Origin of the sequence: Gimesia aquarii, assembly GCF_007748195.1 — a bacterium.
Taxonomy (GTDB): domain Bacteria; phylum Planctomycetota; class Planctomycetia; order Planctomycetales; family Planctomycetaceae; genus Gimesia; species Gimesia aquarii.
Map to the genome: position 1 here is coordinate 2,602,571 of NZ_CP037920.1, position 230,686 is coordinate 2,833,256.

The 230,686-nt window shown below is 44.6% G+C and carries 194 protein-coding genes, 10 tRNA genes and 1 pseudogene (2 of these 205 cut by a window edge); 102 read left to right on the forward strand and 103 right to left on the reverse strand.

Annotated elements, in window-relative coordinates:
* Both V144x_RS10410 and V144x_RS10415 read left to right on the forward strand, forming a co-directional pair.
* A protein-coding gene (locus V144x_RS10410; protein WP_144985104.1) for a SpoIIE family protein phosphatase crosses the window boundary here: on the forward strand, nt 1-1,301 show its 3' portion. Its footprint begins 424 nt before the window's first position; only the last 1,301 of its 1,725 coding nucleotides appear in the window; its start codon lies off the left edge, out of view; the stop codon is at nt 1,299-1,301.
* A gap of 73 nt (nt 1,302-1,374) precedes the next feature.
* Entirely contained in the window at nt 1,375-3,363 is a 1,989-nt protein-coding gene (locus V144x_RS10415) for an ATP-dependent DNA helicase (protein WP_144985105.1), read from the forward strand.
* 114 nt (nt 3,364-3,477) lie between these two features.
* On the opposite strand, the gene V144x_RS10420 is transcribed toward V144x_RS10415, so the two are convergent.
* On the reverse strand, nt 3,478-3,888 hold the full coding sequence (locus V144x_RS10420) for a type III secretion system chaperone family protein (protein ID WP_144985106.1): 411 nt from the start codon (nt 3,886-3,888) through the stop codon (nt 3,478-3,480).
* A 369-nt stretch (nt 3,889-4,257) separates the two neighbouring features.
* On the opposite strand from V144x_RS10420, the gene V144x_RS10425 reads away from it, so the two are divergent.
* From V144x_RS10425 to V144x_RS10490, 13 genes are all read left to right on the forward strand, one after another.
* Nucleotides 4,258-5,430, forward strand: a complete 1,173-nt coding sequence (locus tag V144x_RS10425) for a serine/threonine-protein kinase (RefSeq protein WP_144985107.1) — start codon at nt 4,258-4,260, stop codon at nt 5,428-5,430.
* Between the two features lie 166 nt (nt 5,431-5,596).
* Entirely contained in the window at nt 5,597-6,508 is a 912-nt protein-coding gene (locus V144x_RS10430; protein WP_197998856.1) for an SGNH/GDSL hydrolase family protein, read from the forward strand.
* A gap of 70 nt (nt 6,509-6,578) precedes the next feature.
* The gene (locus tag V144x_RS10435) at nt 6,579-10,064 is read left to right on the forward strand and encodes a PVC-type heme-binding CxxCH protein (RefSeq protein ID WP_144985109.1); all 3,486 of its coding nucleotides are present in this window, start codon (nt 6,579-6,581) and stop codon (nt 10,062-10,064) included.
* A gap of 313 nt (nt 10,065-10,377) precedes the next feature.
* A complete protein-coding gene (locus V144x_RS10440) occupies nt 10,378-11,049 on the forward strand; it encodes a hypothetical protein (RefSeq protein WP_144985110.1) in 672 nt (223 codons plus the stop codon).
* Between the two features lie 205 nt (nt 11,050-11,254).
* Nucleotides 11,255-11,860, forward strand: coding sequence for a hypothetical protein (locus V144x_RS10445; RefSeq protein ID WP_197998857.1), 606 nt, complete (start codon nt 11,255-11,257; stop codon nt 11,858-11,860).
* Between the two features lie 148 nt (nt 11,861-12,008).
* Nucleotides 12,009-12,725, forward strand: a complete 717-nt coding sequence (locus tag V144x_RS10450) for a hypothetical protein (RefSeq protein ID WP_144985112.1) — start codon at nt 12,009-12,011, stop codon at nt 12,723-12,725.
* 81 nt (nt 12,726-12,806) lie between these two features.
* On the forward strand, nt 12,807-13,556 hold the full coding sequence (locus V144x_RS10455) for a hypothetical protein (protein ID WP_144985113.1): 750 nt from the start codon (nt 12,807-12,809) through the stop codon (nt 13,554-13,556).
* 163 nt (nt 13,557-13,719) lie between these two features.
* The gene (locus V144x_RS10465) at nt 13,720-15,225 is read left to right on the forward strand and encodes a hypothetical protein (protein ID WP_197998858.1); all 1,506 of its coding nucleotides are present in this window, start codon (nt 13,720-13,722) and stop codon (nt 15,223-15,225) included.
* The gene (locus V144x_RS10470; protein ID WP_144985116.1) at nt 15,179-16,390 is read left to right on the forward strand and encodes a hypothetical protein; all 1,212 of its coding nucleotides are present in this window, start codon (nt 15,179-15,181) and stop codon (nt 16,388-16,390) included. The genes V144x_RS10465 and V144x_RS10470 overlap by 47 nt, the downstream gene beginning before the upstream one ends.
* 396 nt (nt 16,391-16,786) lie before the next feature.
* A complete protein-coding gene (locus tag V144x_RS10475) occupies nt 16,787-18,031 on the forward strand; it encodes a hypothetical protein (RefSeq protein WP_144985117.1) in 1,245 nt (414 codons plus the stop codon).
* Nucleotides 18,032-18,502: 471 nt separating this feature from the next.
* Entirely contained in the window at nt 18,503-19,996 is a 1,494-nt protein-coding gene (locus V144x_RS10480) for an aldehyde dehydrogenase family protein (protein WP_144985118.1), read from the forward strand.
* A gap of 300 nt (nt 19,997-20,296) precedes the next feature.
* Nucleotides 20,297-23,455 (forward strand): PSD1 and planctomycete cytochrome C domain-containing protein, encoded by a 3,159-nt coding sequence (locus V144x_RS10485; RefSeq protein WP_144985119.1) that lies wholly within the window; start codon nt 20,297-20,299, stop codon nt 23,453-23,455.
* A gap of 2 nt (nt 23,456-23,457) precedes the next feature.
* Entirely contained in the window at nt 23,458-24,921 is a 1,464-nt protein-coding gene (locus V144x_RS10490) for a DUF1501 domain-containing protein (RefSeq protein ID WP_144985120.1), read from the forward strand.
* 5 nt (nt 24,922-24,926) lie between these two features.
* On the opposite strand, the gene V144x_RS10495 is transcribed toward V144x_RS10490, so the two are convergent.
* From V144x_RS10495 to V144x_RS10515, 5 genes are all read right to left on the reverse strand, one after another.
* Nucleotides 24,927-26,567, reverse strand: coding sequence for a solute:sodium symporter family transporter (locus tag V144x_RS10495; RefSeq protein ID WP_144985121.1), 1,641 nt, complete (start codon nt 26,565-26,567; stop codon nt 24,927-24,929).
* Nucleotides 26,568-26,746: 179 nt separating this feature from the next.
* Entirely contained in the window at nt 26,747-27,502 is a 756-nt protein-coding gene (locus tag V144x_RS10500) for a hypothetical protein (RefSeq protein WP_144985122.1), read from the reverse strand.
* A gap of 152 nt (nt 27,503-27,654) precedes the next feature.
* Nucleotides 27,655-28,107: a hypothetical protein gene (locus V144x_RS10505; RefSeq protein ID WP_144985123.1), complete on the reverse strand. Its 453-nt coding sequence runs from the start codon at nt 28,105-28,107 to the stop codon at nt 27,655-27,657.
* Nucleotides 28,108-28,330: 223 nt separating this feature from the next.
* Nucleotides 28,331-28,879, reverse strand: a complete 549-nt coding sequence (locus tag V144x_RS10510) for a carboxymuconolactone decarboxylase family protein (protein ID WP_197998859.1) — start codon at nt 28,877-28,879, stop codon at nt 28,331-28,333.
* 69 nt (nt 28,880-28,948) lie between these two features.
* Nucleotides 28,949-29,395: a MarR family winged helix-turn-helix transcriptional regulator gene (locus V144x_RS10515; RefSeq protein WP_144985125.1), complete on the reverse strand. Its 447-nt coding sequence runs from the start codon at nt 29,393-29,395 to the stop codon at nt 28,949-28,951.
* A gap of 302 nt (nt 29,396-29,697) precedes the next feature.
* Between V144x_RS10515 and V144x_RS10520 the strand changes: the two genes are divergently transcribed.
* Nucleotides 29,698-30,357 carry a CIA30 family protein gene (locus V144x_RS10520; RefSeq protein ID WP_197998860.1) on the forward strand — a complete coding sequence of 220 codons (660 nt, stop codon included), beginning with the start codon at nt 29,698-29,700 and terminating at the stop codon, nt 30,355-30,357.
* Between the two features lie 32 nt (nt 30,358-30,389).
* Nucleotides 30,390-30,989 (forward strand): SOUL family heme-binding protein, encoded by a 600-nt coding sequence (locus V144x_RS10525; RefSeq protein ID WP_197998861.1) that lies wholly within the window; start codon nt 30,390-30,392, stop codon nt 30,987-30,989.
* 76 nt (nt 30,990-31,065) lie between these two features.
* Here the strand turns inward: V144x_RS10525 and V144x_RS10530 are convergent.
* The 3 genes and pseudogenes from V144x_RS10530 to V144x_RS10540 form a co-directional block, all read right to left on the reverse strand.
* Nucleotides 31,066-31,438: pseudogene (locus tag V144x_RS10530) on the reverse strand (lactonase family protein).
* A gap of 6 nt (nt 31,439-31,444) precedes the next feature.
* The gene (locus V144x_RS10535) at nt 31,445-32,413 is read right to left on the reverse strand and encodes an MJ1477/TM1410 family putative glycoside hydrolase (protein ID WP_144985126.1); all 969 of its coding nucleotides are present in this window, start codon (nt 32,411-32,413) and stop codon (nt 31,445-31,447) included.
* Between the two features lie 114 nt (nt 32,414-32,527).
* Nucleotides 32,528-33,682, reverse strand: coding sequence for an AraC family transcriptional regulator (locus V144x_RS10540; protein ID WP_144985127.1), 1,155 nt, complete (start codon nt 33,680-33,682; stop codon nt 32,528-32,530).
* A gap of 153 nt (nt 33,683-33,835) precedes the next feature.
* On the opposite strand from V144x_RS10540, the gene V144x_RS10545 reads away from it, so the two are divergent.
* The 3 genes from V144x_RS10545 (at nt 33,836) to V144x_RS10555 (ending at nt 37,310) form a co-directional block, all read left to right on the forward strand.
* Entirely contained in the window at nt 33,836-34,801 is a 966-nt protein-coding gene (locus tag V144x_RS10545) for a DUF1559 domain-containing protein (protein ID WP_144985128.1), read from the forward strand.
* A 227-nt stretch (nt 34,802-35,028) separates the two neighbouring features.
* A complete protein-coding gene (locus V144x_RS10550) occupies nt 35,029-35,460 on the forward strand; it encodes a carboxypeptidase-like regulatory domain-containing protein (RefSeq protein WP_144985129.1) in 432 nt (143 codons plus the stop codon).
* 257 nt (nt 35,461-35,717) lie between these two features.
* Complete coding sequence (locus tag V144x_RS10555) at nt 35,718-37,310, forward strand: alpha-L-fucosidase (RefSeq protein WP_144985130.1); 1,593 nt, start codon at nt 35,718-35,720, stop codon at nt 37,308-37,310.
* Between the two features lie 199 nt (nt 37,311-37,509).
* On the opposite strand, the gene V144x_RS10560 is transcribed toward V144x_RS10555, so the two are convergent.
* Together V144x_RS10560 and V144x_RS10565 are read right to left on the reverse strand one after the other, a co-directional pair.
* The gene (locus V144x_RS10560) at nt 37,510-38,682 is read right to left on the reverse strand and encodes a hypothetical protein (RefSeq protein WP_144985131.1); all 1,173 of its coding nucleotides are present in this window, start codon (nt 38,680-38,682) and stop codon (nt 37,510-37,512) included.
* Complete coding sequence (locus tag V144x_RS10565; protein ID WP_197998961.1) at nt 38,672-39,196, reverse strand: RNA polymerase sigma factor; 525 nt, start codon at nt 39,194-39,196, stop codon at nt 38,672-38,674. The genes V144x_RS10560 and V144x_RS10565 overlap by 11 nt, the downstream gene beginning before the upstream one ends.
* A 954-nt stretch (nt 39,197-40,150) precedes the next feature.
* Between V144x_RS10565 and V144x_RS10570 the strand changes: the two genes are divergently transcribed.
* From V144x_RS10570 to V144x_RS10580, 3 genes are all read left to right on the forward strand, one after another.
* Nucleotides 40,151-41,101 carry a DUF1559 domain-containing protein gene (locus V144x_RS10570; RefSeq protein WP_144985132.1) on the forward strand — a complete coding sequence of 317 codons (951 nt, stop codon included), beginning with the start codon at nt 40,151-40,153 and terminating at the stop codon, nt 41,099-41,101.
* Nucleotides 41,102-41,166: 65 nt separating this feature from the next.
* Nucleotides 41,167-41,634: a transthyretin-like family protein gene (locus tag V144x_RS10575; RefSeq protein ID WP_144985133.1), complete on the forward strand. Its 468-nt coding sequence runs from the start codon at nt 41,167-41,169 to the stop codon at nt 41,632-41,634.
* A gap of 144 nt (nt 41,635-41,778) precedes the next feature.
* Nucleotides 41,779-43,269: an amidohydrolase gene (locus V144x_RS10580; protein WP_144985134.1), complete on the forward strand. Its 1,491-nt coding sequence runs from the start codon at nt 41,779-41,781 to the stop codon at nt 43,267-43,269.
* A gap of 12 nt (nt 43,270-43,281) precedes the next feature.
* Here V144x_RS10580 and V144x_RS10585 read toward each other — a convergent pair whose 3' ends face one another.
* Entirely contained in the window at nt 43,282-43,956 is a 675-nt protein-coding gene (locus V144x_RS10585) for a protein-L-isoaspartate(D-aspartate) O-methyltransferase (protein WP_144985135.1), read from the reverse strand.
* A gap of 30 nt (nt 43,957-43,986) precedes the next feature.
* Nucleotides 43,987-44,424 (reverse strand): CBS domain-containing protein, encoded by a 438-nt coding sequence (locus V144x_RS10590; protein ID WP_197998862.1) that lies wholly within the window; start codon nt 44,422-44,424, stop codon nt 43,987-43,989.
* Nucleotides 44,425-44,740: 316 nt separating this feature from the next.
* Between V144x_RS10590 and V144x_RS10595 the strand changes: the two genes are divergently transcribed.
* The 3 genes from V144x_RS10595 to V144x_RS10605 all read left to right on the forward strand — a co-directional run bounded on the left by V144x_RS10595 (nt 44,741) and on the right by V144x_RS10605 (nt 47,783).
* Nucleotides 44,741-44,992: a hypothetical protein gene (locus V144x_RS10595; RefSeq protein WP_144985137.1), complete on the forward strand. Its 252-nt coding sequence runs from the start codon at nt 44,741-44,743 to the stop codon at nt 44,990-44,992.
* A gap of 168 nt (nt 44,993-45,160) precedes the next feature.
* Nucleotides 45,161-46,165: a zinc-dependent alcohol dehydrogenase family protein gene (locus tag V144x_RS10600; protein WP_144985138.1), complete on the forward strand. Its 1,005-nt coding sequence runs from the start codon at nt 45,161-45,163 to the stop codon at nt 46,163-46,165.
* Nucleotides 46,166-46,301: 136 nt separating this feature from the next.
* Nucleotides 46,302-47,783, forward strand: a complete 1,482-nt coding sequence (locus V144x_RS10605) for a sulfatase (protein ID WP_144985139.1) — start codon at nt 46,302-46,304, stop codon at nt 47,781-47,783.
* A gap of 73 nt (nt 47,784-47,856) precedes the next feature.
* Here the strand turns inward: V144x_RS10605 and V144x_RS10610 are convergent, their stop codons facing one another.
* From V144x_RS10610 to V144x_RS10625, 4 genes are all read right to left on the reverse strand, one after another.
* Nucleotides 47,857-48,744, reverse strand: a complete 888-nt coding sequence (locus V144x_RS10610; protein WP_144985140.1) for a sugar phosphate isomerase/epimerase family protein — start codon at nt 48,742-48,744, stop codon at nt 47,857-47,859.
* Nucleotides 48,745-48,787: 43 nt separating this feature from the next.
* The gene (gene aroF, locus V144x_RS10615) at nt 48,788-49,804 is read right to left on the reverse strand and encodes a 3-deoxy-7-phosphoheptulonate synthase (protein WP_144985141.1); all 1,017 of its coding nucleotides are present in this window, start codon (nt 49,802-49,804) and stop codon (nt 48,788-48,790) included.
* 352 nt (nt 49,805-50,156) lie between these two features.
* The gene (locus V144x_RS10620) at nt 50,157-51,104 is read right to left on the reverse strand and encodes a hypothetical protein (protein ID WP_144985142.1); all 948 of its coding nucleotides are present in this window, start codon (nt 51,102-51,104) and stop codon (nt 50,157-50,159) included.
* A gap of 229 nt (nt 51,105-51,333) precedes the next feature.
* On the reverse strand, nt 51,334-52,047 hold the full coding sequence (locus tag V144x_RS10625; protein ID WP_232102781.1) for a 3-keto-disaccharide hydrolase: 714 nt from the start codon (nt 52,045-52,047) through the stop codon (nt 51,334-51,336).
* A gap of 412 nt (nt 52,048-52,459) precedes the next feature.
* On the opposite strand from V144x_RS10625, the gene V144x_RS10630 reads away from it, so the two are divergent.
* Together V144x_RS10630 and V144x_RS10635 are read left to right on the forward strand one after the other, a co-directional pair.
* Nucleotides 52,460-54,118 carry a sensor domain-containing diguanylate cyclase gene (locus tag V144x_RS10630; protein ID WP_144985144.1) on the forward strand — a complete coding sequence of 553 codons (1,659 nt, stop codon included), beginning with the start codon at nt 52,460-52,462 and terminating at the stop codon, nt 54,116-54,118.
* A gap of 196 nt (nt 54,119-54,314) precedes the next feature.
* Complete coding sequence (locus tag V144x_RS10635) at nt 54,315-55,112, forward strand: glycosyltransferase family 2 protein (protein ID WP_232102782.1); 798 nt, start codon at nt 54,315-54,317, stop codon at nt 55,110-55,112.
* A gap of 30 nt (nt 55,113-55,142) precedes the next feature.
* Here V144x_RS10635 and V144x_RS10640 read toward each other — a convergent pair whose 3' ends face one another.
* The 3 genes from V144x_RS10640 to V144x_RS10650 all read right to left on the reverse strand — a co-directional run bounded on the left by V144x_RS10640 (nt 55,143) and on the right by V144x_RS10650 (nt 58,728).
* Nucleotides 55,143-56,057: a leucine-rich repeat domain-containing protein gene (locus tag V144x_RS10640; RefSeq protein ID WP_144985145.1), complete on the reverse strand. Its 915-nt coding sequence runs from the start codon at nt 56,055-56,057 to the stop codon at nt 55,143-55,145.
* Between the two features lie 149 nt (nt 56,058-56,206).
* Entirely contained in the window at nt 56,207-57,244 is a 1,038-nt protein-coding gene (locus V144x_RS10645; RefSeq protein ID WP_144985146.1) for a mandelate racemase/muconate lactonizing enzyme family protein, read from the reverse strand.
* Between the two features lie 134 nt (nt 57,245-57,378).
* Nucleotides 57,379-58,728, reverse strand: a complete 1,350-nt coding sequence (locus tag V144x_RS10650; protein WP_144985147.1) for a HEAT repeat domain-containing protein — start codon at nt 58,726-58,728, stop codon at nt 57,379-57,381.
* A 650-nt stretch (nt 58,729-59,378) separates the two neighbouring features.
* Here V144x_RS10650 and V144x_RS10655 point away from each other — a divergent pair.
* Nucleotides 59,379-60,311, forward strand: a complete 933-nt coding sequence (locus tag V144x_RS10655) for a histone deacetylase family protein (RefSeq protein ID WP_144985148.1) — start codon at nt 59,379-59,381, stop codon at nt 60,309-60,311.
* An 11-nt stretch (nt 60,312-60,322) separates the two neighbouring features.
* Here V144x_RS10655 and V144x_RS10660 read toward each other — a convergent pair whose 3' ends face one another.
* The 3 genes from V144x_RS10660 to V144x_RS10670 form a co-directional block, all read right to left on the reverse strand.
* Complete coding sequence (locus V144x_RS10660) at nt 60,323-61,351, reverse strand: prenyltransferase/squalene oxidase repeat-containing protein (RefSeq protein ID WP_144985149.1); 1,029 nt, start codon at nt 61,349-61,351, stop codon at nt 60,323-60,325.
* Between the two features lie 113 nt (nt 61,352-61,464).
* Nucleotides 61,465-61,824 (reverse strand): 2Fe-2S iron-sulfur cluster-binding protein, encoded by a 360-nt coding sequence (locus tag V144x_RS10665; protein ID WP_144985150.1) that lies wholly within the window; start codon nt 61,822-61,824, stop codon nt 61,465-61,467.
* 119 nt (nt 61,825-61,943) lie between these two features.
* On the reverse strand, nt 61,944-62,414 hold the full coding sequence (locus V144x_RS10670; protein ID WP_144985151.1) for a universal stress protein: 471 nt from the start codon (nt 62,412-62,414) through the stop codon (nt 61,944-61,946).
* 494 nt (nt 62,415-62,908) lie between these two features.
* On the opposite strand from V144x_RS10670, the gene V144x_RS10675 reads away from it, so the two are divergent.
* Nucleotides 62,909-63,952 carry a hypothetical protein gene (locus V144x_RS10675; protein WP_144985152.1) on the forward strand — a complete coding sequence of 348 codons (1,044 nt, stop codon included), beginning with the start codon at nt 62,909-62,911 and terminating at the stop codon, nt 63,950-63,952.
* 12 nt (nt 63,953-63,964) lie between these two features.
* Here V144x_RS10675 and yidD read toward each other — a convergent pair whose 3' ends face one another.
* Genes yidD through V144x_RS10695 form a run of 4 tightly spaced genes read right to left on the reverse strand, consistent with a single transcriptional unit; the run spans nt 63,965 to nt 65,952 of the window.
* Nucleotides 63,965-64,216, reverse strand: a complete 252-nt coding sequence (yidD, locus tag V144x_RS10680; RefSeq protein ID WP_144985153.1) for a membrane protein insertion efficiency factor YidD — start codon at nt 64,214-64,216, stop codon at nt 63,965-63,967.
* Complete coding sequence (gene rnpA / locus V144x_RS10685) at nt 64,213-64,578, reverse strand: ribonuclease P protein component (protein ID WP_232102784.1); 366 nt, start codon at nt 64,576-64,578, stop codon at nt 64,213-64,215. Before rnpA ends, yidD begins: the two co-directional genes overlap by 4 nt.
* 37 nt (nt 64,579-64,615) lie before the next feature.
* Nucleotides 64,616-65,032 carry a hypothetical protein gene (locus V144x_RS10690; RefSeq protein WP_144985155.1) on the reverse strand — a complete coding sequence of 139 codons (417 nt, stop codon included), beginning with the start codon at nt 65,030-65,032 and terminating at the stop codon, nt 64,616-64,618.
* A gap of 5 nt (nt 65,033-65,037) precedes the next feature.
* The gene (locus V144x_RS10695; protein ID WP_144985156.1) at nt 65,038-65,952 is read right to left on the reverse strand and encodes a DnaJ C-terminal domain-containing protein; all 915 of its coding nucleotides are present in this window, start codon (nt 65,950-65,952) and stop codon (nt 65,038-65,040) included.
* 360 nt (nt 65,953-66,312) lie between these two features.
* Here V144x_RS10695 and V144x_RS10700 point away from each other — a divergent pair, with 360 nt between their 5' ends.
* Entirely contained in the window at nt 66,313-67,665 is a 1,353-nt protein-coding gene (locus V144x_RS10700; RefSeq protein ID WP_144985157.1) for an ABC transporter permease, read from the forward strand.
* Between the two features lie 49 nt (nt 67,666-67,714).
* Nucleotides 67,715-68,392 (forward strand): ABC transporter ATP-binding protein, encoded by a 678-nt coding sequence (locus V144x_RS10705; protein ID WP_144990834.1) that lies wholly within the window; start codon nt 67,715-67,717, stop codon nt 68,390-68,392.
* Nucleotides 68,393-68,567: 175 nt separating this feature from the next.
* Here the strand turns inward: V144x_RS10705 and V144x_RS10710 are convergent, their stop codons facing one another.
* Nucleotides 68,568-69,065 carry a hypothetical protein gene (locus tag V144x_RS10710; RefSeq protein WP_144985158.1) on the reverse strand — a complete coding sequence of 166 codons (498 nt, stop codon included), beginning with the start codon at nt 69,063-69,065 and terminating at the stop codon, nt 68,568-68,570.
* A gap of 555 nt (nt 69,066-69,620) precedes the next feature.
* Between V144x_RS10710 and argB the strand changes: the two genes are divergently transcribed.
* Entirely contained in the window at nt 69,621-70,496 is an 876-nt protein-coding gene (gene argB, locus V144x_RS10715) for an acetylglutamate kinase (protein ID WP_144985159.1), read from the forward strand.
* Nucleotides 70,497-70,500: 4 nt separating this feature from the next.
* Here argB and V144x_RS10720 read toward each other — a convergent pair whose 3' ends face one another.
* Both V144x_RS10720 and V144x_RS10725 read right to left on the reverse strand, forming a co-directional pair.
* Nucleotides 70,501-70,989 (reverse strand): hypothetical protein, encoded by a 489-nt coding sequence (locus tag V144x_RS10720; RefSeq protein ID WP_144985160.1) that lies wholly within the window; start codon nt 70,987-70,989, stop codon nt 70,501-70,503.
* A complete protein-coding gene (locus V144x_RS10725; protein WP_144985161.1) occupies nt 70,986-71,978 on the reverse strand; it encodes a hypothetical protein in 993 nt (330 codons plus the stop codon). The genes V144x_RS10720 and V144x_RS10725 overlap by 4 nt, the downstream gene beginning before the upstream one ends.
* Before the next feature lie 154 nt (nt 71,979-72,132).
* On the opposite strand from V144x_RS10725, the gene V144x_RS10730 reads away from it, so the two are divergent.
* From V144x_RS10730 to V144x_RS10755, 6 genes are all read left to right on the forward strand, one after another.
* A complete protein-coding gene (locus V144x_RS10730; RefSeq protein ID WP_144985162.1) occupies nt 72,133-74,100 on the forward strand; it encodes a hypothetical protein in 1,968 nt (655 codons plus the stop codon).
* The gene (locus tag V144x_RS10735; RefSeq protein WP_144985163.1) at nt 74,097-74,768 is read left to right on the forward strand and encodes an ABC transporter ATP-binding protein; all 672 of its coding nucleotides are present in this window, start codon (nt 74,097-74,099) and stop codon (nt 74,766-74,768) included. Before V144x_RS10730 ends, V144x_RS10735 begins: the two co-directional genes overlap by 4 nt.
* Entirely contained in the window at nt 74,765-75,943 is a 1,179-nt protein-coding gene (locus V144x_RS10740) for an ABC transporter permease (RefSeq protein ID WP_144985164.1), read from the forward strand. Before V144x_RS10735 ends, V144x_RS10740 begins: the two co-directional genes overlap by 4 nt.
* Nucleotides 75,944-75,954: 11 nt before the next feature.
* The gene (locus V144x_RS10745) at nt 75,955-76,908 is read left to right on the forward strand and encodes a metal ABC transporter substrate-binding protein (protein ID WP_144985165.1); all 954 of its coding nucleotides are present in this window, start codon (nt 75,955-75,957) and stop codon (nt 76,906-76,908) included.
* 396 nt (nt 76,909-77,304) lie between these two features.
* The gene (locus tag V144x_RS10750) at nt 77,305-77,544 is read left to right on the forward strand and encodes a hypothetical protein (protein ID WP_144985166.1); all 240 of its coding nucleotides are present in this window, start codon (nt 77,305-77,307) and stop codon (nt 77,542-77,544) included.
* A gap of 53 nt (nt 77,545-77,597) precedes the next feature.
* On the forward strand, nt 77,598-78,437 hold the full coding sequence (locus V144x_RS10755; protein WP_144985167.1) for a TatD family hydrolase: 840 nt from the start codon (nt 77,598-77,600) through the stop codon (nt 78,435-78,437).
* A gap of 73 nt (nt 78,438-78,510) precedes the next feature.
* Here the strand turns inward: V144x_RS10755 and mog are convergent, their stop codons facing one another.
* The 7 genes from mog to V144x_RS10790 all read right to left on the reverse strand — a co-directional run bounded on the left by mog (nt 78,511) and on the right by V144x_RS10790 (nt 85,533).
* The gene (mog, locus tag V144x_RS10760; protein WP_144985168.1) at nt 78,511-79,053 is read right to left on the reverse strand and encodes a molybdopterin adenylyltransferase; all 543 of its coding nucleotides are present in this window, start codon (nt 79,051-79,053) and stop codon (nt 78,511-78,513) included.
* 45 nt (nt 79,054-79,098) lie between these two features.
* Nucleotides 79,099-79,791, reverse strand: coding sequence for a hypothetical protein (locus tag V144x_RS10765; protein WP_144985169.1), 693 nt, complete (start codon nt 79,789-79,791; stop codon nt 79,099-79,101).
* Nucleotides 79,792-79,820: 29 nt separating this feature from the next.
* Nucleotides 79,821-81,485, reverse strand: a complete 1,665-nt coding sequence (locus V144x_RS10770) for a formylmethanofuran dehydrogenase subunit A (RefSeq protein ID WP_144985170.1) — start codon at nt 81,483-81,485, stop codon at nt 79,821-79,823.
* A gap of 62 nt (nt 81,486-81,547) precedes the next feature.
* Nucleotides 81,548-81,802, reverse strand: a complete 255-nt coding sequence (locus V144x_RS10775) for a zinc ribbon domain-containing protein (RefSeq protein WP_144985171.1) — start codon at nt 81,800-81,802, stop codon at nt 81,548-81,550.
* 30 nt (nt 81,803-81,832) lie between these two features.
* Nucleotides 81,833-82,825, reverse strand: coding sequence for an ABC transporter permease (locus V144x_RS10780; protein ID WP_197992944.1), 993 nt, complete (start codon nt 82,823-82,825; stop codon nt 81,833-81,835).
* A 46-nt stretch (nt 82,826-82,871) separates the two neighbouring features.
* Nucleotides 82,872-84,404 carry a sugar ABC transporter ATP-binding protein gene (locus V144x_RS10785; protein ID WP_144985173.1) on the reverse strand — a complete coding sequence of 511 codons (1,533 nt, stop codon included), beginning with the start codon at nt 84,402-84,404 and terminating at the stop codon, nt 82,872-82,874.
* Complete coding sequence (locus tag V144x_RS10790) at nt 84,397-85,533, reverse strand: sugar-binding protein (RefSeq protein WP_232102785.1); 1,137 nt, start codon at nt 85,531-85,533, stop codon at nt 84,397-84,399. The genes V144x_RS10785 and V144x_RS10790 overlap by 8 nt, the downstream gene beginning before the upstream one ends.
* Before the next feature lie 350 nt (nt 85,534-85,883).
* Here V144x_RS10790 and V144x_RS10795 point away from each other — a divergent pair, with 350 nt between their 5' ends.
* Entirely contained in the window at nt 85,884-88,799 is a 2,916-nt protein-coding gene (locus V144x_RS10795; protein ID WP_144985175.1) for a c-type cytochrome, read from the forward strand.
* Nucleotides 88,800-89,065: 266 nt separating this feature from the next.
* Nucleotides 89,066-90,340 carry a hypothetical protein gene (locus V144x_RS10800; RefSeq protein WP_232102786.1) on the forward strand — a complete coding sequence of 425 codons (1,275 nt, stop codon included), beginning with the start codon at nt 89,066-89,068 and terminating at the stop codon, nt 90,338-90,340.
* A 68-nt stretch (nt 90,341-90,408) separates the two neighbouring features.
* Here the strand turns inward: V144x_RS10800 and V144x_RS10805 are convergent, their stop codons facing one another.
* The 3 genes from V144x_RS10805 to V144x_RS10815 all read right to left on the reverse strand — a co-directional run bounded on the left by V144x_RS10805 (nt 90,409) and on the right by V144x_RS10815 (nt 97,397).
* Nucleotides 90,409-93,300: a c-type cytochrome domain-containing protein gene (locus tag V144x_RS10805; protein WP_144985176.1), complete on the reverse strand. Its 2,892-nt coding sequence runs from the start codon at nt 93,298-93,300 to the stop codon at nt 90,409-90,411.
* Nucleotides 93,301-93,353: 53 nt separating this feature from the next.
* Complete coding sequence (locus V144x_RS10810) at nt 93,354-95,867, reverse strand: DUF1553 domain-containing protein (protein ID WP_144985177.1); 2,514 nt, start codon at nt 95,865-95,867, stop codon at nt 93,354-93,356.
* A gap of 153 nt (nt 95,868-96,020) precedes the next feature.
* Nucleotides 96,021-97,397 (reverse strand): DUF1501 domain-containing protein, encoded by a 1,377-nt coding sequence (locus tag V144x_RS10815; RefSeq protein WP_144985178.1) that lies wholly within the window; start codon nt 97,395-97,397, stop codon nt 96,021-96,023.
* A 201-nt stretch (nt 97,398-97,598) separates the two neighbouring features.
* Between V144x_RS10815 and V144x_RS10820 the strand changes: the two genes are divergently transcribed.
* On the forward strand, nt 97,599-98,360 hold the full coding sequence (locus tag V144x_RS10820) for an AraC family transcriptional regulator (RefSeq protein WP_144985179.1): 762 nt from the start codon (nt 97,599-97,601) through the stop codon (nt 98,358-98,360).
* Between the two features lie 28 nt (nt 98,361-98,388).
* Here V144x_RS10820 and V144x_RS10825 read toward each other — a convergent pair whose 3' ends face one another.
* From V144x_RS10825 to V144x_RS10840, 4 genes are all read right to left on the reverse strand, one after another.
* On the reverse strand, nt 98,389-99,879 hold the full coding sequence (locus V144x_RS10825) for a DUF1501 domain-containing protein (RefSeq protein WP_232102787.1): 1,491 nt from the start codon (nt 99,877-99,879) through the stop codon (nt 98,389-98,391).
* 64 nt (nt 99,880-99,943) lie between these two features.
* A complete protein-coding gene (locus V144x_RS10830) occupies nt 99,944-103,066 on the reverse strand; it encodes a DUF1549 and DUF1553 domain-containing protein (protein WP_144985180.1) in 3,123 nt (1,040 codons plus the stop codon).
* A 93-nt stretch (nt 103,067-103,159) separates the two neighbouring features.
* The gene (locus V144x_RS10835) at nt 103,160-104,806 is read right to left on the reverse strand and encodes a LamG-like jellyroll fold domain-containing protein (protein WP_144985181.1); all 1,647 of its coding nucleotides are present in this window, start codon (nt 104,804-104,806) and stop codon (nt 103,160-103,162) included.
* Nucleotides 104,803-105,372 (reverse strand): sigma-70 family RNA polymerase sigma factor, encoded by a 570-nt coding sequence (locus tag V144x_RS10840; RefSeq protein ID WP_144985182.1) that lies wholly within the window; start codon nt 105,370-105,372, stop codon nt 104,803-104,805. The genes V144x_RS10835 and V144x_RS10840 overlap by 4 nt, the downstream gene beginning before the upstream one ends.
* A gap of 474 nt (nt 105,373-105,846) precedes the next feature.
* Here V144x_RS10840 and V144x_RS10845 point away from each other — a divergent pair, with 474 nt between their 5' ends.
* From V144x_RS10845 to V144x_RS10865, 5 genes are all read left to right on the forward strand, one after another.
* Nucleotides 105,847-107,097: a beta-ketoacyl-[acyl-carrier-protein] synthase family protein gene (locus V144x_RS10845; protein WP_144985183.1), complete on the forward strand. Its 1,251-nt coding sequence runs from the start codon at nt 105,847-105,849 to the stop codon at nt 107,095-107,097.
* A 324-nt stretch (nt 107,098-107,421) separates the two neighbouring features.
* The gene (locus V144x_RS10850; protein ID WP_144985184.1) at nt 107,422-107,685 is read left to right on the forward strand and encodes an acyl carrier protein; all 264 of its coding nucleotides are present in this window, start codon (nt 107,422-107,424) and stop codon (nt 107,683-107,685) included.
* Between the two features lie 21 nt (nt 107,686-107,706).
* Nucleotides 107,707-109,092 (forward strand): phytoene desaturase family protein, encoded by a 1,386-nt coding sequence (locus tag V144x_RS10855; RefSeq protein ID WP_144985185.1) that lies wholly within the window; start codon nt 107,707-107,709, stop codon nt 109,090-109,092.
* A gap of 250 nt (nt 109,093-109,342) precedes the next feature.
* Nucleotides 109,343-110,770, forward strand: coding sequence for a phytoene desaturase family protein (locus V144x_RS10860; RefSeq protein WP_144985186.1), 1,428 nt, complete (start codon nt 109,343-109,345; stop codon nt 110,768-110,770).
* Nucleotides 110,771-110,820: 50 nt separating this feature from the next.
* The gene (locus tag V144x_RS10865; RefSeq protein ID WP_144985187.1) at nt 110,821-111,246 is read left to right on the forward strand and encodes a 3-hydroxyacyl-ACP dehydratase FabZ family protein; all 426 of its coding nucleotides are present in this window, start codon (nt 110,821-110,823) and stop codon (nt 111,244-111,246) included.
* A gap of 29 nt (nt 111,247-111,275) precedes the next feature.
* Here the strand turns inward: V144x_RS10865 and V144x_RS10870 are convergent, their stop codons facing one another.
* The gene (locus tag V144x_RS10870; RefSeq protein ID WP_144985188.1) at nt 111,276-112,556 is read right to left on the reverse strand and encodes an outer membrane protein assembly factor BamB family protein; all 1,281 of its coding nucleotides are present in this window, start codon (nt 112,554-112,556) and stop codon (nt 111,276-111,278) included.
* A gap of 175 nt (nt 112,557-112,731) precedes the next feature.
* Nucleotides 112,732-113,232, reverse strand: a complete 501-nt coding sequence (locus V144x_RS10875; RefSeq protein ID WP_197998863.1) for an FxsA family protein — start codon at nt 113,230-113,232, stop codon at nt 112,732-112,734.
* Between the two features lie 649 nt (nt 113,233-113,881).
* On the opposite strand from V144x_RS10875, the gene V144x_RS10880 reads away from it, so the two are divergent.
* Nucleotides 113,882-114,067, forward strand: a complete 186-nt coding sequence (locus tag V144x_RS10880; RefSeq protein ID WP_144985190.1) for a hypothetical protein — start codon at nt 113,882-113,884, stop codon at nt 114,065-114,067.
* 14 nt (nt 114,068-114,081) lie between these two features.
* Here the strand turns inward: V144x_RS10880 and V144x_RS10885 are convergent, their stop codons facing one another.
* Complete coding sequence (locus tag V144x_RS10885; protein ID WP_144985191.1) at nt 114,082-114,657, reverse strand: hypothetical protein; 576 nt, start codon at nt 114,655-114,657, stop codon at nt 114,082-114,084.
* A gap of 173 nt (nt 114,658-114,830) precedes the next feature.
* On the opposite strand from V144x_RS10885, the gene V144x_RS10890 reads away from it, so the two are divergent.
* The 4 genes from V144x_RS10890 (at nt 114,831) to V144x_RS10905 (ending at nt 117,664) form a co-directional block, all read left to right on the forward strand.
* Nucleotides 114,831-115,328 carry a nuclear transport factor 2 family protein gene (locus V144x_RS10890; protein ID WP_144985192.1) on the forward strand — a complete coding sequence of 166 codons (498 nt, stop codon included), beginning with the start codon at nt 114,831-114,833 and terminating at the stop codon, nt 115,326-115,328.
* Nucleotides 115,329-115,478: 150 nt separating this feature from the next.
* Complete coding sequence (locus tag V144x_RS10895) at nt 115,479-115,955, forward strand: T6SS immunity protein Tdi1 domain-containing protein (protein ID WP_144985193.1); 477 nt, start codon at nt 115,479-115,481, stop codon at nt 115,953-115,955.
* Between the two features lie 107 nt (nt 115,956-116,062).
* Nucleotides 116,063-116,836, forward strand: coding sequence for a class I SAM-dependent methyltransferase (locus V144x_RS10900; RefSeq protein WP_144985194.1), 774 nt, complete (start codon nt 116,063-116,065; stop codon nt 116,834-116,836).
* A 171-nt stretch (nt 116,837-117,007) separates the two neighbouring features.
* A complete protein-coding gene (locus V144x_RS10905) occupies nt 117,008-117,664 on the forward strand; it encodes a nitroreductase family protein (protein ID WP_144985195.1) in 657 nt (218 codons plus the stop codon).
* A gap of 101 nt (nt 117,665-117,765) precedes the next feature.
* Here the strand turns inward: V144x_RS10905 and V144x_RS10910 are convergent, their stop codons facing one another.
* On the reverse strand, nt 117,766-118,227 hold the full coding sequence (locus V144x_RS10910) for a BLUF domain-containing protein (protein ID WP_144985196.1): 462 nt from the start codon (nt 118,225-118,227) through the stop codon (nt 117,766-117,768).
* Between the two features lie 235 nt (nt 118,228-118,462).
* On the opposite strand from V144x_RS10910, the gene V144x_RS10915 reads away from it, so the two are divergent.
* The gene (locus V144x_RS10915; protein ID WP_144985197.1) at nt 118,463-118,906 is read left to right on the forward strand and encodes a hypothetical protein; all 444 of its coding nucleotides are present in this window, start codon (nt 118,463-118,465) and stop codon (nt 118,904-118,906) included.
* Between the two features lie 77 nt (nt 118,907-118,983).
* Here the strand turns inward: V144x_RS10915 and V144x_RS10920 are convergent, their stop codons facing one another.
* The 5 genes from V144x_RS10920 to V144x_RS10940 all read right to left on the reverse strand — a co-directional run bounded on the left by V144x_RS10920 (nt 118,984) and on the right by V144x_RS10940 (nt 123,339).
* The gene (locus tag V144x_RS10920; protein WP_144985198.1) at nt 118,984-119,403 is read right to left on the reverse strand and encodes a hypothetical protein; all 420 of its coding nucleotides are present in this window, start codon (nt 119,401-119,403) and stop codon (nt 118,984-118,986) included.
* A 266-nt stretch (nt 119,404-119,669) separates the two neighbouring features.
* Nucleotides 119,670-119,918: a hypothetical protein gene (locus V144x_RS10925; protein ID WP_144985199.1), complete on the reverse strand. Its 249-nt coding sequence runs from the start codon at nt 119,916-119,918 to the stop codon at nt 119,670-119,672.
* A 311-nt stretch (nt 119,919-120,229) separates the two neighbouring features.
* Complete coding sequence (locus V144x_RS10930) at nt 120,230-121,597, reverse strand: PQQ-binding-like beta-propeller repeat protein (RefSeq protein WP_144985200.1); 1,368 nt, start codon at nt 121,595-121,597, stop codon at nt 120,230-120,232.
* 241 nt (nt 121,598-121,838) lie between these two features.
* Nucleotides 121,839-122,228: a hypothetical protein gene (locus V144x_RS10935; protein WP_144985201.1), complete on the reverse strand. Its 390-nt coding sequence runs from the start codon at nt 122,226-122,228 to the stop codon at nt 121,839-121,841.
* Between the two features lie 43 nt (nt 122,229-122,271).
* The gene (locus V144x_RS10940; protein ID WP_144985202.1) at nt 122,272-123,339 is read right to left on the reverse strand and encodes an alpha/beta hydrolase; all 1,068 of its coding nucleotides are present in this window, start codon (nt 123,337-123,339) and stop codon (nt 122,272-122,274) included.
* Between the two features lie 495 nt (nt 123,340-123,834).
* Here V144x_RS10940 and V144x_RS10945 point away from each other — a divergent pair, with 495 nt between their 5' ends.
* Both V144x_RS10945 and V144x_RS10950 read left to right on the forward strand, forming a co-directional pair.
* Nucleotides 123,835-124,656 carry a helix-turn-helix domain-containing protein gene (locus V144x_RS10945; protein ID WP_144985203.1) on the forward strand — a complete coding sequence of 274 codons (822 nt, stop codon included), beginning with the start codon at nt 123,835-123,837 and terminating at the stop codon, nt 124,654-124,656.
* A 96-nt stretch (nt 124,657-124,752) separates the two neighbouring features.
* Nucleotides 124,753-125,247, forward strand: coding sequence for a VOC family protein (locus V144x_RS10950; RefSeq protein ID WP_144985204.1), 495 nt, complete (start codon nt 124,753-124,755; stop codon nt 125,245-125,247).
* A 97-nt stretch (nt 125,248-125,344) separates the two neighbouring features.
* Here V144x_RS10950 and V144x_RS10955 read toward each other — a convergent pair whose 3' ends face one another.
* The 3 genes from V144x_RS10955 to V144x_RS10965 form a co-directional block, all read right to left on the reverse strand.
* Nucleotides 125,345-125,908 carry a 2OG-Fe(II) oxygenase gene (locus tag V144x_RS10955; RefSeq protein WP_144985205.1) on the reverse strand — a complete coding sequence of 188 codons (564 nt, stop codon included), beginning with the start codon at nt 125,906-125,908 and terminating at the stop codon, nt 125,345-125,347.
* A 270-nt stretch (nt 125,909-126,178) separates the two neighbouring features.
* On the reverse strand, nt 126,179-127,312 hold the full coding sequence (locus tag V144x_RS10960) for a right-handed parallel beta-helix repeat-containing protein (protein WP_232102788.1): 1,134 nt from the start codon (nt 127,310-127,312) through the stop codon (nt 126,179-126,181).
* A gap of 160 nt (nt 127,313-127,472) precedes the next feature.
* A complete protein-coding gene (locus V144x_RS10965; protein ID WP_144985206.1) occupies nt 127,473-128,618 on the reverse strand; it encodes an outer membrane lipoprotein-sorting protein in 1,146 nt (381 codons plus the stop codon).
* 336 nt (nt 128,619-128,954) lie between these two features.
* Here V144x_RS10965 and V144x_RS10970 point away from each other — a divergent pair, with 336 nt between their 5' ends.
* Both V144x_RS10970 and V144x_RS10975 read left to right on the forward strand, forming a co-directional pair.
* On the forward strand, nt 128,955-129,311 hold the full coding sequence (locus V144x_RS10970; protein WP_197998864.1) for a VOC family protein: 357 nt from the start codon (nt 128,955-128,957) through the stop codon (nt 129,309-129,311).
* Between the two features lie 688 nt (nt 129,312-129,999).
* Nucleotides 130,000-132,102, forward strand: a complete 2,103-nt coding sequence (locus V144x_RS10975; RefSeq protein WP_197998865.1) for a TerD family protein — start codon at nt 130,000-130,002, stop codon at nt 132,100-132,102.
* Nucleotides 132,103-132,232: 130 nt separating this feature from the next.
* On the opposite strand, the gene V144x_RS10980 is transcribed toward V144x_RS10975, so the two are convergent.
* From V144x_RS10980 to V144x_RS10990, 3 genes are all read right to left on the reverse strand, one after another.
* Nucleotides 132,233-135,955 (reverse strand): DUF7133 domain-containing protein, encoded by a 3,723-nt coding sequence (locus V144x_RS10980; RefSeq protein ID WP_144985207.1) that lies wholly within the window; start codon nt 135,953-135,955, stop codon nt 132,233-132,235.
* 194 nt (nt 135,956-136,149) lie between these two features.
* The gene (locus V144x_RS10985; protein WP_144985208.1) at nt 136,150-136,932 is read right to left on the reverse strand and encodes an alpha/beta fold hydrolase; all 783 of its coding nucleotides are present in this window, start codon (nt 136,930-136,932) and stop codon (nt 136,150-136,152) included.
* 87 nt (nt 136,933-137,019) lie between these two features.
* A complete protein-coding gene (locus V144x_RS10990; protein ID WP_197998866.1) occupies nt 137,020-137,475 on the reverse strand; it encodes a nuclear transport factor 2 family protein in 456 nt (151 codons plus the stop codon).
* A 233-nt stretch (nt 137,476-137,708) separates the two neighbouring features.
* Here V144x_RS10990 and V144x_RS10995 point away from each other — a divergent pair, with 233 nt between their 5' ends.
* Complete coding sequence (locus V144x_RS10995) at nt 137,709-139,019, forward strand: hypothetical protein (protein ID WP_144985210.1); 1,311 nt, start codon at nt 137,709-137,711, stop codon at nt 139,017-139,019.
* A 123-nt stretch (nt 139,020-139,142) separates the two neighbouring features.
* Here V144x_RS10995 and V144x_RS11000 read toward each other — a convergent pair whose 3' ends face one another.
* Together V144x_RS11000 and V144x_RS11005 are read right to left on the reverse strand one after the other, a co-directional pair.
* On the reverse strand, nt 139,143-140,075 hold the full coding sequence (locus V144x_RS11000) for an SMP-30/gluconolactonase/LRE family protein (protein ID WP_144985211.1): 933 nt from the start codon (nt 140,073-140,075) through the stop codon (nt 139,143-139,145).
* A 12-nt stretch (nt 140,076-140,087) separates the two neighbouring features.
* Entirely contained in the window at nt 140,088-140,558 is a 471-nt protein-coding gene (locus V144x_RS11005; protein ID WP_144985212.1) for a hypothetical protein, read from the reverse strand.
* 630 nt (nt 140,559-141,188) lie between these two features.
* On the opposite strand from V144x_RS11005, the gene V144x_RS11010 reads away from it, so the two are divergent.
* Together V144x_RS11010 and V144x_RS11015 are read left to right on the forward strand one after the other, a co-directional pair.
* Nucleotides 141,189-143,558, forward strand: coding sequence for a phosphoketolase family protein (locus V144x_RS11010; RefSeq protein ID WP_144985213.1), 2,370 nt, complete (start codon nt 141,189-141,191; stop codon nt 143,556-143,558).
* A gap of 9 nt (nt 143,559-143,567) precedes the next feature.
* The gene (locus tag V144x_RS11015) at nt 143,568-144,761 is read left to right on the forward strand and encodes an acetate/propionate family kinase (protein WP_144985214.1); all 1,194 of its coding nucleotides are present in this window, start codon (nt 143,568-143,570) and stop codon (nt 144,759-144,761) included.
* A gap of 254 nt (nt 144,762-145,015) precedes the next feature.
* Here the strand turns inward: V144x_RS11015 and V144x_RS28705 are convergent, their stop codons facing one another.
* From V144x_RS28705 to V144x_RS11035, 4 genes are all read right to left on the reverse strand, one after another.
* Nucleotides 145,016-147,067, reverse strand: a complete 2,052-nt coding sequence (locus V144x_RS28705; RefSeq protein ID WP_232102789.1) for a GDSL-type esterase/lipase family protein — start codon at nt 147,065-147,067, stop codon at nt 145,016-145,018.
* Between the two features lie 39 nt (nt 147,068-147,106).
* Entirely contained in the window at nt 147,107-147,976 is an 870-nt protein-coding gene (locus tag V144x_RS11025) for a DUF3472 domain-containing protein (RefSeq protein ID WP_144985215.1), read from the reverse strand.
* 170 nt (nt 147,977-148,146) lie between these two features.
* Nucleotides 148,147-148,884 carry an NAD(P)-dependent oxidoreductase gene (locus tag V144x_RS11030; protein WP_144985216.1) on the reverse strand — a complete coding sequence of 246 codons (738 nt, stop codon included), beginning with the start codon at nt 148,882-148,884 and terminating at the stop codon, nt 148,147-148,149.
* A 54-nt stretch (nt 148,885-148,938) separates the two neighbouring features.
* Nucleotides 148,939-149,640, reverse strand: a complete 702-nt coding sequence (locus tag V144x_RS11035; RefSeq protein ID WP_144985217.1) for a hypothetical protein — start codon at nt 149,638-149,640, stop codon at nt 148,939-148,941.
* A 376-nt stretch (nt 149,641-150,016) separates the two neighbouring features.
* On the opposite strand from V144x_RS11035, the gene V144x_RS11040 reads away from it, so the two are divergent.
* The 3 genes from V144x_RS11040 to V144x_RS11050 all read left to right on the forward strand — a co-directional run bounded on the left by V144x_RS11040 (nt 150,017) and on the right by V144x_RS11050 (nt 153,682).
* Nucleotides 150,017-151,441 carry an arylsulfatase gene (locus V144x_RS11040; protein WP_232102790.1) on the forward strand — a complete coding sequence of 475 codons (1,425 nt, stop codon included), beginning with the start codon at nt 150,017-150,019 and terminating at the stop codon, nt 151,439-151,441.
* Between the two features lie 255 nt (nt 151,442-151,696).
* Nucleotides 151,697-152,260 (forward strand): putative signal transducing protein, encoded by a 564-nt coding sequence (locus tag V144x_RS11045; protein WP_144985219.1) that lies wholly within the window; start codon nt 151,697-151,699, stop codon nt 152,258-152,260.
* 243 nt (nt 152,261-152,503) lie between these two features.
* Entirely contained in the window at nt 152,504-153,682 is a 1,179-nt protein-coding gene (locus tag V144x_RS11050) for an acyltransferase family protein (protein WP_144985220.1), read from the forward strand.
* Nucleotides 153,683-153,699: 17 nt separating this feature from the next.
* On the opposite strand, the gene V144x_RS11055 is transcribed toward V144x_RS11050, so the two are convergent.
* Nucleotides 153,700-154,719 (reverse strand): hypothetical protein, encoded by a 1,020-nt coding sequence (locus V144x_RS11055; RefSeq protein WP_144985221.1) that lies wholly within the window; start codon nt 154,717-154,719, stop codon nt 153,700-153,702.
* 275 nt (nt 154,720-154,994) lie between these two features.
* Here V144x_RS11055 and V144x_RS11060 point away from each other — a divergent pair, with 275 nt between their 5' ends.
* On the forward strand, nt 154,995-155,510 hold the full coding sequence (locus tag V144x_RS11060; protein WP_144985222.1) for a hypothetical protein: 516 nt from the start codon (nt 154,995-154,997) through the stop codon (nt 155,508-155,510).
* A gap of 27 nt (nt 155,511-155,537) precedes the next feature.
* Here the strand turns inward: V144x_RS11060 and V144x_RS11065 are convergent, their stop codons facing one another.
* Together V144x_RS11065 and V144x_RS11070 are read right to left on the reverse strand one after the other, a co-directional pair.
* The gene (locus V144x_RS11065; RefSeq protein WP_144985223.1) at nt 155,538-156,569 is read right to left on the reverse strand and encodes a hypothetical protein; all 1,032 of its coding nucleotides are present in this window, start codon (nt 156,567-156,569) and stop codon (nt 155,538-155,540) included.
* A gap of 240 nt (nt 156,570-156,809) precedes the next feature.
* Nucleotides 156,810-160,085 (reverse strand): DUF6797 domain-containing protein, encoded by a 3,276-nt coding sequence (locus tag V144x_RS11070; protein WP_144985224.1) that lies wholly within the window; start codon nt 160,083-160,085, stop codon nt 156,810-156,812.
* Nucleotides 160,086-160,335: 250 nt separating this feature from the next.
* On the opposite strand from V144x_RS11070, the gene V144x_RS11075 reads away from it, so the two are divergent.
* Nucleotides 160,336-161,991 carry an FAD-dependent monooxygenase gene (locus tag V144x_RS11075; RefSeq protein ID WP_197998867.1) on the forward strand — a complete coding sequence of 552 codons (1,656 nt, stop codon included), beginning with the start codon at nt 160,336-160,338 and terminating at the stop codon, nt 161,989-161,991.
* A 71-nt stretch (nt 161,992-162,062) separates the two neighbouring features.
* Here V144x_RS11075 and V144x_RS11080 read toward each other — a convergent pair whose 3' ends face one another.
* From V144x_RS11080 to V144x_RS11110, 7 genes are all read right to left on the reverse strand, one after another.
* Nucleotides 162,063-163,424 (reverse strand): DNA-3-methyladenine glycosylase 2 family protein, encoded by a 1,362-nt coding sequence (locus V144x_RS11080; protein ID WP_144985226.1) that lies wholly within the window; start codon nt 163,422-163,424, stop codon nt 162,063-162,065.
* 47 nt (nt 163,425-163,471) lie between these two features.
* Entirely contained in the window at nt 163,472-164,005 is a 534-nt protein-coding gene (locus V144x_RS11085; protein WP_144985227.1) for a cupin domain-containing protein, read from the reverse strand.
* 545 nt (nt 164,006-164,550) lie between these two features.
* A complete protein-coding gene (locus tag V144x_RS11090) occupies nt 164,551-165,210 on the reverse strand; it encodes an EF-hand domain-containing protein (protein WP_144985228.1) in 660 nt (219 codons plus the stop codon).
* A 433-nt stretch (nt 165,211-165,643) separates the two neighbouring features.
* Nucleotides 165,644-166,231 (reverse strand): DUF1990 family protein, encoded by a 588-nt coding sequence (locus V144x_RS11095; RefSeq protein WP_197998868.1) that lies wholly within the window; start codon nt 166,229-166,231, stop codon nt 165,644-165,646.
* A 68-nt stretch (nt 166,232-166,299) separates the two neighbouring features.
* Nucleotides 166,300-167,118 carry a class II glutamine amidotransferase gene (locus tag V144x_RS11100; protein ID WP_144985229.1) on the reverse strand — a complete coding sequence of 273 codons (819 nt, stop codon included), beginning with the start codon at nt 167,116-167,118 and terminating at the stop codon, nt 166,300-166,302.
* Between the two features lie 73 nt (nt 167,119-167,191).
* Nucleotides 167,192-167,848 carry an HAD-IA family hydrolase gene (locus tag V144x_RS11105; protein WP_144985230.1) on the reverse strand — a complete coding sequence of 219 codons (657 nt, stop codon included), beginning with the start codon at nt 167,846-167,848 and terminating at the stop codon, nt 167,192-167,194.
* A gap of 37 nt (nt 167,849-167,885) precedes the next feature.
* A complete protein-coding gene (locus tag V144x_RS11110) occupies nt 167,886-168,596 on the reverse strand; it encodes a hypothetical protein (RefSeq protein WP_144985231.1) in 711 nt (236 codons plus the stop codon).
* 340 nt (nt 168,597-168,936) lie between these two features.
* Here V144x_RS11110 and V144x_RS11115 point away from each other — a divergent pair, with 340 nt between their 5' ends.
* The 3 genes from V144x_RS11115 (at nt 168,937) to V144x_RS11125 (ending at nt 172,256) form a co-directional block, all read left to right on the forward strand.
* Complete coding sequence (locus V144x_RS11115; protein WP_144985232.1) at nt 168,937-170,499, forward strand: sulfatase; 1,563 nt, start codon at nt 168,937-168,939, stop codon at nt 170,497-170,499.
* Between the two features lie 230 nt (nt 170,500-170,729).
* Nucleotides 170,730-171,791, forward strand: coding sequence for a prenyltransferase/squalene oxidase repeat-containing protein (locus V144x_RS11120; protein ID WP_197998869.1), 1,062 nt, complete (start codon nt 170,730-170,732; stop codon nt 171,789-171,791).
* Between the two features lie 192 nt (nt 171,792-171,983).
* Nucleotides 171,984-172,256, forward strand: coding sequence for a hypothetical protein (locus tag V144x_RS11125; protein WP_144985234.1), 273 nt, complete (start codon nt 171,984-171,986; stop codon nt 172,254-172,256).
* Between the two features lie 77 nt (nt 172,257-172,333).
* Here the strand turns inward: V144x_RS11125 and V144x_RS11130 are convergent, their stop codons facing one another.
* The 3 genes from V144x_RS11130 to V144x_RS11140 all read right to left on the reverse strand — a co-directional run bounded on the left by V144x_RS11130 (nt 172,334) and on the right by V144x_RS11140 (nt 175,255).
* Complete coding sequence (locus V144x_RS11130; RefSeq protein WP_144985235.1) at nt 172,334-173,644, reverse strand: DUF1501 domain-containing protein; 1,311 nt, start codon at nt 173,642-173,644, stop codon at nt 172,334-172,336.
* Between the two features lie 252 nt (nt 173,645-173,896).
* A complete protein-coding gene (locus tag V144x_RS11135) occupies nt 173,897-174,733 on the reverse strand; it encodes an NAD-dependent epimerase/dehydratase family protein (RefSeq protein ID WP_144985236.1) in 837 nt (278 codons plus the stop codon).
* Between the two features lie 27 nt (nt 174,734-174,760).
* Nucleotides 174,761-175,255 (reverse strand): hypothetical protein, encoded by a 495-nt coding sequence (locus V144x_RS11140; protein WP_144985237.1) that lies wholly within the window; start codon nt 175,253-175,255, stop codon nt 174,761-174,763.
* Nucleotides 175,256-175,853: 598 nt separating this feature from the next.
* Between V144x_RS11140 and V144x_RS11145 the strand changes: the two genes are divergently transcribed.
* The 13 genes from V144x_RS11145 to V144x_RS11205 all read left to right on the forward strand — a co-directional run bounded on the left by V144x_RS11145 (nt 175,854) and on the right by V144x_RS11205 (nt 182,468).
* Nucleotides 175,854-176,645 (forward strand): hypothetical protein, encoded by a 792-nt coding sequence (locus V144x_RS11145; protein ID WP_144985238.1) that lies wholly within the window; start codon nt 175,854-175,856, stop codon nt 176,643-176,645.
* 183 nt (nt 176,646-176,828) lie between these two features.
* Nucleotides 176,829-177,053: a RebB family R body protein gene (locus V144x_RS11150; protein ID WP_197998870.1), complete on the forward strand. Its 225-nt coding sequence runs from the start codon at nt 176,829-176,831 to the stop codon at nt 177,051-177,053.
* A gap of 26 nt (nt 177,054-177,079) precedes the next feature.
* Entirely contained in the window at nt 177,080-177,451 is a 372-nt protein-coding gene (locus tag V144x_RS11155) for a hypothetical protein (RefSeq protein ID WP_144985240.1), read from the forward strand.
* Nucleotides 177,452-177,605: 154 nt separating this feature from the next.
* Nucleotides 177,606-178,664, forward strand: coding sequence for a hypothetical protein (locus V144x_RS11160; RefSeq protein ID WP_144985241.1), 1,059 nt, complete (start codon nt 177,606-177,608; stop codon nt 178,662-178,664).
* Nucleotides 178,665-178,890: 226 nt separating this feature from the next.
* Complete coding sequence (locus V144x_RS11165) at nt 178,891-179,124, forward strand: RebB family R body protein (protein ID WP_144985242.1); 234 nt, start codon at nt 178,891-178,893, stop codon at nt 179,122-179,124.
* 94 nt (nt 179,125-179,218) lie between these two features.
* Nucleotides 179,219-179,476 (forward strand): RebB family R body protein, encoded by a 258-nt coding sequence (locus V144x_RS11170; RefSeq protein WP_144985243.1) that lies wholly within the window; start codon nt 179,219-179,221, stop codon nt 179,474-179,476.
* Between the two features lie 92 nt (nt 179,477-179,568).
* A complete protein-coding gene (locus tag V144x_RS11175) occupies nt 179,569-179,805 on the forward strand; it encodes a RebB family R body protein (RefSeq protein WP_144985244.1) in 237 nt (78 codons plus the stop codon).
* A gap of 62 nt (nt 179,806-179,867) precedes the next feature.
* Nucleotides 179,868-180,101, forward strand: coding sequence for a RebB family R body protein (locus V144x_RS11180; RefSeq protein WP_144985245.1), 234 nt, complete (start codon nt 179,868-179,870; stop codon nt 180,099-180,101).
* A gap of 63 nt (nt 180,102-180,164) precedes the next feature.
* The gene (locus tag V144x_RS11185; protein ID WP_144985246.1) at nt 180,165-180,401 is read left to right on the forward strand and encodes a RebB family R body protein; all 237 of its coding nucleotides are present in this window, start codon (nt 180,165-180,167) and stop codon (nt 180,399-180,401) included.
* A 58-nt stretch (nt 180,402-180,459) separates the two neighbouring features.
* Nucleotides 180,460-180,903, forward strand: coding sequence for a hypothetical protein (locus V144x_RS11190; protein WP_144985247.1), 444 nt, complete (start codon nt 180,460-180,462; stop codon nt 180,901-180,903).
* Nucleotides 180,904-180,979: 76 nt separating this feature from the next.
* Nucleotides 180,980-181,468 carry a hypothetical protein gene (locus tag V144x_RS11195; protein ID WP_144985248.1) on the forward strand — a complete coding sequence of 163 codons (489 nt, stop codon included), beginning with the start codon at nt 180,980-180,982 and terminating at the stop codon, nt 181,466-181,468.
* A gap of 32 nt (nt 181,469-181,500) precedes the next feature.
* The gene (locus V144x_RS11200; protein ID WP_144985249.1) at nt 181,501-181,782 is read left to right on the forward strand and encodes a hypothetical protein; all 282 of its coding nucleotides are present in this window, start codon (nt 181,501-181,503) and stop codon (nt 181,780-181,782) included.
* Nucleotides 181,779-182,468, forward strand: a complete 690-nt coding sequence (locus tag V144x_RS11205; protein WP_144985250.1) for a class I SAM-dependent methyltransferase — start codon at nt 181,779-181,781, stop codon at nt 182,466-182,468. Before V144x_RS11200 ends, V144x_RS11205 begins: the two co-directional genes overlap by 4 nt.
* 48 nt (nt 182,469-182,516) lie before the next feature.
* On the opposite strand, the gene V144x_RS11210 is transcribed toward V144x_RS11205, so the two are convergent.
* Both V144x_RS11210 and V144x_RS11215 read right to left on the reverse strand, forming a co-directional pair.
* The gene (locus V144x_RS11210; protein WP_144985251.1) at nt 182,517-183,563 is read right to left on the reverse strand and encodes a sialidase family protein; all 1,047 of its coding nucleotides are present in this window, start codon (nt 183,561-183,563) and stop codon (nt 182,517-182,519) included.
* 3 nt (nt 183,564-183,566) lie between these two features.
* Nucleotides 183,567-186,062 carry a neutral/alkaline non-lysosomal ceramidase N-terminal domain-containing protein gene (locus V144x_RS11215; RefSeq protein ID WP_144985252.1) on the reverse strand — a complete coding sequence of 832 codons (2,496 nt, stop codon included), beginning with the start codon at nt 186,060-186,062 and terminating at the stop codon, nt 183,567-183,569.
* 464 nt (nt 186,063-186,526) lie between these two features.
* Here V144x_RS11215 and V144x_RS11220 point away from each other — a divergent pair.
* The 12 genes from V144x_RS11220 (at nt 186,527) to V144x_RS11270 (ending at nt 188,956) form a co-directional block, all read left to right on the forward strand.
* Nucleotides 186,527-186,598, forward strand: a tRNA-Phe gene (locus tag V144x_RS11220).
* Nucleotides 186,599-186,626: 28 nt separating this feature from the next.
* Nucleotides 186,627-186,698: transfer RNA gene (locus tag V144x_RS11225), tRNA-Glu, on the forward strand.
* A gap of 209 nt (nt 186,699-186,907) precedes the next feature.
* Nucleotides 186,908-186,979 (forward strand) — tRNA-Lys (locus V144x_RS11230).
* Between the two features lie 8 nt (nt 186,980-186,987).
* Nucleotides 186,988-187,059, forward strand: a tRNA-Ile gene (locus V144x_RS11235).
* Between the two features lie 95 nt (nt 187,060-187,154).
* Nucleotides 187,155-187,227 (forward strand) — tRNA-Val (locus V144x_RS11240).
* Nucleotides 187,228-187,241: 14 nt separating this feature from the next.
* Nucleotides 187,242-187,314, forward strand: a tRNA-Lys gene (locus tag V144x_RS11245).
* A gap of 32 nt (nt 187,315-187,346) precedes the next feature.
* Nucleotides 187,347-187,421: transfer RNA gene (locus V144x_RS11250), tRNA-Asn, on the forward strand.
* 11 nt (nt 187,422-187,432) lie between these two features.
* A tRNA-Ser gene (locus tag V144x_RS28360) sits at nt 187,433-187,515 on the forward strand.
* Nucleotides 187,516-187,526: 11 nt separating this feature from the next.
* Nucleotides 187,527-187,597, forward strand: a tRNA-Gly gene (locus tag V144x_RS11255).
* Nucleotides 187,598-187,668 (forward strand) — tRNA-Gln (locus tag V144x_RS11260).
* A gap of 212 nt (nt 187,669-187,880) precedes the next feature.
* Entirely contained in the window at nt 187,881-188,234 is a 354-nt protein-coding gene (locus tag V144x_RS11265) for a helix-turn-helix transcriptional regulator (RefSeq protein WP_144985253.1), read from the forward strand.
* Entirely contained in the window at nt 188,222-188,956 is a 735-nt protein-coding gene (locus V144x_RS11270; RefSeq protein ID WP_144985254.1) for a hypothetical protein, read from the forward strand. The genes V144x_RS11265 and V144x_RS11270 overlap by 13 nt, the downstream gene beginning before the upstream one ends.
* A gap of 81 nt (nt 188,957-189,037) precedes the next feature.
* Here V144x_RS11270 and V144x_RS11275 read toward each other — a convergent pair whose 3' ends face one another.
* The 5 genes from V144x_RS11275 to V144x_RS11295 form a co-directional block, all read right to left on the reverse strand.
* Nucleotides 189,038-190,876 carry a serine/threonine protein kinase gene (locus V144x_RS11275; RefSeq protein ID WP_144985255.1) on the reverse strand — a complete coding sequence of 613 codons (1,839 nt, stop codon included), beginning with the start codon at nt 190,874-190,876 and terminating at the stop codon, nt 189,038-189,040.
* A complete protein-coding gene (locus V144x_RS11280) occupies nt 190,876-191,598 on the reverse strand; it encodes a peroxiredoxin family protein (protein WP_197998871.1) in 723 nt (240 codons plus the stop codon). Before V144x_RS11280 ends, V144x_RS11275 begins: the two co-directional genes overlap by 1 nt.
* Nucleotides 191,599-191,873: 275 nt before the next feature.
* A complete protein-coding gene (locus V144x_RS11285) occupies nt 191,874-193,625 on the reverse strand; it encodes a cytochrome c peroxidase (protein WP_144985257.1) in 1,752 nt (583 codons plus the stop codon).
* Between the two features lies 1 nt (nt 193,626).
* Nucleotides 193,627-195,126 carry a S41 family peptidase gene (locus tag V144x_RS11290; RefSeq protein ID WP_197998872.1) on the reverse strand — a complete coding sequence of 500 codons (1,500 nt, stop codon included), beginning with the start codon at nt 195,124-195,126 and terminating at the stop codon, nt 193,627-193,629.
* Nucleotides 195,127-195,161: 35 nt separating this feature from the next.
* Complete coding sequence (locus V144x_RS11295) at nt 195,162-196,691, reverse strand: sulfatase family protein (protein ID WP_144985259.1); 1,530 nt, start codon at nt 196,689-196,691, stop codon at nt 195,162-195,164.
* 146 nt (nt 196,692-196,837) lie between these two features.
* On the opposite strand from V144x_RS11295, the gene V144x_RS11300 reads away from it, so the two are divergent.
* On the forward strand, nt 196,838-198,337 hold the full coding sequence (locus V144x_RS11300; protein ID WP_144985260.1) for an RNA polymerase sigma factor: 1,500 nt from the start codon (nt 196,838-196,840) through the stop codon (nt 198,335-198,337).
* 78 nt (nt 198,338-198,415) lie between these two features.
* Here V144x_RS11300 and V144x_RS29005 read toward each other — a convergent pair whose 3' ends face one another.
* The 12 genes from V144x_RS29005 to V144x_RS11360 form a co-directional block, all read right to left on the reverse strand.
* Nucleotides 198,416-198,928, reverse strand: a complete 513-nt coding sequence (locus V144x_RS29005) for a GNAT family N-acetyltransferase (RefSeq protein ID WP_144985261.1) — start codon at nt 198,926-198,928, stop codon at nt 198,416-198,418.
* 82 nt (nt 198,929-199,010) lie between these two features.
* A complete protein-coding gene (locus V144x_RS11310; RefSeq protein WP_144985262.1) occupies nt 199,011-199,712 on the reverse strand; it encodes an SDR family oxidoreductase in 702 nt (233 codons plus the stop codon).
* 134 nt (nt 199,713-199,846) lie between these two features.
* Nucleotides 199,847-205,099, reverse strand: coding sequence for an SUMF1/EgtB/PvdO family nonheme iron enzyme (locus V144x_RS11315; protein ID WP_144985263.1), 5,253 nt, complete (start codon nt 205,097-205,099; stop codon nt 199,847-199,849).
* Nucleotides 205,100-205,452: 353 nt separating this feature from the next.
* On the reverse strand, nt 205,453-206,895 hold the full coding sequence (locus tag V144x_RS11320) for an alpha/beta fold hydrolase (protein ID WP_144985264.1): 1,443 nt from the start codon (nt 206,893-206,895) through the stop codon (nt 205,453-205,455).
* Between the two features lie 66 nt (nt 206,896-206,961).
* Nucleotides 206,962-207,564 carry a hypothetical protein gene (locus tag V144x_RS11325; RefSeq protein WP_144985265.1) on the reverse strand — a complete coding sequence of 201 codons (603 nt, stop codon included), beginning with the start codon at nt 207,562-207,564 and terminating at the stop codon, nt 206,962-206,964.
* A gap of 400 nt (nt 207,565-207,964) precedes the next feature.
* Nucleotides 207,965-208,417 (reverse strand): hypothetical protein, encoded by a 453-nt coding sequence (locus V144x_RS11330; RefSeq protein ID WP_144985266.1) that lies wholly within the window; start codon nt 208,415-208,417, stop codon nt 207,965-207,967.
* Nucleotides 208,418-208,506: 89 nt separating this feature from the next.
* Nucleotides 208,507-209,454, reverse strand: coding sequence for a DUF1559 domain-containing protein (locus tag V144x_RS11335; RefSeq protein ID WP_144985267.1), 948 nt, complete (start codon nt 209,452-209,454; stop codon nt 208,507-208,509).
* Between the two features lie 52 nt (nt 209,455-209,506).
* Nucleotides 209,507-210,013 carry a hypothetical protein gene (locus tag V144x_RS11340; protein WP_144985268.1) on the reverse strand — a complete coding sequence of 169 codons (507 nt, stop codon included), beginning with the start codon at nt 210,011-210,013 and terminating at the stop codon, nt 209,507-209,509.
* A 61-nt stretch (nt 210,014-210,074) separates the two neighbouring features.
* Complete coding sequence (locus V144x_RS11345; protein ID WP_144985269.1) at nt 210,075-211,040, reverse strand: DUF1559 domain-containing protein; 966 nt, start codon at nt 211,038-211,040, stop codon at nt 210,075-210,077.
* Between the two features lie 463 nt (nt 211,041-211,503).
* Entirely contained in the window at nt 211,504-212,955 is a 1,452-nt protein-coding gene (locus tag V144x_RS11350; RefSeq protein ID WP_144985270.1) for a DUF1501 domain-containing protein, read from the reverse strand.
* A 4-nt stretch (nt 212,956-212,959) separates the two neighbouring features.
* A complete protein-coding gene (locus tag V144x_RS11355; RefSeq protein ID WP_232102791.1) occupies nt 212,960-216,469 on the reverse strand; it encodes a DUF1553 domain-containing protein in 3,510 nt (1,169 codons plus the stop codon).
* A gap of 299 nt (nt 216,470-216,768) precedes the next feature.
* Nucleotides 216,769-217,059, reverse strand: coding sequence for a hypothetical protein (locus tag V144x_RS11360; RefSeq protein ID WP_144985272.1), 291 nt, complete (start codon nt 217,057-217,059; stop codon nt 216,769-216,771).
* Nucleotides 217,060-217,272: 213 nt separating this feature from the next.
* Between V144x_RS11360 and bshB1 the strand changes: the two genes are divergently transcribed.
* From bshB1 to V144x_RS11375, 3 genes are all read left to right on the forward strand, one after another.
* The gene (bshB1, locus tag V144x_RS11365; RefSeq protein WP_144985273.1) at nt 217,273-217,980 is read left to right on the forward strand and encodes a bacillithiol biosynthesis deacetylase BshB1; all 708 of its coding nucleotides are present in this window, start codon (nt 217,273-217,275) and stop codon (nt 217,978-217,980) included.
* Nucleotides 217,981-218,281: 301 nt separating this feature from the next.
* Nucleotides 218,282-219,739, forward strand: coding sequence for a Gfo/Idh/MocA family protein (locus V144x_RS11370; RefSeq protein ID WP_144985274.1), 1,458 nt, complete (start codon nt 218,282-218,284; stop codon nt 219,737-219,739).
* Nucleotides 219,740-219,869: 130 nt separating this feature from the next.
* On the forward strand, nt 219,870-221,090 hold the full coding sequence (locus tag V144x_RS11375) for a homocitrate synthase/isopropylmalate synthase family protein (RefSeq protein ID WP_144985275.1): 1,221 nt from the start codon (nt 219,870-219,872) through the stop codon (nt 221,088-221,090).
* 2 nt (nt 221,091-221,092) lie between these two features.
* Here the strand turns inward: V144x_RS11375 and V144x_RS11380 are convergent, their stop codons facing one another.
* The gene (locus V144x_RS11380) at nt 221,093-221,908 is read right to left on the reverse strand and encodes a phosphoribosylformylglycinamidine synthase subunit PurQ (RefSeq protein ID WP_144985276.1); all 816 of its coding nucleotides are present in this window, start codon (nt 221,906-221,908) and stop codon (nt 221,093-221,095) included.
* Between the two features lie 350 nt (nt 221,909-222,258).
* On the opposite strand from V144x_RS11380, the gene V144x_RS11385 reads away from it, so the two are divergent.
* The 4 genes from V144x_RS11385 to V144x_RS11400 all read left to right on the forward strand — a co-directional run bounded on the left by V144x_RS11385 (nt 222,259) and on the right by V144x_RS11400 (nt 226,464).
* Nucleotides 222,259-222,618, forward strand: coding sequence for a hypothetical protein (locus tag V144x_RS11385; protein WP_144985277.1), 360 nt, complete (start codon nt 222,259-222,261; stop codon nt 222,616-222,618).
* Between the two features lie 114 nt (nt 222,619-222,732).
* A complete protein-coding gene (locus V144x_RS11390) occupies nt 222,733-223,830 on the forward strand; it encodes a prenyltransferase/squalene oxidase repeat-containing protein (RefSeq protein WP_232102792.1) in 1,098 nt (365 codons plus the stop codon).
* Nucleotides 223,831-223,928: 98 nt separating this feature from the next.
* Nucleotides 223,929-225,068 carry an NPCBM/NEW2 domain-containing protein gene (locus tag V144x_RS11395; RefSeq protein ID WP_197998873.1) on the forward strand — a complete coding sequence of 380 codons (1,140 nt, stop codon included), beginning with the start codon at nt 223,929-223,931 and terminating at the stop codon, nt 225,066-225,068.
* A 190-nt stretch (nt 225,069-225,258) separates the two neighbouring features.
* Nucleotides 225,259-226,464, forward strand: coding sequence for a PQQ-dependent sugar dehydrogenase (locus V144x_RS11400; protein WP_144985279.1), 1,206 nt, complete (start codon nt 225,259-225,261; stop codon nt 226,462-226,464).
* Between the two features lie 108 nt (nt 226,465-226,572).
* Here the strand turns inward: V144x_RS11400 and V144x_RS11405 are convergent, their stop codons facing one another.
* The 4 genes from V144x_RS11405 to V144x_RS11420 form a co-directional block, all read right to left on the reverse strand.
* Nucleotides 226,573-226,947: a DUF2237 family protein gene (locus tag V144x_RS11405; protein WP_144985280.1), complete on the reverse strand. Its 375-nt coding sequence runs from the start codon at nt 226,945-226,947 to the stop codon at nt 226,573-226,575.
* A gap of 1 nt (nt 226,948) precedes the next feature.
* Nucleotides 226,949-227,872, reverse strand: coding sequence for a hydroxypyruvate isomerase family protein (locus V144x_RS11410; protein ID WP_144985281.1), 924 nt, complete (start codon nt 227,870-227,872; stop codon nt 226,949-226,951).
* Between the two features lie 179 nt (nt 227,873-228,051).
* On the reverse strand, nt 228,052-228,501 hold the full coding sequence (locus tag V144x_RS11415; RefSeq protein WP_197998874.1) for a YbaN family protein: 450 nt from the start codon (nt 228,499-228,501) through the stop codon (nt 228,052-228,054).
* Nucleotides 228,502-228,700: 199 nt separating this feature from the next.
* A complete protein-coding gene (locus V144x_RS11420) occupies nt 228,701-229,738 on the reverse strand; it encodes a TauD/TfdA family dioxygenase (RefSeq protein ID WP_197998875.1) in 1,038 nt (345 codons plus the stop codon).
* 155 nt (nt 229,739-229,893) lie between these two features.
* On the opposite strand from V144x_RS11420, the gene V144x_RS11425 reads away from it, so the two are divergent.
* A complete protein-coding gene (locus tag V144x_RS11425) occupies nt 229,894-230,475 on the forward strand; it encodes a gamma-glutamylcyclotransferase family protein (RefSeq protein ID WP_144985284.1) in 582 nt (193 codons plus the stop codon).
* Here the strand turns inward: V144x_RS11425 and V144x_RS11430 are convergent.
* On the reverse strand, nt 230,463-230,686 hold the 3' end of the coding sequence (locus tag V144x_RS11430) for a hypothetical protein (RefSeq protein WP_144985285.1). It continues 256 nt past the right edge of the window; the window shows 224 of its 480 coding nt (coding positions 257-480); the start codon falls outside the window, past its right edge; it ends in the stop codon at nt 230,463-230,465. The two genes, V144x_RS11425 and V144x_RS11430, sit on opposite strands and share 13 nt — an antisense overlap.

Sequence of the window (230,686 nt, forward strand, 5' to 3'; positions counted from 1 at the left end):
TTATCAGCCAGCTTGATTTGAATACCAGCAGCCAGTTACGTATCAGTGTGAAGCCAGAAGTCAAGCTGCATGCCGTTTTGGAAATTAGCCAGACTCTCAGCCGTGCTTTAAAGCTGGATGAAGTACTTCCTCGAATTCTGGACGGGCTGTTCAAGATATTTGCACAGGCTGACCAAGGTTTCATTATGCTCCAGAGTCCCGAGCGTAAAAAGCTCGTTGTCAAAGCCACAAAAGCCAGACGGTCAGAGGACGAGGATGCGATTCGGATCAGCACGACAATTGTGCGACAAGCCATTATGAGTGGAGCCGCGATTTTGAGTGCCGATGCGGTAGAAGATGATCGTTTCAAAATGAGCGAGAGTATTACTTCACTCAGAATTCGTTCCATGATGTGCGTTCCACTCATTTCACACGGGGGTGATATTCTGGGAGTGATTCAAATTGCTACGCGTGATATCGGACAGCAATTCGATAAAGATGATTTGGATGTCTTAGTGGCAATTACGCAGCAGGCGAGTCTGGCCGTAGAAAATGCGAAGTTGCACGAAGATCTGGTGAAGCAACGAGATATCGAGCGTGACCTGGAGTTTGCGCATCAGATCCAATTGGGCTTATTACCCCATAGCCGCCCCAAATTTAAAGAATATGAGTTTTTTGATTATTATGAATCAGCGCAAAGTGTTGGCGGTGATTATTTCGACTATATCAAACTACCTAATGGAAAGCTCGTCGTCACTTTAGGTGATGTTGCTGGGAAAGGGGTTCCGGCGGCAATTTTAATGGCACGTTTGTATGCCTCGGCACGATTTCAAGTTCTTTCAAAACCATCTGCCGATAAAGCCTTAACTGAATTAAATACAGAGATAGCTTCCAGTGGTGTTGGATTACGGTTTATCACCTTTGTAATCGCAGTCCTTGACCCAAAGAAGCATACTGTTTCGCTTGTGAATGCAGGACATATGGCCCCTCTGCTGAGAAAAAGTGCAGAAGGGACTGTGCTACCAGTCGCACAAGAGAAATCAGGGATGCCCTTGGGAGTTTTAAAAGACCAAACTTTCCACGTAGAAACCATAACATTGGAAAAAGGAGACACATTAGTCTTTTACACGGATGGAGTCACTGAAGCCATGGATCAGGATAATCATCTTTATCACCGAGATCGCCTGATTAAATATATCAAGTCTGGCCCTGAAGAGGTTGAGCCGCTTGTGAAAGGGATTCTGTCAGATGTGGATGCTTTCAGACAGGATTCGATGCAAAAAGATGACATTTGTGTTGTCAGCTTTCGGCGTAAAAAGTAAGCAGTATAATCAGTGCTCTGCCAATGTATTGTTGAGCAATGGTTTGATTCAACTCAGCAGGTGAGGCCCACTTTTGACTACAGATGTATTTTCAATTCTCGGAAATGATGGTAAGGTTGCCCAGAGACTCGATCAATATGAGCATCGTCCTGAGCAACTGGAAATGGCCGAAGCAGTCGCAGAGGCCATCGAACAGAAAAAACATCTATTAGTCGAAGCCGGAACGGGGGTCGGTAAGAGTTTTGCCTATTTAGTTCCGGCCATATTAGCAACCTGTCAACAAAACGAAATTCAAACTGGAAAAGATCGGAAACGGCTCATCGTTTCTACTAATACCATCAGTTTGCAGGAACAGCTAATTACCCGCGACATTCCCTTCTTGAATGCAGTATTACCGGTCGAGTTTTCTGCGGTTTTAGTAAAGGGACGCTCTAATTATATGAGTCTCCGACGCATGAAAGGAACGGTAGATCGAGCAGGCAGCATCTTTTCCCGACAGGATGAATTGGATCAGCTCGACGAGATTGTGCAATGGTCGCGCAAGACGACTGATGGCAGCCGTGCTGATCTTGAGTTCCGACCGATTCCCAAAATCTGGGATGAAATTCAGAGCGAACACGGTAACTGTCTGGGAAAACGTTGTGCGACCTATAATGAATGCTTCTATTACCGTGCTCGCAGACGTGTCTGGAATGCAGATGTACTGGTTGTCAACCACGCATTATTTTTTTCTGATCTCGCTTTACGCCGAGAGGGAAGCAATATTCTCCCGGATTATGACACCGTGATTTTAGATGAAGCGCATACGATTGAAGCTGTCGCCGGGGATCACCTTGGTTTGTCAATCACAAACAGCCAGTTCGATTATTTATTCAATAAGCTGTATAACGACAGAACGCAAAAAGGGCTGTTACTACATCATAATCTGGTTGATTGCCAACAACATGTCACGCGGCTCAGATTTATGGTCGAAGATTTATTTGATCATTTACTGGAATGGCAATCCAGCCATGGCTTATCGAATCGACGCATTAGACAACAACCACCTATTGAAAATACGCTTACTCAGGAGATGAAGTTATTAGCGGCACATATTTCTGAATATGCTTTTACATTGAAAAATGAAGAAGAACAGATCGAACTACAGGCTGCTGCAGAACGGAGCTCAGCATTAGGAGATGCTTTGAATAGCTGGTTAACCCAGCAAGCAGAATCCGATTCAGTATACTGGGTTGAAGTTTCGCGTGGTAGAAATCAGCGAGTTAAGATGGTCAATGCTCCTGTGGATGTAGGGCCAGTTCTAAGAGACGAGCTATTTAACCAGGCGAATTCAGTGATTCTTACCAGTGCGACTTTAGCAGTTGGCACTCAGGATTTTGGTTTTACTCGCTCTCGACTGGGACTCACACAATGTGAAGAGCTGAAATTAGGTAGCCCTTTTAATTACCAAGAGCAGGTTCGATTGATCTTACCCGAAACGATGCCCGATCCTGGTGATGCACCAGCTGATTATGAGCTAGCCGTTTGTGAAAAATTAAAACAGTATATCAAGCAGACAGACGGGCATGCATTTGGATTGTTTACAAGCTACAAAATGATGACGCAATGTGCCGATCATATCAGTCCCTGGTTGCAGGAGCATAACCTGGCGCTCTACCTGCAAGGTGATGGGTTACCACGCTCACTGATGCTGGAGCGATTCCGAAACAATCAAAGAGGAGTATTGTTTGGTACTGATAGTTTCTGGCAGGGAATCGATGTTCCCGGTGATGCCTTAACCAATGTGATTATTACCAGGCTCCCCTTTAGTGTTCCCGATCATCCGCTTCTGGAAGCAAGGATGGAAGCGATTCGCAATCGCGGTGGTAATCCATTTATGGATTATCAGGTTCCTGAAGCCATTATCAAACTTAAACAAGGGTTTGGCCGATTAATTCGTAGTGCCAGCGATCATGGGCAAGTCGTCATTCTTGATCCGAGAGTGCGTACTAAACGCTATGGTCAAATATTTCTGGACAGCTTGCCCGATTGCACTAAGATCATCGATAAACAAGATTGCTAGCTCTAAACAATACGGGCTGATTACCTTTTGTCTCAGTACTCATGATTGAACTATGGAAAAAAGCTGAGCTACTTATGCGGAACAGTTGTCTTTAGTCTAAAATCCTGTTGGATGTCATTCTGAGCTAAAAATGACATCACTGCTACAAAACGAACCGCCAAAATTATTCGCCAGAGTGACCACTTGATCCAATCCATCTAAGAATAGATTACGGCTCAAGTCTGTCAGAGGATGCAGAAAAACAGACCATAAAAGACCATCACCAATGGCATAGCGTGCATCAAGCGAGCGATCAAAGTTTGCTTCCATCACATCCCACAAATCATCTTCTTCCAGATCTTCTTCCTTGAGAATGGGGGTCATGATGCGCACTCGATCATGGTCAGCATCGACAATTAGAAACAAGATGCGTTTGCCATACTCAACTTTCCAACAGCCCTCTCCTGCTTCCACCAGAGTACACACTTCATCAATTAACTCTGAGATCGATTGCGCGTTCAACGCCGTTTTTATTGTCGCAATCATTGTCCTACTCCTTGAACAAATATTTCGATCCTTTGAAAAAAGGGTCGACCGAGAAAAGTTTTTCAAACTGAACCTGATAGCTTGATATTCTGTCCAATCTATTACTTCCAGGTTGTCTGACCTTCATTTCTGTTTAAGATGTGTTACGATTCCTGAAACAAAGCCGATTTCAATATCCCTCTGCTCTCTATTGTTTAACAACTCCACTCAAAAAAGCAACATTATTTTTGTAAGGTGGCAAGATTCTAATTTGAGTAAATGCTGCCATTAGAATTAAACTGGAAAATAACAAGTAGTGTCAGCTTGTTTCTTTACCTGTTTTAAGGCAAATACCTGAAGTCAATCTTTCAAAGTTCACGCGGATTTCCTTTGACCACACATGATTCTTCACAACCAGTACAATTGTCAGACCTAGACAAGCATTATCAGAAATTGCTCAACAACAACCTTTTGCAATGGAATAATGAGCGGATATTCTCGCGCTGCCTGGGAATTGGAGGTCAGGGGGTTGTTTATTTGAGTGCTCGCAAAGGGGCAGATGGGTTTAATATACCTGTTGCACTTAAATTGTTTTCTCCTAAGCGGTATGCGAGCAGCCAGGACTATCAAAATGAGATGGGGCGTATAGCTCAGGTTTCAGCCCGTGTAGCTCGCATCCAAGAAAATCATCTGGTTGCTGTTCAAAATTTCGTCAAACGAGATCACATTTATATCATGGAAATGGAATGGGTTGATGGATATGACCTGCGCAGCTTGCTGACTCCAGCAACATTTAAACAGATCCGAGAACAAGTGACTTCGCGACGCTGGAAAAAAATCAATAGCAATGTTTTTACAAAAGGAGTTCAGCAACCAAGATTAAAACCGGGAGTAGCAGTTGCCATTCTTCGTGAATGTCTAGCGGCGCTGGCGGCTTTACATCGAAGCGATATTATCCACTGCGATATGAAGCCTGCGAATATTATGCTCAAACGTAGTGGAAATGCAAAGATCATTGATATTGGTTCGGCGATTGATTTGAACAACTTGCCTTCCAATCAACCCTGCACACCAACTTACGCTGCACCTGAGGTACTCTCAGGAGGACGAGCGACACCGCAATCAGATCTTGCCAGTTTGGGATATATTCTGATTGAAGTGATCACTGGATTTCAGCCTTTTGCCAATCTGAAATATGCACAGTTAATTAAAGCCAAAGAGAACATTCTACAACAGCTTCCCCAATGGTTTCCGGCTGAAGAGTTTGCATTGAGTGAACCATTAATGAAGCTAATTCACAGACTCGTTCATCCCGATCCACGCGAACGTTTCCAGAGTGCAGAAGCAGCAGAACTGGGGGAGGATGGAGCTGCTGACTTCCATCGGCTACTCGTCAAAAGTGATCTTCCCAGTGATTACGAAAATGAGTTACGCCTTTGGGTCGAGGAAGTCGAAACGGATTTTTTTGATAATGGTCACTTTTCCTCTGATCCGGAAACAACAGTGTCCACAACACGCTATATTGAGGAGCCATCGCAGCACGACTCCTCACTGGAATCTTGATCGATTCTGAATTTGAATGATATCTTTACAATGCTAACAAAGTAGACCTCTAAGCATTGAAATTTGGTCGTTTTTTCAGATTCCTGATTTGCCGTTCCCCTTACAGCCTGTTATTTTAACTAATATAGATTGTGATCTTCTCTCGACTAACTTTAGAGGTTCCCCCGTGAAACAGCGTCTCTCTTTACTACTGCTCTTCTTTATTTTTGGTTCTATTCATCGAGTTTCTGCTGAAACGCAACCATTTGAGTTAAAAACCGGAGATCGAGTGATCTTTCTCGGCAACACGTTGATCGAGCGGGCTCAAAAGTTCGGAAACTGGGAGAGTGTATTCTTAAGAAGCTTTCCACAGTCGAAACTATCATTCCGAAATTTAGGTTGGAGTGCCGATACAGTCTGGGCCGAATCACGAGGAATTTTTGATCCTCCGGCTGTGGGGTATCAACGGATGCTCATGCAAGTGAAAGATTTGAAACCAAATGTGATTTTGCTTGGTTACGGAGGGAATGAAGCATATGCAGGTAAGGCAGGGTTACCAGCATTTCAGAAACAACTCGAAAAGTTGATTGCTGATCTGAAGCCAACTGGAGCCAAAATCGTTATTCTGTCCCCACATCGATCTGAATATGCAGGTCATCCCCTGCCTGATCCAAAATCTCATAATCAAGATCTGAAGCTTTACTCCAATCTGTTACAGGAAACGGCGATGCGGGGTAATCACTATTTCGTTGATCTTTTTACGAAATTGATTACTGAACCAGCTGGAAAACCGCAACTGAAATGGACAACGAATGGGATTCATTTAACTGACGCTGGTTATCAGAAAGCTGCTGAAATCATTGCAGCTGATCTTGGATTACAACCTGTTATCCTGTCTCCGGATACTGTGCAGAAAGTAAAAGAGTTAACATTTGAGAAGAACCGTCATTACTTTCACAACTGGCGACCTCAGAATATCACCTACCTGCTTGGCTTCCGGAAGCATGAACAAGGCCAGAACGCGAAAGAGTTACCGCAGTTCATTCCATTGATCGAAAAAAATGAAACTGAGATTCATCGCCTGATTTTGTCTCAGTAATTGTGATCAACAATTTATTATCTCCGAAATAGTTCTACAACCGTTATTTGATCTCAAAAGGATCGTTCCCGTGATAAATCAATCCAATCGTTCGTTACGGCTTTTTTTTCTTTTCTCACTATGTGCGTTTTACCTGCTAACACAATCAACCACATGGGCACAACGCGATCTGACGGACATTCCTCCCCCTGATCCGGAACTTGAACGAAAGTCGTTCAAAGTGGCTGAAGGATTCGAAGTCAACCTTTATGCGGCTGATCCACAAATCGCGAAACCGATTCAAATGAATTTCGATCCCCAAGGCCGACTCTGGATTGCTGCTTCCGAAATTTATCCCCATATCAAGCCGGGTGAAAAAGCCAACGACAAAATTCTTGTAGTGGAGGACAAAGATGGCGATGGGACCGCGGACAAAACAACTGTTTTTGCCGATGGACTGTTAATTCCAACTGCGGTTATGCCCGGCGATGGTGGTGCGTATGTTGGAAATAGTACGGAGTTATTGCATCTCAAAGATACAAACGGCGATGGCAAGGCAGACGTAAGAAAAACCGTTTTAGCAGGATTCGGTACGGAAGACACTCACCATATTTTACATACACTTCGTTGGGGACCGGGGGGGCACCTTTATTTCAATCAGTCGATCTATATTCACAGTCACATTGAAACCCCCCACGGCGTACGTCGTCTCAATGGAGGCGGTATCTGGAAGTATCGTCCCGAAACGATGGACCTCGAAGTCGTCATGCGAGGCATGGTTAACAGTTGGGGACATCATTTTGACCGTTGGGGACAGTCGTTCTGTACTGATGGTGCTTATGGGCATGGCATCAATTATACATTTCCGGGGGCTGCTTTTGTAACGGCTGTTGGGATGGACCGTATTCTGAAAGGTTTGAACCTTGGCAGCCCCAAACACTGTGGTCTGGAAATATTGAGTGGGCGTCATCTTCCCGATGACTGGCAGGGGAACATGATCACGAATGATTTCCGCGGGCATCGTGTATGCCGGTTTGTGGTTACAGAAAATGAAGCCGGGTATGTTTCGCGAGAACAGGTAGAAGTCATCAAAACGGACCATGTTGCCTTTCGCCCGATTGATGTCAAAATGGGGCCTGATGGTGCAATTTACATCGCGGATTGGTACAACCCAATCATTCAGCATGGCGAAGTCGATTTTCGAGATCCCCGCCGTGATCATACTCACGGACGTATCTGGCGCGTGACCTATAAAGGTAAACCCACATTACCCCGTCCCAAACTGGTTAATGCAACCAATCAGGAATTACTGGATGCATTAAAGCTGCCTGAAGAATGGACACGTCAAAATGCTAAAAACGTTCTAAGGGAGCGTGGACAGGCGAAAGTAGAGAATGACTTAAAAGTCTGGCTGAAAAATCTCGATCCTAATGACTTGCAATTCGAACACAACCTGTTAGAAGGCCTTTGGGTAGCACAATGTATTAATAGTGTGCAGCCGGAATTGTTAATACGTTGTTTAGAGTCCAAAGATGGCAGAGCACGTGCAGCTGCAGTCCGTGTAGCACGACATTGGAAAGACCAAATTCCCCTCAGCTATCAATTGATCGCACCTTTAGCCGATGATACCCATCCAAGGGTTCGTTTGGAAGCGGTGCGTGCGCTTTCTTTCTATGATCAACCTACAGTCTTAACTGATGCTTATCAAGCATTGGATCATCCAATAGATGAATTCCTGGACTATGCTCTCTGGCTGACTACTCGCGAAACAAAACCGATCTGGCTGCCACAAGTACTGGAGGGGAAATCAACACTTCAAAAAGATCCGCGCAAACTTCTATTTGCATTAACGGCTGTGAATTCATCAGAAGTCGCACCGGTCATTACGAAATTAATTCAGACCGGCCAGATTCCCGATAGTGAAATGCAAACCAGTCTGAACCTCATGGCCAAATTTGGTACCTCAAATGATTTGCAACCACTGTTTGAACTCGCATTGAAAAAAGATACGAAAGCAGCTCAGAAAGCCACTATTTTACGAGCATTAGTCCAGGCATTTCAATCAAGAAAAGTACGACCTGCCGGTGATTTGAGTTCATTGCAAAAGTTGTTTACCTCGCAGAGTCTACCTGTTCAACAGGCGGCCATCGATTGTGCCGGGCTCTGGAAAAACGAATCTTTACGAACGCCGATTCGTGATCTGGCACAGTCGGATCAGACCAAATTAGAGCTACGAAAATCGTGTCTCTTTGCATTAGCCCGCTTGGGAGGCATACAGAATCAGGATCTTCTAGAGAATCTGAGTATTGACAGCGACTCTCAAGATCTTCGCATTGCATCTGTTGCCGCACTGGCGGAGATGAATCTTAAACTTGCTGCCAAACAAACAGTAAGCTTAATGAAAGACATTACTTCGCCTTCGCAGCTTTCCGCATTGTCGAACATTTTCGTGCAGAGAAAAAGAGGCGCAGGTGTTCTGGTTCATGCACTCAATGGGAAAACGATCTCCAAAGACGCTGCCATACAACTGGGGCGCTTAATACAATCATCCGGTCGGGCCAACCCGCAATTGGCAAAAGCCATTGCTGTGGCGGGAGGATTATCCAGTAGCGGCGCGCCACAAGCTGTGAATCTCTCGCCGAAAGAGATGGCAAGTATGGTCAGCGCCATTAAAACCAAGGGTGATGCAAAACGGGGTGAAGCCATCTTTCGTAGAGCAGATTTGTCTTGCTTGAAATGCCATGCGATTGGAGGCGCCGGCGGTAAAGTGGGTCCTGATATGATCAGCCTCGGCGGGAGTGCGCAGTTGGACTACATCGTCGATTCTTTGTTGAATCCAAATAAGAAGGTCAAAGAAAATTATAACGCGGTGACTGTTGTCACAGATCAGGGGAAAGTCTTCTCCGGTGTTTTGGTACGTCGCACAGATAGTCAACTGGTGTTACGGGATGTGAATGACAACATCATGAATATTCCCCTGGATCAGATTGACGAAGAAGCACCAGCTGCATCTCTGATGCCAGTTGGTTTATTAGATAAGTTAACTCGGCAAGAATTAGTTGATTTGACTCGGTTTCTTTCCGAGTTGGGAAAAACAGAAGCATACAGAGTGGGTAAAGAGCGTGTTGTACGACGCTGGCGTGTCATGAAAGGCACACCTGCGGCAATGAACGCGATTCGAAGAACAAGGCATGCAACAGCTGCTACGGAAAACCCTGCGTTTGTCTGGGAGCCAGCTTATAGCCAAGTAAATGGAAATTTACCCGTTAGAAACTTTGATGAGATCGGAAAGCTGCATGTTTCAAATCGGGCGAAAGGCGCTGCCTTTGTGCGTTGTGAACTGGAAGCAACTTCGCCCGGTAAAACGATTCTGAAATTCAATTCGGTCGAAGGTCTGAAAATGTGGATCGGCGAAAAACCGGTGGTCCTCAAACCGGAGACCGAACTGGAACTCACCAAAGGCAAGCATCGACTGACCTTTGCCATCAATCTGACTCCCGAGCGTGATGTCCTGCGTCTGGAACTACTGGATGCAAAAGATTCACCGGCTCAGGTGGCGATTGTGAATGGAAAATAGCTGCCGAACACGGCTGAGTGCTGAAATAGTCTGTTTATGACAGGACTGGTTTGTCATCAGTCTCAGGAGCATCTAAGAGCTTGCGGTCTCAAGGTTTTCCTTGAATCTAAGGCTGATTCAGCCCATGTCCGGTTATATCAGTTCTTCCTTTTGTGAGTGAACATGCTGTCGGATGTACTGAATCTATGGTTCTTTTGGCACGTAGTTTACTGGAAATAATGTCACTCCTCCGATACTGATTGTGACAGAAAGAAGGGTAATCACTCATTGCCCTCATTTAATCTTAATTCCCATTAGAGAAACGGAGGTCTCTATGCGCTGCTCGATCGTGGCTGCGCTGTTGCTTGCGCTAAGCACAGGTTGCGGCTCCATCAAGACAACCGCTTACGACCGTCTGGAAGACGACACGCTCATCGCCAATCCAGACAAACATCTCAAAGGCGTACCCGTTACCCTCAAAATACCGACTCATCTTAAGTTGACGATAGAGGAAAAAACGTTCTGGTACGTGGAAGGATCTGAGCTCACTCGCGTTTCAAGTTGTCGAGCCACCCGGGATGTGACTCCCGAAGTCCAATACACTGAAAAAATCTTTTTGGTTGATCCAGTGAAACCTGGCGCAGGCTCCAGTGAATATGGCTTTACCTTTAAAGGCGGAACGGATTTTAGTGGTTCAGGTCAACTTGACGGGCTGCAATACAGTATTACAGACACGACCATTACTCAATCAGCCCAATTGCTGAAAGATGCCATCGGTTTTGTGAGAGCCTTTCCTAAGCCAGCAACAGGACAAAAGACCGGTTTTGGAGGTGGGAATCAAAATGTAAACAGCTTGGATGTCATAGAGACCACACGAGTCATTGCCTGGTCTCAATTTGACATTAATTCTGAACATTTTGAAGAAGAAGTGATGGGGTTTCTCGATACCTATCTCAACGAAAAACCGTGTAGACCGGACAGTCCGGTAAAAACCTGTAATAAATAAAAATTCTGCAATCGCCTGGATAGGATCCACAGGGCGAAACAAAGTGAAGGAGTCACGAATGCGTTTTATTCTTGTCGTCTCGTTGCTACTCCCTTTCATAACATTGAGTTGTGCCTCGTTTCATACGACGACACTAGGCAGACTCGATACTGATTCTCTTTTCGTGGACTGTTTTGGGCGGAAAGCGAAAGGGATACCAGTAAAAATGAAAGTACCCTCGCACGTTACCGTCACGGTCTACGAGCAGCAGGTTTTAATTCAAGGGCCTAAGGGAGTGAAGTTGCAGTCCTTTTCACCACCACAATATAAGGTAGAAACAGGTCTGGCTTACACTGATAAAGTGTTTCTTGTGGATTTTGTGCGCCCTGCTGGCGGGACTCTCAGCTTATTAGGCACGGGTAATAAAGAGGGAATTGAATTTGATGATGAACAGTACTTCAAATCTATTCAGGCGAAAGCCAGTGAACAGACTATGGAACAAGTTATCGGGGTGCTGGACGATGTCGTTGAAAATCCAGGTAGTTATTTCAAAAAGAAGGTGATTGCGGGAGAAACTGTATCTGCAAAATTCGTGGATCCGGAAAAAGGTTTAGCCAACGTGCATTTTGAAGATTCAATCGTTGCACATCAACGTTTCGATTTGGCTCGACCTCACTGGGAAGATGAATTGAACTGTTTCGTTGCGAAATATCTTGGCGAGTGCGGTTCGTGTCAAGTGGGGGTGTCTACGTCCCCTAACTCACCTTCACAGAATCTAATATCGAGTGAGTTTATTCCTGATGTGCCGCCAGCACTAAAAGGCCTCGAATAATAGTTAAAGAAATCCTGATTAATTCGGTGCATGCACGGATGTGATTTGTTAGTGAAAGATTGGGTATTAAGACAGATCATCATCTGTGTGTTTGTTATTACAAATTTCTATTTTATTCTGAAATCGAATCAGAGAAACGGAGATCTCGATGCGTTATTGGGGCCCCAATATAATATTGCTGTTTCTTTTGTGCGTTGGTTGTAGTTCCATCAAAACAACAGTCTATGACAGGCTGGAAGATGATACGGTTATTGCCAATCCAGATAAGCATTTAAAAGGTGTTCCGGTTTCCCTCAAGGTGCCGACTCATCTTGAACTGAAGATTGAAGAAAAAACATTCTGGCGAGTGGAAGGGACAGAAATGATGCCAGTCACATCCTGTCGTCCCACTCGTACAGTCTCTCATGATGTCAAGTACATCGAAAAGGTCTTTCTGGTTGATCCGGTTCGTCCTGCAGCCGGGCCAACAGGAGAGGGGGTTACCAGCAATTCCTTCGGTTTTTCGTTCAAGAGTGATGATTTATCCGATGATCAATTAGAAAAAGGTGAAACGAAATCCTACGAATACAGTGGTAAAGGGCAGTTGAGTGGTTTGCACTACCATATTGAAGACAGGACCATCGAAAGATCAGCGGAATTGTTGGCTTCCTCGCTCAAATTTCTTAAGGCCTTTCCGCAAACGGGGGCCACAGTTAGCGGAGGCGATGATAAGCAGAAATTAGAATTGAATGTACTTGAAACGACACGCGTGATTGCCTGGTCTCGTTTCGATCTGAATTCCGAACATTTTGAAGAAGATGTGATGGGGTTCCTGGACACCTATCTAAATCAGAAAAACAGTGATCTTGCCCTTTCCGAAAATTAGGACAACTTAGTTTTAAAGAGCGCAAGCTCATTCGAGAAATACTATGGAAATAAAAATACAAATACAGTGAAGGAGTCACGAATGCGTTTATTACTTGTCATGCTCTTATTAGTTCCGTTACAGCATGTAGGATGTACTTCGTTCAAAACTATGTCACTGGGAAGACTTGATAATGATTCTCTTTACCCGGAATGTTTTGGTAAAAAGAAGAAAGGAATTCCCGTTAAGTTGAAAGTGCCAACTCATGTTGTTGTATCTATCTATGAGCAACAGGTCTTGGTTCAAGGCAGTGACGGAGTCAGATTACAGTCATTTTCTCCACCGCAATATGAAGTGGATTCAGTTCTCGCTTATACAGACAAAGTCTTTTTGGTTGATTTTGTGCGACCTGCGGGAGGATCGCTTACAATTGGTGAGAGTAGAGCTGATGGAATAACTTTTGATGATGATCAATATTTCAAGAGCATCAAAGCGAAGGTTGAAGAACAGACTATGGCACAAATTGGGACAGCGTTAGGAACCGTTTCGGGGGCCCTCACTAGTTCTAGTGGAGTTGTTAAAGGAGAAGACCAGGACCACCCCAATTTGAAATTCGAGAAATCAATCATCGCCTGCCAACGGTTCGATTTGGCACGCCCTAATTGGGAGCATGAGGTAAATGGCTTTGTGCAACAATACATCGCGGGGTGTAAAACCTGTCCCGTTCCTTCACAAAAACCAGTTCATCCGATGCCCGCTGCCGATCCTAAAGCAGAGCTACCCGCAGAACAGAAGCAGTTCAGCAGCTCTTTTCGTTCAGCAGCACCCCCGGCTCTGGAACTAATAGAGTAGCAAGAGTATTAAAATATATTTACGCAAATGCTCTAAAGCTCCTAGAATTTTCTTGTGGAATATATGTGCTGTTATGTATCGTATCTATGTGTGCATTTTGTCCTGTTGTCAGTACTCGAACTGATCTTAGGCTAATCTTATTCAAAGGGGGCTACATAGAGCGATGAAAAAACGACCTTCAAAGAAGACTGCACGTTCACCAAAGAAAAAGGCGGCAACCAAAAAGAAAAAGGCTACACCTAAAAAAAAGGCAGCTTCAAAGAAAAAAGCAACACCAAAAAAGAGTGCTAAGAAAACAATTGCTAGCAAGAAGACTGGGGCACCAGTAAAAGCCCCGGCCGCGCGAAAAGCTCCCAAAAAGGCTCACAAAAAGGTTTCGAGAAAAAAGAAGAGTCAGATCCAGGGACCACTGGCAAATGTTCCCACTGTTTTTGCTTCTACTAAGCCAGCTAATTCCAACGTCTTCGTTGACGCAAAGACAAACGCATGGCAGCCCTATCCTCTATTGAGAATCATTGAACTGAAAGAGGCAAGAGAGGAGATGGCTGCGCGTAAGCAGGAATTAGAAGCACAGTATAGAAAAGCGCAAGACGCATATGAATTACTCAGTGAAGAACTGGTGATTCAGAAAAAACGACAAGAAGCAAAGCAGTCAAAAAGGAAAAAGTCTCGAGGCAAACAGAAACAGATACTGGATTTTGGTGATGTAAATGGGATGAAGATCTGTTTCCGGACAAAATATGATCGACTCGTATCACCATTGGAGTACGTCATCATGATTAATGTCACTGAAAAATTACATGATGACGAATTGAAAGTAAGGAAAATCGATTCACTTCCGGTTGCCATCAATGACACACCAATTAAGGTCGTTCGAGGAGGCTTTGAACTGGCTACTCCTATTGGCAGATTAGCAGGTGGACAAGGTCCTCCAGAGCCTACTGACCCAAGCTTTCGAATAGCCGGTGGGCAACCAGTTGCGGAAGCAGGTATGGCCAATGATTATGGAACTTTAGGAATCGTGATTGGAGAAAACGGTGAACATTACGGATTGACAAACAAGCACGTTGTTTCGAATCAGGCAATACGCTTAACAACTTCAGTTGTTCAACCTGAACAACCTATTGGAACCGTGTTCGGAGCTACTTCAAATCCGGATGCTGATCCATTTGTTGACGCATCAAAAATATTCCTAGATCAAGTAAGCTCAACTCCCTATATGATAAAAGGAGTCAATGACGGACTTAATGGCATGCCTATCTACTTTGCGGAAGAGAGCTTGCCAGACAATATGCATTTGAGGCCAGTCTTTAAATATGGTGCCAGCACGAATCGTTTAAAAGAAGGTTTTTTTGATGCGTCGCTGACACAGGTAACGATCCCTTCTACTAGCCCTCTACCATTGAAGAATATCATTAGTGCTAGAAATAATGATGTTTTTTTAACTGGCGGTGACAGTGGGTCTGTGCTGATGTTGAAACTTACAATCAGGTCAAAGTTATCGTGGCTCGTAATCGGTCTTGTGTTCGCACAGTTAGTGGAAGATTCGATACCTAATAATAAGGTTGCTTTTGCTTGTCGCATTGATGAGGTGATATTACGTTTAGGATTGAACGGGAAAATTGATCGAAACAGATTTGTTCCCAATTGGGAGTGGGAAAATCAATGAAACTTTATCGATTGTGCAAGGATGCATGATGAAACAGACTTTGATGTTGCTACTGTTATTGTTGCTTTCTCAGCAGGGATGCACTTCGGGTGCATTGCAGTTAGGGCTTCTTAAAAACTATGAAGATTCTAAAAAGCACACGCCTCCCAGAGCAGAAAAAATCGCTAAAAGACAGCACAAAGTTAAGAAAGAGTTTGGGGCACTGAATCAGCAGATTACGTTAGTCGATTTCAAGCTCTTCAGCAAAGAAAAACACGAACCCAAAAAACATCATAAACACAAAGGGGAAGACACAGCCACTGGTAACGTGGCAGCGTCATTTTTCCCAATGGGACCTCAGCTAATTGAAGTTCCGAGACAGGGAGTGGGGCTGTATTCATTTTTGATAGAGTACGAACTTGATTACGCGATTCTCACAACGAAAGCAAATATTAGAAATAAATTCCAGGCGTTAGCAAATGCGAAAGCAGAAACTGCTAAAGCCATGGCAGCAGCAAATACAGCAGCAGAAAAAGAAAATGCTGCACAAAAGAAACGGGATGAAGAAAATGTAGAAAACAATGCAAAAAAAGCAGCAGACATTTCCAGTATTCTTGAGTTGCGGCCTAAGGTCATCTATTTAATTCGAGGACCAGTAACAACAGTGTTTCCGCGTGTGTTTTTGGGGGCGCCACAAGTTGCTAATATTTCGATTCTTCCAAATGATTTGATTTTCACGCAAACCGCAGACGACTTCAAAGAATTTAGCGCTAAGAATAAGACAAAGACCAGTTCTACCAGAAAGAATGGCCAAATTATTTTGAGAGGTATCGCAAAAAGAACTGGCGTATTCGAAATAGGAACGAATGGAAATGAAGTTAATCCTAGTTCAGTAATTCTTACAGAAGATTATTCAAAGGAATTCGATAAGAATGTTCCTGCAGTCATTGTGATCTACCGCAATTTTGAAGGCCGGTTGTTGCGAATCCTGCTCCCCAATTATTATTACGGCATATTTAGTCGCCCCCAGAGTGCAAAGCAAAATATTAGTGCCGACGAAAAAGAAGCCATAGAAACGGCACAAAAAAAATGGAATGTCTATTACGAGCCCTTTACGAAGATAATACTACAGGACGGTGATGTAATCGAATTTACTACTTTAGATCTGTTGGATCTAAGTCCATAGAAAGTGCTGTTCCAGTTTTCAATCATTAGAAATAGTCACCTGACTATCCAAGAAATCAAAGTTGAAAATGACTGAGGCCGACAAGTTTTAAAGTCAAGGCCTCTTACGCTTCTTACATTTGGTTTTGCCAAATCACTTCTCTGCTTACTACTTCTCTTTGTAACGGGAATCTATTCAAGGATTCCATTCTGTTTTTGTTTATCTCATTTTCTGTTAGCAGAGCGTGTTTTACAGATACAGATTTTGCAGATACAGACATTAATGGGCTGGAACTTAATCATGAAAAGATTAGGGGGGAATGGGGTAAATGTGGTGTGTGCGCTTGTTTTCTGATAATTTGTTACTCAAGATAACACATGTGCTGATTATTCGATGATTATTTTGAAAGGAGAGGACATGTTTCAGCAAACTCGACTTAATGGCCTCGTGAAATTCCCTGTCATTTTTCTGGTCTTGATTGGCTTATTCTTTTCAAATGACACAAGGTTGTGGGCACAATCTGAACCTGAAACAATTCCGGTGCAGAATTCCTGTAACACAAAGGCCTTCGATGCCGAAAATTTGCCAGGCATTGTTGACGTCTTAAATGAAATCAGATGTCAGCACCTGGCAATTCTTCAAGGCTGTGGAAAATATCCGACTGAAGCAAGAATCAATTCTCTGCAGATTATTTGTTCTGCTGCAACACAAAAAGAATTTTCTAACAGAAAAGATATACTTCATATTTTGCAGGCAATTCTCAATTCTCGGTGTGAAGATCAAGATCTGCGAATTCAAATCGTCAAACACATGTCGTTGATTTTGACTCATCCAGCAATTCAGGATACATCGCTCCCGCCATTACCACCACCAACAACAACACCACCAACAACACCACCAACAACAACTCCAACTTCAACTCCAACTTCAACTTCAACTCTCGTTCTCACCTTCAGTCCCACTCTCACACTCACATTTACACTCTCTTCTAAACCAGATCCTAAACCAGATCCTAAACCAGATCCTAAACCAGATCCTAAACCAGATCCCAAACCAGATCCCAAACCAGATCCCAAACCAGATCCCAAACCAGATCCAATTGTATATAAGGCAATGGTTGATTCGCTGGTAAACTCTTTATACGAAGCGCCTGTCAGTTTTGACAAAGACTGGGCGGTTACCGAAGCTCTTGGCTCCGATTTAAAAAAACTTTCAATAGAATTGGATGGTACTGCTAAACCCTCCGAAACAGCCACGAATACAGTGTCAACATATAAGCGTCGTGGGTATTGGGAGCTGACTCAAGGATTAAAAGAGATTGCTTTAGAAGATAAGATCGATCTTCAAATACGCTATAATGCTGTGAGTGCTTTAGTGGAAAAAGGAAACTTATTTGTCAAGGATTTGGAAGAAAGCACTAAGAAAGCGAAAGTTGATCAAACTAGTTTCTACATAATCATAAAGCGACTCAATGAAATAGCATCGGAAAATGGTTTACCCCCGCTTCTCAAAAGTAAGGCATCATCAGCTTTAAAAGAGTTCTTAAACGTTGATCTGTCAAAAGCAGCAGAAAAAAAAACAGTAGCGGAAAAACCAGCAGTAGCAGCGGGAGGACCACCAGCAACTACACCTGAAGTAAAACCACGACCAGAGAAACCATAATCTTTAAAGTAGCACTGAAAAATAGGGAGAACAAAACCGTCTGGTACTTTTTCTAACATTTCGTTTCGGTTTCGATCAGTTCGTTAGCGAGCTTTGGGATTTTCGGATCGTTCATCGCCAGATTGCAGAGCAATTGTGCGGCAATCGACTGCCGGCGATTATTTTTGTGGCTGAGATCCGACACCAGCTTGTCCCAGACTTCATAAGCCCACTCAATTGGTTTGCCTGTCTCTTTTATCAGGCGGTCGATTTAAGGCATTTTCTTTGCCATGGCCAGATCATAGTGAACTGCCAAACTAAACCGCGTTTTGAGTTTAAATTCGGGATGTTTTCTGGTTATGATGAATGAAGGCAGCAGGAGGCGGTCGGGGGTAAGTTACGCAAGAAATCAGCCTTGGTTCAAACAAATGATGTTTTGAAGATCGAGGTTCGAGTCCGTCATTTCTGAAATTCATTGAACAGGAGCGCACGATGTCAACCACCACAGCAAACGACCTTTATCCTGAAGTAAACTCTTTCCTCGAAAGCGGCATTCTGAAAGGAATTGTTGGCGGTAAAGAAGTGGAGTCTACGGGTGGTGAAACCTTCATCACCTCAGATCCCGGATCAGGGGCTAAACTCGCAGAGGTCTTTAGCTTTCAAGCGAATGATATTGATCAGGCCGTCGATGTCGCTGACGAAGCATTCAAGAAAACTGGTTGGGCACAGATGCCTCAGAACGAGCGCAGCGCCTTGTTGCATCGGTTGGCAGACGCTGTCGAAAAGCAAAAGTGTATTATCGCTCAACTCGAATCACTGGACGCTGGTAAGATTGAAGCACAAGCACAAGGCGATGTGCAGAACTTTGTGGATACCATTCGTTACTTTGCCGATCTGGCTCAGAACGTTCAACGTCGTTCGGTTCTGGCGGTGAAAAATCATGAAGCGTGGACTGTGCGACAGCCTTATGGTGCCTGTGGATTTATTTTTCCCTGGAATTTTCCATTCCTGTTGATTGGTTGGGGAATTGCTCCTGCATTGGCTGCGGGAAATACGGTGGTGATCAAACCGGCTGAGGATACACCAATGTCGGCGATCTATCTGGGACGACTGGCTAAAGAAGTCGGCATTCCCGACGGTGTGATAAATGTGGTTCCCGGAATTGGTTCCGAGGCAGGAGCAGCGTTGTCCGGAAATCCTAAGCTCAAACGTATGTCATTTACTGGTTCTCCTGAAGTGGGTCGTCTGGTGGCTGAATCCTGTGGACGGAATCTGGTACCGGTGAAACTGGAACTCGGAGGCAAAGGAGCCGCGGTAATTTTTAATGATGTCGACATTCCAGATACGGCAGAAAAACTGGTCAATGCGATTACCTTCCATACGGGGCAAGTCTGCTGTGACGCAACGCGCTGGCTGGTCCATAAGAACATCTACGATGAATTTGTCGGTGAGTGTGTTGATCGTCTGCAGGATGTGCAAATCGGTTATCAATTGGACGATACCGCGCAAATGGGGCCTGTTGTGAATGAGAAACAACACAAGCGTGTGCTTTCCTATCTGGAAAAAGGACAGTCAGAAGGTGCTGAATGTATTCTCGAAGGTGGTGTTGCTGATGTTCCCGGTTACAAAGGGTACTATGTAAAACCAGCACTCATGGCAGGTTCCTTAGATAACGTAGCGGCTCGGGAAGAAATTTTCGGTCCTGTGGCGTATCTGGCTCCCTTTGAGAGTGAAGAAGAAGCCATTGCAATGACGAACAGCACAGATTATGGCTTGGCCAATAGTGTCTGGTCGTCTGATCTGTCTCGTGCGGCTCGTGTTGCCGAAGCGATGTGTGCCGGCAATAGCTGGATCAATGCACATAACGTTTTTGCACACGGAATTCCCTATGCCGGCATCAACAAGAGTGGCATGGGCGGTGGAGTGTTGTCTGTAGAAACCCTGTTCGATTACTGGCGTGGCTTGTCGGTTGTACGACCGCTGTAAGACATTTAATCACAATAATATTCAGGCCCGCAGGTCGTTTCTTATCGAAATGTCTGCGGGTCTTTTTTTGTATGATCTGCGTGCTTGTTCATTCTATCGGTACAAGGGGACTTCAGTCGTGAGAAATGGTACTAGATCGTCGTTTCCTTGCTTGACAGGCCTTATTCTCACGCTCTAAGATCAAGGATAACAATCTGTTTGCTGGGACCCACCTGTTCTCCCGGACTATGATGGCATGGTTCGGCTTCAAAGAGACGCACCAGGATTGTGTTAAGCTCATTATCAACAGGGTATGAAAGTATGCGTTCCCTTTTGCTCCGAATCGGTCTGCCACTGATTTTTGCTGGCATAGTTTGTATTTCCTTATTTGCAGCTGAGAATGAGAAGTCAAAGATTTCCACGACAAAATCAAACATCGATTTCAGTCGCGACATCCGTCCTATTCTTTCCAATAATTGTTTTTTCTGTCACGGACCGGACGAATCACATCGTGAAGCAGACCTGCGTCTGGATACAAAGGCGGGAGCCTTTCACAGAACTGACGGAAACGCGGCGCTTGTTCCGGGAAATCTAAAAGAAAGCGCACTGATTCAGCGGATTCTTGCTACTGACGTGGATGAGCGAATGCCACCCGCAGATTCAGGTAAGAAGCTGAAGCCTGAAGAGATTGAGCTCTTGAGGCAGTGGGTAAAGCAGGGAGCTACCTGGCAGGACCACTGGGCATACGTCAAACCGGTTCGTTCTCAAAAACCTACAATCAAACAAAAAAGTTGGCCACAAAATGAGATCGATTATTTTGTGTTATCTCGATTGGAAAAGAAGGGGATTTCACCCGCAAAAGAAGCGGAACGTCCGACTTTAATTCGTCGACTTTATCTTGATCTGATTGGTTTGCCACCAACGATTGAGGAAGTGGATGCTTTTGTGAATTCGAAGGACCCGAAAGCTTACGAAAAACTTGTTGATCGATTGCTGGCGTCGCCACAATACGCAGAACGGATGACACTAAAGTGGCTTGATCTGGCCCGCTATGCAGACACCAATGGGTTTTCAATCGATGGGGGCCGTCACATGTGGCTCTGGCGGGATTGGGTGATCGACTCGTTTCACAAAAATAAGCCCTTTGATCAATTTATCACCGAACAGATTGCTGGCGATTTAATTCCGGAAGCATCTACCTGGCAGAAGGTGGCTACCGGTTTTAACCGCAATCATATGATTACACACGAAGGTGGCACGATCCCTCAGGAAAATCTAGTGAACTATACCGTCGATCGTGTAAAAACAACATCGGAAGTGTTCTTAGGTTTAACGATGGGGTGTGCTCAATGTCACAATCATAAATATGACCCCATTACGATGAAAGACTTCTATCAGTTCTTCGCGTATTTCAATACGTTGGAAGATCGTGGCCTCGATGGAAATAGCGGAATTAATGCCGGCCCCAAGTTGAAAGCGAAAACAGAACTTCCTTTTGTTGCAGCTGAGTTGAAATCTCTCGATCAAGAAATCGCCCGACTTCAAGCTAAACTCAGGCATCCCAATACAAAAAAATTAGCGGAATGGGAAAAGAAAGCGCGTCAAGAACTATCGCAACGTGGACAAGGCTTAAAACTGCATGAATTGGAAGTAGTTAAAGTATCTGATCCCAATACTCGTAGCGCGTTTGAAATCAGTAAAGAAGGGCATGTACTTGCATTAACTGCCAGTGGACGTTCTCCCTCCATTTCTTTAAAGGTAAAACCAGGTATCGATAAACTGACCGGTTTGCGACTTGTGTTCTACCCAAATGAAAAGTTACCTCATGGCGGGATTGGACATGGTAAAAAAGAAACCTTTCCTGGCGGATTCATTTTGACAAGTTTTGCTGCTTCCGGAACGACGGTTCCATCAGATCAGGTCGACCTGTACGCGATGTTTAAAGTTGTCAAAACTACCGCCAGTGCTTCGCATTCCGAATATCCTGTTGAGGACTGTTTGGATCCACGTGATCATACGGGTTGGTCGCCTGCACCACAAAATCAGAGCCAGCAACATTTGACCGTGACTTTTGATCGCCCTTATGAAACAAAAGGATCCCCTTACATTACAGTCATGTTAGTTTGGGGTGATGGAAAGTTTGGTTACGGAAAGAGATTGATGGCCGGCGATTACAAGATCTTCGGTATGTCAGGCATTGATGATGGAACGAATATTCCGATTGAGATTCAAAAGATATTGTCCATTGCTCAGAATGAACGCGATGAAATCCAATCGGCAACACTGAATCTCTACTATAGCCGGATTGCTCCTGAATTCAAAAACATTCATTACCAACTGACGAATTTGAAAGAACGCCGCCTGATGTTGACCGATTCGTTCGAGACGATGGTGATGAATACCGCAAAGAAGCCGCGAGAAACGTTTATTTTAAATCGTGGTCAATATGATCAACCTACGGAAAAAGTAGAAACGGGAGTGCCCGGATTTTTGCCTGGGTTGCCGAAAAATGCGGCGAAAAATCGAACCGCGTTAGCGCAGTGGTTGACTTCGCGTGAAAATCCACTAACAACACGTGTGACCGTAAACCGATTTTGGGAGATGTTATTTGGTCAGGGAATTGTTTCGACTTCGGCTGACTTTGGTTCCCAGGGCGACCCCCCCACACATCCGCGATTACTCGATTGGTTGGCAGTTGAATTTTACGAATCGGGTTGGAATGTTAAACATATTATGCGCAAGATCCTGTTGTCAGCGACCTATCGTCAGTCATCAGCGGGTACGCCCCAACTCTGGAAAGACGATCCACAAAATCGGCTTTTAGCCCGTGGTGCACGATTCCGGCTACAAGCGGAAATGATTCGTGATGCCACCTTGAAAGTTTCAGGTTTATTGGTCGAGCGCATCGGTGGGGCGAGTGTGAATCCATATCAACCGGAAGGTCTGTGGCGGGAAGTCAGCCACTATGGAAGCTCACCTGCGACCGCTCAGGTCTTTGTGCAGGATCATGGTGAAAAACTCTACCGCCGCAGTATGTATACTTATTGGAAACGCACAGTGCCTCCTCCGAATATGCAAACTTTTGATGCACCGAACCGTGAAGTCTGTTTAATCAGTCGGGCACGGACGAATACTCCTCTACAGTCGCTGGTATTACTTAACGATGTGCAGTTTGTGGAAGCTTCACGTAATTATGCAGAACGGGTAATGAAAGAAGGGGGGCAGGATGTCAATTCCCGGGTTCAGTTTGCGTTTAAAGCAGCGCTGGGCCGGCTCCCTGAAACATGGGAAGCAGATACTCTCAAAACAGCATATCAACGTGAACTGAAATCCTATCAGGTAAATCCAATGGCTGCACTTGCTTTACTTTCGCAAGGGGAATCAGACCGTGATGAGTCATTGCCTGCTGCCGAAATGGCGGCCTGGACGGCTGTAGCGAGTATGATTTTCAATACATACGAATTTATTACACGAGGATAATTATGGATCCTGTATTTGAATACGAGCGAAATCTGACGCGTCGAACGCTATTAGGGAAATCTGCACGGGGCATTGGTGGTGCCGCTTTGGCTTCACTGCTCTATCCTGAATTATTTAGTCAGAACGCCAAAGCCGAATCTGAAGTTGTACCAGATGCCGTTAAAAAGATAGCACCCAAAGCGAAACGCATTATTTATCTGTTTCAATCGGGAGGTCCTTCGCATGTGGACCTGTTCGATTATAAGCCCATCTTACGCAAGACGCATGGTACGGATCTACCTGATTCTGTCAAAGGCACCCAGCGAGTCACAGGCATGACAGCCAGACAAAAGTCATTTCCTGTAGTGGCACCTTTCTGGGAGATGAAGCAGTGTGGGGCACATCAAACCTGGATCAGCGAACAACTGCCTCATACACAAACCATTGCCGATGACATTACCATTTTGAAATCAGTCAATACGGAAGCGATTAATCATGATCCCGCGATTACGTTTATCAACACGGGCACACAGCAAATTGGTCACGCGAGTCTAGGATCGTGGTTGAGTTACGGACTGGGCAGCGAGAATGAAAATCTCCCCGCTTATATGGTGATGCTCTCGCAGGGAACGGGAAAGAACCCGGGACAACCTTTGTTTGATCGCTTGTGGGGCTCTGGTTTTCTGCCTCCCAGCCATCAGGGAGTCAAATTGCGTCCTGGTTCGAGTCCCGTCTTATACTTGTCAAATCCGGCAGGCATCGATCGTAAACAACGACGGACCTTGTTGGATGATTTGGCAAAATTGAATCGAGGACAGGCACAAGAGATTGGTGATCCGGAAATCCAGGCGCGTATCAACTCATACGAAATGGCCTATCGCATGCAAACGTCAGTTCCTGGATTGATGGACCTTTCCAGCGAAACCGCGAAAACATTTGAAATGTATGGGCCTGAATCAAAAAAACCAGGAAGTTTTGCCGCGAATTGCCTGTTAGCGCGTCGTATGACTGAGCGCGGGGTACGGTTTGTTCAACTCTTTCATCGCGGTTGGGACCAGCATGTATCTCTCAAGCGACAGCTACCTAATCAGTGTCTTGACGTGGATCAGCCTTCGGCAGCATTGGTCAAGGACCTGAAACAACGAGGATTGTTAGACGAAACACTTGTTATCTGGGGTGGTGAGTTTGGACGCACCGTCTATAGTCAGGGAACCATCGGCAGTCCGAGTGCCGGTCGAGATCATCATGGCCGTTGTTTTTCCATCTGGATGGCCGGTGGTGGTATCAAACGCGGATTTGAATACGGCAAGACCGATGATTTTTGCTACAACATTGTCGAAAACCCGGTACACATTCGCGACATGAATGCCACAATCCTGCATTGCATGGGAATTGATCATCGTCGGCTGACTTATAAATACCGTGGTCTGGATGCCAGGTTAACCGGGGTCGAAGAAGCTCACGTGGTTTATGACATCTTGGTGTGATCGATTTAACTTCTGTTCGAGCCAAGCACAGAAAAGTCAGCAAACGTAACGTAAATGCTGAAAACTATCAGAATTAAAATGATTCCAGCCGGCTTGGCAAGTTGCCATGGTGTCATATCAACGGCTCCGACGTCTTCCTGGACAAATTCGGTTTCGCGGGGGACTATTTCGCCAATCACCAACATCAGAATCATGAGCCAATTGAAGACAATTCCCAGAAAGTGATAGTCGTGTAACGAGGCGACGATCATGTCAAACGGTGGTACAAAGTAACCTATTACAATCACTGCGAAACCCGCAACAAGCCCGATTTTTGCTGCGAGCGAAGGGACACGTTTAGTTAGCATTCCAATGAGAACCACGGCAAAGATGGGAATGAAATAAATGCCATTCATCTTTTGCAGGTAACCAAAGATGCTGGTTGTATTTGCTAACAGGGGGGCGATACACATTGCCACAACTGCGACAATCCATCCGAATATTTTTCCAGATTTGACTACTTCTTTTTCACTGGCTTCCTGTCTGAGAATATTTTTGTAAAGTCCAAGACTGAATAACGTGCAGGAACTATTCAAAGCGGAATTAAAGCTGGAAAGGATTGCGCCGATCATGGCTGCTGCAAAGAACCCTGTTAAGTGATCAGGTAAAGTATGCCTCACCAATAAGCCATATGAATCGTCTGCTTTAATATTTTGACCATTAAACATGGTAAAGGCGATCATTCCGGGGATCACCAGATAAATTGGCCCCAATAGTTTCAATGCACCCGTTAACAAAACACCCTTCTGTCCTTCAGCTAAACTGCTGGCTCCAAAGGTACGCTGAATGATTTGCTGGTTGGTAGTCCAGTAAAAGAGGTTTAACAGAAAAATACCTGAGAAAATTGTGCCAAAGGGAACTGATGATTCGGGGCTACCGATCGAATTGAAACGTTCTTTCTGTTGATCCAAAAGCAACTGTGTTCCAGCTGAAATACCACCCTCGCCACCAAGCATCGACAATGCATATCCGGTGATCAAAAAACCGCCGACAAACAAACCGATGCCATTTAAGGTGTCAGAAACTGCGACTGTTCGCAAACCACCAAACAAAGCATAGATTGATCCAATGATTCCCACGCACCAGACGATCAGCCATAGAGCGGTCGTTTCAGGATCGATTCCGAGTAATTCCGGCAAGCTACCCAACATGGAAGGTAGGTCTAGAATTCCGACCATTCCGGTTGCCCCTGTATAAAGAATGATCGGGAGCAGAATACCCACATAAGCCAACAGGAAGATCAGATTCGTAATTACCTGTGTTTGGTGATCGAATCGAATTCCGAGGTACTCAGGCACAGTTGCTACGCCACTTTTTAAGAAGCGTGGAAGAAAGAACCATGCCATAAAGACCAGAGCGACAACACAGGCCACTTCCCAAACCATCACACACAGACCATCTGTGAAAGCCGCACCGTTCAATCCAACCATCTGCTCAGTGGAGAGGTTTGTGAGCAAAAGCGAGCCAGCAATCAAGGGAAACGTAAGCGATCGACCCGCAAGGAAGTAGCCACTACTGCTGTCATGGTCATCACGGCGTGTAATCCACCAGGTGAGGATGGCCACCAATCCTGTAAAGAACAAGAAAGAAACGAGAGTGAGCAGCATGTTAATGGGTCCAGATATTGTCTTTAGACTATGATTTAGGAGTGTTAAATATTTATAAGGTGTTTATTAAACAGTGTTGCAATACATTACACATCCTTCGTTCTAATTTCCACTAACGCAGCTTCCATTATTCTTCCTCATTTTTTATTCAATGCACTCTGTTTGTTACTTTTGTTAATTTATTTTAATCGCCTAAGCTCAAGCGTTTGTTTGATTTTGACAGGTTGTTTCGTTCTCTGCTCGAACAGACGCCATGCAACGAGGAGATTTACCAAAACAAAGAGAGGAACTCCGATCATGGCAGCAATTGACATTGGGAAAGCAAATACGGCGCGTGCATCTGGTTGAGCGTCAAATACCTGTAAAGGTCCGGGTAGGCCAAGTTGAAGTAAGAGAGGTGCCGCGGGGACGATGACGAAGGCGCCGATCAGATTCCAGTAAAAAAACTGGCGGCTTGAGAGTCGATCCGCTTTTGTTCTTTTTAGTATCCAAAATGTGGATAGCGCAAACAGTAAATCAGGAATTCCTACCAGTAACTCAAAGTAGATTGGAAACGAGTTTCTGCTGGCTCCGACTAAAGTTCCCACTGCCGCAAGTCGTAGCATATTAAAATAGATCCAATGTTCCCACATGGTTGCATCTACGGCGCTTCTGAGGTCATGCCTAAGGCCCCCACTCATAAGCACAGGAGTAATACAGGCGGTGACTGTGATAGATTGAAGCCAGAAACCTGGATAGTAATTGAGAAGTACTTCAGAAACATAAACTCCTAGATACCCCAGGTAGGTTGCTACACCTGCATAAAAAACAATCCATACCCAGAAAGCCATAAGACGCCAGGGAGGCACATTTCTGTTGGGTTTTGCATTTTGGAAAACAAATAATAAGAATGCAAGTTCTGTTATGAGCAGAAAAGGGGTGAGCGAGAGTTTCATGATTCAATACCTCAGATAAGAATAGTGCTGATCTTGTTATTCTTTTTGATAAGAGTTTGACAAAGCCACCGTAAGATTTGATATGATTTGAAAAATAAACCGCGGAGTGTGTCTGATTTAGATCAAACACCACTCCGCGATCGAAGGGTATATCAGCCAGTGGTAACTGCCTTCTCCTCTGCTAACTTCTCACGCAAGCCTTTGAGACTATTGATGCGCGCTCCGGCGATCCAATCACCTTCTCTGACATCTTCAAAGAAGATCCACACGCGGTTATATGCTTCTTCTTCATTCCAGGCAGAACCCTCGGCTTCATAAATTGCGCGAGTTACATCTTCTCCCAATCGATGTTTACTTTCGTTGTTGAGTAGTGATTGCAGTGTGGTGAACCTCAGACGATAAATTGGTTTTGGAGGTGCGCCGGAAACCTGCGTCACTTGGTTGGCAGGCATTTCATGCAGATAGACCCAGGTGAATTCCCTGGCAAATTGACTGCCTTCAAGACCTTCGTACCCGATTGCGATTTGTCCGAGTCTGGTTGGTAATTCAGCTTTTGCAGCTTCAGTTAAAGACCCTTTCTGGTATTGGATATCGATGACTGGCATCCTGTTTCTCCTTCTAATGAGATAAAATATGAATCACTGACACGACAGCTGATACTGTGGGACGATCGTGTTTGATTCAGTTGTTGAAGTAAGGTCTGTTTGCTTCAGGGAAGTACTTAAGATGAGTCAACATGCATCACTTTTCCTGCTTTCAGTTCAGTGGATAGAATTAAAAACCTGTATATGCAGATATATTGCAAAAAAATGAGGCTTATGTACCTGATTATTGTTTTCTAAGCCTGTCGATCAGTGGTTGATAGCCTTGTGTTGCCAGCATGCTCCCGATTCGTTCAAAGTAGCCTTGGTCACCCGTGAAGCCCATTGCGTCTACGAGTCGGTTAACACAGGAAAATAGGCTCACTACATTAGTGATGTCTTCAACGGCTTGCTCCGTCCATCCCTGGTCGAGAAGTTGCTGGATATCATCGTGCCTGATGTGATGAGGGTCTTGTGTCAGTTTTTCAGCAAAATAAAGCGCTGCCGTCATACGTTCTTCTAGAACTTCGAAGGCAGTATCGCGTCCAAGTTGATCAATCACACTTTGTGCGATACCAAAAGCTTCAAGAGTTTGGTGATGAACGCCCACACAAAAATCACAACCGTTGAGCACGGAGACATAAGCGGCAATCATTTCTCGTTCCGGAATACTGACTTGCGACTCGCGTGTCATGACTTGATTGATATATTCAAGCAGCGGATGATAGAGATCCGGATCGCGCAGAAAAGCGTCTGCGATTCCCTTCATGTTATTTTGAGATGTCAAGTAAGGCATAATTCTTCTCCTTATTTCATTTCGAATTTTTTTAAAAACCTGCATATACAGATAAATTGTTAAAAAATATTACATTCCGAATCCCTGTTGTCTCGCAAATGATTGCAGTGTTTCTACTCCGCTTTTACCTAAGAGCTCACGTGCTTTCTGCTGTGCTTCGCTCCAGAGGGGAATTGCCTGATTTAGTAACTTTCTTCCCTCAGTTGTGAGCTGATAAGGGTGTTCACGGGCATCCTCTCCGATGGTTTCTTCCAACCATCCATTGGATTGCATTCGATCCAGATTGCGGCTTAGTGTGGAATCATCGAGTTGTAACTGACTGCAAATATCGGCCTGTCGAAGTTGCCCCTGTTCTTCAGCAAACGCGAGCATTGCCAATTGCGGTACGCGCAATTTTAATGGTCGCAGCGCGTCATCATAAATCTTAGTAATCACACGATTGGCCAAACGCATTCGTAATGCGATACACGATTGGGGAATCAATTCTGCACCCAATGATTTTTTTCTGTTTGACATTGTTACCTCCTTATATCTGTATATACAGAAAAAATGACAATGTCAACGAAATAATCAAAAAAAGATAATCTGCATCTTATTGGGCGATCATCATCGCCAAAACCTTGGTTGACATTGGAATTTGACACATCAATACTGTGAGGTGGAAAATTAATCAGCCTATAAGGACTTGTCATATCTCCTCTTACACCTATAAAACGTTATGTTGATGTTTTAATCTTCGGACCTGATTTCGTTTCATGGAAGCCTGTAATTAACAAGTATTTAGATAAAAAATGCTTGAGAAATTAAGGGGATCATTGATGGCTTATTTTTTCAAGGTGATGCTGATCATAGCCTGTTTCATTTTAGTCTTTTCAGTAACGACGATCCGAGTTGAAGGTGATGATCGTCTTATTTCAGCAGGTCCACTCTATCAACTGACTAAGGTTTCTTATGCTCAGCAGCCACGGGTCTTGTTTGACTTTTCGAAGCAGGAGGCTGGTAACCAGTGGCAAACTGTCAATGACGGTGTAATGGGGGGCATTTCAGAGGGGCGTTTTCGAATTTCGAATGAGGGAATACTGGAATTCTTTGGTACTCTGTCACTCGAAAATAACGGCGGTTTTGCTTCAGTTCGTTCGCGACCCAAACAGCTGAACCTGCAGGTTGGTGACATACTCCTGACACGGGTGAAAGGTGATGGTCGAAAATACTCATTAAATCTATACCTGCCAATACGTCGTGTTGCATTTTCTTATCGTATGGAATTCAAAACGGAAAAAGACAAATGGATTGAATTACGATTTCCACTTAAAGACTTTGTCGCCACTTCATTTGGGCGAACTGCCGATAACGCTGGTCAAGTTAACGCACCACAAGTAAATTCAATTGGTTTCTTACTCGGCGACAAAAAAGCAGGTCCGTTCAAACTTGAAGTCGATTGGATAAAAGTGGAAGCCGCACTAAAAGAACAAAGATAAGAGTGAATTTATGATGGTTAGAAAGTGAATTTATGATGGTTAGAAAACGAATGATCTATTTCAGTGTTGTCATCGTAGTTAGCTTACTTGGCTATTTTGGTTGGAAGTTGACAGCCAGAAGTGCTTATGAATCAGCCGAATACAAGTTACTTGAATCAGAGAACTCCTTTGAAACTCGCGAATATCCAGACCTCACGCTGGTAACGACCAATATGCAGTTTGATTCGCAAGGTGACGATGGAAGCTTTATGCGATTATTTCGTTATATAGACGGTGCCAATGACGATCAGCAAAAAGTAGCTATGACGACACCCGTTTTCATGGAACCTGAAGGCTCTGAGGAATCAGGTCAAATGGGATTTGTTGTCCCAAAAATCGTCACGAAGCAAGGTGTTCCCCAGCCGGTTAATAAGAAAGTTCGAGTGCAAAAACGTGTTGGTGGGCGTTTTGCCGTGATCCGATTTAACGGAAGATTAAATGAAAAAACAGTCGCAAAAGAAGAAGAAAAATTACGCAAGTGGATGAGCAAAAAAGGTCTGATTGCTGATGGTGATTCTGAGTACGCGGGCTACGATCCTCCCTGGACTCCCGGTCCCTTCCGCCGCAATGAAGTTCTGATTCGATTGAAGTAAAACTATTCAACCAAAGTCAAAATCGATGATCTTATTACAAGCTTATCTGTTTATCGCATCAGATTAATTAAAATCACTAATCTGAAAGGCTCAATTCATCAATTCCCGTAGGATCGAAACTGAAACTGCGTGAGTAAATTTCTCGTGTCCATTCTTCAGCTATGAAGCTTCGTTTGCCCTTAGAACCAATTGAAAAAATTCCGATGCTGTCATGTAAACAGTTACCTGCATAAACAAATCTGCAATCGGCTGAAAAAATTGCTTCGCACAAAATCAGATGGCAATATGGAAATTGTTTGTCGTGAAGTTAGCTTTCCCACTTTCGAGTCATAATCGAACAAAACAATGGTTGATCTTTCTTCATGAATGGAATTTGACCAGCGTTTATTATGATGAAGGTAAAAATGCCGAGGACCATCACTTGGATGAAGTGAGATTTGGATATCCATAATCTTTCAGTTTTCACTGGCAGAAGTACCTAGAATTGAGAGATTTCGGTTTGTGAATAACAGAAACATCTTATTAAAATTTGCATTCTTGGCTGAAAACTCTCTTAAATCTTTCTTCTTTCCATATTCAATGAGAAAGACAGGCTTGCGGACTCTTTGAATATTTTTGAGGAATCTGATCATTCCTTCGATGTGATCCAGCTTCTGTTTTTTATTTCCAGTTGTGAAGAGATCCTCAATACCGATTGAATCTATGGAATTTACATATTCGGGTTCTGTCAATAGTTGTGCCGCATTTTGAGGAATGATTAAAAAGTGAGGTTTGGTTTTACGCGCATGTAGTGCAATCTTGTGGACCCATGCAATCATGTCTTGACGGTAGGTATTGCCGGTTGCAGGGTTTATTCGATTGTCTACCCATTTCTTGTTCTTCGCGTCATATTCGTAGAATTCAAAGGCATCGACAATATCCAGATAAATTCCATCAAATCCTTGCTTCATTATTTCGTCTACATATTTCAGGATGATATTCTGCCACGACCTGCACCAATAACGTACCTTATAGTTTCCTTCCCAATCTGGATTAAGGGTATTCAAAAATGACGGTGCTCCTTTGTCAGGCTGGCCGTCTTGGTTTGTATCCCAGTGACTTTGCCAATAGGGACGATAATTTTCGGCCTCACCGATTGAAATGTACGCAACAACTTTGCGAGCAAACTTACCTTTACGAATACTCTCGATTTCCTCTGAAGTCCATAGTCCATTTATATCTGTATTATACGCATAATCTAAAACGATGAGATCACGTCCGCTCGATGCCAGTCTCTTGACCGCCTCATTTCTAGAAGAGGCAAGTTTTTCAGCTTGAAGGACATAGGTCATTGACCTTGCATTTAAAGTGATTCTTTCCTCCCCATGGAGAAGAATTGGTGTGAAGACAAAAAACAAATATAATAGGTGAGAAAGGTGATTCATTTGTTTTTATACTCAACGGATTGTAACAGTGAAAAAAGTCATTTTGTAGTTTATCAAATAGCATTGTCATATAGGGCAAGAATTGAATCATCTCCATAGTACTTGATTGAATTTTCAAGATTCTGTTTTTGACCTTTCGCGATATTTGCCTGGGGTGATTGCATTTTTGGTTTTAAAGATTGTGCTCATGTGTTCGACGTGATTGTATCCAGAGAGCTTTGCAATTTTCTCCAGATTGAAATCGGTTTCCGTCAGCAGCTCTTTTACACGAATCATTTGCAATCGCATGATTTCTTCTTTGGCAGAGTGCCCAATGTACTTTTCGAATCGGCGTGTCAATGTGGCTCTTGTTAATGGGAATCTTTTTAGCACATCATTCACATTGATTCCATCACAGGCATGATCACGAATGTATTGAATTGCTTTTGCAATGAGTGGATCATCGATGGCAAAAATATCACTCGACTGACGCGCAATCACACCTTGTGGTTCAATCAAAATTGGCTCATCTGGTACTGCTCCTCCTTGCATAATTTGATCCAAAACGGAACATGCACGATATCCTATTTCCTGAAGACTGTGTGCAACACTACTCAAAGGTGGGTTTGCAAGTTCGCAAAGATACTGATCATCATCAATTCCAATGACGGCAACTTCGGCTGGAACGGCAATCCCAAGTTCATTGCAAACGTCTAACACCCGAACGCCGATGACATCATAAGCTGCAATGATCCCTGCTGGTTTGGGAATTTCCTGGAGCCACTTTGTCAATTCCGCTTGATGAGTTGGCCAGTCTAAGAGGCCACCTTCAGCGTTCGATGGATCACAGCAGGAGTGAAATATTGATTGATCTAGAAAATTGACGATAGCTTGATATCGAATGTCTGACCAGGTTGTGCCCTGAATACCCGCAAAACCGATTGTTTTATAACCTCGATGTAGAAATTCCTGAGCAGCCAAAATCGCCAGGCGTCGATCGTTCGTGTGTACGATGGGAAAATGGGGATCATATATTTCCCCAAGTGAAACTGTGGGAATCTTGAGTTTCTTGACTGCATCAAACACAGTCGCGTTGGAAGTTCTTAACAGGATTCCATCAGTGGGGCGTTGCTCAATCCACTCAGGTAAAGGATCATCCAAACCTCGTTCGTTGATAAAAATAGACCAGTGACGATGGCTCCTTACATATTGGGAAATTCCCTCAATAATCCCGCGCCCATATGTTTTGGATGTTTCCACAAGAACAGCAATCTGCGGTCGATAAGCCATAGTCAGATTATCTATTGGATTATTTAAGAAATAAAGTTGTGTGAAAAAACCTTAATATTTTATCTCATAATCTCATTGTCACCACACAATTTCAGCGTAAAAATCATTAAATATCACACAAATCATTTCTATCTATTTTCAAGGGAAGATTTCATGAAAAGCTTAACCAGGCGTCGTGGTTTTACGCTCATTGAATTGTTGGTAGTCATTGCCATTATTGCCATTTTGATTGCTTTGTTGCTTCCTGCAGTGCAACAGGCCCGAGAAGCTGCTCGAAGGAGTACATGCAAAAATAACCTGAAACAGATTGGTTTGGCGCTCCATAACTATCACGATGTGCACCGCACTTTCCCTCCTGCAATTTCAGCACAAAATGACGATGCGAATGGGTATACAGAGCAAGGAAACTGGGGATGGCCCGCTTACTGCTTCCCATTTCTTGATCAGGCTGCATTATACAATCAAATGGATGTTTCTGGTCAAAGTCTGGCACAGGCTTTAGCTGACCCCGTGTTGGCAAGTGTAGCTGCGACACCACTGCCCGTTTTCTCATGCCCTTCCGATCCAAAGCCTGAGATTAACGATTCACGTCGAATCAGAGACTCGGCAAATCAACCTCATTTTGTTGCAGGATCTAATTATGTGGGGAGTGCGGGACATAATTTTTCGAGAATGGTGGAACCAGTTGGGACGGAATTCTGGAATCGCCCTACAGGTATTTTTTATAAAAATAGTAAAGTTCGAATTCGTGATATTATTGATGGGACGAGCAATACGATTCTAGTGGGAGAACGTGTTTATGGAAAACTTCCTGTATCCGGAGGAAATAACGGAAGAGCCGGGACTGCATTTGGAACGTCGGGTTCGACGGGTGACTGGAGAGGGATTCCCGATGTAAGTTTTGCAGCAGGCGTTCCCATGAATGATACTTTGCACTGGGCTTTTGATCGCGCGACTTCCAGTCAACATGTTGGAGGACTTCATTTCCTTCTTTGTGATGGAGCGGTTCGCTTTGTGAGTGAAAATGTGAATCAAGGTGGCGGTGGTTGGGGGCACGATAATGCCGTCTATGAATTGTTATGTGCCATTAATGACTCTGAAGTGATCGGTGAATTCTAAAAATGATTTGGTTCAGGCATAACAGTCTTAACCACCAAAACAATCCGGGGTGCGGAAGAGCCTTTTTGTTTTCCTCTCCCCGGTTTCATTCAAAGTAAAACTTTCACAAGATACGTTCTTCAGAAATGTGTCTAACTCAAATAATTCTTGAGAGGAGTTCATCATTCTTGAGTCTCTCTCACTAATTCCTATCTCAATTCATAATCTAATTTAAAGGGAGGTCAAACATGTCTCGCGCCAAATGTCTTGTTCTGTTCTTTTTGTCGTTCCTGTTATTACAGGTTGGTTGCGGTGATCGTGGCGATCGTCCCGAACTTGCGCATGTTTCTGGAACCATCACCCTTGACGGAAATCCTGTCGAGTGCGCCAGGGTGATGTTCATGCCCACCGAGGGAGGAGCACCGCGGGGTGCAATCGGAGTTAGCAACCCAGACGGAAAGTACGAATTGATCTATATCAATGAAAAAGGGTGCCCCCCTGGAAAGTTCAAAGTAGCCATCACGACGCGCGGACAAAAATATGATGATGAAGGGAATTTTGTTGGCGCGCGGGAAGAATCGATCCCGGCGAAATATCACAACGAAAATAAAACTAAGTTGACGGCTAACATTTCTCTGGATGATGAGAACGTGGTCGATTTTTCCTTAAAATCAGAATAGTGTCCATTATTTCTACTCCTTTGATTTATACTCTGATTGAACGATTGAGTGTGTCAGAACAATGTTTGTTAATGAACGATTGAGAATTTAAAGCTAATGAAAGCGGAAAATTCATGTGAAATTGTTTCTGAGCATGTATTTAAGGAGGACTGAGCGGACGAGTTTCAGGTGTATTTGCTGAGACAGAGAGTTATAATGGTAAGTACTGATGTTCTAGTGGTACTACCTCCTTAGCTTTCTATCAAAGGCGAATTTTCATGCCCTCTTCATGGGTCATTCAGGTTCTAACTTTATCTTCACTCATTGGCTTGGCTTCGTCTGAGGCGAATGCGCAAGATAAGCAGCAGCCGATACTCTCAGAAAGCGTACTTCTTGAGAAGATTGAAGCTGGTGCTCAAAAAGGCCCCTTTCAACCTGATTGGAACTCTCTCGAAAAATACAAGATTCCAACGTGGTATCAGGATGCCAAGTTTGGAATTTTTATTCATTGGGGGGCTTACAGCGTGCCCGCTTTTGGAAGTGAGTGGTATCCCCGTTGGATGTATATCGATAAAAAAACATGGCGTGGAAATACTTATGCACATCATGCCAAAACCTATGGTCTCCACAAGGATTTTGGTTATAAAGATTTCATTCCCTTATTAACGGGAGATAATTTTAACGCGGCGCAGTGGGTAAAACTCTTCAAAGATGCGGGAGCACGCTATGTAGTGCCAGTCGCAGAACACCATGATGGTTTCGCTATGTACGATAGTAATCTGACGCGTTGGAATGCAGTCGACATGGGGCCTAAGCGAGATATCATTGGCTTACTTGAAAAAGAAACTCGCAAAGCGGGGCTGAAATTTGGGGTTTCCAGTCATCGTGCATTTAATTGGGCGTACTTTCCACGTAAGCCACATTTTGATAATGTTAATCCTCACTATTTTGATCTGTATGGTCGTGATCATGAATTTCTATACGCGGATGATGTGTATGACTTGAGTAAACCCTGGCCTCCACAGGACATGGTATTTAAAAACCATTGGCTAGCCCGTACGGGTGAACTGGTAGAAAAATATCATCCTGATCTGATCTGGTTTGATTTTGGGATTTCTCCGATCTGGGTGAAATCCTATGACACCAATCCGTTTCAAAAACACCTCAAAAAATTTGCTGCGTACTACTACAACGATGCAGCAAAAAATCATCAAGAGGTTGTGCTGAATTATAAATTGAACGCATTTCCGGAAAACGCAGCCGTGTTGGATATCGAACGCGGCAAGCTGGCGGGGATTCGCCCGCTACTTTGGCAAACGGATACTTGTGTCAGCTTTAATTCCTGGGGACATATCCGTGATCAGCACTACAAACCTGTGAATTTAATCGTAGATGATCTGGTTGATATCGTCTCAAAAAATGGGGTGTTGCTTCTCAATGTGTGTCCCAAACCTGATGGCAGCATTCCCCAGATGGAACAGGACATGTTACGAAAAATTGGCGGATGGCTGAAAATGAATGGAGAGGCGATTTACGAAACACGTCCCTGGTTAACTTATGGAGAAGGGCCCAGTGTGACCATCGAAGGTGAAAAACAGGAAGAGAAAAACAAGGGATTTACTGCCCAGGATATTCGCTTCACTACTCGAGGTGATACTCTCTATGCCATTATTCTTGGTTGGCCGGAAGAACGGCAGGTTTTGATCAAATCTTTGGCTAAGAAAGATAATGGTACACTGAAGAATGTCAGAAGGATTAAGCTGCTTGGCTCTGAAGATTCAGTGAAGTGGAAGCAAACCAGCACTTCTTTGAAAGTGATCTTACCTGAAAAAAGTCCTTGTGATTTTGCTGTGGTACTAAAAATTGAATAGAGATTGACCATAAAGGCAACCAGGGTGAATCAAAGTCGTGATGGGAACGACTCATGTCATTAACCATTATACTGAATATCTTCGATGACATGACAACAGCGGAACTTTGACAATTCCAGTACTGAATTTTTAGCTTCAACATAAGAAGCGTTTATAGAACTGCCTCCTGTTTTGATCGAGACGATGTCACATATTTTTGCTATGGCTCCGAAGTGTCATGCTTTCGCTTTCGGGCCTCTTCCCGGATCGCCCGTCGATTCGCTTTTGTCATAGGAACGTTCACCCGAACCTGCGTCTGGGTGGATGTCAGTGGTTGAACAACCAACGTAACTGTGTCTTCTGGTGGGTAACCCATACGAGTTAGGAGTTCGACCAGGTCTTCTTCGAATCTTTTGCGCCACAAGTCCTCGTAGGTTCGTTGGCTAAAGGCTATGATCTCATCGGCAGGTACATTGTTCAGTGATTCGAGCTTAAACCACTCCTCTCCGAGCTTGACTTCTGGTTGGGATTCTTGCCATCGCACTCCGGCGAAGGGAGATATCTTCGGATAGCCTTCACTGGTAAGGTGAGAGGAGTTTGAAGTAATCGCCATGTTGATCATGTAAACCAGGAACAGCATGATGACCACAATAGTAAACAAGCCAATGGCTATTTTGGCCGGAGAAGTGCAAGACGTTGGAAGTCTGTCTTGTGCAAAGGGCAGTCCAGGCAAGCTGACACGATCATCTACGCCTTCACCGTTCGTTTCATCTCGGAGGCTTGTAATCAAGGTCAATAGTTCCTGTCGTCTTGGTTCTAGCTGCAAATGTACGTATCTTTTATTTAGATAATAGATGAAAGAATATAATGCGAATAAAAAGATGGAGAGCCCGATGAAGAACATCAGAGCAGCCAACCAGCCTTCAGATCGTGACTCCCAGGAAACTTGGGCAAAAAATGCCATGATTGAAATGCTGGGGGGGAGCAAATACCACCAGAAGACATTGCGGAGCAACCAGATTTGATCCTCTACCTCGGTTACTGAGCGTTTCACGCAAATAAGGAGTGGTTCATCCGGTTGACTGGGCTTTTGCTTGTGCCGCATTCGATATACCAACATGAACCCGGCCATCCAAACGAGAACCGGGACTGTCAAATACCATGTCCATGGCGAAGATGTCACAGCTCCCAGGTAGAACCATAACGGAATCATGAGCAATGCGATCCCTATTTCACAAAAATCGCGCCAGAAGATCGCAGATCGGAAACTTATCTGGTCACGCTGTGCTTCTTTGCGTAGTAAATCGGCATCAATGATGACACGTGTCTGCGACGAATGCGCCTGCCAGGCTTGCTGATAATCATCAGGATTCATATGGCTATCAGGGTTCATGTGACTGGCCTTTCATCAGTTCGTTTAAAACTTTTTTTGCCCGATTCAATTTCACACCCACATTGTTTTCAGAGATGCCTAATACTTCGGCCATCTCTCGATAGCTGAGTTCATCAAGGTAAAGCAGTACCAACGCCGCGTCGGTTTTCGGTAACTGGTTGATTGCTTTGTAGAGTTGTTCAACGGTATCTCGATGCTGAGCTTGCTCTGCGCTGTCAACACAGTCAGTTGCTATGGCCTGCACCTCCAGTAACGGTTGTTGTTTTGATCGTCGCGGTTTGTCCTTTCTATTCCAATTCATAGCGGTTTGTAGTGCGACTCGATAAAACCACGTTGCAGGAGCAGCCTTACGCTCGAAGTTTGGTAGGGATCGCCAAGCTTGCAGCAGAATTTCCTGAGCCAGGTCCTGACATTCCTCACTAGTGAGGGTATAAGCACGCGCAACCTTCATTACAGTGGCGCCATTCTCGTCTAGCCAGTTCAAGAATAATGACTTTTCATCATCGTTCAGCAACGCAAAATCTCCTTTCAGTAGTATTGGTAGCTCTATCAAGCGTTGACTTACAGAAAAGTCCAAAATTATATAAAAATTCCTGATTAAGAAGTGATCAAAATGGATCTGATAGCTCAGATAAGTGAATTAGTCCTTTTAAATATTTACTATCTTACTGACTACAATTTTAGAAGATCGCCCAGCTCTATTCAGGAGTGGATAGGGACAGAATGTGAATCCATCCTGCTACGAAACCTGGATTCGGTAAGCGAGAGCCTAATGCCAATTATGTTGTAATTCTCTTAATTCTCCAGCAGACATTCTCAGGTGAATCGAACTGATAAACTAGAGTTGCTATCAACATACAGTGCTTTTCTTTGATGAAGATTCGACACTAGATTAGATTGAGGGAATAGAAAATCAATTAAAATAGGTTCGTCTGAAAACATTGAAATGAATAGATATTTAAGAATCATTTTTTCAAAGTTGAAGATCTCATTTTGCGATCAAATCGTTTTATACGGGCATTCAAAATAACGGAGAGTCGGGTTCTTCGCTTTTTTTAACATATTCTTTCAGTACGATCTTTATTCAGAAAAAGTAGATCGTTAACTCTCATGGGTTCTTGTGGTATTTATCTGACCAACTCTGAAAGCGAATTCTTTGGTGCATTCTGAGTCATCACAAAATTTGAAACTCACTTAAGTGGCATTATTTATACTCTACTTTTGAGCATAATCATCTTTTACGAATATCATACTCTCTTCACACAATCTTTAAATTGCCATATTAGAATCATCAAAATTTCTTAACGAAATTAAACTCTACTCAAAGATTCTGGTGACCATATCAGAACTAAATTCAATTGTAAGAAATGCTTCTATCTGATCATGAAACGGAAGAATTATACGTTGTCATAAGACAGTCATCTCTTAGTAACCTATTTATTTAAACTTATTCAAAGAAGAGGGAACGATGAAGAATCAAAAAGGTTTTACTCTGATTGAACTCCTGGTTGTCATCGCAATTATCGCAATCTTGATTGCGTTATTGTTGCCAGCAGTCCAACAAGCTCGTGAGGCTGCTCGTCGTAGTAGTTGTAAAAATAATATGAAACAAATTGGACTGGCGTTACATAATTATCACGACGTCTTTAGTTCATTACCGCCGGGTAGTATCACTTTGCTTAATTCATCCGGAACAACTTACAATGGTCATGGTTGGACTTGGCATGCAAGTATTTTACCTTATATCGACCAAGCACCTCTTTATAATCAGATACAAGGACCTGATTCCAGTGGAATGGGCTCGGAGTCTGGTGGTTCAACCAGCACCAAGCAGCGCTTGGCGGGTAGAACAGCCATTCCTGTATTTCGCTGTCCTTCTCAGCCAGATGCCAGTCGGGGACCTCAGAAAGATTTGTATCAAACTTCAAACTACAACGGAAATATGGGAACCCTAATTGGTAGTTCTGGCGACAACTGCTACAGTGGCCCCATAACTACCGCGGCTCAAATGGCAGCACCGGGTGGGTGTATGAACGCCGACGGTGTGTTTTTCATAAGTAGTAACGTCACCTTTCGTGATGTTACTGATGGCCTCTCAAACACAATCTTTGTCAGTGAGGTCATTGATTCAGGTGGAGACGCCAACATGCTCGGTGGTGCAGGTAGCGATCGTAAATATTGCTTTTCTGGTGGGGCTGATAGCAATCCTCCGACTGAGATGACTGAGTACCTTATTGCTGCTGAAAATAATGATCCTATCAATTCATATGGTGAAGAAGCAGCGGGCAGCTATCATGTGGGGGGCGCACATTTTGTGCTTGGTGATGGTAGAGTACGATTTCTTTCAGAGAACATCGATATGGCGACTTATCGAGCGCTCAGCACAAGAGCTAAAAGAGAAACATTAGGTGAATTCTAAAATTACAACACCACAATCAAACTGCGTTGCGAAACAGCGACGCAGTTTTTTTATGAATCAGGGTTATGAAAAGGTCAGTAGAAATTATGGAAATTAAGAAAACGTTTTTTTTAATGTTTACCTATTTGGTTCTCTGTGTATGTGCCTTTGGCTGCGGCGGGCCAGCAAGTGATCAACCCGACCTGGGGTTGGTAAAAGGTGTTATCACGTTTGATGGGACACCACTTGCTAGAGCAACCGTCACCTTTCTTCCCGACTCTGGTCGCAGGGCGATTGCAACTACTGATGCAGAGGGAAAATATGAATTAATCTACATCCGGGATACTCCGGGATGTAAAATAGGCCACAATAAAGTCGCCATTACTACTTTGACCGAAGGGGAAGATGAAGTTGAACAGGAAGGTGATGATGCTCAGGTGGAGATCAAATCAGTGAAGGAGAAGATTCCTGCAAAGTATAATACCAAGACTGAACTTGAGGCAGATGTCAAAGCAGGAGAGAACACGTTTGATTTCAACCTGACTGGACTTTAATTTCAATTGTCATGCAGTAGTTCTATTTGTGATTGACGATAAAGAAATTCGAAGAAGAAAATGAGGTGAAATCTTTTCGTGGCTTTGGTAATCTGGATATGTAAATTAAATTATTTACTTAAAAATCCAGAAAAAGAGGCCAATATGCGAATGAATGTGGTTAATAAAATTGTGCTGTCAGTTTGCTGTCTATTGGCGATCCGGGCGTTTCAAATACAAAATAGCTGGGCTGATGAAGGACCAACTAACGGCTTGAGTTCATCTCAACGGACGGCTGTAGATGATGTCACTCATCGATCTGATGAATTGAAGGCAGTTAATCATGCGATCTGGAATTTCGCGGAAATCGGTTTAGAGGAAACGAAATCGTCACAGTTGCTGATTGATAAATTAAAACAAGCGGGATTTCGTGTCAAAAGTGGTGTATCTGATATGCCGACGGCTTTTGTGGCCAGTTACGGCAGTGGTAAACCGATTATCGGAATTTTAGCTGAGTATGATGCCCTTCCTGGCTTGTCTCAAAAAACAGTGGCTTATCGCGAGCCCCAGGTAGAAGGGGGAGCAGGGCATGCTTGTGGGCATAGCGGTTTGGGAACAGCTGCTTTGGGAGCGGCTCTCGCGGTTAAAAAAACGATCGATGAGCACAAGCTTAAAGGCACCGTTCGATTGTATGGTACACCGGCTGAGGAAACCGGTCTAGGCAAGGTCTATATGTTACTGGATGGGCAGTTTAAAGATCTGGATATTGCATTGCATTGGCATCCTTCTTCTAAAACGAACGTGCATTTAGGAAGTTCGAAAGCTTTGGTTTCCGTCAAATTTACATTCACCGGGCTGCCTGCACATGCTTCGGTTAGTCCGGAAAGTGGTGTGAGCGCCTTGGATGCTGTCGAGTTAATGAATACCGGTGTCAATTTTATGCGGGAGCATGTTAAAGAAGATGCGCGGATGCACTATGTGATTATTGATGGAGGTGGCCAGCCGAATGTCGTTCCGGCTAAAGCGACTGTCTGGTATTATGTGCGGGCCAATTCTCACGAAGATCTGGAGAGAAACTTTAAATGGGTGGTTGATATCGCCAAAGGTGCTGCACTGATGACGCGAACCAAACTCAAAGCATACGTCGATACAGATAATCATGAGTTGATACCCAACACGCCACTTTCAGAATTGATCCACAAAAAATTGACGGCAATTGGGCCTCCCGAATTTTCGGAAGAGGAAAAACAATTTGCACGCCGGATTCAACAGCCATTGATTGATAAATTTGGTCAGGACTTTCCTGTGGCGATTGATAACCGGATTCATTCACTACTCGAATCCAAAACTTCAACAAAAGGTTCTACCGATGTGGGAGATATCAGTTGGCATATTCCCACTGGTGGGTTGCGTACTACCTGCTTTGCGGCAGGTAATCCCGGTCATAGTTGGCAGAATGTGGCCTGTATCGGTTCTTCAATAGGTGATAAAGGAATTATCTATGCTGCCCAGGCATTAGCTGCTACAACAGTTGAACTGATGGAGAATCCAGCTCTGGTAACAGCGGCCAAAGCAGACTTTGATCAACGGATGCAAAAACGGAAATACATCACTTTGATTCCGAAAGGACAAAAGCCGCCCGTTAAAATTAAATAGTGAGTGGCAATGTCAGACAGGCCATCCATATTCTCCAATCAAGGGGACAAAAGCGAATGCTCCCAGGTTTTCCTCGGATAGTTTACCATTCTTTAGCGTAAACCGATACATCGTTTGACCAGCATGTTCTGTTCCGATGGGGATGATGATTCTACCTCCTTCCTTTAGCTGGTTGAGGTAGGGGGAGGGTAATGATTCTGCTCCCGCTGTTACAATGATGGCATCAAAGGGAGCCGCTTCTAATACCCCTAATGTACCATCGTTAGAGTAGACGTGTACATTCAAAAAACCAAGACGGCGTAACCGTTCGAATGCCTGTTGTGCTAATTCTGGTATCCGTTCGATGGTATGAACCTCGTGAGCCAGCAAAGATAAAACGGCAGCGCCGTACCCTGATCCACTACCAACTTCTAACACGCTTTCATCACCATTCAATTGAGCGGCTTCACACATAAAGGCGACGGTAAACGGTTGAGAAATCGTCTGGTTACAATCAATGGGTAAGGCACAATCGTTATAGCTAAACGTCTTTTTTTCAGGTGAAACGAATTCCTCACGAGGAACATGGCTCATTGCATCCAGGACGCGGCGATCGCTAACACCCCGAGACACGAGTTGAGTTGCCACCATTTTTTGTCGTGCTTCATTCCATTGATTCGTGTTTTGCTTATATGTTGAATTTTCCATGCTGAACGGACTCGATTAACGCATTGAATTTTAAGATTGAGCCAAACTTTCTGGGCTTTCCTTCCGAATCAAATTTCCAATTTCCGTAAATTCAGAACAGAGTAGTTCCAGAATGTCATCTAGTGAGACAACACCGATTAGCTTTCCTGCTGCATCTACAACAGGTAATCGACGAAATCCACCCGCCCGCATTTTTGAGAGTGCTATTTCAATCGAAGTTTCTTCAGTTACATTGTATGGAAATTGAGTCATGATCTCGGAGACGAGTGTTTGGATCGGATCGCGTCCTTTAGCCACAACACGGAGAGCCAGATCGCGATCTGTTATCATACCAGTGGGATGCGATTCTTCATCTAGAACGACAAGCGTTCCTACATTACGCGCATTCATTCGCTCTGCAGCGATCTGAACCGATTCGTATGCATCTACTAAATCAACTTCCCGAGTGCAAATTCGTCCAACGGTCATGGTTTTGCTCCTTAAATTCAATGTTGTTTCAAGCATTACACTGAAAATGTTAAACAAAAGCTTCAGGTCCTTGTACGAGACTTCGCGAATATTTTCACTTCGTCATGACAGTGCCCCAGATTATTTCTTCAACATAACCAGAGAAATGAGGCGTGTAAATACCTTGGGTATAGTTTATGGTCCGTGTCATGTCCTAGGGGATTTCCCCATTAAACTTTGCCTCAATTCCTGATTACTTGTGTTGAAAGAGAATTGTATTTTGATGTAATCAGGAAAAGGACTGTAAGGCTTAACTTTGTAAAGAAAGGAACTGAATATGACCTTAACTGCAGAACAACAAATGGAACATATTGGTGAAACAAAAGGATGTGCAGATCACGATCATGATGTAATACACGAACTCAGCAAGAGGTTAGATTCCCTTTGGCGTTGTGATCAATATATTGCCAATGCAAAGGGGCATTCTGAGTTGGAAGGATTTTGGAAGGATATTAAAAGTCAGGAAGAGGAGAACATCAGTCGTATGAAAGAAATTCTGGCCGACCACATTGATAAAGGGTGTTTTTAAGTAAAATTTTGATTTCATGTCGTACAAATAAATAATGAATTACATGGGAGAAAATACTCAAACTCTCATAATGATTATTAATTGCGGTTGGATGGCAAAAGAGATCGGAATATAAAAAAAGAACTTTAAAACTCATCAATTAGGATCGATGTTGGAGAATATCCTCCAATGAAAGCCATGATATTAAGTCGGAGAGTTCCTATTAGTAGTTCTCCTCTTTCACTGGTAGACGTCCCTGTTCCTGAACCTGCTCTAAACGAGATATTGATCAGTGTAAAATGTTGCGCAATTTGTCGCACTGATTTGCATGTAATTGAGGGCGATTTGCCAAAAGCGAAATCTCCTGTCATTCCTGGTCATCAAATTGTTGGGACCGTGGTGAAAGCAGGGAGGAACAGTCAACGTTTTCAAGCCGGCGATTGTGTTGGAATTGCCTGGCTTCGTAGCACCTGTGGTATATGCTCATTTTGTCAATCCGGAAGAGAGAACCTTTGTGAATCGTCTTATTTTACAGGTTATCATGCCGATGGCGGATTTGCTGAATTCGCTGTAATACATGAAGATTATGCCTATCCAATTCCTGAAACGTTCAGCCATTTCGAGGCGACTCCTTTACTTTGTGCAGGGATTATTGGTTATCGAGCTTTGCAACGGAGTGAATTAAAATCTGGTGAACGTTTGGGGATTTACGGGTTCGGTTCCAGTGCCCATGTGGTAATCCAGATTGCCTTGCATCGTGGTTGTGAAGTCTTTGTCGTGACGCGCGGAGAAAAACATCGTCAATTAGCACGTGCTATGGGCGCAGCCTGGGTGGGTGAAAGGGCGGATCAAATGCCTGTCAAAGTGCACTCTGCCATTGTTTTCGCTCCGGCAGGTGAACTGGTTCCCGTTGCATTGAAGTCTCTGGAAAAGGGAGGCACTCTCTCTTTAGCGGGAATTTATATGTCGGATATTCCTCAATTGAATTATGAGGAAACGTTGTTTTATGAACGAAACCTGCGATCAGTTACAGCGAATACGCGACTGGACGGACAAGCACTTCTACAGGAAGCGGCCCAAATTCCAATACGACCTCATATTACAACTTATCCCTTGCAGGATGCTAACCAGGCATTAATGGATTTAAAAAATGATCAAATCAATGGAACGGGTGTTTTGGTAGTAGAATCGTAATTAGTCTCAGTTTCTATCGCATTTTCAGGTTGATTTACTGTGTACAAGCCTCTGAGAACGTGTCAAACTTTTAAAGAATATACTTGTCATGTTTTAAATCAGTGAATTGTTATTCTTGTTTAAGAATCCTTGTAAAATGCTGTTTAAGAATATTCGTTTCTGTTTGCAGATCTTTGTTTTGATATTCCTTTACTTGGTCCTGCCTGTCGATGCACTAGAGTCAAAGTCCGGGCAGCGTCCTAATGTGTTGTTTATCGCCATTGATGATTTACGGACTGAACTGGGATGTTATGGACTTTCCTATGTTCAGAGCCCATCGTTGGATCAATTAGCTTCAGAAGGAGTCTTATTTACGAATCACTTTGTGCAAGTTCCTACCTGCGGCGCCTCGCGCTTTGCTTTATTGACGGGACGCAGTCCGATGCAATCAGGGGTGACTCGCAGTAATCAAGCATTTTATCGTGGAAAATCAGCGCTTTCTACGAGTCAGACTAAAGGGGCGCAGACACTACCAGAACTGTTTCGTCGAAGTGGTTATCTTACAACGTGTATCGGAAAAATTTCACATACGGCCGACGGTCGTGTCTTTGAATATAATGGAAGCGGGGATGGCCGTATTGAGTTACCCTATGCTTGGGATAAGCTGGCTACTCCCTTTGGTTCCTGGAAAAGAGGCTGGGGAATATTTTTTGCTTATGCGAATGGCCAGAGCCGCGAAGATGGAAGCGGAATTCGTGACTTGATGGAATTCAACGTTGAGCATGATGAAGATCTTCCTGATGGTTTACTCGCTCGACAGGCAATCCAGGAACTAAGAGCAATGAAACAACAGCAGAAGCCTTTCTTTATGGGGCTTGGTTTTTTCAAACCACATCTTCCATTCGTCGCACCCAAAAAAGATTGGGAGGCGATGTCTCGTGTGAATATTCCACCTGCACCTCATCCGGAAAAGATCAGTTCTGCCTACTGGCACAAGAGTGGTGAATTTTACAATTACAATATGGAATTTAAAAAAACACGCCCTTTGGCTGAACCGGCACGCCTTAAAACACGACGTGCTTACTTGGCATGTGTGCGTTATGTTGATCGACAAGTGGGTAAGGTACTCAGGGAATTGGATGAATTGGGACTCAGTGAGAACACAATTGTAGTTGTCTGGGGGGATCATGGATGGTTTCTGGGAGATTCCGCACTCTGGGCCAAGCATGCCCCATTTGAACGTGCTTTGAAAAGTACATTGATGGTTCGTGCGCCTGGAGTTTCTCAGGCGGGGTTGAAATCAGCGGCATTAGTCGAAAGCATTGATCTCTATCCAACACTTATTGAGCTTTGTCAGCCTACCTTTCAGAAGACTCAATATCCATTGGATGGTCTTAGTTTGAAACCGATCCTGACCGGATCTAAAACAACGGTACGCGATGCTTCGTTAAGCTATTGGAATTCAGCGATTAGCGTGCGTACAAAAACACATCGCTTAATCACCACTACCAAAAATGGGAAGCCAACAAAAAATGAGCTTTATGATGTTTCAAAAACTCCCGACCCGATTGAGAATCTCGCAGACGAACAGCCAACTACTGTTGAAAGGTTATTAAAATTCATTCCTGCTAAGAAATAAACTATTTGTCCCCGAAGTGGGTTTTTAGATATGGTTCAATTGCAATAAGCTGGCAGAGGTCTTGGTCATGGATTTACATTAAATGCGTTTTCATCCACGTTAAATACTCGCTAGCGTATGCATTCAGATTATCGAGACTACCCCCACCTCGGATGGGAGAACACATTTCGTAAGTTGCGGTTCCGTTGAACCCACCCTCTTTTAACCCGTGAAAAAAAGCAGAATAATCAATAAAACCGGTGCCAAATTTGACTGCGCGAACCATATCTGGTTGTTGTCTTTGATAATTGATTAACTCTGGTTGGTATGCAAAGCGGGGCATTTTGATGTAATCAGCACTGGTTGTGATTGCTGTATAAGGAGCCATTTTACGCGCCGCTTCGAACAGGTTTTCATTTCGCAGAGCAGGGGACCAGGCATCAAAGCCGAGTTTACAGTTTGGGCGGTCAATATCATGGAACAGTTCCAGGAGGGCATCCGAGTGAACTCCGACATCGTGGTGGTTTTGGACAGCAATCGTGACATCGGATGTAGCAGCACGGTCGCAACATTCCTGAATAGCGGAGACCACCTGACTCCACAGAACGTGAGGCATTTGTAATCCAGCATCGTAAGCGGTAAAGAGACGCACTATAGATGCTCCAAGTTGTTGTGCAAGATGAACCAGCTGTTGCACATACTGTATTTGCATTTCCAGAAAAGGAACTTCGGCGGCACCCGTTCCAGAAAAGTCGGTATAGCCACCAATGATTGAACATTTTATTTGATGCTCATGGAGCGCACCTTGAATCGACTCGATTTCTTCGGGGGTGAAATCGAGTGGAGATAGATGAGGCCGCTTACCCATTAACATTACCGAATCATAGCCCAACTGAGCCGCTTGCGTGATGAAGTCATTCACACTCAATGTATGTTGACCCCAGAAGCCGGCATAGCTTACAGAAAAGAGACATAGTTTCATGTTCTGGCTCCTTCAGTGAATTCGAATCGATTCACGATTTCAACTATCCTAGTTCTTTTCCAACAGCTTCCGCAACTTTGCGACAGGCTTGCATTGTTTCTGCGAACGCTTGTGGTGTGAGAGATTGGGCGCCATCACTCATTGCGCGAGAGGGATCAGGGTGTACCTCGAGAATCAATCCATCGCAGCCTGCCGCAATTGCAGCAGCACACATTGGGGGAACAAGACTTGCGATACCGGTACCATGGCTTGGATCGATAACAACCGGTAAGTGGGTACGTTCATGTAAGTAGGGTACGGTTGCCAGGGGAAGTGTGAAACGAGTATGAGTTTCGAAGGTGCGAACCCCACGTTCACAAAGAATGACCTGTTTGTTTCCTTGATCAAGAATATATTCAGCGGCAAGCAGAAACTCTTCGATTGATGCTGATGGGCCTCGTTTTAACAGGACAGGGAGTCTAGTTTCACCGACTGCTTGCAAAAGATGATAGTTTTGCATATTACGGGCACCGATCTGCAGTACATCCGCATATTGACTAAGCATTTCAACATGATGGGGCGTCATGACTTCAGTAACAACAGCCAACCCCGTTTCTTCTCTCGCCAGGGCTAAAAGTTTCAAGCCTTCTTCTTTCATTCCCTGAAAAGAGTAAGGACTGGTTCGTGGTTTGAAAGCTCCCCCACGCAGTCCTGTCGCTCCTGCCGCTTTTACCTGATGAGCGACTTGCAGAATTTGTTCTTCACTTTCGACAGAACAGGGACCAGCAATCACTCCCACATGAGAGCCACCGATCTTCAGATTTCGAGTTGAGACAATCGTAGGTTCTGGTTTCGTTTCTTTACTGGCTACTTTATAAGGGGCGACGATCGGAACGACCTTTTCTACTTCTTCGCACGATTCGAGTTCCGTTTGATGTCTGTCCCGTTTTACGCCAGCCGCTGCGATGACGGTGCGTTCTTCGCCAACGATCACATGAGCTTTCAAACCCATTTCTTCGACACGCCTGACCATTGCCTGTACCATTTCTTCGGTGGCATGCGGTTTCATTACTACAATCATGACATTGACTCTTTTCTATTTCAGTTTCAGGGAATAAAAAAAGCCCTGTAACCAGCAAGGTTACAGGGCCAATCGAATTTTATGTTTGTTCAACTGCTATGAACGGTATATTTTCGATCGGTCAGGTAACCTGATGTGGTAAACCAATAGCCAAAAAAGTGCCAAGGTGAGTAAAAACTCAACTGCACAAAATTAAAGCTAAAAGTACCAGACCGATGTATCACGGAGAAACTCCAAAACAATTAAAAATATCAAATTCTAGAAAGATCTTTCTACATAAGAATGATAATACTCTCGTCTACTGACTCAAGTCAACAGACATTCTGAAAAGAATTTTGATGCGTTTTTATTGTCAGGATGAAGATTCGTTGGACTTTCGTTTTCTCAGTTTGGAAAAACTAACCGATTGATTGTTCAGGGGTAAATGAGATTTCTTAGAGCTTTTGTCGAAGTTTGAGTTTAGAGACGTAGGCTCATGTATATCAGTTTTTAACGAAGAATCAAATAAGAAAGAACTAAATTTATCGGGTAAATTATCCAGAGTCGTTTCCGGGTGAATTCCACTCCGTTCCAGTCGAAGTTGATGAATTGATTTCATGCTAGAAGAGTGATTGAAGCATTCAGAGGGGTAGAATGCCATAATAGCTCCCAGCATCAATTCCCATTGATTTCCTATTTTGCTCGAGTGGCTACCTGGAAAAGAGATCCGTAACCCCGCAGTAATCAAATCCCAGATTTGTATCGGATGATTGGCATTCAGATTTGTTGACTGGTCCTCGCCAAAATCTTGGGAGCGGGCACCATCATGAGCGAATTCTTCAAGTCCAAATCTTAATACGAGCTGTCCCAGCAGCAGGTCTGTCCAGCGTTCGATAGAGCGTCTCGTGCGGTTGATTCGTTTTAAGGTCTCCAGACTCAAGTACTTCTCTGATACTAGAAGAATCAAAGCCAATCGTTTGACATCAAGAGATGCCAGAAAAAGATTTCTGGCAATTGGCTCTGCCTGACATTGATTTCGTCTCTTATCGGCAGCGGTTAGAATAGCAGTAGCAACTCGAATCAGCATTTCTTCGGCAAAGAATTCCGTGAGAATAACTTCCAGTTCTTTTTCAGAGATTTCAGTATGATAATTCTCGCTGGTCAAGGGAGTGAAGTCTTTGCGTCTTTGCTTTAGGTGTTCCTGGCCATGAAACCAGAAGTCATAGAGCGCCGTCGGAGGGAACGGTCTTGTACCTTCTACCAGTGAAAGGCTTTGTGATGCAATTAAGGCAGTGACTTCGGCAGTTAATTGTGAGTTCAAGACGATACCATTTTGCTTAAAGAATTCAAAAACTGATGACTCTGAAATTACGAAGATTTCAAAGCATTCGCAGAATCACTAAACGCAAAAAAAGTACCAGTCGATTTCTGAATAAAGCCTTGTCTGTTAAATCGTTCCCATACAGGGATTTATGATGGAATTTCTGTAACACTAAATGTGCATTTTGGTGAATTAAACCATCGGTATGTTGATAAAAATCAACATACGCTCACTTTCGAGGAGCCGTTTTATCAATTTCTTGTTTGGTGAGCTTACGTAATTTAATGTTTTTTAAAGCGGCTGTTGTAGAAAACGAAGTAATTCCAAATGGTTTCGAAAGCTCTACTTCATGGCGAATTGTAATTTTACGATCTTTCAAATTTTGATCAATGATTCGTTTTCCATCTAACCAGGCTTGAATTTTATGATCAGTGACTTGCAGACGAATTTTATACCATTGTTTCTTTTTGAATGTTTGAAAGCTAGTCGTGCTATTTTGAGAAGCATCGTCTCCATCGATACTGGAAAGACCACAAAGACTGCCTCCCCACCCACCTAAAATGAGAGAACAAGGATCTTTTTTTACGGGAAATGTAAGCCCGCAAAAGAAATCATTTCCGTCAACACGCATGGCTTCCAATTCCACTTCGTAATTTGTAAGAGGCAGTTTTTTTGTGTCGGTTATCGTGACACCAGTCAGATCGACTCCCATTTCCAGAATCAGATTTCCATTCTGAACATGTACTTCTCCTTCACCACCAAATTGTGGGACTTTCCATCCATGCAGGTTTTTCCCATTAAACAGAGAAATCCACTTTTGAGCCTTCTTCTTTTTTGAGTCTGGAGATTTTTTCGTTTGAGTCGTTTTCGATTTAGCATTTTGGCCGGTTTGATTATCTGCAGAAACTGACGCTGTACTGACCGTAAAAATAGTTACAAGCATTAGAACGTAAATCTTTATGAAATGAATTCGGGACATGCAAAATGGGAGCGTACTGTGTTCATTCATGGAAGGCCTGTTATTTAAAAAGAGTTAGCTGTACTGGGTTTAGAATCTATACTATTAGAAACAAACTTCGATTCGAACGGGAAGTGAAAAAAGTAATATTATTTGGATTATAACGAATTCAGGGTTTTATTAAACACAGTAGTGAATATCCCGATTCGTAAATTAAAAATGAACGAATCAGTTCTCGTTTCTGAGCTAAGTTTTAATAGGTACCAATATTATAATTTTTTTCTACAGATTTTAACTGACTGGCCTGTATGTTAGAAAGCGCAGGATACCGTTGTCGTACATTATTGCATCAATCGTTGAAGTATTTACGAATAACGTAGCCCATGGTGTGTCCAGCATGAGCGTTGTGGCAATCGCCGTCGTTTGCCTGCTGCAATACGTGGTTTATTCGTGGAAGATGAATGCAATTCATAAGGAGAATGAAGAGTATCAACGGAATATTTCTGCAGTTGAAGAAGAACTAAATGAAGTTCAGTCTGATCGCGCAATGACGCTGATTGAGAATCACATTCTGAGAGAATTTGTTACTCAGTCAGAATTTGATCAAGCCATCGAATTACTCTTAAAACGGTATGTCCCTTCTTTGCGTGAGGGTTTTGGGATTTACCTTGATGAAGTGGGAGGACAATTCAAGCTAAGGGAATCCCGAGGTATTACGAAGGATTCAAAAGCGATTTACGAAATCGATGAGCATCTTCTAAAAAAATTGCACACAGAAAACATTATTATTTTGCGTGGGAAGACACTACGCGAATCAAAAATCTATGCTTGTATTCATGATCAAGATAAGCCTCGAGTTCAAAAACTCATTCTGATGGCCGTCTATGAAAATGATAATTTATCCGGAATATTCCTGACGACAGATCTCTATCCCAAGGGAGTTGATGAACAACAGCAGATCAAGCTGGCCAAACGGCTGTTAATCTGCGTTTCTCGGAACATTGTAAAGAATCAGGATTTTGAGAATCACCGTTTTGAATTACGAGTTACCAGAGAGCAACTTGAATTACGCTCGTTGGCTGATCAACAATTTAAAACTCCTGTCAAAATGTTGGAGGAGTTTTTAGATCGATTACGTCAATTTACTGACTCTGGTAGAGCAGGTTTATTCCTGTCTACTCCCGAAGAAGAAGAGGGCTGTAAAGCTATTGTTCAATGTGGAATTACACTTCAGACAGGGGTCAAATTACGTTGGCGAGAGCATGAAATCAAATTAGTTCAGATTGGATTAACTTCGGGAGAGAATACATCACTTTCTGGAGATCAACTGGATAAACATGGAATTCGCTCGCTGATTGGGTCTAGTCTCGTCTCTCCGCTTGTTACAAATCGAAAGCGAATTGGTGCAATCTGTTTGTCGCGACAAGATAGTCAACCCTATGATGAAAGATCGCTTCGATTGATTTCCTGGGCCTCTCAATTCCTTTCAAATACGCTACTCAAAGTACTCAGCCATGCTACGATTGAGCGACAGGCCAAACAGGATGGCTTGACAGGATTAGTCAACCGGCGGTCGTTTGATGAGTTTATTGAAGATGAATTTAACCGTGCTCAAAGTATGCAAATGGCATGTTCGTTGGTCTTGATTGATTTAGATCATTTCAAAGCAGTCAACGATACTCACGGTCATCAAGCGGGAGATGAAGTTCTCAGGCGGGTAGCGCAAATTCTGAAAGATCGTATCAGTGAAATACGATCTTCAGATAACGTCATTGCAGCAAGATATGGTGGGGAAGAATTGGCGATTCTTTTACCCGACATTGGTTTGGCTGGTACTGAACGAATAGCAGAAGTGATCCGCCATTCAATTGAATCTGCAGTAATCGAATTCAATGAAACACGGATCCCTGTTACTGCCAGTATTGGAATTTCGACTTATAGTCAACATGCAATGGAGAATGTCGAATCATTAGTTGCCGCTGCTGACAATGCCCTGTATCAGGCCAAAGCAGAAGGCCGAAATCGAGTTTGCAGCTTGACCTCATCTACTGTGTGATAGTTTCTTCAAAACTTACGCTATTAGACTTGTTTACAGACTTCCTCTCGTAAACAATGCATGGCTGCTTTTGCTAAACTAAATTGGAATGCTTTGTGGATATTCGTATATCGCTAACGGATATTATAATACTTCCAACTTAAATTCGAAGAACATATTTCCGACGGCAGCTCTTCAATTAGATCTTCATTATTTTATGTCTACAAACTCCTCCCATCAGTCTGAATTAGCCTCTCCTAAAGGGCGGGTTGTCGCTGTGATGCCAGCCTATAATGCAGCCAGTACTTTGGAAAGAACAGTCGCTGATATTCCCACAGGTTCTGTTGATGAAATTGTGCTCGTTGATGATTGCAGTAGCGACAATACGGTAGAAGTAGCGAAGAGGCTGGGATTAACGGTCATTCAACATGAGCGAAATACTGGCTATGGCGGAAACCAGAAGACTTGTTATCGCTACGCGTTAGAAGCAGGTGCAGATTATGTGGTGATGATTCACCCAGATTATCAATATGACAGCCGCGTAGTGACCATTGCCGTTGAACTAATTCGATTAGGAATTTCCGACGTTATCCTGGGATCACGAATTCGAACCAGGGCAGAAGCGTTGGAAGGTGGAATGCCACTTTATAAATATATTGCAAATCGGATACTTACAATTATTGAGAACATGGCTTTAGGGCAGAACTTAGGAGATTTTCACAGTGGATTTCGCGCTTATCGTCGCGAGGTCTTGGAAAAGATTCCTTTTGAAAAGAACTCAGATGACTTTGTGTTTGATAGTCAATTTCTCGCTCAGACGGTTCGATTTGGATTTAAGTTAGGTGACATTCCGGTACCAGTTCGATATTTTGAAGAAGCCTCCAGTATCAATTTCAAGCGCAGTGCCCGCTATGGTTTGCTGACATTGGGAGTGCTAGTTCAATATTGGGGAAACCGACTGGGTATTTTGAAGTCAGAAATATTCTCTGGGAACAATCAGTATCTAGTTGACTGAGATTGCGACGAGCAAACTAACATAAGCTGTCTATTTATTTTGCTCGCTTTGTTTGGCATCGTAGTCTTTCCAGAAAAGTTCTGCTGCTTTTACGTTGTCAAAAGATGTTCCGATACCTTGAATTGACTCGCTTTCGCGAATGATATCCAGGCCCTTTGTAATTTGGGAGGGAGTGAAAATCAGGCGTTGTAACGGCATGCCTTTGAGTGGAGTTAGATCGGTGACGGCTGAGTTGGCCAGGTTCAATCGTAGCAGCTGAATTCCTTTGATAGGGCTTAAATCTGTGACTTTCGTATCCTGAATATCCAGGCTTTCCAGCAACATTCCTTTGAGAGGAGTGATATCTGTGATTTGAGTCTTAGGAATCCATAATGTTTTGAGTGGCAGGGTGTTAATAATACTGAGATTTTTGACTTTTGTACCAAAGAGATTTAGTTGATTGATGGGCATTTCTTCTAATGGAGAAATATCGGACACCGGGGCGTGCTCTAACCGTAAGATTTGTAAAGGCATCCCTTTCAGTGGCTCCAGGTCGCTGACATACGTTCCTTCAAGAAAGAGTTGTTGCAGCTTCATCCCCTTGAGAGGACTCAAATCAGATACAGGGCAATTGGTAAGATCCAGATATTCTAATTTCAATCCTTTGAGCGCGGTGATATCTTCCACATTCGTTTTGTGAAGGTTTATCGAGATAATCTCTCCTTTCAACTTTCCAAATTCGGCGTTTCCCTTGTAGTCTGGATTATCTTTTAGCAGAAGCTCATGAATGTCTTCTTCAGTCAGAATTGCAGGTCCTTCTGGTGCTGTGGGAATAGGTGGGTCTTCTCGAACAGGAATCGTTGTAACTTCTTCATTGGAATTCTCAGTATTGCAACCTGACGAAATGAGGAGTACCGGAAGGAAACAAGCAAAGAGACCAAAAAAACTGAAATTGTGAAAGTTCATAGCTGTGAGTGCTTTCTGAGTCGGGATAATCAATTTTAGAAAGTTTATTTGGTTTAGACTGAATCTATGAGCATTGTAGCGTTGCTAGAGTCTACGGGCCAATAGTAATTGAATGTGGGCAGTTTCGCGATCCTTAGATGAGACCAGTGCTAGTGGATCAGCTTCAGTTTGTGTTCATCGAACGTGAGCCCAAAGCCTGGTTGATCTGAGAGTTCAATCATCCCATTTTCTATTGATGGTTGTCCTTCAACCCATGTCATCCAGGGACGCCCCGTCTCGGCCAAAGGATTGGGATCAAGGGCTGCAATAGCATGCAGGGCCCAGATTTCAGATCCTCGATGGGGACAAACACGTAATTCAGCCGCTGTTGACATTTTGTAGATTTTGATCAATTCCGTCAAACCTCCACACCAGCAAACATCAGGTTGTAAGACAGAGTGTAGTTTTTGTTCAATTAAAGGCCCAAATGCTGCCGCTGTAAATTCATGTTCGCCTCCTGCAATGGGAACGGCTGACATTTCTTTGAGAATTCCATAACCACTCAAATCGTCCGGAGACAGTGGTTCCTCTATCCATTCTATATTGAATGCTGCAATTTGTTTTGAAATGGCTATTGTAGAATCAACATCCCACTTCATCCATGCATCAACCATTAAGAGTCGGTCTGTTCCGATCAGTGACCGTGCCTGTTCGATGGCTGAAATCATAGTTTCCTGTTGATCTGGAGCTGCAATCTTTCCAAGATGTAGTTTATAACCTGCGTGTTCGGCTACAGGCGATAAATCCTGAAAATCCCAAACGGTATGGTATGTCGGAATTTTTTCACCCGGATTTCCTCCCATCAAAGAAACGATTGGTAGTTTTTGGGATTTTCCATGAAGATCCCACAAGGCTAGATCAACACCACTAATGGCCATTACCGCAATTCCCTTGCGACCGAAAGCCAAAGTTGCTTGGTACATTTCATTCCAAAGCTGAGGAATTTCCTCCGGATTTCTTCCAATCAGCAGGTCTCTTAATACAGTTTTTACAACATGAATTCCTGCCAGACCGCCTCCACCAACTCCATAGCCAGTCAACCCGGCATCGGTATCTATAGCTACAAGAATTTGCCCTAAGGTTGTCCTCCAGTCTGAAGGTGAGCTTTTTCCAATGGGTTGTATCGCACGAACGTCTGTGATTTTCATGGGAGATACTTTACATAGTCATGAAGAAGTCTGCAGCAAATACTTTCAAATCAGACATATGTATTTTGTCAAGTGTTGGAAGAAACCGCGATGACACTCAAGAATTGTGCTACTTGAACCAAAACGTAAAGTATTTAGTTACCTTCAGCAACTTTCTGGTTCGGAGGCTTAACTTGACCGGGGGCGACTCGAAAGTTTTTAGGGAGATTTTTTTTCAACCAGTTATCCATGGACTTAGTGGTTTCTGCAGGAATTTTTGGAGCTGGTCCTGGTTGAAGTATTGTAGCAACGGGCTTAATGATTTGCTTGTAAGCATCATTAACTACCGTTTGATTGACTTGTTTTTTGAATAAACCATTATTTTGATTGGCGAATTCAGGTTTGAAAGCCAGATAAACATTCCAAAAGCAGCGTTTCCAGAAGCGGGCATTATTATTTTGATTATACGCGGCGACCATTTTGCGGGTTAGATCTACGATTGAATACGTGATCAGTTTGATATCAGAGTTCGCTTTGAGTGGTAGTTTACCAAGATTATAGGCTGCAGCCGAACGAACTCCCCAAGTGCGCTTCGGATCGCTCATGGTTTTCAATAAAGCATTCACAACAATAGGGCGTCGTGCCAAATTGTCTGTAATATTCAACGAACCCAATGCATCGACCAGGCTTCGTTGATACCAGGAATGTTCTTTTTGTGATTGTTCTAGTTCAGGAATGATCGCCTCTACGATTTTGATTCGCAAGGCATTCGTGGGGTCACCCATTCTTCCAATGCGACCCAGGCCATTTGCAGCGATAATTTTCAATTCAACGGGTTGAGTTTTTGAACTGATGATTTTTACCAGTGGAGCATAAGCCAGAGTGTAAGCAGTTCGTTTTACTTTCTTGCGCCTGTCTTCATCTTTCAGGTCCAACTGTGACAGTAAGACGACGGCATTGAAACGAACGAGACGGTGATTATTAAACAGGTCTTCAGCACGCTTCGTCAACTCTGCCAGGTAAAGTTCTCTCGCTTGACTGTTGCCTGAGACACGGCCAGAAAACTGAATGTCACGTAGAATATTTAACCGGAGCTTTTTAAGATCCGTTTTTTCTGCGGGCTTATGTGGATTCTGTTTCATTGTCATCAGGTAAAGTTCGTAGCGGGCTCCTTCGGCGATAAGTTTCTTATCTGCATTGCCACTGATTTTTCCGCTACGAAGCAAATCGTCGAATTTTCTCAATTTTGTTTTGCGAAAGTTTACCGCCTCTTCAATCGTCATTAATTCCTTAATTTTATCAAGAGCGTCATCCTTGGGTGGAGCAGCTGGATTTGCGTTTGGTTGATCAGCAACCGGTTTAGCGGGAGGAGCGGGTTGTTGGCCGAGAAGCGACGAATTGGACGAAAAAAGCAACCCAACCACCAGCAGAGAAAACCCTGCAGGCCTGGCAATCAGTGTTCCAACTCGTGAAATGACCTGAGACGAGCATATGGATTGTCGCACGGAAAGTTCCTTCATTCAACGTTCTGCTCGAACCCCGTTTCTATATCGAAAACGTCTGGGGTACTCTCGACTACAATAGGGAGCTTAACATTCAAGAAAAATATTACACTAATAAGGCAAAAAACTCTATGGCAGTCGATTAGATTTCCTGTGATTAAATACCGACCACAATACTAGTTCCGAACGATGCGGAATGAGGAGATGATATACTAATAATAATACGATAAATATCAGGCTGTTACCAATTAAATATGCCAATTTATATCAGCAGATACAAGGAATTACTCCTGAATTCACATTTGATATAAGAAAATCTTCATTACTCTAATGATAATTGTCTCAGTCAATCTTAATATTTTCAGATATTGTTTATCTTAAGTTATCGCCTTACCTTACGAACTGTCAAGAATTATCTGATTTAACTGACTGGTTTTCACTTTAGAATCGCTTTTGGATACTATGTTCGAGCGAAGAATTGTAAAAGATTGGTACTTTTCATTAAGAAATTTCTTTTTGCAGTGCTCTGCTTTTGAGAAACAAATATGTTGTTGGAATGTTCAGTTTAAACTGAATCTTTTATTCCTTTTATACGGGACAATCAATTTGTATCAGCATAGAAGTTGATTATTTCAAGCTCAAATGGGTTTTTCATGACTGTTTTTTTTCAGAGTCATTTTTTTTTGCAGCATGAGACAGGTAACCATCCTGAATGTTCGGATCGTTTAAAAAACATTTTCGACCTTCTCTCAACAGAAAAAATATCGGATCTAATAAGAATTGATAATCAAAGAAACGCAACTATCCAGGAAATACAGCTTGTACATTCTCCAGAATACTTGAATGAGATAAAGCAGTTCTGTACTGAAGGGGGAGGCAGGATCGAGTCAGATACTATTGTTTCATCACACTCTTACGAAGTTGCATGTCATGCAGCGGGCTGCGCACTTGAAGCCGTAAAGCAAGTTCTTGAGGGGCAAACACAAAGAGCATTTTGTGCAATTCGACCACCGGGTCATCATGCATTGGTAGATCAGGCAATGGGTTTTTGTTTGTTGAACAACGTTGCTATCGCAGCGCGGCATGCTATAGAACAATATCAGTTGCGTCGGGTTCTTATTATTGATTGGGATGTCCATCACGGTAATGGAACACAGGATATTTTCTATGAAGATGAAAACGTTCATTTCTTTTCCGTCCACCGTGCTCCATTTTATCCTGGCACTGGTGCAGCAAATGAAACAGGGGTAGGCAAGGGACTGGGTACAATCTGGAACCTGCCTCTTTCTTTTGGAGTTTCTCGAGATGACTATTTCTCTCGATTTGAGCGCATGTTAATTGATGCTGCCCAGAGATGTCGTCCGGAATTGATTCTGATCAGTGCAGGCTTTGACGCGCATCGCGAGGACCCGGTTGGCTCACTGGGATTAGAAAGCGATGATTTTGGAGAATTAACCAGGATTGTTTTGAATACAGCGAATGAATACTGTGAAGGAAGAGTAGTCAGTTTACTGGAAGGAGGCTACAACCCTCAAAAGTTAGCAGAGTCAACCGTCAGTCATCTAACAGTATTAAGCGATGCGTAACGAGATAGAGATTACTTCTGGTAAATGGGTAGGTAACCATTATCCAATTGAAGTATGGTCGCATTAATCGCAGTAGTATAAACGGGACCAACATGGCCTTCCATCCAGGCTCCAGAGGCTGATTGTTTGCGGATGATTTGCTGGCCAATATCCTTAATATACTTTTCCCAATTTTTGGTATCTCCTCGGTACATCACCTGAGCATAGTAAAAGTGCGCGTAATGCCAGTGACCAAAATACCGATTCGTACTACCACCGGGCCAAATGTTCTTTCGACTGTATTCTAACATATTTTTCAGTTGATCAGAGTCATATTCGCCAGCATTAAATAAGGCAGCACAAGCAGCAGCAGTGATGGCAGGTCTTGCTCCACCACCACGAATACTATATTGAACGCCACCTTCTGGAGTAGTGCAGTCGGCAATATATTTTTTCGCACGATCAATAATTTTTTTATCGACCGGGATACCCGCATTGCGACAGGCTCTTAATCCCTGGACTTGTGTTATACAGGTTGAGCCTTCGTCAAAATCGTTCCCATCTTTCGCTGAAACATAGCCCCAACCGCCGCGAGTCGTTTGCGCGCTGGCACAGAAGCCGACTGCTTTCATCAGTGCTGTTTTCAATTCTTTTCGTCGCACTGAGTCTTCTTCTTCTCCATAAACTTGCGACAAAAAGACCATCGAATAACCATGACCATAGGTGTAATGATAGTCGTTCTTATAGCCAATTAATCCATTTGGCTGGCTCATTTCAAGAAGATAATCTACCGCGTTTTTAATGTTTTTTGCATATTTTCCACGCGTTGTTGTAGAGCCTTCTGCCAAAAGTGCATTCCCGGCCAGTGCGGTCATGGCAACGCGGTACTGACCGCCATTCGCTTCCCAGTATCCCTGTCGACGTTGTTCTCTTGCCAGGTATTCTAAAGCATTGGTGATTGCTTTTTGAACTTTCGGGTCCCGATTTTTAGCAGACAAGATCCCTGCGTCAGAGAGGCATAGCCAACCGAATACCAAAAGAAAAGTCAGAACTTTTTGCATGAGGTTTTCCCTCTCTCAATAAGAATCAATTCTTAAAAAACGATAAGAATTGATTTGAAGAAGTTCTGAATTGTGAGCAGTCATTACTGAGCATCAGAAATCTTCAAGAAAAATTACTTGTCAGTCCATTCGACAGGTTGTGGTTCAATATCGTCTTTAGGTCTGTTACCGGCATCGGCTCGACCACTTCCTTCCAGGCGGCTTATAACACGGACAGTCATATCATGGTCGCAAAGAATTTGACAACTTAATCGGCAATCAGATACTTCACGGGCTTCAAGAGTGTTTTTCTCGGCTACGGTCATTTGACCTGGCTCACCTTCAACGAACTCAACTCGACATGTCGTACAGCGACTTGCTCCACCACAAGCATGTAATTGATCAATATGGGCATCATCGGTTAAGGCTAGTACGAGTCGCTTACCTGCTTCCACATCAAACTCTCCTACATTTTCCACAGTCAGTTTTGGCATTGTTCCCTCAAATTTAAGTTCAGTGAAAGGTCTTAAAACTTTTAATCGAGATATATGGTACCATCATCGATTCCTGAATATTGTATACGGCTATCAGTAAAGTGACTATGGCAAATTATTTAAGTGGGCATCACAAATTCACGTTCTGGGTGAGAAACCGTTAGTACAGGGCAAGGCGATTTTCGAACCACTTTTTCCGCAACACTTCCCAGTAGCATGTGTTTGATGCCGGTACGACCATGAGTTCCAATGACAATCAAGTCGATTTCTGCTTTATTTGCATAACGTATAATTTCCAGAAACGCGGGACCTACTCGAACTTCACGTACGACCTTGATTTCTTCCATTCCAGGAAAATCAGGCATTTCTTCCAATTGTTTTTGTGCTAAATGCTGCATATCGGCAACCAGATCATTCATGGACGTTCCCATCATGTTTGGTTCCGGGAACATAGCAACCGCGTCCTGGACTACATTGAGCAGGTGTAACTCAGCACCAAATTGTTTCGCAAACTCGCAACCATATACCAGAGCTTGTTCGCCAAATTCACTGAAGTCAGTGGGGATGAGAATTTTTTTCATATTTATCATGTGTGCACTCCCGACTTTTAAAACGATATAAAATCCATCTCTTTATTGTAGTAAAAACCAGATTTCATTCCGATTCCTTGACCCTTGACTTCTCCAACAATTGTAGAGATATCTGGACTGCGTTTTGATAACAATCATTCAAAAATGAATAATCGATAAATTTTAACTGATTACTGTTTTGATAAAAATCTTCAAAGCCGTTTTTTTAGTGATATTCCCTATCAGGCGAGCAGCTACAAATACTACGACCGTTAGAGGCTGAAAAACAGAATTATCAATCACGACACTTGCATTTATGAGAAATCGTTTTAGCAAGAATAAACGGATGGTTGTTGAACTTATTCTAACTGATTCATCGCTTTCATATATTACAGAGCGGCAGAATTGACCGATTTTTATTTCGTGTGACATACCACATTTTATTACTTTGTCAAACTCAAAAGTGGTATTTTATATACGGTGCCTAATGCACGACATGGAATTAGGAAATGAAAATGTCAATGCCATATTCAAAAATTGTCTCGTTGTCTGCCTGCTTGCTAACTTTCACGGGAATCTATGGCTGTCAATATGCTCAACAGAAAGTATACCAACAGGCTGCGAATGCTAGTGTTGAGCACAATGTCATTCCCGATAGCGAAATAATATCATCGCCTTCACAATATGAATTTCCTCCTGAACCCGCTCCAGCACCAGTTGAAAATAACTTTCCACCACCGGCTCCGCCAAGTTTACTCCTGCCAACTCCTGACAACGGCAGTAACGAAAATGTTTCATGGATTCGAAAAATCTCACAACAATTTGTATCCAGCGAAGATTCATCATTTTCTGAGGAAATACGCGAGTCAGAAGAACCCGCTCAGAACTACCTGGGTTTAGTTCCCCACCATTCGTCAGTTTCTCAGAAAATGAAACAGATGAACGGAAAGGTGAAAAGTTTCTATAGCATCATAAAGTCAAAAATGAAAACACCTCAGTGGATTCGAAATATTTCTGACAATCAGGAAATCGTTCAAGAATCAGAGATCGTGCATGAGGAACTTTCTTGTATTGAATCCACACCTTTTTTCCAGGAGTTGCCGCTTAAGCCTGAAACAAATCACCTCCAGCCAATACCAGTGATTCCAGAACCTGAAGTGGATAAACAGGATCTCCCTCGATTACCTCCTCCGGGAGAAACAACATACTGGGAAAATTCCTGGAAGGTATCAGCTACTTTTGAGCAGCAGCCAGCCAAGGATTATTCGACCACTGATGATGAAATCGAATGGTGGCCCTATTCTAAGCAGAAAATGCAGCAACAGACTGCAGATCATCGGATCAAGCTGGTAACACCTCAGGCTACTCCTCGTTTTTTGGAGAATCAGGAAACATTGAACTCATCAGGTAAATCAACCGTTCCTGCTGTGTTGACTCAAAAGCAGCCGGTACCGATTCGAAAAATCAGTATGCAAAGATCGAAAGCGATTCAAAAACCCATGGCTTCGGAAACCTTGAATGATTCACCTGTGATCATTACTCCCAGAAGTAGCTACTAAACTAGAAGAAGCTTAGGGAGGGTCGAATCCGCCTGGATGAAAGGGATGGCATCGACAAATACGTAAGATGCCTTTAAAAGCTCCTTTTACGGCTCCATATTTCCTAACTGCCTGAATGAAATATTCACTGCAAGTTGGGTGAAATCGACATTGTCCTCCGATGAAATGGCTTAACGTCATCTGATAAAGTCGAACCAGGCCTATCAGGATCAAACTGGGGGTCTGATACAGCAAGTGGGCAATTTGCAAAGCCATCCGTTTCATCCGCTTTGCTTATGCTCCAGTCGTCGATAAAGTTTTTGCGTGAGTTGTTTCAATGAGTGCTGATACTGCTTTAAATTTGCCTCAACCTCAGGACGTGGGATAACAATCAGGTCCAATCCTTTCGGAAGTTGATGTTGTACCAGTCGAAATGCTTCCCGAATCATTCTTTTCTTTCTCGCACGCATGATTGCATTTCCGTTTTTTTTGGAAACACTGACACCTAGTCTACATCGTTCGAGTTGATTTGTGATGGCAAATATTAATAAATATTTGTCGCCTGCTCTCTGTCTTGCTGAGTAGACATCTGCAAATTCCTGCTGGCTGCGAATCCTGTCTGCTCTTGGAAAATCAAATTGATTCACAGAGAACGATGCCTCCCAGAGTGGCGATATAAACCATTTATAGTTTTGACTCGTCTTCTATCGGGTTCGATTCATCATTTTCATCAGAAGCTGGAGCTAATGAAGATTGCTGTTCAGAATCAGATTGTGTTGGATAAGGTCGTCTGACCATACTGCGTACTGAATGGCCAAATAGAGAGGTAAAGATAAGAATTCCTACACCTGTTCCCAATATTAGCCATACGATGATTAACATGACTCCTAACTCACGAGGCCGCTCATCTTTTTTTTCTTCCGAATCTTGATTTGCATGATCCAGATCTGAATCAGAATCTGTGAGCGTCTTGGAATCAGATGTGACCGACCCCGCTTCTGTATTTTGAGCCTGTAATTGATTGACGGAGAAATTGAATAAGATTAAGTAGATGACCAGCAATCGAATCAGACTGCTTTTAAAGATAAGATGGATTTGCATTGACTTCACCATGCTTTCGACCGTGGATTTTCTTCATCCAATTGCTTTAGTTGCTCATAGAGGCTATGTGCTTGATCACTGAGACTTTTAGGAGCGACTATTTTTATCGAGCAGATTTGATCACCCGTTTTTTTTAATTTCTGGTCAAGAATACCTTTTTCACGCAGGCGTAATTTTGCTCCACTCGATGTTCCTGGTGGAATTGTGACTGTGACTTCACCTTCGGAAAGTGTGGGGACGTCAACTTTGGAGCCTAGAGCTGCTTCACTGAGGGTAATTGGTACTTCCAAAATCAGATTACTACCTTCCCTTTTGAAGTAAGGGTGGTTGCCTACCTTGATAGTAATTAATAAATCTCCTGCCGGTCCTCCATGAATTCCAGGGTTTCCCTGACCACTGAGCCTGACGACCGATCCATTGTCCACACCTGGTGGAATTTTGACTGTCAGCCGCTCAGAAGCCCCCCCTTTTTGAAGACTGATCTCGTGCTCTCCTCCGACAGCAGCCAGATGAAAGGGAATTTCAATATGCAGGCGTTTTGATTCTCCTTTTTGTGGACGTGGTTGTGCGCGCTTTCCGCCTCGAAATGCACCTCCGAACAAGTCGCCCAAATCAATACCACCTCCACCGAACAGGTCATCCAGATCGACTGGACCTGCTCCTCCAGATTGATAATAACCTCCCCCTGGTCCTGCCTGTTGAAATGAGTGGCCAAATTGATCATATTGCTTGCGCTTCGCCTCATCACGCAAGACATCATATGCTTCTTGTACCTCTTTAAATTTCTGATCTGCTGATTTATCATCAGGAGCCATATCAGGGTGATATTTTCTGGATAGTTTCCGATACGCCTTTTTAATTTCATCTGCGCTCGCGCTTCGAGAAATTTCCAGGATATCGTAATAATCGCGTTTGTTCATGGATTCAAAGTTCGTTTTTTGTATTAAGCGTCAAATCATAAAATATGTTTTTAAAATGTCAGGCAAGCTGAAAACAACAAGCGCGTTCTGATGGGCGATAAAACTCAAGCAATAAAAACAAAAATTGTCAGAGTTTAGTTGCTCTTCCATATTTCAAAGTCAGCTTTCCAATTGGAAGCATTCTACGTTTGAAATTAACTGGTTTTCAAGTTAGTGCAATTATAACTCTCTATAATCATGTCTTTTATTTCGAGATTACGAAACAAATGGATTCTTTGCTGGATGTTATCAGCCTAGAATGAGAATACTTCACTTTTTTTATTAGACCAGATTGACTCAACTGATTGGGAAACAGCCTAAATGCTAAAATTCGCGATACGCAATCTTCTGAGCCGCTCAGTTCGTTCATTGTTATGTTTAATGGGATTGACGATTGCTATTGCAGGCATGGTAGGATTGTTTTCTATTGCAGGAGGACTGGAAGAGACTGTTTCCCAGACTTTTGGCAGAATTAAGGGAATTGTGGCCATGCAGCCTGGAGCGCCAATCCCATTATTCTCAAGAATTCCACGGTCATGGGGAGAAGAAATCAACCAGATTTCAGGAATCGCGATTGTAAATCCTGAAATCTGGTCTCGAGTTAATATGATTGAAGATAAACCTGTTATCAGTCCTCCTCGGTTTTTATTTGGGACCGAGCTTTCTTCACGATTGCAATTAAAACATGGAGTTTATCGTGATGCGATTTATGCGGGACGGTTTTTATCTCTGGAAGATCTGGGGACTCTGAATACGGTTGTTAGTCGACAAATTGCTGAACAGCATGACAAACAGGTGGGTGATACGATTAGCGTTAATGGTCAGGAGATGACAATTGTCGGGATTTATGAATGTGGTTCATTGCTGCTCGATGTCGCCATCATCCTGGACATTGATGTGGTTCGTGATATCACGCGATTTGATCCCAGTAGTGTGAGTTGTTTCTATCTCGAACAATCGGGAGCGGTCGACAACGATACGCTTGTGAAACAAATCAAAGGTCATTTTCGAGGTCGTGAATTGGCTTCCTGGCAACCAGCATCCTTAGCACTTGCCAATACTTCACAGTCCAACATTCTTAAAAATTTTGTGGATGCCATTGACCAGAGTTTGAAGGGGATTTCAGACCAAAATTCTTCACCAGGCATTACCAATATCAAAGCAGGAAAAAAAACGAAAAATGATCCTGATAAAACATTGACAGAATCTGATCAAGAAGAAAGCGCGTTAGAAGTGAGGGCTGCTGCAGATTGGGGGGAACGATTGGAAACGTTCACTGCTGATTTGGATATCTTTCTCAGTTTAATGACGGGCATTGGCGTTTTGATTGCCATGCTGAGCATCATCAACACAATGTTAATGAGTGTCATGGAACGAATTGTAGACTTTGGAATTCTGAAAGCAAACGGATGGTCTAATCGGGATGTGATGCTATTGATTACAGCTGAAAGCTCCTTACTTGGTGTCTTGGGTGGTATTCTTGGAGGCATTTTAGGGCTCGTGGCAATTTCGATTGTAAACTGGAATTTTGCAAATCAGATTCATCTTTATGCCAGCCCAGGTTTACTGTTATTTGGAGTTCTATTTAGTACTCTACTGGGAGTTTTAGGTGGATTGTATCCTGCCTGGTGGACCACTCGCATGACTCCCATTGATGCCATCCGTCGTGGTTAAGAATTCTGAGAATGTCAAATCTGAAATCTTTGGAGAAAGTGACAGTTTTATGATTGAAGTACGTGATGTATCGAAAATTCATCAGAGTGGTGAGACTGAAGTACATGCACTGCAGAGGGTCAGCTGTCTTTTTCCCGGTCAGAGATTTTCATTTATATTGGGCCCATCCGGAAGTGGTAAAAGTACCTTGCTTTATTTGTTGGGGGCGCTTGATGTACCTTCTGCAGGCGAGATCTTTGTGCAAAATCGGGCTCTATCTACATTAAACAATAACGAACGTGATACATATCGCCGTGAAAAGGTTGGTTTTGTCTTTCAGAATTTTAATCTGTTAAAAAATCTCAATGCTCTGGAGAACGTTCTGGCTCCCTATTTACCGTTGGGAGTTTCTGTTGAGCAGAAGAAAGAAGCGAAAGAATTACTGGAACAAGTTGGGTTAGGGCACCGCATCACACATCGTCCCAGCCAGTTGTCAGGCGGAGAGCAACAACGAGTGGCGATTGCACGTGCTTTATTAAAGCGGCCCCTACTTATCCTCGCAGACGAACCAACGGGCGAGCTAGATACGAAAACAGGCGAAGAAATTTTCCATTGTTTGCGAGATATGAGTGAGCAATATAAGACCACTGTGGTCATTGTAACGCACGACGAACGTTATATTCGAGAAACTGATCATATTCTCAGACTACGCGATGGGAAAATCGCAACGGCAGATCAACCACTCTGAAATTTATGTTTTAATGAATTCGGGCAGCGGTTGTTTTATAGATATTACTATCAATGCGAATCCAGCTCCGATCCGCGTTTTGTGGCGAATCGGAGCTGAGCTGGAAAAGTGAGGGAAAGCTGTACCACGAAGCAGGCCATGTAGGTTACGTTAGATCGTACACTGTGAGTGGGGATCAAACGGTGTCTATTGTGCCATTATGAGATTTGCGAAATCCTGGTCCTGCCTCGGTTGGAGGAGTAGCATACACGTTCAAACGTACCAGCTCCAGGTCAGCGAGATGTCCTTCAACTGTAATATAGGCGGACGATGGATCGCAGGCATCGATTGCCTCTGCCTCTTCCAGATAATTAAAATGAAATCGGTTAACTGATTCAAATCGGTCGAGAAGTTGCAATAAGTCGAATTGAAAGCTGGCAGCAACATGTTGACCGTCACATTGTCCACCAACAATCTCCGTGCTTCCCAGGAAGAGGCCCACTTCCCAGTATTCTTCGGTGAACTGACAGTCGAAGCCAACTCGTCCGACTTCTTCTAATGGATTGAAAATTTCTGCAACTTCGTCAACAAAGCTATTGAGCCAGGCAGGACGACAGTTTAAGTTCATCTGTTCTGAGGAATAGTGTTCCATTTGTTTCATCAGGTGTTGAATCGGCAAGTGTGAATGGGCCAACTTAGTATCTCCATCTCAATCTTTAAAGTCTCTTAGTGGTTGTAAAGTAATGTAATGGGGCGAGTGAGTTCTACCTTGTTATGTAGAGTTAAGTATCGGGGGATTCCCCTGAAATACCACACACCAATTCTCTGGTTCTCAGTAGATGGATTGCATCTGATGTATGTGAGTGCAAAATTACCGAAGCGGACTGTCGCACCATTCCCACTATATGCCGGGGCCGTAGAGGTCAGTCCGATTTTATTGCCTGTGGGGGAGGCGATTTAAGTTGGGTTATGACAGATCGACAGGTCAAATTGTTGCTGAATTCCTGTTTTGAGGCATTTGGAATTGAAGTTGAGCCAAATATACGAATTCGTGAGAAAAAAACTGAGATCTTCGGTGAAAGTATAATTAAAGGGGTATTAGAACCACTCGTTTGACAGTTCAGGGAGGGCGCTTACAATGAGTTTTTGAAATATACATTTTCAAATCTGGAGCGATTTATCCCAGATTTAATGATTTCAATAATCGAGATTGACTTTAAAGTTTCTACCAAAAAATGAAAGATTCATAGTGGAAGACGCTGTTCGTAAAGCTGCTGTATTAATCGAAGCATTAAGTTGGATTCGAAGATTCCGTGGACGTTATGTTGTAATTAAGCTGGGAGGAAGTGCCCTTGAAGAAGAAGCAGCTGTCAAAAGTTTTTTGACTGATGTAATCTTTATGAGAACAGTGGGGATGCATCCTATTCTTGTTCACGGCGGTGGGAAAGCCATCAGTCAGGCAATGAATTCAGCGGGAATCGAATCGCGATTTGTGCATGGACGGCGTTATACCGATGAAAAAACATTGGAAATCGCCACCAACGTGCTTGCCAACCAGATCAGTGAATCATTGGCTCAAGAGATCAAATCTCAAGGAGCGAAAGCAGAATCACTTCATTTTGGAACGCGTAACTGTCTTCAGGGTGAACAATTAACGCTTCAGGCTGAGGATGGTTCATTGATCGATTTGGGACTTGTTGGTCATGTAACTGACGTAGATGAAAGCCTGTTAGCAGAAGTTTGTGAGTCAGATGCAATACCTGTCATTCCCTCGGTCGCACTCGATAAATCAGGCCAAAAACTGAACGTGAACGCGGATACGGCTGCAGCAGCGTTAGCGCGGATTCTAAAGGCGGAAAAGCTGGTGTTTCTAAGTGATGTGCCAGGAATCTTTCTCGATAAAAATGATCCACAGACATTAGTTTCGCATCTGGAAACTGAACGCTGTCGATCATTAATTGCAGACGGAACGATCGATTCCGGTATGGTCCCTAAAGTAGATGCGGCACTGGAAGCGTTGGCAAGTGGCGTTGGGAAAGTCCATATTGTTGACGCACGACTCCCTCATTCTATCCTGTTGGAAATTTATTCTGATAAGGGAATTGGGACAGAGATCGTGAAATAAGAGATTATTCAGTAGCTTGTTGATGTTCTGGTTCTTCCATCGATTTTGATACCGAATACTGAATCTCTGGATGTCGAATCAAACCTCCCCAGTGAGCGACTGCTCCCCAAAAAATGGAAAGTAGTAGCATACTTATCAAAATGCCCCATCTTTGCCAGCCAGGGACTTTTTCTCCCTGAAATCCCTGTACCAAGGCATTACCGACTACCATCGACAACACTACCATTGCCAGCAGACCGGAACGAGCCAGAATCGCATGAAATTCGACAGTCTCTTTCGAGACACTATAACTGTCTTTCAGAAGGTCATAAGCGGGAGGTCCTGAGAAGTATGCGATGGTGGCCGCTAATAAAAGTGTCAAGAAAAGCCAACTGCTGATTTTGAACAGTCTGTCATCTCGAAGATATTGTGCCAGAATAAAGAGGATTGACAGCCCCCAGCAGCCAATAACGGGTATGTGTACCGTTAATAGATGAACTTGAGCGGCGTTCATTGTCGACCTGTCTTGATTGCTTCACTCGGATCAATTCCCTGATCGACCTGACTGTAGTCCAACTCGCTGCCTCCCATACTATGGGGAATGAGATAACAGACCGTCATCACAATCGCTGCCACGAACACGACAGTTCGTCCCACTGCTGTTGTTTTTTTGTATGGATTTAAGCCAATGACTGAGCAGGCAAAGACCCAGGCCAGAAACATGAAGAGCATTTTATTATCGGTCCAGTCACCGCCTAATGGAAATCCAGTCCAGTATTCCCCAAAGGCATATTTTTGGACAAGAGGTCCTAGAATCATGCCTCCTACAGTCATACCACATAAGGTAACCCAGGCTAGTTGACGCATATTGTACGGAGCAAATAACGCGGCGAGTCCTGATCGCATTCCTAACAAAATCGAAAAAATCATTAACGTGACATGGGGAAACAAAACGCCATCTGGAACAGGATCCTTAAATCGAATGAGAATATATTCATCTGCTTGATCTGGAAAACGACGTTTTTGACCTTCAATCGTCGCATTAATATAGTATTCCAGCTTGCCAGCCGCAGGCTGTTTGGGCAGAGCACCCTCAAGTATGTAATGAGAATCTTTCTCAACGGCCTTCATTGGGACTGAGGTAAATTCATCAGAAGTCCGGTATCGTTTATAGTACAGACTAGCGGAAGGCTTGTCCTCTTTGTTGCCCGGAGCCGGTAGTTCGACGATCGCATCAGCTGTAGATTCATGTGTACGAATGAGTTTCGCTGTGATTCCATCTGCCACTTGGATTTTCACAGGGTATGTGGGGCCCGTTGCCCGCTGATAAATCATCGCGGAAGCAGCTAATAAAAAAGCCAGAAACCAGAGAACACTCCGTTTAAAGAGTCCGGGTTTGATGATGGGAGTTGTTTCGACGGTAACTTCTTTCGAAGGCTCAGTTTCCGACGACGTTGAGTTTGTACTTTCTTCCATGGGATGCCCTTTTTTCTCAATCATCATGAATTCATTATTCGTAGTGTCTTATAAGCGGACCTCGATTGCAATTCTATACAGTTTATCGGTACGATCAAATAGTATAGAAATGTGAGGAATCCTGCCTGTTTATGACTCTCCTGCCAGTTTGGTCCGTGTTTTCCTAGCTCAAAATCTTAATATGAATCAACCAGCTAAAACCTCACTTTATGAATTGCAAGCATTAGCTGTTCGTCGTTCTATTCCGAGATTTCGACCCCGTCTGATTATTTTGTCCTGTTTCATCGTTTCGACAGGTCTGTTTTTTCCTGTGGTTAGTGAAGCACATCCCATATCAGTCAGTCAGGAAAATGTCTACGTTACGAGTGAGAAAGTCGTGGTTTCGATGCAGATCTATGTTGAAGATCTCTATTTTTTTCAGAAACTGGAACCAGACAAAGAGAATATTATTTCGACAGAGAAAATTAAGAAAGCCATTGAAAAACACAAACAATTTCTCTTAGATCGCCTGCATGTGCGAGATATCAACGGAGAAAAGCTGATTGGAAAAGTCGTTTCTGTGGACGATTCCTCAATCAAACCACAAGGTGTCGCGATGAGCGATTTGATGTTATTCACACTTGTTTTTCAGATTGAGTATAAACTCGCTTCTCCCCCCGAATTTCTCACGTTCAGTCAACAGCTTGTCGATTCAAACGCCGGTTTTCCAGCAATGGTGCAATTTAATCTGAAACAGGAAGGTTCGGAAACTCCTTACGCTGTCTCTATGAAACCTCGAGAGCCACAGACCATTCGCTTTAATTGGGATCATCCACCATTGGCTCCAGATGCTTCCGAAGAAGCCTGGCAGAAGTGGCTCAAAGAGCGCCGCGAAGAAACTTTAGGAATTACCAGTTATGGAACAATTTATTCCTTTCTGTATATCGAAGACTTTGAAGTAAGACACGAAATTTTAATTCCCCTGGCAACATTGGAATCGTTCTTTTCAATAGATCGAAAAGAGGCTGATTTTCTGTCTGTCGCAGAGCAGGAAGCGTCGCGGGAATCTATCGAGCAATTTTTCGCTAAGGCAAATCCAATTGAGATTGATGGAATTGCAGTGAAGCCAGTAATCTCTCGGCTTGATTTCTATGGCCTTGATTTCAAAGACTTTGCAAAGCCAGCAGAAAAAAAACGGGTGAGTACAGCCAATGCCCGAGTGGGAATTATTCTGTCATATAGCACCAAAGGGACACCCGATAAAGTTAAAGTAACCTGGGATATGTTTAACCGTAGTGTCTGGAGTGTGGAATCTGTTTGTTTTGCCTTTGATCAGTCTTACCGACCCGTATTTTCGAAATTAGAGCGGAATAGTATCTTTGAATGGGAGAATCCCGGGCACAAGGTTAGTTTGGAAGTGAATCCGGTTGAAGTCAGTTTACAACCCCGTTCTGTTTGGTCTGTTCCTCTTGTCAGTTCAGGATGTTTGCTATTAGGTTTTATTTTGAGCATAAGCCTTTTTGGAAAAAAAGAATCATACAAAAAGAGATTAGCGGCTGTCGTTATCTTATTGGTAGCTGGTCTTTTGTGTTGGCCACTAACACGAGTGACATTTGCGAGTCCGATGGAACCGATTCCCAAAGTGGCAACCGACAAAGCAGAAGCTGTTTTTAAAACACTTCATAAAAACATTTATCGAGCATTTGATTATCATACAGACAGTGATATCTATGATGCATTGGCCAAAAGTGCCGATGGTGCTTTTTTAGAAACACTCTATCGTCAAATTAATCAGAGTTTGAAAATGCAAGAACAAGGCGGTGCGATTTCTCGAGTGACTGATGTGAATTGGGAGACCGTGAATCCCGAGACACTTTTTGATTCACAAGATCAGATCACGCAGGATGAACGTAGCTTCGCAGTTCAGTCTACCTGGACGGTCGAAGGTACTGTTGAGCATTGGGGACACATTCATACTCGCACGAATCAGTATCAGGCAGTTTTTTACCTTGAGCCAATTGAAGGTAACTGGAAGCTGACTGGTATGAACCTACTCGATGAACAGCGTTTGCGATTTCAAACAAGTCTGAGGGAAGTAGATCCGGGAGAGACCGATCAATCTGAGAATAATCAGTCCGAAACGAAGTCAGCAAATTCGAGTTCGTCATGATCGAGATACACCAACTGAAATTCAGTTATCCTCAGTCGAAATTTCGATTACACATTCCTGAGTTGGTCATTCAGGCGGCTGAGAAAGTTGCGGTCATTGGCCCGAGTGGATGTGGGAAAACGACTCTATTGAACTTGATTTCAGGAATTTTGATTCCAGATCAGGGGGCCATAGTCTCCTATGGAATGGATCTGAAAACGTTGAATGATCATCAGCGTCGTGCTTATCGTATTTCTCAAATTGGTTTTGTCTTTCAGGAATTTGAATTAATCGATTACCTGAATGTACGTGAAAATATCCTGCTTCCTTATTTTATCAATAGTGCATTACTGTTGGATGAAGGCGTGCATGAGCGTGCACAGGAGCTCGCAGCTTCCATGCAGGTCGATCAGTATTTTAACTCTCGCATCGATCAAATTTCCCAAGGTGAGCGACAGCGGGTTGCGATTTGCCGCGCGTTATTACCTCAGCCTCAAATATTATTAGCAGATGAACCTACAGGTAATCTTGATCGGGCCAATAAACAGTTGATACGAGACTTACTGCTTGAGCATGCCACGCGTACAAACGCCACTTTGATCATGGTGACGCATGATGACAGTCTCCTGGATCGATTTGAGCGTACTGTTGATACCGAACGTTTTCATGAGATGGTGGAAACGGTATGAATGGTATTTTCAGGTTGACGGTACGTTATTTACTCTATAACAAATTCAAAACGATCACTCTGATTTTGTGTGTGACTCTGTCTCTCTTATTACCGGTTGTATTACAATTTGGCATCACTCAATTTGAACAAGAACTGCATTTCAGGGCACGCTCCACTCCATTGATTGCGGGAGCCAAAGGGAGCCGGTTTGATCTGGTACTGGAGTCAATATATTTCAGTCAGGGAAAACTAGAGTCCATCTCGATGAAAGAAGTGGAATTCATTGAACAAACTGGCTATGCATTGCCAATTCCACTGGCCGTTCGCTTCACGGCTCAAGGATCCCAAATTATAGGGACCACATTAGATTATTTCGAGTTTCGAGATCTATCAGTTGCAGAGGGAACCAGCCTGAAACGTCTGGGAGACTGTGTAATCGGCGCCAATGTAGCAGAAAAACTACAACTAAAACCTGGTGATCGACTTATGTCGGACCCTCTGAATGTGTTTGACCTTTCCGGAAATTATCCATTGAAAATGCTTGTGGTGGGTGTGTTGGAAGAATCAAACTCTCCAGACGATGACGCCGTATTTGTGGATTTAAAGACTGAATGGATTATCGCAGGCATCGGTCATGGCCATCAGAAGATCAATGTGGAGACAGATAAAGACCTTTTGTTAAAACGGGATCCTCAGCGAACAGTTGCCAATGCGGCCGTTCCACAATTCAATGAAGTGACGGAAGAAAATCTGGCATCGTTTCATTTTCATGGTCAAGCAGAGACATTTCCAATTTCATCGATCATTGTGGTTCCGTTTGATGAAAAATCGGAAGTCCTACTACTTGGAATGTATGACGTAGAACAATCGACGCTTCAACTTATCCGCCCAATCGTCATTGTCGATGAATTGTTAGCGATGGTGTTTCGCGTCAAAAAGCTGTTTGACGTGAATACGTTATTGGTTGCAATTTCAACGACTTTATTACTGGCTCTGGTTTTTCTACTTTCTTTGCGCCTTCGAAAACGAGAACGACAAACGATGTTCCAATTGGGGTGCAGTCGAGCGACTATCTGGAAATTACAATTCACAGAAGTCCTCTTCATCGTGGGAGCCAGTTTGGTGTTGGTTCTGATGGTTGCTATTGTGTTTCAAATGTATGCATCGCAAGTGATGCGTTTTTTGTTTTTTTAGTGATTTAGATTATGCAACATATTTATCTATTTGTCGTTTTATTTTTCTTGATGATGTCATGTGCATGTCAGCAAGATACCCAGCGGGAAAACAATAACGCAAGAAATAAGCAGACTCCTGTAGTTGTCGTAGTGAATTATCCTCTCGAATTTATTGTCGAATTTCTTGTCGGTCCTGAAATCAGGGTTATTAATCCTGTTCCGTCTGGCGCCGATCCTGAAACATGGTTACCCAATGATGCCATGATTCAGACAATTCAGGAGTCAGATTTAATTATTACCAATGGTGCTGACTTTGCTGACTGGGTGAAAAAATTATCGCTTCCTCGTTCCAAGGTATTGAGAACGTCACTTTATTTGAAAGACTCACTAATTACTGTTTCTGATTTTGAAGTGCACAGCCATGGCACTAAGGGGGCGCATTCTCATGCGGGAACTGTGGCTTTTTTCTGGCTAGATCCCGCTTTAATGATCAAACAGGCAGAAGCGGTTGCCCAAAAGCTGATGGTGTTGTTTCCTCAAGAGAAAAAGACAGTCACAGTCAACTTGAAGAAACTTAAGGATTCTCTAGAAGTTTTAAAACAAAAACTGGATCAGCTTAAAACTAAATATGCTGGTCTTCAATGGTTTTCTCAACGTCCCGTTTATCAATATCTGGCTCGGCGTACTGATTGGTCAGTGCATCATTTGCATTGGAAGAAACATTTAAGTCCTGACGATAATGATTGGAAAAAACTAAAAACGGTTCAAGAAGAGCATCAGATTCCATTTATGTTGTGGGAACAGAAGCCCGACGAAAAACTGGTCAAGGAATTACAGCAACGAGGTGTGGCCTCGATTGTTTTTGACCCACTGACAGTCAAACCCACCCAAGGAGACTACATCTCTGAAATGCAACGGCAACTAAATCAACTGGAACAGTTTCTAACACAACATTCTATAGCGCTGGATACTTCGAAAAAGTAAAGATGTTGCAAATCCATAGCGAAGAACCAAGTGAAACTTCTTCTATTCGGCAATTCATGAACTTGCTTTTGGTCAGCTAGCCGAAGCAGAACTGCTAGATCGGCTAAGGACCTCATGTCCTGCGAATTGGCTCCGAATAATCCGAAGTATTTTGATCCATCTCCTGAATACATAGGTGTTTCAGTCAAAAACACGATTGGTCCACTATCTCCCTGATTTTTCTTTATTTAGCTAGTACAACTAGTTCATTTATACTGAATTTCTGTTACGAGTTGGTTGAATTTGAGTTGAATTCAGTTGAGACAGTAGGAAGTGCCGATGTAAGGTATATAATAAAAATGGATATAGTTATTTCATGATGGAGCTTTTCTAAACGGAACAATCCGAAAGGTTTTAATGATGCAAACAGCTTTACAGGTTTTGGATCGAGAGTATCTCGAAGCCCGCTGTGCTCTCCTGGAACTTGCCGCGGCTTTGGATCGCATTGACCGTGCCCATGATCACGAGGGAGGGACAGGCGATTTGAATGATTCCCGACTGGAATTATTAAATCAAGCAATTCGTACTTTGAGTGAGGAGAGTCATCTTCCCAATCGGTCAGAGCGCTTATTATTGCTCTTTTCTGATCTGGGCTAAAACTTAAAAATCCTTTCCCGACAGCTTATACTTGATATTTCAGTGAGACGATCATGCAAATTATTCAACCACATTATCATGCCATTGCACGTACAGCACAAGATTACGAACGTATGGCGATGTCTGGCGTTGTCGCCGTTGCCGAGCCTGCGTTCTGGGCTGGTTTTGACCGCTTATATCCAGAAACATTTATTGATTACTTTCATCAGATTAGCGAATTTGAACCAACACGTGCGGCCGAGTATGGGATAAAGCATTATTGTTGGGTTGCTGTGAATCCCAAAGAAGCAGAAAATCCTAAGCTTAGTCACGAAGTGATAAAGCACATGCCAGAGTTCTACAAAAAACCGACTGTGCTGGGTGTCGGAGAAATCGGCTTTCATAAAACGACCAAAAATGAAGAAGAGATCTTCGAAGCTCAGGTCGAGCAGGCCATTAAGTATGATCAACTGATTTTGATTCATACCCCTCACCTGCAAGATAAAGTGCGTGGTACAAAACGCACCCTAGAAGTTTTATCGCACATGAACGTGAACCCGGAACGGGTTTGGATTGATCATGTTGAAGAGCATACAATTCGCGAACCTTTGGAGGCAGGATATTGGGTTGGGTTTACTCTGTACCCCATCACAAAGTGCTCTCCCAAACGAGCCGTTGATATGCTTGAAATGTATGGGCACGAGCGGATTTTAGTCAACTCATCTGCTGACTGGGGACCGAGTGATCCCTTCACTCTGCAGCAATGTGTTGTGCAATTCCGTGCCAGAGGATACTCAGTGCAGGATGCGATTGAAATCTTCCATAATAATCCAGCGCGTTTCCTGGGGCAGAATCCCAAATTTGATATAAAGCCGATTCAACTGGAAGCCATTGAGGAAAATGTACCAGTTTGATTAAAAACTAAACTCACTTCCAAAAAATCGAACAGGAGCAGTAATACAAATTACTGCTCCTGTTTTGCTGTGTTTATTTCTTTTTGGGACGGAATGCAACAAGTCGTTTTTCATTGGTTTTCAAAAATGGGCCTTCAAGCAAGTCGATACAGTACGGTATTGCAGGAAAAACCGCGTCCAGACACTCCTGTATCGCCTTGGGTTGCCCTGGTAGATTGACGATCAATGTTCCTCCACGAATGACGGCTGTTTGCCGGGAAAGAATGGCAGTTGCGACTTTTTCCAGAGAAACCTTACGCATTAATTCACCGAATCCCGGCATTTCTTTCTCTGCCACCGCCAATGTTGCTTCGGGAGTGATATCTCGTTTGGCAGGTCCTGTCCCACCTGTTGTGACGACCAGACAACATTGTTCCTGGTCACAGAGTTCTTTCAGAGTTTCCGTGATCGTAGAAAGCTCATCGGGAATGACTCGTGCTACGGGTTTCCATTCGCTGGTCAGAATTTCCGAAAGATAGCTCTGAATCGAAGGGCCTCCTCGATCTTCATACTCACCTCGACTGGCACGATCGGAAACCGTTACGATTCCTATTTTAGCAACAGCTAAATTTGACACGGACTTTCTTTCTCGATAATAAGGGGATTCAAGAGCAAAATTCGATTACAGGTCGATGTGTTTCCTGCTCTCGATGGTCATGTAGTCTTCAAATCCAGCATCTGTATTGATACGAATACTTCCCAGCAACACTATTTGTTTACAGGAGAATTCCTTAATCGTTGCATCGATAATTTGATCGACTTGATCCTGAATGATTTCATAACTGACCTGGGTGGCTTCCTTGATAGGAGAGTCAGCGGCCAAAATTCGATCTCGGGAAGACGTCAGCATTTTGACGATTTGGGGTAGCTGAAAGTCGTCATTGGAGCTTTCTACCGAATTACCACTTTCTAATATGCTAACAGCACCGACCAATGCACCACAGGCGGTGGTACATCTGGATTGCCCAGGGCGTAGGACTTTTCCAATATCTCCGTCCGCAGTAACTCCGATGTGGGGACCATATAAGATAAATGCGGTTCCTCCATCGGGAATATGATGGGAATATGCGGTCATGCCTGTTCTGCCCGTGAAAGGAAACCCTGCCAGGCCTCCCAGTTGAAAAGGATCGCTCAAGTATTCACTGAAGGTTTTTCTGGTCGAAACCAAGTCATCTGCACAACGGGATTTTGCTAATAACGTTCTTGTTCTGTCGCCACCTAGCTCATCTTCAAGAAACTTAATATTCTCATCCACAGCCTGTGAGCAAGTAAGTGCGTCCGGGTAGTGCTTGTGAACAATTTGATCCCAACTCATATTCATCTTCCTTTCTATACTCGAGTCAGTTAAGGCAGTTTACAAGTAACTTCCTCTGCTTGAGGAATATCATGTTTTTCGATGTGATAGTTGCCAAAGCGAATGGTATAGTTATCGTTAAACCAATCTTCGATATGTGGCAAAAATTCTCGATCGAATTCAGGGGCGGCATAATAGGTTCTGCCAAATTCATGCGCCTGGATTTCTCCATCTTCGACAACGGGTAGGCCATCCTTGAAGACCCAGCGAGGACGTTCAAACATTTCCTGACGATTTTGTTGTGGTGCATAGATGGTAATATCAGCGTGTGCCCCCACGCCGAGGTGTCCCTTGTCTTTCATTCCCAACACGCGAGCTGGAGCCGCACGGGTAATAATAGCGATTTCATATAACGAGTATTCTCGCTGAAGATCTGCAAGGACACTTCGCTTGCGAATTTCTTCAGGCATCTTAGAGAGAAATTCCTGACGAAAATTTTTATCCATCAGCAAATAAATAATTTCTGGATAATGATAAAAGGCGCCACCATTGGGATGATCACTGGTCATAATCACGCGCCAGGGATCTTCCATCAGCAGATACCATTCTAAAGCAATGGCCCATTGCACGGCATGAATCAAACTTCTCTGAGGTCGATACTCAATTGGGATGACTCCGCAACTGCTTTCCAGTTCACAATCTGCAGTATACCATTTATTCTTGTTAATATTATGCAGAAACTGACTGAATGGGGTATCACCAGTCATCGAAAGTGTTGTGCCAGGATTGATGTGTCCAACGTCGACCGTAATGTTTTCATGAGAATGGACATAGTCTACAAGTTTTTGTGTAGCGGACGAAAAACTCGTGGGATCATTAGGGTCGCCATCATACGAATGAAATTGAACATGTGCGAGATGCCCCCGATGCCCTTCCAGAGATTCCATTGTCTTTAAAGTGGTTTCCCAGTTTCCGGGAATTCCCAGATTATTACAGTGAATATGTACAGAGTGCGGTAGCTTCAAGCGGTCTGCGGTTCCAGCCAGCCCACGTACAATTTGTCGTGGCGTCACTCCAAAATTATGTACTTTTGAATCCAGTTCCTTAATCGACTTACGGCTGATCTGCTTCCAGTCTTCAACTCCTCCGGGATTCACAATTTTGATTGTATAACCTTTTGCTGATTCCAGGAGCCAGGCACAATAGGCGTCGAGTGCATTTTGATCCTGGTTTCGCAAATGTTTCATTACGAAATGGTTGTTCCCGAACAATAAGTAAAAACCTTTGTCGAGAATCGGTGTGTCCTGCAGCTCTTCATGAGCGTGCCGTGCGTGGAGGCCGGGAATTGCTGCATCCATGGCCGTCGTATAGCCGATACTCGCGAACAGATATCCTGTGGCAAACGTACTGGGAACAACCCCACCCGTTCCAGAACGCGTATGTTCGCTTCGGTAGATGGGCGGTGCCTTGCGTTTCATTTCGGGCGTCATTTTGCGGCCCGCATTCACTTTGGGACCGGCGATATGGCAGTGCATGTCAATACCACCGGGCATTACTACATAACCGGTGGCGTCCAGAGTTTTTCCCGAATAAGAATTTGCATCTTTTGGTCTCGAAATGATCTTTCCATCTTGGATCCACAGGTCGCGCACTTCCCCATTGACGTCGTTTGCGGGATCATAGATCGTTCCATTTTTGATACAGAAAACAGACACAATAGACCTTTAAAACAATAGAAGTGTGAATGAGTCGCTAAGTGATCAGGACAAGACTTGATTCAGTGGCGACAGCAGTTTGAGCGCCCGCAACCAGGGTCAGCAATGGGGAGTTCCGACTTTTTGCTGGAACTTTCACCTTTAAATAAGAGCCCTCCCGAAATTAATCGTTCGACGGGGGCCGATGCGGAAGTGTCTTCTAAAGCGATCTCAGCTTTTTGGCAAAGCTCTCCCCAAGTTTTGATGGATTCTTGCATTTTGTGACTGACTTCAATCGTTTTGCCGTTGGTTTCGCAAAAATATTCGTAAGTAATCATATCTGGTTTTCCACTAACTACTGAAAGAAACTATCCGGAGGTCTGTTTGGCTTGCTGGAGCGCTCTGCGTTTTTGAGCGTAGTTCTTCACAAGCTCATCGGTGATCACTCCGATTAATATCACGACTCCAATGATAGCAAATTCCAATTGGGAGGGAATCCCTAACATCGTAATGGAATTACGGAGAACTCGCATTAATGCGGCACCAATGATGACGCCTAAAATCGATCCTTCCCCTCCCCGAATACTACAGCCTCCTAAAACGGCTGCTGCAATGGCGTATAATTCATAAAAATTACCGATTCCCTCAGGTTGTACCGAGTTGATATCGAGGGCAAATAAGACCCCACCCACTCCCGCCAGAAAAGAACAGATAACATAAGCCATAATGACCACACGATCCGTTTTAATCCCCGAATAGCGAGCGGCGACTTCGTTATTACCAATTGCTTTCAGATAGCGGCCAAAAATCGTTTTGTTCAAAAAGAACGCAGCAATCAGTGCCAGGCCGAGCATAATCAGAAAAGGCACGGGAAGTTTGAATCCTTCAATGAACGGAAGATCAATCTTCCCGATAGCCAGGTATCGTAATCCGGCATAAGCTGTGCCAAATCCTTGCGTTTCATCTTGTGTGATGCCTCTGGCAATCCCTCTGTAAATGAGAAGCCCACAGAGAGTCACAACAAATGGTTGAAGCTTTAGTTTTGTAATCAGTAAACCATGAAATAAACCAATGGCAATCGAAACGGTACTTACTAACAATAACGCTGATGTGATGGAAAACCCTTTTTCCACGAGAACAAAGGGTAATAAACTTCCTACCAGACAGATAACTGATCCAATAGAAAGATCAATGCCTCCTGAAATGATCACAAAAGCTACACCGATACTGATGATTCCGAATAAAGACGTTAATCGAATCACGTTTTGCATATTGTAAGCAGAGAAAAAATTCTCATTAGAAATTGCAGTGATAATACACACAACAATCAATAAGATTAGAATGCCCAATACTTTCTTCATGATTCAAATTCTTAAGATAAGTTTTGTATTTGATAATAAAACAAGATCAAGTTTTGACGGGTTCCCTGATTTGGCCGGTGGCAAGTTGCATAATCGACTCTTCACTCATTTTTTTGCGAGAGAGTTCTCCCGTTAGTTGTCCTTCATGCATTACCAGCACACGATCAGAAATACCAAGAATCTCTTCCAGGTCACTGCTCACAAACAAGATGGCCATTCCTTTTGACGCCAGCTCGACCATCAGATGATAGATTTCTTCTTTGGCTCCCACATCGACACCGCGGGTTGGTTCATCCAACAGCAACACAGCAGGACTCATTGCCAGCCATTTTCCTAACACGACTTTTTGCTGGTTTCCCCCGGATAAGAACTGAATGATTTGTCGATCATTCGGTGTCTTGATCTTCATCGCGGAAATCATTTCTTCCGTGAGATTACGTTCCTGAGCAAGATTAATGATTCCAAGAGTTTTCTGATCTCGAGAGACACTTGCCAGACTCATATTCTCTCGCACTGCCATTTCCAGAATTAATCCCTGCAGTTTTCGATCTTCGGGAACCAGTGCCATACCGGCTCGAATGGCATCTTTGGGAGAATGGATCTTTACTTCCTGTCCATTGACAAAAATGGCTCCCGCTCGGGGGGCGTCTATTCCAAACAGGACCTGCATTAATTCAGTTCGGCCAGCTCCGACCAGACCCGAAATTCCCACAATCTCATTTTTTTTGAGTGAAAAGTTGATTTTATGGGTGGGATTTACAGGTGTCCGGATATTTTTTACTTCAAGTATGACCTCACCGGTCTGACGAGAACTATGAGGGAAAAACTGTGAGACATTGCGACCCACCATCATTTGTACCATTTGATCATGTGAGATCGAAGCACGGTCCAGATCACCGGCATTTTCACCGTCTCTCAGAACAACCACGCGATCCGCAAGTTCATTCACTTCACCCAATCGGTGTGAAATATAAATAATGCTGACCCCTTGCGACTTCAATTCGCGAATGACAGCAAACAGGGCTTCCGACTCATGAAGCGACAGAGAGGATGTGGGTTCATCCATAATCAGGATGCGTGCATTGATTGAAAGCGCTTTGGCGATTTCGACCATTTGTTGCTGTCCGACTGTGAGAAGCCCTACAAGCGTTTGGGGAGCGAGGTTCAAGCCAACTCGTTTCAGCAACTTTTCTGACTCGATATAAGTTTGTGTTCGATTGATGATTCCCCAGGAGTTTGGTTCGCGACCTAGAAAAATATTGGCTGCGATATCCAGATTTTCTGAAAGGTTTAATTCCTGATGGATGAGTGCGATTCCGAAATCGAGTGCTTCTTCCACAGTCGAAATCGAAACGGTTTTCCCATCTATGATGAGAGAACCAGAGTCAGGCGTTTGCACTCCCGCCAGGATTTTCATCAAGGTACTTTTGCCAGCACCGTTCTCACCAATGACTGCCAGCACTTCACCATGATTTAAAGTCAGGCTAACTTGATTCAGTGCTTTAACACCGGGGAATTGCTTTGCGATGTTACGTACTTCCAACAAAGCTGCCGGTGAGGCGGGACTACTATTACTCATCCGCCTTGGTTTCTTTCTGCTTTTCTGTCGATTCGTTATTTTTCTCAGTATTTTTCTCGGTGCTGGATTCAGTCTTGGTCGTTTCGGGTAGCTTTTCTCCAGTTTGATTTGAATCGCCTAAGATTGATTTTAACTCAGCCCAGAACTCTTTTACATTGTCTTTTCTGATCGTTCGGGCAGGAATGAGAATCGCTTTACTTTCTGGAATGACCGATTGATCACCATTCGCAAGTGCATTCAGAATGCGGACTGATTCATAACCATAACGGTAAGGATTTTGAACAACCGTTCCGACTACCGTTCCATCAACAATCCCCTGTAGACTGATTTCATCTTCGTCGAACGAAACCACTTTAATCTGATTCAGTTTTCCAGCATCTTTAATTGCTTCCAGGCACAGTGGTGGGTTGTAGGCAAACAGTCCGACCATGCACTTCAAGTTAGGATACTTGGCGATAGCATCTTGAGCATTCGCTTTGGCCTGAGGAAAATCAAAGTCATCCAGTCGCGTGTCCAATATTGTATATTTGTCATTTTTGACGACTTTGTCCGGTTCGTCATACCGCGTGTTATCGTAGGAACGATCCATCAATTCATCGATCACTCCCTGTCGACGATGACGTGCGTTTGCTTGACCTAAACGTCCGACGAAAAGCATAACCTCACCTCCTTCGGGCAACGCTTCCTTAACCAGTTCTCCACACATGCGTCCGGCCTTGTAATTATCCATTCCAACATAACATAGACGTGGGCTGTTGGGAGCATCCGAATCCTGAGTGATCAGAATTGAGTTATCAGCAACTTCCTGTAAAAGTTCACTTTGGTTGTCAGGATCAATGGGACTGATGGCAATTCCGTCGATGCCTTGAGCCAGGAGTTCCTGTACCATTCTTTTCTGGTCTGCTACTCCTTGGGGGGGCATCCTTACTTCCACATTGACATCAAGGTCTTCTCCCGCTTTTTCTGCTCCCTTTTGAGCAATCACCCAAAACGAAGCAATCCCGTTTGTCACGAAAGAAACAGTCTTCTTTCCATCTTCCTTTCCCTGATTGCAGCCGACTATAGCAATCGAAATACTTAATATTGTTGTGAAAAAGATGCAATTCCGAATCAATTCGCGACAGCTCATCAAGCGAGGCTCCTTGTTTGTGTGTTGTGCGGAAGATTAGTTTATGTATTAGAAAAAAAAAGGATTTCTTCACTTATATGATGCAATGATTTCGTAGAAATATCGACCTTAGTTGCTGAAAATCAAAAAAATAAAAATGAATACCGTCCAGTTTTCAATGGGTCATGCACCTGTTATCATGGAAAACAGATAATTTCTGTGAGCTGGCTTAATATCACTTATCATTTTCCTAATTTTACGGATTGGAGTGAAAAGGCTCTTCGTTTTTTCAGTTTGATTGGACAGATACCGTAAATTCCTTCCTATTTAGTATTACATTATTCATTTGACATCAGAGCAGGGGCAACAACGTGATTCAAGCTTTCAAAACTTTGTCTGTGATTGTTAGTGCAGTATTGATCTCACACCCCTTATTGGCGGATGCTTCTCATCAATCCCAAACATGGACTTTTACTGACAAGGATCATGGTTGGACAGCCTATCGCGATTGCAGTCTCTCTCTGAAAGAGAATTCTCTGCAGGTAAAGAGTACCGGTAAAGATCCTCATTTTGGTCGTGATTTAAAGGCATCCGGCGGCTGGAAGAAAATCAGAATTCGACTTCGTTCTCCTCAGCGACTGAGAGGAGAAATTTACTGGAAAACGCAAAAAAATAACTCATTTTCTGACAAGCGTTCTCAAAAATTCGATACTCGGATGGCACCGAAAAAGTGGCAAGATCTGGTATTAGTCTTTAAGGCGGATTCTGATCTGACGGGTTTACGCATTGATCCCGCCAGCCGTAAAGGTTTGATCGAAATAGAATCCATTTCTTTGGAGAACTCGGAAGCCCCGCGTTCTGCTTCAGCGACTCCCGTTGATCAGATTAAACTATTGAAAGACTTCAAAGTGGAACTCTTGTATTCCGTACCAACTGATGAGCAGGGGTCCTGGGTCAGTATGACCATTGATCCCAAGGGGCGATTGATTGCCTCAGATCAATATGGTGCTCTCTATCGAATTACACCTGCAAAAATCGGATCCAACACGAACGACACTCAGGTAGAAAAACTACCCGTCGATATGGGAATGGCGCATGGTTTGTTATATGCGTTTGATAGTTTGTACGCAGTGGTGAATGGAGGGAAAGAGCGTCCTTCTGGCTTGTATCGTTTGAAGGATACGAATGGTGATGATCAGTTTGACGAAGTGAAATTCTTGAGAGAAATCAAAGGAGCAGGGGAACATGGACCGCATGCCATCATTCTTTCGCCCGATAAGAAGTCACTTTATATCGCTGCGGGAAATCATACCGATTTACCCAAACCTGAAAAATCCTTAGTCCCACGCAATTGGGATGAAGATCTGCTTTTACCACGATTATGGGACGCCCGTGGTCATGCTGCCGGCAAACTGGCTCCTGGTGGTTGGATATGTCGTACCGACCCTGATGGAAAAGAATTTGAAGTTGTCAGCATTGGGTTTAGGAATGAGTATGATATCGCCTTCAATCCAGAAGGAGAACTATTTACTTACGATGCTGATATGGAATGGGATGTCGGGTCTCCCTGGTATCGTCCCACACGTGTCAATCATGCAACCAGCGGTAGTGAATTTGGTTGGCGCTCCGGAACTGGTAAATGGCCTGATTACTATCCCGATAGTCTACCTGCTGTTGTGAATATCGGCCAGGGTTCACCTACCGGTATCGTGTTTGGAACAGGTGCAAAATTTCCGGCAAAGTATCAAGATGCCTTGTTTATTTCTGACTGGAGTTACGGCATTATTTACGCGGTACATATGAAACCACAAGGGGCCTCTTATGTTGCGACATATGAAAAATTTGCCTCAGCCACACCATTGCCTGTTACAGATTTAGTTGTCAATCCGGTCGATGGTGCGTTTTATTTCACGATCGGTGGTAGAAGGACTCAATCTGGTCTGTACCGTATTACTTATACCGGAAACGAGTCGACAGCTCCTGTTGAGCCTACACCAGATGCTCTGGCAGGTTTGCGAGAATTGCGACGTGATCTGGAAGAATTCCATGGCCAGCAGGGAGAAAACATTGTCTATTCCGTATGGCCTTATTTAGGGCATCAAGACCGACACATTCGCTATGCAGCACGAATTGCCCTGGAGCATCAGCCAGTTGAGCAATGGCAAAATTGTGTACTTCTGGAAAAAGACCCTGCGAAGTTGATTACAGCAGGTATTGCTTTAGCTCGGAATGGAAAGCCAAGCTTCAAAACGCCGTTACTGAATCGATTGAAAAGCTTAGACTGGAACGCACTCACTGCAAACCAGAAAATGGATTTATTACGTCTTTACCAATTAGTATTTGTTCGCTTGGGTGAACCAACGGAATCAGAACGTAAAAACGTTCTCGCTCAAATTAATAAAGCTTATCCAGCTCAGAACTCATTTATGAATCGAGAGTTGAGCCGGGTTTTGGTTTATTTAAATGCCCCCAAGGTCATCGAGCGAACTTTGGAACTTCAAAACAAAGCATTGACACAAGAAGAACAGATTCATTATGCCAAAGTGCTCAGCAACCTTGCTGCTGGTTGGAATGATAACTTGCGAAAGAAATATTTTAATTGGTATGTAAAATCGACGGCCCACAAAGGAGGGATGTCGTTTAATAAGTTCCTGGTCAATATTCGAGCAGAAGCAATCAAAACGCTAAGTGACCAGGAGAAAGAAATGCTCAAGCCGATTCTGGAAGTGAATCTGGAAAAATCAGCACCTGTTGTGAAAGGACCCCCGCGTCCATTTGTCAAAAAGTGGACTGTAAGCGAGTTATTAGACGCTGCCAATAATGATAAGATTCAGCGCAATTTTGAGCGCGGACGAGAAATGTTTGCCGCGACGTCCTGTTTCAAATGTCATCGCTTCGCGGGAGAAGGAGGAACTATCGGCCCTGATCTTACTGGAGCAGGGGGGCGTTTTAATGCTCAGAATTTATTGGAGTCGATCATTGAACCTTCTAAAGTTATTTCAGATCAATATGCATCGACCATGTTTATTCTGGATGATGGACGTGTTGTCAATGGGCGCGTGATTAACTTGAGTGGCAAGAACTTGATGGTACTCACCGATATGACGAACCCCAGTAATTTGACCGTAGTAAACCGTGATACCATTGATGAAATGCTACCTTCCAAATCTTCGATGATGCCAACAGGACTCATCGATACATTGACTAAAGAAGAAGCATTGGACTTATTGGCGTATCTGCGATCAGGTGGCAAAACCGATCATGAACTGTTTCAAAAAAAGAAATAGCTTCTTGATGTAGAAGATTCTACCTCATTGAATACTTTTGTATTGATTGCTGGGATTAATCTGGGGTGCCAGTGGTGAATTCGTATTTATCGCCGTCGAAAATCTAATCCATGTGTATGATCTATAGACAACGATTCTTCAGTTATTCTGCATGGATCAAGAGCATCTCACGTTTGCTTACCAGGGACGTCTTCATTGACTGACAGTCATATATGGAAAACTCGTCCCAGAAATATTGGCTTAAGACGAATTGAAATCACAATACTATGCTGAAAACTTCCAATCTTATTACTCGCCGAGACTGGCTTGCTAATACAGCAGCAATCGCCTGTGGTTCGGTTGTTCATCAGGCGATTGCCAATTCAGCAAAGCCGGTCAAAACGAAATCGGTTGCTGCCATCGTCTCGATCTATGAACAGGGGACTCACGCCGATGTTCTGATTGGAAAAATTCTGGAGGGCTGGAAACAGGATGGCGGAGCTGGCCCGGCACTAAAACTGGTATCGCTATACGTCGACCAGTTTACCGATAAGGACATGTCTCGCAAGATGGCTACCAAATACAATGTGCCGATATTCGACTCGATCGAAAACGCCGTCACTGTTGGTAGTGATCGTATACCCGTCGATGGTGTGATCAGTATTGGAGAGCATGGCGACTACCCCTTCAATGAAAAAGAGCAGCAGCTCTATCCTCGCCGTCGTTTTTTTAAAGAGATAACTGATACTTTTAAAAAGTACGGTCGCGTTGTTCCTGTGTTTAATGACAAGCACCTTGGGCCAGTTTGGTCAGATGCAAAATGGATTTACAATCGTGCACAGAAGATGAATGTTCCTTTTATGGCTGGATCGTCTCTACCTCTGACGTATCGAAAGCCTGAATTCAAAGTCCCGATGGGATCTGAAATCGAGGCAGCGGTAGGGATCGGGTACTCTGGTCTCGACATCTATGGTATTCATGCACTCGAATGTTATCAATGTCTGGTCGAGCGACGTCGTGGTGCTGAAAAAGGTGTTAAATGGGTGCAATGTTTGCAGGGTGATCAGGTGTGGAATGCCCTCGATAATGGCATTGTTTCCAAGGATGTATTCAATGCAGCACTCGCGGCAGTACCGAAAAGAGGCAATGTGAATGTTCGTGAAGACCCAGATGTTGCCCTATTTCTATTCAAATACAATGATGGATTTTTAGGAGTCCAGTTTATGTTGCAGTCGGTGAGTCGAACGTCGGTGGCGCTGAAGCTCAAGGGGCAAAAGCGGCCCATTGCCACGCAATTTGAAGAGCGACCGGAACCCTCTCATCCACATTTTGCTTATCTATTGAAAGCAATTGAAGGGATGATCCATACAGGACGTCCGAGCTATCCTGTTGAGCGAACACTTTTAACCGGTGGAATTCTTGATCGAGCACTTACTTCACGAGTTATGAACAGCAAAAAAATGATGACTCCCGAATTGTCAATCCAGTATCAACCAGTCGACTATCCACACGCACCCGTGCCCGAATTGACCTCTTATGATGCCCGCTCTTCAGTAGAATAGGGTAATATCAATCTGCTCTTTTCTTAGCTATTTTACTTTGATTCACACAGAATATTTACGAGTCTGAACTACTGAGATTTGGATGCCAGATTCTCTTTGTGCCTTACATGCAGCAGTACAGGGATGGAGGTTTGCCTGCCTTCTTGTGCCGCTTGAATGTGGAACAGCCGTGTTGTTTCCGGAACCCATTTCGCCGCAGTCAAATAAAATGTTCGTTCGTTTTGATCATCCAGTAGTAACAGGCCGTTCAATCCGATGTTATCGACATAAACGCCGTGGGGTAGATTTCGTCCTGCATACTCGCGTCCAAATCCAACGACACCTTTATATCCGTCTCGTAAAAGCAGGACCTTGGCTGCGATCGTTTCGCCAGGATGAACTGTCAGCTCCAAAGGTTTTTCTGGAATCTCTATAAAATTTAATCCCGCGCCACTTTTTGTATTTGTATCCATTGCCGCGATTCGAATGATTAATCTCGGGCTTTTCAGTAACTGAATGGTACCCAATGAATTCACCGCATACGTTTGTTTTTTGCCAGCAATCATTGCTGAGGCCATGACTTTGATTGGATGATATTTTTCATCTGTCGGTCTGGGCGCTACAAGAGGTCCGGGGAGATCTGTTACTGGGTCTGCAGAAATGACACCATAAGCACGATCATGTCCTGACTGGATAATAATCGGGCTGGTAACATGAAATCCGGGAGGCACATCTGAAATGTCAACTTGAATCGGGCCATCGAACCCATCCATACGCTGTGCGACGACTTCAATTTCTTTCCCGCTACCTGCGTTGATTTTGGGGTTAGCTCCTTTCAGAGTCACCTTGAAGTCCGGTTTTCTAGGGCGAACGGTCAACTCATAATGAAAGTCTTTTCCCTGGAATCCCCGAACATCAGAAACACGTACGTAGTAAGTACCGTCCTTTGGGGCCTTAAATATCAGCCGGGAATCGTCGCCCAGTTCACGTCTACCATCATCATTATTTTCATAATAGGCTGTGAACACTGGAAGGCCGTTGGGAGGTAACTCCGTCCCTACAGGATGAGGCTCTACAATATAACAGGGCTCATGCAGAGCGTGAGTAATGGGGCTGGTCCCAAAATAAGTATAACGTTTCCCACCACTACCGGGGTAGACGTTAAATCCTGAATCAGGACCACGTGGATACAGCCAGAGCTTAACCACTTCGCCGTTGGCATACAGGTATTCGTTCAATTCCATTTCCTGCCAATTATGGATCCGGAAGTCACTTAGGATATTGGAATCTTTGCCTCGGAATGTGAAATACGAATCGCGGACAGCCCGCAGTAAAACTCTGGGGATCTGTTTTCCCTCCGCATCGAGCACTTCGATTTTCGAGTCAAGCTTGGATTTTTTGCGTGCCGCATTGGTTTCAATGAGCCATTCTTCACCTGCCTTGGATTCAAATTGATATAAGTCGAGATCGGAATGATCTTGTTGAGAGGAATGAATCATACCACTGGCGATAACTGAAGGTGACGTCAGAACAGTCGCCTCTTTCGTGTGGTTATTGGGCTCCTGCTCTTTTAACTTGACTGCTTTGATCATTTTTTTGTTATGTAGATTTGGTTTCGCCTTGGTGACTGTATTGTTTTGTTTTTTCTTGGGAGAGGTTGAGTTTGATACAAGTGGATACTGCTCCACAAGACCATTGCTAAATCCGACCAGAGCGTATTTTGAATCTGGCGAAAAAGCAACGGAAGTAGGAATTGCAGGTAAATCGTCGACTACGTCTAACAGGACTAACTGCTCAGCATCCCAGATTTTCAACGAGCGGTCATCGGAAATAGACGCCAGCAGTTTGTTGTCAGGGGAATAAACAAATTGGATTACCGGACTTTCATGTGCGAAGCGCGATGTAATCAGTGGATTGATTTTTGCTGAGTTTCGCGAAACAAACTTCCATTTTCGAATACGGTTATCTGCACCTGCTGCAAGAATGAATTTCCCATCTGGACTGAATGAGACGGCAAATTGTTCTTTGAGAGGCTGGCTGAGAGTATCCAGACGGTTACCTGTTGAAACCTGCCAGATTTTTACTGTAGAGTCAGCGGAGGCACTAGCGAGTGTTGTGCTGTCAGGACTGAATGCCAGATCAAAAATGGCCCCATTGTGGCCTGTTAAGTCTCGTATTTTTTTTCCGGATTCGACATCCCAGAGAATAATGTTTCGATCATAGCTGCCGGTAGCGAGCCATTTTTTATTCGGGCTGATCTGGGAAGCATACAACACATCTCTATGACCCGAAAATTCTTTTAACTTTTTACCAGTCGAAACGTCCCAGATGATTGATTTCCCAAACAGGCCCGTTGTTCCCGAAGAGGTAATCAACCATTTTCCGTCAGGGCTATATCGTACTGAGTTTACTTTACCGGGAAGATCTTTCAAATTATGAACCGTTTTACCAGAGCTGAGTGATAAAATTTCTACTTCTGCAAAACGGGCGATAGCGAGTATACCGTTTTTGGAAGAGGCAAGAGAGGTAATCGGTTTTTTAACCGATTTTATAGGAGCAATTTGAGGAATTGATAATCGAGTGCGCGTCGGTTTTTTTCCGGATGGTCCTTTAGCGCCCTGGCCGATCCACTCTTCCAGAAGTTTAATCTCTTGTGAAGTGAGTTTCTCACCACTGTCTTCAGGGGGCATTACTGGCTTGGCTTCGCCTTTGATCATCCGCATCAGGCGACTGTTGTTACTGTCACCGGGAAAAATCGCAGGACCATGTTTGCCGCCTTTAAGCAGCCCCTGGTAAGTGTCGATTGCGAACTTTCCTTCGGGATCATCAACACTATGACAACTTTCACAATATTTTCGAAACAAGGGGGTGATCTGTTTTTGATAATCAATTTGTGCTTCTTCTGCCTGTAAAGAGTTCGCAGAAGCAAATACAAGAGCGATTGAAAAAGCCAGAATTGTTTTTGTCAAAATGTGTGACATCGATGACCTCAAGTCAGCTATATAAAGTATTTAAATTAGCTAGTACTATCAATTTAATGATTAAACAGAAACTCGCGGCTACTTAAGATACCCCAGAAGAGATCTTCGACAGCTTGGCGTTTTTCTGCTTTTGGTGTTTCAGAGAGCAGTTTTGCGAGTTTGGTTTCTTCTTCAGTTGTCGGTTTACGCGAGAGACATAGCATGTAAATATCTGCTATCAGCTCTTTGTCTGTTTTCTTAGCCGCCATTAATTTCGTAACACGGCTTTCTTTGGCTTTGAGTTTATTGTTGATGGTATCTCCATTGGAAATATGAAGTACTTGAACCATCGTGGGTTCTTCGGTTCGTTCGCATTCACACGTGATCATTCGCTCGTTACGGCCAAACGTTTTCAGGAAGTAAGAGATCACAGAAGAGTCGTATAGCTGAATCGCTCTGGTACCTTTGGGATAGAAGTCGGTCTTTTGAGGGTTCGGTTCGTAAAATTTGGTGAATTCGTCTGGGACTTCAGTGACTTGTGAAATCGAGTCTAAGAGAACTTCAGCCATCATGCGTCTGGGGTAGTATCGGGAATAAAACCGCTTTTCATCTTTGTTTTCAGGTAGCGGTTGGCTGCTCCTCTGGTAGGCAGCAGATTGAAGAATGATCTTCATCAATGCTTTTAAATCGAAGTTATTTTTGACAAGATAATTAGAGGTAGCGTTCAGTAATTCTTCGTTGCTGGCAGGATTTGATTCCCGCATGTCATCAACCGATTCGACCAGTCCCACACCAAAGAAGTTAGCCCAGACACGATTGGTAATGGAACGACTGAAAAAATGGTTCTGTTTCGAAGTCAACCAGTTTGCCAGATAAATGCGACGATCTTCCGGGTCATTGATGTCAATAGGTTCTCCATCCAGTGGAGTAGGGGGTTGTGGCTTACCCGTTAACGGCTGAACCAAATCTCCTTTGGTGGCTACAAAGAGAGTTCGAATACCATCGCCTGAACCTTTACTGCCTCCCCAACCTTTCGCACGGACGCGAGAAAAGAAATTCGCCATCGCGTAATATTGATTATTCGTCCATTTTTCCAAGGGATGATTATGACACTTGGCACAGGCAATTGACAGACCCAGGAATGCCTGACTCACATTCTCCGTCATTGATTCAGGGTCCTGGTGAATGGCATAAAAATTGGTGGCGCCATTTTCAATACTGCTACCTTGCGCGGTAATCAGTTCGCGCACCATCTGATCCCAGGGGGTATTACTTTTTACATGCCCTTTGATCCATTCATGATATTTTTTTACGGCTTGCGGACGAATGAGTACTCCATTGACCAATAAGAGATCCGACCATTTGTAAGTCCAATAGTCGATAAATTCAGGACGGTTTAAGAGCTGCTCAATGAGTTTGTTTCGCTTGTAAGGAGATTGGTCAAAAAGAAATATTTCTGTTTCCTGGGGAGTAGGAAGCGTGCCAATTGTGTCGATGTAGATTCTTCGAATGAAGTCCACATCGTTTGACTGGGGCGAGGGAGGCAGGTTTAAGCGTTTTAATTGTTTAATAACCAGTTCATCAATGAAATTATATTGTGGTGATTTTGCATAGACAGCAGGATCAATCTTTTGTGGATAGGGTGACGTGATTTTTGAAATTGCAATTTTACTGGAAAAGATGCAGACGATAGCTCCTTCACCGAAACCTGTGACCTTGACAGATCCTTTTGCATCTACCTGAGCGACACTTTCATTCACTGAAGAGAATGTGGTCCATTGGGTCACATCACGAACTGACTGATCAGAGTAGTGAGCCTGCACCAGCAGATGTTGTGTTTGTCCTTTAACGAGAATAGATCGGGAAGGGAGTACTTCGATCCGTTCAATGATTGGATCTTTTGCGCTTGGAGGAGTGGCTCCCTGCGCGATCCAACTAGAGAGAATACGGTATTCTGGCGAACCGGTTTCGAAACGAACGCCCCCTTTGTGAGGAACCGCTCCCGTTGGTTTGATCAATATCAGACTGCGGGCGGGATCAGACAATTCAATACGGCGTCCGCGTGACTGTTTTGCGATCGTATGAAAATCACCTTGATCATCAAACGCTTTCAAGGATAGGCGAAATCCACCTTTTCCAGCAAGCGCTCCATGGCAGGCGCCGGTATTACAACTGGCTTTGGTTAAGATTGGCTGTACATCGTTACGAAAGCTCCATTGATGTGGTTTGCTAAAGTTTGTGACGACGACAGAGCTTTTTGACTGAAGTGTTCCCGTGGTTGCTGTAATTATCGCCTGACCATTACTCACAGGTATCAGCGTATCATCTATAATTTTAACAACAGAAGGATCACTCGATGAGAGTTTGTACTCTCTTGAGACTGGTCCCACGATATTACCGCCAGAGATCTTCTGAAAGGAGATACGATGCCGTGCTTCTTTACCGGAGAGTTGAACCTTCTTCGGTAGCAATACCACACTTTCTTCCGATTCAGACGCGAGAAGAGAACTGGTGTTGATACTGGAAATCAACAATCCTATGAAGGTCAAAAATAGAATCAATGATTTAGCTGGTTTTGCAGGAGACATCGAACACTTCTCTTTATGTTTGCATTGTCTTGAAGGATTTTATGACGTACAAGGAGAGATCTTTATCAATGAGCTGGGGTGCCCATCATACGATTTGCTTCAAATCGTAACTTATCTTTAACATCAGTTTTTTATTTGAACTGATTTGTATTTTTAAAACAGCTCGCGAATTTCATGTTTACCCACATCAACGATTGGGAAAGGACGACCTGAGGGACCTGGTAAAATCGTATGCAGGTCGAAACCGAGGCTATGATAGACAGTCGCTGCGAGATCGCCGGGAGAAACGGGCCGATCTGCAGGAACACCGCCAATCGGGTCACTACTACCGACGACACGACCGCCTTGAACGCCGCCACCGGCAAAATAGCAGGTAAAACACTGTGGCCAGTGATCTCGGCCTCCTGCTGGATTCACTTTGGGAGTTCTACCGAACTCGGCAACATTGCATACCAGTGTTTCATCCAGCATCCCTCGATCATAGAGATCTTCAATCAGGGCACTATAGCCCTGGTCATACATGGGAGCCACGATATTCTTCATGCCTTCAATTGAAGTGAAGGGTTTGGAGCCATGAATATCCCATGTGATTTCATTGAAGACGGTCAGGAATGTATTGATGGTGACAAAGCGAACTCCCGATTCTACCAGACGTCGTGCCAGTAGACAGCACTGACCAAACCGATTCATTCCATAACGTTCTCGAACTTTCTTTGGCTCCTTCGCGAGGTCAAAGGCTTCACGGGCCTGTTTACTTGTCATCAAGCGATAAGCAGAATGGAAATTACCGTTCAAGAGTTTGGCATCTTCTGTTGATTCAAAATAGTCAATTGTGTTATCGACCACTTCACGAATCTTTTTACGACGTTCCAGTCGAGCTGTTCCGATTTCTTTCGGGGGCAGCAAGTCAGGAACTTTAAAGTCCGGCTTGGATGGATCAGCCATCAGTGCAAACGGGTCATGCGCTTTTCCCAGGAAACCGCCGGCTTGACCGTTGGGAAGATTCCCACCACCCCGGCCCATGGTTTCAGGTAACACAACGTTTGCTGGTAGATCTGTTTTACGACCGCGAAGATAATCAACGACGGACCCGATGTGGGGAGTGTTAATTCCACCTGTAAAAATTCGACCGGTTTGCATCATTTGCCAGCCGGCATCATGTACGGCGGCTGCCGTGTGATAGCAGGAGCGAACGAGCGAAAACTTGTCGGCCACTTTGGCATGCAGAGGTAAAATTTCTGAGATGTCAATTTCAGGTGAAGCCGTGTGGATGGGTTTAAAAGGACCACGGATTTCAGCGGGAGCATCCGGTTTCATGTCGAATGTATCCAACTGACTGGGAGCACCGAGATTGAAGATCATGATCGCCGAACGGTTGTCATTTTTTTTATCGACCAGACCTTGATCTTTCGCTTCCAGGTATTGAGGTAACGACAGCCCCATAGCGCCCAATGTTCCGACTTGGAGAAAGTCTCTGCGAGTAACTCCACAACAGGTATGTGCCGCTCCCTGACCAGTAAACTTCAGCATAATGCGCCCCAATAGAATGGACCTAAAACAAACTTAATCGTTTAAAATTGGTCTTGTATTTATTTGTCATCACCCAATAAAGAATGCTTGTACTTTCATTATATGCGTAAGAAATTCCTTATTCGCTTATTTTTGCATATCGTAGATGCTAAGATCAACGGTGTCTTGTAGAAAACACGCATAAATTTGTATTATTTACGCATGGTGAATCCTCAGACATTTCGTGATCAGTTCTTGAAACGACTTGATAATAAACTCCATTTGGAAGAGTTATTTAATTATATTCCTGATGCGCACTTTTTTGCGAAAGACGCACAAGGACGATTCATAAATATCAGTCAAACTTGGATGGATGTTCGTGCGATTTCCAAAGAAGAAGATATCATCGGAAAGACTGATTTTGATATTCATCCGAAGGACCTCGCTCAACAGTATGTCGCTGAAGATCAGCGAGTGATGCAGTCTGCCAAACCACTTCCCAATCAGGTCTGGTTAGTCCCCGATCGGCACGGAAATCTAAAGTGGTATCTTTGCAGTAAAATCCCCTTATTCGGTGATGGTGGTAAAGTCATTGGGGTTGCTGGTGTGTTACGAGATATCAAAGTGGCTGGTTCCGAATTTCAGTCTTATCAGGAGTTAGACAAGGTCATCGCTTATGTACTCGAACATTATCGCGAACGGATTCAAATTTCGGATCTGGCGGATCTCATCTTTTTGTCCGTCAGTCAATTTGATCGCAAATTCAAAAAGCTGTATCAGATTACTCCACAGAAATATATTCTGCGTGTCAGAATCAATGCCGCCTGTCAGTCGTTAACGCGAACCGAAAAACGAATTTCTGAAATCGCGTTGGAGTCCGGGTTTTATGATCAGAGTTATTTTACAAAGCAGTTTGTGAATCTAATGGGAATTTCACCGTCGGAGTATCGGAAGAAATTTAAACAGGCCGAAACCATCTCTTAAGTCCATTGTTATTTTGTTGAGTTCCTGTTTACGCGATAATTTTATCGATGATATGGCCTCCGACATCGGTTAGGCGGAAACGTCTTCCACTGTAAAGATACGTAAGTTTTTCGTGGTCCATTCCCAATAGTCGCAGAATCGTGGCATGCAGATCATTCACGTGCACTTTATCTTCTGCGGCTTTAAATCCAATTTCGTCGGTGGCTCCGTAGCTGGTTCCTGCTTTGACGCCACCTCCTGCTAACCATGTTGTAAACGCATGTGGGTTATGGTCTCGTCCGGGAGTGGCTCCTTTTTGGGCGATCGGCAGACGACCGAATTCACCCCCCCAGACCACGAGTGTTTCATCGAGTAAACCACGTGAAGCCAAATCAGCCAGTAATGCGGCGATGGGTTGATCCGTTTCTCCGGCGAAGCCGCTGTGGTTGCCTTTAATATCGGAGTGACCATCCCAGCTACGCTGGTTTTCCATGCCACCCGAATAGATCTGCACAAAACGGGTGCCACGTTCAACCATTCGTCGTGCGATCAGACATTGTTTGGCAAAGTGCTCACATTTTTTGTTACCGATGCCGTATTGCTCCTGAAGGTGTTTGGGTTCTCTAGAGATATCCAATGCTTCTGGCGCTGCACTCTGCATTCGATAAGCAAGTTCAAAACTCTCAATCCGCGCTGCCAGTTCCTGATCGCCTTCATTCTGTTGAAGATGTTGACGGTTCAATGATTTCAATAAGTCGAGTTGAGAACGCTGTCGTCCTTTTTCAGTGAGTGCTGTTGGCGGCTTCAGATTATCAATCGGTTCACCGCTTGGTTTTAGGTAAGTTCCCTGATATACACTTGGCAGAAAACCGGCTCCCCAGTTCAAACTTTGTCCTTTGGGAAGACCTCTTCCTAAGGGGTCTGACATAACAACAAACGCGGGTAGGCTGTTACTTTCAGAGCCCAGTCCATATGTCACCCAGGAACCGACGCAGGGGTATCCCATCTTAGGAACGCCGCAGTTCATCATAAATAGAGCGGGACTATGGTTGTTCGATTCTGTATGACCTGAGTGAATGAACGCCATCTTGTCAACGTGCTGAGACAGATGGGGAAAGAGATCGGAGACCCATTTTCCTGACTCTCCATACTGTTTAAATTTGAAGGGGCTCTTCATTAAGGGCCCTACAGCGTTCTGAAAGAATCCTGTTTTGTTATCAAAGCCCTCTAAAGCGACGCCATCTCGTTTTTCAAGCTCGGGTTTATAGTCCCAGGTATCAACGTGACTCGGTCCCCCGTTGATGAATAACCAGATTACTGATTTTGCTTTTGCAGGTAAATGCGCCGGTTTAGGAGCCAGCGGATTCGTCGCTTTCACTGCAGGAGCAGCGCCGGCTGTTTCCAGAACCCCCTCCTGCTGCAATAAGCTAAGCAGTCCCAAAGTTCCTAAGCCACTTCCGGCCCGCTTAAGCAATTGCCGTCTTGCCAGAAGTTGGTTCAATGAGATCGTCGGTAATTCCGATATTGGTTGTAACATCATGTTTCCTCAATGAAAGATTATGTTTGGTCTCAATTTCGTAGTGAATTTATATTAAGGATGCTGATCAATTCGGGTAAATAAATTCATTGGTACTTAATAATGCGTGTGTGAAATCAGTGAGAGCCAGTAGTGTAGCTTGCGGTTTTTTTTCTGACTCATATGATTTTTTATGTTGTTGAATGAAGTCCAGTGAAACTGCTGCTTCATTTTTTGATGGTTCTCTTCCCAGCGCAATTTGATAGGCGCTCTCGACTGCTTTTTCGAGGGAAGCCGGATTGGCTGCGTGAATTCGTTTGGCAAACGATTGCGCACTTTCGCGAATGAACTTTGCATTCATGAATAAAAGTGCCTGTGGTGCGATCGTAGTGCTGGGACGTTGTCCAATGCTGACCAGTGCTTCAGGAGCATCAAACAGTTGCATCATGGGGATTAACTTGCTGCGTTTGATTTTGAAATAGATACTGCGGCGTTGATTGTTTTGTTGCAGAGTCCCCGGGCCATACATGGTCTTGTCGAGTCGATTTCCGATATAGAGAATGGAATCGCGTATTGCTTCTCCTTCCAGTCTCTGAGGAGAACGACGCCAATACAGTTGATTTTCCGGATCAACTTTTGACTTTTCTGGATCGAAATTCGTCGACTGTCGATATGTTTCACTGAGCATGATTTTTTTGTGCAACGGTTTCAGATGCCAATGATGATTTACGAGTTGGTTGGCCAGATATTCAAGTAATTCAGGATGTGTGGGCCGGTCTCCCTGTAGACCAAAATCGTTGGGGGAAGAAACAATTCCACTACCAAAGTGGTGTTGCCAGATTCGATTTACCATCACACGAGCCAATAAAGCACCTGCCCCCTGATTTGTATCAGTGATCCAGTTAGCCAGAGACGTTCGACGATACGAAGTGCTGGCGGTTTTGGGAGGGGCAACAATCCACTCTTTTTCCTGGTCAGGAGATCGCATCAGAACTTGCAGGAAGCTCTGCTTCGCGACTGCTCCTTTTTGTGCGGTATCGCCACGTGTAAGATAGTATGTTTCTTCAAAGAAGTCTTTCCCTTGTGAATGATGTCGAACGGGTTTAATCTTCGGACCTTCACTACAGATCATCACTTTTGTCAGTGCCGGTTGTGGTTCTGTTTTCAGATGCAGTTTCACTTTGTGGGCGAGTGCGGCCCATTGTGTGTCTTGCTCACTAAACCAGCGTTTCAGTATCCCTTTTTGTTTTGGAGTCAACTGGTTCAGTTTTCCCACTTTAACAAGTTCAATGGCTTTCATCAGATGTTCGGAGCTGCTGGTTCCCGTTTTGACTTCAGGTGAAGGGGAACTGGTGAGTGAGAAACGAGGATGTCCAATGCTATGATTGACATTATTTGTGAAGGACATTGTCACAGTGAGTTCTGTCTCGCCTTCCCAATCAATTGGCTCTTCCAGGTCGAACACAATGGCCTGATCTTTTCCGATGCCTCCCAAATCGACGGCCCAGCCAGATCCATATTGTCCGTCAATGGCGCTCTTTGCTGAGAGCGTCGTTTTGTTTTGTTCGTGAGTGGCACGTGCATTGGTCAGTTTGATATTTTTCGCTTTTGCTTTTTTATCTGAGACCGCCTTGGCTTTGACTTTGAATGCCGTCAATGAGAAATTTCCGTTTACAGCACGCCCAGGTCCCTGTCGTGGTAACGATCGATGTGTTAATGCTTCGAGTCGAATTGATCGGACAGGTCTCACATTCGTACGGAGCGTGAATGTAAAATGCTCCTGATTGATATTGGGACCACTGACGAGAATCGAACCGTCATCCAGTTTCTCAAAACGAGCTTTGCCTTTTGAAGTGTGGCTTATCACTTCTGGTAAAATCCATTCATCAAATTGTGCCGCATCAATTATTCTCTGTTTCAACCAGTTTTCAAAACCTGGATTGATCTGCTTTGATTCATATTCTTTTAAGGCTTGTACTAATGGAGCATGAGCAATATCAAATTTTTGTTTCTGTTTCTGGTATGTTTTGGGATCGAGATCCAGTTCGATTTCGGTGCGGACTGTGGTGGTGAAGGTGGAGAGCAATCTATAGTAATCGTCGCTGGCGATCGGATCAAATTTATGATCATGGCAACGGGCACACCCGACGCTCAAGCCAAGCATTGCCTGACTGGTTGTGTTGAGCATATCGTCCAAAGCATCATAGCGGGTGCGTTCGACTTCATTGGCAGTGATCTGAGTCGGAAAGACTCCCGCACCCAAAAATCCGGTCGCCATTAATGCGAGTGGGTTGTCTGGGGCTATCTCATCACCGGCCAACTGCCATTTGACAAACTGATCGTAAGGCATATCCTGATTCAATGCTTTGATCACAAAGTCTCGATAGTGATACGCAAAGTTCCGGTCATAATCATGTTCAAAGCCATGACTCTCTGCAAAGCGGGCGATATCCAGCCAATGGCGGGCCCAGCGTTCGCCATAATGGGGACTGTCAAGCAGCCGGTCGATGAGGTTTTCATGTGCTTTGGGAGAATTGTCCGCCAGAAACTCTTCGACTTCAGCCGGAGTAGGGGGGAGACCAATCAGATCAAAAAAAGCACGACGGATGTAAACACGTTTGCTGACTTCCTTGTTAAGCGTCAGTCCCTGTTCTTCCTGCTTAGCTAGAATGAATTGGTCTATTTCATTTCGACTGCGGTTACTGTGTTTCGTTTTCGGAATCGCAGGAATACTCAAAGGTTGAAACGACCAGAAATTCCGGTCATCGTCTGTGATGACTAGCTTCTCAGAGCCAGATTTACTGGAAGTCGCCAACGGTTTGTCATAAGGGGCTCCCAGATCAATCCATTTTGCCAGACTGGCCATTTCTTTCGCTGAAAGCTTCTTTTCTTTTAAAGGCATGTAAGGTTCTTCGCGGTGTTCCACCAGCGCCATCAAATGACTCTCTTTGGCAGTTTTCTCGATCATGCCGCTGTCGAGCAGTTTTTTGCGAGTGGCAAGATCAAAGTCTCCCTTAACAGATTTCCCGCCATGACATTTGAGACACTTGGCGACTAACAGCGGTCGCACCTCTTTTTTAAAGAGTTCAAGTCCCTGCTGCATCCGTTGAGCATGGTCAGGAGGCAGTGTTTCTTTCTTTTCAGCTGCGGAAAGAAAAGCGGGCCAAACGATTCCGAACAACAGTATGAGCGCGATGAAAATGTTTCGCATCAATGCCTCGTCGTCTTGAATTAAAATCAGGTGAGAGTTCAGGGAGTGATTGTCTTTAGTTTCTATGTCACAATAAATCAGTGGAGAAATCAATCAGGAATTGGGTTTTCCATATTCATATAGCTTTAAAATATCCTCAGCAGATAAGGCACGTCCAAATAACGCAAATTCATCCAGACGGCCATTTAAACTTCGAATGCTATGTTCGCCAGTGTGTTCTTTCGGTCGCCAATTTCCAATTTCTGCAGGACCGATCACCAGAGGAATCGGGTTTTCAAGTCGGTGATGACTTACGGGTAAGCCATCTAGATAGTGAATCACTTCTTTTTTCTGATGATCATAAACGGTCACCAGAAAAATCCAGCGGCCAAGATCGGTTGGTTTCAAAACCACGGGTGAGAAATAATTCTTCCCTCCCCCTTCTTTGATTCCCAGGATGATCTCGCCTTGATCACTTAACTGCCAGTGTGGATTACCGGGATTGTAACCATCGGTCAGCATGAGCGAACTCAGCCAACGGTCAAAGCCTTCAATTCGGACCCATGCCATGAAAGTAAGAGACTGATACTCTCCGGGAACATGTAGGCGAACACGGTCACTGGTCCGTTTGAATTCCAGAGCGCGTTTCTGAGGCCAGCGCCCCGAAGTCCACTGGCAGCCCACAATTGCTCCATCGATTGAAGATTTATTGTGCTGACTTTTGTTGCTGAGCGTTCTTAACCAGTTTGAAGTCTCTTCAAAATCGTAATAAGCGATCAGTGATGGATCCGTTTTCAAACTCTGATTCTGTTTTTGCCAGCGGGTAAATTGTTGTTGCTGTTGTTGCTCTGCCAGAAGCGACAACTCCTCCAGATTGATTAAAGGTAACATGCCTTCCGTTAAACGGTTAGTAATCCCCTGTTGGTCAAATTGCACGCCTTCCCCGGTTTTTAGGCTTTGAATATTGGAAGGAGTTTTTCTTTGATTGGACGGATGCAATTCCACCATGCCATCAATGACCTGAACCTGCCCATCCCCTGATGGTTCAAGGGACAGAGTGAATTCCGTACCCAGATCAACGACATTCAATTTTGATGTTTCAATTGTAAACCCCTGAGCCTGTTCGGGAACGGAAGCCCGGACTTTTCCATATTTGCAGAACGTTTTTAGTGGGGAAATTAACTCAAATGCAGCAGGACCTTCAATCAGGACCGAGGCACCGCTGATCAACTCGACCTGAATCGTTCCTTTTTTCAGTTTCAACCAGCCTGCAGAGAGACCAGCGCCAGTTTGTAGATTGCGAGGAGTGTCCCATTCGACGCCAACTGCTTGCGTTAAAAGCGCAATATGATCAGTTTTTGGTGAGTTCGTTTCAACTTCGGACGCGGTTTTGGGGGAATCTGCGATGAATGGTTCACTATTGGTGCGCGTATTCCAGCCAGCATAGTATGCCAGTGACAACAATAGTGTGGCTGCAACGAGTGAAGAGGCCAGTAACAGCAGAAAACGGGGAGTTCCCAATCTGGTTTGCGGCACAGTATGTGTCGGATGTGGAATCCAATCATCAGATTCCCTAGTCTCAGTTGCCCAGACTGACAGACCAGCATGGACTCGCATGTAATCTAAATAAGACTGACGTTGTTTTGGATCTTCTTTAAGTAGTTGTTCCAGTTCAGAATGTGCATCCTGGCTGATGTTTCCTTGCAGGAGTGCATCAATGAGCTGGATTAACCGATCTTTGTGGGAATCATTTTGCTTCATGTGCCGGCCTCCGGTGAATGAAGTGACTGCTGCATACAGTCCATGAGTCGAAGTCGTAAGCGAGATAACTTCTTATAAATGGCATCACTGGAACGACCTAATTGTTCGGCAACATCTTTTATTGTGCGTTGTCCGTGATAACAATCGAGAATGAGTTGCTGATTTTCACGATCGAGTTTTTTGATACAGTCGTCGAGTGCCTGCTTTTGTTGATCTGTTTCGGAGAGTGAACTTGTTTGTTGTTCCGCAATGAGCGAAAGGACTTCTTCAGAAAAATAGTGCCGATCGCGACTTTGGACCCGCTGAAAATTTTTCACTTCATAAAAAGCAATTCCACAAGCCCATGCGGAAAAACTCTGTTCTGAATCAAAGGTGGACCATTTTCGCCACAAAACAAGACAAGTTTGCTGAAACACATCCTCGGCATCAGTCTGATGAGGCAGTAATGTCCCGATGAAACCACGAATCAGACTATGGTGCCTGGCCAGCAATGAAACAAACTGCTCATTGGGAATCGAGCCTGAGCCTGTTTCAGTTTTTTGATGTATTTCTGATGAGCCGTTCATAATAATAATCGTACGCAGATTTCAAAATTGGACGGGGGTTAGCAACTTAAACTAGATAAATCCTTTGAAACGGCGTTCAAAACCTGATGTAAGTTTATGAATCAATAAGGGTTATGGTTCGGAACTCAAAATGAGTTTTTTCTCTTAGAAAGTAATGACCTGACTGAAAACAAGCGATGAATTCCTGGATTGGTCTTTCTAATATATCGATACTATTTTATCCGCTTTTCGACGAAAGGGGAGCTTATTATCTTAGTTTGGTTTTCACTTCAATGACTATACAAATCGTTTATCGAGACTGTCGGCTATTCTATCTGGATTCACAAATCTGACTTGCTGCGCCACTTGCGAGTTTATTGTAGAACGGGTAATCTCCTTGAGTTATTATTTAACAATTCCCCAGCTCGTCTAGACCGGTCGAGTGGTCTTCGAATCTTCACCGCATTACTAAATCGATCAGAGTGGTATAAATCCATGCAGGAATCAATGGATGCTCAAAGCCGAATCGTCATTACAGGAATTGGCTTGACGGCTCCGAATGGCAACAATTTAGGAGAATTTCGGCAAAGTCTGTTGGAAGGCCGTTCCGGTGTTGTTGATTACAACATTCGTTATATGGGAGATGTTCTGGCCGGTGTCTGCGATTTTGATGAATTAAAGTATCAAAAGCGAAAAGAAGTCCGTCGGGGAACACGCGCAGGATCAATTGCCATTTATTGTGCGAATGAGGCGGTGAATCAATCCAAACTCGATTGGGAAAATGTGCCTCGGGATCGTGTAGGCGTTTATCTGGGGATTACTGAACACGGAAATGTCGAGACGGAAAACGAAGTCTACGAAATATCTCAGTTTGATTATGATACTAAGGTCTGGTCTCATCATCATAATCCAAGAACGGTCGCCAATAATCCGGCAGGTGAGGTGACACTGAATTTAGGAATCACGGGGCCACATCTGACGTTGGGGGCCGCTTGTGCTGCGGGGAATGCAGGCTTTATTCAAGGCGTGCAGATGCTGCGCTTGAACGAAGTTGATCTGGCGTTATGCGGTGGCGTTTCCGAGAGCATTCACACATTCGGCATTTTTGCCAGCTTCCAGAGTCAGGGGGCACTTGCCACTCACGATGACCCAGTCAAAGCCTGCCGCCCTTTTGATGTGAACCGAAACGGGATTGTTGTTGCAGAAGGGGGAGCAGTGTGTACGTTAGAGCGTCTTCCCGATGCACTGGCTCGCGGTGCTACAATTTACGGGGAAATCGTAGGTTATGCCATGAATTCCGATGCCAGTGATTTTGTACTTCCTAATTCTTCTCGACAGGCAGAATGTATCCATCTGGCTCTCAATCGTGCTGGTTTGCAACCCTCTGATATTGATATCGTCAGCAGTCATGCCACGGCGACGACTCAGGGAGACATTGAGGAGGCCAAAGCACTGGCAAACGTATTTGCTGACTGCCCTGATCTTGCCATCAACAATACGAAAAGCTTTATCGGCCATGCGATGGGAGCCGCTGGTGCTCTGGAAATGTTGGGGAATCTTCCCGCATTTGATGATGGGATAGCCCACGCAACATTGAATCTGGACGAAGTTGATCCGGAATGTGAATTACCCCAACTTGTTCCCAATCAGCCACGTCAGATGGAGCGGGTCGAATGCATTCTGAACAACTCTTTTGGCATGCTGGGAATCAATTCGGTCCTGATTATCAAAAAGTATACTGACTGACTTGATCACGTGTCAGATCTCATTGAAAACACTGATCTTAGCTCGTTTTCTGTTCACAAAGTGATTTCCTGATCGAAAACTATAACGCTGTCTGAAAGATTTTCTGAAAATCTCGACTTTCTTCAGGGTTCAGTTGGTTTAAATCGCATAGATCGCGCTATAGTATTCCTCTATAAGGGGCGGGTTTTTATTTCCCGGCTTCTGACGGGGATTTTGTTTGTCTGGTATAAGAGACTACCCCTCACCGGTTTTTGCAGCGAACAACATTGGATGAGCTGATTGAAATCGATGTTACAGGATTTTTAGAAAGTTTGGAGTTTCTGCATGGCGCCGGAACAAATCAGATCGGTAATCTTGGATATCTTAGCGCGAATTGCTCCCGATGAGGATCTTTCGGAGCTTGATGATAGTGTTCCTTTTCGTGATCAAATGGAATTAGACAGTATGGATTTTCTGGATATCGTGATGGAGTTGCGTAAACTTTATCGTGTCCAGATTCCAGAAGAAGATTATGGTGAGTTGGTAACAATGGATAGCACTGTGACCTACCTGACTCCAATCCTGAAGGATGCGGAAAGCACCGTCTGATTCCAGTAAATTCCCTCCGCCATGAGTTATGATTCAATCATCATTGGTGCTGGCCTCTCCGGGTTGGCTGCTGGAATCCGGCTGGCCTATTATGGGAAGCAGGTGTGCATTCTTGAAAGGCACACCACGATTGGCGGGCTGAACTCGTTCTATCGCCTGAGAGGTCGAAATCACGATGTGGGTCTGCACGCCGTCACCAACTACTCCCCTCCTGGTGGAAAACGGGGACCACTCAATAAAATTCTCAGGCAACTTCGTTTTCAATGGGAAGATTTTGACTTAAGCCCGCAATGCGGTTCTTCGGTTGTCTTTCCAGGTCATACACTCCGCTTTAATAATCAATTCGATTATTTCGAAGCACAAATTGCCGAACAGTTTCCGCAGCAGATTGATGGCTTTCGTAATCTGGTTACGGAGATTGACACGCACAATATCGGTGATCTGGGACAAACCTGGATATCTGCCCGAGAACGCATGGTGGCTCACATTTCTGATCCACTCCTGATAAATATGCTGCTTTGCCCGCTCATGTTTTATGGGAGCCCTTCCGAACATGATATGGACTTCAACCAGTTCGTCATTATGTTTCGCAGTATTTACCAGGAAGGATTTGCCCGTCCTTATAAAGGGATTCGTCTGATTCTCAAAAACCTGGTCAAAAAATTTAAATCTTTGGGAGGCGAACTCAAACTACGGGCCGGTGTGAAGCAACTTCTGACGGATGGAAATCATATTTCAGGTGTGATGCTCGATGATGGTCAGGTTCTCGAAGCAAAAAATGTGCTTTCTTCAGCCGGTTCCGCGGAAACATTAGAAATGTGCGGCGCAGACGTGCCTCAAGATGATCGATTTACTCCCGGTGAAATTTCGTTTGTTGAAACGATTTCCGTTCTCGATCGGCAACCAGCCGAACTGGGACACGACGAAACGATCGTGTTCTATAATGACTCAGAAGACTTCTACTACGAGCAGTCAAAAGAACCGGTCGACATCCGCAGTGGCATCATCTGCTCTCCCAATAACTTTGAATACAATCAGCCATTGGAAGAGGGATCGATCCGGATCACAGCTCTGGCAAATCCCGATTATTGGATGAGTCTGCCTGAGGAAAAATACATCGCGGAGAAAGAACATTGGTATGATCAGATTCTGAAGTCATCCCTGAGGTTTATACCTGATTTCCGCCCTCACGTGACCGACGTCGATACCTTCACTCCGCGGACCATCAAAAAATTCACAGGCCATATTAATGGTTGTGTCTACGGGGCACCTCAGAAAATTCTGGACGGCACAACGCCGTTCAATAATTTATTCTTGTGTGGTACTGATCAGGGGTTTCTGGGAATTATTGGCTCCATGCTCTCCGGAATCAGCATTGCGAATCTCCATTTACTCAACCCAAAATGAACGTTTTGATGGTTGAGAAACATGCTGTACTCTTGAATCATCATCTGAGAAAAGAGACACATTTTTCCGCTACTACTTGTTGAATTGTCACACTTTTGTCACAGCATCCTGAATTGCTCCAGTTTAGTAGACAAAGTCTTGAAATTTCGATAAACAAGAGAAGCATTGTGATAGAGTACATGCAGGATATGTGAGGTCTCGCTATCCCTTCTTTTCTAATCTGCTGAACTGGATACGACGCTGAGTAATTATGCCCAAAGATTTTTTGAAAGACGCAAAAGACGAATATGATGTCATTGTCATCGGCAGTGGTTTGGCGGGAATGACGTCTGCCAACATTCTGGCTCGACAAGGATATTCCGTACTACTCTTGGAGCATCATTACCAACTCGGTGGGATGGCGACCTGGTTCAAACGCCAGAACGGTCATATTTTTGATATCTCCCTGCACGGTTTCCCCTATGGAATGCTCAAGAGTTGCCGTAAATATTGGACTCAAGAAATCGCTGATTCGATCGTTCCCTTGAGAGGGGTTCGGTTTGAAAACCCGCAGTTTTCTTTGGAGACTACTTTTACTCGCGAAGACTTTACGCGATTGCTAATCGAAAAATTCGGCATCGAATCGGAAACAGTCAAAAACTTTTTTGATACAGCCCGTAAGATGAACTTCTTTGATGACCAGGGCAAAACCACTCGCGAACTATTCGAGGAATTCTTCCCCGGTCGAGACGACGTTGTGCGGCTGCTGATGGAACCCATTTCCTACGCCAACGGATCGACACTGGAAGACCCCGCCATTACCTATGGAATTGTCTTTTCCAATTTCATGCAGAAAGGTGTTTACACCTTTCGTGGTGGGACTGATCGACTTGTTAAGCTGATTAAAGCCGAAATGGAACACAACGGTGTCGACGTGCGAATTCGGACTCAGGTCGAGAAAATCGAAGTTACGCCCGATCGCAGAGTGACCGGTGTTGTCGTTAACGGACGGCGTATTGGTTGTAAAGCCATCATGTCGAACTCCAATATCAAAGGTACGATTCTGAATCTCGTCGGAGAAGAACACTTCGATCAGGAATTCGTTGAGGAAGCCAAAGCCGTTCGGCTCAATAACAGCAGCACTCAGGTTTACATCGCTTTGAAACCGGGAGATGAACTTGATTTCTGCGGCGATCTTCTCTTCCATTCAGAACACAATGGTTTTGATATCAAAGCCATGCTCAGTAAAGATGTCAGCAGCCGGACATTCTCGTTCTATTATCCGGAGACACGGCCTGGAAGCGATCGTTCTCTTATCGTCTCTTCCACCAACGCCAATTTCCGAGATTGGGCCGACCTGCCTGAAGAGCAGTACGAAACCGATAAAACACATCTGATTGAAACCACTCTCGATTGCCTGGAACAATACGTGCCCAACATTCGGGATCGTGTGGATCATCTCGAAGCATCTACCCCGCGCACCTTCCAACGTTATACGCAGCATCTACAAGGTGCTTCCTTCGGCACCAAGTTCGAAGGGCTGAAAATCAGCAAAGAACTACCCGAGCAAATTGAAGGCTTGTATCACGCCGGGTCCGTTGGCATTATCATGTCGGGGTGGTTGGGAGCAGTCAATTACGGCGTGATCGTCAGCAATGATGTTGATAAATTTTTGACGCCTGCGGCCGCTCGTATCTGATTTGCTTTCAGTGCTAAACTAATTTCAAGAAAAAGAAACGGAACGATCTCGTGAATCTGGATGATATCAAAGCCTGCATTCCTCACCGCGAACCTTTTTTATGGTTGGATGAAATCGTCTCGCTGGAAGAAAACGGAATTCATGCCCGGAAATTAGTTTCTCCCGATTCTGATTTCTTTCAAGGTCATTATCCCGACAACCCGATTCTGCCCGGTGTTTTTCTTTGTGAAGCGGCCATGCAGGCATCTGCTGTGTTTATCGCAAAATTAGGTGTTGAAACCGGCGATAAAGTTCCCGTGGCAACCCGCTTGAACAATACCAAGTTTCGACGCATGGTGAAGCCAGGCGAAACGTTGGACATCCATGTGAACTTAAAGGAGCGTTTAGGGGCGGCCTACTTTTTTACAGGTAAGATTATGGTCGGCGGTGAGACCGCCGCCCGACTGGAGTTCGCTGTTACCGCGACCGATAAATAAATCGGATACGCGGTCACCCTTCAGGCAGACTACGGTTTTTTATTTTCAATCCGATACAAGTTGTTCTCCGTTCGTAGAATGATCGACTTACCGGCCACTGCCAGTGAAGCAATGCAGCCGTCATCCAATTTGTTCGCTGCCAGTTCTTCATACTTCTTCGCAGGTTTAATGACGCGTGTTAAGCCTGTCTTGTCGGCCATATAAATTTTACCATCGGCATAAATGGGTGAAGCCGAAAAGGCACTCCGTGCCATCCGTTCTTTCCAGATCAGTTTTCCGGTCTTCGCATCCAGACAAGAAGCGATTCCTTTGTCATCCACCATAAACAGCATCCCGTCGATTAAGAGCTGAGAAGGTTTTGAAGGGATTCCTTTTTGCTCGATCCATTTCACATGCGATTCGGTCACATCGCCTTTACCACTCGGACTGACAGCGTATAAATGCGCTTTACCAAACCCGGTACCGATGTAAATTTTTTCGCCATCATACAACGGACGATTCGCAGCCGAGTGTTGCGGGTAATAAAACTTCCAATACTCGTCTCCCGTGAGCGGGTTGTAAGAGAGTGTTGCTTTCGCCGCCGGACTGATTAACTGCACGCGCCCTTCATGCTCAATAACCCGAGGTGTCGCGAACGCTTTTTTGAAGTCGCCGTTCTTGGTTTTGTAATCGATGTCGCGATCTTTTTTCCAGACTTCCTTGCCCGTTTTCTTGTCGAGTGCAACGACATACTGATAGTCATAACCATCAAATTGCAAGATAAGCAGATTCTTGTAAATGATCGGAGACGATCCCGCACCCCGCCAGTGATTGCAGGGATAATCCCGACGCGACCAGAGAACATCTCCCGTTTGGGTATCCAGACACGCGGTTCCATAAGCACCGTAATGCACATAGATCCGACCCTCTTCAATCACTGGTGTGCTTGAAGCATGTGAATTGCTGGGGTCAATGTATTGTGGCTTCTCGACATCAAAGATTTTTTTGTCGTGCAGAATCTTACCGCTATTCAAGTCAACGCAGACAACGCCCAATTCTTTACCATCTTTGGTCGCTGTAGTGACCCAGACTTGATCTTTCCAGACGACAGGAGAGGACCAGGCGCGACCATGAATGGGTGTTTTCCAGACGATATTTTCTTTCTCACTCCACTTCACAGGTAGTCCAGTCGCCTTCGAAGTCCCATCTGCGTGAGGCCCGCGAAACTGATTCCAGTATGGTTCTTCGGCAGAGGCAACCATGGCTGTTGAAATCAAGGCGGCAACGCAGGTGAAAGCGGAAAACAGAGATCGTATTTTTATCGCAGCCATTGCTGATTCCTGAGTTGAAGAAAAATGAAGCAGGAAGGAAAACAGGAGTCGATCTGCGGTAACAATAAACGCAGAATCAAAGGGTAATAACTAAAGGAAGTTAATTAGCAAGGGGCGTTTCCCCTGCTATTCTGATTATAAGAGCCGTCACACTCGATGCAATTGAAAAGCGCCTTCAATCTGATTCTGAAGATTCTTTACGAACGAATTCGACGTCAATAATATCCTCTTCTTTTACGGAAGGGCTCGGCTGTGTAAAGTCCTGAAATCCTCCGCTGCCAGACTGAAAACTGGATTGAGCCTGAACCTGCATCATCGCCCGTTGTTTAACCCATTCACCCACTCTGACTTTCAGTAATTCTCGAAATGCGGGAATCAAAAGACTGAATCCCACCAGATCGGTCATGATACCAGGAGTGATTAAAAACGCACCCGCGATCAAAATCATCAACCCGTCCAGCAGCACTTCCGTTGGAGGTTGTCCTTGTACCATATTCTGTTGGATTTTTTTCCACGCCTGCGAACCCTGCTTCCGCGCCAGCCAGGCACCCAGGATTCCCGTCAAGACAACCAATCCAAACGTAACGGTAGGACTGGTCAGCGAACTGAACCACAACAGCAGCCAGAGTTCTGCCAAAGGAATGATCGTGAATAAAAGAAACAGCCGTAACAGCACAATCAACTACCAATCGTTTAAGATTACAAAAGACACTCATGGCTATTCTATACCAAACAGATGTTGCTGAACATCCCCACTCTTCTGATCCCAGAAAGGATTTCATTGAACGAATTCTCAAAAATTTCACAACCAGCCGCGCTCATCGTGATATCAGGGCAGGGGCTAATCTCAAACGGCCTTTCAGTTTGAAGTCATTTCAGGAGAAAGCTCCTTGCCATTTTCAGTACTTATTTTCAACTTGACACCGCCGCGCCTCTGACGAAATTACTCACTTTTGCGTCGCGCGCGCGAGTGAAAAATTTCTGGATGCTGAATTTAAATTCTCCTGCGGATGTTATCACTATAAAACCCACTCGTTTGAGAAAGATTTTTGTTGGCAAGCTAGAAACCGGTTTCCAATTTTCACTACTATTTGTACTCAATTTGACTCTGCCAGAGCATAATTCAGCGATCCACTGGTCACGAAAGTACCAACCCTCAGACAAAACTGCGCAAATATCAAACTTGACCCACCTGCGCCATTTGCAAAGATAGTCAGATCTCAACCAACAAATCTTTCCCCAACCAGAAAGCAGATCCAAATTACGAAAAAAGAAACACAACATCGCAGACTTCTTTTCCAAAAGCGTCAAATAAAACCCGTAGTGTGAAGAGAACAGACTCTGTCCCCACACAGGCGAAACAAAACTCACACGAAACGATTCTATCTGATATCGCTCGAAAACGCAGAGATGAATATCCAACAGTGGTGTTGTATGAGCAGGTAGCAAAATGGCATGGAAATCTGAATCAAAAAAAACATGGGGATGAGGTTATCGTCAGTAAACCGTAATTTACCGGACAACATCACAAAAAGGTACTGACCTCATCACCAAAAAGAAAGATCGTTACGGCAATCAAAGCCAGTCCGATTCCGAGCCACTTCGTCCACGCATTCAGCTTCTTCTCTTCGAATAGAACAAATAAAAAGCACATACCGGCTATACAAGCAACAAAAATTGCGTTCAAAAAGAATGCAAGGAGAGAACTACTGAAATAAACAAAGTACATCTCGCGGCTAATTGGGATTATTGGGAAGTAGGCAGGTAATACAATCTCATGTGGATGATCTGACCGCCAATGGTCGCAATAAAAACAGGCTGGCCAGCCAAAATACCTTTCGATTTCGCGACCAGGCTTGCGGTCATTTCGACCACCCCAACCAGGGTTCCATGAAAAGGCATTGATAACGATGAAGGCGATCACACCCCATTTGATAACGGATTTCATTTCTTGTCGAATGGATGAGGTCATCGTGATACCAATTGAGAAGTAGTCGTAATTGAGATCCAGACGAAATATGATACCGCACCAAGTGCCATTATATCGAAGAATAGGTTGATCAGGCAAATTCCGAAGGTGAATTGTCTGTCGAATATTCATTTACAGGATACTCTATTTTTAGAAAATAACTTGATGTCTTAACTACGACGAGATAATTTGAGTTTGTTAAGGATCCCTATTGAGAATTGAAAGCAAGTGATTATAGGTCTGATTCCATATCTTAGATCAAGTTAGGTAGCATTCGATAAGTCGAGAAAACGAAAGGTTCTGCAATGACTGAATTGGAGATCTGGATCGAGAAACAGAAGATTCACGAGCTATGTGCGCGTTACACGCTTACTATAGATCGCCACGACATCGAAGGTTGGACCGACTGTTTCACCGAAGACGCATCGTTCGGATTCGGTGACGTCGCCTTGCGCGGTCGAGACAAGATTGCAGCATATGGCCAAGTTCACAAAGAGCTAGGATCGCGGCATCTCAATACATCGTTGCTGTTCGAAATCGATTCAAGTGGGCAGCGCGCCACAGGACAATCGACTACCGTGGTCATCTTTGCGACGAGGCAGGGCTACAAACTCGCCTTTCTGGGGCGCTATGACGACGAGGTTCTCAAAGTCGACGGACGTTGGCTGTTCTCGCGCCGCTGGGTTGCCGCAGACCCGCTTCCGGAAGATCCTGAGTTGGATCTGCTTGGTACGGACCCAGAGTTGGCGCCCCTGTTTCAGCAATTGCTGGATGTGTTCCAGAGGCTGGGAGATCCCGCATAGCAGTAGGGTTAAAAGGAGGCAGACCCCGATGCGGACTGTTGATTTGATATCGAACTTACAGCTTGATAATGTGATTTTGAAGAAGTAGTGAAACTTCAACAGGTAATTGGGCATTCTTCGAAAACGATATTTTAAAAGCACGAGGTTTTTATGGCGATCACAATGAATGATCTCACGATTAGTCCTGAAGGTATTGATTTCGACTCTCTTCTGAGCGACTGGACATGGGCAATGCCTGAACCGCTGAGACCTGTCCTGCTCACGGCGATGGGTGATGTCTTTGCTCAAAGTGAATCAGGAGCCGTCTACTTCATCGACATGGTTGAAGGCCTCGTCATACCTATTGCCGACGATGGTCCTTCGTTTCAGGGATTACTTTCCGATACACAATTCGTGACCGACCACTTTTTTCCATCGCGCGTTGTGCAATTACGCAATGCGGGAAAAAATCTAGAATCACAAAAGGTCTACAGCCATAAACAACCGCTTGTACTTGGCGGGAACGATGATAGTGATAATGTTGAGGTAACGGATGTTGGGGTTCATGTCAGTATCCATGGACAAATCCACCAGCAGGTCAAAGATCTACCAGATGGAACACCCATCTCAGACATCAAGATCGAATGATGATTCCTGATTCATCCTTAAAGCGAAACCAGATTTCTTTTAATTTCAATAGAAAAGCCAAGAGTCAATACTGACAGAGATCATGAAAAGAAGAAAGAAATTGCGCCTTGACAGAACAGACTGAGCCACCGATGGATATGGTTTTCTCGTTTTACGAGGGAGTGAAACGTAAGGGACCAGGCAGTGAGGCATCTACTCTAAAAGCGTTTTCACTGCTACATGATCTGCCCGAACTTCCTCGAATTGTGGAGTTCGGATGCGGTGCGGGGGTCGCATCGATTCCATTGGCTCGAAGTCTCCCCTGTCACTTGTCAGCAGTGGACATTCACCAGCCATTTCTCGATAAATTGAATGCGGTAACCGCTCGTGAGGGACTGGCAGATCGGATCACGACCGTTAAAGCTGATATGACAAATCCACCTTTTGCAAACCACTCTTTTGATTTGATCTGGTCGGAAAGTGCAATCTACAATGTTGGATATGAGCATGGCTTGCGATTGTGGAAGCCTCTTTTGAAGCCAGCTGGGTATATCGCGGTAACAGAAGCCGTGTGGCTGACAACAGAACCACCACACAATGCGAAGGAGTTCTGGGATGCTGAATATCCCTTAATGACGACAGTGGATGAGAACCTGAAGAGAATGTGCGTTTCGGGATTTGATCCCGTTGATCACTTCGTCCTCCCATCAGCAGACTGGCAAAACTACTACGGCCCACTACAGGACCATGTAAATGATTTTCGGTCGAACCGTTTAACAGATGCAACAGCTCAATTATTCGCCGACAGCCTGCAGAGAGAAATCGATGTATGGAAGGATTGCAGAGACAGCTTCGGATATTGCTTTTTTATTGGCAAAGCGAGTGAAATCTCCAGAACCTGATTTTGATCTATATCTAATGTGAATAAAAGCAATCGGTTGTCTCTTGAAGGGCACGTTTCCGCTCCATATCATTTGCGGGATAGATGACAGAGTTGAATTCTCTGAATTGTGAAATTATTAATTAATTTTCAAGCTTAGCCTTGCCTGTTGATCAGGCTCTATGGATCGAATATGGACTATAAGACAATTGAAAATGTAATCCGAACTCGCAAGACTGAGAAAGTGCTGTGTGACGTCGAGGAATTTAAGCCCGTTCCTGCAGACATTGCTGAACGCAATCGGGAAATCGTGCTTCAGGCGATTAAGACCGCTGGTTGGGCGCCGTTTCATTATCCGCGGAAAGTGGAGGAGATTGCAGAACCGTGGCGTGCTCATATTTTATGGCACGAGGATGTCAAAAAAGCGGCGAACTACCTCCGCGATGAGTTAAACGTCACTACCAAAGAACCCAGACTCACTGCCGCATGCAGCGCGTTAGTACTCGTGACATGGTTGCCAGAGTTCTATGACCTCGAATCACAAAATGCTTCGAAACTCGCTCGGGAAGATCAGCTTGCACGTGATGAAGAGCATCTGGCTGCTGCTTCCGCCATGGTTCAGAACCTGTTGCTGATTCTCACCGCTCATGGCATGGGAACCTACTGGTCGAGTGGTGGGAAATATCGAAAATCAGAGATGTTTCGTTATTTGGGCATTCCGAATGAGGAACGTCTGCTGGCGGCAGTTTTTATCGAATACCCGGAAATGAGAGATGATTCACGGGAACGCAAAGCGGGGAGCCAGCGAAATCATCGGTGTGAAGAGTGGATTCGCGAAGTGACCATTTAAAATGAACAAATAAAGGGCAGTAAATATCGATAGCGGATTGCTTAGAAATCGGTTTCGAACACAAACAGCACAACAGGCAATGTTTTTTTCAGATCAGTCCCTTATCCGCCAACCAGGTCTTCTGGTTGTGACACCGAATTTTCTTTCAGACCGATGAAGATTTTTAATGCATATTTTGCCAGGTTTTGCATTTCGCTGATTGTGCTCACGTCCTGGAGTGATTTCATACACTTTTTCAGTTTATAAAAGTCGAATTCCTCTGTCTCATCCAGATTATAAAATCCCATCTTCCAACCCTCAAAGTAGCGGCGCTGGATCGAGTGGGAAATGATTCGGTTGACACGACAATGCCGTTTGTCAACCTGGATTCTGGCAAATACTGATTCGACGTCATTATATTCACCTTCCAGGACCTGAAAAAAATGGCCGCGATCATAAACCAAAATCCCAGAAATATCCTGGTTTGTATTGTTCTGATGTGCAACACTTAAGATTTTATTTAATCCGGCTCTTGTCATAGGAGCCCTACTTTTACTGACATAGATCAGTTGATAGAGTTTCATAAAGATTTAACCGGTAAAACGAAGATCACTAATGAAAGCACGCATTTTCTGAATATTTAATAATCTTTATCGGTTTAATGGGGAGGTAAATATATCAAAAAACTCTTTAGTCATCTTCTTTTCAGTAATTTGATTAAAGACTTTTCTATGGCCAGCTAATTTCGGTCAGGCTTAAATGTGTTTGGTTGACTCTAAATTCGGTTATCTTGAATGTTAGCCGTCTACAGGGGGTAAAATGAAAGCCAAAATATCGACGGTGATTAAAACGAGCGAAAATCAAATGTGGGACGAACTCCAAAAAACTTCCTCTTTGATGTATGTTGCTTCGCCAATATTGAAATTTAAACCGGAGCAAGGGCATCCTGTTCCGGAAAAGTGGGATCTGGGAACCGAGTACAAACTCCAAGTATCCTTTTTTGGCATCTTGCCTCTTGGAAGTCATATTATAAATTTGGTCGAATTGAACAAGGAAGAAAATCGGATCGTTTCTCATGAACATGGTAGCTTAACAAGCACATGGAATCACATTATCAAATTTAATGCGATGAATGATGAAACGATTGAATATACAGACGAAGTCGAAATCCATGCCGGAATAGGGACATTATTTGTTTGGTTGTTTGCTCATATTTTCTACAGGCATCGACAAAACAAATGGAAAAAACTGCTTCATAATTAACCGTTTTATGCACATAGATGAATTAAATTAAGTGATCAGGTCCTTTCAGCTCACTTCAGAAGAGATTCGATGGTGTTTTATTCTGGAGTACTTTCTGCTTCTGCTTCTCTCGGGACAATTGTTTCTGCTTCGCCACCAAAATTAAAGAGTTCGTCGTTTGACTGATTTTCAAAATCGTCCAATTGATGACCTATGGAACGAAATGTCTGGCTGTTTCCCGTCAGTTTTGGGGCTCCATTCGTAAAATCAAAGCTCATGCCCTTCCAAAGTGCAACAACAACAATCACGGTACCGAACAAAGAGAAAAAAGTCCCGGGGGCTGCCTGTTTCAGTAAGAGTCGATTTTTGCCCCAGGCTGCAGAGAGGTCTCCTGCTTTATCGAAGACTCCGTGATCAAATAACTTATATCCCATATAAGCAAAACCGAGACCAACCAATAACGACACAATTCGATACAGGCTCAGCATGATGACCATCATAATAATTTCTGAGTTCATGTTATTGCTCCTGGGATGTGTGCTTCTTCAAGAACTTTCAGGACTAAGATGATTTTGTCTATAAATGTAATTTTGAATCACAATCGAAAAATAGCAACAACATTAATGTTATTCAGCGGGATATTTGCCAAAAACAGTGTCGCAGTACTCTGTTCTCACTTCTCAGGAGTCTCATAGAAAGAATATGGTGTTAGGCTTTTATGAGCGCATCAAAAAAGACGGAGCAGCGATACCCCGTCTTTCCTTTACAGAAATCTAGGTCTTATTCAAAATGCTGCGGGGTCATCAGAAGCGGCGTCAATGAGTTCTCTGCCGTTGATAATTTGGTAGTTCCCTTTTTCGATACAGTTGACCCGTCTGCCGTAGTGATCTACTAAAAATTGAACTTTGTCGTCAATTTCGATAAATCCTTTTTCAAGATCAAACTCATGCCGAACTCTCTTGTAACTAGATATTAAGACGGTTTCACCTGAATCGGTGGTCGCATTAATTTGTCCAGTTTTCTTTAAAATCATTCTCAACTTCCTTTAATGATTTGTACTTTCAATAGAATTACTTGTTAATACTTATCGAGTTTCTACACTCTCTTAACTAATAGCTTTTTCTTAGTACAAACACTCATTTTACATCATAAATTAGGGGATTTCCCCCAGCTTTTTTATGCACTGTTGATACAACTCTTTTGCCACACACAACTGTTGTAATCTGCATGATATGAACGGAGATCAGGCTTAAAAGCGAGCAGAATATGATTGGAACGACAGTCGTTAGATGTTAGCTCCACGGCTCGAAAAGCTGGAGGTGTAGTAGCACTCGGTATGACTACTTAGTTAGTGCTGTCATTCGCGAGCGAGTAGCAAACGGCTTCATTGTCATTACGCAAATAGAGTCTGCCATCTGCAATCGCGGGGAAAGTCCATACAACGGTCCGGCCCATCGTATTCGAGGTTGGCTTGATGGCATGGAAACGTCCGGTTTCGCGGTAGCCTGCTGGTGAGAGTTCCGCGGAGATGATGTCTCCTGTTTCGCTGAATAAGATATAGTTGTGACCGGACAGCTTCATCAGGAATGCTGTACCGTGTGCACCGCCACGGCCTCGTGTCGAGCCGGTTGTGGGCAAGGCGGACTGCCAAAGTCGCTCGCCCGTGTCCCCCCTCGCGCAGATGACGGCTCCACTTCGAATATCGGCTCCGTACAAATATCCTTCATAAAAAATTCCATTACTGGTTGCGAGATAGACTCCTCGCTTCGGTGATCCTCCCCATAATTTCTCGACTCCCGAAGCATTCCGTTTCAGTTTTAGCATCACACCCTTGCTACCCTCACCGCCCGTGAATAATAGATCTCCATTACTGATGGGCGGTAGGATCGACATACCGTAATCTGGCTTCAGCGGATGTTGCCAATAGAGCTTTCCATTGGTTGGGTTCAAACTGCTGATTTGCTCAGGGTCCCAGATCATCAATTGCTCACGACCGCCATGTTTCACGATCGTCGGTGGACAGTAACCGGTTTCTGAACTTGAAAGCGCACGCCACTGCTCTTTCCCTGTCTTCAAGTCAAATGCGACAACCAGACTCCCCTCACCTCCAACCATACAAATCAGAGTATTGCCATAGACGAGTGGTGATGCGGAATGACCCCACAACGGAGTTTTCGCTCCATATTGTTCTTTAAAGTTGATGTGCCACACTTTTGTTCCACGCTTTGCATCAACGCATGTCAAATCACCTTCAGCCCCCAATGCATAAACCATCTCATCATGGTAACTGGGAGTAGCCCTCGGTCCCCCTCCATACGAAACGGCGTAGGACCGTTCGTATTCGTAAGACCACAACGGCTTGCCAGTCGTAGCATGGAAGCACAGTAGCCGTTCTTTACCCGTCAATTTGTCTCGTTTGCCTGCGTTGTTGGTGATTTCGCCTGTTGCCTTTTTGTAATCAAAGATAAATGTCTTCCCATCGGCAATGATCGGACCAGAGTATCCAAACGAGATTGGCTGCCGCCAGACTAGCTTCAATCCATCGGAAGGAATCGTCGTTAACAACTCCGATTCGTGCACCGATCCATCACGGCGTGGACCGTTCCACTGCGGCCAATCTTCGCCAAGGGTAATCTGGTCGGACGCTAGCAGCACCAAAAAGCAGAGCAAGAGATGTCGGAGAATCTTGTTCCATCGAACTGAATCAGTCATTAGCTACCTCAAAAGATTAGCCAGCACAGGTGGAAAGTCGAGTTTGGCGCTGCTCGTGTATTTTCCGCTTTCGGACAGCTTTCATAATAAAAATATCGAGTTGTGTCTAGTTCGCCACTTGAGAATTTCCTCTTGATTTAGCAAGACTCGCAAGACTAAGCATTTTCATTTCGCCGAGCTGTAGAAGGAACAGATTCAGTATGAAGTAGAAGTCGTAAAGAGGCAGATCTCGATATCAATCTCAACGAAACGTTGCTGGTTTATGAAATCCCCATGAAGCCGCGAGTGCATCGGCGGCTTCTTCCACATCAGTGATTTCGCCCCAACCCCCGTTTCGAAGAAACGCATGGGCGAACTCGTGAGCGATGATGTATTTCGCGTATGATTCAGACGCCATCTCCAGTTTGGGTCTCAGCACCACGAGACGACTTCCCTCGCCGATAGGGCCAGGTGCGGGCAAGAAGAGTGTCCAGCCTTTCCCAGGCTCGTAGTTGTCGATCGCAGTTCCGAATCGAGGATCATCCAAAAAATCACGTTGCACATCGACGGGCAATGCCTGAAGGACAGATAAGACTCGTTCCTGCAACAGTGGGTAATTAGCAAAGGGGGCGATAAATGCAGCAAAGGTCATATTGAGAATGCTTCACATCGATGGAAAATGTATTTCAGTTCTATCATTCTGGACGATAGCCATGCCAGGCCCAAACCAGTGTGTCTGCCAGCGTTTGTTCGAATACCTTGCGGTCACAGTGTCGAGTGCCACGACTGAAAATGTATCGGTAGTCATAGCCTTTGGCCTTGAGTGCTGCGGCCGTACGTTTGTTGGCCATCACCCAATTATGATAAGTCTCTTCCGGATCTTTGGCACGAAGATCATTTTCTGCGACGTGTGTGAAAATTCTCAATGGTTTTTTCTCACTCTTTTCAATCAGCTTCATACTGGAATGGTATTCCCAAGCACCGAGCGGATACTTCGCTTCTTCGGGGGCATCATCATCCTGTTGATCGACGAACGTGCCAGAGTACGTAATCAAACGACGAAACAAATCAGGACGGAACCAACCGATTGTGAGTGCAGCCGCACCGCCGGAACTGCAACCCATCGTAGCTCTGCCCCAGGGATTTTCTGTAAAGGCAATCTTCGGGTAAGCGGCTCTGATCTCTGCATTCTTCAGCACAGCCGGTAAAACCTCATCATTGATGAATCGCGCATAGCGGTCAGACATCGTATCATATTCCAGACCGCGCTCGCTTCCCTTACCATCGTTACCACCGTTCTGTACAGCAATGACGATGAACGCTGGTAGTTTGCGTTTGGGGTCCTTAGAGACGGTCAGATTATCCAATGCATTGCGAATCAGGTTCAGACGACTCGGTCCATCTTGGGTCACGAGAATGGGTGCCTTCGTGCCGTCTTTATAGGCGGCTGGAACGTAAACGAAAATCTTGCGCGATTCACGTACGGGCTTTTTGGGATCGAGCGTCTTATCATCACCGGGAAAAATTTTGCTCTCTGCCAAAGGCATTGAGAATTCGAAATTCTTTCCCTTGGGATTACCTTGATCAGTGAGATCCGGATCGATTTTATACTCGGGACCGATGACGAAATTCCCATTGTCTTCCGCGCCTGGGTTTTCCGTATATTTCTCAGCAGAAAGCACGATGTTGGATGCAAAGCCAACAACAACGATTGTGATAAGACAACAGGTATAATTTGACTGGAACTTGGATTTCAACAACATAAAAATCAATCGCTTTGTGTAGATACTTGGGAGAAATATTGAGAACAGGAATATTAGAGTACTCTATTTCCTATCCATTTTGAATTTCTCAATCGAAAAATACAAGACAGGCGACAAAAGCGATCAGAGATTTTAGAATGGTTAAAAGGTTGAAGGTTGGGTAATAGATCGATGACTAGGTCTATTTACATTGCTGTTTCCATCTGTCACGTTCATCAAACACAGAATGAGGCATTGTAAGGCAGTAAATTAATGTGTTGTGGATTTGTATTTGTCGTTTCAATGGTACTTTTTTTAAGTTTTGCAGTGCAGGTAATTATGAAACTCAAGAACAAAGAAGATGAATGAGTGGGGAAGATGAAAGTATTAGTTCATTTGGGTTGTGAAACTTGATCGATTCTGATTCAGAGAATTTACTTGTATCACAAAAGTGTGTTGTTTACGATAGCTTCCTGATTTGCTGTCACACTGGCAATGACGTAAGAGTGAAATAATATGATTGAGTTGTGCACAAATCTCAGAAAACCTCTTGACCAATTCGTGGATTGTCTCTGGTACTCTGATGGTGAATCTCGATCTCATAAGAAGGAACGCTTGCTGCCAACCGGTACGGTCGAACTGGTCTTCAAGCTAAAGGAAGATCGTGCTCTACGCATCTTTGATAATGCTCGCGACACAACAGGTCGATGTTTCAGTAGGGCAGTTGTTTCGGGGGCCTATTCTCACCACTTCGCACTCGATACCTCGGAGCCATCGCCGACAGTTGGTGCTCATTTTCGTCCCGGTGGTGCGTCCCTCATTTTGGGCGTTCCGTTGAGTGAACTGATGGATCAACATTGCGGGTTAGAAGAACTCTGGGGCCGACAGGCCGTTGAGGTATGGGAGCGCCTGATGGAGGCACCGTCAACGACATCGCGTTTCTCAGTGTTGGAACAGGTTCTCTTGGACCGATTGACTCAGCCATCTCATGACTATCCGGCAATCATGAGTGCAATTCAACAGTTTAGCGCTTCATCAGCCATGGTTGGGGTGCGAGAGGTGAGTGATTCAATGGGCTATCCAGCCAAACGGTTCATTCGACTGTTTCATGATTACGCGGGACTGACTCCGAAGTTGTTCGGCCGTATCCAACGCTTTCAATCCGTTCTGGACCAGATCGTAGCTGGTAAACCGCTCAAGTGGGCCAGCATTGCGCTAGATTGTGGATATTACGATCAGTCTCACTTGATCCGTGATTTTCGTGCGTTTTCAGGAGTGACGCCTGAGGAATATCAGCCGATCGAAGCAGATCGCAAGAATCACATGATCCTGGAATGACGGGCGACAATTTTATCCAATACAAGTTTTGTGCAGGTGGCTATGCTAGCTCAGATGTTTAATAAACCAACTACTCGCTAATGAGGAGCCAACGCGATGACTGACAACACGAGACCTGTCAACCAAATCGAAGAAGTCTATCCCTACCTGAGAACACGAGACTGTAACGCTGCCATTGAATTCTACCAGCGCGCTTTCGGAGCTGTAGAAGATTTTCGATTGACTGAGCCGGGTGGACGCATAGGACACGCCGAACTTAAGTTTGGTAAAGCAACGATCATGGTGTCAGACGAATACCCGGAATACGGAATCCTTGGACCACAGGATTCTGTACCCACTGGCTCGTCAGTTCATCTCCACGTCGAAGATGTGGACACCATGACGCAGCAGGCTGCAGAAGCGGGTGCTACAATTGTCATGGAACCACGCGACCAGTTTTACGGCGAGCGATCCTCCAAAGTACTCGATCCATTCGGTCACGAATGGTTACTTGGTTCGCACATTGAGGATGTGTCACCCGAAGAAATGCAGAGACGATTTGATGAAATGTTCAAAGAAGGCGAGTCCGACAGCAAGAATACATCCTCGTGAGGTGTGAATGATAAATCAAATATGACCTTCTAAAAATCGGTCCTTTATCATATACCAATGTCACTAATTCGAAGTGTTTTAATTGTTAGCTAGTCATTTAGATCATAGATCTTCGATACATCAAATCGGTACGCGCGACGTATTTGACGCCTGAAGTGACTAAGCTTCCTTCATGCATGAGGGGGTGTTGAAAAATGAGCCCCATTCCCGTTTGGGGTTGAATGGCAACTTCCGGGTCTGTCACAAATGTGGTAGCACCGCCAGTGAAATCTTCGTTGAGATAGACAAGAAACGAATAACAACTTTGCTCGTATTCATCGCGATAGAACGAACCATCTGCGTGCGTTCGGAATTGCATACCAGGCTTGTAACGGTAACATCGAAAACGTTCATTGGCTCCCACGAGCGACATGTTATGGATTTGTTTTGGCGCTCGTTCACCGACACGCGATAATAGCGTTTCTGCTAACTCTGGATCATCGAACATAACACGGTCATTATTGCGAACGTTCGGATTCACTTCAGTACCACTGAGTGTGTTAATGGTTGCAATCTCAGGTTTGAGTCTTTCGATGCGCTGGATTAATTGCGCACATTCCTCCGGCGATAAGACATCGGGGACTTCGAGGATGTAGGGCTGGTTCGGATCAATATTAAACATGTAATTCCACGCAAAAAGTCTTGTTGACTTACAAAAGATCGACCGTTTCTCCTGCATCGAATTTATGACAGTGTATAAATTGATTTGAAGAGAATGGTATTTAGTATATGACACGCTGGGTCTCGCACAGGTTCGAGGCAATATGAGCAACCAATCCTGTTCGTCAGAAAGCTTAATCTCGTCAGACTATCAATTGATAAAGCCGTTTTAGATCACTGTGGTTGTGAGCACATTGCCTGTCTTGAACAGTGTCTCATTTTCAATGAGCTGCTATTCTCGATTTCGCTTTGTGCGAACTCCGGCATCCCGTACAGATGATTGATCGCGGAGCCTGAAATCACCGTGGTCGGCATTACGAAAACTCGGATTTTTGCCGTAGCTTCCCTTGATCTCTGTCGTCGGCAATCCGAGACGATTGCTCCGCTGTGGATTGTCGAGGCAGTACCAGTGGTTCTTAGCAAACCGAAACGTTTCTGGAGATGTCCCGCCGCCAACATTGATGATTGTACGAACCTCATCTGATCGAAAGGCGATGATGTTGTTCGAGAACACACCGTTACGACAGGGAACAAACTTCGGTTCCTGTGATTCCTGAAGGATGCGCATCACCCAGCGCTTTGGCCGGTAAATCGTGTTATACCGGACAGTCGCCCCGTCCACACCAACAAACACGATCGGGGACATCGAACCAATAAATGTGCAATCTTCAATGGTAATGTTCTTTGCTTCGTATGTGGCATTCGCAGGACGGAAGTAATCACGACCGGTGCTGCCGCCAATGTTGATCGCACGCCCACCTGCATTTTCAAAACGGCAGCGGCTGACGATGATGTCGGCACTGCCCCCTTTTATTTGGACTCCACTACCGAAGATATCTCCTCGATACCGAAACCTGCAGCCTTTAATCTTACCCTTGTGGCAACCGACCATGTCGATTGCTGATCCTCCGTCTCCCCAGCGTTCCACTTGACAGTCTTCGATTACAAAGTCGTCCACACCAGACAGCTTGATACCGTCACGATTTCCCTTCGGTCCGACGTCTCGCACTTGAAGTCTATGCAGGACGATATTTCGAGTCGGTTTTTGCGTATTTCCACTGTCGTCAATGTTAAGCCCGTTGCCCGTCGCACCAGTCAGTACAAGATCACGCAATTCGACGTATGCGGGGCCGCGGAGGTGGATGCCCGAAGTGCCCGCAACAATCTTCGGAGGCTGACGCGAGTCCCGAGCCTGTAAAACGATCGGCTTTTCTTTGGTTCCTCGGAGACCGGCAAACGTCAATCCACCACGATATTCACCTGGGGCAATCAGAATACGAGTTCCGGGCTCTGCCTCATTGACCGCCGTGATTAGTTCCCTGCGATCGGCAACTTCAACCCTCAAACTCTCCTGCCAAGCGTACACTCGTGACTCGAAACAGGAGAAAAATAACACAACACTCAATAACGGACATCCACACACTCGAAACACTTGGGCCTCCGGTTCAATCTTCACATCGCTGCTTCATCAAAAATGGCAGACTATGGGACTTGTCTGCAATCAGAGTCTATCACATCCACACATGTTATTCCTGCGTGAAACTCCTGGTCATTTTATCGTCTTGAAATACATTCACACGGGTCCCTGTTTCAAAGTCCAGTTTTGTAAAGATATCTTTTGGCAGTTTTGGATCAAGTTCAACCGTTTCCACACTGTAATCATAGCGCCACGATGTTTGCTGCTTCCCTGTCCGTTTTAAAATCATCGAATTGTATCGTTCAGTATATGCCTTCCTGGGAAACCAGACACCGGGACGGACTTCCTGCCATGCTTCGACAAGGCACTCCATGTTTGGCAACTCGGTTGAGTCGCGGTAGTAAAAACACAGTTTGCGAATAGGAATCAAATTCCGGTCCCGGGCCAGCCAGAGGTCTCGTCGAGATTGAGAATTTCCTGTAGGGTCAACAGTCTCAATTCGGACGACTGTGCATTCCAGGCCCTGAACTTTCTCAATGCCACGAACTTGGACTCTGGTTTTGTATTTACTTTTGAGTTCCGAGTCACCGGTAAACTCCCGCACGGCTTCGATTCCCTTGAGATAGACCGATAGGGGAACGCGAGAGCCGATAAATTCAAACAGCAGCATATGCGGTCGAGCCAGGTTGATCACTCCGGGTGTTTGATCCGAAATTATACCTTTTTTCCGGATGCGGGGCTGTTTCTCTTCACCTTTGGCATCGTAAATATCTTTCCAGAAACTGCGGAAAATTGTTCCATTGAAAACATTCATGTTTTCTTCGGTACCAGTGTTGACCTTAATGTTTGGTAGGGGATGATCACTGCTCGGGAATGCATATATAGCCCGACTCACAAAAAGTCCTTTGGTCTGAGTCTGGTTGCGAAACATGTTTCCCTGCACTATGAGAGAGAGCTTCGAATTCTGCCGAATCGGTTTGGGTCCGTCATACGGAAACACATCAGCCTGATCCACCATAGAACGGGCCATGCCAATCTGAAGCTTCTTGTACAAGGCTTCGTTTTCTTCGATTTCCTGAATCAGGGCCTCTAGCGCTGCCGCCCCCTCGGTCTTACTGGCGGAAGTGGGAACATCGATATCTGTTTTTTCCTGTGCACGACAGATCCTCCCTGGCAGGAAAAAAACTGCTAGCAGTATCACCGTAATACGACTGCAGGCAACAGTTCGAGTCACCAGCGTTTCTTGTGGCAGCATAATCACGCTCCTTTGAGAGTAAACAATATGCTCAAAACCGTATCGGTTCACTTTTTTAGTATGTCTCCTATCTTACCATAGCGTCTCCCCCCGTGCCTAGAGATGGTTACCAGCGCAGGTTCGAATGGTTCTGCCCCAGAGATTTTGTTTGTAGCGCAAAAGTGTCTCGTTTACGATAGCGTTCCGGCGAGCTGTAACACTGGCGATAACCTGAGAGTGAAACGAAATGATCCTGAATGGACAGGCTGACAACTATTATCCAATACAAGTTTCTCGGAAATGGTTATGCTGTCTCATACGTCAAAGCCGACTACCTGCCAATGAGGAGTGAAAACAATGGCCGACAACACGAAACCAACCAACCGTATCGATGCAGTGTATGCCTACCTGCGGACTCGGGACTGCAAGGCCGTCATTGAATTCTACCAGCGCGCTTTTGGAGCCGTTGAAGATTTTCGATTGACAGAGCCAAGCGGGCGTATTGGACACGCCGAACTCAAGTTTGGCGAAGCAACAATTATGGTATCAGACGAATACCCGGAATACGGAATCCTTGGACCGCAGGATTCTATACCGACAGGGGCGTCAGTGCATCTTCACGTCGAAGATGTGGACGCGATGACGCAGACGCTGGCGCCACAATTGTCATGGAACCCAAAGATCAATATTACGGCGAACGATCCTCCAAACTGATTGATCCATTCGGCCACGAATGCCTGCTTGGTTCACACATTGAAGATGTCTCACCGGAAGAAAAGCAGCGACGCTTCGATGAAATGTTCAAACAAGGCGCGTCTGAAAACAATGATTCGGCTTCGTGAAATGTGGGGGCACTGAAGCGGTGTCATTAAACGAACCGATAACTCTAATCGAGTGTCACAGTTTCATATTGACCTACAGTTTGGTATAAATGAAATTTGTCGGGCTATTATCAAGGTTCCTTCTCTCGTTTCCTACGACTTTTACTTTGGTAGCTTCCCCGGCTTTTAGTTCGCTTATTATCTTGATGTATTAAAAAGTTGATTGTGGTTGCAAGTTTCGAGTGATTCTTCTATCTAGATCTGTCAGGCTTCCTTAAGCTAATTTTGTTACAGAGCTACCAGAATAACATCCATACTGTAATCGAACCCAAAAATGATGTTGCCAATGTTCGACTACTTTTAGAGTGAGGCGAACCGGTAACTCTCCCCGTGTGTCACTGTTCCATCGCTTGAATTTTCAGAACCTGGAGCAGCAGGGACGTTCCCTGTTGATTCAGAGTTTGGTATAAATGGAGACTGTCGGGCTATTATCAAGGTTCCTTCTATTTTGGAACCGGTAAGCACTTCGGTGCCCCGGTTAAATCTACTTTGGCAACTTCCCCGACTTTTAAATTCGCCTCATGACAACACTCACACAAATAGAAATCTATCTCACTAAAAGTCTCAAGGTGATTCTACCCGAAGGCCAGGTTAAGGCTGCACCAACGGTTGTTTCCACAGTTGCGAGAAACTTGCAATCACTCGGCTTTGGTCTGAGTGCACCTCTTTTAGAACGGTTGTCTGTGTTACTCGAGGAAACCGTAATTGAGTGGTATGATGAAGTCCTGCCTGTCCTCAAAAAGATGGTCGGTGCACATCGTTCATTCGATCCAATGTATCCGAACTTTCCCAAACAGGTTATGGAAGCATCGGATGCTGAGTTGTTTTTCAATGCCATGACACACTACTACGGGTTTGTGCTGTCGGATTTGTTGGACAACCCGAACCTCGTCGTGTTACCACACTACGAAAAGGAAGCGCGTCCCCTCCTGGAAGAGTTTCATGAACTTCGCTGGATCGACCTTGGTTCGGAAGAAGATTTCGACTCCATTTTTACAAAGCTGGCTGCGTCCAATGGATCACTGTCTGAATCAGACAAAGAAATTTTGAGTTGGTTTGCAACCAACCGAGATGTAACAAATCTGATCCCTGAAGCGATTCCACAGAAAGAAACGCTGGCATTTCTGGTAGCAAAACTACCTGATCCTGAGTGTCTGTTGTCAGCCGTTAAGACGGCGACCGATGTGTTACGAGTAGCCGTAACCATGTCGGAAGGAGATGTCTCACTGGCAGAGCCAACCAAATTTCGCAATTTTTCAAAGCGGGAACGTCGATTCCTGTTGCATTGCCTGAATGAAACTGGCAGCTCACGAACGGAAGATATGCTTCGTTGGAAGTCTCGCTGGATTCGGCTTGGAGAGCGTTTACACCCCGGTGATTACAAAAAACGTTTTCCGGAGGCGTTGAAGTCTTTTGACGTTCTTCGCAACAGTGAGCCATATAAGACATTTAATGGGAAGGTTGAGGCTGCCATCTCTAAAGGTAATGCTGAGCCTACGCTCGCTTTATTGACCCAGAGACCAGGAGATTTTGCGCGCCGACTAGATCATGTCCTGCGATCTCATGCTAATCAGGAAGCGATTCTTGAAGGCTTTTTCTCGGTGATACAGAAAGTTTCAACACCGGTGTTGTTGCAGGCTTGGTCACATTTTCACAACCGTGATTCAATTGAGAGCAGGGCCTTCTTTCCGAAGGGTAATGCAGCCAAAGTTCAATTCAAAGCAGGATCCCTTTCCCCTCTGGGTGATGGTATTGCTGAAAAAGTTTCCCGGGGAATACGAGATGTACTGGTGCAACGATTCAGTAACTTATCTTCCCTTGGAAAAGTTTTTATAGATGAGCGGCTCAAGAACCAGTTTGTACCATTCTCTCAGCGTTCCGCCAGCCGCTCGCTACGGGCGATTACCAGAGGATCGAAGTTTGATCTTCCCGATGGTGATACGGTTCGTTTTTTCTGTTGGTGGAAAAACATCGCGCAAGGGGACGAATGGCACGCACGCGTGGACCTCGACTTGTCAGCTTCACTTTTCGACTCAGCCTGGGAGTTAAAAGGCGACATTTCCTACTACAACCTCCGAGAAGGACAGTGTTATCACAGCGGTGACATTACCTCCGCTCCACAGGGAGCCTGTGAATTCATTGACATCAACTTGTCGTCGGTACTTGAGATGAAAGCCCGTTATGTTGTGATGAGCGTGCTCTCGTACAGCCATCAACCATTCATTGCGCTTCCTGAGTGCTTCGGTGGATGGATGATGCGGAAGAAGCCCAATTCAGGAGAAATCTTTGAACCTAAAACGGTTCAGGATAAAATGGACATCACTGCGGTAAGCCGTGCTTGTGTTCCTATCATCATCGATGCTCAGGAGCGTAAGGCTTATTGGGCTGATCTCGGATTGAAGAGTATCGGTCAAATCAACAATGCTTTGCAGAACTCTGTCGGCTTTACCCACATTGGAAGATCCATTGTTGAACTGCAGAAACCAACACTCTGGGAACTATTCCAGATGCATCTAGAAGGACTCGTCGAATCACCCGAAGAGGCCGATACGATTTTTGGTTTGCATGAGGGAACGGTGACGGCATTCGACACCAGTGTTATTATGAGTGAGTATCTGGCTTGAATGAACAGAGAGCTCATATATGAGCTCACGAACATCTAACTGATCTTGAGTTGCTCAAATATCATGGTGACAGTTGGAATCGAGAACACGCTTAAAGTATGCTCAAATACCTGCTAAATTGTGACAAATCTCACTTTCCATAGATCGCCCCTTGATGCAGGTGTAGTGTTCCCTTGCCTTCAAGGCCGACGCGAACATATTGGGCACGTGTTCCTTCTGGCAGTTCGATGGTCCAGTCTGATTGAACTTTTTCAGCAGTCCAAACTTTTTCAAAGTTGTTGCCATCGCTGGAAATCCAGACCGTTAAGCCTTTGGCACGTTGTGGCAGCCCTTTACGATTTCGCAACCACAGGTATCGGATTTCTGAGTCTTTCGCCAACCGAATGGTGACGTGCGGAGAGTCTGTATCCAGATCTGAGTGAAATGCAAAATCGAATGTCTCACGTGGGACGTCGGTCAGGAACAGATGGATGTCCTCATTCCAGCCGGAATTTGAATAGCGACCACTGGTCTTGATTGCAGCGTCGCGTGAGATTTCCGGGTAGCCATTCAGTTTTCGCAACTTGACTGTCTTTTGTTTTGTGCTGATCCAGCCATCTTTTTCTCGAACAGCGCGAATCTGTCTTTGCTGTGAAAGATAGGCAACCAGATCGAGAAATTCGATGGGTGCAATGGTCTTAATCAGGCCTTCAGGCATCGAACTGGCTTTGATCGGCTTACGAAGCTCAATCTGATCCTTGGGGACTTCGACTTTTTTTCCTTTGGCGATACCGAGTGAAATCATGTCCTCATTTTCGCTTAGAATGAATCCTGTATGAACAATGCCTTCGTCGGTAACGATAGCGACTGTCTCAAAGCCCTTGGCGATCTTATCATTTGGCATCAAAATAGATGTCATTAGTTCGGTCTTTTTCATCTTCTGACCAATGTCGCTGAGATCAGGTCCGAACTTCTTTCCTAGATCGCCAACCATGTGACATGCCGAACAGACCTGCTTGAACACGCCCTCGCCCCGTTTGACATTACCACCGCGCATCGATGCCAGTTGTCTGATGGCCGCTTTGCGTTTGCTTTCGGGAGCGTCTTCGGTCTCTGCGATTTCAAGTGGCTTCACTGCCGCTCCTCCCGGTCCCATCATTTTTTTGTACCGGCTGAGGTATTTTTTCGCAGCTTCCGATGACTTGGAAAGGAATTCTGGTTTCGTTTCGGCTACTTCCCATGCCGGCTTCAAAGCGTGGAGTGTGTGCTCCAGTGTATAATCAATCCAGTAATCCATTTTCTGATCCGTCGCAGAGAGGGCCAGTTCGGTTGCTTCTTCTGAACCAAAGAAGCTCAAACCACGAATCGCTTCCAGACGAACACGTGGATGGGGATCTTTGATTGCTTTAGCCAGATAGTCTTTCAGATTCGGCTGACGTTCCATTTCATTGGTTAATGTGTGTATCGCAGCAGCCCGGGCACGATACTCGTCCGTCGCGAGGATTCGATCAATCAGTTTGGTATCAACCGATCGAAACGCTTCCTGTAGCCACATCGCTTCACACAACTGTCTGGGATCGTCAACGCCATCGATCCATTGATTGACGGCCGACAGAACCTGTGTCTGATCACGATCCCAGAGTTCTCGTCGTGCGCGATAGCGTGTTCGCAATTCGTATGCATTCAACTGTTCCAGCAGTTCTTCGATTGACTTGCCAGCCTGGGTGACTGGTTTCAACAGTGGCTTCTTGGTATTCACCAGACGATAGACGCGGCCATGTTTGTGGTCACGGTTGGGATCACGCTGGGAGTATTGCATGTGGCCGATCAAGGCATTACACCAGTCGCCAAACCAGACAGCACCATCGGGGCCAATTTTAGGATCGACGGGGCGGAAGATAATGTCAGTCGACGAAAGCAGGTCGTCGATGCGTTCACCTTCAAAACCAGCGCCCTCTTTCTGATCACGGATGTTGAAACGCGGGAGACCATGCATATTAATCACACAGGCATAGATGAATTGATTTTGAACGTCATCAGGCAGGTGCCGTGAGATGAGAAATTCGTTGCCGACAGCAGGTCGCATGCCCTGATTGTCGAAGTTGGGTTCGAGCGTGCGTCGCGTACTGACTTCCAGCCCTGAAAGGGGGCTGGTCCAGTGCTGTTTGGCGTTGGTCCCATCCCCCACCATGCCGTTGCCCCATTTGTCAAACACCAGACACCACGGGTTACCATAACCCGGCGTTCGAAAATGACGAAACTTCAGCGTGCGTGGATCGAGTGTGTAACAACCGGCAGTGCCTTTGTTGCGGAAAGCTCCATACGGAGTTTCCAATGTAGTGGACAGTGAAACTCCTTCAAGCATATGGAGCAGTCCACCGTTTGAATATTCCCACGCGCCTACTGTATGGTGCGTGTCGTCTGTTGCAATTCCATCAATGAGTTCTTCGACGAGATCGGCCTTGTCGTCGCCGTCTGTATCTTTCAGAAACAGAATGCGGGGCTCATCCACCACCAGCACACCGCCATTCCAGAATTCAAAGCCAGTCGGGCAGATCAGTTTATCGTAGAACGTAATGCATTTGTCGGCACGACCATCGCTGTTAGTATCTTCAAAGATCAGCAGCTTGTCGCCCGGTTTTGCGGAGCCTGGCAGCCACTGCGGATAATTAGTCATGCAAGAAACCCATAATCGTCCCTTATTATCGAAGGCAATCTGATTGGGATTCGCCAGTTCGGGGTATTCACGTTCGGAAGCGAACAGTTCGACTTTGAATCCTTCAGGGACTTTCATCATATCGATTGACTCTTCTGGAGTCGGGTACTTGAGTTCTTTAGGCTCGCGCATTTCGCGGAAGCGTTCGTCACGACTGCCAAACATGGTCTCGGGGATAAATACTTCCCCCGTCTTCGAATCGTCTGGTTTTTCAGGAACTTTACGGTCTGCGGCCAGATCCCATACATAATTGTCACGTACGGCGACCATCTTACGAATTTTCTGATACTCTCCGGGAAACGTTTTCAAATCCCAGGTACGACGGCCGCCATACACATACCAACCATTCAACATCCGATAGTCCTGTGCGTGGAACCAGGATTTATCGTTGACCCAGTGCCGTACTTTTTCAAATTTTGAGCCGGCTGTGCCTATCGGATGGCTCGATTGAAACAGTTTCGCATCCAGTAACTCGCCAATCAGTCGATCACCTTTTTCGTTGGCGTGCGCACCATTAATCGTAAATTGCTTCCCGGTATCCTTCGCAAAGGCTTGCTTTGTTTCTGCAAACAGGTCAACAAATTGATGTCCATCTTCTGCCGCCAGTTTTTTGATCGCAGCCGTATACGCGGCCAGATTCTTGTTATGCTCGACGCCGGAGGGTTGAAGAGGGTTTCCCGTAGATTCAAAGGCAATCGGGCTGATCAGTACGAACCTCGGCTTACGGCCCTCTTTGGTGAATCGTTCCGTTTGTGTCGTGATGTACTTACGATAATTGGTTACAAACTCATTTAGGATTTCCTGAGAATCGCCGGCAAATGATTCATTAAAGCCGAAGAAACAGATGAATGTTTGTGGGGAAAACACTTCGAGAGGATCATCGATCTTTGTGTAGTTGCTTGGCCGTTGTTGATTGCCTACTTCATCCGCCGGCCAGCCGAAATTACGAAAGACAATTTGTTTCTCAGGCAATCGTGTATGCAGTAACGTTTCAAAGTGTCCCCAGAGGTTCATTCGTTCTGCCAGTGAGTTTCCAACTACAGCGACCCGTTCGTTTTTGCGAAGATCCAGAGGGCCATCCGTCGAGGCAGCAGAAACTATTGATATCGATAATGAAATTCCACAGAGAAAAGAGAGAACGCAGGTAGGAAATCGCATGAAGACTCAGCCTTGATTAATGCAAAGGGAAAGACGAAGCAGAGAAGCGTGGGGTTCAGATACTATACCGCTTCTCCAGAAGCCCGAAACTCCTTGATGGATTGGGCATTTAAAAAATTATACAGGCCCATCAGAGGCTTGTAAATATACTAAAATGCGCATATTCATATAACAGAGTTGCTCTCTTAACTTTCTTAAGTTTCTAATTTTGTGAGCCCCGTTGGAAATTCTTGTCGGATAATCCATGAACGAACACACGAGACAAAGAGGTCGGGAGCTTCTGCCGGCCATGCGTGTCCGAGATCAGGAGCGATACCGGACATCCCATTTGACAAAGAAGATTGGAGTGTTGAGAGCGACTGAAGAATGGCGGGGTGTTCTTGGCTTCCCGCCACTGCAAGGATTCGCGTTGAAATCGATTCGAGTATTTCTTCTGACAATTCAAAACGAGTCACTTCCTGCAGAATACGACGCAGGGTAGAGGGCGTTGTTTTGGGACCATCTCGCCAGCAATCCATGGCATTTCCTTTCGGGATGTTCATGGATTGCTCTGACAGACGACGAAACCAACGCTGAGTCGCAATCGGAGAGATCACAGTTCCCATCACTCTCAGCCACCAGCCGTTGGGAATCTGATCTACAGCAAAGCCACTCAAAAACGCGGAGCTTACCAGGTGTGGAAATCGTATAATCAAATTAATCCCCACATAGCTGCCAAACGATAAGCCAACCATATTAATGGGCCCTAAACCATTCCAATTGGTGGATAGTGTTTCAACAACGGCATCAGCAGCGTCGGCAAGTGTAGTCAGAGGGACTTCGCGACTTTTCCCATGACCGGGGAGATCAACGACAATTGAATTGAACCCCGGCATCGCATTGATGATGTCGTTCCACATATCTCCGGCGTATCCTCCGCCGTGCAGAAAGAGAATGGGAACATCTCCTGTATTACCATGATTATTAATGTATAGCATCGGTGTACCTCTATCGTTGGTGTTCTCTCAATATTGAGAATGTTTTGAATAAATATGAGAATCGTCTCAATTAATTTTGGAGCTTTCTTATTTACAGTGTTTGGAAGCGTTCGTGCCTAGCGTATTCGTATGCGATTTCTCTGATGAATTGTCTGATAAAATCCGCATGCCAGATGTCACAGCAGGCACGTCCCAGACTTCGACAACACGACTGCCCTCAAATCGCCAGATCAGCGCGACGTCAAACTCCACTTCTCGTCTACACCAACTGGTTCGGTTGCGCGTATGCATTAATAGCAGTTCGTCACCTACAGGGTGTGCGTGTATGACTTCAACGTTTAACGAGTAGTTTTGCGTATTGAGCACGCGTTGAAAGAAAAGGTTGAGACCTTCGACGCCGTGTACTTCACCTCGTTGCTCTGGCAGCTCGGCGTTCTCATAATGCCAAATCAAGTCAGGCGAAAAGCATTCCTTACATGCGTCCAAATTGGAAATATCAATTTTTGAAAGTGTGTCGAGCATCTCATTTAGCTGGTGTGTCATTATAGAAATCCTGTTTCCGAGAATGTTGTTGTAAGTCATAGATTTGACTATGACTGCCTCCTATACTTCCTACGCCGTTTTGGGAAGCGTTCGTGGCTACCCTGTTAACACACTGTGGCTATTTCTGGCGGCGTAACAGCAAATAAATAAATGAATTAAGTGCATATGTATTTTGAGGGTCGGTGCACTGATGGCTTGTACGACAAGTTATGGACACGGATGAAACCAGGGAAATGGATACTCAAATTCAGACGTTTATATCAAGGTTTATCAACACATCATCAAGTCGCATTGCTTACCACGGAATTGAGGATACCGATATGTTGCGGATGCTCAAATCGGAGGCGGCACGTCTGCTGGAAAATGGTGGCCCCGAAAGCGAGGCGATAGCATTACGCGAATATATTTTAAGTTATCGCAGGGAAGCGCACGCGACACGCACATCCAACAAACGCAACTTGAACGCAGTCAATGTTAATCAGATTGAATTGAACCCGTTCCCCACCGCGTCTTCTCACTTAATCACCGAAATGATTTATACTGCCGTACAACGCTTTGCGACGGCAAAACAGAAGAAATGTTATTTTGCAGTGCGGGGCGGGATGGGGCAGGCACAGTATGGGCGCTCGCGTCGACCTCCCATTTCGCGGGCGAGAGTGACCAAACTCATGCAGGCGGCCACCGATTGGGGATTGGCTGGTGCATTAGTGATTGCGTGCGAGGAGAAAACTCCTGAAGCCACCTTAGCGATATTGTCGCCAGGCTTTGAGCTCTATCGACCGCTGTGCCAGAATGTCATTTCAAAATTTGAGATGATTTGTGCCTTTCCCAATAAATACAAAGTCGACATCGAACAAATCAAAACCGGGTTTATGATGTTATGGCAGCAATCCATTTCTCGTCTGCTTGATACCGCACGAGGTTCCGTCAAGTCACAGGAGCTGTTGCTGACGACACCCGTAGCAAGTTTAATTCTATTGATCGCCGGTCGTTGGAAAGGTTGGCTGACTTCACAGATAGTACGTGACTTGCAACGTGAATCTGAGAGTCTCTCGTCTCATTCAATGGTCGAACGAATCTTCGCTTTGATGCTCTCCTATGGCAATGCCGACGACAAGCTCATCAAATTTTTGGGATCGAGCAAAATGAAAGATGTCGAGATTGCATCCGTTAACTTGTTTGTGAATCGGAATCGTAAATGGACAGATAGCTTGCTGCGCGATGGAGATGTCAGCAAAGTGGTTGATAAAATGAACACGAATCCTCAGCAGGGAATTGCGGATTTGGCACCTGCTTCCATTGCAATCATGGGTGAGCCAGGGCGACAGCTCAGCCCAGGATTATCAATGATGGTGATGACTTGGATCGAGCGGGCACTCTTGTATTTCAAGCAGGATCAATGTCCGGAATCGGCTGCAATGATGTTGCGGGCCTGTGAATCACTCGAACGTTACAAATACAAATGGAGTAGGGACCAACCAGCTACCCAATTCGGAGAGTCATTACATGACGAAATCATGAAAGAACTTCAGATTCGAAAATGATTCATAAACTGACATTAAGCCAAGTGCGGGTGCACGAATTGGAAACTACGAAATCGCCAGATTAAGTTCTCTATTGCGCAACACAACTCCTTAAAAGTAGCTGAATTTTCAATAAACTCCACACTAAATTTTGGATTTGCTTCCTAATCGATTGCATAGCTGACCGCGGACTCCAGGTTTCAATGCCCAGAGGTTGCCTTCGTGTGGGTTATTGTTGAGATAATCCGGGCTCATTGTGAAGCGTGCTGAAGTGACAAACAGCGTTTCTAAATTGTCTCCGCCGAACGTGCAGCTTGTGGGCCAGGTGCAGGGCAAGTCGACGACCCGATCAATATTCCCATTGGGGGCATAGCGAACAAGACAGCCTCCGCCAGCGACACGGCAATTCCACAAGAATCCTTCTTCATCCAGACAGGAACCATCAGGGCTGCCTCTTTCAAAGGCGGGAGCAAACAGGTTCCGGTCGGAAAGTGTCTTTGTTTTGTCATCGTATCGAAACGCGTAGATCTTATTGGCCAGGGAGTCAGCAGTTAAAAATCGACCGTTGTCGGTCCACGCCATGGTGTTGGTGATGCCATAAATATTTTTGGTCAGCCTTTGTAACTCGTCATTGGGAGTGACTCGATAATAAGCACCAAGGCTCGCGGTGACCTCCTTGGGACTACCGTTTGAATGTAAATTGTTCTGCATGGTTCCTACCCAATATGAGCCATCCGGGGCAACCATGCATTCGTTGATCCGATTGTCGGGTTGGTCGGGTTCTACTTCCAAAAAAGCGCTGAAATGTTCGTCAAAATCCCACCAGCAAAGTTCTTTCGATAAACTGACAATGGCGCCTTTGTCTTCCCGTAGTCCTAGCGATGTGATGAAATCAGGAGTTGGCCAGACTTTGTGTTTACCTGTAGTCAATTGGAGCCTGTGAATACATTTACCGACGATGTCAATCCAGATGAGGTTTCCATTACGGTCATCCCAGATGATGCTTTCACCTACGACATCCTGTGAATCGAAAACAGATTTAACTGATATTTGGTTATCACTCTCTGAGGGAGTCATTTCAATGACAATCTAGTCGACACCAATCCAAGTATACGAGATACGTCCTGTAGATTTGTTAAAATAAATATCTTCGGTTTCGGTAGCAAATCGCTCTGAAAACTTGCGGTGAAAATGTTGTGTTTTTCCGATGTCAGGCATTCGTTTAATTTTATGTTTGATTATCTGATCAAGAACTTTTTGATCGGCCATGAATGACAAGGTGATCTTACCATAATCACCAAGAATCCATTGTGAAGATTTCAGGTTATGGACAATTGAAGGTGGAGGAAATCCGAGTTGTCTTTCGAATACTGCTGATGGGCGTGAACTAACAAAGAAAAAGGCAACAATACAACCGCAATAAACGACAAACGTTGTGTTGATCCATCTAGCTTTTCTTTGTTTACCAAATAGGATGAGTACGCAGGTAACAAGCGTAGCAATTCCGGCGAAGGTGATTACAAACAAAACGAGCAGAAATAGGACATTCAGAAACACCATATTGCAATACATCCCACTAGATGATAGATTTAAAAAATCATATCAAAGTGGCATATACTGTCAACATCGGCCCTTTAATAAGTCCTCTACCTAAAAATGATTGGTCGATCAACATGTCTAAGTGCGTGTATGGATCTGTATCAAAATTCTAGGGATTGACGAAATAAGGATCCACATTTTTTTTTCGTTTAAAAAAACTTGACTGGCTCACTCTAGTTGCAATACTGCAGGCAAGTTGGATCACAAATTGCGATTCATGAAATCTTCATCAAAAACACATGCGAACCTTGCCAATACATAGAGAGCCTCCCGCCAAGAAAGATTAATTTGAGCTCAATCCTGTGAAGTCAATAAACTCTTTCAGTTCCACTGGTGCATAACTTAATAGAAAAGAATCCAAACTTATAGGTAGGATTGTTTAGAAGTAATGAGCCAATAGAAATCGTCATAATTGTGAGTCCAAAGATCAGTTAGCTATTTGTGGACAGAATAAGTGACTGGTTGTTACAGTATTAATATATGTTGAAGTCAGGGAAGACTAAAATCGGTTCCTGATTTCTTTGTTGAATCATGTGTGCCAATCTCTGTGTGTGGTGAAAATGACAGAGTAGCAATATTTGAGGAAATAACATGTCAGATCCCCTCTCTCCCGAAGAACTAAACCTCATCAATGCATACTGGCGGGCAGCAAATTATTTGTCGATCGGCCAGATTTATCTTTTCAAAAATCCGCTGCTGAAAGAGCCGTTACACAAGGAACATGTGAAACCTCGTTTGCTCGGTCATTGGGGAACAACACCGGGGTTGAATTTTATCTATGCACATCTCAATCGTATTATCAAACAACATGAGCTTAATGTTATGTTTGTTACCGGACCCGGGCATGGCGGACCTGGACTTGTGGCGAATACCTACTTAGAGGGTACCTATACCGAACATTATCCCAACATTACACAAGATGAAGCCGGAATGAAGCGACTATTTAAACAGTTCAGTTTTCCCGGTGGTATTCCCAGCCATGTCGCTCCCGAGACACCGGGGAGTATTCATGAAGGGGGCGAATTAGGTTATGCCTTGTCGCACGCGTATGGCGCTGCATTCGATAATCCAGGCCTGATTGTTGCCTGTGTGATTGGTGACGGCGAAGCAGAAACAGGTCCGCTTGCTACCAGCTGGCACTCGAACAAATTTCTGAACCCTGAGCGCGACGGAGTCGTTTTGCCAATCCTGCATTTGAATGGATACAAAATCGCCAATCCGACCGTTCTGGCGCGTATCAGCCATGAGGAACTGGATCACCTTTTGCGTGGCTATGGCTACAATCCCTATTATGTCGAAGGCCGAGACCCTGAGAAAATGCACCAGCTCATGGCTGCGACCATGGATCATATTACTCAGGAGATTCGAGACATTGTTACCAAAGCTCGACAGGACCCAGGTTTTATACGTCCCCGCTGGCCGATGATTGTTCTCCGATCGCCTAAAGGCTGGACTTGTCCCAAGGAAGTCGATGGTTTGCCGGTCGAAGACAGCTGGCGTAGCCATCAGGTGCCCCTGGGGCAGATGCACGAGAATCCGGAACACTTGAAGTTGCTCGAACAGTGGATGCAGAGTTACAAGCCCGAAGAACTGTTTGACGAGCAGGGTTGTCTCAGAACAGAGATTGCCGATCTCGCGCCGAGTGGCGAATTGCGAATGGGAGCCAACCCACATGCGAATGGTGGGACTCTTTTAAAACGATTGAGGTTACCAGACTTCCGGGATTATGCCGTTGAGGTTCCTTATCCAGGAAGTGTGAAAGGGGAAGCAACACGCGTCCAAGGCAAGTTCATTCGCGATGTGATGCAGCTCAATCTTGAATCACGGAATTTTCGGATCTTCAGTCCAGACGAGAACGCTTCGAATCGCTGGGCCAACGTATTTGAAGTGGCGGGCCGTGGTTTTGTGGGCGAGATCTTACCGACTGATGACCACCTTTCACCTGAGGGCCGTGTGATGGAAATGCTTTCAGAACACCAGTGTCAGGGTTGGTTGGAAGGTTATCTATTAACGGGACGACATGGCTTTTTTAATTGCTATGAGGCATTTATTCATATTATCGACTCGATGTTCAATCAACACGCTAAATGGCTCAAGGTTTCGAAAGAAATTCCCTGGCGACGTCCTATCGCTTCGTTGAATTATCTCTTGTCATCACATGTCTGGCGGCAGGACCATAATGGATTCAGTCATCAAGATCCTGGATTTATTGACCATGTCGTTAACAAGAAAGCCGAGATCATTCGTGTCTATCTACCACCCGATGCGAATTGTCTGCTTTCGATTACTGACCATTGTCTGCGTAGCCGTGATTATGTAAACGTTGTCGTGGCCGGCAAACAACCTTCGCCTCAATGGCTGTCTATGGAACAAGCCATCAAGCACACTGCAGCAGGAATTAGCATTTGGGACTGGGCGAGCAGTGATCAGGGAAGTGAACCCGATGTCATTCTGGGATGTTGTGGTGATGTGCCGACGCTCGAAACACTGGCGGCCGTCGATATCATTCGGCAAGAGTTGCCTGAGTTGAAGGTCCGCGTGATCAATGTTGTCAACTTGATGAAACTCCAATCTCCCCGTGAACATCCCCACGCACTGTCGGATACCGATTTCGATAGCCTGTTCACAACGAATAAGCCAATTATTTTTGCGTTCCATGGCTATCCCTGGTTGATCCATCGCTTAACGTATCGCAGAACAAATCACAAAAATCTTCATGTCCGCGGTTACAAGGAAGAGGGAACGACAACGACACCGTTTGACATGGTTGTGCTGAATGATCTCGATCGCTTTCATCTTGTTCAAGATGTAATCGACCGTGTTTCCAACCTTGGGGCTAAAGCTGCCTACTTAAAACAAGCGATGCGCGACAAACTGATCGAACACAAGCAGTACATAAGAGAATATGGCGAAGATATGCCGGAAGTTCTCAATTGGACGTGGTCGGGAAGGGAAGAGTAAGGTTTTTTGATGTCGATTCTTGTTCTGAATTCCGGATCCAGTACGCTCAAATTTGCGCTATTCAACAAACTGGCTGAAGAAGAACTGGTTCGAGGTACGCTTGACTGGCAAAGTCAATCTGAGGGGGTCACGCTGGCTTACGAATCTCAGAAGATCAGTAAAACAGAGTCTCGTTTAGATATTTCCAATAATCGTGATGCCGTCGAATGGATTCTGCATGTGTTGGCCGAGATTAATTTGGGAAAGTCAATAAGAGCTGTCGGCCATCGCGTCGTTCACGGTGGTACTAAATTCTGTCAACCCACTCTGATTAAGGAGAAGGTTCTCCAGTCTTTAAAAGAAGTTTCCGAACTCGCGCCGCTGCACAACCCGCCTGCTTTAACCACTATTGAAGCAGCGCAAACAATTCTTCCCGAGGCGGTACATGTCGCTGTATTTGATACTGCGTTTTTTGCTGCTTTGCCGCGAAGTGCTTATCTCTACCCGGTCCCTTACGAATGGTATGAACAATTCGGTATTCGTCGATTTGGTTTTCACGGGATCAGTCACGAATACTGTTCGACTCGCGCTGCCGAACTGCTGGATCGTCAAAACGACGATTCACTTAAACTGGTGATCTGCCATCTCGGTAACGGCTGCTCTGCGACAGCCATGCTTGGTGGGAGTCCACTGGCTACAACAATGGGTTTCACACCGTTGGAAGGATTAATGATGGGAACCCGTAGTGGGTCGATTGATCCTGGCATCTTGATTCACCTGATGAAACAGCAGGGCTTCAATCCAGAACAGCTTGATCAAAGTTTGAATCATCAATCTGGTTTGCTGGGTGTCTCGGATGTTTCCTCTGACTTTCGCCAAATTGAACAAGCAGCTCAGGAAAAAAATGAACGCGCTCAACTCGCAATCAAGATGTTCGTAGAACGAATTCAATCCACCATTGGTTCGCTTTCGGTTTTACTGGGTGGCATTGATGCTTTAATCTTTACCGCCGGCATTGGCGAGCATTCTCCCCTGTTGCGCAGCAGTGTGTGTGACAAACTTCAGTTTCTGGGTCTTGAACTTGATGAAGCCAAAAATCAAACCGCTCATACTGATACCGATCTCGCAACGAAACAGTCAGCAGGCCGCATTCTACTCATTCAAACACGAGAAGAAAAAATGATCGCACGCGCAGCTCAACGATTTATCAGGGAACCAAATTGATGGCGTGTCGTTTTTTATGAGACGAACTTATGAACCACGAAAGACACAAAATTCACGAAAATTTATGAAAACCATTAGGGTAAAAAGAATAAGCAGTCTGCTCTAATCGAGTTCCGTGTAGTTTAATCCTGATTCACAAGTATTTCTTTAGAAGGGATGTTTCGTGCTTTCGTGCATTTCGTGGAAGAAAAACCCCTACGCTTTTTTATCGAAATATTAACCGTTTTCAATTTGACTATGACAGAATGCCTCGTTCAATTTTGTGACTTTTGAGTTGGTATAAATTTCAGTTTTGCTAACCAGTCCAGTGACTGTGCTTGCCAGGCATCCCACATTGGTCCTTTGTAACCGTTCAGACCATGACCGCCTGAAGGCAGTTCAAGATATTTTGAAGGCACTTTCTTCGTTTGTAACATTTGAAAGAGCATCTGACTATTCTTGGGTGGCACTGGTTTGTCGTCGAGTGCATGGGCTAAAAACATAGGGGGAGTCTGGGCAGTGACTTGCCTTTCATTGGAGAATAGTTCGATCAGTTGCGGCGAGGGATCTGACCCCAGTAGATTCTTGCGAGATCCTTTGTGAGTATGTTCTCCCATGGTGACGACAGGATAGACCAGGATCACAAAGTCAGGGCGACTGCTTTGACGATCAACAAGTTGTGCTGCCTGTGGATTTCCAGCGTCAAAATGAGTTCCTGCTGTCGAAGCCAGATGTCCGCCTGCGGAGAAGCCCATAATCCCCACGCGCGCAGGATCGATGCTCCAGCTTTTTGCATTTGCACGGACCATACGGATCGCTTGTTGCGCATCCAGGAGTGGTACAAAAGGTCGGCCGGCTGGTAGACGATATTCCAAAACGACTCCTGTGATACCTTGACGATTAAGCCATTTGGCGATGCCGTGACCTTCTGCACCCGTCACTAATCCACCATAACCACCGCCGGGGCAGATGATGATCGCAGCACCATTTCCATTCACTGGTTGATGCACGGTGATTTTTGCATCTGATTTTTCGAATTGATCATTTCCAATGGGAGCACGGTCTTTCCAAAGTGGAATGGCTTTGGGTTGATGGCTTGTCTTCGTTTCGGGTGTAGAACTTTCTGGCGGTATGAGCAACGTCGATATCACTTGAGCGTAGACACGATGGCCAAAATCGTTGGGGTGATTCACACCGTTCCCGGTCAAATCCCAGTCCTGTTTTCGTTTCAGAAATTCTGTCCAGATCGAAGTCATGTCAGCCAATGCAATTCCTGGTTGACAAATCTCAGCGAGCGCCTCTCGATACTGGGGAAAGAGTTCATGTTTCAGTCGAATCCAATCCTTATTACCGAGCATGGAAGCTACGAGAATGAACTCGGCCTGAGGGCGTTTTTCACGAATCTTTTCTATCACCGCTTTGGTATTGGCTTGATAATCTTTCGCAGATCGACCCGCAGAATCGTTCATGCCAAATGCAATGATGACTAAGTCGGGATCAGGCTCAACAACCTTATCGATGGCACTTAATACCCAACGTGTGTCTTTGCCACTGACAGAAGGATTTGTAACTCGGACCTTGGTTTGGTATTGCTCGCTCAGGTTCTTTTCTAACAGGCCAGGGTACGAAGGCTGAAACGGTGCCTCACCAGCCCAGCCCGAAGCATTACAACCGGCAGAAATACTGTCCCCAATTACGACGATGGAAACGGGCTGACGATTGCGTAGCTTTTGAATCGTGCGCGGGAGTGCGTTCTCATTAAAATGGGGCACAATCCCTTTCCAATCGATGGGATCGTGTGTGTATGTAATACACGTCTGCATGTTGTGATATTCAAGCTTCCCGCCAAAAAAGATTTCCCCGTTGCCATCGCGATGAGTCAATTTGTATTTCTGCGTTCCGGCAGGCCGACGCAGGTCGTCTGGTGTCTGTGAGTTAATTCTCGAATTCTTGGGAAGTCTGATTTCTCGTTGTCCTGGATTCCAACGATAGTCTCTGCCCTCTTCGTATGTGATGTCTCCCGTCGAATTACTGATTTTAAGAACTTTCTTCATGGGAAACAGAACAGATGCGTTTGCTTCACCTGTTTTTGGATCTCGGATAAACAGCAACGATTCGCCTTCAATCGTGTCTCCCTGCCAAAATGGCTTCAGAAGCTTTGCTTCATATTTCCACTCAGGTTTTGGATCAGCAGCCGAGAGCGTTACTGCACTGGATAGAATGAAAAATCCAGTACTCAAAACGTTTATGATGAATTTCTTCACAATCTCATTCGTTGAGTTGCCTTGAATCAAAGATCGCTTACTGATCAGAGGATGTCGTTTCACAAGTCTCTCCGTGAAAATAAGTGGAATAGTCCTGTTTCTTTATATCGATTGTTTGTGATTCAGCTCTAGTTTCTCACGACGTGTTGTGCGTCCTTCAACTGGATGGCCTACTTCAATCACCACTGAACCATCATTGCCTTCCGCATCTGCGTAATCTGGTACATTGGGCGGGTAGATCGCTTCGACAGATTTGACGGTGGCACTCTTTCCGTTCACGCGAAGATTGCCAAACCTGACTGTGAGTTTGGGGATTTCGACAACAGGTTTGCGTTGACCATAGACTTCAACAAAGCTTGCAATTTTTGGTGAAAGCATCAGGTCGTGACCTTGGAATCGTAGTGCACCAATAAAAATATTCTCATCTTTCTCGTGAGAATAAACAAATGCGCCAACCCATGTATAAGGCTTATTGTTGATGATCTCCTTGTCCATGCGAACGATTTTGTAGGTAAAGGTTCCCTTGGTCCATTTGAAGGGACGGCGGATGCTCACAAAATCACCCTCGTGACCGGAGCTTTGGTAGTACCCACCAAGTGAGGGACGAATTGCGTCAATACTTCGCTCCCCCCACATGGACATCAGAAAGCCAGGTCCAATCTTGCGAAGTTGCTGATTGTGTTTCGTATAGCCGTCAGACTGTGTCTGAATTCCACCGTAAAAGGGGGTCTTGTTGAGATGACCGAGACCAATCGGAGCGATGTAGAGATTCTTCGTTGGGGAAATATTATCGCTGATCGAAACATCGATACTGTAACTTTCGAACGGAACGTTGGTGCCAATATCCCACCACAGATCAACAAGATGCCAGGGCATCCGGGCGTACTGCTTTTCCTGAGCCACAACGGGTGAAGCGATCAGGCATACACTCATCATGAAAAGACTAAAACGAATCGTTCTGTTTCGAGACATTATATCAACCTTGTTACTTGAGTTTTCAATTGGTTGGAGTGTGAGTGAACAAGATTTAATCTTGCTTGTTATAAATTATGCTACATTGAAAGGTGGCTTGAGAACAACGAAGATTGATGAGTTTTAGGGAGTTCATTTCGAAATGTCGAGGTGATCTGGAACAGGATGATCTATTTCATATTTTCATTTTCCTGATTATAGATGACGGGCATTTGTCCCTTCCATTTATTCCATATTTCGTTATCTGTCACCAGTTCAGCCATAAAATGCCCGACGTTAATTCTGCTGGTTTTGCCGGCATTGAAGATAGCGCTTCTCGTTGGTGATGGGTGAAGCTCGTATTCGGTTACTGTATCTTCATTCGTTAAATTGTCTGGTCGGACTGCAGTCCATTCAATAGCCTCACAGTTCTGGCCGATCTTTGTACGTAAATAGTCTGCGGCCTTTTCGTTATCGACATGAGGAGGCAGGAGTAGACGTAAAAGCCACAGCACACAATGTTGCGCAAATGAAACAGATTCACCGAGATCTCGGTTAATGTTTCCCGTTGTATTCATGAGTACAAATTTGACCGGTTTTTCGGGGTGTGTCGCTTGAATGGCTTCGCACAAACGGCGTGTCGCTTCTGTCACCAACAAACGGGGGTGACCATAAATCCCCTTGAATGTCAAATTATGACCCAGACAGGAAACAACGGCACGACAGTCTTTAACATGTTCTACGATTTCAGCGTCTGTCAGTTCGAGAATACTTGCCTGTACTTCTGAAAAATCATCGTGATCCTTGACAACATCATTGAGTAGATTTGTCGTTCGTACGAGGGCTTTCACGTTCTCTCCTCGTTGAAGTAACTGTTCAACAAGAAGTCGTCCGGTCGCACCCGTGGCGCCAACAATAAGGGTCGTCATTTGATTTCTGCCTTAGGATGAAATAAAGAGATAAAACAAGTCAAAGTCTGATGTTCAAGAGGTCAAAGCGAGACTGACTGAATCTACAACGACATACCCTTCGGGTAGATATGCTTGCCAGACGCGGTAATCACGTCCTGGGCGAAGTATATCAGGGTCACCGCCTGGGTCCCCCATAGGACGCACATCAAGCGGGAATAAAACGAGAAACAGATTCACGTTTACGTTCGCGAGTACATCTTCTAATGGTAATTCGCCATACATGTCCGCCCGATCTGGCCGCGTACCGAGACTTGTCCATTGCGAAGCATCAGGAATCAGTTTAAGTGAATGTTCAGTCCATGTTTTTTGCACTTTGATGGGCTGGCCTGTGAGCATCCAACCAGAGCAGATTCCCTTTTGTTGACTCTGTATGAGTACGACAACTTGTGAGCCACGCGACAGTAATTCCCCGCAAATTCGAATTCTGAATTCAGCGTTTGTGAAATCAGTGGAGCAGTTCTGTTCAATGAAACGATTGGAGCCTCCACTTTCTTTTAATGCCTCGTTAAGTGGACCTCGTGTCATGATACCACATAAAAGTGATAGATAGCCGGCCCCATGAGGCGGCGCGTGATTATAGTCAATCCACCACGGTCCATATGAAGTGATGCTTCGATCTTTGTACTCAAGCGCTTTCGGTCCCACAAAGTTATCATGAAAGCCATGCCAACCCCCGGGACCATTATGAAAGTTTTCAGTATAATTCTTTTTCATATTGGAGCCTGACTTCACGGCTGTCTTGCCAACCTTTTGAGGGAAGTTGGAATTTGGTCTAATGCAGCTTCCAGATCAGAGAATAAACGAGTCAATTGAGTTACCAGATCTAAACAAAAAAGCTTGAGAACGTCAGAATATGCAAAGTAAGGAGTCGGAATTTACACGTCAATAGTGAAGTCAACAGCTTCATTCTTTTTCGAACATTAAGTGGCTTTCATAGTGATCTGTAATTCGGTTCTTGTAGGAACTCGGATAGTAAGGATCCCTTAAATACTTCGTAACATTTATTGCTCGACATTGCGATTGATTTTTGAAAGAATGGAATAGAATAAAGGATTTACATCTATTTTCTTTTAAACAAAAGGACATGTCCATGTCAGCCAACAAATGGTTGTTTCGATTCTTAGTCTCCTGTATCTCACTTTTGATGCTCAATACTGTTAAGGCTGCGCCACCAAATATCATTTTTGTGCTCAGCGATGATGTGGCGCAGGGCGATTTGGGCTGTTATGGACAAAAACTAATTGCGACTCCGAATTTGGATCGAATGGCAGAGCAGGGAACACGCTATCTGAGTGCGTATTGCGGCACCACTGTCTGTGCCCCCAGTCGCAGTTCGTTGATTACCGGGTTGCACAGTGGTCACTGTCCGATTCGTGGCAATTTCGAAGTCCCCCCAGAAGGTCAACTACCACTTCCCGCGGAAACAACAACGATTGCTGAAGTACTCAAGTCAGCCGGTTATCAAACCGCTTGCGTTGGCAAATGGGGCATGGGTTTTTTCGATACGACCGGCGATCCGTTAAAACAAGGTTTTGATCACTTCTTTGGTTACAATTGCCAACGCGAAGCGCACTCGTATTTTCCCCGCTATCTATACAATGACCATGAAAAAATACTCCTTGCAGGTAACGATGGTAAGAGTATCGGTAAGACGTATTCACAAGAGCTCATCCAAGAAGATGCGATCAATTGGATACGCAAGCATCGTTCCCAGCCGTTTTTTCTGTTTTATGCGTTGACGTTGCCACATGGTCGGCATGAGATTAATGATTTAGGGCAATATGTTAACAAACCCTGGTCCAACTCTCAAAAAGCATATGCCGCTCAGGTCACTCGCATGGATAGCGACATGGGCGAACTGATGTCAACGTTGAAAGAGTTAGGCATTGCAGAAAACACACTGGTTTTGTTTAGTGGTGACAACGGCTCCTCCTTCAGCACTGAAAGTAAAATGGGATCTCTATTCAATCAAGCCAGTAATGGATTGCGAGGCTTCAAGCGGGGGCTTTATGAAGGGGCTCTGCGTCAGGCAGCCATAGCATGGTGGCCTGGTACCGTTCCTGCAGGCCGTGTATCTGATCAGCCATGGGCATTTTGGGATATATTGCCTACAGCAGCTGAGCTAGCCAAAATCGAGTTGAAAGAAAATGAACCAACCGACGGAAAATCTCTGGTTGCCTTCTTGAAAGGGGGCGAGGCACCTAAGCGGGATTATTTCTATTGGGAATTGCATGAGCAAAGACCAATTCAGGCCTGTCGGTTTGGAAAGTGGAAAGCAGTCAAAAACGGACCAAATGCGAAAGTAGAACTTTACGACCTGAAAAGTGACCCAGGGGAATCAACAGATCTTTCAGCCAAGTATCCAGAAAAAGTTCAACAAGCAGTTCAGATTATGAAACAGGCACATACTCCAGACAAGAACTGGCCACTGACGGGAATCCCTGACTTTCGAAAACGCAACAGCAAAGCCGCCTGGAAAGCAACCCGTGATCGTTTGAAGAAAGCCAGTGACTGATTAAATATGGTTTTTAAAGTTTCTATTTACCTTAAGAGAAAAAAGTATCATCGAAGGCAAGACTGTTAGCTCATTATGGCCGAAGGTATCACCCATAGAAGGAAAGACAAAACGGCTTTGTTACACCTGAATAGTCAAATCATTAAGAAAATGTAATTCTGTATTAATAAAAGTGTCAGTGATGCGAATAATAAAGTATAACAAAAGTCTATTGTGAATCTCTCCTCTTCTGATGAAGCAGCCAGGGAACATGTCATGTCAGATGATTTAGTCACAGTCGCCACGCTGAATACTCCGACAGAAGCGATCTTGGTTCGCAACTTGCTTGATGCCGAAGGAATTCCTGTGTTTCTATCGGATACGGAAGCGGTAGGCATGGCCTGGTACCTTGGCTATGCGCTTGGTGGAGTCAAGGTGCAGGTGGCTGAGTCTGATGTGGAACGTGCGTTTGAAGTTCTCGATGATCACGAGCCAGTGACGATTACCGAAGAAGATTGGAAAATTGTAGAGAGCTTCGAAGAAGAAAGCGAAGATGAGAAAGACGAATGGGAGGATGATGAAGAGGAGCACAACCTTGATGTGCTTGAAGTAGAATCCACTTCAGAGATAGATGCAATAGTAAATCGTGCTTATAAGTCGGCTTTCTTTGGAGTGATCTTTTTTCCATTGCAATTCTATTCACTGGCTCTGCTGACAAAGATTCTACTGGGCTCCTATGACCTGAACTCTGAGCAGCAAAAGAAAATGACCATCGGCTATATATTATGTTCTGTGATGCTTACATTTCTGTTTCTCGTATTCTTTGAATCAAGTCCTTAGCTGTTGAATCGATTCAAATGGTGAATGGGAAAAAGCCTGGGCAAAGATGATCTATATTCATTTGCTGTGAGACTTTGCTTATGAAAACGGGCATTAATATGCAGATAAAGTACCTGGAAACCGATTCGTAAACATTTTTTCTGTTTGTAAATGCCCCTAACGACCGTTTACACTCTTGAGTACACACCTGCTATTTTTGACGAACCCTTTTGATGTGACAGCTACTGTGACAGGTATTAGTTGATGTTTATCACAAAACTGGAATCACTGCGCGGTATCGCCGCCCTGATGGTTGCTGTTAGCCATTGTTTGATCGTGTTTTCAGTCGATCAAAACGAGATGATCTGGGCTACCAGCCTCCAGGATGCAAAGGGCACACAGGCATTTCTCACAAGGCTGTTATTAGTACCATTCAACGGCGGGGCGGCTGTGACCATCTTTTTTGTTTTGAGTGGTTATGTTTTAGGTTTGTCTCTTGATCGTAAATCCAAGAACATCAGATCATATTTTGCGTTTTACATCAAACGGATCTTCCGTATCTATCCAGCATATATCGTCTGCCTCACATTTATCATTCTTTCGATCGCTTTGTTTCATACATACACAAAGTATCCCAATACTTCAGTCTGGTTTCAGGCGTGGTATCAAACTGATATTACATTTGAAAATGCGATGGCAAATTACGCATTACTGGAAACCAATCTCAATCAGGTCGCATGGACTTTAAAAGTCGAACTAATCATATCCCTGCTTTTTCCTTTTGCGTATTTGGTTAATCGTAATGTGGGGACGAAGTTGAATGTGATATTCCTCTTCCTGTTAGTGATAGTCAGCTTTCTGGCTGGAATTATGCCCTTTGGAAATTTGTATTTTTTATATGGGTTTGTGTTCTATATCGGATTGCTCTTGCCACCACTCATTGAAAAACTGAATTTATATGTGGGGCAGGGTGCCTGGAGCACCATATTTATTGTGAGTATTGCGTGCTTGTTATGTTCCCGATCGTTATTTTCCAGCAGCAATCTGTTTTGTGCCGTACTGATCGAGGCGATCTTTGCTGCGTTGATTGTTGCCATTCTTGCTGATGAAAAAACAAACCTCTTTCTGAGCCGTATTTTAGACTTCGAGATCGTCAGAAAGCTCGGGCGATATTCCTATTCTTTTTATATCTATCACTTCATCATTTTGTATTGGCTCGCCTACAGTCTACTCTTATTTGTGAGTCCGGAGATTACATCCAGCTATCCGCTTTTACTGGGAGTCATTTTGGCAATCATTTCCGTTACCATCAGCTATTACGTTGCCATGCTTTCCTACTTTGGAGTAGAACGACCCATGATCAAATATGGTGCTGTCACAGCAGAAAAAATAGCAGGCTTTGCAAAGAAATCGCATGAGCAGGTAGGGCTAATTCAGAAGTAAGGTCGTCCATCACGACGTTATATTGAAGTTGGTTCACAATCTTTCTCTTCCTTCCACTTATGAACCGCTACTTTTGCATTTTCCAAGTCTCTTTGCAGGATAGCTTGACTTGAGCGATGTAATTGTACGAGATAAACCACCGTCCAGACGAACAACGAGCAATAAACAGCTATTGTATTCTGTGGTTCGGGAAATTCAGTCAGTTTGAAGATAAAAAAGACGATTGTTCCTACTGTAAACCACCAACTAAGAAAATGAACCAATTGTCTGTCGTGTTTGTCAGAACGAACGACGAAACCCTGCTTCGGAACCATACAACAGAATATCAGTGAGATCATAATTGATGTAGCTGGCGCAAGCAGAAAACGAGGCGATTGTAACTGCCAGGCTACGATAAGTCCCAAAATAGTAGTGACTAAAATGATAGGGACTAAGATCTTAGCCCATCTTTTGCGTGTAATTAATAGTTCATCGGGTCCGGGTGTTGGAATTTTATCAGGATTGTGGTCCCGAAGTGGTAGTGCAATTTTCGAACAGAACAGATTCCAATTTTGTTGAACAGATTCAGGTAAAGTACTCTGAAAGTAGCGAATCAGCCAGAGCTGTTCGTCGTGCTCAAAGTTATCGAGATTGATTGAAATATTATCCGTTAGGCTCTTTAGTGTAATACCTCCTTTATTGCCCAATTTCCAGTGGACCTGTTTGACATTGGAAAGGTCGATCGCTTTTTTTAAAATCATTCCCTGATGAATGATCGTTTTATGTTGAATCGTCAGAGATTCGTATTTGTAAGCGAGAATCATCCAGAGAGAAGCAATGGACAAGAATGAAAAAAGTATTAACATAAAAACAGCACCGTATAATCTTCGGTCAGGTGGTGCATCAATCCACATACCGTATGCAGAGCCAATACCAGCTAACAGGAAGAAAATGAGGTATAATATTCCCTGATTGCGATATTTCTTCCTTACCCGGAATTCTCTAAAAGCGATCGCACTCTCTGCAATTTCAGTGAAAAGAGGATCATAGTCGTTCATTGCCGCTCAGTACTTTGTTCAATGAAGTATACCGTTTGAAATAGTTCTATCATTTCAAACGAACTACGAACAGCTCTGGTTCAAAAAGTATAATGATAATTATATTTTTGCTCTGTCTGGCATCAAATGCATTTTCAGTGAGAAAGGTGATGGGACGGTTTTTTCCTGAATCCGTGCAGAAATTCGATATTGGAGAGGAATATTTCATGCTCTCATTGAATCATATTATGTGACTTATCTTGAATAGTCACAGCTATGATTCATTGAGGTAAATCATGAACCTGGTCAAAAGCAGCTCCGAATTTCTTGTTCAATCATATAATCAGATTAGAAATTCTTGTGCATTATCTGGTAGACACATTCTGGCTTTATGTCTTATTCTCCTGTTACTGGGGCTCGTTGGGTGTAGCTACTTTTATGATCTGCATCTCGAGGGGGAGTTGCTGTCCGGTCCAGCAAAGACTCCGGTTTCCGGAGCCACAGTAACTTTATATTCAGGGACTCACGATTATGGTAGTTGTACCACTGATAAAGAAGGAAAATGGGAGTTGACAGAATCCATTCATGACAGCGCATTCAGAAAAGATAGAGATGGAAAATATCGACTGCATGTCAACGCTGGTAGTTCTTTACGCATTCGTATTATCACGAACAAGAAAGCATATATCTTTCCCTGTCCGCGAGTCGCCATTCCTGAGTCCGGTTCAGATATCTATGCTTTTGTGCTAACTGTTCTTGAGGTTGAACCGGAACTTCAACAAGGAAATGTAGAAAAGGAGATTGAACCTTAGTCCGTTGCGATACATAACAAAATTGATTCACGTTTCAATGTTCTGAACGCTTTCAGGACCCGTTTCCCACTGCTGCACCGCTTGTTTTGCTTTTTCTAAGTCTTTCAAATGATCGATACGATAAGATCGATATAGTCTCCAGTAGATTACTGGCGTCCAAAGTGCCATCACAATAAATCCAGGAAATTCGCCGAATAAACCTGGGGGATTTAGTAACTCTAGAATGATAAAGATGATCAAGCAAATACAACTCCACCAAGTGATGAATTTCCATAACTTAACGAATTCTTTGTCCGCACTAATTCGTTGGGTGGGCTCCCCTTTTTTGTCGGTAGAGTAACGCATCAACAACCAAATTATGATTGTTGGGATGGGGATAAGTAAGTGACGAGGTGATAGAAAAATCCAGGCCGCGATAATGCCACCAATGGTAAAAAGAAAAATAAATGGCAGACATAACCAATCCCACCGACGACGTGTTAATAAAATTTCACTTGGTCCAGGATCACGAATGGCCTTCGGCTTAGGATCGCGCAGTGGAATCGCGATCCGTAGGCAAAACAGATCCCAATTCTGCTGAACGGATTCGGGTAGATGACTTTGGAAATATTGAATCAACCAGAGTCTTTCTTCTTTCTCTAAGTACATCAGATTAATGGTTCCTGTTTCAATCAATGTCTTTAAGGTCAGTGCACCATGAGAGGTCAGTCTCCAGCGCGCCTGAATAACATTCGACAGGTTAATCTCTTTTTGGGAAAATACCCCCTTTACGAGAACAGTTTCGTTTTGAATTGTGGTCGAACTAAACTGACAGATAAGGGTTCCCCAAAGCATCATGCCAGGCATAATCGAACATAACAGCGTAAAGGCAATGACAGCATTTATCTTCTGAGCCGGGTGAGCCACAAGCCACATACTATATGTGAAACCGATTCCCATCAGTGTGAAGATGACTAAGGACAAGAGATAGTCATTGCGATCGCTTTTCTTCGGCCGAAATACTCTGAAACCCTCGTCGTTTTCAGTGATTTCTGATGTCGTCGGTTCGTTGCCTTTCACTATAGCTCTTTACCTTGTTCGATTTAGAATCAATGGCGAAGAATAGCCTCAAGGTTTTGAACGTAAAAAGCAAAATTTAGGATCACATGAAAATCAACTATCACCAAAAAAATGTCAATAGCTCGCTAACCCATTTACTTCTTAAAAAGAAAGCGTTTGTGAGTTTTGTGCTTTTCGTAGTAGTAAAAATACTTAGAGTTAAGATAGTGAGGGAAAAGTGAGAGTAATCGAAATGTAAACTCATTCACCTTTCGGAACGCCGTTGATCGTCCAATAAATCTCTTCTCGAAACGTTTCACCCTGATCGTCTTCCAATTTGAGTTTTAAATGAACCTGATTCACGGGTTTGAGATCGGGCACTGTTAATTTCACACTTTTGCCATCCTCAGAAAGTGTCGCTTTTGTCAAGTTTATCTTTTCTTTGCCTGGTCGATCTGTTGTGGGAGAAAACATGTCCGACCCATAGGCGGGACGCCAGTGGTAGTTCCAGTGTTCGGCGAGATAAGATTCGAGATTAGTTGCTACTGCAGGATCAAGTGGGAAATTGAATTTAATCCGCAATCCGTCTGATTCTACCTGACAGTCTGTAACCATCGAAAGCGGTTTGCCTGTATAGCGCAGACGTTGCACACCCTGGTCGAGCAGCCCTCGTCGGCCGCCACCGTTCCAGCCATCCAGCCCGACTGCATAAACTTGTCCGTCTGCTGGATTCACACGTGCCCTGTGAATACCAGTGCTAAAATCAAAAGGTAATTTGATGATTGCCGCCTGACTGACATCGTTCAAATCTTGTAACATTAAATAATAGAGCCAGCCTTTGCCGAAGCTGGTATGGAGTAACCGACCCGAGAGTGGCCCCCACCGCGGGTCATCGATCCACAACTGACCGCCTGAGGAATTGTCAAAACTTTGAGGCATCCAGATGATCGGTTGATCAAATTTTTTCGGCGGAACTACTTTGCGATGATCAATGCGCCCTCCATCCGGTGCCCAGTTCTTTCCGCCCGAGTGAGTTTGCACATAACCATAAAAACCACCCGGTTTCACCAGACTGATTTTGGAAGCAGGCATCCAACTCCCTTGATTGTCGCTGACGGTCATGCGGTTGTCAGGTAAAATTCCCATACCGTTTGGTGTGCGAAATCCTGTGCAATATACTTTTCGTTGTTTTCCGTCCGGAGAGACCTTGATCACTGCACCCGGCAATGCATAGCTTGTGTACTGACCACATTTCGCGTAATAAAAATTACCTTGAGTATCGGTGTGTAAATCGAAATTGAAAGCATGGAAAAATCGAGAGACATCGGTATCGGCTGAAAAACTTTCATAGAAGTCGGCTTCACCATCGTTGTTCAGATCGTGCAGACGTGTTAGCCGATCTTTACAGGTGACATAGATAGTGCCGTCTACCACTTTCACACCAAATGGTTCATACAGGCCGCCAGCAAAACGTTTCCATTTGAGGTTTAATAAATCCTGATCAATTCCAGAGACAGTCCAGATATCACCACCATGAGTAGAAATGACCATGCGGCCATCGGGAAAGAAATCGAGTGCCGAAGTACGAAACCACGTATTCCAGCGGGTCGATTCAGGAATACTGAGCGTGTCGAGCGCATAAGCGCCGCGTTCTAAACCGGGATAACCGACTGTGTTTAAAACTTCAGACCAGTTGGCTGGCCCTCCGGTGATCAATGATTTTGGATCGACAAGCTCATTGGCTTGTTCCACATATTCTTGTAGAGATTCTAAATCGTCAACGCCTATTCCGGCAAAGCAAATGACATCGACTATGCGAGACTTATTATCAGCAGGAATATTCAATACTAACCGTTGTTTTTGATCGACGTTCCAGGTAATCCCGCTCGCATTTCCCACCACAGCTGATGCGGTAAAGTGACCAAGTTGATTCCCTTGTGAACCACCGCTGATGGCGATCGTCTTTGCAGCAGAGCCCTGTTTCAGATTGGGACGTTTTACATTACCGGCCAATATACCAGAGAAACGTGATTCGCTATTCTCTGGTGTAGCTGTTGCCAGAACTAATGCCTTTCCTGGCCCGATGCGTAACGTATGACGTACTGATGTTTCTTTGGCAACCGCTTGGGGCAATTCGAGAATTTCACGATCATCAATTTTGTAAGAGAGCACCAGTTGATTGCCGTGCAGATAATGTCCCCGGTAGTCAAGCCATTTTTGAGGTAGCGGCCCACGCGGTAGCAGATCTTTTTTAGAGTAATCTAGAGAGCCATCATGACCCCACTGCCAGCCGGCTAATTCATTCAAAACATCACCCTCTGGGTGCGGAACACCTTCACCGCGGCCTCGGATATGTTGTGTCGCTTTTAAATTGAGAAAGCCACCTTTCCAGATGCCCGCTTGATTCATTGAGTGCAGATCGTATGAAATGGTCGTTTCATCATCCAGTTTTACTGTCAAGGCACTGGTTGTGATGCGACCCAGTTGAGAGGCCAGCGCGGGACCAAAGTCGCGTTCGATCTTGAGATCAAATTCACCCGATCCCGTTCCTTTGGGCAGGCTCTTCAGGTATTCGGGCGTCACTTCCTTGTAAGCCGGATTATTTGGTTCCATAAACTCTTCACGAATATAATGCACAACCTGATAGCGTTCTTTGGGGCTGAGATGTTGCATCGGCCCCATCAAGCCATTACCTTTGGAAAGTGTGAGAAACATGCGATACGGGTCTGCACCGAATTTCAGAGGCTGAGTGCCAAATGCCCGCGCTGTAGGCAGCGAGGGTTTGTTTCCATCCATGCCATGACAGTTTTTACACAAACCGTGATAGATGCGTTCTCCAGCTTCAAAATCTCGTTCCTTCATGCGACGCAGGATGCCTGCATGGTCCAGATTTTTAGCGTCATCTTTGACGATCAATTCTTCAGCCGATGGTTTCAGTTCAGCAGCGCGTTTTGCACCACCACGGGCCACATTGAAGACATAGCTGGCTAAATCGTAAAACTCTCCCTGATTTTTCAGCGTTCCAACTAACCCTTCGGGCATCATTGATTTCTTGCCGATCGTTTTTTCATCGATCTCGTTCTTAGGAATGATGATTTCTTTTTCCAGATTCGTGGCATCGCGTAATACCAATGAATCTTTTCGATCCTGGGCTACCAATCCTGAAACCAGTTTTCCCTCGTCTGTGATAATTGTGACCGTTTCGAATCCCTTTTTGATCTTTTTTGAAGGAAAGAGAATGGATTCGATCAGATATTCATCGGTCAGTTCTTTATCAGTCTTTGTCAGGTCAGGCCCCAGAGGAGACGAATCCTTTCCGCTTTCATGACATTTAATACAAGCGGCGACCGACTTATAAAACACCAGAGCACCCCGCTTGGGATTTCCACGACGTCGTGCTTCCTTTGCCAATAGTCCGAGATCAGCCTGTTTGAGTTGTTGTTCCAACTGATTCGTTCGTTGTTGTGCTTCGGCAGGCTTTATTAATGATCCAAGTAGAATAAATATTACCCAGACAGAAAACAGAATAAATTTCATTGAAAGACTTTCATCAGAGGAATTTCGCAATGTATTTATTATGGCTTATGATTGCTTTATCTTAAAAGACTCTTTTTTTACATACAAGAATCGATGCTTTATAGAAAGAGGGTCACATAAAATTATAAGACCTCTATTGTGAACTCACTACGTAGACTTAACAATACACATGTATTGAATACTTTGAATATGGAAATAGACTCACGCTATAAATTAACCTTGTTAAGCCATTGAATCGGAATTCCGAACTGTGAATACAGAAATATCACTTCCTCAGAATATCCCCGTGCTCATCGTCGGGGCAGGACCAACTGGTTTATCGCTGGCGGTCGAATTGGCCAGAAGGCAGATTGATTGTCTGTTGGTCGACCGTCGGCCAGAACCGCTACCTCTGGATCGTGCTACGGTCATTCACAGTCGATCTTTAGAGGTTTTGGAATCGATGGGTATTCTTGAGTCGTTTCTGCAACGTGGGCACATCATGCACGGTTTCAATCTTTTTGCTTACGGGCAGAAAATTGCGACAGTCAAGTTTGATAGTTTAGATTGCCGCCATCCCTATGACCTTAATCTCTCTGAGAATGAAACCGAGGACATTTTAACAAATCGTTTGATTGAACTGGGAGGAGCCGTTACCCGAGGATGGGAACTGAGCAAGATTGAACAAACTGAAACAGAGGTAAAGGCTTCGTTGCGGGCCACAGATGGAACAGAGCACACAGTTACTTCTAATTGGTTAGTGGGCGCAGATGGCATTCATAGCAGAGTGCGCGAAGCGATTGGTATCGAAATCGCCGGACACCGTTATCCGGTCCAATGGGGAGTCATCGATGGTCATCTGAAGAATTGGCAGCATGAACCTGATTTGGCGGCGATTCAACTGGAAAATCCTGCACTGAATCCGGTCCCACTTCCCGAGGGGCGATGGCGGGTTTATTTTCGTGCTGATGATAATACAGGATCAGCAGAGATTCTCGAAAGTATTAATCAGGGCCTTGATCAACTCTCTCCCGGCGCATCACTGGTCGAGCCTGATCAGTCGATGTTGTACCACGCGCATTGTCAATTGAGTGGCCATTACCGTTCTAATCGTGTATTGCTTGCCGGTGATGCTGCCCATGCATGCAGTCCCATCGAAGGGCATGGGATGAATACGGGAATCCAGGACTCTTTTAACTTGGGATGGAAATTAGCACTTGTCGCAAATGGGAAAGCCAACAAGAATTTACTCGATAGCTATGAGCTTGAACGCAGACCTGTTGCTGCTGCAGTGGCAGCAACAGGAGACGCTGCAGAAGAACTAAGGGATGTTCCCAACGATCCAACAGCCGTCGAACGTGTGAAACGGACCTTTTGCGCCATACTCTGTTCTTCACGTGGTCAAAATCAGGTTGCCCTTGATGAATCCGAATTAGAATTTCATTACCGTGACAGTCCCATAGTGAGTGGATATCATTCTGCGGGTCGCGAAGCACAACAAAAATGGCTTGGGGTTCTCCCCGGTGATCGAATACCTGACGCTGGACCTCTTGAAATGAGAGCAGACAAGACTGAGATAAGACTGAATCAGCTTAGCCAGACTGAAGGGCATGTCCTGTTATGGATGAGTGCTGATCAATCAGATATTCCCGAGAGAGGCGAATTCGAAACGGCCATGCAGCCAATAGGCGGCTCATTTTGGATTATCTCAACGACACCACCACCCGATACAATTTCACTATCAACTATGATGGATCACTGGTTGTACGACATTGATGGTGACGTACACGCGCGGCTTGGTGTCATTGATCCGACACTGTTTGTGATTCGGCCTGACGGTCATGTTGCGTTTCGCTCTGAGCCACCTGATTTAGCGAATGTTTCCTGCTTTATTGATGAGCTTCTGACTCAAGGTCGGCTCTCTTAATGAGAGAATCAACTTCCGGTCATTGTATTCAAGCACCTTTATTTTGACGTTCATTGTGTGTGAACTGGTTCTTATAGAAATCCATTTTGAGCCAAAAATGCATAGGAACTCCAGGGACGGAAAGAATCCGATCGATTGAATGAAAGGTCAGGATAACCGGTCGAGCGTATTGCGATATAGGTTGCGATTTTGGGGCTTAATCCGACCAGAGAGATCAAATCATTTTGTAGCCTGAAAGGGTCTGAGACAGGTGAAAGGTCAATTTGTTGATTGATCATTGCAAGACAAAGGTTTTGAATCTGTCCAAATTGTTCAGGAGGTATGTCTAGATCTCTGATTCGTTCCAACAAGTGCTCTGCGTGGGGAAAGACAAAAGACAAACTGGAACAAGGTAGAGAGTTCAACTCGACTTTTTCACACATCGTGCGCATCAGTTTCGTAGCCAATTCGGCTTTCATTGACTGTTGTAAAATGGATCGGACTGACATTTGAAAAGGAGAAAGTGTCCCTACTAAACGTACTCCCTTTTGAAAACGCTTTTCGAAAGTGGAATTAGCAAAATGCTGTTGTAAAAGTAGTGGGTTTGCAGCCACATCCGTAAACAGTCGAGTTTGAGTGACTAAATCACGGATGTTGCAACCTGGTAATGATCGATAAGAGATTGATAATTCAAAACAGTGCTCCAGCGTAAGATGTCGCACCTTCAGAAGCAGTATTTCATCTTCAATTTTCATTAGTTTTGAATAAACATGATCCTCAAGTGTTTCGACATTCTCTACTAACTCATTTTTGAGAAGTTGGCAGACTTGATGCCAGGGGTAGGGTGGACGGTACGCAATCTTCAATCGAATACTTGACCAGATACCAGATTCTTTGTTTGCCTTGTTGCGAATTTGAGTGGGAGTGGAGCCAAAATCTTTTTTAATATGAGCATTGAAAGTTCTGATACTTTGAAATCCCGCATCAAAGGCGATTCGCGTGAGTGGGAGTGAAGTCTGCTCAATTAATTGTTTCGCCAGGTGTAACCTTCGAGTTTGTGCCCATGACTTTGGTGGGATTCCCAGATGACGAGTGAATTGCCGCCTGAGATGTCGCGCTGTAATTCCCAGTTGTTGCGCGAGTGAATCAATGCATGCTTCGTCAAGAAATCCGTTTTCTATCAAATGGAGAGCGCGCCGGATTTGCTCTGGAATATCAGCGGATTGAAAATGGAGTGGAGCCAACTCGGGTTTACAGCGCTTACAGGCACGAAACCCCTCGCGTTCTGCAGCTGTGGCTGTCAAAAAGAATCGAACATTCTCTCGTTTTGGCGTTTTGGCAGGACAAATCGGACGACAGTAAATCGAAGTCGACTTCACACCGAGGAAGAATACACCGTCAAATCGTTGGTCACGACTTTGATAGGCTAAATACCAAATATCTTCCTCGTTCATCGGTCTAACCTCAGTGTCGCCCGATTGGGTTGTCCGGCTCTGCTGGCTCAATCATTCAGGAGGCTGCCAATTGATTGTTCTTTAAAACCCATATTATACTTTAAATTATCAGCTTCACCACCGGGTACCCAAATCACAATGGCTTTTACTGGCTCATCGCCGACTACCGAGTGAATAATTTTATCTCCGGCGTGAACAATTCCTACTTGACCGGGTTCGATCACGTATTTTTTTCCATTAACAGTATGACCGAGTTTGCCAGAAATGACATAAAAAATTTCTGTGCTTTTATGGACATGTTCCAGACCCTGCACTGCTTGTTCTGATTGAGGAACTTTAGGAAGGTACAGTTCTGCAACTTCCACATCAGCATTTCCATAGTTATCGCGTTCAACCAAAGTTTTCAGAAATGCATCTTTTTTTACCAGCCAGCGAACACCTTTACCAACAGGTTGATATTTCAAACCTGCTTTCGTTGTCGCCGAGTTGCTTTCAGATGCAGGTTCATCTCCTTTAAGTAACGGTAGAGTCACCAGACCAGCGAGAACAGTTACCGTAATCAGACTTGAATTCATTCGCATTTTGAGCTCCTTAACTTAGTACGAATTTGTTGGTTAGTTAATGGTAACTATATGCTTCGTACGAACAGGAGACTGGCAGAATTCGGACATCAAAGTGAGGTAGGTTAAAAATGAAAATAGAACTTGCAGAGATTTTCACTCACAATTGAGTTGAGATTTGAATGATCAGAAAAGAGTCAAATTTGGCGCTTCGATAGAGAGGGCATATGTCCTGTTATCTTAATAAAACCACACAAGATAGTTACTGCTTGAGAGGGTCTGGTGTTCATTGCGAACAGGACAAATTTGTAATTTATGGTCTACAAAATGAAATTCGTTAAAGCTCACTTTTAAAAGATAATTCACATAATCGACTGATCTTCCCGAAATCGATCCACATGAATATTCGGCCGACTTGATTGCAAAAAAGTGCCAGGAACTTCTTGTTGACCGGTGAAGCGACCTGGATTATCGCTCTCGGAAAACGAAAATCGGTCGCCCCAAGGAAGTACACCATGAAAGTCTTAAATCGGCTCCTGGCACTATTTTTTTAACACACAACAATTTTATGTCGCAGGAACCCGAACTTTGGGTTTTTCTGGATTGAGTCTACCTTTGATGCGATAGAGAGCCGCCTTTTGTTCTTCTGCATCGACGACACCATCTTTATTGGAGTCAAGAGTTAGAAAGAGGCGTTGGAGTTGTCTGGGAACCTCTGTACGACTTACGGCAGTATCTTTATTTTGATCTAACATTGTGAAGATATCCGCAGTCAGTCCCAAGCCAGTGACGTTGGAGCGACCACTTAATATTCTGGCACGATCGACGATTGCTAATTGCTCCTGACGATTCAGAATCCCATCTCCATTGATATCAGCACTCGTCATGCGAGGAACAAGCTGAGAGGGTACTTCATTCCGTGCGATTACACCATCACGGTTTTGATCGATTCGAGCCATCAATTCAGTGAGTTCTTCGATAGCGTCAACTCCGTCATCTCCATTTTGGTTACCACCACCGCGTCGCATTTGATTTCCACCACCGGCTCCCTGTTGCCCCCGTTGGCATTGACCGCCTCCACGTTGGCCACCTCCGGCACCTTGCTGGGCTCCGCCACCTGGTGGGCCACCACCTCTTGGACCTCGGCCTCCTCCACGTTGGGCATAAGCATCACTGGCGAAGATCGTCAGCGCAAACATTGTGAGCATAAAACCAGCTTTTCGCATCGGTAGGTTCCCCCTTTTTGGACGACAATTGTTTTACTACGAAATGACAGTTGGCCCACTTAAGTTAAAGAGTGCCTTTGAAACGATGTCGCTTACTGGCAACCTGAACTTTGCTATTGAGAGTTAAGAAGGTCTGAATGCAATAATAACAACAGGATGATCGATCTGTATGTCTTTGCTGAATCAAGCGTTATGAAATACAGCAATATCGATCACGGATATGTCTCTTATTAGAAACGTATACCTCCATCAGATTGCTACAGATTATTTGAATAAAAAGGGGCTTGATAAAAATATCAATCAGACAAAATGAGATACGCATTTGAATACTAATTCATGAATCTACGTCAAATGGTAACTCGAGCGTCCTCGTACAAACTTTCGGCTCAAAAAAGAAGAATATCGAGAAAAGAAATCACAACTGCTGTCAATTTTATTTTTGTGCTTTGGCGATCGCATCTTTCATGGCTTGCTTCGAATCTACAGCAAATTGCTTCTGCTTTCTACGTACATAAGGATAAGCCAATTTTGATAGCAACTGGTTGGGGCGAGAGAATGCCAGGATGTCATACCAAACGGAATCATCTTCAGGATGCCATTCCACTTGAAATCGTTCTTCACCTGATTCAGCATGTTCCGGCAGCGTTCCATAGGCAACAGCAAATCGATGAACTGGTTCTGTTTCCTCAATGACATAAACTACACGACACGCATTGAGTACCCAGAGTCCCAATGCGTGTGCCAGAACACCAACCGTTTGACCGGGCTCAGTGATGGTGTCTAAGCGATGAAGTTCAATCCAATCAAATTGGAACTGATTCCAGTCAGACACTGCCTGTTTAGCGACCTCAAAAATTGCTTTGCCTTTTCCCAGGCAAACACGGTTGTGATCGACCACAAATCCGGAGGGAGAGTCTTCATGCTTTGTGGACCCAACCATCGAATAAGTAAAGTCGAACCCAGCTTGTGATACAATGAAGTCATTGATTTGTTGAGAGCTTGGCTTTTTTAAAAGATACATTTGCTTTCAAACATAGCAAAAGTTCGGATTCGATTTATAATCATTTTTTCTATTCATGTAGCAGAATATCAAGAGTCAGGTGAGAAGGGCAATACTTTTGCTCTACCCTCTTCGACGATGAGCAAGGAAGACTCAGGCACTGCCTTCCAATGTTTAGTGAGATCATCCAGCGGCTCAGATACCACAATGATTGCATCACTCGGCAAAGCATCATACGTCCCATCAATATCATGTAAGGCACCCAGATGGCAACTGTGATATAGTGTCCGAGATTGTTGGTTGCTGGAGTACCGCACGGCCCACAATCGTTCTCCATCCGTCGTACAAGCGCTGAAGAAAATGGGCTCCTGAATGCCAGCTGCTGTGCGGGTTTGTTCGACATGCCCGATCATCCTGGCCAGGGCCGTTGGGGGATCGTCTCTCAGCCCGAATGTGATCGCCAGAAAGAATAAAATCTCTGAATCTGTTGATCCTTCCAGATAAGGAAACAATTCAGGATCAATATCAAATAGTAATTGGCGCTTAAGAGAACGAAAATCGGGCACGGAACCGTTATGCTGAAACAACCAGTTTTCGAAGGAGAAGGGGTGGCAGTTGGTTTTCTGTACCGGGGTTCCGGTTGCGGCACGAATATGTGCCAGAAAGAGCCCCGAACGAACATGCTCTGCCAAATGCAGAAAGTTCGTGTCATTCCAGGCGGGATGGGTATCACGATAAACGCCTGGTGTGGGATCTTCTCCGTACCAGCCGACCCCAAATCCATCACCATTCAAACTCTCAATATTTTGAGTTGCGTGGCGGCTTTGGTCAATCAGCGAATGATTTGGACGCGTTAACAAGGCACTCAACTTCAGCGGCGAACCAGAATACGCAAGCCAACGACACATAAGGAACACTTTCTGTAAATGTGATTAGAAGATTGTGAGTTTTTGCATTTTTCTACGATCATGAACACGATTCTTAGATGACGAGTTCAGGGAGTTCCTCGACTTTTTCTAGAATGCATGTAGGTGAAGCTTTAGATAACTCAGCATAATCTCCAAAACCCCATAGGACGCCAATTGATCGTAAATTATTTTTATGTGCTGAATTGATGTCGATTGACCTGTCACCTATCATGATAGCCTCTTTATCAATGGCATTAGCTTTTCTTAAATCAGCTAATTGAGAACTCTTTGCGATACCAATATCTCCACCATTAACAAAAGCAAAATAATCTATTAACTTGAAGTGAGACAATATATTTTCCGCATAGTCTTTACGCTTTGATGTGCAGATCCCGAGAGTGATACCGGCATTGCGAAGTAGTTCAAGTACAGCAGGGATACCAGGATATAATTTGTTTTCGGAATATCCAACATCTGAATATCTTTCTCGATAGGTAGCGATGAGTTTGTTAATTTCTGATGACGTAATTCCAGGTGATAGCTTTAGGAAAGTTTCATCTAGCGGAGGGCCAATTTCCTGTTTTATGAACTTTTCAGGTACAGGCTGCAATCCGTGCAATTCCAAAGCATGATTAAAACAGCGTGCGATCCCTAAACTAGGGTCACTAATTGTTCCATCTAAATCTAGAATAAGAGTATTACAGTTGAGCTTCATAATTATGTTTGTCATTTACTATTCTGATTTCGGTTTTTGGAAAATTTGTCATTTAAAATTTCTTCGAACTCTCAACCGTTAAATGGTATTCATCTTCCAATGCAAGAGTTTCTGGTACCCAGCGGATGTCATTGAGCCAGGCTACAATGTATGGCTCTATTTTTTTTGTGTCGCGAAATCGAGCTGCCCATGCAAACGCGCCTATCAGCCAGAAGATGCCGGCAAATAACGCAACCAACTCAGCATTAAAGTAGGCGAAGACCAAAAAAGCGATTAACAGTCCAACCAGTCCCACAAGTCCGAGTTTGCGTTTCATGCTGGCGGCTGCTTGTGCAGACTGAAATTCACTATGGCATTTCTGGCAGAGCAAGAGCGGAAATGCTGTTTCCTGCCAGAATTCTTCTGCAGCGGCAGCCACAAGCTTAACTCCACCGTTTAAAGTCGGGCGGATGCCTCCATCGTGGTCCATATGTCGCTCAATTAACACACTTAAAGTGATGGGAACTGCAAATGTGGCATCTGCATCTTCACAATGATGGCATAAACCATCAAACGGAGGTTCACCCAGTTCAAGAGTGCGTCGAATTTTTTCAATCGGACGCATCATTGGATATTTGTCACCAGAAGACTCTTGAAGTGTGATGGTGTCTGGTACCATCACACTTTTATGACAGGAGTGGCATGCTTTTTCTGTACCTGCCTCATACAATTCGACCCGCACACGTTTACCACAGTCACATTCGACAAAATACTTTTCTGCCATCTTGTTCTTTCTTGCAAGTACAACGATATGGCCTGATTTTATACGTTCCGAAGACCGGCATGAGCTACTGATATATTGCAGAGATGATTCTAATTGAGTGGTCGTTTGTGAGCAATAAATACTCACGGAAATATAAATTACAATTAAGGTTATCCCACTATAAACTAATAAATTTTTTCGCAAACATACCTACTAGGCTGATAGGGGGATTGAATAAATTAAGACGATTCTTCATTAGACATCAATGGGTTTAGTCTGTTATAGTCAGAATGAAGCGAACCATACCGGTTTCAGCTCTGTTGCTATTTCAGTGCTCTTAATTAAGGAAGTTCATCACATCATGAGTCTACTTTTTTTGCGCAGTTTGCGACTGGTTGCTGTCAGTTGTCTGACGTTGTTTTTTCTCTCGATGTCCACTGTCAATGCAACTATTCAAGCCGAAAAGCAACAGCCTAATATCGTAGTATTTCTAGTAGATGATATGGGTGTGATGGACACTTCGGTTCCTTTTCTGACTGATGCAAAGGGCAAACCTAAACGATATCCGCTCAATGATTTTTATGTTACCCCCAGTATGGAACGTTTGGCAAAGCAGGGGATTCGGTTCAATAATTTCTATGCAATGAGTGTTTGTTCGCCCACACGCATTTCCATAATGACAGGGCAGAATGCGGCCCGACATCATGCAACAAATTGGATCAATCCTTCCAAAAATAACCGGGGCCCACAGGGACCGCCTGAGTGGAATTGGGAAGGGCTAAAGAAAAACGATATCACATTGGCTCGGCTACTACAAAAAAAAGGCTATCATACGATACACGTGGGGAAAGGCCACTTTGGAGCGCGTGATTTTCCTGGGGCGAATCCTAGTAATCTGGGTTTCGATGTTAATATTGCCGGCGCCTCGTTTGGCGCACCTGGCAGTTATTATGGGACAAAGAATTATGGCCTTGGCACAAAAAGAGCACATCATGCGGTTCCTCATTTGGATAAATACCACGGTACCGAGACCTTCCTCACTGAAGCACTCACATTGGAAACTAAGACAGCACTGGCTGATGTTGTGAAGACGAATAAGCCGTTCTTTCTCTATATGGCACATTACGCAGTCCATGCACCCTTCGATTCTGATCCGCGTTTCGCCGACCATTATAAAAAATCGGGCAAGCCAGCCCGCGCACAAGCGTTTGCCACCTTGATTGAGGGCATGGATAAATCATTGGGCGACATTCTGGATCAACTCGATGCACTCGGCGTTTCCGAAAATACGCTCATCTTTTTCCTGGGAGATAATGGCTCTGACGCACCACTGGGACATCAGCACGCTGTTGCCTGTGCTGCCCCGTTACGTGGTAAAAAAGGCGCACATTATGAAGGGGGGATGCGCGTGCCTTTCATTGCAGCCTGGGCAAAGCCGAATCCAGACAATGCAAATCAGAAGCGACTGCCGATTCCCGCAGATATAATCCAGACGCAAACTGCGGCCGTTCAGGACCTGTTCCCAACGATCCTTAAATTTACAGGAGTTGATGTACCGGATAACCATATCGTTGATGGAGTACAGCTCGATACATTATTGACGGGCAAGCCTGATACCTCACGGGAAGAAATCTTTCTGATGCACTACCCTCATTCGCCGCATCGCAGTAATTACTTCACCAGTTACCGAAATGGTGACTGGAAAGTGATCTATCATTATGTCCCTTCGAAAGATTCCGAAGGTTCTCATTATCAGCTTTATCAGCTCGCAGAAGATCCTTTCGAACAGCATAACCTGGCTACCGCAAAACCTAAACAACTTCGAAAAATGATGCAGGAATTGATAGCGAGTATGGAAGAGCATCAGGCACTCTATCCTGTGGAAAAAGCGAGCACTAAGCCTTTAAAACCGAAACTGCCCTGATTATGAAGTGAGTAAATTATTTCGGTGAAACTCTGAAAATTCGATTTAAGTAAACTCTTGTTACAAAGTATTTTGTAGCAAAAGTTGAGTGCGTAAGCGTTTTATTTCATCTCAATTTCACCTCGGTCTCCAGCCATGAGGACTACTCCTGTAACGGTTTTCCGTTAATATGAGTGGTAGGTCCTCAATTTCTTTGAAGTCTTCGATAAATGAATGATGTGGTGAAGATCATGGCTTTTCAAATTTCCAGGATTAACTGGCTCATTGTTATGATGCTCGTGATACTTTATCCCAAACTTGGTTTGCGCGCGGATGATGGAGAAGCAACTTCGTCGAATCCAGATTCTGGTGTTGCGTCGAATGTCGCGTTCACTAAAGACAAACCAAAGATGACACAAGTTCGAGAAGCGATTAAACGTAGTGTTCCCTACATTGAAGAAAAGGGACTTTGGTGGATCGAGAAGAAAAAGTGTGTCTCCTGTCACAGAGTCGGTACGATGCTCTGGAGCCTTCGTGAAGCGAAACGAAACGGTTTTAAGATGAGCGAGAAGCTGGATGAATGGTTCAATTGGGCGACTGATGCCTCTCTCTCCAAAAATGACAAAGGAAAACTGGTTGGTCTGGGAAACAGGGAAGGTGTGGTTCAGATTCTATTTAGCTTCGATCAAAATAATCCTGATCCTGGTCAAAGTGAAACACGGAAAAAGTTGATTGCCTTATTGAATGAAGGGCAGCAGCCTGAAGGTTCGTGGAAGCCTGGTGGACAACTCCCATCTCAAAAGCGATCAAAGTCTGAAACAATGAGTGTCACAACTATGTGGCTGACATTGGCATTGCTCTTGGAGGAGAACAATAAGGACACTCAAGTTGTTGAACAGGCTCTGAAATATATCGAAACAAGTTCTCCTGGAAAAAGCGTTGAATGGTATGTGCTGAGATTGTTACTCGCAGAAGAAAGAAAAGAGACCGGCTTGCGAGATCAGATTCTGAACAAACTCCTCAGTCAACAAAAACCCGATGGCGGCTGGGGTTGGATTGTGGATGAAGAAAGTGATGCATTGGGAACAGGAATGGCTCTCTATGCATTACTCCGCGCAGGACTGAAGCGTCAAGATACTGCAATCAAACGTGCTCAACAGTTTCTTATTAGCACACAACGCAAAGATGGTTCATGGCCGGTACGCGGTACGAAAGAGAAGAAAAAAGATCGTGTGCAAGAAACGGCTGTTTTTTGGGGCACAACGTGGGCTGTCATCGGGTTGGTAGAGAGTCTTCCACTACAGTCGAAATAGTCTTGTCTATCTTTCGAAGCTATAGATATGCACGTGCAATTCATTCCAGCCTGAGCAAACTCTGGAAACAAAGATTACTAAGAAATAATGATCCTGACGCGTTCGAAATGCGTTGATCGTGTATCGAATGTGGATTCAGAGAATAGAACCCTGAGTCTGAAAGCAGCCAAATTGTTTTCCAGGAGTGAAATTATGAAAAAGCAGTTAGCCAGAATCTCGATTTTGCAGTCCAGTAAGATCATTACAGCACTTTATGTCTTGTTTGGGTTCATTTACACCCTTGTTGGGATTCCTATGGTCATCTTAGGAAGTGGTGAGATTCAAATCATTGGGATCATTTACTCGTTTGGTCCGTTATTAATGGGTATAGTGGGGTTTATCTTTTTTGTCATCTTTGCATGGATTTACAACTTATTAGCCATTTGGCTTGGTGGCATCGAATTCGAATTTAAGAACATTGAATAAAAGATTGAATCTTAATTTCAATAATTCGTTTCAGAAACGATTGCGCATTTAAGCATCACGATGGAACTCAGTCTTATTCAAATCAATTCGTGAATTAATTCACGTTCTTCGACAATATACTGGGGGCGCCCATTCGGGTCAGTGAATGTGATGTTGTTTGCATCAATTCCAAGCTGGTGATAGACAGTATGGAAGATATGCTGCAACTTCACAGGCCGTTCCTGGGGGAATTCACCGAGGCGGTTGGTTTTACCAATAGCCTGACCATGCTGCATGCCACCACCGGCGATAAAGAAGAACCCGGCTCGGTTCCAATGATCACGTCCCGCATTTCGATTGACGCGTGGTGTACGACCAAACTCACCCGACATCATAATAATCGTGTCGTCAAGACGCCCAGTACGCTCCAGATCAGTTATTAATGCAGAAAGCGCTTTACCTAAAGGAGGGAGTTGTTTTCTCATACTGTCAAAATTCTTGCCATGAGTATCCCAGCTACCAAAATTTAAAGACACACAACGTACACCGGCTTCAAGTAATCGACGGGCTTTCAAAAATGATTCATTGGAACGTGAATAGCGGTCTCTACTAATCCCATACATTTCTTTGGTTCGGGGATCCTCGTTTTTTGTTTCGAGAGCGTCTGCCAGTTTTCCCGAAGTGATAATTCCCATTGCCCGTTCTGTGAAACTGTCAATGGCATTCATGCGCCCACTGGCGTCCATTGCTCGCTTGATCCCGTCCAAGTCCTTTAGTAATTGAGCACGGTCATCCAGCCGCTCGCGTGTCACTCTGCGATCAAGTATCAAATTACCACGTGCACGGGAATTGGGACGAAATGCGGAGTGCATCGGACCGAGGAAACCGGGCCTCGTACTACCGCTTAAATCGAGATTTGTAGGTGCAGCTCCTTCTGGTGTTACTTGAGCTGGTCCCAGGATTTTCGACATGACTGAACCTATGCCGGGGCGACCACCGATATTTTTCAGTGAGTTCACAGACCAACCCGAATCTGACTGACGTGCGTTGTGTTCATTCTTAAAGTTTTCCACAGAACGAATAATCGAAAACTGATTGCCAACTGTTGCCAGCTCAGGCATTAACTCACAAATTTCCAAGCCAGGCGAGTTGGTTTTGATGGGCAGAAATTCCCCCCGGAATTCTGAGGGAGCCTGTGGCTTGAGATCGAAGGTGTCCATATGAGTGGGGCCACCGTTCAGGAAAATGTTGATGACCGATTTTCCTGTTGCCTTACCGTTTGACTGCGATTCCGCCCTCAGAAGTTGTGGCAGCGTGAGGCCACCAAAGGTGAGTGCGCCAATTTGAAGAAAACCACGACGAGAGAGACCGTCACAACACTGATATTGATGACCGGGGAGTATCAACATGAGTTCTCCTTCCAAATTGTGCGTTTTGCATGCTGGAATGAACTCCAGGATAGGGAGTTCCTAATGCAGCTTGAATTGTGTGATGATTCAGTCGACAAATCAATAGGAGTTTATGTATTCTACCACAATTTGAGCAGAGTGATTGAAGATGAAGATGTCCAAAATGCTTCACTAAACTTAGCTTTGAATGCATCTTATTAAAGTAAAGCGGTAACAAAGTGCTTCCCTATCCAATGATATGATATCAGCAAATTAATGTTGCCAGCTGAATTCGGGAGAGAATCCTATGAGCTTTCGAGCCTTTTCAATGCTGATCACACTTGCCCTTCCAGGTAGTGGATGGCGAATCTCCGTCTTTGGTAAGAATTTCTGAATTAAAGATGCCGTGTTAGTGTCGAATCGAATATCTTCAGCAGCAATATACATCGCTTCGTGACCGGCTGTAGATGCTTCGAGTGCTTGACAACAAGCCTTTGCGGCGTCACGTACATCAACATAAGGCCAATGAGTGTATTGCACTAGTGAATCGAGTGTGGGGGTAGGCCAGGGTAACGCATTGTATCCATCAGTCTGAATGACATTCATGATGCGTAAACTGACTACTGGTATCCCTGTTCGACGGCTGAATGCAGACATCGTTTCTTCGCCTACTACTTTGGAAAGTCCATATGCTTCGAGGGGTGTAAGAGGGTGAGTTTCATCAACGGGAACATATTCAGGTTGAAAGGCTGTCGCGTCTTCATGCCATCCGAGGACAAAGACAGATGAAGCAAATACGATTCGCTTAAGACCATGTATGGCAGCCGCCTCAGCAACGTTCCAGGTACTGACTACATTTGTTCGAAACGTATCCGCTTCGGGTTGTGCGAGCGGCCCTGGTACGGCACCAAGATGAATCACGCCGTCTGCACCAGCTAAGGCATCGCAAACAGCAGTACGGTCGGTTAAGTCAACATGCATGAACTGCACGTCATTATTCTCAGCAGCAGTAACATCAAGCGAGAGTATTTCGTAATTTCCTTTCGACAATGCTTTGATCACTTCGCGTCCCAATCGCCCTGAACCACCGGTGACCAGAACTCGTTTCATTGTTGGTCTTTCTAATGAAGAGAAATTTCAGTTGTTGCGAATATTACGTATTTTCGATGTGAGAGATTCCAGGAAACTATCCGCGCCTTGCTCCATGGCTGATGCATTACCTGTCTCCTGCGAGGCACCATAGAAGAGTGTGCCACCTGTATAATCTTTCCCATACGTTTCCGCACAACTAATGACCTGATAAAACCCAAGCACGAATTGGACTAGATCTAGTTCTTTGAAGGGGTGCAGGAACAGCGACACAATGTACCCGTTATCAATAGCATATCTGGCATCCAGAGCAGAATGGCTGTTTGCCTCCATCATAATTTGATATTCAGCGATACTGATGCCTTCCGCTCCGGTGATATAAGCAACAATCCGCATGCGATTTGCTGACTCCTGTGTTTGGATTCGAACCGGAAATTCTCCTACGTTAAGCTGCCAGTGGCCGGAAGGGGGAATGAACTGGCTTTGTACTTCACTAGACAAACCGTGATCGTCAAACCAAACATTGATATCATTGTTGTTCATGAGAGAACCTCTGGTGGGAGTTTTATAAACTCAGAAGATACCGTTCACAATTTTGTAATTCAGTGTATAGCACACAACGACTATGGCAACTCAATTCTGAATTTACTTGCCTTGTAAATTCACATATGAAATCACATGTTGGTTTATGAGAAATTGATTTCAAAAACTTCCTTGCTTTCTTCATCTCGGAACTATGGCTGGTGTTCTCAATGAACAAAATCTAATGCGATAGAGATCATCACAATTCATGGCATCATAAGATTGGTCAATCAACATTTGAAACCCTCGCGAATCAAATTTGTTTCTGTGGATTCATGCATCAACAAGATGCAAAAAGCATCCAAAAAGATGAGGAGAATGCGTTTTTGTATATTTTAAGTTGGGTTCATTCCATCTCGAAATCAAGATAAATACTGAATTAATATACATAAATACAAGTTGACATAAGGGTTTATGTGGTCAAAATGGGGCGATTGCAGGGTATTTATAAATTGGGCGAATTGATTCGTTTTGGTTGTCAATCCTCATTGCCTCTCCATCGCATTTAAAATACTCCTCGGGCCATGAGAATTGAGAAGATTGAAAATATTATTCTACAATGAGTAACCCTCGTTTGACCAAACTTTTTACGTATGCGTCAGCTGGTCTCTACACGCTTTTAAAGGCATTTGAGTATGCAGTTGATACAGAACGCTCTGAAATGGAGTTTTCCGTAGAAGTATTTCGTTTGAAGGAATTGCATTTAACCGATGGTGATTTACGCTGGTTAGTATGCAAAGAATTTGCCGTTCATGGGATCGAAACTACGGTTCCTGCACACAAGCAGCGGCAGTTTATTCTCGATGACTCACTTGTTTTCAACAAACGTTCTTGCCTTGCGCTGACACTTTCTGGTTATCACGAAACACTTGATGCCAGTTTAAGTTCCTATGACAAACCTGTTGATACCATCGTAACTGGAGATGATCCGAATAAAAGTCAGGTCACTCAGGAACATTCAGAGTCAAAGAAAATCTTAAGTTTTGGAACTTATCAAAATATTGTCCCAGAGAGATCATCAGAATCATTAAAGCAGATGATCCCTTCCTGGCATTCGGAACGTCGTGAGCTGTATTGGAATGGTACTTTGATCAAACGCTATAAAGTTCCGTCTCCTAATCAGGAAACGGTGTTGACAGTCTTTGAAGAAGAGAACTGGCCTGTAAGAATTGATGATCCATTACCTTTAAGAGATGGCGTTGTACCAAAACGCAGATTACAGGATACGATTAAAAGTCTGAATCGTAACCAGCGAAATTCCCTGATCAAATTTCGTGGTGATGGTAGTGGTGAAGGTGTGATGTGGGAAGGTCTGTGCCCAGAGATGTATCCCGAGAATAATATCCTGTAAACGACTGCTATAACTAAGAACGCAGGAATGGGTTGCTTGCAGTAGGTTCCCCAAGAGTGACACCGAATTGCCCGTAGTGTAAACAGGGACAATCGTTGACAATTCCGCCAACGAATTCGTTTTGTAACATGTCACAACAGGTCACGTTACGATCACAGTTAAATACGATTACGGATGAGAACCATGGCAGAGACCGTTAACAGTCAAGTCGTTGATAGTGTGACGTCTTCAAATCTCAAGGTATTAGGTGATGCTCCCGGGGTCGCTATCGGGATTGTCTATTCCACGCTCAGTCAATGTGTGAGTCTGACTATGGCCAGTGCCACATCAACACAACAAGGAATGGATAAAATCGGTGAGACAATTACGACTGTCGGTGTGGTGAAGATCATGCAACAGATGAAATGAAAAACGATTTGAGTGAAAGTTGAGAGATGTCTAATACAGACTTGATTCAATCGATCGCGCATAAAAATGCAGCAGCGTTCCAGAGTGCACAACAATCGCTTTCCTCGAAGGGAAGTGCTGACTCAGCTCAATCAGTAGGGAAGGCGATGGCCTTTCAAATGGTATCACAGGCAACCGGGATGTTAGTCGAAGATGCAGCTTCATTTCTTCGAAATGTCATGGAAATTAATTTAGCCATCGTTTCAGTAGCCTCATACGAATATGTAAAGAGCGATGGTGTGAATGTGATCTGGCTGACCGTGATTAAAGAAGCCTTCAAAGTGATCGAACAGGCAACGGTTGTCTTCACAACCATCTCCAAAGCCGCAGGAGAAACGTTGAGTCAATTCCCCGCTTGAGAAGTCTCTGCGGAATCAGTGTCCCAGTTCAAAACAATATTAGTTCCACCAGACTGCCCTGAAACTGTTTCTAGATCGAGCTTGTTTTCCTGATACGATCAAATTCAAGTGATAGTTCCTTACCACTGAATTCGTCTCACATCAGGAGAATCTCATGCCGAAGTACAACAAAGTTTTGTTCATGAGCTACGCAGTTCCCACCTTTTACCCTACTCATTCGGGGCCAGTCGCTCCCGTTGGTGCGGCTCCTTTTGTAAGTCTCTCCAATGCTGATTTGCAAGATCGGGCACAGAGGTTCGTCAATGTCCTCTATTGGACCAGAGAGAAATTCAAAGACCATTCGGGAATGATTGATGATAAAACATTAAAAATTTTTATGGCTCCCGAATTTTATTTTCGCAATGCATCTGCAGATGAAGTGGACTCCCGTCGTTTTAATCTCATGACATATTGGGGCTCTTATCCGGCAGAGCTTCGCTATGAACTTGCAGAGGCGATTTATGATGCAATTCATGGACAGAATGAATTCAAAGACTGGAGTATTGTTGCGGGGACGATCACCTCTCACCTACCTGGAGATGGCGAGTACGTACTTACGGGAGGATTATTGAATACAACCATTTTGATGCGTGGTAAACGAGATAAGATGGATGCATCGGCTCCGTATGTGCTCATGGAGAAACATTACATTTCGAATATTGACGGACCTGACAAGGACTGGCATGCAAATCTCAACCCTGGGACAATCTTTTCATATGAACTTAATCCCGATCAGTCATTAGACAATTTAATTCGTTGGGATGATATGATGTCGGGACTGGAAGTTTGTCTGGACCATTACAAAGGAGTGCTCTTAGACGCATTGACTCTATTATGGAATGTGGTCGATCCATCATACCCTCCCTTAGATCTTCAGTTAGTGACATCTTGCGGGATGGACCTAGGGGCTTCAAATGTTGTTGTGAAAAATGGTGCTCTTGCATTACTCACCGATGGGATGTCTTCCCGAAATTGGCCTAACACCCCGCTCACTCAATTGGGGCGGTTCGATCGAAATAATCTTGCATCTCCCCTTCAATTTTACCCACTACCTGAACTGGCCGTTTTGCCTGAAGGCTCTGATTTCCGTGTAACTTACCCGGATTACGAAGGCGAACAGGGGGTCTATGCTTATGAAGCTGTCGATCTGCTCAAGACAAACTGTCATGGATAGGACAATTCAAACAATGCCAGACGAAACTCACTGCCACCAGACTTCCCTGTTTCTATCTGTAGGCATGATACAGTTATTTAAGATGATGGTTAGTGATGTATTTGGAGCGAGCCAGAAAGTATTCATAAAGTTACAGGATGTAATTCATACGATTTTTACGACCCGGGTTTGAAGACGATTTCAATGTCACTTTAAATCAAGCAATTCCTCATGAAAGGAGTGAAGGATGGCCAATACCACACCAGAAGTGAATCCTCAGATTACTGATGCGATTACTCAGACGAATGTGAAAGTACTCGGAGAAGCCCCTGCGATGGCAATGGGCAGCCTGTACCAGACGATTGGAAATTCAGTGGCAATGGCGGCTGCCAATGCCGTTTTTGCACAACAGCAGACCTATGTCACTTATCAGGCAGCCAGCACCATGGGTGTATCCAAACTTTTAAGTTTAGAGGTTTAATTGAACTCATATGTGAAACAACAGTAGAGCGATCTGTCTCATGGTGAGGCGGGTTTGATCAATTTTGTTTGTTCTTTTCATGAAAGGGCCCCACATGGCCGACACAACACCAGAAGTAAATCCTCAGATTACCGATGCCATTACTCAAACAAATGTGAAAGTTCTTGGCGAAGCTCCCGCGATGGCGATGGGCAGTTTGTATCAGACGATTGGCAATTCGGTTGCCATGGCGGCTGCTAACGCCGTTTATGCGCAACAACAGGCTGACGTCACATATCAGGCAGCCAGTACGATGGGGGTTTCCAAGCTACTGAGTTTGCAGGTTCAGCCGCCACCGCCGAAAACTAATTAATTTTTTGTTCGGAGACCGTTACAGGTTTGTGACGGTCTCCAAAACCTCTATTAACTTAATTAATTCCAGTCAATCAGAAAAAGGGAACTTTCATGCCGAATCAATCTCCAGAAGTAAATCCTCAGATTACCGGTGCTGTCACTCAAACAAATGTGCAAGTTCTGGGTGCAGCACCAGCCATGTCAATGGGAAACCTGTTCCAGACGATGGGAAATTCTGTTGCCTTGGCAGCTGCCAATTCCGTATATGCGCAGCAGCAGGGTGATCTCTCTCATCAGGCAACCAGCACGATGGGAGTGACAAAACTATTAAGTGAAGATCCAGAATAATTATTGTGTACCCAACTGTGAAATAACAGAGGTAAAGCGTTTACCAAACGAGCTTGAGATTAATGAATAATCAACAGGTGAACTCTCAGATCATAGATGCAATCACACAATCGAACGTTGCTGTGCTTGGAATGGCTCCCGCAATGGCGATGGGTAATCTGTATCAAACGATGGCGAATTCGGTAGCGATGGCCTCCATCAATGCCGTCTACGCACAACAACAAGCGAATATCATGCATCAGGCGGCTACGGCCAAGTCGGTTGAGATGTTACTTTCACTACAAAAGGATATGTGAGGATCTGTACTTATCAACCAGTGATTTCAATGAAAATAATTGTCTTTATAGAAAGTTTTACTCATGTCCGAGAATCCTCAAGTGAATCCCGCTATTGTCGAAGCGGTAACGATAAACAACGAAAGACTTCTGATCGATTCGATTGCGGAGTCACAGGGTGTCGTGAATGAGGCTTTCGCTCACTCTCTCTCTCTGATCATGCACAACTCGGGAACCGAACAATTCGCCAGTTCACAAACCGCTAACGCTGCCGTGGCCAGTACCTGTGCTGCAATTATTAATGCCTCTCTATCAAAGTGATTTTTAAAAGCAATCAACACCAGCCGACTTACAATTATCTTTAAGAGAAGAGACGAACATGGTTGATTCTAATCGCAACATCGACATGGTTCGGGAAAGTGCCCGGCATACTCAAGATCAAGTCGTTCCACCACTCAACATTCATCAGAAGAAACACGGTTCTGGCCACGGAGGTGATGTCCATGATGAGACTTTGGAAAGTGGAAATTTCGGTAAACATAATATACCAACCGCCTACGATTACGCTGTTGCTAAAGCGGTACAGTCAGTTGCCCAGACTACGGCGGTAGCCATTCAAGATGCTGCTAATTTGATGCGCAACATCAGCACTGAAGAAACCGTCGCGATAGGCGTAGCAATGGCCAAGTGGATCGCAGAGCCAGAAAAAGTCATGTATGAAAAAGTGATCAATAAATCACTCGACACGATCAAGGAGACCGCAAAAGCATTCAAGGAGATCGGAGATTCTGCCGTCCATGTGTTGCAACAACTCGATCAGTAATCTCATGCATACTTTCGCAAAAAATGTTTCTGTAATCATTAAATAGAGCTAAATCAAATAGACAAGAGATGGGGAAATGAATTACGAGAACCCAGACCATATTCTTCAACAGCAAGAGCAATATCAGGCTGCAGTCAGAAACGCAACGAAACTATTACATTCAGCAGTTCTGGACGCGCAACTGGCTGTTACGAAAAGCTTTCAGATAAAGTCATCAATCCAGGATGCTGCTACTACACAAGAAAGTCTGATCAATGATTCTTTGAAGAACGATTCTACAGCAATCATTGACATTGTAGATAGTGCCTTTCAGAAAGCAAAAGTGATTCTGAATGACGCTTCCATGAGTCTGGAAACTTCTCAGATTCTGGATAGTTCTGCGCAAGCTGTTCCTGAACAGCAAATACCAACATTACCCGGTTTTCCTGCTACGAAAATAACAACTGAGACTGCGGAAAATGATACAGAAACACCTGAAGACCTGTTGTCTCAAAATATGAAATGGATGGATTCATCTATGCTACAACTTTTCGAATCAATGCAGAATCAACCTGAAACGAAATAGTTTCTGCCCCATGATTCCTCAGGAGGTGAATAGTGAATGAAAAAAAGCCAACTCAACCCAGTCGACTCATTGATTCATTAGGTCAAGAACTGACGGCTTGTAAAGAAAAACCGGATTCACCGGTTAAGGCCAGTGGAGGTCAATGGGCGTTTGAGTATTCCGGCACAAATGTAAAAAAACTGACGATGAGTGTCACAGTTCAATTGCATTCACCGATACCGATGAGTTTAGAGTTGTATTCAGAACTTAACGAATGTGGTATTCAACAATTAAAAAAATGGTTAGACCACTTACCTCTTGAGAAACGCGAATGAACACACTGACGACCCATCCAAACAAACTGCCAGTTGATATCGAACGTGTTTCTGACTTCTACAAACGAGGAATTGCGAAGTTTGGCGCTCACACAATTCAGGCTGCCTGCTGGTCATCCTCCGATTTAGCGCTTCAGTGCTATCACGCCATCTCACAATCTCAGATTCAGGATTGGCAACAGATTAAATCCGTGCTGGATTTTGGGTCGGGGCAGGGGCATTTGCTACCGTTTATCAGACAAATGCGTGGATTTCGCGGCACGTATCTGGGAGTCGAACTACTTCCGGAGTTTCACCATGTCGCTATGCAACTCTATGCAACTGATAAGAGTGCTGAATTTGTCTGCTCTGATTTTCTTTCTTATGATTTTCAAGATCAGGTTTTTGACTGGGTTATCTCTCTTGGTTCGTTTGGTGTCGCACAACCACAGCAAGTTGAGTCTGATATCGCCAACGTCAGAAAAATATCGACACTAGCCCGACGCGGGTTCAGTATTTATCTCAATGATGTCAACAAAATGAATTCTGTTCCTAAAGATCTGGCAGCACACGATCTGGGAAAGTTCTCCTCTTTAATTCTTGAGCAACATCCTGACGCACAACTGGATTTCGTTTGGTTTCCAACACCAGAATCATACCAATCCGTGATTCATGTTTTACTTAATCAAACGGCCTCTAAAATATAAAAAGAAGTATCAGCGGCGGAACCAGATACGCTTGGTGTATAAAATCTGCTATTCATTAGCTGAGTGTGGATCATTCAAGCGTTTGAGTGGCACTTTTAGAAAATGAACTCCATTCCGATTCATAAACACCGTACCTATATGAGAGTCATCTATCTGAACTGTGCGTGCTGAATAGTAACGGGCTGTTACAGGTGTTTTGGGGAGCAGAACAATCGTTTGAGTTGAATCCCATGTTTGTCCATCGTCCATCGATAAATTATATCTCAGTCCATAATTCTTGTTGCCGATTCCCCATGTAACAAGGACACGTCCATTCGAGAGAGTGGTGAGATATCGACCTTCGGCATTGTCTCGCTTATCGGGAATAGCGGGAAAACCATTCGCCACTGACCAATGTTGACCATTGTCTGTGGAACGCAGCAGAACCGGTCCCATAGCCAGTAGCGACTCTGTTGACGTACGTACAATTTGTTGGAATTCATGTTGGTTTTTATCTGGTCCAACTAAGGGGTATGTTGTGAGCGTTTCAGTCTGTGGTTCGAACAGTCGTGGCGGACCAACACGTAGCGGTAATAGCCATCGTCCATTACTCCATGGTAGTACATTGTGGCGAACGGCTCCGAGATGCTTTTCATCGATGGGACCTATCAATTGTTGTTCGCTCCATGTCTGTCCCTGATCTTCACTGAGCGTGTAGAGTAATGCGCGTTCGTAATACCCGTCATTCTGTTTGTCATCGGCAATATAGTTCCAGGTAACAAGAATGCGGCCGTCTGGCAGGGTATCGGCTGTGCCGGGATAGACTTCAAACTTCTTTACTTTGCGAATGACTTGGGGACGTTTTGCAGAAGTGGGAATCGGCTTAGGGGCTAACCAGGTCTTGCCTGCATCTTTTGAACGAGAACACATCAACACATTGTCCCCTTTAAAAACGACGATCAATACTCCGTTCCTGGCACGGCAGATCGACGGATGGATGTGGCCTTTGATCGGTTTAGAAATGATGGAGACTGGTTTTTCATCTGCCTGGGCGCGGTGATTTATCAAAAGCAATGTCATTGTGAGGACAGAAGCGAATTTGTGATTGTATAACATTTCTCAATGCGCCTTGTTTTCTGTTGCCGCTTGTCGCAGGAGTGTCAGAGCGGTTTCAACCAGCATTTCACCACTGCCGGGTTGAACTGCCGAGTTGGTTACTTCATAGCTGCCACCTGCATAAGCCGCCCGGTGTGGGATATAGATTGTCTCAACAGCGTTCGATAATTCGACAATGATTGTTGTCGGGAACTGCGAAGCCTGCTTGATTGCCAGACCCAATTCGACGAAGACCTCACCGGGAAGGCAGACGATCGCGACGTCATTCCCAACCGTCATCACGGTTACGTCAACTGGTAACGTCTCCCCGATGCCGGATAACGAACGACTCAGCCCCCACGTGATATGATCGGTTGTTTTGGCAAGTGGTTGATGATGACGAAGTTGATCGAGGATTAATTTTTTGTAAGCGGTGACATGGTCAAAAAAGTCCACCTTTCCACCTTGATTGGCAATTTTGAGAAGTTTTATAGAACGATCGACTTCTTCACGTGTCGCATCCTGTAACGGTAATTTTACAACCTTCGAATGAACTGTCAGATTAGTGTTTTCAACCAGTTTCAAATGTGAGAGCTGCTTGCTGATTGATTGGCCAAGAGAATGCCCGATAAAGTCCGCCTTATTTCTAACGGGAGTTGCAGGATTGGCATGATTGATATCGCCACAACATCCGGTTCCAAAAATCGAAATCAGTTCGGAACCAAATTCATCACGCAACATGCGTTCGATGAAATAAGGATAGTCAGCACTCCACTTCGTCCCACCAACTGTGTCGAGATGTAGCGCAAAGTTGCTGAGTACACATCGATGCGTTCCGTCCTCCGGATTCCGTATTGAGAGCAAACCAATTTCGTCATCAATGGGACCAGCGGCGCGGACGACATCAGGATTACTGAAAGATTGCCAGGTGCGCACACTGCCATCGCGCATTACAAATCGTCGGTTAAATGCAACTTTAGTCTTCTGCTGTGCAGAACCAGCTTGCAGTATTGAAGGTTTCGCGCTTTGATTGGCTTGTATGATTGCACTTACCGGGCCGTTAATCAGTTTTTCAACATACTTCAACCGCAGATCCTTCTGCTTCTCTTTACCAAGATACAAATAGAGTTCTTTCATGTAGTCAGGGGCAGTGTGTGAGTGCGTTGCTGCAATCACAATATTTTTCACTGGAATCCCCGTTTTCGCGGAAGCAATCTGACGAACTTCTTTTGAGAAATCTGTGGCGATGCCAACTAAATCGCAGACGACGAGTGCGGCTGATGTATCATCATCACGAAATACGATGGCTTTAGTTTTGAGAGGATCAATGGTTCCTTCTGCCAGTCGTTCATGGTAGTAACCTGCCATTGGGAAACCTCTGGGGGGCGTGATGTCGACTTCCGCAACACCGACTCGCAAGCCACTATGTGCATCCTTATCGGGGATCGCTTCACGTCGAATCGCGGCTAACCACATTTTGGCTGCATTGCGCTGACCAATTCCGGAAAAATGACGACGTGATTTGGCATCACCGCGGTTTTCTCCATTGAGGGTGTCCGTATCTGGTCCCGAGAAAAAGCCGGGTTGTTTAATCAACCTATCAATGGCGTCACGAATTTGTTTTTCTCCAGCAGAATCATTGTAAACTGTTGGATGAATCGTCGATTTTGCCAGTAACCACGGTGGTTCAAATCCCCACACCTTTACTGCAGTGTTGCGTATCGACTGCAGGTTCTTGACATATTGCGCGGTCGAAGTCTTTCCCAGGACGTCTGATTCTCCCTGTTGCCATAAGATAGCTCGAAATCCTCCCAGAGCCTTACCTGCCGAGACCAATCGAGGATGCAGATTTCCATCAGGCATCCATTGCTTCGATGAAGTCGAAGCCACGCCGACATTCGCGAAACCTACTGGTACTTGTAGTTCAGCTGCTAGTGCATCTCCCAGGGGGGGCCAGATGGAACCACCGTTGCTTCCATCGGGGGCAGGCTGAGGATCATTGGCGACGGTCCATGTTTGCTTCGCCCCATTGAAAGCAACCACGCGCTGTTGTGGGTCTGTGACCTTTAGCCGTTCATCGTTGCAGTTGGTCGCATACGATTGGCCAGCTATGAGAAAGACTTCACCAACTCCCATTGGTTCGACCGCACCAACATTTAAAATATTGTCTTTCTTGCGGCAGCGAACTTCCAGGCGATACCAGCCACCAGCTTTGATTCTCGCTGTCCCCTCAAACTTTTTACCTTTCCTATTCGGTTTAAAGATTGTCCAGGCAGTGCTCTTTGCTGATTTGTCAGCGAGCGGCACAACACGATATTCCCACGTGACACTGTCTATTCCATCTGGAAACCTACCAGAGATCTTAACATCAGCAAATCCAATTCCCGGAGCAACGCCCGTTCGTTGAATGACCTGTGAGGCTTGTGGATGTTCCAAGTGTAGCAGATCTGCACCGAAGGCAGTGGAAGAAGCCCATTGAAGTAAACCGACCAAAATGAAAACACGAGAAGTAAGCTGCATTTGTCTTGTGACCTTATTTACTGGCAGGCGGGAAACGCTTTAGATAGTGTCGTATCTCTATTATGGTTAGAAACAAGAGAGAGAACAACTTCAGGAATCCAACTTCACTCCAGTCGATAGGTTCTTTTATTCGAATATCTCAAATTCACTTTCTGTAGGTCGTTTCTCTATCGAGATTAAATTCTGAATATTTAAGAATTGTGCGAACTTTTTTGCTTTACTGCGCATCTCAGTAATCACAAGCACAATTAACATTCTATGTGAAAGTGGTTTTCTTAATGTGCCCTTTATCAAAAATGAGTTTTGTCAGTAGGAATCAAGAAGAGCAACAATTTGGCAATCAGTTTGCCAATGAGTTGTCCGGACAAATTCTGCGCCTATGACACTTCTCATTAAGAGAGCCTTGCAACAAGGTCCGGTGTCATAAACGACGCCGGACCTTTTTTTATTCCCCTTGTCATTATGGATCGATAGCTTAGATGGTAAAGCGCCTGGTTGAAGCCCAGGAGACACGGGTTCGAGCACCGTTTGATCCACTTTGCGCTCAAATTGCGCAAACAATATGGCCCGTTCGTCTATCGCGTAGGATACCGCTCTTTCAAGGCGGAGAGGTGGGTTCGATTCCCATACGGGTCACTATTTTTTTGTTGGTAGTCGAGGGTTGGTCGCCCAAGTCGTTCTGATAAAGCGGCGGCGCTGAGTTCGATTCTCAGGTCTACCATTCACAGGTTTATTCGTAACGATTGACCAAGATCGTCCATAAAACAAATTTTTCAAGAACAATTCAAAAGGGAATACTATGAGCGAACAAGAACGCTGGAAACAGATACCCCCGACCGATACTCGAGGTCGTGGTGTAATGGTAGCATCACTGATTTTTACTCAGGCGGGTGAGGGTTCAAATCCTTCCGACCTCATTCAACATTGATGCGTAGCTCAGTGGTAGAGCAGCGTCCTTATAAGTCGCAGGTCGTGGGATCGATTCCTGCCGCATCAATTGAACCTAACAATGGGATTGAGGTTTTGATGGCGGAATCCCTAATTCTTATTCAAGTGGATGAAGATTCAAACCCTTCCGACCTCATTCAACATTGATGCGTAGCTCAGTGGTTAGAGCGGCGTTCTTACAAGACGCAAGTCGTGGGTTCGAATCCCACCGCATCAACTAAATCTATCAATGGGATTGAGGTGTTAGCGGCAGCATTCTTGGTTCTTACCCAGGTAGGTGAGGGTTCAAGTCCCTCCAGTCCCACTTCGAAACAATCGAAAAGAAATTCAATAGAATGCGGTGGTGCTCGTGTTGGTACGGGCGGTCGGCTGTTAACCGACCTGACGCAGGTTCGATTCCTGTCGCCGCAGCTTAACAATTCGGAAGTCATCCGGCTGGATGAGGGGCCTGTCTCGAAAACAGGTGCGGTTCACCCCGTTGTGGGTTCGAGTCCCACGACTTCCGCTACAAAATTTGTGCTCTTGGCCGAGCGGTTAGGTTCCAGATTTCCAATCTGGCCAGGCGGGTTCGACTCCCGCAGAGCACTTTGGGGGTCGGCTAATGGGAGGCTACCTGCCTTTGAAGCAGGAGGTGAAGGTTCGATTCCTTCTCCCCAAAAAATTTGAAAAGAGTCGGAATCCAAGACAAAGCAACGGTGCTAGTAAAGAGTTGGAACGAGACTTCGTAACCTTAACAGCACACGTTCGTTACCCGTAATCACACACCAGTAGAAGTATATCTAATAGGTTGAGATGGCGGTTTTATTGCCATTTTAAATTTTTTGCAAATCTAGTATTGTTCTTATATATAGACTGTCTATAATTAAAGACATGCTAAATATTACCGGTGACAAACTACGTGGGCATCTGGAAATGATGGTGCTTTCCTCCCTTAAACAAGGCGAAGCTCATGGTCTGGAAATCGTTAAGCGATTGGAAGCCGCTGGTTCAGGCGCTTTAAAGCTCAAAGAAGGTTCCCTTTACCCGGCTCTTTATCGACTTGAGCAGGCTGGCTATGTGAAAGCACAGTGGGAGGGGGAAAGTTCAGGACGACGTGGCGCCAGACGACGACTCTATAATTTAACGGCTAAGGGGAAACGGAAGCTAACCCAAGGTCAGCAAGAGTGGACTGAATTTGTTACTGTCATGAGCAATATTCTTGGAGTTCCGGTATGGAAGAACTGATGATTCATGTCGAGAAAGTTGTCCGACCTCTTCGCATTCCTCTGAAGCAAAAAGGTTTGATTCGCGAAGAGTTGCTGAACCACCTCACAGAGATCTATGAAGAAGAACTTCAGGAGCATGACAAATCAGAATTGGCAATGAAGGTCGCTCTGGAGAGGTTTGGTCCCGCAGAGATCATCTCTCGCCATCTTAAGGAATCATTACCCTGGTATTTTATGCTGTTTTCGTACTTGCCAATGTTCGCACCTGTTCGATTATGGCCATTGTCAACTTGGGCGATTATCCGGCGAGCTTGGTTAACAGGAATGCTATTCTGGCTCGCGGTTGGAATTCCATGGTGCGGTGTGCTCATCGCGACTGGGCGCAAATCCATTGAAAGTGCTTCCGCACTCTGGCTGATATTGAGTATTTTTGGTTTCGTGGAACTGGCAATGGCGATTGGTATTTTCGGAGCGATGCATGGAGCCTACGGTCAGCGCAAATCAATGTGGCGAACAATTCTCTTTGCTATAGGTGGCTGTATTGGATTGACTGCTGCAATTGCTCTTTTAAAATATTTTGTTACTCCAGAACTCTCGCCTGGAGTCTTTGTGATCTCGCTTCTGATGCCACTTTGCATAATGGCAATCTCAGCACTCCCAGGGTTCGCAAAACTGATTCATCAAGATGTTGAGAGTACTAAGCGAGCTGATGAATGGAATCAACTCATCGTAGATGAGTGAACCTCGGGGGCTCTGTTTTCTTGTTGCATGATTCAGTTTGACGATCACTGTTGTTTCGCATCAGTTGAATTATGAATCATATCAGTTTTCAGAAATCACTTCCCGATCAGCGGGTACGAGTTCTTCGATTTGTAAATCTGAGAACCAGGCAGGACCACCTTCGACTGAGAGACGGACTTCTGGTAGGATTGGTTTCTGTTGCGTATTCACAGTACCGATCAGCTGATCGTCAAAAAAGACCCACCAGTGTCCGTGCTGGTATTCCAGCTCGATAACATGATATTGATCTGCGGTATTTTGGATACTGTGGGGAGTTGATGATTCGGAAGAGGGGCTACGATGTTCGGTCAGAATTACCTGTTCTGGAGTAATTCGGAGAACGGAGTAGGGGCCATTACCTTTCTGATCCTGTTCAATGCCGAAATGGAGTTGGACTGCTGACGCTTTATTGAGACGTACAAACAGCAGTAATTTATAGTTTTCAAGAGGTAAGTTACTACGGAGTAATGGTCGGCGGATCATTCCGTTAGTGCCGGCAATCACGATGGCCCCTTCATCATCCTTATCAACAGTCCAGCTTCCACTGGAAGGTAAGGCCCCCAGTGTCTGACCATTGAATAAGGGCTCGCTCCAACCGCTGGGAACCATGCTGCGTAAGGGAGTTTTGGGTTGCTTCGGATAGAAAAACAGCAGAACGAGGAGAAGCAAAACAACAATCGAGAGCGTTGCCGTCATGATGTATCGACGCTTGCGGTTCGATGTTACTGGCTGGTCGACTTCAGTGGTCATCGCCTGAGATTGCAGGTGTGGCCGCTCTAAGATGGTTGTGACAGTATCGGTACTCGACCCAATTCCTGCCTGGAGTGTGGGGCGTTCCTGTAGTGCGGCATCAATTCGATCTATCAGACAATTGTAATCGTCTAAACGCGCTTCTGGTTTTAATGCGAGCATGTCTTTGACAAGTTGAGTTGTCTGCTCTGAGATGACATGTGGTCCTGCGCTTAATAATGTCGCTTCCCCGTTTAATTTCTGTGCAATAATTTGTGGTATCGTATTTCCATCAAAGGGAGGACGGCCTGTCAGCATATGATACATCGTTGCTCCTAAAGCGTAGATATCGGAGCGATGATCAATTTCTTGGCCGTTGATTTGCTCTGGAGACATATAGTGCGGACTACCGACAGACGCATTCGCGGCCGTTAATCGAGTCTGTATGTTCTGATCTTGTGTGAGAAATGCCAGTCCGAAGTCAGCAATCTTAATCATGGGGACGCCTGGGGGCAGTGGAAACCATTCCGGTGGTTCGATCAGTAACAAGTTTGCTGGCTTGATATCTCGATGAACGATGCCGTGTTGTTTCGCATGTGACAACCCAGAAGCGACTTGGCGAATGATCCCGAGGGTCGTTGCTTCGTCCAGGTACTCTCGCTGCATTATCAGCTTTTCGACATCTTTACCATCAACAAACTCCATTGCCAGAAATAATCTGTTATCATGCTGGCCAAAATCATAAGCTGCGATGATATTCGGATGCTTGAGCCGGGCGACGGTGACTGCTTCTCTCTCGAAGCGGCTGGCCATGTTCGGATTACCCATCTGACTGACGAGTACCGTCTTTAGTGCTACGATCCGGTCTAAACTAAGTTGCTTGGCACGGTAAACAACACCCATGCCTCCTTTTCCCAGCACACCGAGAATTTTATAGTCTGGTATAATTTCCGTCGAGTGGAGCAGTGTTTGAACGATATCGATTTCTACATTATCGAGCAATCCTTTTTGCAGGATCATTTGTGTGGGATGAGAATTTCCAGCGGCAAATTCTTCAGTTAGATCCTGGGCCATCTCTGTCGATATGAAGTTCAGCTTGGCAGCAATGGAAAAGAATTCCCGATCATCTTGCGGTGGCTCTTCAGATGACATTATTTGCTCGGTTTGTCTTCAGTAGCTGGTTTATTAGAATTGAGTTTGTCGAGCTGCTCAAGCATCGCTTTGATAGAAGGACGGTCAGCTAAAGTAGAACCAACATAGGCGAAACGGATTTGTCCCTGTGGATCTAGGATGTAAGTTGCCGGCTTTGATAGCTGGCGCTGAATCCCCAGTTGGTTGACCGCTTTTAGTTCAATGTCGAATAAGACCGGAAACGGTACAGGCGTCTCTGGTGATGAGAGTTTCTTACGTGTAACAGCGAGAAACTCATCCCAACGCGGGATGTCGGTATCACTACTCAATGGATAGACAACGACAACTTCAGTATTTCGATCGGCAAAGCTCTCATAATTGGAAATAAGACGCGAAGTTTGTGTGGAACAGTAGGGGCAGATCGTGCCTCCAAAACCGCGCGTAAAAACCAGGACTAGATTTTTATTACCAAGAAATTTACTAAGTTGGACCGGCTTACCATCAGTATCGATGAACTCAAGTCCGGCAAAACTTTGTTCGACAGAAGCATTAGACTCAACAGCATCTTTAAATTCGATGTCGTTCACATCGCCGTAGCCTCCGTAACCACCATATCCATAGGATGCAGTCTGGTTACTAGCCGGTTTGGGACTGTTGACAGGGGCAGGAGTATCGCTGCATCCAACCAACTGAAGGCAGATACTGGCTAACACAATCTTCCTAACACAACAGAATGTCGACATGAGCATTTTTCCTTGTGTGCCGAACAGAGCCAGCACTCCTTAACTCCCCATTCTTTATGGTTTTAAATCATCTGCAATTGATAATAACAGAATGATATCGTAAGTCAATCTCATGCCTGAAACGGCTTGTTTTCTGATTGTTTCTCACTGAAAATGAATTCGTAGCCAATTTGGATCTGAAATCTCGGCACACATACACAATTCAAGGGATTAGAACGGAATCTTTCTCTATAATATAAAATATTCAATATCTCCAAAATAGTTTCTATCAATGATTAAAGTGACGTCAGATATTTCAGGAGCGCGTTAAGTTCAACCTCGGTCAAGGTGCGATTCGTTTGATGCTTGTATTTCGTAAAAACATCTTTTAGTGTCAGAGCCCTCCCATCATGAAAGAACGACGTTTGCCGACCGACGTTACGTAATGAAGGAGGATTGAATCGCGTATTCCCAACCGAGTCCTTCAAGCCTACATCGTATGACGCAGTTGAAGTGTATAATGGTGGCACGTGGCAGCGCTTGCAATCCAACGTCTGAAACAATTGGCGACCGCGATTGATAATGGTTTCATTTGGGGCGGTTCTCAATTCAGTGAGCACAAGGGGAAGTGTCAGTGTATTCAAGTAGGCGACGAGATCAGCCACTTGCTTTTCAGAGGGAGCTGTCCCCTGCATGGTTTTCTGAATCGAATTTTTCACTTGTTGTGAAAGAGTCTGTACCTTTCCATCCCATGCCCAAGGTCCTGTTTCTCCTACTCCGAGCAGGGACAGTACACGCTTCGGTGCGCCAAAAGAACCGTCGCTTAAGTTGTCATTCAATTGGCCATTCGAGTGGCCATCTGTGTGGCAGCTGTGACAACTCATCCAGCCATCATGTGAAAGTTGGCTGTCGAAAAACAGCATTTCTCCTCGTTCGGCAGGACTCAATTCTCGCTGAGGCCCCAAAGAGACTCGCTCGATTTGCTTTATGTTATTCCTGTCAATGATGGAAATGGAATCCGAAAAATGATTAGCGACGAGCAGGTGCCCATCAGACGATGAAATGGCAGCAACGGGATGTCGTCCAACGGCTACCCGCTCGAAGTCAAAACGATTTGTGTCGTTACTGATCGCAATTTCATTCACACCGGAAAGTACGACAATTAATTTCCCTTTCGGCGTGATGTAAATTGGTCCCGGATCTCCAGCTGCTCTGCCTGGCTCACCCAGGTGAATTACTTCACGTTGTTTCAACACGTCGGCTTGTGAATGACAGAGATCATCAAGAGACAATGAAACCAGTAGATTAGAGAGCATATTGCCCCAGTGCACATCATCGCGCGTGGATCGCGCGAGTGAGTTCAGTTCCTGTTGTGCTATCAGTACTCGTTTTCCATCATTGCTGATCGCCAATCCTCGTATATTGTGACCAGGGATTTTCTTTGTGACGGTCAATTTCAAGTTATTCGTATCAACTATAGCCAATTTATTTTGAAAAGTGCCCGCAACAATCAACTTCTTTCTCTCTTTAACCAGGCACATTTTGTGGGGTTCGAAAGAGATCTGAAGCTTAGCTGTGATATTTTTCTGAGAGAGTGGTTTGTGATCGATTCTTGACAGGTCGACCGTTGTCACAGTTCGTGACCATAACGATGCGATGAAGCAACGTTTTATCGTACGGTCTACCTGTAGTTGGATGGGATACTGGGCGATGTCCAGTCTTGAAACAACTTTCCAATGAGTCCCTTGACCTGCCAGTAGCACCAGTTGGTGATTCTTTTCATCTAATGTCAAGAGATGAGTGTCGTCAAGTATGGCCAGATCTGTGAGTCGTCCTCCAACATCAATTTCTTTGGCTACCGACAAGGCTGCTGCATCAATTATTGTAATGCTGCCACTATTTTGATTTGCGACATACAACCATTTATGATTGTCTGAAGCTGTTAATGACACAGGTCGTCTGAGCCGACGCTCCAATTCTGCAGCGTCGGAATGCCATCCTGTGGTTGTCATTAGCAGGAGTAAGATCATGAATCGGAGGTGATACATTTTATGATCCAGAAGTAGCCTTGTTCACTCTTCGCTTTGTAGTAGCAGAGGGAACTTGAGTATGGTCATTTTTTAGAGCTTCAATCGCCTTTTCAAATAATGGTGGTAATGTAGTAAGTCTCTTACTATTTCCACCCCTTCTCACTATGTTTGAATTAACAATGCTAGGGGGAAGAGGATGGTCGGGTAGTATGAAACCAGATTTCATCTTTAGCTTTGATGTCTTCTCGAAGGTGTGACTCACTGAAGGCAATGAGCGAAAACGAGGAGTGAGGAGTGTCGTTCCATCACCACGTTGCATCAAGGCAGTCGCCATGACAATTTTATCATTTCGGTTCGGAAGGGAGACGGTCGACCTGACATAAGTCTGGCCAGAAGTTGGTTCACCAACCACAATTGCCCGTTTATTATCTTGTAAAGCAGCAGTCAGGAATACATGACTAGAACTTGTGTATTTATTGACCAGCACGACCAGTGGTATGCTTTGGAAAAGAGCCCCTGGACGCGCTTCGTGTTTTTGGGTTGAGTCCAAAGACTGAATATGTCCGATAACCCCGCCGTCTAAAAAACTATCAGCGACGATGATCGTATCATGCAGGATGCCACTACCTGATCTGAGATCCAGAATGATTCCTTTGATGTTTTCTTTACGGAGCTTATTTTCAATCTGACGTAACTCATGTAATGTGCTGGGGCCGATACGCCTGAAGCGGAAGAGAGCGATATCCCTGGCTGTATCGAGAGTATATTGCCACTCTCCTTCAGAGATCTTTCGAGAACCTTCGACCGTGGGAATAAACACGCGACCGCGTGTCATTGTTACTTTGTGCGAAACCTGGGAACCAGGCTGTCGAATAGAAATTGTTACTTCGGAGCCCGCTTCGCCTCGCAGATGTTGAATCACGTGTGTCAGAGCTTTCGATTTCATGGATTTATCATTTACTTTAAGGATTAAGGTACCAGGCTTAATACCTGCTTTCCATGCTGGACCATTATAGATTACAGAGGGGATTGCTGGGTAACCTTCATGTTGATTCAGACTGATCGCGATACCGACGCCCACGTAACGATTGGCGGCAAGTTGTTCTTGTACCCTGTTGTTTTTTGCACCAATTAAATGCGCTCCACAGGGCAGAGAACTCAACACCCCTTTTGTGAGAATCGCTTCCAGATTCTGTTCTTTACCGAACTCGGCACTAACGTCCTTTAAGAACGCTATGAATTGGTCTGATGTTGTCAAATTAGAAATACGTTGACTTAATCCTTTAGGGACTTGACGGTTGTCAGCGTAGTAAATTGCTTTGACCCCGGCTAGGATCATCTCTTGCCGCGTCGGCGGATCAATGTGTTGTTGTAAAACAACATCAGTGATCGTCAGAATGCGTTCCTCTAATGACTTGGGATTACGAGATGTGTTTTCTGGATTTTCGGTAAAAGCAAATACGCCGTTTGAAATGAAGCCTACAGCTAAAATGAGTACACAGCACTGTTTTTGAGTCATTATTTGTGCTCCTTTTGTGGCAAGCCTACGTGAAATTATTCCAATGCGCGCCATTGCGGAAAGGTTTCGAGATACGACCAGCGAAAATTTTTCTGCTTACGGTATTTCATATCGCGGTTAGCCAGTTGTTCTTTGACAAACGCATCGACGTTTTTCTGATCGAGAAAAGGATCTCGAGTGCGTTCCTGTAGATCAATGAGAGCTTTGATGAGTCGCGATTTAATCTCAGCATGTGCGGGATCATCGGCCAGGTTATTCCACTCGTACGGATCTTTCTGCAGATCGTACAATTCATAACGCGGCGGTCGCGACCAGAGCGCAAATGCCTGCTTCACAGATTCATTTGCTGTCGACTGGTCTTTGGCTGTCGCACCCGAAATAACAAAATGTGGGTGTGTTTCGTCAAGATAGCTACCCGCATCGAGGTTTTCTGTACCAGGTCTCGGACTTGAGATTAATTTATAGCGCGCATCTCGCAGAGAATGCTGGATGAAAGAGTTTCGAGGAAAAGAACCGGTCGTGAAACCGAAGAGGTATTGACGCCACTGAGACGGTTTGGAGTTGATAAGCAAAGGTTTTAAATCCCAGCCAGGTAGATTTGTGGGCGCTTTGATACTTGCGGCTTTCAGTGCTGTCGGCAGTATATCGATGGTGGAAATGAGTTCCTTTCGAACTTGCCCCGCTTTTGCCACTCCGGGCCAGCGAATAATAAGAGGGACACGCAGACCACCCTCGTAAACGGTTCCTTTGCCGCGGGGGAATTGGGCGCCATGATCACCGAAATAAAAGACAATGGTGTTAGCTGACTGCCCGGATTTATCCAATTCGAAAAGCAACAAGCCTACGCCCTCGTCAAGCCGTGCGAGACAGTTATAATAATTCGCCACCTGTTTGCGCAGTCTCGGTGTATTCACACCCACCCAGGGCATGGGTTTCACATCCTTCTCTGAAACAGGTTTCGTTGGGCGTCCGTTAATCTTTCGAATGAATGGTAAGTGAGCATCAGGGAAGTTTACAGAAAGAAACCATGGTTTGCCTTTGGATGCTACGAAAAATGCAGCCGCCTCTTTAGCGTAATCTGTGACAGTCTGTTTGCGATTAAAATTCGCCCCGCGTATTGTGTGCGTATCGAAGGGAAATGCCGATTCAGGATTCACATGTAGTTTCCCAATCAATCCAGTATGATAACCGTTTGATTTAAGTAGAGTCACAAAGTTTGGTATGTCCGAATTGTAAGTTGCAAACTTATGGGTTGCTAAACCGATCTGACCATTCTGATGAGGATACAGTCCGGTCAGAAAACAGGCACGTGAGGGGGAGCAGACCGAGTAAGGTACAAACGCGTTCTCAAAGCGAACACCTTCTGAAGCCAATCGATCCAGATGTGGTGTTTGGGCATAAGGATCTCCATAACACCCCAACTCAGGCCCGTTGTCTTCAGAAACAATCAGTAGAATATTTGGTGGCGTTGCCGCAATCGAAACAACAGGTGAACTATAGAATAAACAAAACGTAAATCTCAAGAAAAACTTAATGAGTTTCTCATTTTTATTGCGACGATACATTGTGGTCTTTTCCAGATTGAAACTACATTTTGCTCAAATTTATTGGTATTTTTTGTGTATTTAAGAATTTGTAGAAAATGATGTCACCTACCAAAGCCTAATGGTCTCTAGTGTATAATGTGAACACTTACCACGAAAGGCTTATTATGAAATCAATCAATTCTAACGACTTGAAAGAGATAACCGACGCCAAACTCATTCAGCTTTCCGGGCAAGGCGATCAAAATGCCTATGGTCAGATTGTTGAACGCTACCAGTCGCTTGTTTGTTCTGTCGCATACAACCGCTGTGGTAATCTCGCGCAAAGTGAAGATCTGGCTCAAGATGCCTTCATTTTAGCCTGGCAAAAACTGAGCGACTTGAAAGACATCAGTAAATTCAAGGCCTGGATCTGCACGATCGTCCGTAATCTGGCTAATCGATCGTCACAACGACCAGGACGTAGCGTTACCCGCGCAACACATCTCGATGCGGTTCCTGATATTCCTGCAGAAACAGAATCTCCGAGTGAGCGAGCAGTGAGCGTGGAAGAAGAAAAGTTGGCATGGCAAGCTTTGGCTGATATACCTGAGACGTATCGTGAGCCGTTAGTTCTGTTCTATCGTGAAGAGCAATCGGTCGCGCGTGTGGCAGAAGCATTGGACCTGTCCGAGGATGCCGTGAAGCAGCGATTATCGCGAGGCCGGAAAATGGTACAACAACATCTGGCAGCGGTTGTTGCATCGGCACTCTCCGATTCGAAACCGACAAAACTGTTTACAGGAGCTGTTTTGTTAGGACTGTCAGGAGCAGTGACAAAGCCAGCGGCCGCGGCTGGGGTTACAACCGCGACGACAACTGTGGCAAAAACAGTGACTGATACAGTAGTGAAATCCGCTGTGGGTGCTGGGGCAGCGAGTGGATGGAGTAGTCTTTTTCTAGGCCCACTTTTGAATCTGCCCGTGATCGCATGGTTAACCAAGCTGGCAGTTGATGAAACTCGTTCAGAACGCGAGCGAGAATTGTTGCGGCGTGGTTTCTTGTTCGCGTTTTGTGGTCTTCTGGCCCTTATTGCAGCTCTTGTATCGTCGATTTGGTGGCAGCAATACATCGAGCCTCCCTCATTGCGTGCGATGATCCCAGCTACGATGATGGTTTTGTTTTTAATACCCTGGGTTCTGTATTGTCGGAAAATGGGAAAACAAATCGAACGTATTCGTAAAGAAGAGGGAATTGATACTCCATTAAGGCCGCTAATCGAATCGGGTCAAAATGGATCAATTGTCTTTAAAATATTCGGAGTCTTCTGTCTCAGCGCGCTATTGGTGATGACGATTCCCGCCATCTTGCCACTGATAGCAAAAGATTGGCTGATCTTAGCAGTGATGGCAATCTCAGCGATTTGCGTCAGTTTCATTGCGGCCCAACTGAGCCAGCGCTTTCCAAAGTACTCATTTCAGTTATACGGAACGAGTAATGGTGTCACAGCACTGATAGCGATTGGGATTGTGTTTTGGAGATGGAATGTTTGGCAACCATCATTTGCTAATTTCATGTTATGGTTTGTGAGTGTTATATCAGCCGTAAATCTAGTTTCCATAATTTTAACCACTATTGCCTGGAAAAGGGTCTATGGTAAACCAAAGTCGTCGGGTGGAAAAATTTAAGGTTCTCCTACATGCGATTTCTCTTGAATACTACGCTTACTATGATTCATCAGTATAAAAGCGAAGTTCGAAGGATGCTTACTGTGTGTTGTTATGAAAGGTCTTTGCAATCTGAAGAGAAACTTTTTTCGTATGATTGTAGAGCCACTGAGTTCCTACTTGACGAAACGAAAATTTATCGTGAAGTGAACGAGATGGTTTATTTAATGGAACGATATTGTATTCACACGCAATGTATGGGATTCGCTCTTCTTGAGCGAAATGAAACAGATCCTCGTACAGAATCGAGCCAAGCATCAGACCTCGGTAGTTACGATCTATAACAATTCGATCAATGTACAGAAAAGATTTATATCTTGAAGCAAACCAGTCAAAATTATCATTCACATAACCGCAATCGTTTCTCATAACAAGCAAAAAGCCGGCAAGTATTTTGTCGACCATTGCAACTTTGTGGTACTCCGAAATGGAGTTAAGGAATCGGAGCCGTTCCAGATCCATTAGACTGGTATAATGGATTTCGGATGCATTTAGATCTACTATTATTTCCAGATCCTCTTCTGAAACGTTACGAATCGAGATTTCTCTCATATAGAAGCCTATTATTGAAATGAACTTAGTTCTATATTTTGACGATTGTTGATGATAATCGTTTCAAGAAGTAATAGATCTATCAGACTGATCGCGTGATTCCTCCGTCCACACGAATGTTTTGTCCGGTAATGTATTTTGCTCCGTCGGAGAGAAGAAAAGCGACGGTTTCTGAAACTTCATCAGTTGTACCATATCGGCCTAGAGGAATGCGGTTGAGAAACTCTTCTTTTTCAGGGAGACTATCAATAAATCCTGGTAGAATATTATTCATGCGGATATTGTCCTTTGCGTATTCATCTGCGAAGAGTTTCGTGAAGGCAGCGAGGCTGGCACGAAACGCACCAGAAGTGGGAAACGCCGGTTCGGGTTCAAAGGCAGCGAAGGTAGAGATATTCACAATCGGGCCACCGCCATTGGCTTTAAGGATCGGTGTCACCAGCCGCGCGATGCGAACGACATTGAGCAAATACACATCCATCGCCAAGTGCCAATCCTCATCACTGATTTCGAGAATCTTTCCTTTTGGCCCATGACCAGCACTATTGACGACTGCATCAATTCTTCCAAATGTATCCATAGCGGTATCTACGAGGCGTTTGAGATCAGCCGTATCTCGATTTGATCCTGTGATCCCTATGCCTCCTAATTCTGTTGCAAGGGCTTCACCCTTTCCTGAGGAAGACAAGATCGCAACTTTGTAATCCAAATCAGCTAGTTTGCGGGCAATGGCAGCTCCCATGCCGCTTCCTGCGGCTGTGACTAATACAACTTTAGAGCTCATTTGTAGTATCTTTCTTGAGTTATTTAACTTTGCCACATTCTGATCTGATTAAACCGTGCCCAAGTTGAGGAAACAGAGAATGGTCGGGAAAGAAAACTGAAAAACAATTCTATAGGCATTGGTGATAGGTTATTTTAATTCGCAGGTTTCGATTTTTTTATGACAGCTTGTAGAAAACCCCGCAGCTGAGTTGAAGGTACTGCAAAACCGGCACCTTCAATGTTTGCTTTGAGAACGACTAAACCGATCACGTTTCCATGTTCATCGAACACGGGACCACCACTATTACCTGGATTCACGGCTGCGGAAATCTGAATATGTGGTTGCCCTCTCAGAATACGCATAGGGTTGCTGACAACGCCTGTTGTGAGAGTTTGCGAAAGGATTGTATCTCCAGCGCTTGGATTACCAATGGCAGTCACCTGTTCGCCTGATTCGACAGTTTTCTGATCATCAAGCGATACGGATTTTAAATCGAATTTGCCTTTCATTTTCAACAGTGCAAGGTCAAGGTTCTGATCAACGTGAACCAGTTCCGCCTCAGATTCCTGTTTGGTTTTCGAACCAGTTTTTCTAGGTGTATAAGAAACGATAATTTTACCTTCGAAAGGAACCGCATGGGCACAAGTCAAAATAAAACCACTTCGACCTACCACAAAACCTGATGCCGATCCTTCATTACTTTTGATGAGTACAACTGATTGATTAAATTGTTTTGCAATTTCTTGTGAGGTGATTTTTTTAGCTTTCAGAGCAGAACCGAGTGAGTCAATTTCTAACTCGCTAACAGCTTGTATATAATTTGCGATCATCGATTGCTGCGTAGCGATTTTTACTCCTTGACGGATTCGAGTTTTTTCTTCAGGACTAAGTTTAAGTGGAACACTTCGTAGGTAGCGCCCTCCTAATTTTTCATTACATACAAATAGTAGAGACAACCCATCTGGAGTAAAAAATAAGTCATCGACTGTTACTTCACCCAACCCAGACGTTGTTAATAAGAGCTTTCGCTCAATGACTTGCCCTGTTTCTCGATCATAAAGAACAGCAGATTTGCCTCCCGGTACAGCGACAATATTGAGCATCGGATGAAATGCCAGCAGACTTGTCGTGGCGCGATCTTTCGTTTCATAGATAACAGGAGTTTTCTTGAGGTTGTTCGCTTTCCAACCAGCAAGGTTATGAGAACGGGCAGGCGTACCTCCTTTCGAAAGATAAGTGATACGTTGACCGTCGGGAGAGATGCGGATCCCTGTTCCATTAGTGCCGGCTTTCGGAATATATTGCCTGAGATCAGGGTACCCTCTGCGTAGATCGTAGCTGAATAAAAAATCGATGCTTCCATACTCGGGTATTTCCAGAACTTGCCAGCGAGGGTTAATCTGGAATCTGGTTCCTTTACGAACCAGGTCTTTGTAGCCGACGTAGAGCATTTTTCCGGCAGGATCGATACGAACCCAGGTTCCCATCATTTCAGCAGGCGCAGAAACTTCTCCCTTTTGCTCATCCACAACTAATACACGATAGCGAGGTTGCTCTCCCTGTATTTTTGCGGCAACATAACTAACGGGTAATTCAGGGTGAACTGCCAGATCGGTTATCTCCATCACAGTGACATTATTAGGTTTTAAAGGAATGCTTCTGGTGACTTCGAGTGTGTTCTGATCAATTAGATCGAGCTGTTTTCGACTCTGGGATAAAGCAAGAAACATTTTTTTGCGCTCTGACAGGAAATTGTAACGTTGAGGGAGCTGATACTTTTGTTCGGCTTGAATTCCGTCTCCTTTGAGCCGTTTTACAGAGTCACCTTGTAAGAGCAATAGAGATTGGTAGCCGTTTGTCGGCACGAATTGAAATAAATCAGGTTCTAATGTGAGACGCGTAAAAGTATCAACAGAGGCTAAAGAACCGGCATGTTTGATCAGATCTTGAGAAACCACTTCAAGATTGACCCAGGCAAATGAAATCTGATCTCCTTGAGTTAGTTTGAATTTTAGTTCGTGAGAACCAACTTCATCAGAGCCAGGCTTCCAAGTTACAATATTATTTTCCAGTTTCAGTCCTTTTGGGCCATTCATTAAATGATATTTTGTATTTGGTTTTTCAGGCAGTGAATGAGTGAAAACTTCTCCTTCCGCAATCCGTGCGGGTAGGAGATCTGATTGCCTGGCAACCGCACTGCCCGTAGTCGAAGTTGATGTAGGTGGATTAGTATCTGACGGGGAAGTAGTCAGTTTGCTTTTCGATTCGCTAAACGCAGGAGTGCTTGCAGACAGTATTAGATTTTTTTCCATATCAATCACAAAAAAGTGAGTGACATCATTGGTTGTGAAGGCAATCGGATGATCAAGAAGATAATCACGGATTCGATAGATATTGTGATAAATTCTACTGAACTCTCCTTTTGGAAATTCAACTTTGCGGTTATCAATTTCATCGACAGTCACATTCAATCGATGTGCGTGAATACGTTCTTTTGCGACTGAATAGACCATTTTTTTCGAGCGGTCGACAATCAAGGTGTAGTTCAGATCTCGCCTGATATTAGCAAGGGGAACACCACCAAAGATATTATTGTTGGCAATCCAGAAAGACCCGGGATGAACCTGATACGCGTAAGGCGTTTGAGGGATTCCCCCTTTATAAATGGGTTTTGGAGCATCGCCAGAAATAAAATCTTTCCAGGCAAACGCAGAGATGCCTCCCGAGGGACTGAGGTTGAACGATCCTTGAGTAATTACAATCCGGCCATCATAACTACAAGTGGCCATAGCGGATCTTGAGACATGCTTGTCGCGGCCAGTATTCAGATCTAAATGATATACATGGCAGTCATGATAGGATGCCTGGTTACCTTGGCCGTGACAGGTAATGATAAGATCGCCCTTAAAAAACTTTCCTTTTGCTGCACTCAAATGAACAATGTGTGGCTTTTCTATTTCAAGCTGATTGGAAAGTGTCCAATTCTTTTCGCGTGCGAAAACGCTGATCGTGCCTTCACCATCGTTTGCTACAAATAATTGGTTTCCGCGGCTCAACACTGACCTGGGAGCTACCGTAGACAGTGTCGCTACTTGTTTTTTGGTAAATACATCCCAGATTGAAACCTGATTTGCAGCCTGATGCGAGCAGATCAGTAATCGATTATCCTCCGAGACTGTAAACGAGGTAACCGGTTCATCCATTGGGAATGGTTGAAATTGAATCACTTTACGCACAAAAGATTCAGGCTGAGCTACTTTTTTTGGAGGGGGCTCTGAATGGGGGGCGTTCACAATTGATTTGATAACAGGTCCAGGTAGTTCCTCACGCACAACACGGAAACCACGATCACACCTCGTCTCGGTTGCTGGGGCTCCGATTCGTCTGGCAACACGACAGTCGATGGGCCAGTAGTGACTTGATCCACCTCGAAGGACTCGTTTGTTTCCGTTCGTCGGAACCCGACTATCAGGAATCAAGTATCGGTCCTCCACGTACACATCATCACACCATTCAGAAACATTACCGTGAATGTCATACAAACCGAAGGCATTGGACTTGAACGATCCAACAGGCGCATTGAATGGGTAGCCATCGTCACCTTTTCCGCATCGATTTTTGTGAAAAGACTTGCTGCTGAGAATTTTTGCCAGGGATTTATCAGAAATATTTTCATTTCCAACCAGTGACTCTGGCGTTTCTCCCCATCCGTATGGCACGATTGTTCCCGCTCTGCCAACGTATTCACGTTCCGCTTCAGTAGGTAAACGAAAATAGTATTTTCCATCTTTCGCTGATAGCCATTTACAAAATGCGACGGCATCATTCCAACTCACATTGACAACTGGTGAATTACTTTCCTGCTTAAAGCCTGTATTTCTCCAGGAAAATTGACGATCATGATTTACGATTTCTTGTCGACGGGCATCATAGCCTGATCCTCCTTTTGGATTTTTTTCAGCATCAGTCTTATAATTTGTTTCAGCAACAAACCTTCGAAACTGTAGGAATGTCACTTCGTGCTGACCGATATAAAAACCTTTTTTAATCTGCTTACGATGTTGTGGTCGTTCAGAAGGCCATGACTCGATCTCATCAGCAAGAGACCCCATCAAAAAAGTCCCAGCAGGAATGTAAACCAAAGTACCTGCCCTCGGATCTTTAATTGTGACAAACTGATTCTCATTCGATTTGCGAGATTTATTATCCTTAGTTGGTTGATAGTTTTTTTTTGCTTCATGAACGACTCGAAAACCAATATTTTGTCCTTTCCATGAAGGTAAATTTCCTCGTCGGTAAGCAGAACGACTATGTAAGTCTTTACCTTTTAACCATGAACCCCCTCGCAAAACCCGAGTCGTAACACCCGGAGTATTATCAGAGACGTATGGGTCACTGGTCAGTTTACCTTGTCGTCGATGATAGAGTCGAGGGTCAAACCAGTCAGCGCACCATTCATAAACATTTCCGTGCATATCAAATAAGCCGAATGCATTTGGTTTGTAAGATCCCACTTGAGTTGTTCGAGCCAGGAAGGGACCTTTTGTTTTTGTTCCATAGGGATATCTCCCATCTGAGTTGCTGGACCTGCCATTATTAACCGTTCCAAAATGAAATGGTCCTGTTGTTCCTGCGCGACACGCATACTCCCATTCTGCTTCGGTAGGAAGTCGGTACGTCTTTCCTTCTCTTTCTGACAATTTACGGCAGAAAATAGTTGCGTTATGCCAACTGACAGAATCTACAGGGAATCGTTCAGTATTTTGCCCTGCAATTTTATTTTGCCCGCGACCATTTGCGGAAAACCAACTCGGATTTTCTCCCATGATCTTTTGATACTCAGCTTGAGTAACCTCAAATCTACCCAGATAAAAGGGCTTCGTGACTTGTACACGGTGTGGAACTTCGGTCTTTTGGCTTTCCTCTTCAGAGACAGGAGATCCCATCATAAACTCACCAGGCGGTATCAATGTCAGTTGCATTCCCAAACTATTGGTTTTCAGTACTTCCAGATTCATTGATGTTGCCCATGCTTGTTGCGATTCTTGTGCATTCGTTTGACTGAAAGGGGCTAGTAACGGTTTCGCTTGCTGCACAACTTTCTTATTCGTAGATTCGGTTTGTTTATCTGCCTGAATCTGATTCACTTTTCCCGAATGCTGTGCCTGCAATGAGGGGGACGACTGAGAGATTTGTGTGACATCCAACGATTCTGTAACATCATTTGCTGGCTGAGAGAGGGGAGAATCCTGGGTTTTTGTCGTTTGTTTTTCAAAAGTAGGCGAAGTTTGGTCACGTTCGGATTGAGAGCAACCAGGTAACGCGATCAGAAGAAGTACAGCACAGAAAAAAAATATAACAAGGAGCGTTCGGTTTCTCAGAAAACAGTGATTTGATGAGAACATTTTCTAGCGAACCTCTAGTTTCAGTGAGCTGATGCGAGTATTACCAAAGGAGTTGGAGAGAAACGTAAATGAGATGTAGATATCTTACCTTTTTACCGACAGCGTGACTTAGCTCTATCCTAGCCGACACCCTCTTGAGATTCTAGTACAAACATTAATAGGTTCAGGTCTTGTAAGGGAAGCGGATTCCAGAAATTATTTTGTTTGATGAGTGTCTTTTTTTTGTGTCAGTTCAAAGAACAGTGACCGATCATTCTTGGTTTTGAACTGCAATGCAGGGAGAGCAATCGTATTCGGGATCTTTTTAATGATGCTTACTGGATCATTGACATTCATAAAAACAGTTAGATATTTCAAAACTCCGGATCAATACTAGCGGCATGATGTGTTGCCGCATGAGTACCTCCTTTGACAGTGATGAGATGACCTTGGGGAAAGAACGGCAACAATTCTTCTGCATTTTCAATTGGCGTTGCGAGGTCAAGTGTCCCGTGAATCATTAATACTGGTGTCTGATTGACGCTAAGTTGGCGAAACTCATCGCTGACTACCGGTGTGGGAGTTACATCACGCGTTGCTTTATAAAACCAATTCTGATCGCCGAGCCACCGATAGGCTGATTCAGATTGTAGTTTTGTTTCGCGATTTGCGGTAATCCCCAGGCTATTATCGACGAGTGTAAGAAGTAAACTATGATGTTGGTACTCGGGGCGATCATCAATGATCTTTGCAGCTAGATACTGATAGTCTTCCTGATAGACTTCCAGAACGAACTTTGGCCAGAACTCAAGCATCTTCCTTGAATGGATCGGAGCGTCAAGAATCGGACGAGTGAGGTAATGCCGAAAGTCATCAGCGCCAATTACGACTTCCGCGGTATAATTCTTTCTTGGATGATGTCCACGAATTCGTACCGGTTGTTCCTCAAGGCGCGCGATCACTGCCTGTAGGGCCCCTAAAAGTCCCACGTCAGGTAATTTTACACCCTTGGACTTACGCGTTTCCTCCTCGATTCTTTTGAATACGTTCCAAATTCCATTGGCACTGTCGTAACCATGGTCCAACGGCTCAACACCGGATAGAATCATCCGGTCGACATGGTTCGGCTTACGTTTTAGATACGCGAGAGCCCATTGAGAGCCAAAGCTACTGCCACGTAATGCGATCTTCTCATATCCATAAACACGGCGTATCGCGTCCACATCATCAATCAGATGCAGAATGTCATATCCCCTCGTGTCGATATTCAGGGATTCGCATTTTTTCAGTGAAGTCTTAAGACCTGCTACCAGTCGCCGTGATGATTTCACGAATGACATTGGTTCTGAACTCTTGCCAGGTTTTGCGGACCACTTTGCGGGTAGGCCGTAAATTCCGGGCACTCGACTATTTCCACGCTGATTGACAATGATGACATCTCGGTTTCGATTGAAGGCAACAATTTCAGAAATTTTGTTATAATGCTTATGTCGTAAACCTCGTTGAATATCTTCCGCAGTGACACACTGACCGGGTCCGCCAGGTAATATGAAAACTGGGGGTAAACCGACCGTTTCCCTTGCTGGAAATCGAAGGTAATGAACGCTGATCATCCGGCCCGATGGATTCTCACGATTCTCGGGAACGATGATCAACCCTTCTTCGCCTTGCAATTTGCCTGGAAAATCGAGCGATTGAACAAGCGTAGTGCCGACTGCTGGTTGAACCAGTTTCGTTTGTCCATGCGCAATAGTGACTCCGGAGAGACAATAGACTGCAATTATGAGTGTCTTGAAATGTGAAACGTTTTGGAACATGGAAAGCCGGGATTCTTCAAGCTTACTTGATCTCAACTTACAATCAGGAAAGCTGTCACTCTCATTCTATGATTTGTTTGATTGCTTTTCTATCGCCTTCTCAGGATTCTCTTTTTTCGACTCCTTATTTGGCTTCTCAAATGAGAGACGAACTTTGCAGATATCCTCGCCAATCAAATTGTTTACCATATCAAAGATCTGGAGATAAACGTCTTTCCCATCTAATTCAAATTTCAGGAATTCATTGTTCTTTAACGAAGTGCGTGTTGCTAAATAATTTCCATTGATGTCGACTACTTCTACAAAAACCTGCCCGGCTGTAATATCGCCCAGTTGAACGGAAAGTGTGCCGGACGAGCCGGGAATCTTTCGCCGCTCTCTTTGAATCATTGGCATTGTGACTCTCCCTTGGGGTAGAGTCAGAGTGACTGGTTTGTTCGATTGACTTTTTTTATTCGATTTCCAAGTAACAGGGCTTTCAATTTTTACCCAGGCTCCTTGACCCCTCTTGATCCAGAGCGATCCGGTCGCTGTGTCTAAAAAATAGAGACCTTCATTCGTAGCGGCGATATCGTATCGACCCACATTTGAAGCATCCTCATTTGTTCCGGCAAGTGCCAAAATGGGATATATAGCAAAAGCAATCAATAGAAATGATAACCGTTTCATGATTCGTTGTTCTCCTTCTTTGTGATTTATCTTTTATTGATTCAGACGTGCAATAATTCCGCCCAGTCTATCAAACATAAATTGTCCAGGAAGAGGAGGCTTTCAATCAGTACTCTAATTCAAATTTTAATGCTTTTTCTTCATCGTTTACTATAGGTACTGACACCTAAATTAATCAGATGCTGTAACTAAAAAATCTATAGAATGGTGATGTCTGTAAGCGTATTGACCAGAAGCTTTTAGAGAGAATCAAAGAGCGAAATCACGAAAAGCTAGTACGAAATAACCGCGCAGTTACAAAGAGAAAATGGTTCCTGTAGGATCAATTTCAATAAATAACGCTCACATCTTGAAAGATTTTGATGTCTATTAATGATTACTAATAATCTGCTGACCCTTCTTAGGGATCGTTTCTCGAACTTCTGGATACGCCTACGTTTGCTGAATTATAACCTTCCGCCTCGGCGGGAACGATCACATCAAACGAGGGAGGTTCAATTGAAGCTTCTATAGAATAACCAACGAAAATCGGTTCAATGGTTTCAACTTCGACAGTTTCATCTTCAGAGTCGACTAGTTTAGACGGGTATGCAGTCACACGAATTTCGTGTAACCCGCTTACTATTCCTTGTCCCTCGTCTGTCTGGTACTTTCCATTTTCAATTGTAGCGCTCCCTGTTGGTGCTTCCTTTTCAATATCTAGTTTCGGGATGAATTGAATGGTACCAAATACAATGGGTTGGCCGTCAAATGTTGCCGTTCCCGAGATTTCATGTCGTTCAACACCGCTTTCACCACATCCACTCAAAAATAAAAATGAGAAGCTGAGAACGATTATCGCGTGTATCTTCATGTTAATCTGCTCGATGTTAGAGGTGAAATAAACAGCCACCTCTGAAAATCATTCGGGAGGTGGCTGGATCAGAATCATGACTTCTTTGTTTACTCGGTGATTTGTAGTGTCAAACCATCATCACGGCTACCAGCAGCCTGATAGGTGGCAAAGTTGATGTTTTCAGATATAAACCGAACAGAACCATCTGCCATCAGGAAGTGTGCACCTCCAGTGTGATTACTGCCAAAGTCCACATCGTTGAAGAGTCGATCTGCATTTCCACTGTTCCAGCCGGATGCGCCGATTCCATCTTTGAGGTTCTTACATGCGTAACTGGCAAAGCTGTGGTTACCGTTACTGGCACCTTGGATCCAGGCGCGATAGCTGTTGGAACCGGCAGGTTTTGATGAAATTTCGCCCAGCAGTAACGTATTCGTAGTTCCATCGGTAATATCGCGAATTGCAACATTACTCTGTCGAAACAGGATTCCGCTGATAGCATTATTTCCGTGATTGCTTGTTATATTGCTAGTAGCATGTGCTGTGGGCCAATTACCAGTTAATGGGGCAGGGCGAACTCCCTTAGGGCCCGCAATTCCGTAGTAGTGGATTGTCCAGCCTTCAGCAGAATTTGAAGGCTTTCTATCACGAGTACGTGCGCTGGGGCAATGCATTAGAGGGAATTTTTCATCACGACGTGAGCGGTTGGAAGGGGTGCCAGTTGTATCGTTGTAGTTCAAACTGAAATTAAAAGTGTTATATAGCGGTGCCTGATCTACAAAAGGTAGAACTCTCACAGACCAGGGATGGTTATTCCTGGGGTTTGTAGAGCTACTATTAAGACCCATGGTACCTGGTGGGAACGTTTGGTAGTTATCATGGTAGTTATGCAGTCCCAGACCCCACTGTTTGAGTTTGTTCTTACATTCTGTACGACGAGCTGCTTCGCGTGCTTGTTGTACTGCTGGAAGCAATAGTGCGATTAATATTGCAATGATGGCTATGACCACCAGCAATTCAATCAGTGTGAATGCGTTTCTTTTTTGGAGCTTCATTGATATCTCCTTCTGAACTGAAAAATAAATAAAATATAAAATAACGTCTTAATTAAGGTTCATTGGCGGCACGACCACCAACAGTTTCGATAACAGGACTTGCTCCATCTGAAGTCAGAGCGATTGTAGAGGGGGACATGCCTTCAGATGTGATTTCGATGGTCAATCCAGACTCTTCGGGTACAGAATATGATTGTGGAGTGATCCATTTATACTTTATGGGTTTTGAGCTGGCTGCCGGATCTTCAGAGTTAAAATCATCAGTCAATTTGCTGACAAGTTCCTTCTTAATCACCGTGACCTTGTAGCTGCCAACGGGAATTCCATCATCTTTGGCATAAGTTCCGACCGTAAATTTTCCACCAGAAGTGGAGTTCGCATTTGATCCGCGCTGAATGGGATTTCCTTCATTTGGTATAAATGCGATTGTGGCACCATCCAAAGGCTGTCCATCCAGAGTTACTGAGCCATCGACTGGGACGAGTGTAGGTCGACCATCTCCACCGCAACCGGTCAATACAAACAGGGAACAGATTATTAAACAAAATGCCAATTTCAACGCTCATCCTCCTTCATACTTTATGAGATTCACTTCACGAAGATACCTGATGTGGCCAAGACTAAAATTCGCCGATGGTGTTGCCATCTTCCAGTTGAAATAAGTTTGTATAAAGGAAGTTCCCGGTAAGCGATGTCGATGGGTCATCTTGGATATTTTCACTGACGAACCGCACTGCTCCGTCAGCCAACAACACGTGGGCACCACCGATGTGTGCGCTGGCGATGACTGCACGAGTGACATTTCCAGGAGTGTTTTCGATATAGATGTTGTTCGCCGCGTCGCGAGATCCATCAAAAGGAGTATTCATTGCGCTGGTGTGATGAACGATACCAATACGCGATCCTGCAGGGCGATGCGATGCCCAGTTGGCACCAATTGAGACAAAAGGTGCTTCCATCAATGCCTTTTCACCCATCAGAATCGTATTCGATGTTCCATCAAGCACGTCAGCAGTTGAAATGCCAAGAGGATTTGAAGTATTTGGATAGACGGCAAACCTTGACGTCATCGCATACATCATGGTTCCCAGATTATGTTGATAGTGATTGACTGTGTTTCCCGTTGCAGAGGGACAGAGATAGACGGGAATCGTTGTTGTAAGCAGTGATTCGATTGAACCTGGAGTCTGGGCTGTCAGAAAGTCTGTAGGCACACTCAGGTCTGCAATAGGAATGGTGATACTGGAGCTACCAACATCAAGTTGATTGTAAAGCGGAGCTTGATCGATATACGGTAAAATTCGCATTCCCCACGGCCAGGCGTGAACTTTATCCATATTTCTGTTGCCAGGTCCATCAGCGACAGGCGGAGCCACTGAAGAAGCGATGGGAAACATTTGGAATACATCGTGATAGTTATGCATCGCTATTCCAAGTTGTTTCATATTATTTTTACATTGGCTTCGGCGTGCTGCCTCGCGTGCTTGTTGTACGGCAGGTAACAACAAAGCGATGAGAATGGCAATAATCGCAATCACCACCAGTAGTTCAATTAAAGTAAATCCGGATTTCATCGAGCGTCGCATCTTTGTGTTTCCTTTGATAAAGACGGAATGAATATCAATAAAAAACGTTGATTTCAGAAGAGATGAATTTTGACAGTTCTATGGAGCGGACCTAAACTTAGGTCAAGCAATGTGCCCCTAACTTTCAAGAGCTCAATTATTTAGCGTAAACTGATTCAGTAGCACAAATTAATACATTAGTTTATTAATATACACATGATTAATTATAAGTCTACGAGAATTTCATATGGAGTTACTAATTTCATAATAAATGCTTAATTTAGTAACATTATTAATTATGTAATAATGTGCATAATGTACTGTAAGCAATCTGGATCGTCGGGGAGCTTATTAGAAGAGTTTTCAATCTTGAAATGGATTGGGAGCGAACGAATTGAAGTAATCAAAAACTCGGAATCTGCCATCTTGTGATTCAACGAGTGAGTATGAGGAAATCTGGAAGCTATCCAGTTTGTCCGTTTCTTTAAGCAAGGATATCCTTAAGCAGATGATCTTCATCAGCGGGACCGATGAGTCGTTGATCTAGACCCTGATAGGGAACTTTGAGTTTTCGGGATTTCAGACCGGTCAGGTGTAAGATCGTGGTTTGCAGATCGCGGACGCTGGTTTTCTTTTCGGCGATGAAGTAACCGAGTTCATCAGTTGCGCCGTAAGACATGCCACCTTTGATTCCACCACCTGCCATCCAAATGGTGTAGCAGTGAGGATGATGATCGCGACCCAGAAATTTTGAGCCGTTGCGTTCTTCGTTCATAGACGTTCGACCAAATTCTCCACTCCAGATGACGAGAGTCTCATCTAGCAAGCCTCGTTGTTTGAGATCGGTAATCAAGGCATACAGGGGGCGGTCAATCTCTTTTGCCTTGCGAGGAACGGCTGTAATTAAATCATTGCCTGCTCCTGTCCCATGCATGTCCCAGCCGTAGTCGAACAATTGGATATATCGAACGCCTCGTTCCACCATGCGGCGAGCCAATAAGCAATTATTAGCAAAAGAAGGCGCACCGCCTGTCGTGCCATATAATTCATGGGTCTGCTTTGTTTCACTGCGTAGATCAACCGCCTCCGGAACGGACATCTGCATACGGAAGGCAAGTTCATATTGATTGATACGCGTTAAGGTTTCCGGGTTACCGAATTGTTTGAGTTCGAATTCGTTCAGTGATTTTAATGCATCCAGACTACGGCGACGCACTTCACGATTGATCCCTTTAGGGTTTGTCACATACAGAATCGGGTCTCCCGTCGTTCGGCATTGAACACCTTGAAATACTGATGGTAGAAAACCACTACCCCAAAGGCTTTTACCACCACTTGGATCGCTGGGACCACTCAATAACACCATGAAGCCCGGTAAATTTTTGTTTTCCGAGCCAAGCCCATAGGTAATCCAGGAACCCATGGAGGCACCTCCGAAACGAGGAGTTCCGGTGTAGAGGAAGAGTTGGGCTGGTGCATGATTAAATTGGTCTGTGTGCATCGATTTGATGACGGTGACATCATCGGCTACGTTTTGGAAGTGAGGTAGTAGCTCACTCATCCAAGTGCCTGACTCGCCATATTGCTTGAATTGATAGGGGGTTCCCAGCATTTTGGGATGCCCTTTAATGAACGCGAAGCCGCGCCCTTTCAGGAACGAATCAGGGCAGGGTTGCATATTGCGTTTGACCAGCTCAGGTTTGTAGTCAAAAAATTCCTGTTGTGGAGGTGAGCCTGCCATGTGTAGAAAGATCACGCTCTTTGCTTTCGCAGGCATGCGGAATTTTGTCACATCGGGTTGACTGGGCGAGTTGGCTGAGACGTTATGACTATCGGATAACATCGAACTCAGAGCGAGTGCGCCGATACCAGTAGAGCCTTTCCCCAGAAAATGTCGTCTGGTGATTGCCTGTAATCGTTTGTGCTTCAGGTCCATTTCATTATCCTTTTGTGAGAACGCCATCTAAATTAAGTAAAACGTTAGCGATGACGGTCCAGGCTGCCAACTCCGATTTATTATATTGATCTGGTAAGGGATTCAACGCGTTCTCAACGAGATTAGCTGCTTGCTCAGGGTGAGATTGATAGTATTTTAACTCTGATTCATAGAGTTTCAGTAAAGGGGCGATCTGTTCGGAGAGTGCAGGACGAATCAAACAAAGCTTCAAACCGTATTTGATGCGTGATTCTGGAGAGTCACCACCCTCTCTAAAAATGCGTAGCCCCAACGCTTGAGAGATCTCAATAAAGACTGGGTCATTTAATGTAATCATCGCCTGTAACGGAGTATTTGTGCTGATGCGTCGAATTGTACAGATCTCACGGCTGGGGGCATCAAAGGTCGCCATCGAAGGGTAGGGGACAGTACGTCGCCAGAACGTGTAGAGGCCTCTGCGAAATCGATTTTCATCCTTGTTGGTTGCCCAGTTACGCTGTCCGTTAAAAGCTGCTCGCCAGATTCCATCTGGTTGAACAGGGTAAACGGAAGGCCCACCAATCTTTCGATTAAGCAGTCCACTCAATTGTAGCGCCTGGTCGCGAATCATTTCCGCTTCCAGCCTGAAACGTGGACCGCGAGAGAGGAGTCGATTACGAGGATCTTTCTGGATGTGGATCGGTTTCGTTACAGAAGACTGACGGTATGTGTTTGACATCACAATGGTTTTGAGAATCGCTTTCATATCCCAGCCATTCTGGACAAATTCCGTTGCCAGCCAGTCAAGTAATTCGGGATGGCTGGGTAGTTCACCTTGTGTTCCGAAGTCTTCTTCTGTCACAACTAAACCCGCGCCGAACAGTTCTGACCAGAAACGATTAACGGCAACGCGAGCCGTCAAAGGATTTTCTGGTGAGGTCAGCCATTTGGCGACCGCGATACGATTGGTGGGTACGTTTTCTGGCAAGGGATTGAATGCATTCAATACTGCTGGTTTAACAACATCTCCAGGTGAGAGAAAGCTGCCACGAATCATAATGTGCGTTTCACGTTGTTTGTCGGTTGGCAATTCCTGCATGATGGGTAATTGCGGATAAACAGGTTTGGATTTTTGGAGTTTCGCAATCTGATCCCGCGTAGACTTGAGTGCGGGAGCGATGCTCCGGTAGTAGGTCGCTAATTTTTTCTGTTGCGCGGGCTGACGGTCTTTCGGTTTAGTATCGACGATCGCGAGAATATCGTTCGGGACTTTAAGTCGAGGTTCAAGTTTTGCTTCCGTTGTAAAGGAAATTCGAAAACATCCCAAAGCGTACTGAGGATCATTAAACGCGTGAGATAGAGTGACAATCAAACGTTGTTTCCCTGCTTTCGCAGTAGGACTGGCTTCGGGGATGAAGTAGGCGGCGTGCGTTTTTCCGAATTGAGGGGCGATGCCCCAGCCCTTCTTGTTTTTGTTGGTGAGGTCAATGGCTGCGTTCACCGGAAAACCGTTTTGAGAGAATGATGCGAACGTGCGTTTCAATGGGATCGTTTTACGACGTGAAACCGTCAGAGTCGTCGATGGTTTAGGATAAGCCTCTACGATGCTTTGCCAGACTACGTTTCGTTGTGCATCGAGTAAACTGACTTTAAAATTGGCAAGTCGTTCCTGCGCACCATCAGAGCGGTTCCAGATTGTAATTCGATCAATGGGAGTTTCCACTTTGAGATTGAGTTCCCACCAGGGCTTGACTTCGGTTTTGGTATGAGTGGTTGACTTTGCATTAAAAAAGTGACCGTCCGTCTTACCATCGATGGCTAACTTGGCAGGAGCAGAATGCGTGGTACTTGATTGAGAAGCCGTTCCCTGAATGGCAATATTTGTGTCGGCCTGGAAAACTTGGACTTCCGCCAGTGACAGTATCTGCTTTTTCGTTCCCTGATGTTCGATTCTCAGGAATTGTCCTTTGGCTGGTGCATCATCTATTTTGAGTGGCTGGGTCTCCAGTTTTATATTTGAGAGCACAAAATTGCCATCCTTGGCACGGCCCGGTCCGTTAGATGGCAATCGATCATCGGAAATCGCTTCCAATCTTAAACCTTTAAAGGTTGAGGGATCGAGTTCTGTTTCAATGATGTATTGTTCTTTCGCAGCTGGACCATTCGCCAGGATTGAGCCGTCCTTCTGAATTTGAAACTTGGTTGTTGACGATGAGGATTTGACTGAAATCGGAGTGAGAATATTCCAGTTTGGCTTGGCTTGCAGAGACGATTCCCAATTCTGCTGGGCCATTTCGAGTGTTTTGCTCGGCGTCTGTATTTTTTGGTTTAGGGCCGCAATCTCTGTATTGATGCGTTTGGTTGCTTCCAACATGGTTGGTGTAGGAGCAGCGATCGTAGGGGCGTCCGTTGGTTGATCGTTGTCAGCGGTTTGGTTAAAGAAGGCGTAAAGCTGATAGTATTCTTTTTGCGAGATTGGATCATATTTATGTGTATGGCATTTCGCACAGCCCATCGTGAGTCCCATCCAGACCTGGATTGTTGTATCTACCCGGTCGGTGACAGCGGCTGTCCGAAATTCTTCGTCGTCGGTGCCACCTTCGGTATTAGTCATCGTGTTGCGGTGAAAGGCGGTCGCCACTTTTTGTTCGAGAGTCGCATTCGGTAAGAGGTCTCCTGCCAGTTGCTCAAGTGTGAATTGATCAAAGGGTATGTTCTGATTAAAAGCTGAGATAACCCAGTCACGATAACGCCAGATGTCCATTCTCAGCGGATCAGATCCGTAGCCTTTTGAATCGGCATAGCGTGCGAGATCCAACCATTTTCGCGCCCAACGTTCTCCGTATGCCGTGTCCTTTAAGAATCGATCTACCAGTTTTTCATATGCGTTAGGAGAATTGTCTTTGAGAAACTGGTCCACTTCATCCAAAGTGGGAGGCAGCCCACGCAAATCAAAACTCAAACGACGAATTAAAGTGTAGCGGTCTGCTTCTGAACTGGGCTTGATCCCTGCTGCTTCCTGTTGCGATAGAATAAAGTAGTCAATCTCATTCGCTGGCCAGTCTTTTAGTTTGACTGTAGGATGCTTTGGTCGATTTGGTGGCACGAAGGACCAATGTCGAGCATAAGGAGCATCTTGTTCGATCCATTTTTTGACTAAGGCAATCTGAGAAGCTGTTAATTTTTCTCCCACATCGGGAGGAGGCATGACTTCCGATTCGTCCGTTGAAATGATGCGGCGATAGAGTTCACTTTGGGCAACGTTACCAGGAATAATTGCCATCTGATCACTATCCAGCTTCGCAATTGCTGATGTTCTTTGATCTAGCCGCAAATCAGCTTCGCGTGTGCCTTCATCTGGTCCATGGCAATGAAAACAATTCTTGGACAAAATCGGCCGGATATCTCGATTGAAATCGACATCAGCAACAGGATTAGTTTTATTAGATGGTTCTGCAGATGTAGCAATGCTGTTGACAACAAAGCACTGGAACATCATCCCAACTAAAAGAAATCTCTGTGAGAGATCAAACATTGGCATTCACCTTCGGGAAGGTTGGCAATGTTGATGCACCTTCTGGATCATTCCGTATCGTAAGCGGAATTAGAGGTTGTTGGTACATCAAACATTACGAATTTTGGTTTGGTGATACCGATCCGTCGTTATGTAAACCAACGGTAGCTAACTGTTTTAGAAACAAGCAGCAGGTAAGTTAAAACATTATAGTGGCTAAAATACCAGTCTCTATTCTAACTCGCTCAGAGGGGAGATGCAAGAAATCGCCCTGTCTGGTGAAAAGACGATGGCTATAATCAGCAACAAATGCTGCGTTTCTATTCGATTCCGAGATTGCGTTCTATATTTCTAGCCTTGGAGCTCATAACATACTTCTGCCACCAGGGGTCGGGATCAGACTCTTTGGGGCGATCTCCACGGGCTTCTTCTCCCACAAAACCCCACTGATCGATTTCTTCCTCACCACCACTACTCCAGTCTGAATCAAACGCCTTTGGTTTTAAGGCACGCCATGTCTGCTGATTGGCATCAGCAATAGTATCCATCATTGATGCACAGCCAGAAGTCAGGAATAATGCAAGAGAGAGGGCCAATAAAGAGGATTTCATAAGGTGTTCCTCCATTCAATCAGCGACGGATAAGGACAAGCTGACCTTCATCGGTTAAGATTGATGGTTAAGAATGTAGAAATGAATTGTGAGAGGTTATGTGTTAATTTTGAGAGATGAGATTTGGGATTCTAATGATTTCATAAATCTCGTCTACCCCATTTTTTGAGAGTCGTTTAGCAAGCAAAAATATTCCTGATTTAAGGAGCATACGTGGATTCAGCTCTAGATATACTCGTTGTGGCACCTCATCCTGATGATGCAGAAATCAGTGTGGGGGGGACGATTCTCGCTTGTAAACAGCAGGGGTCCAAAGTGGGAGTGATTGAACTAACTAATGGTGAACCAACGCCTTATGGAAGTCCAGAAATCCGCATGCAAGAGACCGCCGCTGCAACACAAATTCTGGAGTTAGATTGGCGTGATAATCTGGGCCTGTCCAATCGAAGTCTGGAGTCTAACTTAGAAGCGCGGCGTAAATTGGCAGTGGTATTTCGCACACAGCGTCCCAAAGTCATTTTGGCGCCTTATTGGGAAGATGTACATCCCGATCATGTAGCTGCCAGTCATTTGACTGATGCAGCTCGATTCTGGTCCAAATTGAGTAAAACCGACATGGCGGGGGAACCCTATTGGCCGCCTCAGATCTATTATTTCTGGAGCATTCATCTGCGGATTCATCCTAAACCAAGCTTTGTATTCGATATTTCTGACCACATTGACCAGAAAATGCAGGCCATTCGATGTTATGAAAGCCAGATGCTGAGGGGCCGTTCTACAGAACATCCCACTATTCTGGATGACATCCAGGACCGCGCCCGATATTGGGGCTGGTCGATCCACCGCGCCTATGGTGAACCTTATGCCAGTCGTGAGGAGATCGGATTACAGAGTTTTCTACCATTATTATCCCAGAAATGAGCGTAAAGAATGAGGGAAATAACGATTTCCCAAGTTGGGAAATCGAAAGTGATTTCGGAGGAAAATAACGCTTACTATATGATGAAATTTGGTTCAACCTTGAATATTCGTACTTTTATCGGTTAGACTTTGATTAACAGAGTTTAGTAATCATGACTTTGAACGGCACAGAACAAATTCATATTGATGGCCGGATTTAGATCAGTCTAAAAATCATCAATTTGCAGTGGCTTTGTGCAATCCTACCTAACAAAACTCGGTACAATCCTTCCATTGATATTTATTGAGGAGAACAAAGAAGATGTCTCAACACTCTCGTCGCGAATTCCTTGAACAATCTATGTTTGCTGCAGCCAGCGCGGCAGCGTTGGGCGCTTCGATTCCTCATCTCTCTGCGGCAGAATCAGAATCGAGCAGTCCGAATGAAAAACTGCGAGTCGCCTTACTCGGAGTCAATGGTCGCGGTCAGTCTCATCTGAGTGCCTTCACTGGCCGAAAAGATACTGAAGTGGTAGCGGTTGTCGACCCTGATGAGAGTGTCGGGATGAAAAAAGGTGTCGGAAACGTTTACAAGAAGACGAACAAAAAACCAGCTTATTATAAAGATCTGCGAAAAGCGTTTGACGATCAGAAAATTGATATCGTCAGTATTGCCACTCCGAATCACTGGCATGCCCTCGGAGCAATCTGGGCGATTCAAGCTGGTAAGGACGTTTATTGTGAAAAGCCCGTCAGTCACAATGTGAGTGAAGGACGACGGATTGTCGAAGCAGCTCGAAAATATAACAAGATCGTTCAAACAGGGACGCAATGCCGCTCACAACCGGGTTTGATTGATGCAATCAAATTTGTAAAAGATGGTGGTATTGGTGAAGTGAAGCTGGCTCGAGGAACCTGTTACAAACGACGAAAGTCGATTGGTCCTAAAGGCAACTATGATGTGCCTGCCAGTGTAGACTATGATCTCTGGCTTGGACCGGCACCTATGGCGCCGCTAACCCGAAAACGATTCCACTATGACTGGCATTGGCAAACACCCACGGGTAACGGTGATCTGGGGAACCAGGGGATTCACCAAATGGATGTTGCTCGCTGGGGATTAGGCGTCCATAGCATTGGAGACAGTGTGCAAGCCTACGGTGGTCGCCTTGGTTATGTTGATGCAGGTGATGTTGCCAATACACAGGTCAGTATTCATCAGTTTGGTGATAAGCGACTTGTATTTGAAGTCCGTGGCTTAGAAACCGAAGCGTACCGAGGTGCTAAGGTAGGAGTTATCTTCTACGGTTCAGAAGGTTATGTGGTGATTCCGAGCTATAACAGCGCTTCTGCTTTCGATCTAGATGGAAAATTGATCAAGAAGTTTTCTGGTTCCGCAGATCACTTTGCAAACTTTGTGGATGCTGTTCGCAGTCGTAAAATTAGTGATCTGAATGCGGATATCGAAGAAGGTCATATATCCAGTGCCCTCTGTCACTTGGGTAACATTTCCTATGAACTTGGAGAAAAGGTTCCTGTGCAAGAGCTTAATGCCCGATTTACAGGTGATGCGGAAGCTCAGGAAACTTTAGGGCGTTACCGTGAGCACCTGAGCAATAACAAGCTTGATCCAGCCAAGACCCAAGTCAGCTTAGGGCCTGAGTTGAGTCTTGATGGTAAGAAGGAAGTCTTCACTGGTTCAATGGCATCCGCTGCAAACCCCAAACTGACACGTGAATATCGTGCCCCATTTGTGGTTCCTTCCACAGCGAAGCTCTAAAATGTTTGAGATTTATTGTGAATAAATTTGGCCCATTTGTCGTTTTGACAGATGGGCCTTTTTGTTGACATGCTATAATCCTCTGCAACTCAAAAACTGTGAGATCAACTTTTTGTATGGATACAATTTGATGTTTCAGCTTTTCTCGCGTGCAAAAAAAAACGTTAAAAACAAAGTAAAGCGTGCGATCATCCGACATCATCACCGGTCAGGTACTGTGTTATTCAGTGATACCACTTTACGGGATGGCGAACAGATGCCTGGCGCCACGTTGGATCCGATCGAGAAACTACAAATCGCCAAAGCACTGGAGGCGGCAGGTGTCCATTCTTTAGACACTGGGTTCCCTGCATCTTCACAAGCAGATATCGAAGCCATTCAAAGTATGGTAGGTGTGATTAAAAAACCTGTACTCACAGCCTTGTGTCGCACATTGCCGGGTGATATTGACGCTGCTGAGTTGGCATTGGCTGGAAATCCACCACACAAAAGAGGGGTGAGTCTGTTTTGTGGAACCAGCCCTTTGCATCGCCAGTTTAAACTAGAGAAAAGTAAATCAGAAGTTCTAAAACTGATCGTTGATAGTATTCAATATGCGGTAGAAAAATTTGATATTGTTGCTTTCAGTCCCGAAGACGCGAGTCGAACCGAACCCGATTTTCTGTGTGAGGTCTACCGAGAGGCGATTGCTGCCGGTGCCACGACGATTGGGTTTCCAGACACGGTGGGGATTCTGACGCCTTATAAAGCTCAGAATTTTATCTGCCAGATCCAAGATCAGGTCTCGGGTATTGAAAACGTGTTGTTGGCAGTTCACTTTCACAATGATCTTGGTTTGGCGGTAGCGAATACATTAGCTTGTATTGAAGCAGGTGCCAATGTGGTGCAGTGCACTGTGAATGGTATCGGAGAGCGTGCCGGAAATGCGGCACTCGAAGAAGTTGCGATGGCATTGCATTTACATCAGGATGAGTTTGAGCGTCCCCATCAATTGAATATCTCTCAGTTAGAGCCATTGTGTCAATTGGTCTCTGATTTGACAGGGATTTCACTCTCACCCATGAAGCCGGTGGCTGGCAGTAATATCTTTGCGACCGAAGCAGGAATTCATCAGGATGGCTTGCTCAAAAATCCTGATACTTATCTGCCTTATCGTCCAGAAACGGTAGGAGCAGATGGCATTAAGCTTGTGTTAGGACGGCACAGTGGAAAGAAAGCAATTCTACATCGGCTGCACGAATTGGGAAAAGAGCCAAACGAAAAAGTGGTGCAGCGCGTTTTACTCGCGATCAAAGAACTCCCCAAAGGGGAACTGGTCGATGATGATCTGTTACTGAGGCTGTCTGATTGATGCTATTCAAAATAATTGACGGCATTACGGAAGAGCTGGATACCTGCGCCTTCACCTTCCAGGCCGAGACGCGTCCATTGGGGATGTTGCGTTGCGAATAAAAAACGTTCAGGATGTGGCATCAAGCCTAAAATGCGTCCAGAGGGGTCGCCTAATGCAGCGATATTGTAAGCCGAACCGTTGGGATTGATTGGATAATCCAAGATCTCTGCTTGAAGAGTGGTTTCTGCTTCTCCTGATTCACGATAACACATGGCGATTTGTTGATCGGCTTTCCAGCTTTCGATAACCGCCACATCGCTCACCGCAATGCGTCCTTCGGCATGGGCAATAGGAAGTTCAATCTGATCGATTCCCCTCAGAAATACATTTTCTGGTGCTAGCACTCCGAGTTGAACCCAGAGCGATGTATATTTTCCATTAGTATTCCAGGTCAGTGTTGCATCACGGCTTTGATTCGGTGGGGGAGGCCAACTTTTCGCACCGCCGGGAAGAATTCCGGCTTTGAGAAGAACTTGAAATCCGTTGCAAATCCCCAAAACCAATTTATCTGCTGCAAGAAAATTCCCAATTGTTTCGGAGAGTTGTCCCTGCAAGTGACTGGCAAAGATCACACCGGCTCCTACATCATCCCCATAGCTGAAACCACCGGGAAGACAGAGAATCTGATAATCGTCTAACTGATTGGGATTCTCCAGCAATTGAAGCAAATGAATTCTTGTTGAATGGGCTCCGCAGAGATCGAATGCATGTGCGGTTTCGATGTCGCAATTGGTTCCGGGTGCACGTAACACACAGACTTTTGGGGATTTTGACATAAGAGCAGAACTAATCCTTACAATTTCACTACAAATTCCAGGGGGGATGAGAATCGTTCTCGTTTAAGAGGATGCTATTGCGAAAACCATTTTTCTTCCAGAGTTACGGCGTTGATACCCTGTAAAAACTCTGTTTTCCTGTGTTCCCAAGAAATGATTATCGTTGTGGGTTTGTAAGTCTTTTATTATTAGTGGTTTATGTTGAATATTTTTTCCGGGGACCAGTGGAAATCGATCTATTCGTTATAAAGTGAATCTGGTATAGTCCGCAACTCCTCACAGATTCTGTTCTGTCTTGATTTTCATCAAAATGAAATCAATGATTTGCTTCTAAATAAGTATGCCGTTTCATGAGCTTCTTTTTTCGTGTGTTCCTGCTTGCTTTATTGCTACCTGCTTGTTCGGGGTGCTTTAATTCCTATAACACCCGGATTCCACGTATTTTTCCGGGGCGTCAGGCCATGACTCGCGGCCAGCGCATTCAGGAAAAAAAACTAATGGAACTCGAAGATCCATTGCCATCCAGTGCTTTAGGTCCGGATGTAGTGCGCCCTCGCGAATTTGGAACTCAGCGAACCGAGTCAAGATTGGCGATTGAGCAGTCAATGCGTAGCCGTCCTTTTGTGCAGCCACGTCCAGGAGAGACTTTGCATCCTGTACCGGAATTATCGGGCCGCAATTCGAAATATCCAGAAGTCATTCGCCCTTAATCGGACTGACCGGATGTGCTTTTTCTATGCTTCTACTTTTCATTGCCTGTGCATTACGTACAATACAGTATATGAAGAGACGCTTTGAACTTTATTTCAGGGTAAGTAGCTATTTTGAATTTTCAATTCTCCCAGTTCATACCACTCTCCAAATTGGCTGATCAATTTTGGCGCGCACTCCTGGTGTTGATCGCAATTTTTGCTATCGGGAGCACTACAGTCTACGCTCAGGTGGAAGTGAACCGTTCGATTGATGTACAAGGCAAAAAGTATTATACGCCACAGACGCGCGTTACCGTAAAGCGAGGTCTAAAATTTCTTGCCGAAAGACAACACCCCGATGGATCGTTTGGTTCCGGTTCCACGTTTAAAACGAATGTTGCTGTTACTGCCTTGTGTGGAATGGCGTTTCTAGCAGACGGGAATACACCGGGGCGAGGGAAATATGGACTTCAGGTCCAAAAGGCGGTTGATTTTATTCTGGCTTCCTGCAAACCATCTGGGTATATCATTTCTCCCGAGAGCATTTCACACGGGCCCATGTATGGGCATGGTTTTGCCACCTTGTTTCTTGCCGAAGTCTATGGAATGACTCGTAGTAAAGATGTACGTGTAAAATTGGAAAAGGCTGTAGAACTGATTGTGAAGTCTCAAAATGCAAAAGGGGGGTGGCGATATACTCCCGAGAGTAAAGACGCTGATTTGTCAGTGACGGTTTGCCAGATTATGGCATTAAGGGCTGCTCGAAATTGTGGAATCTTTGTTTCCAAAGACGTCATTGATCGTTGTATTGACTATGTTAAGAAAAGCCAGAATCCGGATGGAGGGTTTCGCTATCAACTTGTACGACAGGCAGTGAGTGAATTTCCGAGGTCCGCTGCGGGAGTTGTGGCCCTTTATAGCGCCGGGATTTATGAAGGGCCAGAAATTCAGAATGGACTGGCTTACTTAATGCGACATTTACCCAATCAGCGTTACTTTAGGGGGAGCCACTTTTTTTATGGCCAATATTATGCCGTTCAGGCGATGTGGCAAGCTGGAGGTCAATATTGGGGACGTTGGTATCCTGCAATCAGAGAAGAATTAATTTCCGGCCAGATGACGAGTGGTGGTTGGCGTCCCGACAGTTCAAATTGCATCGAATATAGTACCGCCATGTCCTGTATTGTGTTACAGATTCCACGCAATAATATCCCTATCTTTCAGCGTTAAACTAATTCTATCGGTTTCATAGTTTTTTTGTTCGGTGTGTTATGCGATTTTCAGTGATCATCTATTTTTTTTGCTGCTTCATTTTAGAAGCGGCAGTGATGGCTGCTGAGCTCTATCCGATCGAGGGGAATTTCGTTCAGGGTAAATTACTACAAATTAACCAGAATCAGATTACGTTACAGACAACATCAGGCAAACAAAGTTTTCCTGCCGATGAAACGATCAGGGTCAACTTGGGAAATCATAGTCTTCCACGGCCGAATGAAGGACTGATTGTTCTCGCGAATGATGATCGTATACATGCAAAATTACTTCGCTCCGAAGATGAAACGATCCTCATACGTTTAGTTTCCTATCCCGAAGTGGGAGAATTGAAAGTACCACTGGAAACGATACAGGCTGTTTATTTTCAATGGCCTTCTATGCAACAAGGTCGTTCACAATTTATAAAAAAAATTGCACGTATAGAAAAAAAGTCAGATCTCTTTTATTTGAAAAACGGAGATTTTTTGGAAGGGGAATTTCTGGGATTTAATGCATCGACATTCCGATTCGAATCGAGGGCCGGCGAAACAGCGATTCCCCGGCGGGGAATTCGTTTTTTTTGTTTTAATCCTGAGTTGATCAATTTTCCGCAACCGGATCAGTTACACTATCAAATAGAACTGTCAGACGGTACACGTCTGACAGCATCTTCACTCACAATCGTCAAGAAAATGGCAAAGATCAAAACATTATTTGGGGCAGAGATCCAGATTGAGTTAAATCAATTGAATTCTATTGTTCCATTAGACGGAAAGGTCATTTACCTGTCACAACTCAAACCGACTGCTTATGAATTTACTCCTTTTTTTTCTCAACAGTGGGGTTGGAATCGAAATCGGAATGTTTTATCAGGACCACTGATTGTAGGAGGTAAGGAATTTGCCTTTGGTATCGGAATGCACAGCGCTGCTGAATTGAGTTATGATCTTGATGGCAAATATGTCAGGTTCCAGACAGAAGTTGGAATCGATGATGCAACTAATGGAGCAGGTAATGTTGAAGTAGCGATTCTCGTCGATAGACGCATTGTCTTTCAAAAAACGATTCGTGGAAGCAAACAGCAAGCAGTCGTCGTTCCACGTATCGATCTTACTGGTGCTAAAGAGTTAGTGCTGAAAGTGGACTTTGGGAAGAATGCAGATATTCAAGATCATGTCAACTGGTGTCGTCCAGTTTTGATTCTAAAGAAATAACTCTGTTCTCTTTCGACGAATGCAATTTTGACTGCTGAGTAGCGTTAGCACGTCTTTTTTTCTATTCTGGAGTGCATCCAAGATAAAGATTGTAGCTTCCATGCTATTATAAATCTGGATCCAGGCTAATGACTGATGTTAGTCATAATTTTCATCCGTTAACCTCGATTAATTACAAAGAAGACAGCTTATGAAAACAATATCCATACTTCTATTCATTGTAGTGCTTGTGATTTCTCAGCAAGTATTCGCGGCAGAGAAAGTCGATACTTCGCCCGCTCCCGTAAAGATTGTTAAAGTCTTTCCCTATCTCAAAATTGATCGTCCGATTGTAGTTACCCATGCGGGTGATGGATCGAATCGCCTGTTTATTGCTTCGCAGAAGGGGAAAGTTTATGTCGTACCAAATACACCCGAAGATGAAGATCTTGAAGAAGGAAAGCTTTTTCTCGATATCTCGGATCGTGTGACTTACAACGACAAACAGAATGAAGAAGGGTTGTTAGGACTTGCTTTTCATCCGAAATTTAAAGAGAACGGCGAGTTCTTTATCTATTACAGTACCCCCGACAAACCCGTGAATACGTCAGTGATTTCGCGTTTTCGTGTGTCCGGGAATGACCCCGATAAAGCACTTGCAGATTCCGAAGAAGTATTGATGCGTGTGAAACAGCCTGCCTGGAATCATGGAGGTGGGACAGTAGTCTTTGGACCGGATGGAAAACTTTACATTGCCTTTGGAGATGGCGGTGCCGGGAATGATGTTTTCCATAACGGTCAGAATTTGTCATCCGTTTTGGGAACGATCTGTCGAATCGATGTTGATCACAAGGACTCGGGATTAAACTACGCGATTCCCAAAGATAATCCTTTTTTACACGGAAAAAGTGCTGAGATCAAAACAGCCCGCAAGGAAATCTGGGCATATGGATTACGTAATCCCTGGCGAATCGCCTTCGACACGAAAACGGGTATCCTCTGGGCCGGTGATGTGGGACAAAATATCTGGGAAGAGATAGATATTATTGTCAAAGGAGGGAACTATGGCTGGTCCGTCCGTGAAGGAAAACATCCATTCGGCCCAAACGGAGTGGAACCGCGTCCTCATTTAATTGAACCGATTTGGGAATACGATCATAGTGTAGGAAAATCGATTACCGGTGGCTCGGTTTATCGCGGTAAAAAGATTCCTGCGATACAAGGTGCGTACATTTACGGTGATTATGTCTCTGGTAAATTTTGGGCTTTAAAATATGATGCCCAGAACAAGAAAGTCACTGCAAACCATGTGATTGAATCGCCGAGCATCCCGGTGATGACATTCGGAACAGATCAGAATGGCGAGATGTTTCTTACTTCCTCTTTTAGTGAAATTTTTATGCTCAAATCAAAATAATCAGATCTTGCATTTGAGTCTAATTTGCAACTAATAAAAGAAAAACCACGGAAGACCTAGTCAAGGTTCCGTGGTTTTTCTTTTTAATATGAATTGCTTGGTGTAATACTATGCTTCGATTGCGTATTGCTCCAAGTCTTCCAGATCGACAAATTCAAGTGTTGAAATATGACAGGCTTCAAGAACCACGCGAGGTGCCATACCTGCCTCAAGAGCTTCTTTCCAGCGTTCTACACACAAACACCATCGATCACCGGGTTTCAAGCCCGGAAAGTCAAATTGAGGGTGAGGTGTGCTGAGATCATTGCCCCGTTGTTTAGAGAATGCGAGGAATTCTGCCGTGACTTCTGTGCAAACTGTATGTAGTCCCATGTCAGAGCTACCAGTATTACAACAACCATCCCGATAAAATCCAGTGACCGGGTCCATCGAGCAAGTTTCCAGTTCGGTACCAAGTACATTTTTGGCTTTTTTTTGATTCATTTTAAAACCGGTCTACCTCTCTATAGGCTTCAATGACAGCCATGTCACCTTTTTTACCAGGCTTGGAATTTCCGTGTTCCATTCCGATAATACCATCGAATCCTTTGGTATGGATATGTTTAAATACATTCAGATAATTGATTTCACCCGTACCTGGTTCTTTCCGTCCCGGATTATCTCCAGATTGGAAGTAACCAATTTCATCCCAGCAATTGTCGATGTTAACAATCAGATTCCCTTCAGTAATTTGCTGATGATAAATATCAAATAAAATTTTGCAGGCCGGACTATTCACGGCTTTACAGATTGCATATGCCTGAGGTGAGCCTTGCAGAAAAACACCACCATGGTTGGCATACCAGTTTAGAGGTTCCAGTACCATTACCATTCCATGAGGTTCAAAAATATCAGCACAGCGTCTGAGCAATTCAATTACATTCGCAGTCTGGTATCCTTCTGCCAATCGACCACGAGGACCTTCATCGACATTGCCTGGAACAACAGTCATCCACTTGGCATTCACCCGTTTTGCGACTTCGACTGAGTCTTTAATGTCTTTTAGAACTGCATTCCAAACATCTTTATCTTTACGAGTAAATGTAAGCTTACCAATGGAACCGTGTGCTACAAAAACACCCATCTCCATATTCAGCTTGTCCATTGTGTCTGCTATTTGCTGCTGGAGCGATTGGGGTTTCTTTTTCATTCCGTTATCTTCCCAGGCAGTGAAACCCTGGTCGGCGGCGAATTTCAATTGATCCAGGGGATCATTTCCGGCGGCGTTTCTGAACATGCCGAAGTGAGGAGCGTATTTCAGGTGAAACGGTTTCATATCGTCTGATTCACCAGCTTGAGTTGTACTTCCCACAAATGCAGCAGTGCTGCCTGCAATAACGCTATTTTTAAGAAACTCTCGGCGTTGCATATGATTGGCTCCTGATTGTGAATTTTAGACCGGTTGATTATTGGGAGATAATTATTCTAGTCAAAGTGCGCAGGGGATGCACCTGATTTGTCTTGGAATCGTCTGGAGTGAGCAAAAGTTACTCATTCTGCAGTGAGATCGATATCGAATGATTCAGAAATCTCAGTGGAATACTGTTTTCAGGAGAGTCGTGGGAGTCGGATGACGACCAGAATTCCAATGCTGGCCAGGACGACGAGAGTCGTTTTGAGGGGCATTGAAAGCGGAGAAAGAATCAACGTCGCTGTAATGATGATGACAACGATCGAAATCGCTTGAATTTTTACATTCATTCGAATGCCACCATCCTGCTGCCAGTCTTTTAAAACTTGTCCCAAAATCGGGGAACGTAACAAAGCGCGATTCAATCGAGGTGATGTCCGGATTAGAAAAAAGCTGGTCAAGAGCAGGAAAGGAGTCGTAGGAAGTACCGGTAGCGCAACACCGAGAACACCTAACACAAAAAACACGAGTGCAAAAAAGAGATAAGCAGCTTTTTTGATGCCTGTTACTGTAGGAACGGAGACTTCATCAAGTGTGTCTAAAAAAGCAGGATGGATTTCATCAAACGCAATTCGGTCCAAGGTCATTCTGGGACTGCTTGAATCCTTAGAGAGTTTTTTTTGCGGTTGAGAATCTCTGATCATGTAGATAAAGGTCTGTTTTGCTTGAGAGTGGAAATGAATAAAAATATTTTAGCTGAATTCAGTCTTTGAACAAGATCGATCTTTTAATACTACTCTCTGAGGTAAATCCCGCAGTCTGGTTGACGTTGAAAACAATCAAGGTTTATTTCGAAGGTTGCATACCCCCTCGAACGGATCCGGCTTTTGTGGTTCCATAATTATCTGCAAATAGTGGATCGAGTGGACGGCTATTAGGGACGGACAACCAGACACGTAGCAAATGTCTCTTTAAACTATCTTCATCAGCGTCTTCAAATTCGTCGCGGCGATGAAAGGTTACCCAGTTATTCAAAAAGAGAAGGTCACCGGCTTCCTGCCGAAATGTAACGTTCAATTCTGGTGATTCCGCCAGTGTTTCCAGTTGATTCATGGCATCTTGTTGTGCCTGTGACATTTCAGGCAGATCAGGAGAAGCATAAGCACGATCAATGAGTACACGTAAGAAACTGGCTGCAAAATGTCCTTCGTGAACTGAAAAAATTGGTTGTTGGCAGAATGGTTTTTGGTTACCTGTATCAACATTATGACGCAGATAATAAAAAGGCTGCATCAGAACATTAGCCAATTCAGGGCATTTGGTACGCATCTCATTATAGAGTGAAATCGAGCTGACAAGTTGATTGTTACCGCCGGAAACAGCGGGTTGGATACAGAGAAATCCGATAACATCGCAACGGTCAGTATGAAAACTGAGTCGTTTTCGTGTGTTTGGCCCCCGCGCCTGTGCTTGTCCCACCTGATAGCCTTCGTCCCTGACATGAAACACTTTTTCTCCAGTGGCACTTTGAGAAACTGGTGTTCCCAAATGAATCGAGAGTAACCAGAAGAGGCTCTCCAGCTCTGATGAAGAATAGTTCTCGACAGGGAATCGTTTTAATTGACAGGCTCCTGAGCCATGTTCCAGTTGATGTTGAATTTGTTTTAAAACGGGGCTTAAGTGTGGCAGAGGGAATTGTGCTTGAGAAATCTGATCGAAAGTCAGTTTTTCTTTTGAAATCGTATCCAGCGCTTGTTCCAGATCTTGAAGCTGCAGTTCATTAAGATGAATCAACCAGTCTTGTCTCTGAAACAGCTCATCACCTTTCCAGGCTGCAGGAATTGAAAAAGGGCCTGGCAGTTGGTCATCACTCAATATACCCACTCTTAGCTCGCTCCTGATGAATGCCGTTGCTGAATTATTGATGTCAGTTTAAAATTGATTTTAACAGAAGAAAACTGATGCGAATAGTTTTAGTACGTATACAGTTTCGACCACATCAGCAACATAGATCAAACTAAAGTAAGAGTTGAGGCTGTATGATAGAGTTTCAGAAGTATTTTGCGTATGGTTCAAATATGCACCCAGCGAGGTTGGAAAAGCGTATTGGACCATGTGATATCATTTCGGTAGCTCGTTTACAGCGAGCGGAGCTACGATTTCACAAAATTGGATTGGATCGTTCTGGAAAATGTGACATTGTATTCCAGGAAAATTATTCAACGGAAGTATGGGGAGTCGTCTATCAAATTTCAGAAGGACAAAAAAGTCGACTTGATCAATATGAATCACTGGGACAGGGCTATCAAATCTTGAAGATCAATGTTTTAACCCAGCAGAATCAATCAATGAATGTGTTTACTTATCAGGCGATGCCTCAATATGTCGACCATTCACTCAAGCCCTTTGATTGGTACCATGAGTTAGTCATGCTGGGGGCTCAGTTTCACAAATTCCCAGTAAGTTATCTGGATGAATTGCAACAAGTTTCTTTTCTGCCCGATTCTGACCAAAAGAGTGTTAGTATGCATCAGAATCTGCTGAATACCATTCGCAAAAAACAGCAATCTAGCTTTGATGAGAATGACCAGATACTTAATTATGAAGATCAAACCCAGTGAGAGATAATTTCATAGATCATTTCCTCCTCCAGGGTTTCATGTGCTAAGAGTTGATCTACTAGTTCTCCGATGGCCGACCAGTAAGCATCAGTTCGAAGCATTTGATAGAGTCCCAGGGTTTTTTGTTCTAAATATTGCATTCTCGCTGGTTGCTGAGGAAACAGAGTCGCAGCAGCTTTCCATGCTTCTCGCCAATCGCCCGACCATTCAG

Excerpts from the sequence above, each read along its gene's own strand:
- V144x_RS10915 (WP_144985197.1), top strand. The coding sequence starts at position 118,463 with ATGAAAGCCAAAATATCGACGGTGATTAAAACGAGCGAAAATCAAATG.
- V144x_RS11330 (WP_144985266.1), bottom strand. The coding sequence starts at position 208,417 with ATGAAGATACACGCGATAATCGTTCTCAGCTTCTCATTTTTATTTTTG.
- V144x_RS10890 (WP_144985192.1), top strand. The coding sequence starts at position 114,831 with ATGACTGAATTGGAGATCTGGATCGAGAAACAGAAGATTCACGAGCTA.
- V144x_RS10860 (WP_144985186.1), top strand. The coding sequence starts at position 109,343 with ATGCCCAAAGATTTTTTGAAAGACGCAAAAGACGAATATGATGTCATT.
- V144x_RS11290 (WP_197998872.1), bottom strand. The coding sequence starts at position 195,126 with ATGACTCAAAAACAGTGCTGTGTACTCATTTTAGCTGTAGGCTTCATT.
- V144x_RS10605 (WP_144985139.1), top strand. The coding sequence starts at position 46,302 with ATGCTGTTTAAGAATATTCGTTTCTGTTTGCAGATCTTTGTTTTGATA.
- V144x_RS10625 (WP_232102781.1), bottom strand. The coding sequence starts at position 52,047 with ATGCTTGTAACTATTTTTACGGTCAGTACAGCGTCAGTTTCTGCAGAT.
- V144x_RS11010 (WP_144985213.1), top strand. The coding sequence starts at position 141,189 with ATGTCAGATCCCCTCTCTCCCGAAGAACTAAACCTCATCAATGCATAC.
- V144x_RS11015 (WP_144985214.1), top strand. The coding sequence starts at position 143,568 with ATGTCGATTCTTGTTCTGAATTCCGGATCCAGTACGCTCAAATTTGCG.
- V144x_RS11370 (WP_144985274.1), top strand. The coding sequence starts at position 218,282 with ATGTCTCAACACTCTCGTCGCGAATTCCTTGAACAATCTATGTTTGCT.
- V144x_RS10550 (WP_144985129.1), top strand. The coding sequence starts at position 35,029 with ATGTCTCGCGCCAAATGTCTTGTTCTGTTCTTTTTGTCGTTCCTGTTA.
- V144x_RS11100 (WP_144985229.1), bottom strand. The coding sequence starts at position 167,118 with ATGTGTCGTTGGCTTGCGTATTCTGGTTCGCCGCTGAAGTTGAGTGCC.
- V144x_RS10955 (WP_144985205.1), bottom strand. The coding sequence starts at position 125,908 with ATGTTTAATATTGATCCGAACCAGCCCTACATCCTCGAAGTCCCCGAT.
- V144x_RS10755 (WP_144985167.1), top strand. The coding sequence starts at position 77,598 with ATGCAAATTATTCAACCACATTATCATGCCATTGCACGTACAGCACAA.
- V144x_RS11400 (WP_144985279.1), top strand. The coding sequence starts at position 225,259 with ATGAAAACAATATCCATACTTCTATTCATTGTAGTGCTTGTGATTTCT.
- V144x_RS10815 (WP_144985178.1), bottom strand. The coding sequence starts at position 97,397 with ATGCTGAAGTTTACTGGTCAGGGAGCGGCACATACCTGTTGTGGAGTT.
- V144x_RS11105 (WP_144985230.1), bottom strand. The coding sequence starts at position 167,848 with ATGACAAACATAATTATGAAGCTCAACTGTAATACTCTTATTCTAGAT.
- V144x_RS10825 (WP_232102787.1), bottom strand. The coding sequence starts at position 99,879 with ATGATGTTACAACCAATATCGGAATTACCGACGATCTCATTGAACCAA.
- V144x_RS10725 (WP_144985161.1), bottom strand. The coding sequence starts at position 71,978 with ATGATGATTGAGAAAAAAGGGCATCCCATGGAAGAAAGTACAAACTCA.
- V144x_RS11175 (WP_144985244.1), top strand. The coding sequence starts at position 179,569 with ATGCCGAATCAATCTCCAGAAGTAAATCCTCAGATTACCGGTGCTGTC.
- V144x_RS10675 (WP_144985152.1), top strand. The coding sequence starts at position 62,909 with ATGTCAATGCCATATTCAAAAATTGTCTCGTTGTCTGCCTGCTTGCTA.
- V144x_RS10830 (WP_144985180.1), bottom strand. The coding sequence starts at position 103,066 with ATGCGAAACATTTTCATCGCGCTCATACTGTTGTTCGGAATCGTTTGG.
- V144x_RS11140 (WP_144985237.1), bottom strand. The coding sequence starts at position 175,255 with ATGAACAACAATGATATCAATGTTTGGTTTGACGATCACGGTTTGTCT.
- V144x_RS11150 (WP_197998870.1), top strand. The coding sequence starts at position 176,829 with ATGGCAGAGACCGTTAACAGTCAAGTCGTTGATAGTGTGACGTCTTCA.
- V144x_RS10495 (WP_144985121.1), bottom strand. The coding sequence starts at position 26,567 with ATGCTGCTCACTCTCGTTTCTTTCTTGTTCTTTACAGGATTGGTGGCC.
- V144x_RS10660 (WP_144985149.1), bottom strand. The coding sequence starts at position 61,351 with ATGCAAAAAGTTCTGACTTTTCTTTTGGTATTCGGTTGGCTATGCCTC.
- V144x_RS10480 (WP_144985118.1), top strand. The coding sequence starts at position 18,503 with ATGTCAACCACCACAGCAAACGACCTTTATCCTGAAGTAAACTCTTTC.
- V144x_RS10575 (WP_144985133.1), top strand. The coding sequence starts at position 41,167 with ATGAAAAGGTCAGTAGAAATTATGGAAATTAAGAAAACGTTTTTTTTA.
- V144x_RS11335 (WP_144985267.1), bottom strand. The coding sequence starts at position 209,454 with ATGAAGCTCCAAAAAAGAAACGCATTCACACTGATTGAATTGCTGGTG.
- V144x_RS10970 (WP_197998864.1), top strand. The coding sequence starts at position 128,955 with ATGGCCGACAACACGAAACCAACCAACCGTATCGATGCAGTGTATGCC.
- V144x_RS11380 (WP_144985276.1), bottom strand. The coding sequence starts at position 221,908 with ATGTCAAAATCCCCAAAAGTCTGTGTGTTACGTGCACCCGGAACCAAT.
- V144x_RS11395 (WP_197998873.1), top strand. The coding sequence starts at position 223,929 with ATGGCTGCTGAGCTCTATCCGATCGAGGGGAATTTCGTTCAGGGTAAA.
- V144x_RS10555 (WP_144985130.1), top strand. The coding sequence starts at position 35,718 with ATGCCCTCTTCATGGGTCATTCAGGTTCTAACTTTATCTTCACTCATT.
- V144x_RS10920 (WP_144985198.1), bottom strand. The coding sequence starts at position 119,403 with ATGAACTCAGAAATTATTATGATGGTCATCATGCTGAGCCTGTATCGA.
- V144x_RS10670 (WP_144985151.1), bottom strand. The coding sequence starts at position 62,414 with ATGATAAATATGAAAAAAATTCTCATCCCCACTGACTTCAGTGAATTT.
- V144x_RS10940 (WP_144985202.1), bottom strand. The coding sequence starts at position 123,339 with ATGTTGTTGAAATCCAAGTTCCAGTCAAATTATACCTGTTGTCTTATC.
- V144x_RS10465 (WP_197998858.1), top strand. The coding sequence starts at position 13,720 with ATGAAAAAACGACCTTCAAAGAAGACTGCACGTTCACCAAAGAAAAAG.
- V144x_RS10705 (WP_144990834.1), top strand. The coding sequence starts at position 67,715 with ATGATTGAAGTACGTGATGTATCGAAAATTCATCAGAGTGGTGAGACT.
- V144x_RS10420 (WP_144985106.1), bottom strand. The coding sequence starts at position 3,888 with ATGATTGCGACAATAAAAACGGCGTTGAACGCGCAATCGATCTCAGAG.
- V144x_RS11425 (WP_144985284.1), top strand. The coding sequence starts at position 229,894 with ATGATAGAGTTTCAGAAGTATTTTGCGTATGGTTCAAATATGCACCCA.
- V144x_RS11130 (WP_144985235.1), bottom strand. The coding sequence starts at position 173,644 with ATGTTGATACTCCCCGGTCATCAATATCAGTGTTGTGACGGTCTCTCT.
- V144x_RS10975 (WP_197998865.1), top strand. The coding sequence starts at position 130,000 with ATGACAACACTCACACAAATAGAAATCTATCTCACTAAAAGTCTCAAG.
- V144x_RS10850 (WP_144985184.1), top strand. The coding sequence starts at position 107,422 with ATGGCGCCGGAACAAATCAGATCGGTAATCTTGGATATCTTAGCGCGA.
- V144x_RS10490 (WP_144985120.1), top strand. The coding sequence starts at position 23,458 with ATGGATCCTGTATTTGAATACGAGCGAAATCTGACGCGTCGAACGCTA.
- V144x_RS10560 (WP_144985131.1), bottom strand. The coding sequence starts at position 38,682 with ATGAACCCTGATAGCCATATGAATCCTGATGATTATCAGCAAGCCTGG.
- V144x_RS11050 (WP_144985220.1), top strand. The coding sequence starts at position 152,504 with ATGTTTATCACAAAACTGGAATCACTGCGCGGTATCGCCGCCCTGATG.
- V144x_RS10645 (WP_144985146.1), bottom strand. The coding sequence starts at position 57,244 with ATGAAAATCACAGACGTTCGTGCGATACAACCCATTGGAAAAAGCTCA.
- V144x_RS11285 (WP_144985257.1), bottom strand. The coding sequence starts at position 193,625 with ATGTATCACCTCCGATTCATGATCTTACTCCTGCTAATGACAACCACA.
- V144x_RS10925 (WP_144985199.1), bottom strand. The coding sequence starts at position 119,918 with ATGATTTTAAAGAAAACTGGACAAATTAATGCGACCACCGATTCAGGT.
- V144x_RS10545 (WP_144985128.1), top strand. The coding sequence starts at position 33,836 with ATGAAAAGCTTAACCAGGCGTCGTGGTTTTACGCTCATTGAATTGTTG.
- V144x_RS10520 (WP_197998860.1), top strand. The coding sequence starts at position 29,698 with ATGGCTTATTTTTTCAAGGTGATGCTGATCATAGCCTGTTTCATTTTA.
- V144x_RS10780 (WP_197992944.1), bottom strand. The coding sequence starts at position 82,825 with ATGAAGAAAGTATTGGGCATTCTAATCTTATTGATTGTTGTGTGTATT.
- V144x_RS11110 (WP_144985231.1), bottom strand. The coding sequence starts at position 168,596 with ATGGCAGAAAAGTATTTTGTCGAATGTGACTGTGGTAAACGTGTGCGG.
- V144x_RS11125 (WP_144985234.1), top strand. The coding sequence starts at position 171,984 with ATGAAAAAGCAGTTAGCCAGAATCTCGATTTTGCAGTCCAGTAAGATC.
- V144x_RS11115 (WP_144985232.1), top strand. The coding sequence starts at position 168,937 with ATGAGTCTACTTTTTTTGCGCAGTTTGCGACTGGTTGCTGTCAGTTGT.
- V144x_RS11060 (WP_144985222.1), top strand. The coding sequence starts at position 154,995 with ATGAACCTGGTCAAAAGCAGCTCCGAATTTCTTGTTCAATCATATAAT.
- V144x_RS11030 (WP_144985216.1), bottom strand. The coding sequence starts at position 148,884 with ATGACGACCCTTATTGTTGGCGCCACGGGTGCGACCGGACGACTTCTT.
- V144x_RS10935 (WP_144985201.1), bottom strand. The coding sequence starts at position 122,228 with ATGACCTTTGCTGCATTTATCGCCCCCTTTGCTAATTACCCACTGTTG.
- V144x_RS10805 (WP_144985176.1), bottom strand. The coding sequence starts at position 93,300 with ATGTCACACATTTTGACAAAAACAATTCTGGCTTTTTCAATCGCTCTT.
- V144x_RS10665 (WP_144985150.1), bottom strand. The coding sequence starts at position 61,824 with ATGCCAAAACTGACTGTGGAAAATGTAGGAGAGTTTGATGTGGAAGCA.
- V144x_RS11120 (WP_197998869.1), top strand. The coding sequence starts at position 170,730 with ATGGCTTTTCAAATTTCCAGGATTAACTGGCTCATTGTTATGATGCTC.
- V144x_RS10930 (WP_144985200.1), bottom strand. The coding sequence starts at position 121,597 with ATGACTGATTCAGTTCGATGGAACAAGATTCTCCGACATCTCTTGCTC.
- V144x_RS10510 (WP_197998859.1), bottom strand. The coding sequence starts at position 28,879 with ATGCCTTACTTGACATCTCAAAATAACATGAAGGGAATCGCAGACGCT.
- V144x_RS11275 (WP_144985255.1), bottom strand. The coding sequence starts at position 190,876 with ATGTCATCTGAAGAGCCACCGCAAGATGATCGGGAATTCTTTTCCATT.
- V144x_RS10835 (WP_144985181.1), bottom strand. The coding sequence starts at position 104,806 with ATGAAGCAAAATGATTCCCACAAAGATCGGTTAATCCAGCTCATTGAT.
- V144x_RS11165 (WP_144985242.1), top strand. The coding sequence starts at position 178,891 with ATGGCCAATACCACACCAGAAGTGAATCCTCAGATTACTGATGCGATT.
- V144x_RS10500 (WP_144985122.1), bottom strand. The coding sequence starts at position 27,502 with ATGAAACTCTCGCTCACCCCTTTTCTGCTCATAACAGAACTTGCATTC.
- V144x_RS10735 (WP_144985163.1), top strand. The coding sequence starts at position 74,097 with ATGATCGAGATACACCAACTGAAATTCAGTTATCCTCAGTCGAAATTT.
- V144x_RS10745 (WP_144985165.1), top strand. The coding sequence starts at position 75,955 with ATGCAACATATTTATCTATTTGTCGTTTTATTTTTCTTGATGATGTCA.
- V144x_RS11180 (WP_144985245.1), top strand. The coding sequence starts at position 179,868 with ATGAATAATCAACAGGTGAACTCTCAGATCATAGATGCAATCACACAA.
- V144x_RS10540 (WP_144985127.1), bottom strand. The coding sequence starts at position 33,682 with ATGGCTTATCGACCGCAGATTGCTGTTCTTGTGGAAACATCCAAAACA.
- V144x_RS11085 (WP_144985227.1), bottom strand. The coding sequence starts at position 164,005 with ATGCGAATGAATTCAAGTCTGATTACGGTAACTGTTCTCGCTGGTCTG.
- V144x_RS10855 (WP_144985185.1), top strand. The coding sequence starts at position 107,707 with ATGAGTTATGATTCAATCATCATTGGTGCTGGCCTCTCCGGGTTGGCT.
- V144x_RS11095 (WP_197998868.1), bottom strand. The coding sequence starts at position 166,231 with ATGTATCTTTTAAAAAAGCCAAGCTCTCAACAAATCAATGACTTCATT.
- V144x_RS11320 (WP_144985264.1), bottom strand. The coding sequence starts at position 206,895 with ATGTTCCAAAACGTTTCACATTTCAAGACACTCATAATTGCAGTCTAT.
- V144x_RS10635 (WP_232102782.1), top strand. The coding sequence starts at position 54,315 with ATGTCTACAAACTCCTCCCATCAGTCTGAATTAGCCTCTCCTAAAGGG.
- V144x_RS11385 (WP_144985277.1), top strand. The coding sequence starts at position 222,259 with ATGAGCTTCTTTTTTCGTGTGTTCCTGCTTGCTTTATTGCTACCTGCT.
- V144x_RS11315 (WP_144985263.1), bottom strand. The coding sequence starts at position 205,099 with ATGTTCTCATCAAATCACTGTTTTCTGAGAAACCGAACGCTCCTTGTT.
- V144x_RS11415 (WP_197998874.1), bottom strand. The coding sequence starts at position 228,501 with ATGACCTTGGACCGAATTGCGTTTGATGAAATCCATCCTGCTTTTTTA.
- V144x_RS10845 (WP_144985183.1), top strand. The coding sequence starts at position 105,847 with ATGCAGGAATCAATGGATGCTCAAAGCCGAATCGTCATTACAGGAATT.
- V144x_RS11265 (WP_144985253.1), top strand. The coding sequence starts at position 187,881 with ATGCTAAATATTACCGGTGACAAACTACGTGGGCATCTGGAAATGATG.
- V144x_RS10515 (WP_144985125.1), bottom strand. The coding sequence starts at position 29,395 with ATGTCAAACAGAAAAAAATCATTGGGTGCAGAATTGATTCCCCAATCG.
- V144x_RS11350 (WP_144985270.1), bottom strand. The coding sequence starts at position 212,955 with ATGGACCTGAAGCACAAACGATTACAGGCAATCACCAGACGACATTTT.
- V144x_RS10885 (WP_144985191.1), bottom strand. The coding sequence starts at position 114,657 with ATGAATATTCGACAGACAATTCACCTTCGGAATTTGCCTGATCAACCT.
- V144x_RS10700 (WP_144985157.1), top strand. The coding sequence starts at position 66,313 with ATGCTAAAATTCGCGATACGCAATCTTCTGAGCCGCTCAGTTCGTTCA.
- V144x_RS11170 (WP_144985243.1), top strand. The coding sequence starts at position 179,219 with ATGGCCGACACAACACCAGAAGTAAATCCTCAGATTACCGATGCCATT.
- V144x_RS11080 (WP_144985226.1), bottom strand. The coding sequence starts at position 163,424 with ATGAACGAGGAAGATATTTGGTATTTAGCCTATCAAAGTCGTGACCAA.
- V144x_RS11360 (WP_144985272.1), bottom strand. The coding sequence starts at position 217,059 with ATGAAATCCTCTTTATTGGCCCTCTCTCTTGCATTATTCCTGACTTCT.
- V144x_RS11055 (WP_144985221.1), bottom strand. The coding sequence starts at position 154,719 with ATGAACGACTATGATCCTCTTTTCACTGAAATTGCAGAGAGTGCGATC.
- V144x_RS11185 (WP_144985246.1), top strand. The coding sequence starts at position 180,165 with ATGTCCGAGAATCCTCAAGTGAATCCCGCTATTGTCGAAGCGGTAACG.
- V144x_RS10980 (WP_144985207.1), bottom strand. The coding sequence starts at position 135,955 with ATGCGATTTCCTACCTGCGTTCTCTCTTTTCTCTGTGGAATTTCATTA.
- V144x_RS11270 (WP_144985254.1), top strand. The coding sequence starts at position 188,222 with ATGGAAGAACTGATGATTCATGTCGAGAAAGTTGTCCGACCTCTTCGC.
- aroF (WP_144985141.1), bottom strand. The coding sequence starts at position 49,804 with ATGATTGTAGTAATGAAACCGCATGCCACCGAAGAAATGGTACAGGCA.
- V144x_RS10590 (WP_197998862.1), bottom strand. The coding sequence starts at position 44,424 with ATGACCGTTGGACGAATTTGCACTCGGGAAGTTGATTTAGTAGATGCA.
- V144x_RS11210 (WP_144985251.1), bottom strand. The coding sequence starts at position 183,563 with ATGTTATACAATCACAAATTCGCTTCTGTCCTCACAATGACATTGCTT.
- V144x_RS10695 (WP_144985156.1), bottom strand. The coding sequence starts at position 65,952 with ATGAACAAACGCGATTATTACGATATCCTGGAAATTTCTCGAAGCGCG.
- V144x_RS11205 (WP_144985250.1), top strand. The coding sequence starts at position 181,779 with ATGAACACACTGACGACCCATCCAAACAAACTGCCAGTTGATATCGAA.
- V144x_RS10800 (WP_232102786.1), top strand. The coding sequence starts at position 89,066 with ATGCTGAAAACTTCCAATCTTATTACTCGCCGAGACTGGCTTGCTAAT.
- V144x_RS10440 (WP_144985110.1), top strand. The coding sequence starts at position 10,378 with ATGCGCTGCTCGATCGTGGCTGCGCTGTTGCTTGCGCTAAGCACAGGT.
- V144x_RS10600 (WP_144985138.1), top strand. The coding sequence starts at position 45,161 with ATGAAAGCCATGATATTAAGTCGGAGAGTTCCTATTAGTAGTTCTCCT.
- V144x_RS11155 (WP_144985240.1), top strand. The coding sequence starts at position 177,080 with ATGTCTAATACAGACTTGATTCAATCGATCGCGCATAAAAATGCAGCA.
- V144x_RS10785 (WP_144985173.1), bottom strand. The coding sequence starts at position 84,404 with ATGAGTAATAGTAGTCCCGCCTCACCGGCAGCTTTGTTGGAAGTACGT.
- V144x_RS10985 (WP_144985208.1), bottom strand. The coding sequence starts at position 136,932 with ATGCTATACATTAATAATCATGGTAATACAGGAGATGTTCCCATTCTC.
- V144x_RS10910 (WP_144985196.1), bottom strand. The coding sequence starts at position 118,227 with ATGAAACTCTATCAACTGATCTATGTCAGTAAAAGTAGGGCTCCTATG.
- yidD (WP_144985153.1), bottom strand. The coding sequence starts at position 64,216 with ATGAAACGGATGGCTTTGCAAATTGCCCACTTGCTGTATCAGACCCCC.
- V144x_RS11090 (WP_144985228.1), bottom strand. The coding sequence starts at position 165,210 with ATGCGAAAAGCTGGTTTTATGCTCACAATGTTTGCGCTGACGATCTTC.
- V144x_RS11040 (WP_232102790.1), top strand. The coding sequence starts at position 150,017 with ATGTCAGCCAACAAATGGTTGTTTCGATTCTTAGTCTCCTGTATCTCA.
- V144x_RS10950 (WP_144985204.1), top strand. The coding sequence starts at position 124,753 with ATGACTGACAACACGAGACCTGTCAACCAAATCGAAGAAGTCTATCCC.
- V144x_RS11070 (WP_144985224.1), bottom strand. The coding sequence starts at position 160,085 with ATGAAATTTATTCTGTTTTCTGTCTGGGTAATATTTATTCTACTTGGA.
- V144x_RS10630 (WP_144985144.1), top strand. The coding sequence starts at position 52,460 with ATGAGCGTTGTGGCAATCGCCGTCGTTTGCCTGCTGCAATACGTGGTT.
- V144x_RS10445 (WP_197998857.1), top strand. The coding sequence starts at position 11,255 with ATGAAAGTACCCTCGCACGTTACCGTCACGGTCTACGAGCAGCAGGTT.
- V144x_RS10895 (WP_144985193.1), top strand. The coding sequence starts at position 115,479 with ATGGCGATCACAATGAATGATCTCACGATTAGTCCTGAAGGTATTGAT.
- V144x_RS10640 (WP_144985145.1), bottom strand. The coding sequence starts at position 56,057 with ATGAACTTTCACAATTTCAGTTTTTTTGGTCTCTTTGCTTGTTTCCTT.
- V144x_RS11410 (WP_144985281.1), bottom strand. The coding sequence starts at position 227,872 with ATGCAACGCCGAGAGTTTCTTAAAAATAGCGTTATTGCAGGCAGCACT.
- V144x_RS10505 (WP_144985123.1), bottom strand. The coding sequence starts at position 28,107 with ATGCCAGTCATCGATATCCAATACCAGAAAGGGTCTTTAACTGAAGCT.
- V144x_RS10535 (WP_144985126.1), bottom strand. The coding sequence starts at position 32,413 with ATGAATCACCTTTCTCACCTATTATATTTGTTTTTTGTCTTCACACCA.
- V144x_RS10775 (WP_144985171.1), bottom strand. The coding sequence starts at position 81,802 with ATGATTACTTACGAATATTTTTGCGAAACCAACGGCAAAACGATTGAA.
- V144x_RS10870 (WP_144985188.1), bottom strand. The coding sequence starts at position 112,556 with ATGGCTGCGATAAAAATACGATCTCTGTTTTCCGCTTTCACCTGCGTT.
- V144x_RS11025 (WP_144985215.1), bottom strand. The coding sequence starts at position 147,976 with ATGTCTCGAAACAGAACGATTCGTTTTAGTCTTTTCATGATGAGTGTA.
- V144x_RS10585 (WP_144985135.1), bottom strand. The coding sequence starts at position 43,956 with ATGGAAAATTCAACATATAAGCAAAACACGAATCAATGGAATGAAGCA.
- V144x_RS10690 (WP_144985155.1), bottom strand. The coding sequence starts at position 65,032 with ATGCAAATCCATCTTATCTTTAAAAGCAGTCTGATTCGATTGCTGGTC.
- V144x_RS11295 (WP_144985259.1), bottom strand. The coding sequence starts at position 196,691 with ATGTATCGTCGCAATAAAAATGAGAAACTCATTAAGTTTTTCTTGAGA.
- V144x_RS11215 (WP_144985252.1), bottom strand. The coding sequence starts at position 186,062 with ATGCAGCTTACTTCTCGTGTTTTCATTTTGGTCGGTTTACTTCAATGG.
- V144x_RS10525 (WP_197998861.1), top strand. The coding sequence starts at position 30,390 with ATGATGGTTAGAAAACGAATGATCTATTTCAGTGTTGTCATCGTAGTT.
- V144x_RS10455 (WP_144985113.1), top strand. The coding sequence starts at position 12,807 with ATGCGTTTATTACTTGTCATGCTCTTATTAGTTCCGTTACAGCATGTA.
- V144x_RS10595 (WP_144985137.1), top strand. The coding sequence starts at position 44,741 with ATGACCTTAACTGCAGAACAACAAATGGAACATATTGGTGAAACAAAA.
- V144x_RS10475 (WP_144985117.1), top strand. The coding sequence starts at position 16,787 with ATGTTTCAGCAAACTCGACTTAATGGCCTCGTGAAATTCCCTGTCATT.
- V144x_RS10945 (WP_144985203.1), top strand. The coding sequence starts at position 123,835 with ATGATTGAGTTGTGCACAAATCTCAGAAAACCTCTTGACCAATTCGTG.
- V144x_RS11045 (WP_144985219.1), top strand. The coding sequence starts at position 151,697 with ATGTCAGATGATTTAGTCACAGTCGCCACGCTGAATACTCCGACAGAA.
- V144x_RS10790 (WP_232102785.1), bottom strand. The coding sequence starts at position 85,533 with ATGAGCTGTCGCGAATTGATTCGGAATTGCATCTTTTTCACAACAATA.
- V144x_RS10580 (WP_144985134.1), top strand. The coding sequence starts at position 41,779 with ATGCGAATGAATGTGGTTAATAAAATTGTGCTGTCAGTTTGCTGTCTA.
- V144x_RS10610 (WP_144985140.1), bottom strand. The coding sequence starts at position 48,744 with ATGAAACTATGTCTCTTTTCTGTAAGCTATGCCGGCTTCTGGGGTCAA.
- V144x_RS11405 (WP_144985280.1), bottom strand. The coding sequence starts at position 226,947 with ATGAATCAAAAAAAAGCCAAAAATGTACTTGGTACCGAACTGGAAACT.
- V144x_RS11135 (WP_144985236.1), bottom strand. The coding sequence starts at position 174,733 with ATGAAACGAGTTCTGGTCACCGGTGGTTCAGGGCGATTGGGACGCGAA.
- V144x_RS10730 (WP_144985162.1), top strand. The coding sequence starts at position 72,133 with ATGAATCAACCAGCTAAAACCTCACTTTATGAATTGCAAGCATTAGCT.
- V144x_RS11190 (WP_144985247.1), top strand. The coding sequence starts at position 180,460 with ATGGTTGATTCTAATCGCAACATCGACATGGTTCGGGAAAGTGCCCGG.
- V144x_RS10840 (WP_144985182.1), bottom strand. The coding sequence starts at position 105,372 with ATGAACGGCTCATCAGAAATACATCAAAAAACTGAAACAGGCTCAGGC.
- V144x_RS10810 (WP_144985177.1), bottom strand. The coding sequence starts at position 95,867 with ATGTCTCCTGCAAAACCAGCTAAATCATTGATTCTATTTTTGACCTTC.
- V144x_RS10720 (WP_144985160.1), bottom strand. The coding sequence starts at position 70,989 with ATGAACGCCGCTCAAGTTCATCTATTAACGGTACACATACCCGTTATT.
- V144x_RS11325 (WP_144985265.1), bottom strand. The coding sequence starts at position 207,564 with ATGAAACGGTTATCATTTCTATTGATTGCTTTTGCTATATATCCCATT.
- V144x_RS10740 (WP_144985164.1), top strand. The coding sequence starts at position 74,765 with ATGAATGGTATTTTCAGGTTGACGGTACGTTATTTACTCTATAACAAA.
- V144x_RS10655 (WP_144985148.1), top strand. The coding sequence starts at position 59,379 with ATGACTGTTTTTTTTCAGAGTCATTTTTTTTTGCAGCATGAGACAGGT.
- V144x_RS11310 (WP_144985262.1), bottom strand. The coding sequence starts at position 199,712 with ATGAGCTCTAAAGTTGTATTAGTCACAGCCGCAGGAAGCGGCATGGGA.
- V144x_RS10750 (WP_144985166.1), top strand. The coding sequence starts at position 77,305 with ATGATGCAAACAGCTTTACAGGTTTTGGATCGAGAGTATCTCGAAGCC.
- V144x_RS11345 (WP_144985269.1), bottom strand. The coding sequence starts at position 211,040 with ATGCGACGCTCGATGAAATCCGGATTTACTTTAATTGAACTACTGGTG.
- V144x_RS10965 (WP_144985206.1), bottom strand. The coding sequence starts at position 128,618 with ATGCTGCCACAAGAAACGCTGGTGACTCGAACTGTTGCCTGCAGTCGT.
- V144x_RS10765 (WP_144985169.1), bottom strand. The coding sequence starts at position 79,791 with ATGAGTTGGGATCAAATTGTTCACAAGCACTACCCGGACGCACTTACT.
- V144x_RS11355 (WP_232102791.1), bottom strand. The coding sequence starts at position 216,469 with ATGTTTGATCTCTCACAGAGATTTCTTTTAGTTGGGATGATGTTCCAG.
- V144x_RS10570 (WP_144985132.1), top strand. The coding sequence starts at position 40,151 with ATGAAGAATCAAAAAGGTTTTACTCTGATTGAACTCCTGGTTGTCATC.
- V144x_RS11160 (WP_144985241.1), top strand. The coding sequence starts at position 177,606 with ATGCCGAAGTACAACAAAGTTTTGTTCATGAGCTACGCAGTTCCCACC.
- V144x_RS11005 (WP_144985212.1), bottom strand. The coding sequence starts at position 140,558 with ATGGTGTTTCTGAATGTCCTATTTCTGCTCGTTTTGTTTGTAATCACC.
- V144x_RS10450 (WP_144985112.1), top strand. The coding sequence starts at position 12,009 with ATGCGTTATTGGGGCCCCAATATAATATTGCTGTTTCTTTTGTGCGTT.
- V144x_RS10990 (WP_197998866.1), bottom strand. The coding sequence starts at position 137,475 with ATGACACACCAGCTAAATGAGATGCTCGACACACTTTCAAAAATTGAT.
- V144x_RS11195 (WP_144985248.1), top strand. The coding sequence starts at position 180,980 with ATGAATTACGAGAACCCAGACCATATTCTTCAACAGCAAGAGCAATAT.
- V144x_RS11300 (WP_144985260.1), top strand. The coding sequence starts at position 196,838 with ATGAAATCAATCAATTCTAACGACTTGAAAGAGATAACCGACGCCAAA.
- V144x_RS11280 (WP_197998871.1), bottom strand. The coding sequence starts at position 191,598 with ATGTCGACATTCTGTTGTGTTAGGAAGATTGTGTTAGCCAGTATCTGC.
- V144x_RS11375 (WP_144985275.1), top strand. The coding sequence starts at position 219,870 with ATGTTTCAGCTTTTCTCGCGTGCAAAAAAAAACGTTAAAAACAAAGTA.
- V144x_RS10905 (WP_144985195.1), top strand. The coding sequence starts at position 117,008 with ATGGACTATAAGACAATTGAAAATGTAATCCGAACTCGCAAGACTGAG.
- V144x_RS11000 (WP_144985211.1), bottom strand. The coding sequence starts at position 140,075 with ATGACTCCCTCAGAGAGTGATAACCAAATATCAGTTAAATCTGTTTTC.
- V144x_RS29005 (WP_144985261.1), bottom strand. The coding sequence starts at position 198,928 with ATGAGAGAAATCTCGATTCGTAACGTTTCAGAAGAGGATCTGGAAATA.
- V144x_RS11035 (WP_144985217.1), bottom strand. The coding sequence starts at position 149,640 with ATGAAAAAGAATTATACTGAAAACTTTCATAATGGTCCCGGGGGTTGG.
- V144x_RS10995 (WP_144985210.1), top strand. The coding sequence starts at position 137,709 with ATGGATACTCAAATTCAGACGTTTATATCAAGGTTTATCAACACATCA.
- V144x_RS11145 (WP_144985238.1), top strand. The coding sequence starts at position 175,854 with ATGAGTAACCCTCGTTTGACCAAACTTTTTACGTATGCGTCAGCTGGT.
- V144x_RS10485 (WP_144985119.1), top strand. The coding sequence starts at position 20,297 with ATGCGTTCCCTTTTGCTCCGAATCGGTCTGCCACTGATTTTTGCTGGC.
- V144x_RS10820 (WP_144985179.1), top strand. The coding sequence starts at position 97,599 with ATGGTGAATCCTCAGACATTTCGTGATCAGTTCTTGAAACGACTTGAT.